The 175,000-nt window shown below is 72.1% G+C and carries 136 protein-coding genes, 2 tRNA genes, 1 rRNA gene, 13 pseudogenes, 2 riboswitches and 1 other annotated feature (1 of these 155 cut by a window edge); of the genes and pseudogenes, 79 read left to right on the top strand and 73 right to left on the bottom strand.

Annotated features, from left to right (window positions below; genetic code table 11):
* The 3 genes in view from MMR14E_RS28195 to MMR14E_RS28185 are tightly spaced (at most 38 nt apart) and all read right to left on the bottom strand, a layout consistent with a single transcriptional unit that may run on beyond the window.
* Window positions 1–2,423: the 5' portion of a hypothetical protein gene (locus MMR14E_RS28195; RefSeq protein WP_331318902.1), read on the bottom strand. It extends 508 nt beyond the left edge of the window; only the first 2,423 of its 2,931 coding nucleotides appear in the window; the start codon lies at window positions 2,421–2,423; its stop codon lies beyond the left edge, outside the window.
* 38 nt (window positions 2,424–2,461) lie between these two features.
* Entirely contained in the window at window positions 2,462–3,829 is a 1,368-nt protein-coding gene (locus MMR14E_RS28190) for an HlyD family type I secretion periplasmic adaptor subunit (RefSeq protein WP_331318901.1), read from the bottom strand.
* Between the two features lie 3 nt (window positions 3,830–3,832).
* Window positions 3,833–5,596, bottom strand: a complete 1,764-nt coding sequence (locus MMR14E_RS28185) for a type I secretion system permease/ATPase (RefSeq protein ID WP_331318962.1) — start codon at window positions 5,594–5,596, stop codon at window positions 3,833–3,835.
* A gap of 365 nt (window positions 5,597–5,961) precedes the next feature.
* Between MMR14E_RS28185 and MMR14E_RS28180 the strand changes: the two genes are divergently transcribed.
* The 6 genes from MMR14E_RS28180 to MMR14E_RS28155 all read left to right on the top strand — a co-directional run bounded on the left by MMR14E_RS28180 (window position 5,962) and on the right by MMR14E_RS28155 (window position 11,038).
* Window positions 5,962–6,288 (top strand): helix-turn-helix transcriptional regulator, encoded by a 327-nt coding sequence (locus MMR14E_RS28180; protein ID WP_331318900.1) that lies wholly within the window; start codon window positions 5,962–5,964, stop codon window positions 6,286–6,288.
* Between the two features lie 755 nt (window positions 6,289–7,043).
* Entirely contained in the window at window positions 7,044–7,760 is a 717-nt protein-coding gene (locus tag MMR14E_RS28175) for a sigma-70 family RNA polymerase sigma factor (RefSeq protein ID WP_419539456.1), read from the top strand.
* Between the two features lie 641 nt (window positions 7,761–8,401).
* Entirely contained in the window at window positions 8,402–8,626 is a 225-nt protein-coding gene (locus tag MMR14E_RS28170) for a hypothetical protein (RefSeq protein WP_331318898.1), read from the top strand.
* A 181-nt stretch (window positions 8,627–8,807) separates the two neighbouring features.
* Window positions 8,808–9,938: a replication initiation protein RepC gene (repC, locus tag MMR14E_RS28165; RefSeq protein ID WP_331318896.1), complete on the top strand. Its 1,131-nt coding sequence runs from the start codon at window positions 8,808–8,810 to the stop codon at window positions 9,936–9,938.
* Between the two features lie 223 nt (window positions 9,939–10,161).
* Window positions 10,162–10,338 carry a hypothetical protein gene (locus tag MMR14E_RS28160; protein ID WP_331318894.1) on the top strand — a complete coding sequence of 59 codons (177 nt, stop codon included), beginning with the start codon at window positions 10,162–10,164 and terminating at the stop codon, window positions 10,336–10,338.
* 301 nt (window positions 10,339–10,639) lie between these two features.
* On the top strand, window positions 10,640–11,038 hold the full coding sequence (locus MMR14E_RS28155) for a response regulator (protein ID WP_331318892.1): 399 nt from the start codon (window positions 10,640–10,642) through the stop codon (window positions 11,036–11,038).
* A gap of 100 nt (window positions 11,039–11,138) precedes the next feature.
* On the opposite strand, the gene MMR14E_RS28150 is transcribed toward MMR14E_RS28155, so the two are convergent.
* From MMR14E_RS28150 to MMR14E_RS28140, 3 genes are all read right to left on the bottom strand, one after another.
* Entirely contained in the window at window positions 11,139–11,339 is a 201-nt protein-coding gene (locus MMR14E_RS28150) for a hypothetical protein (RefSeq protein ID WP_331318890.1), read from the bottom strand.
* Between the two features lie 171 nt (window positions 11,340–11,510).
* A complete protein-coding gene (locus MMR14E_RS28145; protein ID WP_331318889.1) occupies window positions 11,511–11,771 on the bottom strand; it encodes a hypothetical protein in 261 nt (86 codons plus the stop codon).
* A 390-nt stretch (window positions 11,772–12,161) separates the two neighbouring features.
* Window positions 12,162–12,293 (bottom strand): hypothetical protein, encoded by a 132-nt coding sequence (locus MMR14E_RS28140; RefSeq protein WP_331318887.1) that lies wholly within the window; start codon window positions 12,291–12,293, stop codon window positions 12,162–12,164.
* Window positions 12,294–13,177: 884 nt separating this feature from the next.
* On the opposite strand from MMR14E_RS28140, the gene MMR14E_RS28135 reads away from it, so the two are divergent.
* The 3 genes from MMR14E_RS28135 to MMR14E_RS28125 all read left to right on the top strand — a co-directional run bounded on the left by MMR14E_RS28135 (window position 13,178) and on the right by MMR14E_RS28125 (window position 15,406).
* Window positions 13,178–13,432, top strand: coding sequence for a hypothetical protein (locus tag MMR14E_RS28135; RefSeq protein WP_331318885.1), 255 nt, complete (start codon window positions 13,178–13,180; stop codon window positions 13,430–13,432).
* 192 nt (window positions 13,433–13,624) lie between these two features.
* Window positions 13,625–14,050 carry a hypothetical protein gene (locus MMR14E_RS28130; RefSeq protein WP_331318884.1) on the top strand — a complete coding sequence of 142 codons (426 nt, stop codon included), beginning with the start codon at window positions 13,625–13,627 and terminating at the stop codon, window positions 14,048–14,050.
* Window positions 14,051–14,281: 231 nt separating this feature from the next.
* Window positions 14,282–15,406 carry a hypothetical protein gene (locus MMR14E_RS28125; RefSeq protein ID WP_331318882.1) on the top strand — a complete coding sequence of 375 codons (1,125 nt, stop codon included), beginning with the start codon at window positions 14,282–14,284 and terminating at the stop codon, window positions 15,404–15,406.
* Here MMR14E_RS28125 and MMR14E_RS28120 read toward each other — a convergent pair.
* Window positions 15,394–16,320 (bottom strand): PfkB family carbohydrate kinase, encoded by a 927-nt coding sequence (locus MMR14E_RS28120; protein ID WP_331318881.1) that lies wholly within the window; start codon window positions 16,318–16,320, stop codon window positions 15,394–15,396. The genes MMR14E_RS28125 and MMR14E_RS28120 overlap by 13 nt on opposite strands.
* A gap of 70 nt (window positions 16,321–16,390) precedes the next feature.
* Here MMR14E_RS28120 and MMR14E_RS28115 point away from each other — a divergent pair, with 70 nt between their 5' ends.
* On the top strand, window positions 16,391–17,182 hold the full coding sequence (locus MMR14E_RS28115) for a GntR family transcriptional regulator (protein ID WP_331318880.1): 792 nt from the start codon (window positions 16,391–16,393) through the stop codon (window positions 17,180–17,182).
* A 242-nt stretch (window positions 17,183–17,424) separates the two neighbouring features.
* On the opposite strand, the gene MMR14E_RS28110 is transcribed toward MMR14E_RS28115, so the two are convergent.
* Window positions 17,425–18,741, bottom strand: a complete 1,317-nt coding sequence (locus MMR14E_RS28110) for a carotenoid oxygenase family protein (RefSeq protein ID WP_331318879.1) — start codon at window positions 18,739–18,741, stop codon at window positions 17,425–17,427.
* Between the two features lie 356 nt (window positions 18,742–19,097).
* Here MMR14E_RS28110 and MMR14E_RS28105 point away from each other — a divergent pair, with 356 nt between their 5' ends.
* Entirely contained in the window at window positions 19,098–21,062 is a 1,965-nt protein-coding gene (locus tag MMR14E_RS28105; RefSeq protein ID WP_331318878.1) for an alpha/beta hydrolase domain-containing protein, read from the top strand.
* A gap of 56 nt (window positions 21,063–21,118) precedes the next feature.
* On the opposite strand, the gene MMR14E_RS28100 is transcribed toward MMR14E_RS28105, so the two are convergent.
* The 3 genes from MMR14E_RS28100 to MMR14E_RS28090 all read right to left on the bottom strand — a co-directional run bounded on the left by MMR14E_RS28100 (window position 21,119) and on the right by MMR14E_RS28090 (window position 25,554).
* The gene (locus MMR14E_RS28100) at window positions 21,119–22,300 is read right to left on the bottom strand and encodes a serine hydrolase domain-containing protein (RefSeq protein ID WP_331318877.1); all 1,182 of its coding nucleotides are present in this window, start codon (window positions 22,298–22,300) and stop codon (window positions 21,119–21,121) included.
* A 93-nt stretch (window positions 22,301–22,393) separates the two neighbouring features.
* On the bottom strand, window positions 22,394–23,893 hold the full coding sequence (locus MMR14E_RS28095; RefSeq protein WP_331318876.1) for a M81 family metallopeptidase: 1,500 nt from the start codon (window positions 23,891–23,893) through the stop codon (window positions 22,394–22,396).
* An 89-nt stretch (window positions 23,894–23,982) separates the two neighbouring features.
* Window positions 23,983–25,554, bottom strand: coding sequence for an ABC transporter substrate-binding protein (locus tag MMR14E_RS28090; RefSeq protein ID WP_331318875.1), 1,572 nt, complete (start codon window positions 25,552–25,554; stop codon window positions 23,983–23,985).
* Between the two features lie 228 nt (window positions 25,555–25,782).
* On the opposite strand from MMR14E_RS28090, the gene MMR14E_RS28085 reads away from it, so the two are divergent.
* The 7 genes from MMR14E_RS28085 to MMR14E_RS28055 all read left to right on the top strand — a co-directional run bounded on the left by MMR14E_RS28085 (window position 25,783) and on the right by MMR14E_RS28055 (window position 31,585).
* On the top strand, window positions 25,783–26,418 hold the full coding sequence (locus tag MMR14E_RS28085) for a glutathione S-transferase family protein (RefSeq protein ID WP_331318874.1): 636 nt from the start codon (window positions 25,783–25,785) through the stop codon (window positions 26,416–26,418).
* Window positions 26,419–26,487: 69 nt separating this feature from the next.
* Window positions 26,488–26,735, top strand: a sequence feature (23S ribosomal RNA rRNA prediction is too short).
* Between the two features lie 200 nt (window positions 26,736–26,935).
* Window positions 26,936–27,051 (top strand): 5S ribosomal RNA (gene rrf / locus MMR14E_RS28080).
* A 129-nt stretch (window positions 27,052–27,180) separates the two neighbouring features.
* Window positions 27,181–27,257: transfer RNA gene (locus MMR14E_RS28075), tRNA-Met, on the top strand.
* A gap of 172 nt (window positions 27,258–27,429) precedes the next feature.
* A tRNA-Met gene (locus tag MMR14E_RS28070) sits at window positions 27,430–27,506 on the top strand.
* 552 nt (window positions 27,507–28,058) lie between these two features.
* Window positions 28,059–28,550: a MucR family transcriptional regulator gene (locus MMR14E_RS28065; RefSeq protein WP_331318873.1), complete on the top strand. Its 492-nt coding sequence runs from the start codon at window positions 28,059–28,061 to the stop codon at window positions 28,548–28,550.
* Window positions 28,551–28,681: 131 nt separating this feature from the next.
* Window positions 28,682–30,139, top strand: coding sequence for a Do family serine endopeptidase (locus tag MMR14E_RS28060; protein ID WP_331318872.1), 1,458 nt, complete (start codon window positions 28,682–28,684; stop codon window positions 30,137–30,139).
* A 102-nt stretch (window positions 30,140–30,241) separates the two neighbouring features.
* Window positions 30,242–31,585, top strand: a complete 1,344-nt coding sequence (locus MMR14E_RS28055; protein ID WP_331318871.1) for a replication-associated recombination protein A — start codon at window positions 30,242–30,244, stop codon at window positions 31,583–31,585.
* 6 nt (window positions 31,586–31,591) lie between these two features.
* Here MMR14E_RS28055 and MMR14E_RS28050 read toward each other — a convergent pair whose 3' ends face one another.
* Window positions 31,592–32,056 carry an Lrp/AsnC family transcriptional regulator gene (locus MMR14E_RS28050; protein ID WP_020095546.1) on the bottom strand — a complete coding sequence of 155 codons (465 nt, stop codon included), beginning with the start codon at window positions 32,054–32,056 and terminating at the stop codon, window positions 31,592–31,594.
* Window positions 32,057–32,306: 250 nt separating this feature from the next.
* Between MMR14E_RS28050 and MMR14E_RS28045 the strand changes: the two genes are divergently transcribed.
* Window positions 32,307–33,317 (top strand): 1-aminocyclopropane-1-carboxylate deaminase, encoded by a 1,011-nt coding sequence (locus MMR14E_RS28045; protein WP_331318870.1) that lies wholly within the window; start codon window positions 32,307–32,309, stop codon window positions 33,315–33,317.
* Between the two features lie 220 nt (window positions 33,318–33,537).
* The gene (gene ggt, locus MMR14E_RS28040; RefSeq protein WP_331318869.1) at window positions 33,538–35,307 is read left to right on the top strand and encodes a gamma-glutamyltransferase; all 1,770 of its coding nucleotides are present in this window, start codon (window positions 33,538–33,540) and stop codon (window positions 35,305–35,307) included.
* 117 nt (window positions 35,308–35,424) lie between these two features.
* Here the strand turns inward: ggt and purD are convergent, their stop codons facing one another.
* The 3 genes from purD to MMR14E_RS28025 form a co-directional block, all read right to left on the bottom strand.
* Window positions 35,425–36,699, bottom strand: a complete 1,275-nt coding sequence (purD, locus tag MMR14E_RS28035; RefSeq protein ID WP_331318868.1) for a phosphoribosylamine--glycine ligase — start codon at window positions 36,697–36,699, stop codon at window positions 35,425–35,427.
* 109 nt (window positions 36,700–36,808) lie between these two features.
* Entirely contained in the window at window positions 36,809–37,135 is a 327-nt protein-coding gene (locus tag MMR14E_RS28030) for a hypothetical protein (protein ID WP_331318867.1), read from the bottom strand.
* Window positions 37,136–37,221: 86 nt separating this feature from the next.
* Window positions 37,222–38,448, bottom strand: coding sequence for an oxalate decarboxylase family bicupin (locus MMR14E_RS28025; protein ID WP_331318866.1), 1,227 nt, complete (start codon window positions 38,446–38,448; stop codon window positions 37,222–37,224).
* A 362-nt stretch (window positions 38,449–38,810) separates the two neighbouring features.
* On the opposite strand from MMR14E_RS28025, the gene MMR14E_RS28020 reads away from it, so the two are divergent.
* The 3 genes and pseudogenes from MMR14E_RS28020 to MMR14E_RS29415 all read left to right on the top strand — a co-directional run.
* Complete coding sequence (locus MMR14E_RS28020; RefSeq protein WP_331318865.1) at window positions 38,811–39,908, top strand: efflux RND transporter periplasmic adaptor subunit; 1,098 nt, start codon at window positions 38,811–38,813, stop codon at window positions 39,906–39,908.
* Between the two features lie 195 nt (window positions 39,909–40,103).
* Entirely contained in the window at window positions 40,104–42,509 is a 2,406-nt protein-coding gene (locus MMR14E_RS28015) for a membrane-bound PQQ-dependent dehydrogenase, glucose/quinate/shikimate family (RefSeq protein WP_331318864.1), read from the top strand.
* Window positions 42,476–42,691, top strand: a pseudogene (locus MMR14E_RS29415) (hypothetical protein); the annotation flags it as partial. The gene MMR14E_RS28015 and the pseudogene MMR14E_RS29415, both read left to right, overlap by 34 nt.
* Here the strand turns inward: MMR14E_RS29415 and MMR14E_RS28010 are convergent.
* From MMR14E_RS28010 to MMR14E_RS27985, 6 genes are all read right to left on the bottom strand, one after another.
* Window positions 42,684–43,619, bottom strand: coding sequence for a dihydrodipicolinate synthase family protein (locus tag MMR14E_RS28010; RefSeq protein WP_331318863.1), 936 nt, complete (start codon window positions 43,617–43,619; stop codon window positions 42,684–42,686). The pseudogene MMR14E_RS29415 and the gene MMR14E_RS28010 overlap by 8 nt on opposite strands.
* 115 nt (window positions 43,620–43,734) lie before the next feature.
* Window positions 43,735–46,011 carry a xanthine dehydrogenase family protein molybdopterin-binding subunit gene (locus tag MMR14E_RS28005; RefSeq protein WP_331318861.1) on the bottom strand — a complete coding sequence of 759 codons (2,277 nt, stop codon included), beginning with the start codon at window positions 46,009–46,011 and terminating at the stop codon, window positions 43,735–43,737.
* 171 nt (window positions 46,012–46,182) lie between these two features.
* Window positions 46,183–47,226 carry a xanthine dehydrogenase family protein subunit M gene (locus MMR14E_RS28000; protein ID WP_331318860.1) on the bottom strand — a complete coding sequence of 348 codons (1,044 nt, stop codon included), beginning with the start codon at window positions 47,224–47,226 and terminating at the stop codon, window positions 46,183–46,185.
* Complete coding sequence (locus MMR14E_RS27995) at window positions 47,223–47,717, bottom strand: (2Fe-2S)-binding protein (RefSeq protein ID WP_210035279.1); 495 nt, start codon at window positions 47,715–47,717, stop codon at window positions 47,223–47,225. The genes MMR14E_RS28000 and MMR14E_RS27995 overlap by 4 nt, the downstream gene beginning before the upstream one ends.
* A gap of 116 nt (window positions 47,718–47,833) precedes the next feature.
* Window positions 47,834–48,064, bottom strand: a complete 231-nt coding sequence (locus tag MMR14E_RS27990) for a DUF2945 domain-containing protein (protein ID WP_331318858.1) — start codon at window positions 48,062–48,064, stop codon at window positions 47,834–47,836.
* Between the two features lie 91 nt (window positions 48,065–48,155).
* The gene (locus tag MMR14E_RS27985) at window positions 48,156–48,419 is read right to left on the bottom strand and encodes a hypothetical protein (protein WP_331318857.1); all 264 of its coding nucleotides are present in this window, start codon (window positions 48,417–48,419) and stop codon (window positions 48,156–48,158) included.
* A 250-nt stretch (window positions 48,420–48,669) separates the two neighbouring features.
* Between MMR14E_RS27985 and MMR14E_RS27980 the strand changes: the two genes are divergently transcribed.
* Window positions 48,670–49,983, top strand: coding sequence for a sensor histidine kinase (locus tag MMR14E_RS27980; protein WP_331318855.1), 1,314 nt, complete (start codon window positions 48,670–48,672; stop codon window positions 49,981–49,983).
* Window positions 49,984–50,927: 944 nt separating this feature from the next.
* Here the strand turns inward: MMR14E_RS27980 and MMR14E_RS27975 are convergent.
* The 7 genes and pseudogenes from MMR14E_RS27975 to MMR14E_RS27945 all read right to left on the bottom strand — a co-directional run.
* Window positions 50,928–52,442, bottom strand: a pseudogene (locus MMR14E_RS27975) (DEAD/DEAH box helicase); the annotation flags it as partial.
* Window positions 52,443–52,451: 9 nt separating this feature from the next.
* The gene (gene cobF, locus MMR14E_RS27970) at window positions 52,452–53,240 is read right to left on the bottom strand and encodes a precorrin-6A synthase (deacetylating) (protein ID WP_331318853.1); all 789 of its coding nucleotides are present in this window, start codon (window positions 53,238–53,240) and stop codon (window positions 52,452–52,454) included.
* A 43-nt stretch (window positions 53,241–53,283) separates the two neighbouring features.
* Window positions 53,284–53,643 (bottom strand): hypothetical protein, encoded by a 360-nt coding sequence (locus tag MMR14E_RS27965; protein WP_331318851.1) that lies wholly within the window; start codon window positions 53,641–53,643, stop codon window positions 53,284–53,286.
* A complete protein-coding gene (locus tag MMR14E_RS27960; RefSeq protein WP_331318849.1) occupies window positions 53,640–54,239 on the bottom strand; it encodes a hypothetical protein in 600 nt (199 codons plus the stop codon). The genes MMR14E_RS27965 and MMR14E_RS27960 overlap by 4 nt, the downstream gene beginning before the upstream one ends.
* Before the next feature lie 140 nt (window positions 54,240–54,379).
* A complete protein-coding gene (locus tag MMR14E_RS27955) occupies window positions 54,380–55,501 on the bottom strand; it encodes a DSD1 family PLP-dependent enzyme (protein ID WP_331318848.1) in 1,122 nt (373 codons plus the stop codon).
* A 44-nt stretch (window positions 55,502–55,545) separates the two neighbouring features.
* On the bottom strand, window positions 55,546–56,685 hold the full coding sequence (locus MMR14E_RS27950) for a pyridoxal-phosphate dependent enzyme (RefSeq protein WP_331318846.1): 1,140 nt from the start codon (window positions 56,683–56,685) through the stop codon (window positions 55,546–55,548).
* A 156-nt stretch (window positions 56,686–56,841) separates the two neighbouring features.
* Window positions 56,842–58,104, bottom strand: a complete 1,263-nt coding sequence (locus MMR14E_RS27945; RefSeq protein ID WP_331318845.1) for a D-amino acid dehydrogenase — start codon at window positions 58,102–58,104, stop codon at window positions 56,842–56,844.
* Between the two features lie 65 nt (window positions 58,105–58,169).
* A riboswitch (glycine riboswitch) is annotated at window positions 58,170–58,279 on the bottom strand.
* A 3-nt stretch (window positions 58,280–58,282) separates the two neighbouring features.
* Window positions 58,283–58,384, bottom strand: a riboswitch (glycine riboswitch).
* A 217-nt stretch (window positions 58,385–58,601) separates the two neighbouring features.
* Between MMR14E_RS27945 and MMR14E_RS27940 the strand changes: the two genes are divergently transcribed.
* The 3 genes from MMR14E_RS27940 to MMR14E_RS27930 all read left to right on the top strand — a co-directional run bounded on the left by MMR14E_RS27940 (window position 58,602) and on the right by MMR14E_RS27930 (window position 60,080).
* A complete protein-coding gene (locus MMR14E_RS27940; protein WP_331318844.1) occupies window positions 58,602–58,961 on the top strand; it encodes a hypothetical protein in 360 nt (119 codons plus the stop codon).
* Between the two features lie 166 nt (window positions 58,962–59,127).
* Complete coding sequence (locus tag MMR14E_RS27935) at window positions 59,128–59,379, top strand: hypothetical protein (protein ID WP_331318842.1); 252 nt, start codon at window positions 59,128–59,130, stop codon at window positions 59,377–59,379.
* 95 nt (window positions 59,380–59,474) lie between these two features.
* Entirely contained in the window at window positions 59,475–60,080 is a 606-nt protein-coding gene (locus tag MMR14E_RS27930; RefSeq protein ID WP_331318840.1) for a glutathione S-transferase N-terminal domain-containing protein, read from the top strand.
* A 23-nt stretch (window positions 60,081–60,103) separates the two neighbouring features.
* On the opposite strand, the gene MMR14E_RS27925 is transcribed toward MMR14E_RS27930, so the two are convergent.
* Window positions 60,104–60,577, bottom strand: a complete 474-nt coding sequence (locus tag MMR14E_RS27925) for a DoxX family membrane protein (protein ID WP_331318838.1) — start codon at window positions 60,575–60,577, stop codon at window positions 60,104–60,106.
* Window positions 60,578–61,010: 433 nt separating this feature from the next.
* On the opposite strand from MMR14E_RS27925, the gene MMR14E_RS27920 reads away from it, so the two are divergent.
* Entirely contained in the window at window positions 61,011–61,808 is a 798-nt protein-coding gene (locus MMR14E_RS27920; protein ID WP_331318837.1) for a glycosyltransferase family 2 protein, read from the top strand.
* 91 nt (window positions 61,809–61,899) lie between these two features.
* Here MMR14E_RS27920 and argE read toward each other — a convergent pair whose 3' ends face one another.
* Window positions 61,900–63,132, bottom strand: coding sequence for an acetylornithine deacetylase (gene argE / locus MMR14E_RS27915; protein WP_331318960.1), 1,233 nt, complete (start codon window positions 63,130–63,132; stop codon window positions 61,900–61,902).
* Between the two features lie 250 nt (window positions 63,133–63,382).
* Between argE and MMR14E_RS27910 the strand changes: the two genes are divergently transcribed.
* From MMR14E_RS27910 to MMR14E_RS27890, 5 genes and pseudogenes are all read left to right on the top strand, one after another.
* Complete coding sequence (locus MMR14E_RS27910) at window positions 63,383–63,703, top strand: hypothetical protein (RefSeq protein ID WP_331318836.1); 321 nt, start codon at window positions 63,383–63,385, stop codon at window positions 63,701–63,703.
* Between the two features lie 67 nt (window positions 63,704–63,770).
* On the top strand, window positions 63,771–64,256 hold the full coding sequence (locus MMR14E_RS27905; RefSeq protein ID WP_331318834.1) for a hypothetical protein: 486 nt from the start codon (window positions 63,771–63,773) through the stop codon (window positions 64,254–64,256).
* A 66-nt stretch (window positions 64,257–64,322) separates the two neighbouring features.
* Window positions 64,323–64,676: a hypothetical protein gene (locus tag MMR14E_RS27900; RefSeq protein WP_331318833.1), complete on the top strand. Its 354-nt coding sequence runs from the start codon at window positions 64,323–64,325 to the stop codon at window positions 64,674–64,676.
* Window positions 64,677–64,894: 218 nt separating this feature from the next.
* Window positions 64,895–65,572, top strand: coding sequence for a carbonic anhydrase (locus MMR14E_RS27895; protein WP_331318832.1), 678 nt, complete (start codon window positions 64,895–64,897; stop codon window positions 65,570–65,572).
* Between the two features lie 2 nt (window positions 65,573–65,574).
* Window positions 65,575–67,116: pseudogene (locus MMR14E_RS27890) on the top strand (SulP family inorganic anion transporter); the annotation flags it as partial.
* Between the two features lie 296 nt (window positions 67,117–67,412).
* Here MMR14E_RS27890 and MMR14E_RS27885 read toward each other — a convergent pair.
* On the bottom strand, window positions 67,413–68,507 hold the full coding sequence (locus MMR14E_RS27885) for a replication protein RepA (protein WP_331318831.1): 1,095 nt from the start codon (window positions 68,505–68,507) through the stop codon (window positions 67,413–67,415).
* A gap of 891 nt (window positions 68,508–69,398) precedes the next feature.
* On the opposite strand from MMR14E_RS27885, the gene MMR14E_RS27880 reads away from it, so the two are divergent.
* Window positions 69,399–70,217, top strand: coding sequence for an RNA methyltransferase (locus MMR14E_RS27880; RefSeq protein WP_331318830.1), 819 nt, complete (start codon window positions 69,399–69,401; stop codon window positions 70,215–70,217).
* Between the two features lie 210 nt (window positions 70,218–70,427).
* Complete coding sequence (locus MMR14E_RS27875) at window positions 70,428–70,682, top strand: hypothetical protein (protein WP_024830472.1); 255 nt, start codon at window positions 70,428–70,430, stop codon at window positions 70,680–70,682.
* A gap of 687 nt (window positions 70,683–71,369) precedes the next feature.
* Here MMR14E_RS27875 and MMR14E_RS27870 read toward each other — a convergent pair.
* The gene (locus MMR14E_RS27870; protein ID WP_331318827.1) at window positions 71,370–72,464 is read right to left on the bottom strand and encodes a methyl-accepting chemotaxis protein; all 1,095 of its coding nucleotides are present in this window, start codon (window positions 72,462–72,464) and stop codon (window positions 71,370–71,372) included.
* Window positions 72,465–72,566: 102 nt separating this feature from the next.
* Window positions 72,567–72,926 carry a helix-turn-helix domain-containing protein gene (locus MMR14E_RS27865; protein ID WP_331318826.1) on the bottom strand — a complete coding sequence of 120 codons (360 nt, stop codon included), beginning with the start codon at window positions 72,924–72,926 and terminating at the stop codon, window positions 72,567–72,569.
* Between the two features lie 109 nt (window positions 72,927–73,035).
* Between MMR14E_RS27865 and MMR14E_RS27860 the strand changes: the two genes are divergently transcribed.
* Both MMR14E_RS27860 and MMR14E_RS27855 read left to right on the top strand, forming a co-directional pair.
* On the top strand, window positions 73,036–74,055 hold the full coding sequence (locus MMR14E_RS27860) for a zinc-binding alcohol dehydrogenase family protein (RefSeq protein ID WP_331318824.1): 1,020 nt from the start codon (window positions 73,036–73,038) through the stop codon (window positions 74,053–74,055).
* Window positions 74,056–74,059: 4 nt separating this feature from the next.
* Complete coding sequence (locus MMR14E_RS27855) at window positions 74,060–74,485, top strand: cupin domain-containing protein (RefSeq protein WP_331318822.1); 426 nt, start codon at window positions 74,060–74,062, stop codon at window positions 74,483–74,485.
* Window positions 74,486–74,489: 4 nt separating this feature from the next.
* Here the strand turns inward: MMR14E_RS27855 and MMR14E_RS27850 are convergent, their stop codons facing one another.
* Genes MMR14E_RS27850 through MMR14E_RS27840 form a run of 3 tightly spaced genes read right to left on the bottom strand, consistent with a single transcriptional unit; the run spans window position 74,490 to window position 76,284 of the window.
* Window positions 74,490–75,674: an MFS transporter gene (locus MMR14E_RS27850; RefSeq protein ID WP_331318959.1), complete on the bottom strand. Its 1,185-nt coding sequence runs from the start codon at window positions 75,672–75,674 to the stop codon at window positions 74,490–74,492.
* A gap of 57 nt (window positions 75,675–75,731) precedes the next feature.
* On the bottom strand, window positions 75,732–76,022 hold the full coding sequence (locus tag MMR14E_RS27845; protein ID WP_331318820.1) for a type II toxin-antitoxin system RelE/ParE family toxin: 291 nt from the start codon (window positions 76,020–76,022) through the stop codon (window positions 75,732–75,734).
* On the bottom strand, window positions 76,015–76,284 hold the full coding sequence (locus tag MMR14E_RS27840) for a type II toxin-antitoxin system ParD family antitoxin (RefSeq protein ID WP_331318819.1): 270 nt from the start codon (window positions 76,282–76,284) through the stop codon (window positions 76,015–76,017). Before MMR14E_RS27840 ends, MMR14E_RS27845 begins: the two co-directional genes overlap by 8 nt.
* Before the next feature lie 285 nt (window positions 76,285–76,569).
* Between MMR14E_RS27840 and uvrA the strand changes: the two genes are divergently transcribed.
* The 8 genes and pseudogenes from uvrA (at window position 76,570) to MMR14E_RS27800 (ending at window position 86,397) form a co-directional block, all read left to right on the top strand.
* Window positions 76,570–79,941: an excinuclease ABC subunit UvrA gene (gene uvrA, locus MMR14E_RS27835; protein ID WP_331318818.1), complete on the top strand. Its 3,372-nt coding sequence runs from the start codon at window positions 76,570–76,572 to the stop codon at window positions 79,939–79,941.
* Between the two features lie 291 nt (window positions 79,942–80,232).
* Window positions 80,233–81,213: a transporter gene (locus MMR14E_RS27830; RefSeq protein WP_331318816.1), complete on the top strand. Its 981-nt coding sequence runs from the start codon at window positions 80,233–80,235 to the stop codon at window positions 81,211–81,213.
* 269 nt (window positions 81,214–81,482) lie between these two features.
* Window positions 81,483–81,590 (top strand): annotated as a pseudogene (locus tag MMR14E_RS27825) (VOC family protein); the annotation flags it as partial.
* Window positions 81,591–81,701: 111 nt separating this feature from the next.
* A complete protein-coding gene (locus MMR14E_RS27820) occupies window positions 81,702–82,676 on the top strand; it encodes a S1C family serine protease (protein WP_331318814.1) in 975 nt (324 codons plus the stop codon).
* 202 nt (window positions 82,677–82,878) lie between these two features.
* Window positions 82,879–83,148 carry a GCG_CRPN prefix-to-repeats domain-containing protein gene (locus MMR14E_RS27815; RefSeq protein WP_331318813.1) on the top strand — a complete coding sequence of 90 codons (270 nt, stop codon included), beginning with the start codon at window positions 82,879–82,881 and terminating at the stop codon, window positions 83,146–83,148.
* 316 nt (window positions 83,149–83,464) lie between these two features.
* The gene (locus MMR14E_RS27810; protein ID WP_012318555.1) at window positions 83,465–83,611 is read left to right on the top strand and encodes a DUF1127 domain-containing protein; all 147 of its coding nucleotides are present in this window, start codon (window positions 83,465–83,467) and stop codon (window positions 83,609–83,611) included.
* Between the two features lie 104 nt (window positions 83,612–83,715).
* A complete protein-coding gene (gene trmFO / locus MMR14E_RS27805) occupies window positions 83,716–85,143 on the top strand; it encodes a methylenetetrahydrofolate--tRNA-(uracil(54)-C(5))-methyltransferase (FADH(2)-oxidizing) TrmFO (protein ID WP_331318811.1) in 1,428 nt (475 codons plus the stop codon).
* 51 nt (window positions 85,144–85,194) lie between these two features.
* Complete coding sequence (locus MMR14E_RS27800; protein WP_331318810.1) at window positions 85,195–86,397, top strand: Zn-dependent hydrolase; 1,203 nt, start codon at window positions 85,195–85,197, stop codon at window positions 86,395–86,397.
* An 89-nt stretch (window positions 86,398–86,486) separates the two neighbouring features.
* Here MMR14E_RS27800 and MMR14E_RS27795 read toward each other — a convergent pair whose 3' ends face one another.
* Window positions 86,487–87,206: a CatB-related O-acetyltransferase gene (locus MMR14E_RS27795; protein WP_331318809.1), complete on the bottom strand. Its 720-nt coding sequence runs from the start codon at window positions 87,204–87,206 to the stop codon at window positions 86,487–86,489.
* Between the two features lie 611 nt (window positions 87,207–87,817).
* Window positions 87,818–88,072 (bottom strand): annotated as a pseudogene (locus MMR14E_RS27790) (S1C family serine protease); the annotation flags it as partial.
* Window positions 88,073–88,112: 40 nt separating this feature from the next.
* Between MMR14E_RS27790 and MMR14E_RS29410 the strand changes: the two are divergent.
* Complete coding sequence (locus MMR14E_RS29410; RefSeq protein WP_419539453.1) at window positions 88,113–88,241, top strand: hypothetical protein; 129 nt, start codon at window positions 88,113–88,115, stop codon at window positions 88,239–88,241.
* Between the two features lie 7 nt (window positions 88,242–88,248).
* Here MMR14E_RS29410 and rutD read toward each other — a convergent pair whose 3' ends face one another.
* From rutD to rutA, 4 genes are all read right to left on the bottom strand, one after another.
* Window positions 88,249–89,031 carry a pyrimidine utilization protein D gene (gene rutD / locus MMR14E_RS27785; RefSeq protein WP_331318958.1) on the bottom strand — a complete coding sequence of 261 codons (783 nt, stop codon included), beginning with the start codon at window positions 89,029–89,031 and terminating at the stop codon, window positions 88,249–88,251.
* Entirely contained in the window at window positions 89,028–89,414 is a 387-nt protein-coding gene (rutC, locus tag MMR14E_RS27780; protein ID WP_020093352.1) for a pyrimidine utilization protein C, read from the bottom strand. Before rutC ends, rutD begins: the two co-directional genes overlap by 4 nt.
* Window positions 89,415–89,528: 114 nt before the next feature.
* On the bottom strand, window positions 89,529–90,290 hold the full coding sequence (rutB, locus tag MMR14E_RS27775) for a pyrimidine utilization protein B (RefSeq protein WP_419539452.1): 762 nt from the start codon (window positions 90,288–90,290) through the stop codon (window positions 89,529–89,531).
* A gap of 35 nt (window positions 90,291–90,325) precedes the next feature.
* On the bottom strand, window positions 90,326–91,420 hold the full coding sequence (gene rutA / locus MMR14E_RS27770) for a pyrimidine utilization protein A (protein WP_331318954.1): 1,095 nt from the start codon (window positions 91,418–91,420) through the stop codon (window positions 90,326–90,328).
* Window positions 91,421–91,883: 463 nt separating this feature from the next.
* On the opposite strand from rutA, the gene MMR14E_RS27765 reads away from it, so the two are divergent.
* The 6 genes from MMR14E_RS27765 to MMR14E_RS27740 all read left to right on the top strand — a co-directional run bounded on the left by MMR14E_RS27765 (window position 91,884) and on the right by MMR14E_RS27740 (window position 99,852).
* Window positions 91,884–92,297: a DUF4864 domain-containing protein gene (locus MMR14E_RS27765; protein ID WP_331318807.1), complete on the top strand. Its 414-nt coding sequence runs from the start codon at window positions 91,884–91,886 to the stop codon at window positions 92,295–92,297.
* A 354-nt stretch (window positions 92,298–92,651) separates the two neighbouring features.
* The gene (thrC, locus tag MMR14E_RS27760; RefSeq protein ID WP_331318806.1) at window positions 92,652–94,064 is read left to right on the top strand and encodes a threonine synthase; all 1,413 of its coding nucleotides are present in this window, start codon (window positions 92,652–92,654) and stop codon (window positions 94,062–94,064) included.
* 100 nt (window positions 94,065–94,164) lie between these two features.
* Complete coding sequence (locus MMR14E_RS27755) at window positions 94,165–95,460, top strand: pitrilysin family protein (RefSeq protein WP_331318804.1); 1,296 nt, start codon at window positions 94,165–94,167, stop codon at window positions 95,458–95,460.
* A gap of 216 nt (window positions 95,461–95,676) precedes the next feature.
* Window positions 95,677–98,607 (top strand): EAL domain-containing protein, encoded by a 2,931-nt coding sequence (locus MMR14E_RS27750; protein WP_331318802.1) that lies wholly within the window; start codon window positions 95,677–95,679, stop codon window positions 98,605–98,607.
* A 67-nt stretch (window positions 98,608–98,674) separates the two neighbouring features.
* Window positions 98,675–99,088 (top strand): globin family protein, encoded by a 414-nt coding sequence (locus tag MMR14E_RS27745; protein WP_331318801.1) that lies wholly within the window; start codon window positions 98,675–98,677, stop codon window positions 99,086–99,088.
* Window positions 99,085–99,852 carry a ferredoxin--NAD(+) reductase gene (locus MMR14E_RS27740; protein WP_331318800.1) on the top strand — a complete coding sequence of 256 codons (768 nt, stop codon included), beginning with the start codon at window positions 99,085–99,087 and terminating at the stop codon, window positions 99,850–99,852. The genes MMR14E_RS27745 and MMR14E_RS27740 overlap by 4 nt, the downstream gene beginning before the upstream one ends.
* Here MMR14E_RS27740 and MMR14E_RS27735 read toward each other — a convergent pair.
* Complete coding sequence (locus tag MMR14E_RS27735; RefSeq protein ID WP_331318798.1) at window positions 99,831–100,382, bottom strand: hypothetical protein; 552 nt, start codon at window positions 100,380–100,382, stop codon at window positions 99,831–99,833. The two genes, MMR14E_RS27740 and MMR14E_RS27735, sit on opposite strands and share 22 nt — an antisense overlap.
* Before the next feature lie 517 nt (window positions 100,383–100,899).
* Between MMR14E_RS27735 and MMR14E_RS27730 the strand changes: the two are divergent.
* A pseudogene (locus MMR14E_RS27730) lies at window positions 100,900–101,559 on the top strand (methyl-accepting chemotaxis protein); the annotation flags it as partial.
* 43 nt (window positions 101,560–101,602) lie between these two features.
* On the opposite strand, the gene MMR14E_RS27725 reads toward MMR14E_RS27730, so the two are convergent.
* Window positions 101,603–104,140, bottom strand: coding sequence for a glycogen/starch/alpha-glucan phosphorylase (locus MMR14E_RS27725; protein ID WP_419539450.1), 2,538 nt, complete (start codon window positions 104,138–104,140; stop codon window positions 101,603–101,605).
* Between the two features lie 404 nt (window positions 104,141–104,544).
* Here MMR14E_RS27725 and MMR14E_RS27720 point away from each other — a divergent pair, with 404 nt between their 5' ends.
* Together MMR14E_RS27720 and glgA are read left to right on the top strand one after the other, a co-directional pair.
* Window positions 104,545–106,131, top strand: a complete 1,587-nt coding sequence (locus tag MMR14E_RS27720; protein WP_331318792.1) for an alpha-amylase family glycosyl hydrolase — start codon at window positions 104,545–104,547, stop codon at window positions 106,129–106,131.
* A 363-nt stretch (window positions 106,132–106,494) separates the two neighbouring features.
* Window positions 106,495–108,033, top strand: a complete 1,539-nt coding sequence (gene glgA / locus MMR14E_RS27715) for a glycogen synthase GlgA (protein ID WP_331318791.1) — start codon at window positions 106,495–106,497, stop codon at window positions 108,031–108,033.
* A 173-nt stretch (window positions 108,034–108,206) separates the two neighbouring features.
* Here the strand turns inward: glgA and glgB are convergent, their stop codons facing one another.
* The 7 genes and pseudogenes from glgB to MMR14E_RS27680 all read right to left on the bottom strand — a co-directional run bounded on the left by glgB (window position 108,207) and on the right by MMR14E_RS27680 (window position 125,688).
* Complete coding sequence (gene glgB, locus MMR14E_RS27710) at window positions 108,207–110,489, bottom strand: 1,4-alpha-glucan branching protein GlgB (protein WP_331318789.1); 2,283 nt, start codon at window positions 110,487–110,489, stop codon at window positions 108,207–108,209.
* Window positions 110,486–113,811, bottom strand: a pseudogene (gene treS, locus MMR14E_RS27705) (maltose alpha-D-glucosyltransferase). The gene glgB and the pseudogene treS overlap by 4 nt, the downstream one beginning before the upstream one ends.
* 146 nt (window positions 113,812–113,957) lie before the next feature.
* The gene (locus MMR14E_RS27700; protein ID WP_331318787.1) at window positions 113,958–117,482 is read right to left on the bottom strand and encodes a maltotransferase domain-containing protein; all 3,525 of its coding nucleotides are present in this window, start codon (window positions 117,480–117,482) and stop codon (window positions 113,958–113,960) included.
* A 277-nt stretch (window positions 117,483–117,759) separates the two neighbouring features.
* Entirely contained in the window at window positions 117,760–122,649 is a 4,890-nt protein-coding gene (locus MMR14E_RS27695) for a malto-oligosyltrehalose synthase (protein WP_331318953.1), read from the bottom strand.
* 11 nt (window positions 122,650–122,660) lie between these two features.
* Entirely contained in the window at window positions 122,661–124,466 is a 1,806-nt protein-coding gene (treZ, locus tag MMR14E_RS27690; protein WP_331318786.1) for a malto-oligosyltrehalose trehalohydrolase, read from the bottom strand.
* A gap of 566 nt (window positions 124,467–125,032) precedes the next feature.
* A complete protein-coding gene (locus tag MMR14E_RS27685; protein ID WP_331318784.1) occupies window positions 125,033–125,239 on the bottom strand; it encodes a hypothetical protein in 207 nt (68 codons plus the stop codon).
* Window positions 125,221–125,688, bottom strand: a complete 468-nt coding sequence (locus MMR14E_RS27680) for a PspA/IM30 family protein (protein WP_331318783.1) — start codon at window positions 125,686–125,688, stop codon at window positions 125,221–125,223. Before MMR14E_RS27680 ends, MMR14E_RS27685 begins: the two co-directional genes overlap by 19 nt.
* A 105-nt stretch (window positions 125,689–125,793) precedes the next feature.
* Between MMR14E_RS27680 and MMR14E_RS27675 the strand changes: the two genes are divergently transcribed.
* Window positions 125,794–126,420, top strand: coding sequence for a TetR/AcrR family transcriptional regulator (locus MMR14E_RS27675; RefSeq protein WP_331318782.1), 627 nt, complete (start codon window positions 125,794–125,796; stop codon window positions 126,418–126,420).
* 85 nt (window positions 126,421–126,505) lie between these two features.
* On the opposite strand, the gene MMR14E_RS27670 is transcribed toward MMR14E_RS27675, so the two are convergent.
* Window positions 126,506–128,146 carry a methyl-accepting chemotaxis protein gene (locus MMR14E_RS27670; protein ID WP_331318780.1) on the bottom strand — a complete coding sequence of 547 codons (1,641 nt, stop codon included), beginning with the start codon at window positions 128,144–128,146 and terminating at the stop codon, window positions 126,506–126,508.
* Window positions 128,147–128,322: 176 nt separating this feature from the next.
* Between MMR14E_RS27670 and MMR14E_RS27665 the strand changes: the two genes are divergently transcribed.
* Window positions 128,323–129,363, top strand: a complete 1,041-nt coding sequence (locus tag MMR14E_RS27665; protein ID WP_331318779.1) for an ABC transporter substrate-binding protein — start codon at window positions 128,323–128,325, stop codon at window positions 129,361–129,363.
* A gap of 13 nt (window positions 129,364–129,376) precedes the next feature.
* On the opposite strand, the gene MMR14E_RS27660 is transcribed toward MMR14E_RS27665, so the two are convergent.
* Complete coding sequence (locus MMR14E_RS27660) at window positions 129,377–130,948, bottom strand: MDR family MFS transporter (protein ID WP_331318777.1); 1,572 nt, start codon at window positions 130,946–130,948, stop codon at window positions 129,377–129,379.
* Window positions 130,945–132,159: an HlyD family secretion protein gene (locus MMR14E_RS27655; protein WP_331318776.1), complete on the bottom strand. Its 1,215-nt coding sequence runs from the start codon at window positions 132,157–132,159 to the stop codon at window positions 130,945–130,947. The genes MMR14E_RS27660 and MMR14E_RS27655 overlap by 4 nt, the downstream gene beginning before the upstream one ends.
* Window positions 132,160–132,216: 57 nt before the next feature.
* Here MMR14E_RS27655 and MMR14E_RS27650 point away from each other — a divergent pair, with 57 nt between their 5' ends.
* Entirely contained in the window at window positions 132,217–132,921 is a 705-nt protein-coding gene (locus MMR14E_RS27650) for a TetR/AcrR family transcriptional regulator (RefSeq protein WP_331318774.1), read from the top strand.
* Window positions 132,922–133,147: 226 nt separating this feature from the next.
* Window positions 133,148–133,858 carry a DUF1013 domain-containing protein gene (locus tag MMR14E_RS27645; RefSeq protein ID WP_331318772.1) on the top strand — a complete coding sequence of 237 codons (711 nt, stop codon included), beginning with the start codon at window positions 133,148–133,150 and terminating at the stop codon, window positions 133,856–133,858.
* A 141-nt stretch (window positions 133,859–133,999) separates the two neighbouring features.
* On the opposite strand, the gene MMR14E_RS27640 is transcribed toward MMR14E_RS27645, so the two are convergent.
* Window positions 134,000–135,349 (bottom strand): MFS transporter, encoded by a 1,350-nt coding sequence (locus MMR14E_RS27640; RefSeq protein WP_331318770.1) that lies wholly within the window; start codon window positions 135,347–135,349, stop codon window positions 134,000–134,002.
* 267 nt (window positions 135,350–135,616) lie between these two features.
* Here MMR14E_RS27640 and MMR14E_RS29405 point away from each other — a divergent pair, with 267 nt between their 5' ends.
* Window positions 135,617–135,913, top strand: a complete 297-nt coding sequence (locus MMR14E_RS29405; RefSeq protein WP_419539448.1) for a glucan biosynthesis protein — start codon at window positions 135,617–135,619, stop codon at window positions 135,911–135,913.
* On the opposite strand, the gene MMR14E_RS27625 is transcribed toward MMR14E_RS29405, so the two are convergent.
* Entirely contained in the window at window positions 135,847–136,524 is a 678-nt protein-coding gene (locus MMR14E_RS27625; protein WP_419539446.1) for a hypothetical protein, read from the bottom strand. The two genes, MMR14E_RS29405 and MMR14E_RS27625, sit on opposite strands and share 67 nt — an antisense overlap.
* Before the next feature lie 376 nt (window positions 136,525–136,900).
* Window positions 136,901–138,001 (bottom strand): annotated as a pseudogene (locus MMR14E_RS27620) (HD domain-containing phosphohydrolase); the annotation flags it as partial.
* A gap of 433 nt (window positions 138,002–138,434) precedes the next feature.
* Between MMR14E_RS27620 and MMR14E_RS27615 the strand changes: the two are divergent.
* The 3 genes and pseudogenes from MMR14E_RS27615 to MMR14E_RS27605 all read left to right on the top strand — a co-directional run.
* Window positions 138,435–139,241: pseudogene (locus MMR14E_RS27615) on the top strand (LysR substrate-binding domain-containing protein); the annotation flags it as partial.
* Window positions 139,222–139,953, top strand: a pseudogene (locus tag MMR14E_RS27610) (alpha-E domain-containing protein); the annotation flags it as partial. The pseudogenes MMR14E_RS27615 and MMR14E_RS27610, both read left to right, overlap by 20 nt.
* The gene (locus tag MMR14E_RS27605) at window positions 139,950–140,849 is read left to right on the top strand and encodes a transglutaminase family protein (protein ID WP_331318950.1); all 900 of its coding nucleotides are present in this window, start codon (window positions 139,950–139,952) and stop codon (window positions 140,847–140,849) included. The pseudogene MMR14E_RS27610 and the gene MMR14E_RS27605, both read left to right, overlap by 4 nt.
* Window positions 140,850–140,894: 45 nt before the next feature.
* Here the strand turns inward: MMR14E_RS27605 and MMR14E_RS27600 are convergent, their stop codons facing one another.
* The 5 genes from MMR14E_RS27600 to MMR14E_RS27580 form a co-directional block, all read right to left on the bottom strand.
* Window positions 140,895–141,506 carry a pyridoxamine 5'-phosphate oxidase family protein gene (locus MMR14E_RS27600; protein WP_331318766.1) on the bottom strand — a complete coding sequence of 204 codons (612 nt, stop codon included), beginning with the start codon at window positions 141,504–141,506 and terminating at the stop codon, window positions 140,895–140,897.
* 7 nt (window positions 141,507–141,513) lie between these two features.
* Window positions 141,514–143,220 (bottom strand): lysine--tRNA ligase, encoded by a 1,707-nt coding sequence (locus MMR14E_RS27595; protein WP_331318764.1) that lies wholly within the window; start codon window positions 143,218–143,220, stop codon window positions 141,514–141,516.
* 123 nt (window positions 143,221–143,343) lie between these two features.
* Window positions 143,344–143,622: a type II toxin-antitoxin system RelE/ParE family toxin gene (locus MMR14E_RS27590; protein ID WP_331318763.1), complete on the bottom strand. Its 279-nt coding sequence runs from the start codon at window positions 143,620–143,622 to the stop codon at window positions 143,344–143,346.
* Window positions 143,619–143,846: a hypothetical protein gene (locus MMR14E_RS27585; RefSeq protein WP_331318761.1), complete on the bottom strand. Its 228-nt coding sequence runs from the start codon at window positions 143,844–143,846 to the stop codon at window positions 143,619–143,621. The genes MMR14E_RS27590 and MMR14E_RS27585 overlap by 4 nt, the downstream gene beginning before the upstream one ends.
* A gap of 79 nt (window positions 143,847–143,925) precedes the next feature.
* The gene (locus MMR14E_RS27580; protein ID WP_331318948.1) at window positions 143,926–144,723 is read right to left on the bottom strand and encodes a transporter substrate-binding domain-containing protein; all 798 of its coding nucleotides are present in this window, start codon (window positions 144,721–144,723) and stop codon (window positions 143,926–143,928) included.
* 190 nt (window positions 144,724–144,913) lie between these two features.
* Here MMR14E_RS27580 and MMR14E_RS27575 point away from each other — a divergent pair, with 190 nt between their 5' ends.
* Window positions 144,914–146,602 (top strand): thiamine pyrophosphate-binding protein, encoded by a 1,689-nt coding sequence (locus MMR14E_RS27575; protein WP_331318759.1) that lies wholly within the window; start codon window positions 144,914–144,916, stop codon window positions 146,600–146,602.
* A gap of 20 nt (window positions 146,603–146,622) precedes the next feature.
* Here MMR14E_RS27575 and MMR14E_RS27570 read toward each other — a convergent pair whose 3' ends face one another.
* A complete protein-coding gene (locus MMR14E_RS27570) occupies window positions 146,623–147,951 on the bottom strand; it encodes an Nramp family divalent metal transporter (protein WP_331318757.1) in 1,329 nt (442 codons plus the stop codon).
* Window positions 147,952–148,122: 171 nt separating this feature from the next.
* On the opposite strand from MMR14E_RS27570, the gene mntR reads away from it, so the two are divergent.
* Window positions 148,123–148,584, top strand: coding sequence for a manganese-binding transcriptional regulator MntR (gene mntR, locus MMR14E_RS27565; RefSeq protein ID WP_012318602.1), 462 nt, complete (start codon window positions 148,123–148,125; stop codon window positions 148,582–148,584).
* Window positions 148,585–148,721: 137 nt separating this feature from the next.
* Here the strand turns inward: mntR and MMR14E_RS27560 are convergent, their stop codons facing one another.
* Entirely contained in the window at window positions 148,722–149,918 is a 1,197-nt protein-coding gene (locus MMR14E_RS27560; RefSeq protein ID WP_331318754.1) for a zinc-binding metallopeptidase family protein, read from the bottom strand.
* 194 nt (window positions 149,919–150,112) lie between these two features.
* Between MMR14E_RS27560 and MMR14E_RS27555 the strand changes: the two genes are divergently transcribed.
* The 7 genes and pseudogenes from MMR14E_RS27555 to MMR14E_RS27525 all read left to right on the top strand — a co-directional run bounded on the left by MMR14E_RS27555 (window position 150,113) and on the right by MMR14E_RS27525 (window position 158,675).
* Window positions 150,113–153,412, top strand: coding sequence for a transglutaminase family protein (locus MMR14E_RS27555; RefSeq protein WP_331318752.1), 3,300 nt, complete (start codon window positions 150,113–150,115; stop codon window positions 153,410–153,412).
* A gap of 13 nt (window positions 153,413–153,425) precedes the next feature.
* Window positions 153,426–155,579 carry a circularly permuted type 2 ATP-grasp protein gene (locus MMR14E_RS27550; protein WP_331318751.1) on the top strand — a complete coding sequence of 718 codons (2,154 nt, stop codon included), beginning with the start codon at window positions 153,426–153,428 and terminating at the stop codon, window positions 155,577–155,579.
* A pseudogene (locus MMR14E_RS27545) lies at window positions 155,462–156,640 on the top strand (glycosyltransferase family 2 protein); the annotation flags it as partial. The gene MMR14E_RS27550 and the pseudogene MMR14E_RS27545, both read left to right, overlap by 118 nt.
* Window positions 156,641–156,705: 65 nt before the next feature.
* Complete coding sequence (locus MMR14E_RS27540) at window positions 156,706–156,951, top strand: hypothetical protein (protein ID WP_331318749.1); 246 nt, start codon at window positions 156,706–156,708, stop codon at window positions 156,949–156,951.
* Between the two features lie 124 nt (window positions 156,952–157,075).
* Window positions 157,076–157,480: pseudogene (locus MMR14E_RS27535) on the top strand (MazG nucleotide pyrophosphohydrolase domain-containing protein); the annotation flags it as partial.
* A 154-nt stretch (window positions 157,481–157,634) separates the two neighbouring features.
* Window positions 157,635–158,012 carry a hypothetical protein gene (locus MMR14E_RS27530; protein WP_331318747.1) on the top strand — a complete coding sequence of 126 codons (378 nt, stop codon included), beginning with the start codon at window positions 157,635–157,637 and terminating at the stop codon, window positions 158,010–158,012.
* Window positions 158,013–158,345: 333 nt separating this feature from the next.
* Window positions 158,346–158,675, top strand: a complete 330-nt coding sequence (locus tag MMR14E_RS27525) for a hypothetical protein (RefSeq protein WP_331318745.1) — start codon at window positions 158,346–158,348, stop codon at window positions 158,673–158,675.
* Window positions 158,676–158,751: 76 nt separating this feature from the next.
* On the opposite strand, the gene MMR14E_RS27520 is transcribed toward MMR14E_RS27525, so the two are convergent.
* The 6 genes from MMR14E_RS27520 to pabB all read right to left on the bottom strand — a co-directional run bounded on the left by MMR14E_RS27520 (window position 158,752) and on the right by pabB (window position 163,059).
* Window positions 158,752–159,297 carry a ferritin-like domain-containing protein gene (locus tag MMR14E_RS27520; protein ID WP_331318743.1) on the bottom strand — a complete coding sequence of 182 codons (546 nt, stop codon included), beginning with the start codon at window positions 159,295–159,297 and terminating at the stop codon, window positions 158,752–158,754.
* A 115-nt stretch (window positions 159,298–159,412) separates the two neighbouring features.
* Window positions 159,413–159,586, bottom strand: a complete 174-nt coding sequence (locus MMR14E_RS27515) for a hypothetical protein (protein ID WP_331318741.1) — start codon at window positions 159,584–159,586, stop codon at window positions 159,413–159,415.
* 126 nt (window positions 159,587–159,712) lie between these two features.
* Entirely contained in the window at window positions 159,713–160,243 is a 531-nt protein-coding gene (locus tag MMR14E_RS27510; protein WP_419539444.1) for a DoxX family protein, read from the bottom strand.
* Window positions 160,240–161,091 (bottom strand): aminotransferase class IV, encoded by an 852-nt coding sequence (locus MMR14E_RS27505; RefSeq protein ID WP_331318739.1) that lies wholly within the window; start codon window positions 161,089–161,091, stop codon window positions 160,240–160,242. Before MMR14E_RS27505 ends, MMR14E_RS27510 begins: the two co-directional genes overlap by 4 nt.
* Window positions 161,078–161,692, bottom strand: a complete 615-nt coding sequence (locus tag MMR14E_RS27500) for an aminodeoxychorismate/anthranilate synthase component II (protein WP_331318737.1) — start codon at window positions 161,690–161,692, stop codon at window positions 161,078–161,080. The genes MMR14E_RS27505 and MMR14E_RS27500 overlap by 14 nt, the downstream gene beginning before the upstream one ends.
* Window positions 161,689–163,059 (bottom strand): aminodeoxychorismate synthase component I, encoded by a 1,371-nt coding sequence (gene pabB / locus MMR14E_RS27495; RefSeq protein ID WP_331318736.1) that lies wholly within the window; start codon window positions 163,057–163,059, stop codon window positions 161,689–161,691. Before pabB ends, MMR14E_RS27500 begins: the two co-directional genes overlap by 4 nt.
* 371 nt (window positions 163,060–163,430) lie before the next feature.
* Between pabB and rimO the strand changes: the two genes are divergently transcribed.
* Both rimO and dinB read left to right on the top strand, forming a co-directional pair.
* Window positions 163,431–164,777 carry a 30S ribosomal protein S12 methylthiotransferase RimO gene (rimO, locus tag MMR14E_RS27490; protein ID WP_331318735.1) on the top strand — a complete coding sequence of 449 codons (1,347 nt, stop codon included), beginning with the start codon at window positions 163,431–163,433 and terminating at the stop codon, window positions 164,775–164,777.
* A gap of 206 nt (window positions 164,778–164,983) precedes the next feature.
* Window positions 164,984–166,066, top strand: a complete 1,083-nt coding sequence (gene dinB / locus MMR14E_RS27485) for a DNA polymerase IV (RefSeq protein WP_331318733.1) — start codon at window positions 164,984–164,986, stop codon at window positions 166,064–166,066.
* Window positions 166,067–166,494: 428 nt separating this feature from the next.
* Here dinB and MMR14E_RS27480 read toward each other — a convergent pair whose 3' ends face one another.
* From MMR14E_RS27480 to MMR14E_RS27470, 3 genes are all read right to left on the bottom strand, one after another.
* Entirely contained in the window at window positions 166,495–166,695 is a 201-nt protein-coding gene (locus MMR14E_RS27480) for a hypothetical protein (protein ID WP_020093291.1), read from the bottom strand.
* 99 nt (window positions 166,696–166,794) lie between these two features.
* Window positions 166,795–167,421 (bottom strand): bifunctional nicotinamidase/pyrazinamidase, encoded by a 627-nt coding sequence (gene pncA, locus MMR14E_RS27475; RefSeq protein ID WP_331318732.1) that lies wholly within the window; start codon window positions 167,419–167,421, stop codon window positions 166,795–166,797.
* A 9-nt stretch (window positions 167,422–167,430) separates the two neighbouring features.
* Window positions 167,431–168,408, bottom strand: coding sequence for a quinone oxidoreductase (locus tag MMR14E_RS27470; protein ID WP_331318730.1), 978 nt, complete (start codon window positions 168,406–168,408; stop codon window positions 167,431–167,433).
* Window positions 168,409–168,598: 190 nt separating this feature from the next.
* On the opposite strand from MMR14E_RS27470, the gene MMR14E_RS27465 reads away from it, so the two are divergent.
* From MMR14E_RS27465 to MMR14E_RS27445, 5 genes and pseudogenes are all read left to right on the top strand, one after another.
* The gene (locus MMR14E_RS27465) at window positions 168,599–168,895 is read left to right on the top strand and encodes a succinate dehydrogenase assembly factor 2 (protein WP_331318728.1); all 297 of its coding nucleotides are present in this window, start codon (window positions 168,599–168,601) and stop codon (window positions 168,893–168,895) included.
* 25 nt (window positions 168,896–168,920) lie between these two features.
* On the top strand, window positions 168,921–169,151 hold the full coding sequence (locus MMR14E_RS27460; RefSeq protein WP_192709131.1) for a hypothetical protein: 231 nt from the start codon (window positions 168,921–168,923) through the stop codon (window positions 169,149–169,151).
* A gap of 399 nt (window positions 169,152–169,550) precedes the next feature.
* Entirely contained in the window at window positions 169,551–173,147 is a 3,597-nt protein-coding gene (gene mfd, locus MMR14E_RS27455) for a transcription-repair coupling factor (protein ID WP_331318724.1), read from the top strand.
* Between the two features lie 59 nt (window positions 173,148–173,206).
* The gene (locus tag MMR14E_RS27450; RefSeq protein ID WP_331318722.1) at window positions 173,207–174,547 is read left to right on the top strand and encodes an AmpG family muropeptide MFS transporter; all 1,341 of its coding nucleotides are present in this window, start codon (window positions 173,207–173,209) and stop codon (window positions 174,545–174,547) included.
* Window positions 174,548–174,734: 187 nt separating this feature from the next.
* A pseudogene (locus tag MMR14E_RS27445) lies at window positions 174,735–175,000 on the top strand (hypothetical protein); the annotation flags it as partial.

Genomic DNA, 175,000 nt, shown 5'->3' with positions numbered 1-175,000 from the left:
CGTCCAGGTGTTTCGCTGGCCTGCGCGTTATCCGAATAGCCGGTCGTCACCGGCGCCTGCGCATGCGTCGACCCCGGCGCAGGATCCGCGTTGTCGGCCGTGCCGTGACCCCCGGCACCCTGCGCCTGCGGTGCGGTGTCCTGGAGATGCCCCGGTGCTTCGGCGCCTCGCCCGGGGGCCTCGCGGGCCTGCGCGTGATCGGGCTCGGCGGCCGTCACCTGCGCCTGCGCATGCGTCGACCCCGGCGCAGGATCCACGCTGTCGGCCGTGCCGTGACCGCCTGCAGCCTGTGCCCGCGGTGCCGTATCCTGGAGATGCCCTGGCGCCTCGGCGCTCCGCCCGGGCGCCTCGCCGGTCTGCGTGTGACCGGGATCGGCAGCCGTCGATGGCGGAGCAGTGTCCGCCTCGATGTCCGCGCCATGACTGCCAGCACCCTGCATGTGCGATGCGGTGTCCTGAGGATGACTCGGCGCCGGGGCATCACCTCCGGAACTGTCGTTGGCCTGCACGTCACCGGCATCTGTGCCGTTTGCCCGCCCGTGCGCGCGAGCTGACGGCTGTGCCGGATCCGCGTCGATGCCCGCGCTCTGACCGTGCGCGTCCCGATTGGACGGTCCCGCGGTCTGGACATGCGCCGATGCCTCGGCGCTCCCGCCGGGGCCCTCGTCAGCCGGCGCGGGTCGCGGATCCGCACTGCTGGCCCGGGTCTGGTCGCCGCTCGTCGCAGGAACGACGCGCACGCTGTCTTGTGCGTCGTGACCATTCGGTTCCGGCTGACCAGATCGCGCGTCACCGAGATGTCCCGGCGCCTCGGCGCTCCGGCCGCGGCCCTCGCTAAGCGGTGCCTGGACTCTCTCCGCAGATCCTGGCTGGGTCTGCGCGATCCCCGATGCTTGACCTGAGTTCGCGTTGCCGGCGGCGCCGCGACTGTCCGTCTCCTGGTGCGCGGCTGCCGCCTCCTTGAGATGGCCCGGGGCGTCGGCGCTCCGGCCGAGCCCCTCATCCGTCTGACCACCGCCTTGATCGATCGCGTCCTTCCGGACCTGCGCGATGCCCGCCGATGGACGCAGGTCAGTGAGCGCAGCCGCGACGGAGCTGTCCGCGCCGTGCTGATCCCGTTCGGATGCGCCTGTGCCTACGCTTGGCGCGTCCGCAACGGTGCCCGCGTCGTGCCGTTCCCTCGCGTCTGGAAGGGCACCCGCTCGCAATCCGCTCTCCGGGCTTCCTGAGCGCTCGTCAGGCGTCGAGATCGGTGCGTGTCTCAACTCGGTCGGCGCCACGGGGCCGAGGGCGCTTACCGCGGCTGGCGGAGCTTCGGTCAGCGTGTGCCCACTCGTCGGGATCACGGTCGAAGCCAGCGCAGCCTCACCGGTCGCGCTCGACGATGGGGGCGACTGTTCCCGCGCTGCCGCGTCTCCCGTCGTCGCCGCGCTTCCGTCCGATCCGCCATCCGGAGACGATGATGAGCCCGCCGCGTGGCCTGCACCCGCGTCCGCGCCGCGCACCAGAGGCTGAGAAGCCGGATCCGCGCCTGCGCGAGCCGGCCCTTGAGCAACGGCCGGATCTCTGAAGCCGATGACGCCGAGATCGGCAGCCTCAGGGCGGGAGGAAGCGACCGCGGTCGGTCCGCCCGTTGCGGGACCGGATGCGCCGCTCGACGGGGCTTCGTGAGGACCGGCAATGGGCGGTCCACCCGCCTGGACCGGGTTGACCGCGCCGCCGGTTGCCGTCGACAGGCCGACCTGATCGCCCGGGACGGCAGTGATGCCTCCCGGTGCACCGAAAGATGATCTCGCCTCGGCACCCTGTGCGGGGTGGTCGGCGAAGGCATCCGCGGCGAAGACCATGGCCGAGAATACGATCAGTCCGACCTGCTTACGGTGACCGTCGCGCTCGTCGGGATCGCCAGAGTCGCGCCCCTCTGTCGGCCCGTCCGGATGCGTCGGGCCGGCGTGAGGCGCCCGCGACGCGTGGTCGGCCATTCGCTCCGCATCGTCCGCACGGGCGTCGTCGGGCGACAGACTGAGAGCCGCGGCCGCGACGAGGGCCGCGAGCAGCGCGGCCGGGTGGACCGAGAGCTTCGTCCCGCCGGCGCTCTGCGGGATCGGCAGAAGCTCGGGATAGCGCCGGGCGATCTGGTCGATGAGGGCGCGGAAATCGCTGCCCCGCATCGGGCTGTCCAGGACTTCGGACGCGATGACGTAGCTGCCGTCGATCCTGGCGAAATGCATGATGGCGTCGCCATCCGGCCGGCAGAAGACGAACCAGGGGTCTGCCTCGTCGCTCAGGCCCTGCTCACTGCCGATCTGCAGGCCGGCTCGCAGCAGCGCGGCCTCGACGCGGTAGAATTCCGCGAGTTCCTGCTGCGACCAACCGCCTTGGCACGTCGCCGCGGGTCGGAAAAACGAGATGACCGCGCCCATCGGGACCTCACCTCCGCCCTATGACGGGGCTGCAGGATCTATCGTTCATGGAAACCGCGTCCCAGAGCATCGAAGAACGGCGCGACGAGATAGTCGAGCGCCGTGCGCTCGCCGGCCGAGACGACGACCTCGGCCGGCAGGCCCGCCAGGAGGCGTGGTCGTATGTCGTCCGGGAGGTGCTGGTCGTCGATCTCAACGGTCCCGGCGAAGTAAGCCTGCTTCGTAGCATCGTCGATGAGGCGGTCGCGGGACACCGTCGTCAGCGTCCCGAAGACCGCCGCTGTGCGGCGCGTCTGAAATGCCGGAAACTTCACCTCGGCGCGCATCCCGGCATGAACCGCCTCGAGGTCGTTCGGCGCGAATTGAACGCTGATCACCAGCCGGTCGTTCGTCGGCACGATCTCCATCAGCGGTTCGCCCGAGCGGACCACCTGCCCGATCGTGTAAACCTTCAATCCCTGGACGACACCCTGATGTGAGGCCCGGACCTCGTGCCGACGGAGAACGTCCTGGGCCATGACGAGCTTCTCGCGCAGTTCCGCGATCTTCTGGCGCGTGTCCAATAGTTGCGCGGTCAAGGTCTCTTGCAGCTTCTGCTTGAGTTGCGCGGTCTGCATCCCCGCCTCGTTGATGCCGTTCTGCGCCTTGGCGGTCTCCGCCACGGACCGCCCGATCACGCCTTCCAGGCGCGCGTGCTCGCGCTCCATCATCAGGACACGCGAGAGCGGGATGAGGTTCTTCTCTCGCAGACCGCGCAGGCCCTCCAGTTCCTGCTGGATCAGGGCCACTTGCTGCTCGACTGACGCCTTCTCGACCGCCAGCCCGGAAATCTCGGTCTTCAGCTGCGTGACGCGCGCCTGGATGAGGGCGAGCTGCGCCTGGAACGAGGCGCGTCGCTCCGACAACTGGCTGGCTTGATCGTCGATCATGCCGGCGACGGCTGGCTCAGCGTGGCGCGCCGCGATGTCGGGCGGCAGAAGCAGCTCCTGCGTCTGGCTCTGCTCCGCGCGCAAGCGGGCCTCGAGGATCAGGGCCGCGTCGAGCTGGCCGCGGAGGAGATCGTTGCTGGCCCGCGCTTGCACGGGATCGATGCGAAGCAGGACGTCCCCCGCGCGGACCGCCTGCCCATCCCGGACCATTACCTCCTGAACGATGCCACCTTCGAGGTGCTGCACGACCTTGCGGCTGCCTTCAGCCACCACCACCCCGGGACTGATGACCGCCCGGTCGAGGCGCGCGAACGTGGCCCAGGTGCCCACAACTCCGAAGGTCGCGAAGATGACCGCGTAGCCTGCGACGGCGTACGAGCGCCAGTTCGTCAGGTCGGAGGCCCTGGCCGGCCGTTCCTCATCGGGCAATCGACGCACGAATGACGGGTTCGAGATCGCGTGGCGCGGGACGGTCATCGCTTACCCCGCGCTCCGCTGCCCGTCGGAACCCTGGCGGTTCTGGGACGCCGCGAGGCCGACGGTCGGCACCAGCGTCGGGACCGGCCTCTGGCCGGTGATGTGGGCGAGGACTTGCTCGGGCGTCCCGGAGAGCTGCACGCGGCCCTCGCTCATGAGCAGGATACGGTCGGCCTCCTCCAGCAGGCTCACCTTGTGGGTCACTATTACCACCGTCGCCCCGGACTGCTTCAGGTCCGCGACGGCGCGCATCAGCGCCGCTTCGCCGGGCTGGTCGAGACTCGCGTTCGGCTCGTCGAGAACGATCAGGCTCGGCTCGCCGTAGAGGGCCCGGGCCAGAGCGATGCGCTGCCGCTGGCCGCCGGACAGCCCGTGGCCCCCCCGCCCGATCACCGTGTTGTATCCCTCCGGAAGGGACTGGATCAGCTCGTGGCAGCCCGCCCTTCGGGCAACCTCGATGACGCGTGCGTCGTCCAAGGCGGCGAAGCGCGCGATGTTCTGTGCGACGGTCCCGTCGAAGAGCTCGACGTCCTGGGGCAGGTAACCGACATGCTGCCCGAGCTGGGCCTTGTCCCAGTGGCGCAGGTCCGAACCGTCGATGCGCACCGCGCCTTCCAGCAAGGGCCAGACGCCGGTGAGCGCGCGCACGAGCGTCGATTTGCCGGCGCCACTCGGGCCGATGATCCCGACGATGCTGCCGGGTTCGAGCCGGAAGCTCACGGCCTTGAGGATGGCTCGCGACGCTCCGGGAGCGGCCACCGAGATGGACTCGGCCTCGATGGGGCCGCGCGGCCGCGGCAATACGAGGCGATGCGTCTCCGAGCCAGCGCCGGCGACGAGATCGGCCAAGCGCCGATAGCTCGCCCGGGCCGCCGTGAAGCCCTTCCAGTTCCCGACGACGGCCTCGATCGGAGCCAGCGTGCGGCCGATGATGATGGAGGCGGCGATCATCGACCCGGCCGAGATCTCGCGGTGAATGGCCAGATACGCGCCGATGCCCAGGACCAGGGTTTGCAGCAGCATACGGACGAATTTCGTCGCCGCAACGATCAGGCCGGCCCGATCGCTCGCGCGCGCCTGGAGGCGCAGGACGTCGTCGTGGCGCTGTCCCCAGAGCCCGCGCATGGACGTGACCATGCCCATGGCCTGCAGCACCTCCCCGTTGCGAAAGACCGTGGCGGCACGCTGTCCTGCTTCCCACGACGCCTGGCTGGCGGCGTCGAGCGTCCGCCGTGTCGCGACCTCGTTGAGCAGCGTGAGGCCGAGTATCGTGCCGCCGCCAACGAGCGCCATCCATCCGAACCAGGGATGCAGGATGAAGCAGGCGAGCAGGAAGATCGGTATCCAGGGCAGATCGCAGAATGCCAGCATGCCGCTGCCGGTCAGGAACTCCCGCAGGACGTCCACGTCGCGCAACGCGGTGTCGTGCTGCGCGCCCGGCCGGAGCAGCGTGCCGCGATGGGCGACCTCGAAGATCGGCGTGGCGATCTTCTGATCGAACACCACACCGCCGCGCACCAGCAGGCGGGCGCGCAGCATCTCCAGGATCGCGTAGACCGCCAGGCCGAACGCCGCGATCACCGTGATCCCCGCCAGGGTGGTCTCGCTCCGGCTCGGGATCACGCGGTCGTAGATCTGGAGCATGTACAGCGGGCTGACGAACAGCAGCAGATTGATGAAGAGCCCGAACACGACGGCGGTCGCCAGGATCGGCCGGAGCGAGCGCAGGCCGAGGGTCAATGCCGAGTGCAACGAATGATCGCCCATACTGCTCTCTTCCTGCGATCGATCGGCGCCATGGGCGACTCCCGTCGGCTCAGATCCCCGTGCTGCGTGCGTCCCCGACCGGCGGGTGCACAGATTATCGAGCCTGGAACGTGTGTCTGATTCTCGACATTCACGGGCCGCCAACCGGAGACACGGACCGGCATTGCGGCATTCGGCGCCATTCTTCAAATCGTTCCAGACACGATGATGATAGCGCCGTTCGGAGACCTGCCAAGCATCGGACCTCGCCAGGGGGTGAAGGTCGTCGGCGCGTGTCTGGACAGCGCGGCCCCGCACCAGCTATATGGTCTTTGCTGTATAAGCCCCGCCCGGAGCGGCGTTGTGCGGCAGGAAGGTGAAGCCCCGTGTATGCCCATCAGCAACGCCTGGACTCGGAGGAGGTGCTGGAGCTGCGTCGGGAAGGGGGGCGTTACCTGAAGGAACTGCGCGAGGCACGCGGCCTGTCGCAACGACAGCTCGCCGCTCTCGTCGGTGCGGAATACTACACCTTCATCTCGCAGCTGGAGACCGGGCGCGGACGCATCCCTCCGGACCGGTACCGCGCGTGGGCCGAGGCGCTGGCGATCGAGCCGAGGGCGTTCGTTCGCAACGTGATGCGCTTCTACGACCCGATAACCCACGACATCCTGTTCAACGATCTGGCAGCGAAGACCGGACCCGACGAGGCATAGGTCGTCGACGATCCCAGGTTTCAGGATGGCGTGATCGGGACCGCCCTCGAGACGGATCCCGGCGGGGAGACGGCCGTGGAGGCGGCCTCACGACGTCGAGTGACCCGCACCGTGCATCGGCTGCGGCCCGAGGGACGGTGCGTCGTCAGATGTCGCGTCAGCCGCCGATACGGGCGCGCCGATCGCTGCCATCAGCACTCTCAAGCCCTCGATCCATGTATCCGCTTCGATACGTGAGATGCATCCGGTGCGCCGGAATATTTTTCCCGAATCGAGCTTCACGACAACATCGAACCGACCGTCCGGCCTGTCTGTGATCCAATATTCAACATTCTGCGGCATCGACGCTGCCCAACAGTTCCTCATTCAGCGGGCAACAGCGGCCCCGCGCATCCATCTCGCAGTCTCACGGCGATAACTCTGCTCTTTCGACATCGCTTCTCGTGCATCGCGACTCGATGATCGTCGCTCGTGCTCAGACAACATCACCGTTCAAGCCGCCGCGCGTGAAGATCTTCGCTTCCTGCTCGCATCTTCACACCTCCTCCTCACGGACCGAAGCGAGGCCCAACGCGCAGGCGGCGGAGAACGATCCCCGGGTTGCGGGGTTAGATGTTCACTGTACAGTCAGATTGCCGGTCCTATCTCGATGGCTGGCTGTTCGACGATGCGTGCATTCGGGCGTTCCTGCCGGACGACCCGCTGCGGATGGTCGCTTCGTCCGGCGGGATCCATGGCGGGCGGAGCCCGGGTGTGTGGCGAGCGCTTTGAAAGGACGTGACTTGACGGACGCGTTGGTAGCTGAAGACGGCGGTCCCGGCCGGCCGAGCCGGCAGGACCCGCCGGAACTGGCCATTCTCCCGGCCGGCGTGCGGGATCATCTCGGCCTGCAGCTGCGCGCCGCCTATGAGGCCGTGACACGGGCACAGACGCCGCCGCGTCTGCTGGACCTCGTCGCCCAGCTCGACGCGCTGCTGGAGGGGCCGCGTCGAGACTATGCTACCGCTTTTCGCGATGGCCTGACCGAGACACTCCCTGGCCTGCGCGCCTTCGCCCTCTCGCTCGTCGGAGACGCCTCGCGCGCCGACGACTTGGTTCAGGAGACCGTGCTCCGCGCCTGGGCGCGGCAGGACCTGTTCATACCCGGCTCGAACCTGAAGGCGTGGCTCTGCACCATCCTGCGCAATCAGTTCTACACCGAGTGCCGCAAGCGAAAGCGCGAGATCGAGGATGTGAACGGGGCTGCGGCGGCGCAGCTCACCGCGCCCGCAGCCCAGGAGCACGGGTCCGATCTCCAGATCGTCTGGTCCCACATCGGCAAGCTGCCGGAGCTGCAGCGCGAGGCCCTGTTGCTCGTGGGAGCCCAGGGCCTGACTTACGAGGCGGCCGCGGAGGTGATGGGCTGTCAGACTGGAACCGTGAAGAGCCGGGTGAGCCGCGCCCGCGCCTTGCTCGTCGCGCATCTCGCCTGAGAGCTTCGTGCCGATCTAGCGCGCATCGGCCCGATCCGAGTGCCGCCGGCGCGCGCGACACCGTGGCCCGCTCGCGCGCTCCGCCACCGGGCGCGTCCCTGTCGACGATGGATCGGGATCGGTCTCCCGGCCACGCTCGAGTCGCGATGCCCGACACCTTTCGTCGGGCGGCCCGACCGGTCGGGTAAGTGCGGCGCCCGCGAACCTCGGGCCAGCCTTCGCGGCTCCATCGCGAGCGCCGATCTTCGCGCACAGCCCCCCTCCCCTGTCTCGCGTCGGATCGCACGAGCCGGCCACGGGGCTGCGACCGCGGCGGTCGATGGATCACCGGCGATCGGATGGTCGACACGCGGCGAGTTTCGGGGCCGGCGCGTTCCGGGCCGAACCGTCGATCATCCCGGGAGGCTCGGCGGACGGCCCGCCTCTGCGCGCCGGTCAGGCCACGCGACGAGCGGCGCGACGAGGCCTCACGGTTGCGAAGCCCGTCATCGCGATGGCCGTCACCGAACCTCGGCGGCGGCGCGGAGCAGGTCGCCCTTAACAAAATCGCCCATCCCCGCACGAATCCCGACCGCGGCTGGACTCGATTTGTAGAATCGGTCCACATGAACAGTCACGTTGGCAGAATCGGGCGGGGACCGATGACCGCAGAGGAACGGCTGGCAGAGCTGAAAGCGGCGGATATTCGCCGTCAGTCACGTCGCAGGGAGGCTCTCAAACAGAAGGGCATGACCCAGCAGAACGTGTGGCTCAAGCCGTCGGTCAAGGCCGTCATCGACCAAGCGATCCAGAACGGTCGGTTCAAGAGCCGCACCGAGGCGATCGAGTGGGCGCTCGCGTCTGCCTTCGAGGAGAAGTCGGCATGACGTAACGGGCAAAGCAGAAGGCCCCGAGGCGGGAACCTCGAGGCCTTCGGACCTGACATACCCTGGGATGGGGCGCGACAGGCGATTCGCACCCCCTTTATGCCCCCTCCCCCAGGCCGTCGTCAAGAACACCCTTCGGGGTGAACGGTCCCGCTTTGCCTCTCGAGAGGAGGCAGACGAGGTGGAGACAATCAGTTCCGGTGGCCGGCCGCTCACGCGCGCCGCGCTCGCCGGTCGGAGGCGTGCGCTCGATGACGGGCGGACGATCTCGCGCAGGGAACTCTCGGCAGCCGGTCGGGACGCGGCCAAGGCGCTGCGCCTGCGTCCCGCGCTGCGCTCCATCCTGTCGGCGCTCTGCGCCGTGTGGGGCGAGCAGCAGTGGGAGCGACTAGTGGTGTGGCCCTCGAACGAGCACCTGTGCGGGATGACCGGATTGTCGGAGCGCGCGCTTCGCTACGGTCTGCGCGACCTCGTGGCCCTCGAGGTCATCACACCGCGGGACAGCGCCAACGGCAAGCGCTTCGCCCTCCGTGGACCGGGCGGCGCGATCATCGACGCTTACGGCTTCGACCTGACACCCATCGTCGCCCGGATGGGCGAATGGACGAGCGCGATCCTGGACGCGACCGCCAGGGACGCGCAGCGACGCCGCGCCTTCGATCTCCTGACTGTCCGTCGGCGCGCAGTGGCAGAAGCCCTCGATGCCCTTCTCACTCGGTTCCCGAGGACGGACGCGGCCGACCTGCTCGCCGCGCGGGAGGCTTTGGAGCGCAGCACGCCGAGGAGGCGCTCGCCCAGCGCCGATCCTGAACTCGTCCTGGCAGGCTGGGGAGAACTACAGGTTATGGCGGAGGAACGCTTTTTCCAAGCCGCCTCTGCCGGCAATTCCTGCCGTCACTTAGAACAAAACACCGGATCTCCTACCGATACTTGTGCAAAGGCTCCCGAGACGGAGCCTGGGCCGATCCGTATGCCCGAACCGTCACTCGTCGCGGCTGCTTGCCCGGTCGCGGCTGAATTCGGCGTTAAACTCAGGACGGAAGCGGATGTCATCGAGATCGGCCGCCTGATCCGGGGTGGGATCGGCGCACATCCGTCTGCCTGGAGCGAGGCCTGCGAGACCCTCGGTCCGTTCCGGGCCTCAGTGCTCGTGTTGATCGTCGCGCAGCTCCACGACGACGACGTGCGCCGGGGCGAGGTCCGCATCAAGAACCCTGGCGGGTACTTCAGGCAGCTCGTCCGCCTGTGTTCCGACGGTCGCTACGGACTCGAAGCGGAGCTCATGGCGATGCGTCGGCGGAAGATGACGTGACCTCAGGGTCTCAGATCGATGCGCGGGGTGAGGTGGTCCCGCCGGACAACAGGACCGGCGCATCGCGTCCTGCCGGAGAACGGGATCGCCCCCATCGCGAAGCCCGACAGAGACACCACGCAGAGACGCGAATCCGGCAACCGGATGCTGACCGATGTAGGTAGACCGCGCATCCGCGCGCTCACGCTACGCTTGCGCGACCCTTGAACATGGGAGGCTTGCGGTGAAGGTGTTTCAGATCCGGCACGAGGTGACGGGCGCCATCCTCTGGACGGGCTCGGCCTCGGACCCGCTCGCCGCCCTCGACGCCATGGCGCACGAGGCGGGATACTACGATCATTCCGACATTCCCGACCATCTCCGGGCCGGCGGCCTCGCGATAGAGGAGATCCGGGTCTAGCGCACCGACAATCACCCGAACGGCCGGTCTGACCGGATCCAGACACGTCGGGGTTATCGAGGCGACGGATGGATCGGCTGCCGATAGGGCAATCCCGGTCTCCTCGAGTGGGGACAGGCTGCAGCTGCGCTTGCCCCGCCGTTCCACCAGGAGGCCGAGCGGGCCCCACGGCACGCCAGGCGCAGCCGGTCTCGAGGCGTCATCCGGCCGGATCTGGACTCGCCCGCCGCGGCGGGCAGTCGGGGTGAGACGCAATCGGGGCCGGCTGCGTTACTGCGGCGCCGAAGTGTGGAGATCCAGGATGGCCGACGCCCCGCGACTCGCTGTGATGATTGTCGAGGATAATCCCGTGCAACTCATGGAAGCGGCTGCAGCCCTCCGTGACGTGGGCTACGAGGTCGCGGAGGCTGCCACTGTTCAAGCCGCCCAGGCCCATCTGGCTTCTCGCCCCGAACTTGTGGCCATGGTCGCCGATGTGGACTTGGCCGGCGAGCCCTTGAGTGGCTTCACCCTGGCCAAAGCCGTCGCGGCCCGCTGGCCGGAATTGGCGATCCTGATCGTGTCGGGTGTGGCATGGCCGGCGGAGGAACAGATGCCGATGGGCGCTCGCTACCTGCGCAAGCCGTTCACACCGGAGGGGCTGGCCGATGCATTGCGCGCTGTGCTCGCGGCGCGAGGCATAGGATCCATGCCGGATTGAAGGTGCGCAGCCATTTCCGACGCCGAAACGGCCGGACCGAGCGTACGGCTCCGCGCCCTGCCACTGGCCCGCGAACTCGTGCCTTCGACGACGAAACGCGTCATCCCCCGGCGCCGGCGTCGTCGCCGTCCAGCATCCAGTCCGGTATTCCGGGCAGAAGCTCGCCAGCCACCTCACCGGCAGTCTTGAGGGCCCGTTCCACCTTCGCTTCCGAGTACTCGCCGCGGACCTCGGCGAACAGCTCACGCGCCAGACGGTCGAGTTCCGCGTCCGAGAGCTTCTGGACTGGCTCGTTCGTCATGCGTGCACGCCCCACGAGCTCCGGCCGATCGGACCGCCGACCTGATCGACACGCGACGCGGCCCGCCAGCAGCATGCCCGGGTTCGGTTAGGGGATTGTCGCCGGCCAGGAACCGACGATGTCCCAGGCCGACCCGCCCGACCCTTCAGCGAGGATGATCGCCCTCCGGACTCAGTCCACGCCGCAGGCGAGGAGATCGCGCCTGCGCTGCTCCGAGGTCTCTCTGGCCTCGTCCTGCCAGCTAGCCTCCGGCGGGTCCTGGTCGACCTTCACCGGTCGCTGGCCGGGCAGGTACAGACTGCGGGGATCACCGGCTAATGCACCCGTCGTCTCGGGGTCACGGTCACAGTCTCGCGCGGGCTGGTCGGCCAGGGCGAGCGCGGGTCCCGCGCACACGACGACGGCCACGGTGAACGCGAGCAACTGTCTCATGGGGATCCCGATGGGCCAAGGCCGGCGCATACACCGCGTCGCCGGTAGGGCTGGACGGCTTACTGGCCGTTCGCGATGGCCGCCACACCCGCGCCGGCACGGCAGACATGCGTGACCATCGCCGCCGATTGATCGACGCCCGGGAACCGAAACCGCGTCCTTGACACCGAGCCGCAGCGGTCGAGAGCCCGTCACGCCGGTCGCTGTCGCTCCGCTCGGGCTCGAGCCGACGGTCCGCCGCTCGGAGCCGCAGGAGCGGAAGCCCTCGACCACGAACGGCACAGCGGCGAAGTTCATGCCGGCGGCCACCGCGAACACCACGGTCACCAGACCTCGCAGCGCCACGCTGCCGGCCTGCCGCCCGTCGCAGCCCGGATGGCTCTCGGCGGGTCACACGAAGTGCGTCGGCAGCGCCGCCGTCAGGGCGAACTGCAGCACGGCCAGCGCCAAGCCGGTCAGCATCGACCAAGCCACGATGTGGTCGGTCACGGTCATGCCCTTGGTCATCATCTCGGTGGCCATCGATCGTTCCCTCATCCGTGCAGCCGTGGATCGACTGTCCCGAGGCGGTCATATGGCCAAGCTGGATTGCACCTATATTGCTTCAATCATTGCTTGTGGCTGCGTCAAATCAGGAACAATGCCGGTCTGGGTGGGCGACCCATCGCGCCACTCGCCGTATCCGACAGCCCTCCCTTACGCTGCGACGCAACGGCCAGAGGATGCTGCCGGTTCAGATCTCCGCGTCCGGGCATCCGCCGCGATGCCGAGTCGGGTCGCGATGGGCACTACCGCGGTGATGGGCCCGATGAAGAGCCATGGGTCGAGCTTGGCGTTGCCGTCAGCATGGGCCCGCGCGGCGAGATGGCGGCGCGCCGACCGGTGGCGGGCACGCGCGTCGTCCTGCCGCCGCACCTGTTCCTGATGAACCTCGTCTTCGCACCGAGTATGAACTGTGATCTGGTCCGGAATCGGGACACGCGGACCGACCAAGGCTTGCGGATAGATTGATTCCATCTATACTCCAGAGTATTCACGACGTAGATTTTTGGACAGCCTCTGACCATTGCGCCTCCGTGGCGGGGGCGCCTCCCGAGATCGCCGGCGCGGGAAACACCGCTCGGACTTGTCCGCCACCTTGCGCGCCGCGGCGAGGCTCCGTTCCTCGGCCGTCCAGATCCCGATCGGACGCGGCTTCGACACCGCCCAGCCCTGCTCGGGCGCCTTCGGTACTTCGGGCCCGACGGCTCTCGTTCCGGCTGATCCGCTCAATCCGCTCAATCCGCGCGGTCCAGAGCCGGGCGGTCCGCGATTCGGGCTTTCGAACTACCTCACGCAGGGCTGTCGCCTATGTCACCTGACCGGGAGCCGCTGTCGGACTGCCTTTCATCGTGGAGGACGCAACGATGCCGCCGAAGCTGACCAAGACCATCATCGGAGCCGTTATCGCCGTCGCGCTCGCCGCTGCAGTCTCCTACGGGGTCATCAGCCAGCAAACCGCCGACAAGATCCAGACACAGACGAACCAGACCCTGCAGAACGATCAGGCCCCGGCGCGCACCGGTCAGCAACCGCCGCCGCCGCCTCAGAACTCGATCCCGCAGGCACCCGCACAACCGGGCGCGTCTCCGCAGAACCCGGCGCCGGTGCCGCGTCAATGAGAGGGTCGACGCGCGTGGATGGCGGACGACAGCGACACCGGGCACGGCGATCCTGACCCGGCTCGCGCGCAGCCGCATCGCGGTCGACGGCATGGGCCCCTCTGGCGACGCGCAACTGCGGCCGCTCGACGACACCGTGGGGCCGACGAGAGAGAAGGCTCGAGAGACAGAAGGAGCGTCGCGGAGGTACCTTTGGCAAACCGATTTGCCACGCTGCTGCTCGCAGCGTCCGTCTCTGTTCTGTCCAACCTGCCGGCGCGATCTCAACGCGCGCCCGTCAACAACTGGGCCGAATTCCGCGCGGCGGTGGCCGCTTGCTGGACTGTGCCGCCCGGCACGGAGGGATCTTTGATCGCCTACCGGTTCGGACTCGACAAGACGGGTGCCATCCGGGGCAAGCCGCTCACCACGGCACGGCACCTGGTCGGCGACCAAGACGCGCGCCGTCGCTACGAGGAGGCGGCATCCGCTGTGCTGTCACACTGCTTCCCGCTCGAGGTGACACCCGCGTTCGGCGCGATACTGGGCGAGAGCCCGATCTATCTACGGTTGGTCAACACGAAACCGACGGCGGCCTACCAGATCAACAGCAACGTGACGATCTTCGCTCCCCACTAGCTGCATCGTCCACGTGCCGAGATCCGGCGGCCCTTGGATTGGGGCAGTCTGCGACGCGGCGACCATCTGCTCCGGGTTGCGCGTCCGGGCGGCGCTGCACGAGTCGGCTGCCGCCGGTCTTCGAGCGCTTCTTCGAATTCGGCATCACTCATTTAGATGATGCCACCGTACCTTTTGGACTGGTATTGGCCCTAATCAAATGAGAGCCGCTTCCAGGGACGGGGCATCGTTGTGCTAGAAGCGCTTATCGACTGCATTTACGAGGCCGCGGGCACGCCCAAGTTGTGGGAGGGCGTTGTTCAAGGGCTCAGCACCCACGCTGACGCGGATCGCGGTGTCCTCACCGTGCTGTCCCCGGGCGGTCCGGCGCGCTGGATCGCTTCACCCGCGCCGAAGGACCGATCTGCCGACAGTATCGATCCGTTCGCCCACACACATACCGGGCGCGACACGCAGTGGCCCTCGCTGGCGTCCAGTAAATTCGTCCCCGACATCGAGAGGGTATTGACTGGCCGCAGCGGTGAGCCGTACGGCGACGGTGAGCGGCCCTGGCAAATCGGCACGGCCATTCAACTCCCCACCGGGGATCTCGCGGTCCTGACCCTCGAACGCCGGGCGGAGCGGGGCCGCTTCGCCACCTCCATCCTGTCCAACCTCGACACCCTGCGGCCGCATCTGGTTCGCGCCTGCCATCTGAGCGCTCAGTTCGGTTGCGAGCGGGCGCGCGTCACGACGACCGCGCTGGATCGTGTCGGACTCCCGGCCGCTGTCATGACCAGCTCTGGCCGAATCCTCGCGATCAACGATCGTCTCCACGGCAGACAGCAAACACTGTCGCTCGGCCAGAACATCGAGCTTCTGTTCAGAAAATTCGCTAATGGCAAAGCGCTCTGCGAAGCGTTCAAAGGCGTTTCGGATGGAAGCCGCGCTTCGATCTCCGTGCCGGTCCGGACATGTGCAGACCACCGCCAATTCATCGTTTACATCTGTCGAATGGAGAGAAACAGGAGCGATATTTTCGACGCGTCCGCGATGCAATGCGTTCTGAATCGCGTCGGGGCACGGCCCGCGCCCGATAATGATCTTCTGCATCTCCTCTATGATCTCACGCCCGCAGAGGCGCGGCTCCTGCGGGCTCTCGCGAGCGGTCTGCGATTACAATTCTATGCTGAAAGCATCGGTGTTCAGGCCAGCACCGCGCGTAGCCAGCTCAAATCCATCTTTCACAAGACGGGTACGACCCGACAGGCGGAGCTGCTGAGCCTCATCGCGTCGATATCGGCGTTCAATGGAGGAGCGACGAACAGCCGCGAGACGGCACGTGTCGCCCCGGCGCACTGCACTCAGATCTTGTGATCGAGGAATGCCATCAGGGAGGCCGCGGTCGGGAAGCTGTTGAATGCGCCGAGCTGGAGGGTGGTGAGTGCGCCGCACGCCGCGGCGCTTCGAAGGGCCGCACGGAGGGACTTGCCGGCCAGGAGGCTGGCGACGAACCCTGCCGCGAAGGCGTCGCCCGCACCGACTGTATCGACGGCCGCCACTTCGAAAGCCGCTTGATGATACGGCGGCGTCTGAGCGTGAAATGCCGCAGCGCCGCGGTCGCCTAGCGTGACGATGATCAGTTCCAGCCCGCCACCGAGGAGACGCTCGATCGCGGGTGGAGGGCGCACAGCATCCAGGTCGAAGCTGCGCATATCGATACCGAGTTCCGCGGCCTCCACCGCGTTGACGACCAGGATCGACGTGTTGGAAAGAATCGATGGACTGATGCGGCGAAAGGGCGACGGATTGAGAAGCGTTCGTATCCCGCTCCGCCGTGCGAGTGCGAAGGCCGCATCGATCGGGTCGTCCGGTGACTCGAAGGTCGCCGCCACCAGATCCGACCGCTGCAAGCGCGGAGCGAGGCCGTGAATATCGGCGGCCGCGAGCGCGCGGTTCGCGCCCAGACTCACGGCGAGACAATTCTCGCCGGAAGAGTCGATGAAAGCGACGCCTGCACCGGTTGAGCCCGCGCGGCGCAGCAACATCTCCGATGAAAATCCGTGATTCGAGAAAGTCGAGGATATCACGGAGGCAAACATGTCCTCTCCGACGCAGAAGATGCCGTCCACCCCGACCCCGAGCCGGCTCAACGCGAGCGCGAGGTTGAAGCCCTTTCCACCGGGCTCCGCCAAGAAGGCTGACGCGCTCAGAGACTCGCCTGCGAGCGGCAACTGCGCGACCTTCACCGAGCAGGCAACCACGACGCTGCCGACGACGAAAACCTGCATGTGGCGCTCGGGTCTGGATTCGCGTCGGTTATAATACGCGGCGCGGCGAGAAGTGCGATTCGGAAATCCGATGACAGACGGCGAAGCGGGACGACGATCCGCGACCAGCGAGCGCCCCTCCGTGCTGAGCTTGGTACGGTTGCGTGATGACACCGCCAAGCCTCTCTATCGGCAGATCGAGGAGCAGCTGCGGGATTTGATCGTGTCGGGCTCGTTGCCGCCCGGCGTTATCCTGCCGGCCGAGCGCCAGCTGGCCGACAGCCTCGGCGTGAGCCGCGTCACGGTCCAGCGCGCCTATGCTGAACTGCGTCACGACGAACTTCTCGTCCCGCGCGGGCGTCTCGGCTTCCTCGTTCGACGTCAGCCAGAGCCCGTCCGCCCCGGGATGGATCGTCTCAAGGGTTTCACGGAGGAAATGCGCGAACTGGGCAAGATTCCCTCCTCCCGGATCTTGGAGAGGATCATCACCGAGGATCGCTCGATCGCCTCGATCTTCGGTCTACCCTCCACATCGCCGTTTCTGAGACTGACGCGCGTCCGATTTGGCGACGATGTACCGATGTCTCGCGAAATCGCTTGGTACAACGTCCGGGCTGTCCCGGAACTCGAGCACGGGGATTTGACCGGGTCCGTGTACGGGTTTCTGGCGCAGCACGAGGGGGGGCGCCTCGTGCGATGCGAGCAGACGGTCGAGGCGACACTGCCCACATCGGCAGAATGCGAGATCTTCGATTTCGATACGCCGATCCCGTGCTTGCTCATCAAGCGCCACAGCTACAATCGACGCTCGACAATGATCGAATATGTGGAGGGTCTGTTTCGCGGGGATGCGTACCGATACCGGTTGAGCTTGAGCATCTGAGGTTTCGCGCCGCGAGAGTCCCGGACAGGCGTCAGGGGCCCGGCATCCTCGGCGATCGGCGCCGGCCGCTCGCCGCGTCCGGGCGCGCTGGCGCTCAACGCCGTATCCACTCTTCGGCATCTCGGTCGCCGTCCCCCGGTGCCTCGATCGCAGGGACGCGCCGGACGACGACTGCGCCCGTCGGCGGGTCCCGGGCTGGCTTCTGCTCCGGGCTAGAGGCGGTCCGGTTCACGATGCCTTCCTCACGCGTCCGGGATCCACGTGCCGTGGAAGCCCTGAGGCACCCGCCGCGGCAGGCGCACCCGTGCCAGGGGCTCGGCCCGCATGTCCGATGCCTCCAGGATCACGAGGTCGCTCGCCCCACGAACCCGGTCGTACACGAAGCCCATCAACCAGCCCTCGCCGGAGCCGCCGGGCACGTGCGCGAACTCGCTCGGGATGCCGCCGGCAAAGACGTGCGTCGTCTCCCGGCCGCGCGCCAGATCGTAGCGCACCACAGCGCCATCGCCGGGCGCGTCCCGGTCCAGCCCGGCGCCGGTCTGCACCGCGTACAGGACCCCGTGCGCCAGCCCCGTGCGCCGCTCGTCGATCCGCGGGAACTCGATCGCGCGGTCGTCCAGGTCCGTCTCCTGCGCCCGGTCCGCCCCCGGACCGATGCGCCAGCGCCGGAGCCGGGCGGCCTCGAACTGCGCGGCGGACGGGCCGCCGCGCCACAATTCGGGGTACCACGCCACATCCAGGACCAGCGTCCCGTCCGCCTCCTCGTAGGCGTTGCCGACGTGGAAGACGTAGCCCGGCGCGACGGCCATCCAGCGCAGGGCCTCGGCGCCGGCGCCGCGCGGCAGCACCCCGAGTCGGGGGGCGTGCGCCTCGCTCCAGGCAAACGGCATCGTGCCGCGCCGCGCGAGATCCAAGTCGAACACCACGGGCAGGTCCATGAACACGACGTGCCCGCGCGTCAGGGCGAAGTCGTGCATCATCACGGGCGCGGGCAGCGGCAGGGGCGCGCTGTGCACCAGCGCGCCCGCGGCGTCGGCGACGTGGTAGGTCAGATGGGGCGGCATCGGGCTGTAGCCGAAGAAGTGCAGCTCGCCTGTCTCGGGACAGATCTTCGGATGGGCGGTGCACGGTGTCGTCAGGCGTCCGCCGAAATCCTCGTAGCCGAGGGTCTGGAGCTCGGGCCCGATCCGCATCGGCAGCGCGTTCTCGACGAGCGCGAAGATGCGCCCGGCATGGGCCACGACGCTGGTATTGGCGACGCTCCCGCGCAGATCGCGCGGATCGCCGGAGGCGCGGCCCTCGAAGCGCGGCGTGCGCACCCACCGATTGCGATACCATTCGGCACGGCCGTCGCGCAGCGCGACGCCGTGGATCATGCCGTCGCCGAGGAACCAGTGGCCGGCATGACCGTCCCGCGGGTTGGCACCGTTGCGGGCGTAGAGGCCGGAGAGTTCGGGCGGCACCGCGCCTTCGACCGCGAGGGCGAAGCCGGTGACCTCCTCATGCACGGGCGCGAAGTTGCCGTCGAGCCAGTAGGGTGTCGCCGCGATGTCCGGCATCGACGCCTCCCCTCAATCCGATCATAGCCGCGCCTCCGAATCGCGGCGCGTGCCTGGGCGGCCGTCCGTCGCGCCACCGCGCCGCGAGCCGCCTGCGCCGAGATATGGATCCGGTCCGCCTGTCCGTCGAGAATCGGATCGAGCGGTTCCGGCGGGAGAGGGCCGCGCCCGCCGCCACGCCGCCGACGTGGCCGACACGGCACGGTGCCCGAGCAGCCCCGCCGCGGCGCCCCTCGGAACCGGCTGACAGGCTGTTCGAAATCGCAACGCCGTCGCAGGCATCGAGCTCGACGGGCCGTTCCATCTGTGGTTGCTGACGCTGCCGGCCTTCGAAACGAGCCGCGGGGGAGGGGACCATGCGGACCGGATGGGTTCTGGCCGGCGCGCTCGGGTGCGCGCTCGGCGCCACGCCGGCCCAGGCGCGCATCACCCAGATCGAGATCGTCACCGTCGAGCCGTTCGCCGACGGCGCGGAATTCGGATCTGCCGGCGCGTACGAGCGGGTCATCGGAACCGCCCGCGGCGAGCTCGATCCGGCGGATCCGGCCAATGCCGGCATCGTCGACATCGCGCTGGCGCCGCGCAACGCGCGCGGCATGGTCGAGTACAGGACCGACCTGTTCATCCTGCGCCCGAAGGATCCCGCGCGCGGCAGCGGGACGCTGCTGTTCGAGGTGCTGAACCGCGGCCGCAAGTTCCTCTTCAACTGGGTGCTGGACGCGCCGGCCCAAGGGGCCCAGGCCGTCAACGATCCGCGCAGCGCCGTCGACGCCGGCACCGGCCTCGTCCTGCGCCGCGGCGACACGATCGTCTGGTCGGGCTGGGAGGCGGACGCGCTGCGCCAGCAGGGCGGCATGGCCATCGACGTGCCGGTCGCCTCCAGGAACGGCAAGCCGATCGTGGAGACCGTGCGCGACGAACTCGTGAGCGCGACGCGCGGGTCGCCGGAGGCGCCCTTCTATCTCACCTTCAAGGCGGCCAGCCAGGACAAGGCCGGAACGCGGCTGACCGTGCGCCGCCGGGAGACCGACCCGCCTCGGCCGGTTCCGGAGGAGGCGTGGCACTACGCGACGCCGCGGCAACTCGAGCTCCTGCCCAAAGGCACGAAGCCGCTACCGGGCTCGATCTACCAGTTCACCTACCGCGCCACCGAGCCGAAGGTGCTCGGCATCGGCTTCGCCGCGACGCGCGACGTGGTCGCCTACCTGCGCGGCGATGCCGCCGGCGGCGCCAACCCGGCGGGCGGGGCGATCCGGCACGCGGTCGCCCTCGGCATCTCGCAGAGCGGGCGGTACCTGCGCGACTTCATCGCCCAGGGTTTCAATCGCGACGAGGCCGGGCGCCGGGTCTTCGACGGCGTGCTGTCGCACATCGCGGGGATCGGCGGCGTCTTCCTGAACGCGCGCTTCGGCCAACCGTCCCGCACCAACACGCAGCACGAGGACCATCTCTATCCGGAGAATGCCTTCCCGTTCTCCGCGGCGGCTCAGCACGACCCGGTGACGGGACGGACCGGCGCGCTGCTGCGCGGCGACGGCTTCGACCCGTTGCTGATCGAGGTGAACACCGGCACCGAGTACTGGCAGAAGGGGGCCTCGCTGCTGGCGACGGATCCACTGGGCCGCAGCGACATAGCCTTGCCGGACACGACACGCGTCTACTTGGTCTCGAGCGGCTTCCATTACGGGCGCGCCGGGCTGACCTCGAGCAGAGGCCCCTGCGCGAACATGCGCAGCACCCTCAATCCGGCGCCGGCCCTCCGGGCGCTTCTCGTCGCACTTGAGGACTGGGTGACGGTCGGGGCGATTCCGCCCGACAGCCGGATCCCGCGCCTGTCCGACGGCACGCTGGTGAAGCCGGCCGAGGCCGGCTATCCCTTCATCGTCGGTGTGCCGGTCCCGACCGCCCCGAACACGATCGCGCGCTTCAGCACCTACGTCGATCCCAAGCCCGAGAGCGGGCCGCAGTACCGGCCGCTCGTGCCCCGCGTCGACGCGGACGGCAACGACGTGGCCGGTATTCGCCTGCCGGCCGTCGCCGCACCGCGCGCGACCTTCACGGGCTGGAATCTCTACGCCGATCCCTTCCCGGCGGGTGCCCTCTGCGACCGGGAGGGGAGCCAGCTTCCGTTCGCCCGCACCCGGGCCGAGCGGGAGGCCAGCGGGGATCCGCGGCCCTCGTTGGAGGAGCGCTACCCGGATGCGGATGCCTACCTGGCCGCGGTGACCAAGTCCGTCGACGCTCTGGTCCGGGATCGCCTGCTCCTGCGCGAGGACGGCGACCGCCTCGTCCAGGCGGCGCGGCAGGAGGCTGCGCGATAGCCATTCCGGACGCCGCGCGCCGACGGTGTAGACATGCGTCGGGCGGACCGTCTCCCTCAGGGAGCCGTCTCTGACAGTCGGCGGTCCTCCAGGGCGGCGTAGACCATGGTGCGGGTCAGCGTGCGATAGTGCTGGCGCTGGTCGGCCGAGGAGGTCTGCATCATCAAGAGCGCGAAGAACCCCTCTACGGGGTCGACCCAGAAGTACGTGCCTCCGACACCGCTCCAGAACCAGTCGCCGACATTGCCGGGGAACGGCGCCTCCCCCGCCGCGAGGCGGACCGCCACGCCCAGCCCGAAGCCGTAGCCCGGCCCCGGCGGATAGTAGGCGGCCTTCACGATCGCCGCCCCGAGATGATCCGAGGTCATGAGCCGCACACTGGCCGGCGCGAGGACGCGGACGCCGGCGAGACTGCCGCCGGCGAGAAGCATGCGCAGGAAGCGGGCGCAGTCCGCCGTGCTCGATACGAGGCCGCCATTGCCCCTCTGGCCGCGCCGCGGCTGCGCGGGATCGTGGAAGACAGGGCGCTGCCCCGGTGCCTGTGGCAGCGGCTGCGCGACGCGCGATCCCATCGCGGCCGCGATCTGGAACAGGGTGTCGGTCATGCCGAGCGGCTCGAGCACGGTCGCGTCGAGAACCCGCTGCAGATCCGCGCCGCCGGCGATTTCCAGAACGCGGCCGAGGACATCGGTGGCGTGCGAGTAGTGCCACACCGTGCCGGGCTCGTGCTCCAGCGGCAGGCGGGCGATCCGGTCGGCGAAAGCCGCATTGTCGAGATCCTGGGTGAGCAGGCCATCGGCCGCGTAGGCCCGCCGCGCCGGCCCGTCCCCGAGATAGCCGTAGGCGATTCCGGCGGTGTGGCGCAGGAGATCCTGAACGGTGGGGCCGGCCTTGGCGGCCCTCAGGCCACCGTCCGGATCGAGCACCGAGAGGTGCTCGAAGGCGGGGATGAACGCCGCCACGGGCTGATCGAGGCGCAGGGCGCCGCGCTCGGCGAGCACCATGGCCGCGGCGGAGACGACGACTTTGGTCATCGAGTAGATGCGCCACAGCGCGTCCGGCCCGAGGGGCGCGCGCGCGACGGGGTCGCGGTACCCGACGGTGCGTCGCCAGATCGCGCCGTCCGTGCCGCCGATGAGGAGGTCGGCCCCGGCGATCGCGCCGCTGTCGGCATCGGTCGCCAGGCGGTCGCCCAGGCGATCGAGGTGACGGGAGGAGAAGGCTGGCGCAGTCCGCATGGCACCGATGTAGCCCGCGCCGCCGCGCCCGCATCGCTGCGGCCGCGAATGGCCGGACGGTCCCACGACCGTCCCTCCGGGGCCGGCCCTCCTCTACGCGGCGTCGAAGGCGGGGTCACCGTAGGGGTAGTAGTCGCCGAGCCTGAGATTCTCGTAAGGGAGGGCGTCGAGATGCACCGTCCCGAGGAACGGCTCGGGCGGCTCGACGAGCAGGATCGTCCGGGCGTAGCCGCCGTCGTCGAACCCCCGGCGGAAATGGACGCGCGACTTGATCGCCACCACGTCGAAGTCTCCGGGCTCGAGACCGAGGCCCCAGAGCTCCGCCGGCTCCATGATCTGAACGAGGTGGGGGCTGAGGACGAGGACGTTGCCGCGGCCGAAGGCCACGCAGATCCAGATGCCGCCGCCTCGGCCGGTCGTCGCGCCGACGACCCCGCACACCGTCCCGGTGACGCGGACCGGCCGACCGGCGGAGGGCTCCACCGCGCCGTCTCCGGGGCCGCCGACCTCCGCGTCGAAGGGATCGCCGACCGTCACGCCGCCGGCCAGCAGCCGGTCCACCACCGTCGGCGCGGCGATCGTGGCGATCAGCGCGCGCTCCAGCCCCTGCGCGAGCAGCTCCGCCAGGAGCCAGGTCGCACGGCCCGAACGGTCGCTGTAATCGGCAAGCACCACCGGCGTCTCGCGGGCGCGGACGGCTCGCGCCGCCCGAGCGACGCCGTCCCGCATCGTGAGGATCGCGGCGCGCGACACCAAGGCCGCGCGGTGCCGCCACGTCCAGGATGCCATGTCCCGGGCGACGCGGTCGGCGAGATCCGGATCACCGTTCGTCAGGACCTGAACCGCCATGCCGGCGTCCGGGACGTCCGACCAGGGGAAGCCGAAGAACACGTTGACAAAGACGTCGGGCTCCCGCGCCTCCCAGATGAGCGCGCGCTGCACGAGGTCGGACCAGGGCGCGGCGCCGGTCCACATCACCACCGTCGGCGCGATGATCGGGACGGCGCGGGTCCGGTGCGCCGGCCGGTAGAGGCCGCGGATCGTCCGCACCAGCATCCGCGCGGCGCGCTGACCCTGCAGATGCATGTCGTAGTGCGGGAAGTACTTCACCGCGAAGGCCATGTCGGCGTGGCGGAGGAACTCCGCATCCTCGTTGCCGTGCGGGTCGAAGGTCGCCGCGATCGGGATGCCCGCGCCCACGACCGACCGCACCCGTCGCGCGATCTCGGCCTCGGGGCGCGGCACGCCGCGCACGGCCATGGCCCCGTGCAGGGCCAGGTAGACCCCGTCGACCGGTGCCTCCGCCCGCAGCTCCGCCAGCATCGCGCCGAGGAAGTGCTCGAACGCCTCGCGCGTCACCCAGCCCGAGCCGATGCCGGTGCGCGGCCAGAGCGGCGAGGCGAGGCCGACGAGGTCGATTCCCCCGTATTCCCGGGCGACCTGAACGAAGCCGCCCATGTACCCCTTCGGATCGGTGGCCAGCAGCGCCTCGCCGCGCGCGGGGGAGCCCGGGTAGATGAAGTCCGCCAGGGTCGTGTCGTTCGGCAGGAACGTCACGGTCTCATGGGTGAACTGGAATACGGCGATGCGCATCGGCTTCGGTGTCCTCGGGGCGCTCCCCGCCGGGGAGACGCGGCGGCCGGGCGACGGGGGGCGCGCCCACGCAAGGACCGGGCGCGGTCCTAGGCCGGCCGGACGTCGTAGAATTGCGGGAAGCCGTTGCGCACGCCCGTCAGCCCCCGATAGGCGGTCGCCTCGTAATAGGCGCCGAGCGGGAGGTACGGCACGTCGATGAAGAACTGTCGCTGGATCTCGGTGCAGATCGCCTTCTGCGCCGCGGGATCGGGCGCGGTGAACCACGCGGCGCGCAGTTCCTCGAGACGGGGCGCGCGGGGCCATCCGAACCAGGCCTGATCGCCGTTGCCGCGGATGCCGAGCTGGCCGGCGGGATCGAAGTTGTTGGTGCCGTTCAGGTAGGTGACGAAGGTGCTCCAGCCGCCCTTGTCCGGGGGCTGGCGGCTCGACCGGCGCTGCACCAGGGTCCCCCAGTCCATCGCGACGAGGTCCACGGCCAGCCCGCATTTCTGGAAGGCTTCGGCCGCGACGAGGGCCAGGGGATGGGTGGCCGGATAGTCGGTCGGATCGAGCATGACGACGCGCTCGCCGCGGTAGCCGGCCTCCGCCAGGGCGCGCTTGACCGCGGCGAAGTCGCGGGCGCCCACCAGCACGTCGGTGCCCGCGCGCGTCGCCATCGGCGCTTCGGGGCTGAAGACGCCGACATGGTCCTTCCACAGGGCGCGCTCGTCGCCCGCGACCGCGCTCATGAACTCGGTCTGGTCGACGGCGCCGAGCAGCGCCCGGCGGATCGCCGGATTGTCGAAGGGCGGATGCAGGTGGTTGAAGCGCAGGCAGCCGATGCCGCCTGCCGGATCGAGCACCTCCAACCGGATTCCCGATCTGCTCCTGAGCAGACCCTGCAGGTCCGGCGTCGGGTTCTGCCACCAGTCGACCTCGCCGGCCGCCAGCGCGCTCGCGGCGGTGGAGGCGTCGGGCACGATCCGCCACTCGATCCGGTCGAAATGGGCCCGCTTCGGTCCGGCGGTGAAGCTCGCCGCGCCGTCCGGGCGGGGCACGTAGCCGTCGAAGCGCTCGTAGACGGTGAGCGCCCCCGGGACGCGTTCGTCCGCCTTGAAGCGGAACGGGCCGGAGCCGACCATCTCGGTGACCTGCGTGTTCGGGTCGGTCTTCGCCAGGCGCTCCGGCATGATGCAGGGCATCGAGGTGCCGGTCTTGCCCAGAGCCGCGGGCAGCAGCGGGAACGGCCGCTTGAGGCGGAACTGCACGACGTGGTCGGAGGTCGCGGCGAGTTCGTCGGTGGCGTCGATCAGCGCCCGGCCGAAGGCATCGCGGGCGGCGAAGCGGCGCACGCTCGCCACCACGTCGCGCGCCAGCACCGGCTCGCCGTCGTGGAAGCGCAGGCCCTCGCGCAGGGTGAGGCGCCAGAGGCGGCCATCCGCCTCGACCGCGTGACCCTCGACCATCTGCGGATGGAAGTCGTAGCCCGCGGTCTGGCCGTAGAGGGTGTCGAAGACGAGGTAGCCGTGGTTGCGCGTCACGGTGGCCGTCGTCCAGATCGGGTCGATCACCGCGACGTCGCTTTCCGGGATGAAACGCAGGACCTTGGCGGGCTGCGCGACCGCGGGGCGCGCGACCGCGGCGGCGGCCAGGGCGGCGAGGACCTCGCGGCGCCTCATGGACGGGCGCTCGTGCGTGATGCCATCGAAGATCCTGCGCCCGTCACCCTGATCGCGTCGCATGGTGCCCGCGGACAGGCGGCGAGGCAAATGAGGGCGCCGCGCGCGACACCGCGGGCGGACGCGCCGGAGGGGGCGGTGTCTCGAGCCGCCGCAGGATGGCCGCGTTCGCTGCCCTAGGTGAGGCCCGAGAGACGGCCTGCGCCTCAGGACCGCGAGGAACCCGCCATGATCACGCTCTACACTTGGTCGACCCCGAACGGCCGCAAGATCCCGATCATGTTGGAGGAGTGCGACCTGCCCTACACAGTCGTGACGGTGAACATCGGCAAGGGCGAGCAGTTCAAACCCGACTTCCTCAAGGTGTCGCCGAACAACAAGATCCCGGCTATCGTCGACGATGAGGCTGCGGGTGGGCCGCTCTCCGTCTTCGAGAGCGGTGCGATTCTCACGTACCTCGCCGAGAAGACGGGGCGTTTCCTCGCGCCCTCCGGACCCGCGCGCTACAAGGCCCTGGAATGGCTGCACTGGCAGGTCGGCGGACTCGGTCCGATGCTCGGACAGCTCGGTTACTTCGCGGTGCGCGCCGACGAGAAGGCGCCGCTGGCCATCAAGCGCTTCACCGACGAGGCTGACCGGCTGCTGCGGGTGATGAACGCGCGCCTCGGCGAAGGGCCCTATCTCGCGGGCGCGGACTACTCGATCGCCGACATCGCCTGCTATGCCTGGACGCTGCTGGCCACGTCGTTGCTGAAGGAGCCGCTCGAGGACACGCTCGGCACGGTCCCGAACGTGCGCGCCTGGCTGGACCGGGTCGGTGAGCGTCCGGCGGTCCAGCGCGGTATGGCGGTGCCGCGGACCTGACGCCGACAGGCGCCGGCGCGAGCCACGGGGAGCGGGCCGCCGCGGCAGGTKGCCGGGGTGGCTCGCTCAGCGGCCNGTTTGAGAGGCTTTGTCCCTAGTACGAGAGGACCGGGATGAACGTACCTCTGGTGGAGCTGTTGTCGCGCCAGCGGCAGTGCAGCATAGCTACGTACGGACGGGATAACCGCTGAAGGCATCTAAGCGGGAAACCCCCCTTAAAACGAGACCTCCCTTGAGGGCCGTGGAAGACGACCACGTCGATAGGCCGGGGGTGCAAGCGCGGCGACGCGTTGAGCCGACCGGTACTAATCGCCCGATTGGCTTGATCGCTCTCGTGATCCGTGTCCGGATGTGACCGGCAGCCGCAAGGCTGGCGAAGCAGACGATGCGGTTGCAAAACAGACCAGAGGCCGTCCTCGCCAAAGCGCGACGACCGCCACCACATGCTTGCCGAACCGGACACCCGCCGTCGCAGCACCCTGCGAAGGCCCGTCCGAAAAGACTTGCGATGCGCCGGTCTGGTGGCCTGAGCGGCGTGCCCAGAACCCGATCCCATCTCGAACTCGGCCGTTAAACACGCCAGCGCCCATGGTACTGTGTCTCAAGACACGGGAGAGTCGGTCGCCGCCAGACCCGCACATCGCAAGCAACAGCCCCTCACCACGTACACCGATCCGGCCCCCGGACATACCGCCCAAGCTCACCAGAGCCGGCGCATCCGGGCCAGCCGCACACACTTGCGGATCATCCGCACACACTTGGCGCGGGGTGGAGCAGCCCGGTAGCTCGTCAGGCTCATAACCTGAAGGTCACAGGTTCAAATCCTGTCCCCGCAACCAAAGACTGTGTCTCAAGACACGGGAGAGTCGGTCGCCGCCAGACCCGCACATCGCAAGCAACAGCCCCTCACCACGTACACCGATCCGGCCCCCGGACATACCGCCCAAGCTCACCAGAGCCGGCGCATCCGGGCCAGCCGCACACACTTGCGGATCATCCGCACACACTTGGCGCGGGGTGGAGCAGCCCGGTAGCTCGTCAGGCTCATAACCTGAAGGTCACAGGTTCAAATCCTGTCCCCGCAACCAAATCCCGACACACGAAACCCGCCGCGCCCACAAGCGCGGCGGGTTTCGCGTTTGTCCGGCCACGGACCGAGCCCGGACGCCTGAACCGGTTCGCCGTCAGGTTGCGCCTCCGTACCATTGTCGGTCCGCTTCCAGACCCTCCGTCGCGCACCGCCAAGGTGCGACCGCCGGAAAGCGTCGCTGAGGTTGTCCTATCGGCCTTGAGGTATCGGCCGGCCACGCTTTCCGAATGCACAATCGATGGGCAGAAATGGCCTCGAAAGCTCTATAGCTGGCATTGCAGCGCGCCTTCGGCTGTAGAGTGCAGGCCTCGCCCGATCGCAGGGATAAACTGGCAATATCGATTGTGCACAAGCGAGACTTTGACAGGCATTGCTCCTTGAGGTTGAGCGATCAAGATCACTCTTCTTACGCTATTTGGGATCGTATACCCCAATTCCGAATTTAAGACTTGACCATTCTTCCGAATGCGATTGTATCAGGCGTCCGAATCGCGACGCAGTGCTTGCGTTCTGGCGAGTTTCGTCATCACGAGAAGGCAACGCACGAGACATGGCCCAGTCGAACGGCGACTCCCTCCGCTTCGTCACGCTCGCCTCCGAGATCGTCTCGGCCTATGTGAGCCACAATCACGTGCAGAGCGCGGATCTGCCCGGCCTCCTCAACGAGGTACACGCGGCGATCCGGGGGATCTGCGACGCCGGCCAGAGCCAGCCGATCGCCAAGGCGACCGCGCAGGAGATCCGGCGCTCGATCAATCCGGACTTCCTGATCTCGTTCGAGGACGGGAAGCCCTACAAGACGCTGCGCCGGCACCTCACCCTGCGCGGCCTGACGCCGGAGGCCTACCGCGCCAAGTGGGGTCTCGCCTCGGATTACCCGATGACGGCCCAGAGCTACTCCGAGCAGCGCTCGCAGCTCGCCCGCTCCCTGGGCCTCGGGCAGCCGCGCGCCGCAGCGCCGGAACCCGAGGCCGAGCCCGCGCCGCAGCCCGCGCCGCAACCTGCCGGGAAGCGGCGGACCCGCAGCAAGGAAGCCGTCTGACGGCGACACGCCCCGCTCGCAGCGAAGGTGTCGTCGACCTGCCGCAATCGGCCTCGATAGCGTGAGGCCGCACGGTGCGCCTGCCTTCTCTCGGCCTGGACGGCGCGCCCGCCCAGACGCCGGAGCCCTGCATGCTGACCCGCCTCACCCTGCCCGCCCTCGTCGCAGCCCTGCTGGCCGCCAGCCCGGCCGCGGCGCAGATGGCGCGGACGGAGACCCGGGAGCCCGCGAAGGACGGCACCGCGAAGGTCGTGCCGCTCAGCAAGGCCGACGTGCAGCTCTCCTTCGCCCCCGTGGTGAAGCGGGCCGCGCCCTCGGTGGTGAACGTCTACGCCTCCCACGTGGACAAGCGCTCCAGCGCGCGCACCAGCGCCATGGAGGAGTTCATGCGCCGCTTCTTCGGCGAGGCGGAGGGCGGCCGCGGCCCCCGGGGTGACCGCGCGCAGCGCTCCCTGGGCTCGGGCGTCCTGGTCGATGCCGACGGGCTCGTCATCACCAACAACCACGTCATCGACAACATGAACGAGGTCCGGATCGCCCTGGCGGATCGCCGCGAGTTCGAGGCCGCGATCGTGATGCGCGACACCCGCACCGACCTCGCGGTGCTCAAGATCAAGGAGCCGCCGAAGGGCCTCGTCCCGATGCCGTTCGGCGATGCCGACGCCCTGGAGGTCGGCGACTTCGTGATGGCGATCGGCAACCCGTTCGGCGTCGGCCAGACGGTGACGCAGGGCATCGTCTCGGCGCTGGCGCGCACGCAGGTCGGCTCGGCGGACTACCAGTACTTCATCCAGACCGACGCGGCGATCAACCCGGGCAATTCCGGCGGCGCGCTGGTGGACCTGCGCGGCCAGCTCGTCGGCATCAACACCGCGATCTACTCGCAGTCGGGCGGCAGCCACGGCATCGGCTTCGCGATCCCGGTGGGCATGGTCAAGGCGGTGGTCGACGCCGCCCGCGACGGGGCGAGCGTGGTGCGCCGGCCCTGGCTCGGGGCGCGGATCCAGAGCGTGACCCCCGACATCGCCGACAGCATGGGTCTCGACCACCCGACCGGCGTGCTGGTGGCGAGCCTGCAGCCCAAGAGCCCGGCCGAGGAGGCGGGCCTGAAGCGCGGCGACCTGATCCTCACGGTCGATGGCCAGGAGGTGGCCGACCCGGAGGCCTTCGGCTACCGCTTCGCCCTGAAGGGCGTGCAGGGCCACGCCCGGTTCGGGATCCTGCGCGGCACGGCCCGGCAGACGGTCTCGGTCAAGCTCGCGCCGGCACCCGAGACGCGCCCGCGGGACGCGCTCAAGGTGAAGACCCGCTCGCCGTTCGTCGGCGCGACCCTGGTCAACACCTCGCCGGCGGTGGCCGAGGAGATGCAGGTGGACTTCCCGGCCGAGGGCGTGGCCGTGCAGGCGGTGGACGAGAACTCCATCGCGGCCCGGGTCGGGCTGCAGAAGGGCGACGTGATCGTGGCGGTCAACGGCGTGCCGATGGCGACCACCAAGGATCTCGACCGGGTCACCCGCAACAGCCTCAATTCCTGGGAGGTCGCGATCAACCGCAACGGCGAGATCCTGACCTCGGTGTTCGGCGGCTGATCCCGTCCGGGGGCGCCAGGTCCGGGGGCGCCAAGTCCGTGGCCGTGGGCAAGCCCCGGCTCCCGGCTTGCGCCCCCGGCCGCGCCCGGTGTTGATGCGCGGATGTCCGACCTGTTCGCCTCCGCGAAGCCTCCCGCCGCGCCGGATCCCGGCCGCGCCCCCGGTCTCGAGGCCGCCCGCCCGCTGGCGGACCGGCTGCGCCCGCAGACCCTCGCCGAGGTCGTCGGCCAGGAGCACCTGACCGGGGAGGGCGGGGCGCTCACGCGCCTCCTGCGGGGCCGGACGCTCGGCTCGCTGATCTTCTGGGGGCCGCCCGGCACCGGCAAGACCACGGTGGCGCGGCTGCTCGCCCAGGGCACCGACCTGCATTTCGAGCAGATCTCGGCGATCTTCTCGGGCGTGCCCGACCTGCGGAAGGTGTTCGAGGCCGCGCGCAAGCGGCGGGCGACCGGGCAGGGGACCCTGCTGTTCGTCGACGAGATCCACCGGTTCAACCGGGCGCAGCTCGACGCCTTCCTGCCGGTGATGGAGGACGGGACCGTCACGCTGGTGGGCGCGACGACGGAGAACCCCTCCTTCGAGCTGAACGCCGCGCTCCTGTCCCGCGCCCGGGTGCTGCTGTTCCGGGCGCTCGACCCGGGGGCGATCGCCCGGCTGCTGGTCCGGGCCGAGGCGCTGACGGGCCAGGCCCTGCCGCTCACCGAGGAGGCACGCGGGGTGCTGGTCCGCATGGCCGACGGCGACGGTCGCGCGGCCCTGACCCTGGCGGAGGAGGTCTGGCGCTCGGCCCGGCCCGGCGAGACCCTCGACGCCGAGGCGCTGCAGGAGATCGTGCAGCGGCGCGCGCCGATCTACGACAAGGCGCAGGAGGGCCACTACAACCTGATCTCGGCGCTCCACAAGACCGTGCGCGGCTCGGATCCGGACGCGGCGCTCTACTATCTCTGCCGGATGCTCGATGCCGGCGAGGACCGGCTGTTCATCGCCCGCCGGCTGGTGCGCATGGCGGTGGAGGATATCGGGCTCGCCGACCCGCAGGCTTTGGTGGTGGCCAACGCCGCCAAGGACGCGTTCGACTTCCTCGGCAGCCCCGAGGGTGAGCTGGCCCTCGCCCAGGCGGCTATCTACCTCGCCTGCGCGCCGAAATCGAACGCCGTCTACACCGCCTACAAGGCCGCGACGCGGCTGGCCAAGGAGGCGGGCTCCCTGCCGCCGCCGCGGACCATCCTGAACGCGCCGACCAAGCTGATGAAGCGGATCGGCTACGGCGAGGGCTACCGCTACGACCACGACGAGCCCGACGCCTTCTCGGGCCAGGATTACTGGCCCGACGCGCTGGGGCGCCAGCATCTCTACGCGCCCACGGAGCGCGGCTACGAGTCCCGGCTCGCCGAGCGCCTCGACCGGTGGGAGGCCCTGCGGAAGGCGCGGCGCGGGGAGGGGTAGGCCGCCTCACAGATCGAGCGGCGCGTTGTCGATCACCTCCTTCATCACGAAGAAGGTCCGGGTCTGGCGCACCCCCGGCAGGCCGATCAGCGTGGCGCTGTGGAGGCGGTTGAAATCGGCCATGTCGGAGACCCGGATCTTCAGCATGTAGTCGAAGTCGCCGGCCACGAGGTGGCAGTCGAGGAGCGCGGGAATCGCCCGCACGGCGGCCTCGAACTCGGAGAAGCTCTCGGGCGTCGAGCGGTCGAGCACGACGCCGACGAAGACCAGGGTGCCGCGCCCGACCCGCATCGGGTCGATCAGCGCCCGGACCGCCCGCACGAACCCGTCCGCGAACAGGCGCTGGATCCGGCGATGGCAGGTGGCCGCGCTGGTGCCGACCCGCTCGGCGATCTCGGCATTCGCCATGCGCCCGTCCGTCTGGAGGAGGCGGAGGATCTTCTGGTCGATCCGGTCGAGCCCTGCAGACATGGACGATTCTTTCAGATACGGCGCGTGATACGGAATTCTGTGACGCCAGGACCCTCTTTGACGCAAGCCATCGGCTGTCCGAGGCGAAAGATCGAGAGCACCTTTCATCGGGGATCGGGTAGTTTTCCGTGCGCCTCGAAGACGGAGCCGGGCCTCGCGCCGGGCCGTCGCCGAGGCCTCGCTTCGACGCGCCCGGGCGGACCGAGACCGCTCCTGCCCCCGGCCGCGCCCCGAGACCCGGAGAGACCCGATGCTGGACAAGTTCGAGCGCTATCCCCTGACTTTCGGCCCGACGCCGATCGAGCCGCTCAAGCGCCTGACCGCGCATCTCGGCGGCGAGGTGGAGCTCTACGCCAAGCGCGAGGATTGCAATTCGGGCCTCGCCTACGGCGGCAACAAGCTGCGCAAGCTCGAGTACATCGTGCCGGACGCGATCAAGAGCGGCGCCGACACGCTGGTGTCGATCGGCGGCGTGCAGTCGAACCACACCCGCATGGTCGCGGCGGTCGCCGCCAAGATCGGGATGAAGTGCCGGCTGATCCAGGAGGCCTGGGTGCCCCACGAGGACGCCGTCTACGACCGGGTCGGCAACATCCTCCTGTCGCGGATCATGGGCGCGCAGACGCAGCTCGTGGATGACGGGTTCGATATCGGCATCCGCGATTCGTGGAAGCGGGCGCTCGCCGAGGTCGAGGCCGAGGGCGGCAAGCCCTACGCGATCCCGGCCGGCGCCTCGGTGCACAAGTACGGCGGGCTCGGCTATGTCGGCTTCGCCGAGGAGGTGCGCAGGCAGGAGGCCGAGATGGGCCTGCGCTTCGACTACGTGGTGGTCTGCACGGTGACCGGATCGACCCATGCCGGCATGCTGGTGGGCTTCTCGGCCGACGGGCGCGCCCGCAACGTCATCGGCATCGACGCTTCCTGCACCCCGGCCCAGACCAAGGCCCAGGTCCTCGACATCGCCCAGAACACCGCCGCCCTGGTCGGCGCCGGCGACATCGTGGCCGACGACGTGGTTCTCAACGAGGATTACGCCTACCCGGTCTACGGCGTGCCCTCCAAGGAGACCGTGGAGGCGATCCGCCTCTCGGCCCGGCTCGAGGGGATGATCACCGACCCGGTCTACGAGGGGAAGTCGATGCAGGGCATGATCGACCTCGTGAAGAAGGGCTTCTTCCCGAAGGGCTCGAAGGTGCTCTACGCCCATCTCGGCGGCGCGCCGGCGCTGAACGGCTACAGCTACACGTTCCGCAACGGCTGAGGCGGAATCGGAAGGCCGGCCCGGCCTCTCCCATCCACCCGCCCTCATCCTGAGGTGCGGCAAAGCCGCCTCGAAGGCGCCCTCCTTCGAGGCCCGCGCTGCGCTCCGGCGCCTCAGGATGAGGTCGCGCGTGGCGATGTCGGCAGGCGACCGCATCGTCCCGCCCTATATGGCGGCCTGCGCCAGCAACGGCGCGGAACCCGCACCGGAGAGGGCAGGGATGATCGCACCGGCACGCGCGCTGCTCCTGACGGCCCTGCTCGCCCTGGGCGCGCCCGCCGCGCGCTCCGCCTCGGGACCGGCCGTCGAGGCCGAGAACGGGATGGTGGTGTCGTCCCAGCGCCTCGCCTCGCAGGTGGGTGCCGACATCCTGAGGGCCGGCGGCAACGCCGTCGACGCCGCGGTGGCGGTGGCCTACGCCGAGGCGGTGGTGAACCCGTGCTGCGGCAATCTCGGCGGCGGCGGCTTCCTGGTGCTCCACAGCGCCGACGGGCGCAGCCGCTTCGTCAATTTCCGCGAGACCGCCCCGGCGGCCGCCACCCGGGACATGTATCTCGACGCCGCCGGCAACGTCGTGAAGGGCGCGAGCCTGCGCGGCTGGAAGGCGGCCGGCGTGCCCGGCACGGTGCTCGGCCTCAACACCGCGCTCGCCCGATACGGGGCCCTGCCGCTGGCGCAGGTGATGGCGCCGGCGATCGCGCTCGCCCGCGACGGGTTCGTGCTGACCCGGGGCGACACCGACATCCTCGAATCCGGCACCAAGCTGTTCGCCGCCCATGCGAACGTCGCCCGGATCTTCCTGCGCCCGGACGGCAGTCCCTGGCGGCCCGGGGACCGGCTGGTCCAGGCCGACCTCGCCCGCACCCTCCAGGCCATCGCCGAGCACGGCGCGGACGCGTTCTACCGGGGCGCGATCCCGGCAGCCGTGGAGGCGGCCTCCCGGGCGGGCGGCGGCCTGCTGACGGCGTCCGACTTCGCCGCCTACACGGTGACGCAGTCCGAACCGCTGACCTGCCGCTACCGGGGCGCGACGATCCTGTCGGCCCCCCCGCCCTCGTCGGGCGGCACCACGCTCTGCGAGATCCTCAACATCCTCGACGGCTACGACCTGCGGGCGGCGGGGTTCAACTCGGCCCGGACGGTGCACCTGATGGTCGAGGCGATGCGGCGCGCCTACGCTGACCGCAACCTGCTGCTCGGCGACCCGGCCTTCGTGGAGAACCCGGTGGAAAGGCTGCTGTCGCCGGCCTACGCGGAGACGCTCCGGGCCTCGATCCGCCCGGACCGGGCGACCCCGTCGGTGGAGATCCGCCCGGATCCCGGCCCGGAGGCGCGGGAACGGCCCGAGACCACCCACATCTCGGTGATGGACAGGGCCGGCAACGCGGCATCGCTGACCTACACGATCAACGGCTATTTCGGCGCCGGGGTGATCGCCGGCGACACGGGGTTCTTCCTCAACGACGAGATGGACGACTTCACGGTCAAGACCGGGGTGCCGAACCTGTTCGGCCTCGTGCAGGGGACCAAGAACGCGATCCAGCCGGGCAAGCGCCCGCTCTCGTCCATGGCGCCGACGATCGTGCTGCGCGACGGCAAGGTCGCGATGGTGGCGGGCTCGCCGGGGGGCTCGCGGATCATCACGATCAACGCGCAGACGCTGATCAACATTCTGGATTTCGGCATGGAGCCGCAGGAGGCGGTGGACGCTCCGCGCATCCATCACCAGTGGCTGCCCGACACGGTCTACGCCGAGCCCTTCGCGCTCTCGGCGGACACGCAGGCGATCCTCAGGGGCATGGGCCACACGCTCGTCGAGCAGAAGCCCTGGGGGGCGCAGGAGCTCATCGCGGTCCGGGCCGCGGCGCCCGCCTTGCCGGAGTCCGCGTCGTCGGGCAACGACGCCTCGCGCACGGAGCGCATGCGGCCGGGCCTGCTCTACGGCGCCAACGACAACCGCCGGCCGGCGGGCGCGGCGGTGGGGGAGTAGGGGGCGGGCGGCTTGCTCCGGACAACCCCGTCGTCCCGGGCACGCCGGCCCTCGTCCGGGAGGGCAGGGTGGGGTGGGGCAGGGCGCAGCGTACCCGGCGATCGCGAGACCGGGGGTTCAGCCCTCTTCCGCCTCCCGCGCCACCGCGCGGAACCCGATGTCGCGCCTGCAGAAACCCTCCGGCCAGTCGATCCGGGCCACCGCCGCGTAGGCGCGGGCCTTGGCGTCCGTGACGCTGTCGCCGACGGCCGTCACCGCCAGGACCCGGCCGCCATCGGCCAGCAGCTGCCCGTCCTCGGCGCGGGTGCCGGCCTGGAACACGTGGACCCCGTCGCCCTCGGCCGCGTCGACGCCCCGGATCACCGAGCCCCGGACCACGGCGCCCGGATAGCCCGCCGCCGCCATCACCACGGTGAGGGCCGCCCGGTGGGGATCGAATTCCAGGCTCACGCCGGAGAGGTCGCCCTCGCAGGCCGAGAGCAGGGCCGGCACGAGGTCGGAGGCGAGGCGCGGCATCAGCACCTGCGCCTCGGGGTCGCCGAAGCGGGTGTTGTACTCGATCAGCTTGGGGCCGTCGGCGGTGAGCATGAGGCCGGCGTACAGGATGCCGGTGAACGGGCAGCCGCGGGCCCGCATGCCGGCGAGCGTCGGCGCGATGATCTCGGCCATGACCCGGGCCTCGATCTCCGGGGTGACCACCCGGGCCGGGGAATAGGCGCCCATGCCGCCGGTGTTGGGCCCGCGGTCGCCGTCGAAGACCCGCTTGTGGTCCTGGGCGGTGCCGAGGGAGATCGCCCGCGTGCCGTCGCAGAGGGCGAAGAAGCTCGCCTCCTCGCCGAACAGGCACTCCTCGACCACCACCTCGGCGCCGGGCTCGGCGAAGAGGCCGGTCAGCGCGTCCTCGGCCTGGTCGACCGTCTCGGCCACGGTGACGCCCTTGCCGGCGGCGAGGCCGTCGGCCTTCACGACGATCGGGGCGCCCTGCTGGCGGACATAGGCCAGCGCCGGCTCCAGTTCGGTGAAGCGCGCGAAGGCGGCCGTCGGGATGTTGCAGGCGGCGCAGAGATCCTTGGTGAAGCCCTTCGAGCCCTCGAGACGGGCGGCGTCGCGGGTCGGCCCGAAGGCGCGGATCCCGGCAGCCTTCAGGTCGTCCACCAGGCCGGCGACGAGGGGCGCCTCGGGTCCGACCACCACGAGGCCGATCGACTCCGCCGCGCAGAAGGCGGCGACGGCCGCGTGGTCCGTGACCTTGAGGTCCGGTCGGTTGGTCCCGTGGCGGGCCGTGCCGGGATTGCCCGGCGCCGTGAACAGGCGGGTGCAGAGCGGGCTCTGGGCCAGTCGCCAGGCCAGGGCGTGCTCGCGGCCGCCGGAGCCGATCAGCAGGATATTCATGCGCACGCCACCATGGGCCCAGCTTGTGGGGGAAGCGTGCCCGCGGGAAAAGGTTTTTTTCGGGCTTTCCCCGCTCTGCGCGGATATCCCGGCGGCGCGGAGGCCGCTGTCAGCAGCCGGTGCAGACGCTCGTGTTGAGGCCGCCGCCCCGCCGCACGATCCCGTTGCGACCGATATGGCGGCCCCGGTACACATCCCCGCGGACGCCCCGATAGGGCAGGTAGGGCCCGTAGGAATCGGCCTGGACGTTGCGCTGGATCGTCTGGTTCAGCGTGTTGAAGTCCGAGACCCGCTGCTGGTTGAGCGACCGGATCTGGCCCTGCAGGGCGAACGAGGCGTTGGCGGCATTCGGGTCGTTCTGCTGCACCTGCGCCCAGGCGGAGCCCGCCGGGAGAGCCAGCGCCAGGGTGAGGAGCGCGCGGGACGCGGCACGCATGGGTCCCTCCGTGCGAGATTCGTGCGGTCTTCGGATACGATTGCCCGAAGTCGACGCGCCAGGATCGGTCCGGGTTCCCGGGCGCGTCAACCCGGCACGACGGGGGACTTCGTCTCCGGCAGGGCCTCGACGCGCTCGGGATCCAGCCCGGTATGGGCCTGGACCAGCGGGTGCGGGGTCAGGGCCAGCCACTGCGTCAGGGAGATGTCGGCGTAGCGCGGGCTCTTGAACATCTCCAGGAAGGTCAGGGTCGTGTCGCCGGTATTCTCGATATAGTGCCCCATGGCGAAGGGCACGTAGCCGACGTCGCCGGCCCGGTAGTCGAAGGTCCGGGCCTTCGATTCCGAGCCGAACACCGTCATCCGGCCCTGGCCGGAGAGGTAGTACTGCCACTCGTCGCCGTTCGGGTGCCAGTGCAACTCGCGCAGCCCTCCGGGCTCGACCTCGACCAGCGCCGCCGCGATCGTGACGGAGGCCGGGAACACCGTGGAATCGGTGATGCGCACGCTGCCGCCCCGGGTGCGGACCGGCTCCTGCGCCAGCATACGGTGGCTGAAGGTCTTCGGCACCGGCCCGGAACCGCCCATCCTGTCGGCGGCGAGCGGGCCGGGCGTCGGACCGGGGAAGATGTAGAGCTCCGTCTCGGGAATCTTCGCAAAGGCGCTCTCGGGCAGGCCGAAATTCTTGGCGAGCACGTCCCGGGGCGTGTGCGCCAGCCAGTCGGTCAGCAGGAAGGTGGAATCCTCCGAGAAGCCGCCGTCGTCGAACACGAGCAGGAACTCGCAGCCGTCGACCCCGTCGGCGGCGAGCCCCTGGATCGAGTGCGGGATGCCGCCCGGGAAGTACCAGAGGTCGCCCGCGCCGACATCGTCCGCGAAGGTGCGCCCGTCCTGGTCGACCGCGGTGATCCGGGCCCTGCCCTTGATCATGTAGGCCCACTCGGATTCCTTGTGCCAGTGCATCTCGCGGACCGCGCCGGCCTTGAGCCGCATGTTGACCCCGGCCATGGCCTTGGAGACCGGCAGCTCGCGGATCGTGGTCTGGCGCGCCCAGCCACCCTCCTCCAGCCGCATGTGGCTGTCCGCGAAGGACCATTTCAGGTTCGGCATCGTGCCGTGGTCGGTGGCGGGCGGCGCCAGGGTAAAGGGCTCCTCGGCGGCGCGGGGCCGGTTCTGCGGGCCCAGGATGTCGGCGCCCTTGCCGCCGCGCTCGGGGCGGGGCGCGGCCGGCCCGGCAGATTGCGCCGCGGCGGATGACGCCACCATCGCGCCGCCGGCGGCTGCGATGACGGCGCGCCTGGAGATCTCGGTCATCGTGGATCGGTCCCTGAGTCGGTGGCAGGAGAACCGGTCGCGTGCTCGGAGGATCCGCGGGCGGGCCGCACTGTGCGCTGCGGCATCTCGCCCGGAGCCCGCGCGCGGTCTATGCATTGAATACGGCGCACTGGATACGGCACCGCGCGCGTCCCGGCCGGGCGCCGAGGCGGCGGTTCAGGCGCGGCGCGACCCGAGGGCGAGGATGGCGGACCGGGACAGTTCAGCCGCGGACGGAACCGTCCCGCCCGCCCGCGGCCGCCGCCGCTNTGGCGGGCCTCGGCGCCCTCGGATACCGCCTGTGGCCGGACGCGTCCCGCGCGGCGAGTCCGGCCGCCGGGGCCGAGGCGAAGCCGCCGACCGTGCGGGTCGCCACCGCGGCCCGGGCCCCCGACACCCTCAGCCTGACCCAGACGGGCACCACCCAGGCGTTCGACACCGCGAACCTCTACCCGCGGGCGACCGGCTACATCGTCGAGCGCAAGGTCGATATCGGCTCGCACGTGAAGGCGGGCGACCTGCTGTTCCGGATCAGCGCGCCCGACCTCGACCAGCAGCTGGTCCAGGCCCAGTCGCAGGTGCTGCAGCTCCAGGCGGCGCTGATCCAGGCGCGGGCGATGGTGGACCAGGCCGAGGCCAACCGCCACCTCGCCGACGTGACCAACCGGCGGACCTCGACGCTCGCCGGCAACGGGGTCGAGACCCGGCAGAACGCCGACACCTCCCAGGCCGGGGTGCTGGCGCAGACCGCCAACGTCGACGCCGCCAAGGCCGCCGTGAAGGTCGCGGAGGCCAACATCGCCGCCCAGGAGGCGCAGGTCGCCCGGCTCAAGGTCCTGACCGGGTTCGAGGAGATCCGCGCGCCCTTCGACGGGGTGGTGACGGCCCGCAACAACGATGTCGGCGACGCGGTCACGGCGGACACGAATACGGGGGCGCCGCTCCTCACGCTGAACCGCGACGACGTGCTCCGCATGGCGGTGAACGTGCCGCTATACGCCGCCGACGGCGTCCGCGACGGGCTAGCCGCCAAGGTCGAGGTGGCGCAGATCCCGGGCCGGATCTTCCCCGGCACGGTCTCGCGCTCGTCGACGACGCTGCTCTCGGCCGCGCGCACGCTGGTCACGCAGGTCGACATCCCCAATCCCGACGGCGCGCTGCGGCCGGGGCTCTACATCACCATCACGCTGGAGATCCCGCGCGTCTCGCCCGCCGTGACGGTGCCGAACGACGCGCTGATCTTCGACCAGCACGGGACCCGCGTGGCCGTGGTCGAGCCGGCGGGCGACGGGAGCGGCGTGGTGCGGATGCGATCGGTCACGATCTTCCGCCAGACCCGCACGCTGCTGGAGCTGCGGGACGGCCTGAGCGGCGGCGAGCGCGTCGTCGTGGGCCCGCCGGCCGCGCTGCGCGACGGCGACAGGGTCAGCCTGCGTCCGGAGGATCGGGCAGGGGCGTGAGCGGGCGCGAGCGGCGGTGTGGGCGGCGGTGTGAGCGTCACGCGGCGGGGCGCCGCCGTCCGGTCGCCGTGTCCAGCCCTGGGACAGCTCCGGGACAGCTCCGGCGGCGATAAGCGTCGGGCACGCGGCGGCCGAGGCGGGGGCAGACCCCGGCACCGCCGTGACCGGACGGCTCAGGAAGCGGACATCACCGCCGTGGTACTCGGAACGATAGCGCTGTCGATCGCGCTGCTCGGGCTCGCCCTCGCGATCCTCGGTCTGACGCTGGCGCTCGCGGGGGGATCCTGGTTCTACGTCGCGCTGGGCGCGGGATTGCTGGCCTCCGGCGTCGCGCTGGCCCGGCGGCGCCAGCACGGTCTCGGCCTCTACGCGCTGGTGCTGGCGGCGGCCTTCGCCTGGACGGTGGGCGAGGTCGGGCTCGACAAGTGGCAATGGATCCCGCGCGGGGCGCTGCTCCTGCTCGTCGGATCCGTGCTCTGCCTGCCCTCCGTGGTGCGGCGCCTGCGCGACGCGCCCGAGCGGCCCTGGAGGCTCGGCCTCGAGAACGGCCCGCTCGCCCTCCGGGTCGTCGTGCTGCTCGTCGCGGCCTCGGGCGCCGCGGCCTGGTTCGTCGACCCGGTCGAGACGCGGGGCAGCCTGCCGAAGGTCGCGGGGGCGGGGCCCGCCGCCGTCGATCCGAGCGGCGTTCCCTATCCGGCCGACGATTGGATCGCCTACGGCGGCACCAATCTCGGCCAGCGCTACTCGGCGCTGGCGGATATCGGCACGGCCAATGTCCGGGGCCTCGTCGTGGCCTGGGAGCACCATACCGGGGACCTGCGGGGTGACAGCCGGGCGGATGCGAAGGAGTTCACGTTCGAGGCCACGCCCATCAAGGTGAACGGGCTGCTCTACCTCTGCACGCCGCACAACATCGTCCAGGCCCTGGAGCCCGAGACGGGCCGGCTGGTCTGGGCCTTCGACCCGAAGATGGCGCGGGACGGCCAGTACCAGCACCAGACCTGCCGCGGCGTGTCCTACAACGACTCGACCGGCTACGTGCCGCCCGCGGAGACCGACGCGGACCGGGCCGCCGCCGTCGCGGCCGCGGTCGCCGAGTGCCCGCGCCGGATCATCGCGGCCTCGGTCGACGCGCGCCTCTACGCGCTGAACGCCGAGACCGGGGCCCCGTGCAGGACCTTCGGGGCCGACGGGTTCGTCGACCTGAAAGCGCAGATGCCGAACCTCCGGCGCGCCAGCTATCAGCAGACCTCGGCGCCGCTGGTGACCCGGAACCTCATCGTCCTGGGCAGCGCGATCGCCGACAACTACTACGCGGACAACCCCTCGGGCGTGATCCGCGCCTTCGACGTGCGCACCGGCGCGGTCGTCTGGAAATTCGACGCCGGCAGGCCCGACGCGACCGCGCCGCTGCGGCCCCACGAGCGCTACGAGCCCAACTCGGCGGTGGCCTGGACGCAGTTCTCGGCGGACGAGGCGCTGGGACTCGTCTACGTGCCGTTCGGCAACCGGGCGCCCGATCAGGTGGGCGTGGCCCGGTCGAAGGCGGACGAGGCCCTCGTCGACGCCCTGGCGGCGCTGGATCTGGAGACGGGCACGCTGCGCTGGGCGTTCCGGACCACGTATCACGACCTGTGGGACCGCGATAACCCGTCCCAGCCGGTCCTCCTCACCCTGCCGCAGGGCGACGGGACGGTGCCGGCGATCCTGATCCCCACCAAGGTCGGCAACGTCTGGGTCCTCGACCGCCGCACCGGCGTCCCGGTCCGGCCGGTCTCCGAGATCCCGGTCTCGACCCGGACCGACATCCCGGGGGAGACGCCGTCCCCGGTCCAGCCGATGTCGTCCCTCCGCTTCACGCCGCCGCCGCTGACGGAGGCCGGCATGTGGGGCGTCACGCCCTTCGACCAGATCCAGTGCCGCCTCGCCTTCCGGTCGAACCGCTACGACGGCAACCCGTTCACGCCGCCCCAGGCCTCGGCGGGCGCGATCGTCTGGCCGGGCAATATCGGGGTGTTCAACTGGGGGTCGGTGGCGGTCGATCCGGTCCATCACTGGATGATCGCGACGCCGCAATACCTGCCCTACATCTACCGCCTGCTCCCGCGCCCGCCGGGCGAGCCGGAGAGGCGCCTCCTCGGCGCCGATCCCGAGGCGAGCCCGGTCAACGAGAATCTCGGCGGCCCCTACGCGATCGCGATCGCGCACATGCGCTCCGCCCTCGGCATCCCCTGCAGCGCGCCGCCCTGGGGCGTGCGCGTCGGCGTGAATCTCGCCGACGGCACCGTCGCCTGGAAGCGCCGCAACGGCACGGTCGCGGGGCAGAAGGTCGGCGGCCTGGCCGTCCCCCTTCCCCTGGAGATGGGCATGCTGGCCCATGGCGGCACCCTGACCACGGCCGGCGGCGTCGCGTTCACGGCCGCCACGCTCGACGACCGCATCCGCGGCTACGACATGCAGACCGGCGAGGTGCTGTGGTCCACGAAGCTGCCGGCCGGCGGCCAGGCCACCCCGATGACCTATCGCGGCCGGGACGGGCGGCAGTACGTGGTGGTCGCGGCGGGCGGCTGGACGGCGGCCGCTTCGCGACCTCCGACCTGAACGACCTGTACCGCCGCGTCATCAACCGCAACAACCGCCTGAAGCGGCTGATCGAGCTGCGCGCCCCCGACATCATCATCCGCAACGAGAAGCGGATGCTGCAGGAGGCGGTCGACGCCGCGGGCGCGGCGGCGGCTTCGGCCGCTCGGCCGGGGCGAGGCGGGGCAGGGTGCCCTAAGCGGAGAGCCGGGCCCGCGCGTCGGTGCGGGCGAGGCGGGCCAGCAGGTACTCGACCTCGGCCTTCGCCTGCGCGGTCAGCGCCTGGGACGGCTTGCGCTGCGCGTCGGACGCGAAGATCCCCCGGCGCATGAACACGTATTTGCGGACCGCGAGCCCCAGCGGGCCCTGTTGCTGCTCGTAGCGGAGATAGGGGAGGTGGGCGTCGAACAGGTCGTGGGCGGCGTCGCGCTCGCCGGACCGGCCGAGGCGGACCACGTCGACCAGCATCTCCGGGAAGGCGTAGCCGGTATTGGCCCCGTCGGCGCCGCGCTCGGTCTCGAAATCGAGGAACAGGCCGCCGTTGCCCACGAGGATGGAGATGTGGCGCATCGAGCCGTCCGCCTCGAAGCCGCGCAGCGTCGAGATCTTCTCCAGCCCCGGCCAGTCCTCGTGCTTGAGCATCACGCAGGAGGGGTTCTCAGACACGATCCGGCGAATCACGCCGGGGGTCATCTGGACCGAGAAGGTGAGGGGATAATCCTGAAGCACGAAGGGCACGTCCGGGCCCACGGCCTCGGCGGCGTTCCGATAATAGCCGACCACCTGGTCGTCGGTGCGGAGCGTGTTGGGCGGCGCGATCATCACGCCGGCCGCGCCCAGCTCCATCACCTCCCGGGCGAGGGAGCGCATGGCCGCGAAGCCCGGCGCCGTGACGCCGACGATCACCGGCAGCCGGGTGCGCCCGAGGACGCGCCGCGCCACCGCGATCCCCTCCGCGTGGTCGAGCTTGCCGGCCTCGCCGAGCTGGCCGAGGATCGTCAGGCCGTCGACGCCGGCCGCCCCGAAGAAGTCGGTCATCCGGTCGAGGGAGACCTCGTCGATCCGGCCGTCCGGATGGAACGGCGTCGGCGCGATCGGGACGACGCCGCCGATGTCGCTGGTGAGAGGCATGCCGGTCTCCGCGCTGCTGCGGCCGCCGCCGGCCGCCGGGTGGCCTGCCCCATACCGGAAAATCCCGGGCGACGCGACGCGCCCGGGACCGGTTCCACGCGCCCGACCCGCCCGATCAGCCCAGCAGCTTGTCGAGGGTGATCGGCATCTCGCGGACCCGCACGCCGGTGGCGTGCCAGACCGCGTTGGCGATGGCCCCCACCGTGCCGGTGATCCCGATCTCGCCGACCCCCTTCACGCCGAGGTTGTTCACCACCGCGTCGTCCTCGTGGACCAGGATCGCCTCCATGGCGGGCACGTCGGCGTTCACCGGCACGTGGTACTCGGCGAGGTTGTCGTTGAGGAACCGGCCGGTGCGCGGATCCATCTCGGCCCGCTCGTGCAGGGCGAAGGACAGGCCCCAGATCATCCCGCCGTAATACTGGCTCTGGACGAGGCGCGGGTTGATCACCCGGCCGGCCGCGAAGGCGCCCACCAGGCGGCTCACGCGGATCTGGCCGAGATCGGGATCGACCTTCACCTCGGCGAAGACCGCCCCGTGGGCGTGCATGGCGTAGGAGGCCTGCGCGGCCGGGTCAGCGCCGGCCTTGCCCTGGCCCTCGATGCGCGACCGGCCGGCCCGCCGGAGGATGTCGGTGAAGGACTCGCTCCGGCCCGGATCGTCGCGCCGGGTCAGATGCCCGCCCGCGGCGGTCACGCCGGCATTGCCCGCGCCGTAGAGCGGGGAGGCGGGATCGTTGGTGGCGAGCTCCGCGAGCTGCCGGATCACGTCGCCGGCCGCCGCGTGGACCGCGCCGCCCGCCGTGGCGGTGTGGCCCGAGCCGCCCGCGATGCCGGCATTCGGCAGGTCTGACGAGCCCATCCGGAAGGTGAGGGCGTCCATCCCGATCCCGAGCCCGTCGGCGGCGATCTGAGCGAGCGCCGTCCACGAGCCCTGGCCCATGTCGATCGCCCCGAGCTCCACCGTGCCGGTGCCGTCGGCGCGGATCTCGGCCCGGGCCATGCCCTCGAAGATCAGCGCCGGGAAGGTGGCGGTGCCCATGCCGGTGCCGACCAGGAACCCGTCCCGGTCGCGGGTCTGGCGGGGCTGCAGCGGGCGACCGGCCCAGCCGAAGGCCTCGGCGCCGCGGCGGTAGCAGTCCCGCAGGGCTTTGGAGGAGAACGGCTTGCCGGTGATGGGCTCGACCTCCGCGTAGTTGGCGAGCCGGAAGTCCAGCGGGTCCATGCCGAGCGCGTGGGCCATCTCGTCCAGCGCGCTCTCCAGGGCGACGCTGCCGGTGGCCTCGCCGGGCGCGCGCATGAACAGCGGCGTGCCGGTGTCGAGCCGCACGGCCTCGTGCCGGATGGCGATGGCCGGGCTCGCGTAGAGGGTGCTGGTCGCCCGGCCCGCCGGCTCGAAGAAGTCGTCGAAGCTCGACGAGGCGGTGCGGATGTGGTGGTCGAGGGCCGTCAGCTTGCCGGAGGCGTCGGCGCCCAGCCGGAGAGTCTGCCGGGTCGGCCCGCGATGGCCCATCGGGCCGTACATCTGGGTGCGGGTCGGGACGAGCTTCACCGGCCGGCCCACGAGCTTGGCCGCCATGCAGGCGAGCACCTGCGGCCCGGCCGGGACGCCCTTCGACCCGAACCCGCCGCCGAGATAGGGGCTCTCGATGTGGATGTCATCGGGGCCGATGCCGAACAGCCCGGCGAGCCTCGCCTGCGACATGGCGAGCGCCTGGGTCGGCATGAACAGCGTCAGCCGGTCCCCGTCCCAGCTGGCGACGGCCGCGTGCGGCTCCATGGCGTTGTGGTACTGGGCCGGCGTCTCGTAGGTGGCGGCGATCGTCCTGGACGCGGCCGCGAGCCCGGCCTCGACGTCGCCGTCCGTCTCGACGGGCGGCGCGCCGACGCCGACCGAATCCGGCGTGAAGGCCTCGCCGGAATCGAGCCCGATCCGCGGCGTCTCGGCCGCGTAGGTCGGGGCGAGCAGCCGGGCGCCCTCGGTGGCGGCCTCCAGGGTCTCGGCGATCACCACGGCGATGGGCTGGTTGGCGTAGCGGACGCGGTCGTTCTGCAGGAGGTCCAGGCGGAACGTGAATGGCCCGTCCTTGGCGTCCGGGTCCTTGGCGAGCGTCGGGGCGTGCCCCGGCCGCATCACCGCCACGACGCCGGGATGCGCCTCGGCGGCGGCCACGTCGAGGCCGGTGACGCGGCCGCGGGCGATCCGTGCGACGCAGAGCGCCGCGTGGAGCGTGCCGGGGGGCAGGTTGTCGGCGGAGAAGCGGGCCTGGCCCGTCACCTTGAGGGGGCCGTCGCGCCGGGTCAGCGGCTGGCCGATGCTGGAGCCGTGGCGGATCGCGCCGGCGGGGAGGTTCGAGGCGGTCATGTTCGACGGCTTGGAGGTCGCGGTCATGCGGGTCTCCTCGAGACGGGTTCGGGTTGGGGCTTCCGGTCGACGCGGCTCCCGCCGCCATCACGAGCGGCGCGAAGTGACCCGGGGCAGCGCGACATCGCAGGTCGCGGCGCCGACTGGGCTGCTTCGCTCCGCTCGCAGGGACGGCGGTGCCAAGCCATCGACCGCGTGTCAGACGATGCCGAACGGGGAGGCGGGGAGCGCCGGGATCCGGGCGGGCGTGCCCGCGGCGGCCTGGGCGAGGGCGCGGATCGCCACTCGGCGGGCGAGTTCGACCTTGAAGGCGTTGGCCTCGCCGGTGGGCTTGGCGCCGGCGAGCGCCGCGTCTGCGGCCTTCGCGAAGGCCTCGGGGGAGGGTGCCTGTCCGGCGAGCGCCGCCTCGGCCTCCGCCACCCGCCAGGGCTTGAGCGCCAGCCCGCCCAGGGCGAGCCGGGCCTGCCCGATCCGGCCGCCGGCCTCCAGGGTGAGGGCCGCCGCCGCCGAGACGACCGCGAAGGCGTAGGAGGTGCGGTCGCGGACCTTGAGGTAGCGGGCGTTGCCCCGGAACGCGGCCGCCTCGGGGGGCAGGCGCAGGGCGGTGATCAGCTCGCCGGCCCGCAGGTCGGTCTCCCGCTCCGGGTGATCGCCGGGGAGGTGGTGAAAGGCGGTGAGCGGCACCTCCCGGGTGCCGTCCGGCCCGGCGATCTCGACCACCGCGTCGAGGGCGGCGAGCGGCACGCAGAAGTCGGACGGGTGGGTGGCGATGCAGTGCTCGCTCCAGCCCTGGACCGCGTGGATGCGGGTGGCGTGCCCCAGGGCCGCGCAGCCGGAACCGGGCGCGCGCTTGTTGCAGGGCGAGACCGCGTCGGTGAAGTACTGGCAGCGGGTGCGCTGCATCAGGTTGCCGCCGACCGTGGCGGCGTTGCGCAGCTGCGCCGAGGCGCCGGCCAGCAGGGCCTCGGCGACCATCGGGTAGGCCTTGGCGAAGGCCGGATCGTGGGCGAGGTCGCTGTTGCGGACCAGGGCGCCGACCCGGGCGGTGCCGTCCGGCAGCCGCTCGATGGCCGAGAGGCCGGGGAGGCGGGTGATGTCGACGACCCGCTCCGGCGTGGCGACGCCGCCCTTCATCAGGTCGACGAGATTGGTGCCGGCGGCGAGGAAGGCGGTCCCCGGCTGCTGGCCGGCCGCCACGGCCTCGGGTACGCTCGCGGGGCGGATGTAATCGAAGGTCCTCACGCCGCGTCCTCCCGCTGCTCCGAGGTCCGGGCGGCCGCGTCCTGCACGGCGTCCAGGATCCCCGCGTAGGCGCCGCAGCGGCAGAGATTGCCGCTCATGCCCTCGCGGATGCGCTCCGGATCGGTGCCGGCGTGGCCCTCGCGGATCAGGCCGACCGCGCTCATGATCTGGCCGGGGGTGCAGAAGCCGCACTGGAAGCCGTCATGGGCGATGAAGGCCGCCTGGACCGGGTGCAGCCGGTCGCCCTCGGCGAGCCCCTCGATGGTCAGCACCTCGGCGCCGTCGAGGCTCGCGGCGAGGGTCAGGCAGCTGTTGATCCGGCGCCCGTCCACCAGGACCGTGCAGGCGCCGCACTGGCCGCGGTCGCAGCCCTTCTTGGCGCCGGTCAGACCGAGGCGCTCGCGCAGGAGATCGAGGAGGGTGACGCGCGGATCGTCGAGGGCGATCTCGCGCGGCTGCCCGTTCAGGGTGAGCCTGAGGGGAATGGTCATGCGGGGGTCCCGGCTACCGAGGCTGGAACCGTTACAGATAGCCGCCGCCACGCTCCCGGCGAGACCTTAAGCAGAAAGCGATGTGCGCAAGATCACGGCACGCGAAGGTTGCGCGCTCACGCCGACTTGACCCGGACCTCCGAGGCCGATTTCAGCACCGTCTTGCCCTTGGCGGTCTTGATCTCGAGGGCGGGCTCGGCCTTCGAGGCCTCGCGCTTCACCGTGTTGCCCTTGATGGTCTTCTCGACGTCCCGCGTGTGCACCTTGGTCACCTCACCCGAGACGGTACCCGTGCCCCATTTGTAGGTGACGTCGTCCCCGGTCTTCACCTTCGCCTTGGCGGTCATGCGTGTCTCCATGGTGGATGTGGGCGTGGATGCGGGGAAAGGCCCCCGGGAGCGGGCGCGTTCCCGGGTTTCCACGGCCGGAATGCCGCACTCAGCGGCCGACCTCCCGGCGCAGGGCGGCGACCATCGTCTCGACCGCCGCCTGCGCGGTCTCGCCAAGGTCGATGGCGCGCGCGCCGGCGGTGACGAGGCCGCGCCCCTCCAGCTCCTGCACGCCCTCCGGGTCGGCCTCGTGGCCGGCGCCGTCCCGGCGGATCACCGAGGTGACCGTCTCGCCGCTGACGAGCCGGTGATAGGCCGCGAAGGCGAGGATCGAGAGGGCCTTGTCGGACAGTCCGTTCAGGTCGTCGGCCATGCGTGGGTTCCTCTGCGCGTTTCTCCACGCGTTCCTCGAAGCGTTTCTCGTTCCTCGAAGCGTTTCTCGAAGCGTGTTCGACGGACGAACGCCGGACGGGGCCGGGGGGTCCGGGCGGTCGCCGGGGTGCGACGACACGTGCGACGACACGTACGAAGACACTTGCGACGACGGGTGCGAGGACGGACGCGCTCCTCCGGGCGACGCCGCTTCGCGCCGGGGCCACCTTCCTGCTACCCTGCCGCCCTCCATGACTCCGCAGACCGACCAGACCGACCAGACCGAAGTGGAACCGAGCCCCGAGCCGCGCCGCGCGCCCGCGCCGCCCGATCTCGACTATCGCCTGCGCCAGCAGGCGATCTTGTCGGAGTTCGGCGTCGAGGCCCTGCGCGGCACCGATGTCGACCACCTGCTGCAGCGGGCCGCTGAGCTGTGCGCGCAGGGCATGGGCGCCGAGTTCTGCAAGGCCCTGGAGTATCGGCGCGGCGCCGACACCCTGCTGGTCCGGGCCGGTGTCGGCTGGGGGCCCGACGTGATCGGCAAGGCCCGAATCGGGGCCGATCTCGCCTCCCCGGCCGGATTCGCCCTCAAGACCGGCCGGCCTGTGATCTCCAACCACCTCGCGGACGAGACCCGGTTCCGCACGCCGCAGCTCATGGCCGAGCACGGCATCCGCCGGGCGATCAACGTGCTGATCGAGAACCGGGACGGTGCCTTCGGCGTGCTGGAGGTGGACGACACCCGCGAGGGCATGTTCGCGGAGGCCGACATCGCCTTCATGCAGGGCTTCGCCAACCTGCTCGGCGGCGCCATCGAGCGCCAGCGCACCGAGAGCCTGCTGCGGGCCGCCCTCGCCCGGCAGGACCTGCTCGCCCGCGAGATGAGCCACCGGGTCAAGAACAGCCTCGCCATCGTGGCGAGCCTCCTCGCCCTGCAGGCCCGGGCCGCCGAGGACCCGGCCGTGCAGGCGGCCCTGGCGGACGCGCGCAGCCGCGTCGAGGCGATCGCGGGCGTCCACGACCAGCTCTGGCGGCAGGGTGACACGGTCGCGGGTGAAGGGGAGGGGGTGCCGGGCGAGCTCGACCTCGCGCCCTTCCTGGAGAAGCTGGTGGCCAACCTCGCCAGCGGCGTGCCGGGCCAGCGGCTCGCCTGCACGGCCTGCCCGCAGCGGATCTCGGCCGACCGGGCGATTCCCATCGGCCTCCTGGTCAACGAACTCGTCACCAACGCGCTGAAATACGCCTACCCCCCCGAGACGCACCCGGCCGGCGGCGAGATCCGGGTCCGCGCCGAGCGGCGGCCCGAGGGGCTCGTGGTCGAGGTTGCCGACGACGGGATCGGCCTGCCGGCGGGGTTCGCGATCGGGCGCGACTCGAAGAGCCTGGGCATGCGGGTGATCGGCAGCCTCACGCGCCAGCTCGGCGGCAGCCTGACGATCCCGAGCCGGGGGAAGGGCGCCTGCTTCCGCCTGGAGGTGCCCTTGGAGGTGCCCTTGGAGGTGCCCCCCGAAGTGTCCCCGGAGGTGCCGCCTGCGGTATCCCCGGAGGTGCCGCCGGCCGGCTGAGGCGGCGTGCGCCCCGACCGGGCCGGGACTGGACAATAGCCCTGCCCCGCCGGGCCCGGGCGCGACGGGCGCGGCGAGACAGGGCGCGAGACAGAGCGGATGCAGTGACCGAGAACAGGACGACGGCGGCGCTCCTCGCCGAACGGCTCCACGCCTTCCGGAGCCTCGGCGACAATTGCGAATTCGGGTTCGTGCAGCGCTACGGCGGGGTCGAGCCCTCCGGCCTGCTGCGCTTCTCCTACACGCCCATGGCGGACCTGATCCGCGGCCTGCGCTGCGGCTTCGCGGATTTCGGCGTGCCGGGGGATCTGCGGCTCTCCGTCAGTTCCGGCGGCACCTATTACTGCCACAGCGTCGCCTACAACATCTGGGCGAATACCGGGCACCCGGCCGGTTCGATCGAGCCGGAGGCGCTGCTGGAGCGGGAGTACGGCCGGCTGGCCCATCTCAAGCGCAAGCTGCTGGACGAGCTCGCCGACGGCTCGAAGATCCTGGTGCGCAAGGTCGGCCGCGACGAGCCCGAATCCGATTTCGCCCGCCTGGTCGAGGCGGTCCGGGCGCACGGGCCCGCGACGCTGCTCCGCGTGACCGAGGCCGGGCCGGACTGGGCCCCCGTACCGGCCCGGCGCGTCGCCGACCGGCTGATCGAGGGACAAGTCCGCCGGTTCGCACCGGTGGAGCAGGCCTGGGAGGTCGACCTCGAACCCTGGATGCACCTCGTGGACAGCGCCTACGCGCTGGAGCGCGGCGCGGCGCCGACCCGCCTCGACGCCGCCGCCTTCCCGGAGGCGCTGACGCTGCCGGGACGCCTGCGCCGGCACGTCGGCCGGCACCGGGCGACGGCTCTGAGCGCCTACACGCGGGCGGTGGATCCGGCCGGCTTCCGCGCCGACACGGTCCACGTGTTCTCGAGCTGGGTGTGGATTCCGGAGGACTTCGCCGGGGACCGGGTCTTCGCGGCGGCCGGCNCTGCGCTCGGGCCGCAGGCGGACGCGCCACGACGCCGCGGCGGGACCGTCCCGCCAGCCGAGCACGAGGTCGAGCCCGTCCGGCGCGGCCTCCAGATCCAGGGCTGTGACCGGATGCCAGGCGGCCTCCCGCCATCCGGCCTCGGTCGCCGGGGCAGGGCCCGCCGGCTCGGGGCCGGGCAGCCCGGGATCCGCCGAGAGGATCGCCAGCTCGTCGTCGGCGGCGGCCTCGTGCGGGGCCTCGGCATCCGGGTCCGCCTCCGGCTCGGTCCAGCACGCCTCGCAGGTGGAGGCGTTCAGCGCGATCAGGGCGCCGCAGCCGGGGCAGGGCTTGGCGCGCGCGGCCCCTGCCCCGCCCAATCCCTGGGTGGCGCTCCGGACCGTCACGGCGTCCACGGGCCCGTGCATCCGCACCAGGCCGGCATAGTCCAGGATCAGCGCGTCGGCCTTGCCGGGCGCGCAGCGCAGCGCCCGGCCGACCTGCTGCACGTAGAGGCCGGTGCTGCGGGTCGGGCGCAGCAGCGCCACCAGATCGACCTCGGGCACGTTGAAGCCGGTGCCGAGCACACCGACCGAGGTCAGGCAGCGGATCTGTCCCGCCCGGAACGCCGCCACGATCCGGTCGCGCTCCCGGCGGGGTGTCTCGCCCGAGACGCTCTCGCAGGAATACCCCTCCGCCCGCACCGCGTCGCGCACGGCGTCCGCGTGGGCGAGGCCGGCGCAGAAGGCGAGCCAGGCCCGGCGGGCGCGCCCGTACTCGGCGAGCTCCGCGACCGCCGCCCGGGTGATCCAGTCGCGGTTGACCGCCGCCTCCAGCTCGCCCGGGATGTAGTCGCCCCCGCGCCGGCCGACGCCCGAGACGTCGAGCTGGGTGAGCGTCGCCTTGGAGACGAGGGGCGCGAGGTAGCCGCGCCGGATCAGCGTGAACGTGTCGGCCTCGTAGGCGATGCCGGAGAACAGCCGGTGCTCGCCTTCGTCGAGGCGGCCCGAATCGAGCCGGTAGGGCGTCGCGGTGAGGCCCGCCACCCGCAGCCCGGGGGTCCGCGCCCGCAGGCCCGCCAGGAAGCGGCCGTACCGGGTGTCGGCGGCGCGGGGGATCAGGTGGGCCTCGTCGACGATCACGAGGTCGCGCGGGCCGATCGCGTCGAGCCGGTCGGCCACCGACTGGATACCGCAGACCAGCACCTGCGCCCCGGCCTCCCGCCGCCGGAGCCCGGCCGAGAAGATCCCGGCCGGCGCCCCCGGCCACGACCGGGTCAGCTCGGAGAAATTCTGGGCGACCAGCTCGCGGCTGTGGGTGACGATCGCCACCCGGGCGAGGGGATTTTCTTCCAAGGCCTCCCGCGCGAGGGCCGCGATCACGAGTGCCTTGCCGGCCCCGGTGGGGAGCACGATCAGGTGGCCGGGCGCCGCGTCGTCCGCCCCTCCCCGCGCCCAGGCGGCCGAGAGCGCGTCGAGGCTGGCGCGCTGGTAGTCCCGCAGGCGCAGCATGGCGGCGGTCTAGCCGGCCGCGCCGACCCTGTCCGTGGCGGCGCGGTCACGGCGCAGCAGGTAGATGTCCATGATCCAGCCGTGCCGGGCCCGGGCCTCGGCGCGGACCCGGCGGATCTCCTCGCCCGCGTCGCCGAGCCGGCCCGAGACCAGGATCTCGTCCGGGCCGCCGAGATAGGCGCCCCAGTAGATCGTCAGGTCCGGGTCGAGATGCGCGAAGGCCGGGTCGCCGTCGAGCATCACCACGACGCTCTCCGCCTCGGCCGGCCACCCCGCGGCGAGGCGACGGCCGGTGGTGATCAGCACCGACCCGCCGATGCCGTTCAGCGGCACGCCGTGGCGGGCGGCGAGGACCTGCACGCTGGACAGCCCGGGCACGACGCTGCGCCGGAACGGCACGCGCCCGCGGGCCAGGATGTGGTCGAGGATGCGCAGGACGCTGTCGTAGAGGGCCGGGTCGCCCCAGGCCAGGATCGCCCCCACCTCCCCGGCCCCGAGATGGGCCGCGAAGGCCGCCTCCAGCCGCTCGGCCCGGGCCGCGTGCCAGGCCTCGACGGTGCGGCCGTAATCGGCCGGGCGGCGCTCCCGGGGCGGGTCCGCGACGGTGACGACCCGGTGGGGGTTTCGGATATGGGCCGCGCAGATCCGGCGGCGGATCTCGACGAGGTCGGCGGTCTCGGCGCGCTTGTCGAGGACGAACACCGCGTCGACGTCGGCGAGCGCCCGCACCGCCTGGAGGGTCAGGTGCTCGGGATCGCCCGTGCCGATGCCGATGACCCGGATCTGCCTGTCCTGCATGCCGTCCTCCGCCGGGGCGGGGAGGGCCGGCGCCGGCCTCCCCCTACAGGCGCGCGTCGGCTTTGGCGAGGATCGCCCGGGCGATGGTCAGGTCCTGCAGGGCGATGCCGGAGGAATCGAACACGGTGATCTGGTCCCGGTCCGCCCGGCCCCCCTCCCCGCGCCGCAGCACGGCGCCGAGCGCCGTGAGGCTCGCCTGAGCCTGCGCGGAGGCGTGCTGGAACTCGCCGATGGTGCGCGACTGCTCCGGCAGGTCGCAGAACAGGGCCGCGCGCTCCAGCAGGGCGGGGGGCAGCTCCTGCTTGCCCTTGGCATCCGCGCCCATGGCGGCGACGTGCGTGCCGGGACGGACCCAGTCGGCCTCGAACAGCGGCGCCCGGGCCGGCGTCGCCGTGACGATCACGTCGGCCGCCGCGCAGGCCTCCCGGGGCGCGGCCGCCCGCACGTCGAGCCCGGACGCNCGTCGAGCCCGGACGCCCCCTGCCCCGCCAGCCGCTCGGCAAAGGCCGCGACCTTGGCGGCGTCCCGGGCGACGACCAGGACCGTCCGGATCGGCAGCACCCGGGCGAGCGCCGCGCACTCGAACTCGGCCTGGTTGCCGGCCCCGAACACGGCGAGCACCGCCGAATCCGGCCGCGCCAGGACGCTCGCCGCCACCGCGTCGGCGGCGGCGGTCCGGTAGGCGTTCACCCGCCCGGCCTCGATCACCGTGTCGACCCGGCCGACGGCCTGGTCGAACAGCAGGATCACCGAATTGTGCCGCGGCAGGCCCCGCTCCGGGTTGCCGGGCCAGAACGAGCCGACCTTCAGGCCGGCATAGTCGGCCGTGGAGCCCGACTTGATCGAGAACCGGTTGGTCGGCTCCGAGCCGTGCCCGAGCACCGCCGGGAACAGGGTGGTGCCCGGCGCCACCGCGGCGATCAGCGCCGCGCGGGCCGCCTCGAACGCCAGGGCGTGATCGACCAGGGCGGCGGAGTCCTCCTCGGAGATGAAGCGCATGGATTCAGGGGCCTCCCACGTCATGGTTTCGAAAGGTCGAGACCTTTCGCGGGTGCAGGGCGGAGTCCTGACCTCGAGCGGATCGGTGTCGGGGCGCCGCCCCGACACCCCGCCGAAGGGCCTCGGCCCTTCGGAATCCCCTACAGGGTCATGCCGCGGGCGGTGACCGGCCAGATCGCCTCGACGCGGCCGTTCCGCACGCCCACGTACCAGTCGTAGACGTTGACCGTCGGGTCGCAATGGCCGGGGATCAGCTTCAGGCGCTCGTTGAGCTTCAGCACGTTGCCGGGATCGCTGATCACCCCGTGCTCGTCCGAGCACTTGACGTACTCCACGTCGTCCCGGCCGAAGACCACCGGCAGGCCGCTGTCGATGCTCTGCGCCTTGAGGCCGGCATCGCAGATCGCGACGTCCGCCTTCGCCTTGCTCATGATCGCCGTGTAGATGAACAGGCTGTTCTCGAACTCCGCGATCGGCCGCCCGTCCGCGTCCTTCACCCGCTGGTAGTCGGCGTCCATGAAGACGTAGGAGCCGCATTGCAGCTCGTTGTAGACGCCGCTGCCGCCCTCCATGGCGAAGCTGCCGGTGCCGGCCCCCGCCACGATGGCGCAGTCGAGCCCCTCGGCCTTGAGCAGGTCGACGGTGCGCTTCGTCTCGTCGATCGCCGTCTGGATCAGGGCCTTCCGCTCGCCGAAATCGCGCACGTGCTGGGCCTTGCCCTGGTAGGCCTGCAGGCCCGCGAAGCGCAGGCCCGGCGCCGCCGCGATCTTCTGCGCGATCGCCACGGCGGGCTCGCCCGGCGCGACGCCGCAGCGGCCGGCGCCGACGTCGATCTCCACGAGGCACTCGAGGGTGACGCCGTACCGGACCGCCGCCGCCGAGAGGTCGTCGACGTTGCCGAGGTCGTCGACGCAGACCAGCACCCGCGCCCGGGTGGCGAGCGCCGCGAGGCGCTCGATCTTCTTCGGCGCCACCACCTGGTTGGAGACCAGCACGTCGCGGATGCCGGCGCTCACCAGCGCCTCGGCCTCGCTGACCTTCTGGCAGCAGACGCCGCAGGCCCCGCCCCGCTCGATCTGCAGGACCGTGATGTCGGACGACTTGTGGGTCTTGGCGTGCGCCCGGTGGCGCAGGCCGTGCGCCTTCATGAAGCGTCCGAGCGTGTCGACGTTGCGCTCGAGGGCGTCGAGGTCGACCAGCAGGCAGGGGGTGTCCACCTCCTCGACCGGCATCCCGACGGTGGCGGGGATGTTGTTGCGCATGGTGTGTCCTCCTGAACGCGTGCGGATCTCGTGGGGGGCCGGGATTACGGGGCGAGGCCCAGAAGCTCGGCGATGCGCGGCGTCGCCTTGATGCCGGTGCCGGTGAGCACCACCACGGTGGTCTCCTCGGGCCGGATCGCGCCGCGCGCGGTGAGGTCGGTGAGCGCCGCCGCCGCCATGGCGCAGGTCGGCTCGACGTAGAGGCCCGAGCGGGCGAGCTCCATCAGGGCCGCCTCGATGGCCTCCTCGGAGACCGCCACGGTGCCGCCGCCGGAGCGGCGGAGCGCCGCCAGCACCTCCCGGCCGCGGACCGGCTGGGCGATCGAGGCGCCTTCCGCGAGGGTCGGGCGGGGCGTCACCGGCAGGAAATCCTCCGCGCCGGCCTCGAAACCCGCGTGCAGGGGCGCGCAGTGGGCCGGCTGGACCGCGTAGAGCCGCGGCAGGCGGGCGATCTCCCCCCGGCGCAGCAGCTCCGAGAAGCCGATATCGCAGCCGAGGATGTTGCTGCCGGCCCCGCACGGGATGATCACGGCGTCGGGCGCGGTGAAGCCCAGATCCTCCCACAGCTCGTAGGCCAGCGTCTTGGTGCCCTGGAGAAAGTGGGCCTGCCAGTTGTGGCTGGCGTAGAAGATCGACTCCGCCTGGCCGACCGCGGCGTCGGCCGTGTCCTGGCGGGTGCCGGGGACCAGCTCGACCTCGGCGCCGGCGGCCCGCATCTGGACGGTCTTGGCCGGCGAGGTCGAGGCCGGGACCAGGATCTTGGCCCGCATCCCGGCGGCGGCCGCGTAGGTCGCCACCGCGGCGCCGCCGTTCCCCGAGGAATCCTCCAGCACCGCGTCGATCCCCTGCTGGCGCAGGATCGACAGCATCACGGCGGCGCCCCGGTCCTTGAAGCTGCCCGAGGGCGCGAACCACTCGAGCTTGAAATGGGCGTGGCCGCCCCGCCAGGGCCGGCGCACCAGCGGGGTGCAGCCCTCCCCCAGCGTGACCGGGTCGGCCACCGCCACCGGCAGGGCGGCGGCGTAGCGCCAGAGGGAGCGCCGGCCCGTGTCGATCTCCGCCCGCCCGAGCCCCGGCAGGTCGGTGATCATCAGCGGACCGCCCGTCTCCGAGCGCCAGCGCGGCGTCCCGATCGGGTAGGTCGCCCCGGTCGCGGGGTCGAGATAGGCGGGAGACGAGGGCATCGCGGCTCGGTTTCCGGGGGTGGTTCGGAAAGAGAATACAAAATAATCTGCGGCGGCGCGCCCCCCCGTCCGGGGATGGGACAGCGCGCCGTGCTGCCCGTCGGGGCTCCGCCCCGACAACCCGCCGAAGGGCCTCGGGCCGTTCGGAAATCCGGGTCAGGCCGCGAGCGGCAGAACGGTCCGCTCCGGCGCGTGCTCGGCGGCGATCGCCCCGGCCACGAGCTCGGCGGTGGCGCCCGAGAGGGTCCAGCCGAGATGGCCGTGGCCTGTGTTGTAGAAGACGCCCGGCAGATGCCCGCGGCCGACCCTGGGCAGCATGGTCGGCAGCATCGGCCGAAGGCCGCTCCAGGCCACCACCCGGTCGGTGTCGACGCGGGGGAACTGCTCCCGGGTCCAGTCGACCAGCGGCTGGATCCGGTCGTGGCGGATGTCGCGGTTGAAGCCGTTGAACTCGGCGGTGCCGGCGACCCGCAGGCGCTCGTCGCCGAGCCGGCTGGTGACGATCTTGGCCGCCTCGTCGAGGATGCTCACCTCCGGGGCCGCCGCCTGCGCCTCCGGACTCAGCAGGTTCACGGTGATCGAGTAGCCCTTCACCGGGTAGACGTTGACCCGGTCGCCCAGCATCGCCGCGAAGTGCCGGCTGGCGCAGCCCGCGCAGATCACCACCGCGTCGGCCCGCAGGACCCGCGCGTCGCCGGCCGGCTGGCCCGCGTCGCGCCAGCGAACCGCGTAGCCCCCCTCCCCCGGCGCGATGGTCTCGACGCTGGCGTCCTGGACGAAGCGGACGCCCTTGCGCGCGCAGGCGGCCGCGAGGCCGCGGGTGAATTTGTGGATGTCGCCGGTGGCGTCCGAGGGCGTGAAGAAGCCGCCGTGATAGCGCCCCGCCAGCGTCGGCTCGATCGCCCGGATCTCCTCCGGGGTCACGGCGTAGCGCTCCAGGCCGCCCTCCCGCAGCAGGGCGTTGACGGCCGCGGCCTTCTCGAAGCTCGCCCGGTCCCGGTAGAAGTGCAGGATGCCGCGGGTCTTCAGGTCGAAGTCGATCCCCTCGGCCTCGGCCATGGCGAACAGCGCCTCCCGGGCCTGCAGGGCCAGCCGCACCGTCTCCACGGTGTTGGCGCGGTAATGGGCGATCTCCCGGACGAACGCCGCCATCCAGGACAGCTTGTGCCAGGAAGGCTTGGGATTCATCAGCAGCGGCGCGTCCCGGCGCAGCATCCAGCGCAGACCCTGCATCACCGTGGAGAGCTTGTTCCAGACCTCGGCGTTGCAGGCCGAGAGCTGGCCGCCATTGGCGAAGGAGGTCTCCATGGCGGCGTAGCGCTGCCGGTCGAGGACGGTGACGCGGTAGCCGCGCTGGGCGAGCGCGTAGGCGGTCGTCACGCCGGTGATGCCGGCGCCGATCACGGCGATGTGGGTCATGGGCTTGGTCTCCGGGACTGGACGCGTGGAGGCCGTCCGCGAGCGGTCGGCCGGTTGCGCGCCCCATCTGTCCCGGTGCCTGAGAGCTTGATCCGACCCGCCCTGGCGAGGCGCGGCACGGACGTCCCCTTCGGCGGGTGCCCACGGGCTCCGCCCGCTGCACCGCTCTCCAGATCGCCCTGACGACACGGTTCCGGTGCCTGAGAGTTTCCGGGGCGGTTGCTCCGTCGGCGCCGGGTCCCCTCTGTGGGAAGATCCCGGTCTCTCCCGCATCGTCACGATGGGCTGATCCTGGATACGCCGATCGGCCGCGGGGGAGAAGCCTGCCGGTCCCGCCGGCGACCGATTCCGCCGACAGCCGCTGCGCGTTGTCACCGCCGGGTCACCGCCGGGTCACCGCCGGGTCATTCCCGAGTCGTTCCCGGATCATCGCGGGAGCGATCCCCGCCGCCGGCGGTTGACCCGGGGGTTTGACGGGGACTTCCGGGGAACGGCCGATGCTGACCAGGACCGCGATCTACGAGGGCACGGTGCGCGACGGGCGGGAGGAGGAGTTCTTCCGCCGGGTCCGGGACGAGCTCGAGCCGTTCTGGCGGCGGTTCCCGGGCGTCACCGCCGTGCGGGTCCAGCGCCTCGTCTCCAGGGACGCCGACGCGCGGCCGATCGCCATGATCCTGGAGATGGACTTCCCCGACCAGGCGGCCCTGGACGCCTGCCTCGCCGCGCCGATCCGCCCGGAATCGCACGCCGCCACCGAGGCGGTGATGCGGATGTTCGACGGCCGATTCTACCATCTGGTCAGCGCCGGACGGACCTTGCCGCTGGCGGATCAGGATCCGGTCGCGGGAGGGCAATGACCGTCCATATTCGGCGCCGAATTTACCGCACATAAACCTAGATCGACAGATCTGTATCTTTCAAGGACAAAACTATCCGCCTACACACCAGTCGAACCAACCCTCTTAAGGGTCTCGGGGCACGTTGTCCCCGAGCGACACCCTTCTTGTTCAGGCGGACGGCGCGATGGCGAAGTGGATTCCTGGCGCGGCCGTCTTCGGTCTCCTGTGCCTGATGATCATCCCGGCCCCCGGGATCTGGGGCGTCCTGATCGGGGCCGCCTGCGTGCTCGCCATCATCGGCAGCCTGTGCATGCTCGCCCTCGATCGCGTGGCGAGCGCGATCCTGGTCTGGCGCCAGCGGATGCGGGCGCGACGCCCGAGTCCGAGCCGGAGCCGGGTGGTCCATGCCGGCTCCAGGATGACCCGGAAGGTCTGAGCCTCCGGCGGCGCGCTGGGGACTGGATTCCCCGCGGCATCGGTGCAAGGTCCCGGCGCCGCGATCACGGCGTCAAGACTCACCGGGACGGTCCGATGAAGCTCCTCTACTCCCCCGCCTCGCCCTATGCCCGCAAGGTGCTGGTCCTCGCCCACGAGACGGGACTGATCGACCGGATCGCCGTCACCGTCGCGGGCGCCTCGCCGACCGGCCCCTCCGCGGAGGTCGCCGCCCACAATCCGCTGGGCAAGATCCCCGCCCTGGTGCTGGAGGACGGAACCGCCCTCTACGACAGCCGGGTGATCTGCGAGTATCTCGACGGCCTCTCGTCCGGTCCGCGCCTGTTCCCCGAGGGCGCCGCCCGCTGGGACGCGCTGACCCGGCAGGCGCTGGCCGACGGCCTGCTCGATGCGGCGCTGCTGACCCGCTACGAGCGGGCGCTGCGTCCCGAGCCCCAGCGCTGGGACGCCTGGGAGGCCGGTCAGGTCGGCAAGATCCGCGCGGCGCTGGACCGGTTCGAGAGCCTGGCCGGCGGGCCGCCGGCGCTGGATATCGGCACGGTCGCGCTGGGCTGCGCGCTCGGCTACCTGGATCTGCGCTTCCCCGATCTCGCCTGGCGGGAGGGTCGCCCAGCGATCGCCGCCTGGTACGCGGCGTTCGCGCGCCGCCCGTCCATGGAAGCCACCGTGCCGAAGGCCTGAGGCTCCCGCCGCGCCGGGCCCCGCTACGGCGGGGCCCGGTCGGCGAGCGCGTAGGGATGGGTCGATCCGAGCGGATCGGCGAGGAAGTCCTGGACCGTCCCGGCGCCGGTGCCGAAGGTGATGAGCAGGAAGCCGCCCGCCAGGGCGAAGTTCTTCAGGAAGTCCCAGAACAGTTCGCGGCCCTTGCCCCCGGCCCAGAAATCCCCCGGCACCCAGAACTGCTTCCACAGCAGCGCCGTCACCCCGCAATAGCCGGCGAGCACGAAGGCGGCGGCGCGGTCGGCGGTCCCGGTCAGGATGCAGAGCGACATCCCGATCTCGACGCAGAGCCCGATCAGGATCAGCGCCGCCGCGGGCGCGGTGGCGTGCACGGCCTGCCGCGCCTGCCCGACCGCGCCCCTGAAGTTCAGGATCTTGTCGAGGGCGCTGAACGGCAGGAACAGCAGCACGAGGAGCAGGCGGACGCCGAACGCGATCGCGACGCTGAGGCTGGCCATGCGCTGAACGGTCTCCCCCAACCCGCCCGGCCCGCCGATCCAAGGCGCTGAAACAGGGCGCTGATCCAAGCCGCGAGCGGCGCAAAGGTTTCCTTGGCTACGCGCCGGCGCCGCCCGGCACGCCGCGCTTCCGCGCCCGAGGGTGGCATCGCGGCAACAATGGTTCAAGCCGTTTCGCGCAAATGACGGAGCGCTGGATATTTCTGAAATTTGGATCCATCTTCCAATGTATAGATAGATCGACACCCGTGCCGCTTCTCGATGATTTCATGATCATTATTCAACATCGACTCGGTCCAATCGCATAAATCTTGACAGGCGCGCGCTCTTCATCGCTCGATTCCTCGACGGTTCCCCCCTCGACCCGCGGCGACGATGCTTGCCAGGGCGCCGGGCGGGGGAACCGAGCCCGTGAGAGTGTCGAGTCTTGACCATGCGCATCGCGATCATCACGCCGTCGCGGCTCAGGCCCTCGACCCTGGCCGGCAAGGCCGGCCAGTACTTCCTGGAACACGCGATCGAGAGCGCCAACGCCCAGGAGATCGACCGGCCGGTCACGCTCCACTTCTTCGTCGGGATCGATCCCGGGACCGAGATCCCGGCGCGGCTCGCCGCGCACCCGCAGGTCACCTTCGCGCGCGGCGCGCGCAGGGGGCAGATCCCGGCGCTGAACGCCGCCATCGGCGCCGTCGACGACGGCTGGGACCTCGTCGGCTTCCTCGAGGACGACGACCGCTGGCTGCCGCCCTATCTGGGCGTCGCCGTCCGCGCCCTGGACAGCTTCGATTTCGTCTCCTCGACCCAGCTCGAGGTGGACGAGACCGGCGAGGTTGTGCGGATCAACGATTTCGCGACGCCGTCGGGCTGGCTGATGCGGCGCACCACCTTCGCGCAGGTCGGCGCGATCAGCCCGGCCTCGAAGTGGCACTACGACAACGAGTGGCTCGGCCGCCTCGCCGAGACCGGCCTGCGCCGCGCCCACCTCGTCGAGGCGACCGCGCCCGTCACGCTGCAGGACGCGGCCCTGGTCCGCCCGTGGCTCGCCAACGTCCTCCAGCTCGGCGGTCCCAGCATAGCCCTCGCGCGCCACGGCTTCGTCCTGCCGCTGGTGTGCCGCCTCGTGCATCCGGGCTCCGGAAGCTCGGATGTCGGCCAGGGCGGGACGTCGCGGGCCGAGAGCGAGGCCGAGTACCGGCGGCTGGTCGACCGCTTCGGCCGCATCCCCTGGTGAGATCGCCCTGGTGAGATCGCCCTGGTGAGATCGCGCCGCGCGGCGGAGGCTCAGCGGACCGGCGGCGCGCCCGACCGGCGCGGAGGCCGGTTCAGCCCGGGTGCGCACCCTGGGACGCCGGCGCGGGGCCGGTCACGCAGGCGCCGATCAGCCGCCGCACGAAGCCCGCGCAGGCCTCGAGTTCGTCCCGGGTGACGTACTCGTCCGCCCTGTGGGCGCGCGCGATCGAGCCCGGCCCGATCACCACGGCCGGCACGCCGCCGAGCCGCTCGAACAGCCCGCCCTCCGTGCCGTACGAGACCTTGGCGTGGCCGTTGCGGCCCGCGAGGCGCTTGGCCAGGGTCACGATCTCCGCCTCCGGATCGGTGTCGAGGCCCGGGTAGTCGATCAGCGGCTCGACCGCGACGCCGCAGGCCGGATCGCCGGCCCGCATCAGCGGCGCCAGCGTCCCGGTGGCGTAGGCGATCGCGGACGCCGCCAGCGCGGCGGCATCGTCCGCGCCGATCGCCCGGTACTCGAACTCGACGCTGCAGGTGTCGGGCACGATGTTGAGCGCCGATCCGCCCCGGACCACGCTCGACAGGCCGGTGGTGTGGGGCACGTCGTAGAGCGGGTCGCGGGCGCCGTCCCGGGCGATGGCCTCCGCCGACAGGCGGACATGCTCGATGAAGCGGGCGGCGTACTCGACCGCGTTGACCCCCTGGGGCGCCAGGGCCGAGTGGCTGGCCTTGCCGCGGAAGGTGAGGCGGGCGGCCGCCTTGCCCTTGTGGCCGACCACCACGTCCATTCCGGTCGGCTCGCCCACGAAGCAGCCGAGCGGCCGCGGCACGCGCTCGAGCATCCGGGCGATCAGCGGGCGCACGCCGAGGCACCCGATCTCCTCGTCGTACGAGATCGCGAGGTGGATCGGGGTGGCGAGCTCGGCCGCGACCATCTCGGGCAGGAGCGCGAGGCAGACCGCGAGGAACCCCTTCATGTCGGAGGTGCCGCGCCCGTAGAGCCGCCCGCCCTCCTCCCGCAGGGCGAACGGGTCCGACGACCAGGGCTGGCCGTCGGTCGGCACCACGTCGCTGTGGCCGGAGAGCACGTAGCCGGGGCAGGTCTCGAACGGTCCGACGCTCACCAGCAGCGCCGCCTTCCGGCCCGTCGGATCCGGCACCCGCTCGACCGCGGCGCCGTGGCCGCGGCAATAGGCCTCCGCCCAGTCGATCAGCGGGAGGTTCGAGCGGGCGCTCACCGTGTCGAAGGCGACGAGCGTGGCGAGCAGCGCCGCCGGATCGGGCGTGCCGGGGCGCGGCGTGGCGGTCTGTGCGGGCTCTGTCATGGATTCCATGGCGTGGCGAGGTCTTGGCCGGGTCTTGGCCGGGTCTTGGCCGGGTCTTGGCCGGGTGTTGGCCGGGTCGCGGCTGGCGTGCCGACCCGCGCGAATCGGTCTCGAGGGCGCGCGGAGTCCCAGGGGTTCTCGGCGCTTCCGGGGTTCCGGGCAATGCCCGAGCGGCGTCCCGGAACCGGGGCGCCGCTCGGGCGTAGCCGCCGGTGAAGCCCCTCAGGTCGCCCGTCCCGGAGCCCCGACCATGCGTCCCGGTCCCGCCCCGATCCTCGCCGCCCGCCTAGGGACGCTCCTGCTGCCGACGCTCCTGCTGCTGGCTTCCCCGGCCGAGGCCCGCCGACAGGCCGGCGCCCCCGCCGGGCGACCGCATCACCGCGCGGCCTCCGACATGGATCTGACCCTCACCCGCATGGCGGCGCGCGACCGGCCGCGCTGGCGGGTCTGGCAGCAGCCCCGGCCCCTCGCCCGCATGGTCGCCCCGGCGACGCGCGAGCGGGTCGCCGCGCCGCCGTTCACGGGCTGGGGCTACGGCGGCACCGTCCCGGATGCCGTGCCCGGCTTCTGAACCACCTCGACCCGGGCCCGACCGCCTGCCATGGTGCGGGCGACCGAAGCGGCCCGAGACGGACACGATGGTGCTGGCGTTCCGCCTGGACGACCCGACCCCCGCGGATCCGCGCCGCCGCTGGGACGCGCTCGGGCAGGAGGCGCGGGACGCCTGCTACGACAACACCCGCGCGGTCGCCGACAGCGCCGCCCAGGTCGCCAGGAACACGTGGCTCGGTGCGAGGTCGGCCAGCGCCGTCTCCAGGGAGGCCGGATCCTGCAGGTCGCCGGCCACCGGCTTTGAGATCGACCGCGCGACGTCCGGAGAACAGCTGGTCGAGATACTCCCCGGCGCCGATCCGGACGAGGAGCGCCTCGGTCTCACCGAACCGCGCGGGCGCGCGCCGTCGCGACACGGGCGCGCCGTCGAGGCCGGATCTCCCTTTAATCCCGATCCCGATTTCAAGACGAAGCAAAGACGTGCGCGGACGCACGCGACAGTAATCACGCCGAGGATTAAAGACTTCATCGATACAATGTGCCGATGCGCACACGCTATTCCGGAAATGTAGACTAGGGTCGACTTATCGGCAGGGATGCGGTGTCCCTCGCCACAGGTCGAACAGCGAGGAAACGCCATGCCCCAGTCCCGACATCGCCCGGTACAGCTCCCGGTCCGCGGCCGCACCGCCGGTCCCGCCTTCGGCCTCGCCCTGGGCCTCCTGACCGGAATCCTCGGGGCGCCCCTGGCGGCGCAGGCCGGCGAAGGCGGCGGCGGGAGCCGTCAGGCGGCCGGCGGCGGCCATATGAGCTCCTACATCACCGACCCCCACCACGACCCGCGCTCGCAGCACTCGCAGCGTTCCGGGTCCGGGCAGCTCCTCGGGGCGCCGATGGTTCACGACAGGGCCGGGGCCACCGTGGCGCGCGGCCAGGTCGTCGACCCGCACTGGGCCTCCGGAACCGCGGAGCCCCGCCGGGTCCGTCGCTGAGACTTCGGACACCGAGCCTCCGACACGGAAACCCGCCGCCCGGCCTCACCGCCCGGCCTCACCGCCTGGCCCCCCGGCCGGGCGGTCCCGCCCCGACCGAGCACCGTCCCGCACTCCGAGCCCGCGCTCCCGTCCCGCGCCGCCGTCCGGCGGGCGCGCGCCGGCGCATCGCCCTTCCCCGTCTCGCCTTCCGGTACTCCCAGCCTCAGGGACCCTTCATGAACAACATCATCCAGGGCATCGCCAGCTTCCAGGGCAGCGTCTTCCCCGGCCAGCGGCAGATGTACCAGCAGCTGGTGCGCGACGGTCAGCACCCGAGCGCGCTGATCATCGCCTGCGCGGATTCCCGGGTCTCGCCCGAGCACATCACCCAGGCGGGGCCCGGAGACCTGTTCGTCTGCCGCAACGCCGGCAACATCGTGCCCCCGGCCTCCGACGTGGTCGGCGGCGTCTCCTCGGCGATCGAGTACGCCGTGGTGGCGCTGGGCGTGCGCGACATCGTGGTCTGCGGCCACTCGGATTGCGGCGCCATGAAGGGGCTGATGAACCGGGACCTGCTCAAGCGGATGCCCAGCGTGGCGGCGTGGCTGCGCCACGCCGAGGCCGCCGAGCGGATCGTCTGCGAGGCCTATCCCGAAGGGATGGACGCGCAGGCCCGCCACCACGCCCTGGCCCTGGAGAACGTGGTGGTCCAGCTCGCCAACCTGCGCACCCATCCGAGCGTCGCGGCCGCCCTGGCCAAGGGATCCCTGCGGCTGCACGGCTGGTTCTTCGAGATCGAGACCGGTGCCCTCCTGGCCTATGACGGCGCGAGCGGGCGCTTCCGGCCGATCGCCGGGGCCGACATGCCCGTGGCGCAGGATTCCTCCGCCGGCAGCCGCCTGCAGGCGGCCTGACCATGCGCGCGCCCGGCCGTCTGACCACGACCCTGCAGAGCGCCCTCGTCCCGGGCGGCGCCGTCCGGGCGAGCCTCGCCCGGGACCTGCCCGCCTCCGTGGTGGTCTTCCTGGTGGCGCTGCCCCTGTGCATGGGCATCGCCATCGCCTCCGGCGTTCCGCCGGAGCGCGGGCTCATCACCGGCATCGTCGGCGGCATCGTGGTCGGCGTCCTCGCCGGCTCGCCGCTCCAGGTCAGCGGGCCCGCCGCCGGGCTCGCCGTGATCGTCTACGGGTTCGTGCAGGCGCACGGTCTCGACGCCCTGGGGCCCGTCCTGGTGGTGGCGGGCCTCGTCCAGCTCGCCGCCGGCGCCCTGCGGGTCGGCGGCTGGTTCCGGGCGATCTCGCCGGCCGTGGTGCACGGCATGCTGGCCGGCATCGGGATCCTGATCGTGCTGGCCCAGATCCACGTCCTGACCGATGCCCTGCCCCGGGCGAGCGGCCTCGACAACCTCGTGGCGATCCCGGCCGCGTTCTTCAACTTCGTCAGCGGCGCGGGCGACCGGACCGGGGCCGTGATCGTCGGCGGGATCACCATCGCGGCGATGATCGCCTGGGAGCGGCTGCGGCCGACGCGGCTCCGGCTCCTGCCCGGGGCGCTCGTCGGCGTCCTGGCGGGCAGCCTCGCGGCGGGGCTCGGGGATCTCGCCGTCAAGCGCGTGGCGGTGCCGGAGGCCCTGTTCTCCGGCCTCGCCCTGCCGGCCGCCGAGTCGTGGGCGCGCCTCGCCGAGGCCGAGATCCTGATGATGGCCCTGGTGATCGCGGTGATCGCCAGCGCCGAGAGCCTGCTCTCGGCGGCGGCCGTCGACCGGATGCACGACGGCCCCCGCACCCAGTTCAACCGGGAACTCGGCGCGCAGGGCATCGGCAACCTGATCTGCGGGCTCGCCGGCGCGCTGCCGATGACCGGGGTGATCGTGCGCTCCTCGGCCAACGTCCAGGCGGGCGCCGTGAGCCGCGCCGCCACGGTGATGCACGGGAGCTGGATCCTGGCCTTCCTGCTCGCGCTGCCCTGGCTGCTGGCCCTGGTGCCGACCGCGAGCCTCGCCGGCATCCTGGTGGTCACCGGCTGGCGGCTGGCGAGCCCGGCCCACGCCCTGCACCTGCAGGCCCGCTACGGCTGGCTGACCGCGGCGATCTGGCTCGCCACGATGGCCACCGTGGTGGCGGTGGACCTGCTCACCGGGGTGCTCACCGGCCTCGCCCTGAGCCTGATCCAGGCCCTGCCGAGCCTGCGCAAGGGACGGCTCCGGATCGAGCACGCGGCGGCCCCCGAAGTGCCCGGCGTGCCGGAGCTGCGCCTGTCGGGGGCGGCGACCTTCCTGCAGCTGCCGAGCCTCACGGCGGCCCTGGAGCGCACCCCCGCGGGCGGCGAGGTCCGCCTCGCCACCGACAATCTCGCGGCCATCGACCACACCTGCCTGGAGATGATCGGCGACTGGGCGAGCCGGCGCAGCGCCGGCGGCAGCCGGATCGCGGTGGTCGGCGGGTCGGGCGTCCCGCACGACCGGCTCNCGGCACGTCCTCGCTCCGCGGCGGCGGCGCGCCGGCCCCGCCGGCCGCCAGCCGGCGACCGAGCTCCTGGTAGAGGACGAGATCGGCGATCTCCCGATCGAGCGCCTCGCGCTGGCGTCGCAGCGCCGCGAGCCGCGCCGCGATCTCGGACTCCGACAGGCCCACGTGATGTTCCCTCCGAACGGACGGAACACATACGGATTCCGAGGGACGAATGGAACAAGCCAAACTGCGATATTCCCTTTGCGGCCATTCCCAAGAGAGGTAGCTCACATTGTGTTCCGTTCTATTCCTTTATGTGCCTCCGCATTCCCTTCCCGGCCGGGCGCGGCGGCACGAGCAGCGCGCTGGGATCGGCCGGGTGCAGGGTCAGGCCGCCGTCGTCGAGCACCAGCGGCAGCCGGGGAAACACCTCGCGCAGATGCGCGAGGTCGGCCTTGAACGCCTGGCGGAAGCTGCGGATCGAGGCGTTCTCGGCCCCGAACTGCGCGTGGAGGTTGGCCCAGGTCAGGCGGAGCGGCCGCTGCAGGGACCGCAGGCGGTAGCCGGTCCAGAACAGCAGGTCGAGCTTGCGCGCCGAGCCCGAGAAGGCCCGGGCCGCCCGCACGTCCACCGGCAGGGCGTGCCGGATCAGGGTCTCGTAGAATTCGGGATCGAAGCGCACCGTGCGGCCGGCCTCGTCCTCGCCCTCCCCGGCGCGGGGGCGCCACAGCTCCAGGCTGCGGAAGGGCGGGACGTTGAGGGTGGTGGCGCTGTCGCGCCCGTCCCAGAGGCCGATCTGCATGGAGCAGGCGGCCAGCCGGTTCAGCTGCTCCTTGAACTGCCGGATGGTGCCGCGCTCGCCGCCCGTCACCGCGAAGCCCATCTCGCGCATGAAGCCCGACAGGGTCTCGGCCACCTTCACGGTGGGGCTGCGCTGGCGCACGGCCTCGGTGCAGAGGTGCAGCAGGACCAGCCGGGCCTTCGGGCCGTAGGGAAGCCCCTGGGGCTCGAAGGCGCCGGTCTCCGGGTCCTTGATCCGGCCGGCGATCAGGTTGAGCGAGTTGCGGCCGTAGCTGCGGGAGAATTCCCGGACCGGCCCGGGATCGCGGTAGGGCAGGCCGCACAGGGCCAGGACCGAGTGGATGTGCTGGAGGCTCGACGGCAGGGCCGGCTCGTTCTCGATCACGAGGCGCACCGCGTCGCGGCGGCGCTGGTCGCGCGACAGCCCGGCCCGGCGGCTCTCCTCCTCCCCGAGGAGGGCGGCCCGGGCATCGCGCTCGCGCTGCCGGTGCAGCACGTGCTCGACGATCTGCGCGAACAGGAAGCCGCCGCGCGCCGCCTCGATCTCGGCCCGCAGGTCCGGGTCGTGGATCCCGGCGATCTTCTCCTCGATGCTCATCGCCCCTCAGGCCCGCGGAACACGGGCCGCCGATCCGTCAGGCGGACGGACGGCCCGATCCTGCCATGCCACGATTCGCCCGCCGGGGCGCCCGCCCGGCGGGCCTTGTCCCGGCTATCCACGATTCCCCGAGGCGGGGTCACGCCCGAGAGCGGGCCGAGGCCGGTCGCCGCGCGGCCGGCTCCCGCCCCGGCGCGCAGAGTTCGATACGGACCCCGTCCCGCGCCGATCCGCGGCCGGGTCGGGTGCGGGATCCGACGCAGAGTTCGATACGCGCGGCCGCGCGGGGACCGTCCCCGTTATCCACCGATCCGGTCCCGAATCCGCGCCGAATCGGATACGCGGCCGCGCAGATTCCGATGCGCCGGGGGGCGGGCCGGGCGCAGAATCGGATACGGGGCCGCGCAGAGTTCCATGCGTCCCCGCGCAGAGTCGGATGCGCAATCACGCACCAAACCCTTGGCCCGGTTCCGGAATTCGCCAGCCCATATAACCTGCAGAACTGACTCTCTGAAAGATTCGTCCAGATAATCTTCCTAGCTCGGGCGAGCTTGTTCGTTCTGACGAACGACCGTGTCGCGTCTCGTGATGCACAGGGCGCAAAGGGAATATGAGCTGGTTTTCCACATTCCTACGGGGAACGGTCGTCCCGGCTTGACGGATCGGCGAGGGAATCCAGCACGGTGCCGCCGCGCTCCGTCGCCGACATCGGCGGCCTCCTGGACACGGCCGGGGTCCCAGTGTGATGCCGGCTTGACGCGGGCGATGCCGCCCGGTTTCTCGGCTCCTTCCGAGAGGGCCCTCAGAGAAGAGCGCGCCGATGCCCCCCTTGCCCGAATTCGTCCGGCCCAGCCTCGTCCGGCCCAGGGGCCCTTCGCCGATCGCGGCCCGATGACGGATCGCCGCGACGACGGCCGGCCGCCCGGCGGACGCCCCNGCCCCGCCCCCCGGTCCGGAGGTCGCCCGGGYGGGCCGTCCCGCCCGTGGGAGGCGGGCGGCGACGGACCGACCGTGCTCTACGGCTGGCATCCCGTCGTGCAGGCCCTGGGCAACGCCCAGCGCGGCCTGCACCGGCTGCTCGCCACCGAGAACGCGGCCGCGCGCCTGGAAGCCGAGTTCGGCGGCGCCGTGCGGATCACCCCGGAGCTGGTGCGGCCGAGCGACATCGGCCGCCTGCTCGGACCGGACGCGGTCCACCAGGGGCTGTACCTGGAGGCCGAGCCCCTGCCCGCTCCCGGCCTCGACGACCTGCCCGCCGACGCGCTGCTGCTGGCGCTCGACCAGATCACCGACCCGCACAATGTCGGGGCGATCGTGCGCACCGCCGCGGCCTTCGGGGTGGCCGGGATCGTCACCACGGCGCGGCACGCGCCGGGCGCCACCGGGGTCCTGGCGAAATCCGCCTCCGGCGGCCTGGAGCACGTCCCCTTCGTGACCGTTCGGAACCTCGCCGAGGCCCTGATCGAACTGGGCGAGCGCGGCTTCACCCGGGTCGGCCTCGATTCGGACGCGCCCGAGAGCCTCGACGCGCTGACGGTCGCGCGGCCGCTGGTGATCGTGCTGGGCGCCGAGGGCAAGGGCCTGCGCGAGCGGACCCGGGGCTGCTGCGACGTCCTGGCCCGGATCCCCTTCTCGGGCGCGATCCGGAGCCTCAACGTCTCGAACGCCGCCGCCATCACCCTCTACGCCCTCGGCCGGGAGCGGGACTGACAGGGCGCTGACAGGGCACTGACAGGGCGCTGACACGGGGCCGGACGGGGCCGCGGCCTAGGCGCGGCCGGCCCGGCACCCGATCAGTCCCGCCGCGACACGTTCGGAAACACGGAACCGGCTCCGGAAGCCCCTCTTCCGCCTAGGCAATCTTCGCAACTTCCCGTAGAATACGCGGCGAGGGGGGCGTCGGCTCGAGGGCTGCGCCGGATGTTGGACGATGCGTTTACCTACGGCGGTTGGGCCCTCGGCCTGGTCGCCGTCGGCGTGTGGATTTGGCTCGCGCGGCGCGCCTTCCCGAGCTTCGAATCCTTCGTGACGGGCTTCGACGACGAGCTCCGGCTCGGCGCCAGCCCGGAGGAGCGCGCGCGCAGCGCGCGCTGGCACCAGGTCCGTCAGGCCGCCATGGCCCTGACGGCCGTCGCGGCCCTGTGCCTGTCGATCGGCTTCGCGATTCCCGACTGATTCCCGACTGAACCGGAAACCCGGACGCGATCCGGTCCCGCTCCGTGACGCACCGGTGCCTCGCGCGCACCGTCCCTGCTCCGGGCCTCCGGCGTGCTGTACCGGATCCGCGGGCCCGGCCCGACCCGACCCGGGCCAGGGGCGCCGGCTTCGCCCCGGCCTTCGGCCGGATCGGCGCCATCCGGGTCGGCGCCGGCAACTTCCTGATCGCCGCTCTTCCGGTCCTGACCCGCGGCGGCGAGTCGTGCGCTGCCACGGGTTCTACCCGCACGTCGCCGACATGGTGACGGTGGCGTTCCGCAACGCGAACGTCTTCGTCTCGCCTGACATGGACAGGTTCGCGCCCGGCGGCGGCCTCCACGACGAGGCGGCGAACGGGTTCATGAAGGACCAGTTCCTGTTCGGTGCCTCCTTCCCGTTCCGCCCGCTGGGCCTGGGCGTCGCGGATTTCCGCGGCCTCGGCCTGTCCGGGGGGCCCTGGAGGCCGCCCTCCGGCGCGACGCCGACCGGCTCCTCGGGCCCGGCCTCGGCGCGCAGGGAAGGCCCCGCCTCGAAGGGGCCGGCACCCTTCGCGGGCNCAGGGAAGGCCCCGCCTCGAAGGGGCCGGCACCCTTCGCGGGCGCGGCCCGAGGGTCGGGGCGCCGCCCCGACACCCCGCCGGAGGGCTGAGCCCCCTCGGATCCCGCGTCAGGCTGCGCGCACCCGGGTGAGGAAATCCTCGACCGCGCCGCGCAGGTCGCCCGCCTGCCGGGACAGGTCGGCCGCCGCCTGGAGCACCTGGGCCGAGCCCTGGCTCGCCGTGCCGGCCGCCGCGCCGACCCCCGCCATGTGGTCCGAGACGCCGCTCGTGTCCCGCGAGGTCTGCGCGGTGGTCCGGGCGATCTCGGCGGTCGCTGCGCCCTGCTGCTCGACCATGGCGGCGATCTCGGCGCCGATCCGGGCGAGGTCGCGGATCACCGCGGTGATGCCGCCGATCGACCGGACCGAGGCCTCGGTCGATCCGGTGATCTCCGCGACCTTGCCGGCGATCTCCTCGGTGGCCCGGGCGGTCTGCTCGGCGACGTGCTTGACCTCGCCGGCCACCACCGCGAAGCCGCGCCCGGCCTCCCCGGCGCGGGCCGCCTCGATGGTCGCGTTGAGCGCCAGCAGGTTGGTCTGGCCGGCGATCTGCGAGATGATCGCGACGATCGCCCCGATGCTGCCGGCCGCCTGGGCGAGGCGGTGGACTTCCCCGGCCATGCCGTCGGCGCTCCGCGCGGCGGCCGCCGCGAGGTCCGCCGAGGACCCGACCTGCACGCCGATCTCCCGGACCGAGGCCGTGAGCTCCTCGGTGGCCGCCGCCACCGTGTCGGCCGAGCGGGCGGCCGAATCGGCCGACACCGCCACCGCCCGGCTGAGATCGGTCGTGTCCCGGGCGGCCCGGGCCATGCCGTGCGCGGAGGCCTCCAGCCGGGCCGCCGCCGCCGANCCCGTCGCGGCCGTCATGGCCTCGGGCAGCCCGGCGAGGGCCGCGTCGGTGCGTTCGCGCTGGGCCGCCAGCTCCGGGCCGAACTGCGCGCCCTGCGCGCCCAGGAACAGACTCGAGGCGCCGCGCTCCCGCTGGGCCTCGTGCACGAAGGCGCTGATCCGGGAGGCGAGGCCGACCAAGCTCTCCACCCGGCCCATCTCGGCGCGCCGCGCCCACTGGTCCGACACGGCGAGGCCCGCCGCCCCCGCGAAGGCGAGGCACGGGGCGAGCGCCACCGCCAGGATGCGGGCGCGGAGCGAGGCGAGGATCGGCATCGGAAGTTCTGGAACCGTCCGGCGGGAGACGCGCCACCTTCCGGCCAAGTCATAAAGATCCGGTTATGCGGTCTCGCCCATATTCGGTACCGGTCTGCCCAATCAGGCGGCGTTCTCGGCAGCATCTGCCAGTTCGGCGTGCAGATCACCCCAGGTCTTCAGCGCGCGGATGACCGGATCGAGGGACCGCCCCCGCTCGGTCAGGCTGTATTCCACCTTCGGGGGAACCTCGGCGTAGACCGTCCGGGTGATCAGGCCGTCGGATTCCATTTCGCGCAGCTGGTTGGTGAGCATGCGCTGGGTCACGCTGGCGAGGCGCCGCCGGATCTCGTTGAAGCGCAGGGTCCCCTCCAGCAGGTGATAGAGGATCACGCCCTTCCACTTGCCGTCGATGAGCCGGAGCGTCGCCTCGACGGCGCAGCCGGGGCTGCAGGCGCCCGTGTGGCGGCGGGTGCGGGGCATGGGCTGTCTCCGACGGTATCATTTCCGGCACCAGTGGCGTTTTATGTGCGTACTTGCGGCCCGTGAAGGCGGGCGGCATCTCCTGCGGCGACAATCCGAGGAGATCACCATGCGCGCCGTCGGCTACCGCAAGTCCCTGCCGATCACCGATCCCGAGGCCCTGGTCGATCTCGACCTGCCCCAGCCCGAGCCCGGCCCGCGCGACCTGCTGGTGAAGGTCGAGGCGGTCTCGGTGAACCCGGTCGACACCAAGGTCCGGCGGCGGGCCGAGCCGGAGGCAGGCGGCACCAAGGTGCTCGGCTGGGACGCGGCCGGCACGGTCGTCGCCGCCGGCGCGGAGGTCCAGGGTTTCGCCGCGGGCGACGCGGTGTTCTACGCGGGCGACCTCACCCGGCCGGGGACGAACGCCGAATACCATTGCGTCGATGCCCGCATCGTCGGGCACAAGCCGAAGAGCCTCGACTGGGCGCAGGCCGCCGCCCTGCCGCTCACGGCGATCACCGCCTGGGAGGCCCTGTTCGACCGGCTCGACACGGGAAAGCCGGTTCCGGGTGCCGCCGCGGCGATCCTGATCGTCGGCGGCGCGGGGGGCGTCGGCTCGGTGGCGATCCAGCTCGCCCGGGAACTCACCGACCTCACCGTGATCGCCACCGCGTCGCGGCCGGAGACGGCGGCCTGGTGCCGGGACCTCGGTGCCCACCACGTGGTCGACCATTCCAGACCCCTGGCGGCGGAGGTGGCGGCCCTGGGGATCGGCGCGCCGGGCCTCGTCTTCTCCACGACCAGCACCGACGCCCATCTCGGGGAGATCGTGGAGCTGATCGCCCCGCAGGGCCGCCTCGCCCTGATCGACGATCCGGAGCGGCTCGAGGTCGGGCTCCTCAAGCGCAAGAGCCTGTCGCTGCACTGGGAGTTCATGTTCACCCGCTCGATGTTCGCCACCGCCGACATCGCCGCCCAGGGGGCGCTCCTCGACGAGGTGTCCCGCCTCGTTGATTCCGGGCGCCTGCGCACCACCCTGGGGGAGCATTACGGGCGGATCGACGCCGCGAACCTGAAACGCGCCCACGCGCTGATCGAGAGCGGGCGCGCCAAGGGCAAGATCGTGCTCGAGGGCTTTACGGGGTGAAGCGATGGCGAAAACGGCGGGGACCGGCCTCTTCGACGTGGCGGCGCTGGCGGCAGGTCTGCCCGACAGTGCCCAGACCCTCCTGGTCGACACCTACCTGACCGACCGGGAGGCGGCGAGCGCCCGGGTGTTCCGGGTCTACCGGCCGACCCCGCCGCACTATCACGCCACCTGCGACGAGTACCTCTACTGCCTCTCGGGCCGGGGCCGGGTCTGGCTGGGCGATCCGGCCGCCGAGACGGCGTTCGGCCCGGGCCAGCTCCTGTTCTTCGAGAAGGGCACGGTCCACGCGATGCCGGCGCTCGAGCCCGGGGACCCGGTGGTGTTCCTGTCGATCGACACGCCCCGGCGGGCGCCGACCGACATCGTCTTCGTGAACCCGGAGGACGGGACGCCCGCGACCTTCATGGCGCGCAACGCCGAGGCGTGAGGGGTCACACCCGCAGGGACCGGCCGGCCGCCGCCACGCCGAGGAGCAGCGCCGCCACGATCAGCAGGGACGCGGGCAGGCCGAGCGCCTGCGCGGCGAAGCCGATCAGCGCGGGCCCCGCCAGCACCCCGGCATAGCCCAGCGTCGTCACCGCCGGCACCGCCACGCGCGCGGGCATCGCGGTCTGGCGCCCCGCCGCAGTGAACAGGACCGGGACGATGTTGGCGCAGCCCGCCCCGACCAGGGCGTAGCCGGCGAGCGCCGCCTCCCAGGCCGGGATGACGACCGAGAGCGCGAGGCCGGCCGCCGCCAGCAGGCCGCCGAGGATCACCACGGGCCGCCGGCCGAGGCGGGCCACGATCGCGTCCCCACCGAGCCGGCCGGCCGTCATGGTGACCGAGAAGGAAGCGTAGCCGAGCGCCGCCCAGGCCGGATCGAGCCCGCGCTGCTGGATCAGGAACACCGCGCTCCAGTCGAGGGCCGAGCCCTCGGTGAGGAACACCACGCAGCAGAGCAGGCCGAGGACCAGCACCGGGCCCCGGGGCAGCGCGAGGGCGGGACCGCCGCTGTCGCCGCCCCCTGCCCGGTCGGTCCGCAGGATGCCGGGCCAGGCCGCCGCGAACAGGGCCGCGATGCCGGCGACCAGGAGCAGCGCGCTCCAGCCCGCGCCGAGCCCGGCGGCCAGCAGGCCGCTGGCGATCAGCGCCCCCAGGATGCAGCCGAGGCTGTAGAGGCCGTGGAAGCCCGACATCATCGGCCGCCCGCCGGCGCGCTCGACGGCGACGGCCTGCAGGTTCATGACGCAGTCCACCGCCCCCATCCCGGCCCCGAACAGCAGCAGCGCCCCGGTGAGCGGGACGAGCCCGGAGGCCAGGGCCAGGACCGGCAGGGCCAGGCCGAGCGCCAGCGTCCCGGCGAGCAGGACCGGCCGGTATCCCAGCCGCGCGGCCGCCGCCCCGGCGCTCGGCATCGCCAGGAGCGAGCCGATGCCGAAGGTGAGGAGCAGCAGGCCGAGCCCGGCCTCGTCGAGGCCGGCGCGGTCCTTCACCAGCGGCACCAGGGGCGCCCAGGTGGCGTTGGCGATGCCCACGATCAGGAACAGCAGCCGCGTGGACAGGCGCTGCCGGGTGGCCGTGCAATCGTCGGAACCGCGGAGGGCGGCCGGATCGGTCGCGTCGCATGCTGGCATCGGCACCTGTCGATCGCGTCGCATCTCGGGGCTCGGGCGGCGCAGCGAAAACCCACGCTACAGGTCGAGCCCCCTCACGCTGCGGCCGTGGACGATGGCCAGGATCACGACACCGCCTTCCACCGGCTCGTACAGGATGACGTGGGCGGCGTATTCGTGCCGATGCACGCCGGGCCGGATCGCGGCAGCTGTCCGGCCCATGCGGGGATTGTCGGCAAGAAGCTGGAAGACGCGTTCCAACCCGTCGGCACAGGCTTCCGCTCGGCGGATACCGAACTGCCGGTAACCATAGACGGCGATGTCGAACAGATCCGCTTCAGCCCGCGCCGTGAGAGTATAGTCACTCATCTAGCGGTTGATCAGACTGCGCGTGCTTCCTGGCCCGGGCGAGGATCTCGGGCACCTTGCGGCGGCTCGGTCCTCCGGCGCGGGCCTCGTCGACGATCCGGCGCAGATCCTCGAGCGTCAAATCGGCCTGGGCTCGTCGCTCGCGGTCACGGCGCACGAGGTCGCGGACGTAGTCGCTCGTGCTGGCATAATCGCCCTGTCTGATCTGCGCTTCGATCCACTCCTTCATCGGGTCGGGCAGGGAAATCGTCATGGTCGCCATGGGGTCTCCGTTATTCGCCCGGGAGGATCACGCGCCCGACGATAAGCGTTTTTCACAAATTCTCTTATAGGCTGAGGCGTCGATGACGTCACCCGCACCGCCGCTACACCGAAGTGTTGCCGCCGTACGCGTTTCGTTCTAGCAAGGGCGGCGCATGACGGGCCGCGTCCCGCCGGCCGCATCTTGCCGTGAGCCCCGTCGGGCTCGACATGAGGCCGTTGCGGCGGCTGGCCCGCGCGCGAATCCGATCTGACCGCGTCGACGCCTCGAAAGACCGCCGCCCTCATGGCCAAAGCCCAAGCTGGAAGTCGTGCCGCAAGCCGCGCCGACGCCGCCAAAGCCGCTCCCAAGTCGCCCGTCAAGGCGGTCCCGGCCAAGACAGCTCCGGCCAAGGTGGCCCCTGTGAAGGCAGCTCCGGCCAAGGCAGCCCAGCCCAAGCCGGCCCGCGCGAAGGGCGAGGCGTCCGCTGCCCGGACCGAGGCCGCCGTCGACGCCAAGCTGGCCGCCCTGTTCGATGCCGCCCCGGCCGCCGAGGACCGGCGGGTCATCGCGATCCGCGGCGCCCGGGAGCACAATCTCAAGAACGTCGACCTGACCATCCCGCGGGACAAGCTCGTGGTCTTCACCGGGCTCTCGGGCTCGGGCAAGTCGTCGCTCGCCTTCGACACGATCTACGCCGAGGGGCAGCGCCGCTACGTCGAGTCGCTCTCGGCCTATGCCCGCCAGTTCCTGGAGATGATGTCGAAGCCCGACGTCGACCAGATCGACGGGCTGTCGCCGGCGATCTCGATCGAGCAGAAGACCACCTCCAAGAATCCCCGCTCCACCGTGGGGACGGTGACCGAGATCTACGACTACATGCGCCTGCTCTGGGCGCGGGTCGGCATCCCCTACTCGCCCGCCACCGGCCTGCCGATCGAGAGCCAGACCGTCCAGCAGATGGTCGACCGGGTGCTGGATCTGCCGGAGAAGACCCGGCTCTACCTGCTCGCCCCCGTGGTCCGCGGGCGGAAAGGCGAGTACCGCAAGGAAATCGCCGAGTATCAGAAGAAAGGCTTCCAGAGGCTGCGCGTGAACGGCGAATACTACGCCATCGACGACGTGCCCAAGCTCGACAAGAAGTTCAAGCACGACATCGACGTGGTGGTGGACCGGATCGTGGTCCGGGCCGATATCGGCTCGCGGCTCGCCGAGTCCTTCGAGACGGCGCTGGAACTCGCCGACGGCGTCGCCGAGATCGTGTTCGCCGACGCCCCCGAGGGCGAGGCGCCGCGGACCGTCACCTTCTCGTCGCGCTTCGCCTGCCCGGTCTCGGGCTTCACCATCGCGGAGATCGAGCCGCGGCTGTTCTCGTTCAACAACCCGTTCGGCGCCTGCCCGACCTGCAGCGGCATCGGCCACGAGATGCGGATCGACCCCGAGCTGGTGATCTCCGACCCTGGCTTAAGCCTGAAGCGCGGCGCGGTCGGACCCTGGGCGAAGTCGACCTCGCCCTATTACGGCCAGACGCTCGAGGCGCTCGCCGAGCATTTCGGCTTCAAGACGGGCGTCCCCTGGCAGAGCCTGTCGGAGACGGCCCGCGCCATCGTGCTCTACGGCTCGGGCAAGCAGGCGGTGCGCTTCGCCTACGACGACGGCTTGCGCAAGTACACGGTCAATAAGCCGTTCGAGGGCGTGATCCCGAACCTGGAGCGCCGCTACAAGGAGAGCGACTCGGACGCCGTGCGCGAGGAGATCGGGCGCTTCATGAGCGAGACGCCCTGCGCCGCCTGCGGCGGCAAGCGGCTGAAGCCCGAGGCTCTGGCCGTGAAGGTCGCCATGGCCGACATCGCCGACGTGACGGCCCTGTCGGTCTCCGAGGCGCACCGCTGGTTCTCGGACCTGCCCGGGAAGCTGACCGCGAAGCAGAACGAGATCGCGGTCCGGATCCTGAAAGAGATCCGCGACCGGCTGAGCTTCCTGGTGGATGTCGGCCTGGAATACCTGACGCTCGCCCGCGGCTCCGGCTCGCTCTCGGGCGGCGAGAGCCAGCGCATCCGGCTGGCCTCGCAGATCGGCTCCGGCCTGACCGGCGTGCTCTACGTGCTGGACGAGCCCTCGATCGGCCTGCACCAGCGCGACAACGAGCGGCTGCTCGGCACGCTCAAGCGCCTGCGCGACCTCGGCAACTCGGTGATCGTGGTCGAGCACGACGAGGACGCGATCCTGCAGGCCGATTACGTGGTCGATGTCGGCCCGGGCGCCGGCATCCACGGCGGCGAGATCATCGCGCAGGGCACTCCGGCCGAGGTGCTGGCGAATCCCGCCTCGCTCACCGCGAAATATCTCACGGGCGAGATGTCCGTGCGCACCCCGACCGCGCGTCGGAAGGGCCGGAAGGGCAAGCTCGGGCTGTTCGGCGCCCGGGGCAACAACCTCAAGGACGTGGACGTCGAGATCCCGCTCGGCACCTTCACCTGCATCACCGGCGTCTCGGGGGGCGGCAAGTCCACCCTGGTGATCGATACCCTCTACAAGGCCATCGCCAAGAAGCTGAACGGTGCCCTGGAGCACCCGGCTCCCTACGGGCGGCTGGAGGGGCTGGAGCACCTCGACAAGGTCATCGACATCGACCAGTCGCCGATCGGCCGCACGCCGCGCTCGAACCCCGCCACCTATATCGGCGCCTTCACGCCGATCCGCGACTGGTTCGCGGGCCTGCCGGAGGCCAAGGCGCGGGGCTACCAGCCCGGCCGCTTCTCGTTCAACGTCAAGGGCGGGCGCTGCGAGGCCTGCTCGGGCGACGGCGTCATCAAGATCGAGATGCACTTCCTGCCGGACGTCTACGTCACCTGCGACGTCTGCAAGGGCAAGCGCTACGACCGCGAGACCCTGGAGGTGAAGTACCGGGGCAAGTCCATCGCCGACGTGCTCGACTCCACCGTCGAGGAGGCGGCCGAGCTGTTCAAGGCGGTGCCGGCGATCCGCGACAAGCTCGAGACCCTGAAGCGGGTTGGCCTGCACTACGTCCATGTCGGCCAGCAGGCCACCACCCTGTCGGGGGGCGAGGCGCAGCGCGTGAAGCTCTCCAAGGAGCTGTCGAAGCGCGCCACCGGCCGCACCCTCTACATCCTCGACGAGCCGACCACCGGCCTGCATTTCCACGACGTCGCCAAGCTCATGGAGGTGCTCCACGAGCTGGTCGACCAGGGCAACACCGTGGTGGTGATCGAGCACAACCTCGAAGTGATCAAGACCGCCGACTGGGTGATCGACATGGGTCCCGAGGGCGGCGACGGCGGCGGCCGCGTGGTGGCACAGGGGACCCCGGAGGCGATCGCCCGCTCCGAGGCCAGCCATACCGGCCGGTTCCTGCGTGAGGTGCTGGAGCGCCGGCCGGCCGCGCCCGCGAGCCGCGGGCGCGCCGCGGAGNGCGAGCCGCGGGCGCGCCGCGGAGTAGCGCGGCGGCTCACCCCGGGCCGGCGCGGCAGTTTCTGCCGGGTTCGTCCGGGGCCCCGGCACCCGTGGACGGTGATTCGAGCCGCGGGGCGGCACGCCGGACCGGTCGCCGACCGGTCCGGAGCCGGATCCCGGCTCCCGCGCCCGGACCGGCGGCCTGCGCGATCACCGGCCCGACCTTGCCGGATTCTCCCGCGTTCCGGCCCGGCAACAGCTTGACCGTTCAACGATATTTTGCCGGCCCGACCCGCTCGAGCAGGGTCTGTGGACAGTGTTGCATCGCCGCAAAAATGCGGCTTTTGCGCAACGGTTCGGCCGGTTGTGCCGTTTCGGCGAGCATTCCACTGTCTTTCCGCAGGTCTCTGTAGAATAGTCGCAGACGTTGAGACGGGCAGGCTCCGTGGGGGCGCTCGGCAGGTCCGAAGCCGGCAGCCGCGATAGGCGAGCAGACCGGCAGGGAAGTGCCGAATGCGGGACGGACGCCGTGTGACCTTGGGAAGGAATGAGAAAATGATGAAGAACTGGCTCGCGGCCGGCACGGTCGCGCTCACGGTCGGCATGGCCTCGACGATCGCGCAGGCGCAGACCACGACGGTTCCCGGCGAGCAGGTCGGCCTCGCGGTCGGCGCGCCGCTGCCGGAAGGCCTCTACGCCATCAACACGTTCACCTACCGCCGCACCGACGGCCGGAACGATCCCGACACGGCCGTCAACATCCCGGTCCTGGTCTGGTCGACCCCGTTCGTGCCGTTCGGCGGCCGCGTCGAGCTGCTCGTGGCGCCCCCGACCGTGTTCGCCTTCACCCGCAACCCGGCCGGCGTGCGCAACAAGGACATCTCGATCAACGTCGGCACCTTCGTCGGCGGCATCTGGGCCTTCGACCTCGGCAACAACTTCGGTGTCAGCTTGCTCGGCGGCGCCTACCTGAACGACCTGAACGGCGACCGCGGCTCGATCATCACGCCCACCGGCGCGACGGCCACCCCGGTCCTGCCGCAGCTCTCCTCCAACACCTACCGCTTCGGCGTCGCCGGCAGCTACACGGGTGACGGCTGGAACCTGACCGCCAACCTGACCGCCAACATCTACGACTCGCCCGGCCGCTTCCCCGGCCAGGTCGGCGCCGCCATCGGCCCGATCCGCCTGTCGGACTCGCTGAACTTCGACCTCACGGCGACCAAGAAGTTCGGCAACTTCGAGATCGGCCCGATCGCCTACGGCACCTACAACTTCGACATCAGCCAGGCCAGCGCGGCGGCCGGCAACCGCGGCCGCTTCGCCATCGGCGGCCTCATCGGCTACGACTTCAAGATCTTCACCGTCCAGGCCTACGTCGCCCGCGACGTCGTGACCGGCCTGCAGACCGCCAACGCCTTCGGCCGCACCCGCAGCGACTACTCCACTGACGGCTGGATCCGGTTCATCGTGCCGCTCTACTCGCCGGCCCCGGCCGCCGCTCCGATCCCGGCGCCGCTGGTCCGCAAGTACTGAGACCCTCCCGGGACACCGGGCTCCCCGCCGCCGCGCGGCGGGGGCTCCCGGATCCCCGACAGGCCGTCCTCCGGGACGGCGCGCCGCCCGGCTCCGCCGGGCGGTTTTTCGTTGCGCCGGCCCCGCCGCGCGCGGGCCCGTGCCACGGGTCGCAGCCGGCCGCGGGTGACGCGGGCGGCGCGGACATCCTATGGTGTGCCGATGGCGCGCCTCCGGGGCCGAACCGGGGCGCAGGCGGACGAGCCGAAGGAANTGAGGAGCGTCCGGCCATGACGAGCGACAAGCTGACGACCTGCCTGTGGTTCGACCGCGGCGAGGCCCACAAGGCCGCGGAGTTCTACGCCGCGACCTTCCCCGCCGCGCGCGGGCCCGTGCCACGGGTCGCAGCCGGCCGCGGGTGACGCGGGCGGCGCGGACATCCTATGGTGTGCCGATGGCGCGCCTCCGGGGCCGAACCGGGGCGCAGGCGGACGAGCCGAAGGAATGTCATGGCGACGCAGGGCGAGTGGAAGATCCCCGCGCAGGCCCAGCCCAGGCCCGCGGATTACGGCTACGACCTCGACCGGGCGCTCTCCGCCGTCCTGGCCCTGTCGGCGCGGATCCCGGACAGCGCGTTCACGGCCGAGACGCTCGGCACCGAGCGCGCCGGCAACGGCGTGGTGATCCGCGAGGACGGGCTGGTGCTCACCATCGGCTACCTCGTCACCGAGGCCGAGAGCGTCTGGCTCACCACCCGGGACGGCCGCTCGGTGCCCGGCCACGTCCTCGGCTTCGACGCCGCCACGGGCTTCGGCCTGGTCCAGGCGCTCGGCGATCTCGGCGTGCCGGCCCTCCCGCTCGGCCGCTCGGCCGGGCTGAAGACCGGCGACCGGGCCGTGCTGGCCGGGGCGGGCGGGCGCCAGCGCTGCGTCGCCGTCGAGGTCGTGGCCCGGCAGGAATTCGCCGGCTACTGGGAGTACGTCCTCGACGAGGCCCTGTTCACCGCCCCCGCGCACCCGCACTGGGGCGGCACCGCCCTGATCGGTCCCCAGGGCGACCTGCTCGGCATCGGCTCGCTGCAGCTGCAGCAGGGCGGCGCCGGCGCGGCGCGGCCGATCAACATGGTCGTGCCCATCGACCTGCTGACGCCGATCCTCGAGGACCTCGCCACGCGCGGGCGCGCCGACCGTCCGCCGCGCCCCTGGCTCGGCCTCTACGCCACCGAGAGCGAGGAGGGCATCGTCGTGATGGGCCTCGCCGATAACGGCCCGGCCGAGACCGGCGGCCTCCAGGCCGGCGACGTGATCGAGGCGGTGGCCGGCGAGCCGGTGGCCGATCTCGCCGCCCTGTTCCGCAGCGTCTGGGCCCTCGGCGAGGCCGGGGTGCGGGTCCCCCTGACGATCCGCCGCGAGGGACGCGGCGTGAAGCTCGCCCTCGTCTCGGCGGATCGGGAGCGGTTCCTGCGCACGCCCTCGCTGCACTGAGCCCGCCGCACCGGGGCGGCGGCGCGCAACCCTCGGTGCGCAACCCTCTGCGCGCGACCCGGGCGCGGTGAGCGGCGTGGCCGCGGGTGCCGTCGCGGGCCTGTACCGGACACAACCTGCGGCTCAGCGACGGTTCAGGTGGCGGGACCGAATCTGCAGCCACCGGCTCCCGATCCGCCGGAAGCGTTGAGGAGATCCAGTCATGACGATTCTGAGCGCGCCGCGCGCGAAGGCGCTCGTGATGGCCGCCGCGGTCGCGGGCGGCCTCGGGCTCGCCGGGTCCGCCGAGGCGGCCGGGGGCTGCGGCCCCGGCTTCCATCCCAATCCCTGGGGCATCTGCCGGCCGAACTGGGGCCCCCGGCCCTACGGCTACTGGCGGCGCCCGATCTACTACGGCGGGTACGGCGGCTATTACCGGCCGCGCCCATTATACCGGCCCTACGGCTTCTACGGGCCGCGCCCGTTCTACTGAGCGCCGCCCGAGTCGCTCGCGACGGCACGAAGGGCGCCCCGCCGACCGGCGGGGCGCCCTTCGCGCGTGCGGGACGCCCGCGCGGGTCTGAGCGCACCTCCGCGCCCCTCTGCGCGAAGGCCTGCATGCGCACAAAGAATGACCATCCGGAAACCTTGCCGGTTTCTTAAGCCGCTCATGCAATTTATGCAGGTCTGATGCTTGACCTTACGACTCCTGCTGCGCTGCGGCGGGATTATATGTGCGTTGCACCAACAAGAGGCAGCGATGCGCAATGGGGCGCCATCGTCTGCCCGAACAGAGGTCACAGCACACCATGTCCGCCGCCCGTAGCGTCCTGAGCCGCGTCCGCGCCTATCTCCGGTACCGCGACACCGTCTCGCAGCTGTCCCGCCTGTCGGACCGCGATCTCGCCGATCTCGGCATCAACCGCAGCGAGATCCGCGGCGTCGCCCGCGTCTGATCCCAGCGCCCGAGACGCGGCGCTCGAGTCCCAGCGCCCGAGACGACCGTCTCGAAGGACCGCCGCCCGTTGATCCGGACGGCGGTCCTTCGCTATTCTCAGACATGACACAGACCATCCACATCGTCGGCGGCGGTCTCGCCGGATCCGAGGCCGCCTGGCAGGTGGCCGAAGCCGGGCACCGCGCCGTGATCCACGAGATGCGCCCGGTGCGGGGCACCGAGGCGCACCGGACGGACGGGCTGGCCGAGCTCGTCTGCTCGAACTCCTTCCGGTCGGACGACCCCGAGGGCAACGCCGTCGGGCTGCTGCACCAGGAGATGCGCACCCTCGGCTCGCTGATCATGCGGTCGGCCGACGCCAATCAGGTGCCGGCGGGCGGGGCGCTGGCGGTCGACCGCGAGGGCTTCTCCGCCGCGGTGACCCGCGCCCTGGAGCAGCACCCGAACGTCACCCTCGTCCGCGGGGAGGTCGAGGGCCTGCCGCCGGAGGAATGGGGCCCCTGCATCGTCGCCACCGGCCCGCTCACCGCTCCGGCGCTGGCCGAGGGCATCCGCGGGCTCACCGGGGCCGAGTCGCTGGCCTTCTTCGACGCGATCGCGCCGATCGTCCACCGCGACTCGATCGACATGGACGTGGCGTGGTTCCAGTCCCGCTACGACAAGCCGGGACCCGGCGGCACGGGCGCGGACTACCTCAACTGCCCGATGACCCGGGCGCAGTACGACGCCTTCGTGGCCGCCCTCGTGGCGGGCGAGAAGATCGGCTTCAAGCAGTGGGAGGGCACGCCCTACTTCGACGGCTGCCTGCCCGTCGAGGTCATGGCCGAGCGCGGCCCCGAGACCCTGCGCCACGGGCCGATGAAGCCCGTCGGCCTCACCAACCCCCGCGACCCGCTGGTCAAGCCCTGCGCGATCGTGCAGCTGCGCCAGGACAACGCGCTGGGCACCCTGTACAACATGGTCGGCTTCCAGACGAAGCTGACCTATGCCGAGCAGGTGCGGGTCTTCCGCATGATCCCCGGCCTGGAGCGGGCCGAGTTCGCCCGCCTCGGGGGCCTGCACCGCAACACCTATCTCGACAGCCCGCGCCTCCTCGACGCCACCCTCCGGCTGAGGGCCCGGCCCGCCTTGCGCTTCGCCGGCCAGATCACCGGCTGCGAGGGCTACGTGGAGAGCGCCGCGGTCGGGCTGATGGCCGGCCGCTTCGCCGTCGCGGAGGCGGCCGGCGGCGCGCTCGCCCCCCTGCCCCAGAGCACGGCCCTCGGCGCCCTCATCGCCCACATCACCGGCGGCCACCTGATGGCGGACGGCGAGGCCAACGCCCCGCGCTCGTTCCAGCCGATGAACGTCAATTTCGGCCTGTTCCCGCCGCTCGAGCGGGCCCCCCGCAACGAGACCGGCCGGCGCCTGCGCGGGCCCGAGAAGGCGGCGCTGAAGAAGCGCGCGCTCACCGACCGGGCCCGGGCCGATCTCGCTCTCTGGTTGGAGGGCGCGCGGGACGGTGCGGCGAGACCTGCGGCTGCGGAATAGCTGGCCGCACGGGGCTTGCACCGCCCGAGGCCTCATCATCCTGGGCGCACCATGACCGCGATCGACACCCGAGCCTTCCTGGCCGACCTGTACGAGCTGCGCGAGATCGGCCGGTTCCGCTCCGGCGTCCACCGGCCGACCTTCTCGGCCGCGGACATGGAATCCCGCCGCTGGCTGATGGCCCGGCTCGAGGCCTGCGGCCTGGACGCTTCCATCGACGGGATCGGCAACGTGCTGGGGCGCCACCGCGGCCCCGGCCCGCACCTGCTGGTCGGCAGCCACATCGAGACGCAGAACGAGGCCGGCTGGCTCGACGGGGCGCTGGGCGTCGTGGCCGGTGTGGCGCTGGCCCGCGCCGGGCTGCCCGTCGACGTCGTCGCCTTCGCCGACGAGGAGGGGCACTTCTCCGGCGGCTTCCTGGGCAGCCGCTCGGCGATCGGCGACCTGACCGAGGCCGAGATCGACGAGGCCCGCAACCGCACCGACGGCACGCCGCTGCGCGCGGCGCTCGCGGGTGCCGGCCTCGCCGGCCTGCCCCGGACGCGGCTCGACCCGGAGCGCTACCGCGGCTTCCTGGAGATGCATATCGAGCAGGGCACGCAGCTCGAATCCGCCGGCCTGTACCTCGGCGTGGTGAGCGGCATCGTGGCGATCTGGCAATTCCGGATCGATTTCGCCGGCAACCAGGACCACGCCGGCGGCACCACCATGGCGGAGCGCCGGGACGCGGGGCTCTCGGCGGTGCGGCTGCTGGCGGCGATCGACCGGGAATTCCCGAAGGTCTGCGGGCCGCGCAGCACCTGGACGACGGGGCGGATCACCCTGGATCCCGGCGGCTTCAGCATCATCCCGGGCCGGGCCGAGGTTTACTTCCAGTTCCGCGACGTGGCGATGCCCGTGCTGGAGCGGATGGAGGCTTGCCTGGAGGCGCTGGTGCGGGACTCGAACCGGCGCGAGCGCTGCCCGGCCACGCTGACGGCCCTGGCGAAGGCGATCCCCGCCCCCTGCGACCCGGCCCTGATGCGCGCCCTCTCGGAGGCGGCCGAGAGCGTCTGCCCCGGAGGGTGGCAGGTGATGCCGTCGGGCGCCGGGCACGACGCCCAGAACGTCGCCCGGATCCTGCCGGCCGCGATGCTGTTCGTGCCCTCGATCGGCGGCATCAGCCACCACTGGGCGGAGGATACCAGCGACGCCGACCTCGCCCTCGGCGTGCGGGCCCTCGGCGACGCGGCGGCGCGGGTGCTGGCGGGCTGAGGTGCTGGCGGGCTGAGCGCGCCGCCGCGGACGCCCGGCGCGCTCCGGCGGGCCCCCGGCCTCAGGCGCTTGACCTCAGGCGCTTGACCTCAGGCGCTTGGCACCAGCGACTGGATCGAGATCCGCTCAGGCCGGTATTCCTGCATGCCCCCGGCGATCCGCTCCTCGACGGCGTCGATGAACGTCTCCGGGTCGGTGATCGAGCACTGGCGCAGGTCCCAGAAGGCGTAGCGCCACCATTGCACCTTCAGGTAGCGCTCGATCAGCGCGTCCGGGAAGCGCATCTTCACGATCCGGGCGGGGCTGCCGGCCACGATCGCGTAGGGCGGCACGTCCTTGGTCACCACCGCCATGGCGCCGATCACCGCCCCGTCGCCGATCGTGATGTCGGGCATCAGGAAGGCGCCGTGGCCGATATAGACGTCGTTGCCGATGCGCACGCGCTTGGGCCAGAGATACGGGCCGGAGATCTCGTAATCCTCCGCCCGCGGGTCGAGGCGGTCGAACACGGCCGAGTGGTGCGTGTAGAACAGCGGCGAGGTCGAGCCGCACTGGACCGGGTGGCTGCCGCGCCCGACCTGGACGCTCTCGCCGATCGAGCAGTAGCGGGCGATATCGGCTCCGAAATAGTAGCCGCTGACCGCGTACGAGAACGCCCCCATGGTGAGGCAGTAATCGACGCCCATCCACTTGATGCTGCACGGCGGCTCGAAGACGCAATCCTCCGGCAGGCCGAACGGGGCCGGGTGCAGCACCGAGATGCCGCGGCGCAGCATCTCCTGCTTCATGTCCTCGTTGACGGAGATCATGCGGCGTCCTCGTCGCTGGGGTGTCGGGTCCCGGCCGGCGCCGGGTCCAGGCCGTAATAGTCGCCCATCAGGTCGCCGTATTCGGCCGCCCGGATCGGCACGGTGAGCCGGCCCGCGGCCGAGACGTCGATGGCGAGCAGGCGGTCGTTGAAGGCAGCCGGATCGGCGGCCAGCGCGCCGGGGAGCAGGTGCCCGTTCGGGTAGGCGCGCAGCCGCTCGGCCGGCGCGCCGAGGTCGAAGGCCGCCACCGGCAGGCCGGTGCGCAGGGCCAGGGTCAGCGCGTACGAGTAGGTCTCGGGCCAGATCGCCGGCAGCAGCACGAGGTCGGCCGAGAGCCGCCAGACCAGGTCCAGGGCCTCGTGGTCGCCGGAATAGCGCCCGGTCTGGGCGACCCCGACGCCCTCCAGGCCGATCGCCAGCGCCGGGTCCGAGTAGCCCACGATCGCGAAGCGCAGCGGCAGGTCCCGGTCCTGCGCGTCGGTGGCCAGCGCCTGAAGGAACAGGCCGCCCTTCGTGGCGCTGATCGCGCCGAGCACGGCGACGCGGCGGATTCGGCCGGGCCGCTGCAGGGCGGTCGCGCGCACCGACCGCTCCGGCTCGACGTGCGGCCGCACCGTCACCGCGAGGTCCGCGGAATCGAGGAGCGGGCCGCCGGAATTGCCGGGGTTGATCGCCGCGTCCGTCTGGATCACGCCGGACAGCTCCCGGCCCTCGCTCGTCGGCATGCGCCGCCGCACGGCGCTGATGACGCCGGTCGTCAGCGTGTGGTCGAGGCCGAACGGGTTGCCGATCGCGAAGGCCGACTGACCGACCTTGAGATCGGCCGAGGTGCCGATCGCCAGCGGCGGCGGCATGTNGGGCGGCCTCGGCGGGGTGCAGGTCCGGGACCTGCTGCCGCTGGCGCCGATGCTGATCCTGGCCTTCGCCCGGGGGCGGATCGGCACCGCGGCGGCCCTGCGCTGGCCGGCCCTGCTGCCGGTGCTGGCCGCCGCCCTCGACGCGGTGGTGCTGCCGATGATCGCGCTGCGGGCGTAGCGGGCGCTCAGTCCCGGTCCAGGAAGTCCAGGAGCGCCCGGTTGAAGGCCTCGGGCCGGGTGACGCTGTGGGCGTGGCCGCCCTCCGGGGCGAGGGCGAGCCGGGCGTTGGGCAGCGCCGCCGCCAGCCGCTCGGACCGGGTGTAGGGCACCAGCACGTCGTCCCGGGCGGCCATGACCAGGGTCTCGTGGCCGATCGACCCGAGATGGTCCGCGATGGTGAAGCGCTCCAGGGCGGCGATGCGGGTCAGCACGGTCTCGGCGCCGGGGAAATGCGCCAGCGCCTGCGCCTCGTCGGCTTCGACCCGCTCGGCCTGCGCGGAGAGCCAGGGGGCCGGGTACAGGAAGATCGCCTGCGCCCGCACGTAGGCCTCCGGGCCGCCCCCGGCCAGGATCGCCCGGCGGGCCGCGAAGCAGCGGCGCGTGGCCGGGTCCATCGCGTCCCAGCCGTTGATCACCGCGAGGCGCCCGACCCGCCCGGGGGCGTCCAGCGCCATCTGGAGGGCGATCAGGCCGCCGAGCGCGTGGCCGACCACGTCGGCCCGGTCGATCCCGGCCGCGTCCAGCACCCCGAGCGCGTCCCGCGCCATGGCGGGGATGTCGTGGTCCGGCGCGAGCGGGCCGGGCGAGCGCCCGGTGCCGCGATGGTCGTAGGTGACGACCCGGAACCGGCCGGTCAGGGCCGCCATCTGCGGCGCGAAGTAGCCCGCCGCGCCGCCGAGGCCCGGTGAGAGCAACACCGGCCGGCCGCCCGCCGGGCCGGCCACCGCGTGGTGGAGCGGGCCCATCAGCGGCCGATATGGGCGATCGCCGCGATCTCCACGCGGGCCTCGGGCTTCACGAGGCCGCACTGGATGCAGTAGCGCGCCGGCTTCTCGCCCGGGAAATACTCGGCGTAGACGGCGTTGATCGCCGCGTAGTCGGCCCAGTCCGCCAGGAAGACGTGGTTGAAGGTGACGTCGTCCATCGTGCCGCCCGCGGCCTCGACCACGCCCCGGATGGTCTCCAGCACGTGGCGGGTCTGGGCCGCCGCGTCGCCGGCATGGACCACGTTGGCCTCCGCATCGAGCGGCAGCGTGCCCGAGACGTACAGGATTCCGTCGGCCAGGGTGCCCGGCACGTAGGGGGCCAGCGGCTTGCCGGTTCCCGGCGGTATCACGACCTGCTTGGGCATTCCCCTGCGCCTCCCGCGCGCGACCTGTCGGCCGGGCCGGGCAGGCCGCGCGGGAGGCCGCGTCGCGGCGGTCCTCGCGCTCCCCGCCGGTCACCGGCGGGGGGCGCGATGCACTTATCCGGCCAGAGCGCCGCCGGATCTATCGATCCCGGCGTGTGAAGACGCCCCGAGGGCGGCCTCGAAAGCGGCGACGTCCGAGACCCAGCCGAAGAAGGTCTCGATGTTGGCGAGCGCCGCGCGCTGCAGGCTCTCCGGCCCGGCCTGGTGCGTGGCGTCGGCCAGCACGATCCCGAAATACTCCCGGTGGAACCCGTCCCGCAGGGTCGACTCGACGCAGACGTTGGTGGCGATGCCGGTGAAGACCAGCGTGGTCACGCCCCGGGCCCGCAGGGTGCTGTCGAGGGGCGTGTTGTAGAAGCCGCTGTAGCGCGGCTTGCCCATCACGATGTCGCCGGGCTCCGGATTCAGGGCATCCACCAGCGCGTAGTCCCAGGATCCCTTGGCGAGCAGCTGCGCGTTCGCTTCAGGATTCCGCCGCATCGTCTTGAGGGCGTTGGATTTGTGCCAGTTCGGCGAGCCCGGGCCACCGGCCTCGACATAGGCCGGGTCCCAGCCGTTCTGGAACCACAGGACCGGGATGCCGGCGGATCGCGCCGCCGCCACCGCCCGGGCGATCCGGGCGATCACCGGGCCGGTGCCCGACACGTCGAAGCCGGCCCGGTCGAGGTAGCCGCCCGGGCTCGCGTAGGCGTTCTGGACGTCCACCACGATGAGGAACGTGGTCGCGGGATCGAGGGCGATCGGCTCCGGGCGGGCCGGCAGGACGACGCCGCCGTGCCGGCCCTGGGCGTCGCGGTAGCCGGCGGGGCGATCCATCGGGTCATCCATCGGGCGGTCCATCGGGCGGTCCATCAGGCGACCTCCGGCAGCGGCGCCGCCGTCACGTGCCGGCGCGACCGCATCAGGGGCTGGATCCGGGTCCCGAAGTCGTCGAGGCCCTTGAGGAAGTCGTCGAAGACGAGCAGCACGCCCTCCACTCCGTCGATGGTCATGACGGCGTCGAGCATCGCGGCCACGCTGGCGTAGCTGCCCACCAGGGTGCCCATATTGAGGTTCACCGCCGAGGTCGGGTCGGCGAGCTGGCGCACGTTGGTGTCGCTGCCGGACTTGGTGTCGGCGGCGCCCTGGACGCCGAGCCACGCGATCGCCTCGGCATCCGCGCCCGCCTTGTAGTGCGCCCAGGTCGCCATGGCGGCGTCGTCGGTCTCGTCGGCGATGATCATGAACAGCGCGAAGGCGGTCACCCGCCGCCCGGTCCGCGCGCCGGCCTCGGCGAGCTTCTCCACCACGGGCGCGAAGGCGGTCGGCGTGTTGAGCCCCTTGCCCAGGCAGAAATTGTGGTCGGCGTACTGGGCCGTGAAGGCCAGCCCGGCGCCGCTCTGGCCGGCGCAGATGATCTTCACCGGCGCCTGCGGCCGCGGGCTCAGCCGGCAGTCGGTCATCTGGAAATACGTGCCCTTGCGGTCGCTGGCGCCCGTCTCCCACAGGTCGCGCAGGATCTGGGCGTACTCGGCCAGGTAATCGTAGCGCTTGGCAAAATACTCGTCGCCCGGCCACAGGCCCATCTGGTCGTATTCCGGCTTCTGCCAGCCGGTGACGAGGTTCAGGCCGAAGCGCCCGTCGGAGATCGAGTCGATGGTCGCGGCCATGCGCGCCACGATGGCGGGCGGCAGGCACAGGGTCGCCGCGGTGGCGAACAGCCGGATCCGGGTGGTGACGGCGGCGAGCGCCGCCATCAGAGTGAAGGATTCGAGATTGTGGTCCCAGAACTCGGTCTTGCCGCCGAAGCCGCGGAGCTTGATCATCGACAGGGCGAAGTCGAGCCCGTAACCCTCCGCCTTCAGGGTGATCGCCTTGTTGAGCGCGAAGCTCGGGCGGTACTGCGGGGCGTTCTCCGACAGCAGCCAGCCGTTGTTGCCGATCGGGATGAACACCCCGACGCTCATGGCCGGTGCCGGACGGGCATCGGCGCTGTCGTCCGCGTGGCTCTGCATCATCGTCCCGCGCTCCGCCCGGTCGGTTCCCCCGGAACCGAGTCGACGCCCGGAGGCTCGCAAAACAGCGGCGGAGGGTCAAACCCGCGCCGCCCGTCGGTCGCGAAAATGCCCATCTTTCCAGCGACTTGCACAACCAGGGCGCGATGCCTGCCCAACCCGTGCGCGCGTCCCGACCGGCCGCGCCCGTCCGCCGGGACGCGCTCCACCGCGCTTGACCGCCGCGACGTCCGCGCGGCGCGAGGACCGGTGACGGCGCGGCGATCATCGTCGGCACGATCAAGGACCGATCACGGACCGATCACGAACATTGTCGTGGGCGTGGCGGAGACCATCTTCCCGTGACGATGATGGATCTCGGTCCGACACTGGCGGACCTTGCCGGACTTTGCCGGACCTTGCCGGAGTGACAGCGATGCGCGCGTGGCCCGCCCTGCTCCTCGTCCTCGGCCTCGCGGGGCCGGCGGCAGCCGACGAGGCGGGGCGCGCGGCGGCCCGTGCGGTCATCGCCAAGCAGGAGCAGGCGCTCGGCCGCGACGACGCGCAGACGGCCTACGAGCAGGCCGCGCCGGGGATCCGGGACCTGTTCCCGAATGCCGACCTGTTCATCGGCATGGTCCGGAACCAGTACCGTCCGGTCTACCGCCACCGCAGCTTCGTGTTCGGCGAGGCGCACGACACGGACGCGGCGGGCGTGGTCCAGTCGGTGGCGATCCAGGACGAGTACGGCGTCGACTGGACGGCCGAGTACAGCCTCGCCCGCGACGCGGACGGCCAGTGGCGCATCACCGGCTGCCGCCTGACCAAGGCGCCCGGCACGCGCGCCTGAGATCGCGGCCCGAGACCGCGCGCCCGAGACCGCTCCCCGAAGGGCGCCCGCCGCCNGCGGCGGCGGGGCCTGCGCGAAGGCGACGGTGCCGGACAGCAGCGCCGCGACGCCCGCGAGGGCGATGATTCGGGTCATGTCGGCTCTCTCCGAGACGGGATCCGCCCCGCCGGTCCGGGGGCCGCGGGGCGGTCCGGCTGTAGGACGCGGCCGGCCAACCGGCCCTGAACCGGCCCGTTCAGCCCCGGTTAAACCGCCGGCCCGGCGCGGACCGGCAGCGACTTCGGCGGCGCGCGCCCGGCTTTCGACAGGTCCGCCCGCATCGTGTAGAGGGGGCGCCTTCCCTCGGAGGACCCTGTGCTCCACGTCTCGACTCGCGGCGCGGCCGCGCCGCTCTCGTTCTCGGACGCGCTCCTGGCGGGCCTCGCCCGCGACGGCGGGCTCTACGTGCCGCAGACCTGGCCGCAGATCGGCCATCCGGAGATCGCCGCCCTGGCGGGCCGGCCCTACGCGGAGGCCGCCAAGCGGGTGCTGCGCCCGCTGATCGACGGCGACATCGCCGGGCCGGACCTCGACCGGATGATCGACGCCGCCTACGCGACGTTCCGCCACCCGGCCGTCTGCCCGCTGACCCAGCTCGACGACAACCTGTTCCTGCTGGAGCTCTTCCACGGGCCGACGCTCGCCTTCAAGGACGTGGCGATGCAGCTGCTCGGGCGGCTGATGGACCATGTCCTGACCCAGCGCGGCGCCCGCGCCACCATCGTGGGCGCGACCTCGGGCGATACCGGCTCGGCCGCCGTGGAGGCCTTCGGCGGCCTCGACCGGGTCGACGTGTTCATCCTCTACCCGCACGGGCGCGTCTCGGAGGTGCAGCGGCGGCAGATGACCTCGGTGCCGGCGCAGAACGTCCACGCGCTCGCCGTCGACGGCACGTTCGACGATTGCCAGAACCTCGTCAAAGCCCTGTTCCAGCACGCCGATTTCGCCGACGCGGTGCGGCTGTCGGGCGTCAACTCGATCAACTGGGCCCGGGTCGCCGCGCAGGCGGTCTACTACTTCACCAGCGCGGTCGCGCTCGGCGCGCCCCACCGCCCGGTCTCGTTCGCGGTGCCGACCGGCAATTTCGGCGACGTGCTGGCCGGCTGGGTCGCCAAGCAGATGGGCCTGCCGGTCGGGCGGCTGATGATCGGCACCAACGCCAACGACATCCTGGTGCGGACCCTGGAGCACGGCGCCTACGAGCTGCGCGGCGTGGTCCCGACCACCTCGCCCTCCATGGACATCCAGATCTCGTCGAACTTCGAGCGTCTGCTGTTCGAGGCTCTGGGGCGCGACGCCTCCTCCCTGTCGCGGCTGATGGCCGGGCTGAAGCAGTCCGGCGGGTTCACGCTGAGCCCCGAGGTGCTGGCGACGGTCCGCGCGGAGTTCGACGCCGTGGCGGTGCCGGAGCCCGACGTCATGGCGGAGATCGCCCTGACCCAGGCCGCCACCGGCGTGGTGCTCGATCCCCACAGCGCCATCGGCGTCCGCGCCGGGCGCCGGCTCCTGGAGCAGGATCCCGCGACCCCGGTCGTCGCCCTCGGCACCGCGCATCCGGCGAAGTTCCCGGACGCGGTCGCCCGGGCCACCGGCGGGCTGCGCCCGCCCCTGCCCCCGCACCTCGCCGACCTGATGGACCGGCCCGAGCGCCTGACCCGGGTGGAGAACGACCAGGCCGCCCTGGAGACGCTCATCCGCGAGCGCGCCCGCATCACGAGGGGTGCGTGAGCCCGGCGCGCGTCGCGCGACGCGCCCCCGCACCCCGTCCCTCTCCCGCACGGGAGAGGAGACCCGCGCCGCATCCGGTCCCCTCCGCGACGAGCCGTCGATGAACCAGCATTTCTCCACCCACGCCGCCTCGCCGTCGCTGCGCACCACGCGGCTCGACAACGGCGTCACGGTGGTGACCGAGCCGATGCCGGGGGTCGCCACCGCGAGCCTCGGCGTCTGGGTCGGGGCCGGCTCGCGCAACGAGCGCGCCGACGAGGCCGGCCTGTCCCACCTCATCGAGCACATGGCGTTCAAGGGCACGCGCACCCGCTCGGCGCAGAAGATCGCGGAAGAGATCGAGAATGTCGGCGGCGAGATCAACGCCGCCACCTCGACCGAGGGGACGAGCTACACCGCCCGGGTGCTCGGCGAGGATGCCGGCCTCGCCCTCGACGTGATCGGCGACATCCTCACCGATTCGGTCTTCGACGCCGGCGAGCTCGCCCGGGAGAAGGGCGTCATCCTGCAGGAATACGCCGCCGTCGAGGACACCCCGGACGACGTGGTCTACGACGCCTTCACGGAGGCCGCCTTCCCGGACCAGCCGGTCGGCCGGCCGATCCTCGGGCGCCCCGAGACGATCCGGAGCTTCGACGAGGCGGGGATCCGCGCCTATCTCGACCGGGAATACACGCCGGACCGCATCGTGGTGGCCGGCGCCGGGGCGGTGACCCACGAGGCGATCGTGGCGGCGGCCGAGCGCCATTTCGGCGCCCTCCCCGCCAAGCCCGCCCCCGCGGCGGTCCCGGGCGTCTACGGCGGCGGCGAGCGGCGGATGCCGCGCAAGCTCGAGCAGGCCAACGTGGTGATCGGCCTGCCGGGCCTCTCCTTCCGGGACGAGGGCTACTACGCGCTCCACATGTTCGCGCAGGTGCTGGGCGGCGGCCTGACCTCGCGGCTCTGGCAGGAGGTGCGCGAGACCCGCGGCCTCGCCTACGAGATCCAGGCCTTCCACTGGCCGTTCTCGGATTGCGGCCTGTTCGGCATCGGCGCCGGCACCGCCGGCGCGGACCTGCCCGAGCTCGTCGACGTGACCCTGGCGGCTACCGCCCGTGCGGCCCGCGACCTCGACGCCACCGAGATCGCCCGCGCCAAGGCGCAGCTGAAGGTCTCGCTGCTCTCGGCCCTGGAGACGCCCGGCGGGCGCATCGAGCGCAACGCCCGCCAGATCCTGGCCTGGGGCCGGGTGATTCCCGCCGGGGAGGTGATCGACAAGGTCGACGCCGTCACGGTCGAGGACGTCCGCGCCGCGGCGGCCGCGATGCTGCGGGGCACGCCCACGCTGGCGGCGATCGGCCCGATCCGCAAGCTGCCCGCCCTCGACAGGATCGCGGGCGCGCTCCGGGGAGCGTAGGGCAGCTTCGGCCGCTCGCCGCGCCACCGTCTCTGCGAGGGGAGCGACCCAGGACAGCGCCCGCGATGACGGAGAGGGCGGCAGAACGGCCGCCCCCGCCCCGGCCAACTTGATTTGGCCGCAAAGGGGCGCGATCCGCGGGCGGTGGACCGGCCCCGGGGCGACCTTGCCCCGGGTCAGGCCCGCGCCTATCGATCGAGGCCGCCCGGGCGGCCGATGCCGCAGCTCGCACGGCCGGAAGTCAAGACACCCTTGCGCATCCTCGCCCACCTCCTGACCCTGGTCGGCGGCCTCGTCGGTGCCCTCGCGCTCACGCTCGCCGCGAGCGCGCCCGCCCAGGCCGTGGAGGCGGTCCGCGTCACCCTCGACGCGCCGGTGATCGACCTGACCACCGCGATCGAGCGCTACCGCTCCGACGGCGACCTGATCCAGATCTCCACGGCGCCCGGCAAGGACGGCATCGTCCGGCGCATCGTCGTGAAGGCGCGCGACGCCGGCGCCCGGCCCGACTGGATCGTGTTCGCGCTCACCAACGACACCGACGAGCAGATCGACCGCATCCTGGTCGCCCCGCATTTCCGGCTGGTCGATTCCGGGGTGATCTGGCCCGATCTCGGCGGCTCGCGCATCGCCGCCATCACGGCGAGCCAGGGCATCCGGCCCGAGCGGGACGAGAACCCGGAGGCCGACCAGTTCACCATCACGCTGGATCCCGGCGCCACCGTCACCTACGTGGCCGAGCTGCGCGGCTCCAACGTCCCTCAGCTCCGCCTCTGGGACCAGGACGCCTACCGGCGCAAGACCGCCGGACTGACCCTCTACAAGGGCATCATCATCGGGATCAGCGGCCTGCTGGCCCTGTTCCTGACCATCGTGTTCGTGGTCAAGGGCGCGATCATCTTCCCGGCCGCCGCCGCGCTCGCGTGGTCGGTGCTCGCCTATGCCTGCATCGATTTCGGGTTCCTGCAGCGGGTGTTCCCGGTCACCGAGCTCGCCGAGCGGGTCTACCGGGCCTCCGCGGAGGCGGTGCTCGGGGCGACGCTGCTGGTCTTCCTGTTCGCCTATCTCAACCTCGCCCGCTGGCACGTGCGCTACAGCCACGTGGCGTTCTTCTGGCTCGCCTTCCTGGCGGGCCTCGTCGGGCTCGCGGTGTTCGACCCGCCGGTGGCGGCGGGCGTGGCGCGGATCTCGATCGCCGCGGTGGCCGGGATCGGCCTGCTGCTGATCGTCTACCTCGCCGCCCATAACGGCTACGACCGCGCCATCCTGCTGGTGCCGACCTGGCTGCTGCTGGTGGTCTGGGTCACGGCGGCGGGCTTCGCGGTCACCGGCCAGATCGGCAGCGACCTCGTCCAGCCCGCCCTGATCGGCGGCCTCGTGCTGATCGTGATGCTGATCGGCTTCACGGTGCTCCAGCACGCCTTCGCGGGGGGCGGCCTCAGCCACGCCCTCGTGTCCGACACGGAGCGGCGCGCGCTGGCGCTGACCGGCGCCGGCGACGTGGTGTTCGACTGGGACGTGCCCGCCGACCGGGTCTTCGTCGGCCCGGAGATCGAGGGCCAGCTCGGCCTCGCCCGCGGCACCCTGGAGGGGCCGGCGACCAACTGGCTGGGCGCGCTCCACCCGTTCGACGTGGAGCGCTACTCGGCGGCCCTCGACACGGTGATCGAGGAGCGGCGCGGCCGCATCGTCCACGACTTCCGCCTGCGCTCGGAGGCCGGCACGTTCTTCTGGTACCGCCTGAAGGCGCGGCCGGTGATCGGCGCCGACGGCGAGGTGATCCGGGTGGTCGGCACCATCGCGGACGTCACCGAGATCAAGACCGCCGAGGAGCGCCTGCTCCACGACGCCGTGCACGACAGCCTCACCGGCCTGCCGAACCGCGAATTGTTCGGCGACCGCCTCGACGCGGCTCTGGCCTTCGCCGGCCAGGACCAGCGCCTCAAGCCCACCGTGATCGTGCTGGACGTCGACCGGTTCAAGGGCATCAACGACGCGATCGGCCTGTCGGCGGGCGATTCGATCCTGCTGACCCTCTCGCGCCGGCTCGGCCGCCTGCTGCGCCCGCAGGACACCCTGGCCCGGGTGGCCGGCGACGAGTTCGCGGTGATCCTCCTCTCCGAGCGCGACCCCGACCGGATCCTGGCCTTCGCCGAGATGATCCGCCGGGCGATCGCCACGCCGATCACCTACGCCGACCGCGAGATCTTCCTGACCGTCTCGATCGGCCTCGCGCTCTACGAGGCCGGCGCCAACCTGAAGCGCGACGAGGTGTTCAAGAGCGCCGAGATCGCCATGATCCAGGCCAAGCGCAACGGCGGCGATCGGATCGAGGTGTTCCGCGCCCACATGCGCACCGACCGCTCCGACCGGCTGATGCTGGAGAGCGACCTGCGCAAGGCGATCGAGCGCAACGAGTTGCGGGTCCTGTTCCTGCCGGTGGTGCGGCTCGAGGACCGCACCGTGGCGGGGTTCGAGACCGTGCTGCGCTGGGACCATCCGAAGCTCGGGCGCATCCCCGCCTCGACCTTCCTGCCGCTCGCCGAGGAGAGCGGCTTCGTGGTCAATCTCGGCATCTTCGCCCTGGAGCGCACCGCCCTGGAGCTCGCGGCGTGGCAGCGCTCCCTGGAGGTCGAGCCGCCGATCTTCGCGGCCTGCAACCTGTCCTCGCGCCAGCTCCTGCGCCACGACCTCCTGCACGACGTGAAGACCGTGCTGGCCCGCTCCGGCGCCCTGCCCGGCTCGCTCAAGCTGGAATTCAGCGAGAGCCTCGTGATGGAGAACCCGGAATACGCCGCCCAGATGCTGGCGCGGATCCACGACCTCGGCGCCGGCCTGTGCCTCTCGGATTTCGGCACCGGCTACTCGGCCCTCTCCTATCTCCAGCGCTTCCCGTTCGACACGATCAAGGTCGACGCGACCTTCGTGCGCCAGATCGGCACCGGCCAGACCGCGATCCTGCGCTCCATCGTGCGCATGGCGAGCGAGCTGAACCTCGCCATCGTGGCGGAGGGCTGCGAGTCCGAGGCCGACGCCCAGGCGCTCGCCGGTCTCGGCTGCGAGTACGCCCTCGGCCCGGCCTTCGGCGAGCCGATGACCATGCTGCAGGCCCGCCAGATCGTCGGTGCCGCCCCGGAAGCGGCCTGAGATTCGATCCGGACGGGCCCGCTCGGTATATTGCCGGCCAACGATCCGCGCGGCGGCAGGTGACGCGATGACTCCGGACCAGATCAGGCTCGTGCAGGACAGCTTCGCGAAGGTGCGGCCGATTGCCGGAACGGCGGCCGACCTGTTCTACGGCCGCCTGTTCGCGATCGCCCCGGAGGTGCGCCCCCTCTTCCCCGCGGACATGACCGAGCAGAAGCAGAAGCTGATGGCCATGCTCGGGCTGGCGGTCGCCAACCTGAACCATCCGGAGACCGTGGTGCCCGCGCTCCAGGATCTCGGACGCCAGCACGTGGCCTACGGCACGCGGGACGCCCACTACGCGCCGGTGGGGGCGGCCCTGCTGTGGACCCTGGAGCAGGGCCTCGGCGTGGACTTCACCCCGGAGGTCCGCGAGGCCTGGACCGAGACCTACGCGCTGGTCGCCCGCGTGATGAAGGCGGCCGCCGCGGACGCCGCGTGAGCGGCGCGTCGAGCGGCGGGCGCGGACGGGCCGAGCGCCACCGCGGAGTCCCCGGCGCCCCGATCCAGGGCCAGGAGGAGGCGCCGCCGCCGCCCGTCGCCGTCCGCAAGGGCACGGTCACGGAGATCCGCCGGCTCAGCCCCGGCATCCTCGAGATCGTCGCGACCCTGACCCGGCGCCCGACCGGCGAGCCCGGCCACCAGGCGCTGGTGACCTTCGCGGGGCTGCCGACGCGGACGCTGTCCCCGACCCTGCGGGTCGACGGCACGACCGAGATCAACGACGCGGTGTTCCACGTCGCCCGCGACCCCGAGGGCGATCCCCTCGACGGGCTCCGCCTCGACCAGCCCGTGCGCCTCAAGGGCCCCGTCGGCCGGGGGCAGTACCGCCCCGGGGGCGGCCGGCTCGTGCTGGTGGCGGCCGGCGCCGGCTTCGGCGCGATCTGGGCGATCGCCCGGGCGGCCCGCTACGTCGAGCCCGCCCGCGAGGTGGCCCTGGCCGTCGGCGCCCGCGACGCCCTGGACCTCTACATGCGCGAGAGCCTGGACTGGCTGCGCCGCACCGGCGTCGGCCGGATCGTGCTCTGTGCCGATCGCGGCCGCCAGCGGCCGCCGGACGTGCGCTCCGGCCCGCTCAGCGCCCACCTGCCGAGCCTGCGCGCCACCGACGTGGTCCACGTGGCGGGCGACGTCTCGACGGTCGGCGCCGTGCAGGTGCTCGCCGCCTCGGTGGGCGCCCGCTGCTACCCGATCGTGATCGACTGACTGCCGTCGCCTCGACGCGGCGGCGCCCGGCTGCTACCGGGCCGGTCCCGACCCCGATCCGAGCCCCGATGGTCCGCGTCCTCTGCCTCGGCTACAGCGTCACGGAGCTGCCGGGCTACGTCGAGCGGGCCAACGCCCTGGCCGAGGCCGAGGGGCGTCCGGTCACCTTCCTCCGCAGCGGCTGGGGCGGCCATTCGCTGCCCTCCATCGCCGCCCTGATCGACGAGATCCTGGACGCGATCCCCTGCGACAGCGTCCTCCTCGAGCTGTTCACCGGCAACGTCCGCTACTTCGACGGCGCGACGATGCGGGCCTATCTCGACGACATCCTCGCGGCGACCGCCCGGCGGGACCTGCCCGTCGCCTTCCTCAACCTCCACCAGGGCGGCGTCGACTACGCCGCCGAGCCCGTCGCCGGCCTGCTGGCGGAGTACCGCGCCCTCTACGGGATCCCCTATCTCGACATCGCCGCCCCGGTGGCGGCCGCGGGCGCGGGCGACATCACCTACCTGCTGAAGGACGCGACCCACGTCACGCCGGCGGGCGCCGACCTCTACGGCACCCTGGTCTACAGCTTCCTCCGCGCGCCGCCGCCGGGCCGGGCCTATATCGACCGGTTCCGGACCCTGCCGGGCCGGTTCGAGGCCCTGCCGCTGCGCGCCCTCCCCGGCCTGACCTGCGGGTTCACCCTCCGCCGCAACGGCATCCCGCTGGACTTCCTGGAGATCCCGGAGGGTACGCGCGTCGCCGTCCCCCTGGGGCGCCCCCGCGACGTGATCGGACTCCTCGTGACCTACGGGCCGCAGGCGGGCACGCTGACGGTCGGGGACCCGGCGACCGGGCGGGCGCGGGCCCTCGTCGCCTACGACGCGTTCTCCTACTACACGCGCGCGATGTTCCGCAGCGTGACCCTCCCGGCGGCGCGCGCGCTGACGATCGCGCAGTCGGCGGAGCGCCCGGACATCGCCCTGCGCAAGGGCGCGCCGGATCCGGGCCCGCGGATCGGGCGCGTGTCGCACGTCGTCTGCCGGCGGAGAGCGGGCCTGGCCCGTGGCGGCCGCGACCGAGCGGCTCGGCGGCGCCATCCGGGCGATCGGCCGTCAGGCGGGCGGCTCGTCCGAACTCGCCCAGCAGGCGGTCGGCGAGGCCGACCAGACCGCCGGCCTCGTGGCCGAGCTGCGGCAGGCGGCCTCCGAGATCGGCGACGTGGTGCGGCTGATCGCGTCCATCGCCGAGCAGACCAACCTGCTCGCCCTCAACGCCACCATCGAGGCGGCGCGGGCCGGCGAGGCCGGCCGCGGCTTCGCGGTCGTGGCGGGCGAGGTGAAGGCCCTGGCCGAGAAGACCGCGCGGGCGACCGACGGGATCGCCGCGCAGATCGGCCGGATCCAGGGCGTGACCGGATCCGCGGTCGGCGCCATCGGCGCGATCATCGACCGGATCCGCGAGATCAACGGGGTGGCGATCGCGATCGCCGCGGCCGTCGAGGAGCAGAGCGCCGCGACCCAGGAGATCGTGCGCACCATCGCCCAGGCGACGCGGGGCGCCGCGGAGGTGACCGGCACCATCGCCGGGGTGGCCGAGGCCTCCGGGCGGACGGGGGTCGCGGCCGACCACGTGCTCACGGCCGCCACCGCCCTGTCCCGTCAGTCCGAGGGGCTCGCGGCGGAGGTGGGGCGGTTCCTGGCCACGGTGCGCGCAGCCTGAGGGCGGCGCGGCCCGCTCCCGCGCGGGAGCGGGCCGGTGGCGCTCAGCCCAGGCGGACCCGCCAGATCTCCTCGGCGTACTCGCGCATCGCCCGGTCGGAGGAGAACCACGCCATGCGGGCGGTGTTGCGGATCGCCTTCGCCCACCAGCCGCGGGGATCGCGCCACGCGGCGTCGATGGCGCGCTGCACCCGCCAGTAATCGTCGAAATCGGCGGTGAGCAGGTACTGGTCGCGCCGGCGCAGGTCGTCGGTGAGCGGCCGGAACCGGCCCGGCTCCTCCGGCGAGAACCGGCCCGACGCGATCATGTCGAGCGCCGCCGCCAGCCGCGGCGACGCCTGGATCGCCCGGGCCGCGTAGTCCGGCTCGGCCTGCCGGGCGCGCACCCCGTCGGCCTCCAGGCCGAAGATGAAGATGTTGTCCGCCCCGACATGGTCGCGGATCTCGATGTTGGCGCCGTCGAGGGTGCCCACCGTGAGCGCGCCGTTGAGGGCGAACTTCATGTTGCCGGTGCCCGAGGCCTCCATGCCGGCGGTGGAGATCTGCTCGGACAGGTCGGCGGCCGGGATGATCGATTCGGCGAGGCTCACCGAGTAGTTGGGCAGGAACACCACCTTCAGCCGGTCCGCGACCTCGGGGTCGTCGTTCACCGCCTTGGCGACGTCGCAGGCGAGCTTGATGATCAGCTTGGCCTGGACGTAGCTCGGCGCCGCCTTGCCGGCGAAGATCTTGACCCGGGGCGTCCAGTCCCGGTGCGGCTCGGCCTTGATCGCCTGGTAGAGCGCCACGGTCTCGACCACGTTGAGGAGCTGGCGCTTGTACTCGTGGATGCGCTTGACCTGGATGTCGAACAGCGCGGCCGGATCGACGTCGACGCCGGTGCGCTCGGCGATGAGCGCCGCCAGGGCCTCCTTGCGCTCCCGGCGCACGGCCGCGTAGCGCGCCACGAAGGCCGGGTCCTCCGCGTGGGCCTCCAGGCCCCGGAGCAGCTCGGGATTGTCGAGCACGCCGGCGCCGACCGTCTCCACGGCGAGCCGGGTGAGGCCGGGATTGGCGTTGTGGAACCAGCGGCGGAAGGTGATGCCGTTGGTCTTGTTGACGATCTTGTCCGGATCCAGCGCGTGCAGGTCGGAGAAGACCGTCGAGCGCATCAGGTCGGTGTGCAGGGCCGAGACGCCGTTGACCCGGCGGGCGCCGTGGAAGGCGAGGTGCCCCATCCGCACCCGCCGCCCGTGCGACTCGTCGATCAGCGAGATCGACGCGAGGTAGGCCGCGGCATCCGCCGATCCCTGGCGGCCGTGCTTGGCCTGCTCCTCCAGGTGCATCCAGTTGATCAGGTAGATGATCTGCATGTGGCGCGGCAGCAGCCGCTCCATCAGCTCCACCGGCCAGGTCTCCAGCGCCTCGGGCAGGAGGGTGTGGTTCGTGTAGTGCAGCGTGTGCGTGGTGACGTGCCACGCGTCCTCCCAGGAGAGGCCGTAGACGTCGAGCAGGACGCGCATCAGCTCCGGCACGGCGATCGCCGGGTGCGTGTCGTTGAGCTGGATCGCCGCGTGGTCGGCCAGGGACCGGACGTCGCCGCGCTCGGCCACGTGGCGGGCCACGAGATCCTGGATCGAGGCCGCGGTGAAGAAGTATTCCTGGCGCAGGCGCAGCTCCTGGCCCTCGGCCGAGGAATCGCTCGGGTAGAGCACCCGCGAGATCGCCTCGGCGCGCATCCGCGCCGCGACCGCGCCGACATGGTCGCCGCCGTTGAAGCGGGCGAGATCCACGGGCTCGCCGGCCTCGGCCTTCCAGAGGCGCAGGCCGTTGACGTGGCGGCCGCGCCAGCCGACCACCGGCACGTCGTGGGCCACCGCCCGCACGGTCTCGGCCGGCTGCCAGTGGCGCCGGATCACCCCCTCCTCCGGCGAGGACAGGGTGACGGTGCCGCCGAACCCGATCGCGTAGGTCGCCTCGGGCCGGGCGAATTCCCAGGGGTTGCCCTCGGCGAGCCACGTCTCCGGCGCCTCGCGCTGCCAGCCGTCCTCGAAGGACTGGCGGAACAGGCCGTGGTCGTAGCGGATGCCGTAGCCCATGGCCGGAATGCCGATGCTGGCCATGCTCTCCATGAAGCAGGCGGCGAGGCGCCCGAGGCCGCCGTTGCCCAGAGCCGCGTCGGGCTCGGCCTCCTGCACGGCGTCGAGGTCGATCCCGAGCTCCCGGAGCGCGCTGCGGGTCGTCTCGGTGAGGCCGAGATTGTTCAGCGCGTCCGACATCAGCCGGCCGATCAGGAATTCCAGCGACAGGTAGTAGACGCGCTTGTTCGGGACGCCGCGCTCGGCGGTCAGCGCGGCGGCCACGATCCGCTCGCGCAGGGCCAGCGCCGTCGCGGCGAACCAGTCGCGCGGGCGGGCGGTCTCGGGCGTGCGGCCGAGCGCGAAGGTGAGCTTGGCGCGGATCGCCTCGCGCAGGTCCACCACCGCGTCGCCGCTGCCGGACAGCACCGGGGCGGTCCAGGCGGCCGGGGCGGGCGCCTCGGTTGCGCGCTCGTCGCGCGAGACATCTTGTGGCACAGGCCGGGTCAGAACATCGTTCAACACGTGCGGGTCCCCCAAAGTCGTCGCCCCGGATTCTAGCGCCGGGGGTATCGTGGGCGGATTATCTCTTTTGATGGATTGCCGCCGCATGAACGGACGGGCGATCCGTGCCCCGAAGCGCCCGACGATGCGGTCGGCTTCCGGCGAAGTCGTGGCAGCGCCGCTCCGGCGGAGCGCACGGGCACGGCGGAGGAGATATGGCACGGCGGCGTGACATTCCAGGCACAGCCGCGCGCCGTCGCCCTGCGTGAGGGGCATGCGCACGGGTTTTGCGGGCCTCAGCCATTCCCTCGGCGACGCTGCACCGAGGCATTCGGCGCGCGGCGCGCGCTCCGAGCGCATCCATCGCCGGTCGCCAGCGCGCGGGTCAGCGGTTAAGCGTGGGCCGCCGATGCGAGGGGCGCAGCATGACCGACACCGTCTGGTGGAAGCGCGGGACCGTCTATCAGGTCTACCCGCGGTCCTTTCAGGACACGAACGGCGACGGGGTCGGCGACCTGCCGGGCATCACGGCGCGGCTGGACTACCTCGCATGGCTGGGGGTCGACGCCGTGTGGATCTCGCCGGTCTACCCCTCGCCCATGGCGGATTTCGGCTACGACGTGGCCGATTACTGCGGGATCGACCCGCTGTTCGGCACGCTGGCCGATTTCGACGCCCTCGTGGCCGAGGCCCACCGGCGCCGGCTGAAGGTGATCCTCGACTTCGTGCCGAACCACTCCTCGATCGCGCATCCCTGGTTCGCCGAGAGCCGGTCGTCGCGCGCGAGCCCCAAGCGGGACTGGTACATCTGGCGCGACCCGGCGCCCGGCGGCGGCCCGCCCAACAACTGGCTGTCGAATTTCGGCGGCCCGGCCTGGACGCTCGATGAGACCACCGGCCAGTACTACTACCACGCCTTCCTGGCGGAGCAGCCGGACCTGAACTGGCGCAACCCCGCGGTGCGGGCGGCCATGCACGACGTGCTCCGCTTCTGGCTGGAGCGCGGGGTCGACGGGTTCCGGGTCGACGTGATCTGGCACCTGATGAAGGATGCGGGATTCCGCGACAACCCGGCCAATCCCGACTACGCTCCGGGCGCGCCCGAGATCAACCGCTTCACCCAGGTCTACTCCGCCGACCGGCCCGAGATCTTCGACGTGATCGCCGGCATGCGGGCGGTGCTGCGCCAGTACGGCGAGCGGGTACTGATCGGCGAGATCTACCTGCCGGTGGAGCGTCTGGTCGCCTATTACGGGCCGGACCTGACCGGGGCCGACCTGCCGTTCAATTTCCAGCTGATCCAGACGCCGTGGCGGGCCGACGCGGTGGCGGACCTCGTGGCCCAGTACGAGGCGGCCCTGCCCGAGGGCGGCTGGCCGAACTGGGTGCTGGGCAACCACGACCAGCCGCGCATCGCCGCCCGGGTCGGGCCGGCCCAGGCCCGCATCGCCGCGATGCTGCTGCTGACCCTGCGCGGCACGCCGACCCTCTACTACGGCGACGAGATCGGGCTCGGCCACGTGCCGATCCCGCCCGACCGCGCCCGGGATCCCTGGGAGCACAACGAGCCCGGGCACGGCCGCGACCCGGAGCGCACGCCGATGCAGTGGGACGACAGTCCGCAGGCGGGCTTCTCCACGGCCGAGCCCTGGCTGCCGCTGGCGGCGGATTGGGCCGCCTGCAACGTCGAGAGCCAGCGCTCGGATCCGGGCTCGATGCTGACCCTCCACCGGCGGCTGCTCGCCCTGCGCCGCGACCACGCGGCGCTCGCCGTGGGCGGCTACCGGGAGGTGCCGCTGGGCAACGCCGAGGTGTTCGCCTACGAGCGCTTCGCCGACGGGGCCGTCCTGCGGGTGCTGCTGAATTTCGGCGCGGCGTCGCAGGACTTGCCGCTGCCCGAGGGGGCCTGGACCGTGCTGCTCTCGACCCGTCCCGGGCGCGCGGGCGAGCCGGCCGGGCTCACCCTGGCGCTCGAGCCCGCCGAGGGGGTGATCCTGCGCCGCGCGGGGTGAGGGGAGCCCGCGCCCGGCCCCGGCGCGTCAGTCCGGGGACCGAATCGGGTGCCCGGACTGAGGCGCCGCCCGTCGGCTCGAACACGTGCCGGGTACGCGCGGCCGGGCACGCCCGGCGGGGCCCGGCGCGGTCGCCCCCGGCCGGAGCGCTGTATCCAGCGGCCGAAATCCGCCGTCGCGGCGCGATTTCTCGCTGCGATGCCACATAGGTAAGTGACGCTTAATCACCACGGTGGCCTATTTTGTGCGTCGCAACGGAACCGTCGCGGCGAAGGAGCATTGGCCGTGGTTGAGATCGTGACAGCCGTGCCTGCCCGGTCGACTGCCAGACCGGGGCATTCCGCCCGGCCAGGATCAATGCTGATGCTCGATGCGCGCCGTGGTGGTTCCTTCGCCGAGTGGTCGTCCGGCGAAGAGAACGGCGCCGGTCCCGTGCCGGTTCCGGCCCGGCCGGCCTCGCTGCGCCGCCGCATCCTCTACGCGACGCCCGAGATGGCGGATTTCGTGAAGACCGGCGGTCTCGGCGAGGTCTCGGCCGCCCTGCCCCGGGCCCTGATCCCGCACTACGACATCCGCGTCCTGATCCCGGGCTACCGGCAGGTCCGCGCCGCCTTCCCGGAGATCCCGGTCGTCGCCCGCCTCGAGGGGTTCGCCGGCATCCCGGCCTGCGACCTCGGCCTGGTCGAGGCGGCCGACGGCCTGCGGATCTACGTCCTGCTCAGCCCCGACCTCTACGAGCGCGACGGCACGCCCTACGGCGACCAGCACGGCGATTTCGGCGACAACGACCTGCGCTTCGCCCGCCTCAGCCTCGCGGCGGCGGACCTCGCCGCCGGCGCCGATCCCGACTGGGCGGCCGACCTCCTGCACCTCAACGACTGGCAGGCGGCCCTGGCCCCGGCCTATCTCGCGTGGCGCGGCCGGCGGGTCCCGAGCGTTCTGACGATCCACAACCTCGCCTACCAGGGCCTTTTCCCCCACGATGCCCTGCCCCGGCTCGGCGTGCCGGACGCGGCCTTCCAGGTCGACGGCGCGGAGTTCTACGGGCAGCTCTCCTTCCTCAAGGCCGGCATCTTCTACGCCTCGCAGGTCACCACGGTGAGCGAGACCTACGCCCGGGAGATCCAGACGCCCGAGCTGGGCTGCGGCCTCGACGGGCTCCTGCGCACCCGCGCCGGACAGGGCCGGCTCGCCGGCATCCTGAACGGCATCGACGAGACCTGGGACCCGACCACCGACCCGCACCTCGCCACGCGATTCGAGATCGACGACTGGAAGGGCAAGCGCGCCAACACGGAGGCGGTGCGCCAGCAATTCGGCCTCGCGGTCTCCCGCGGGCCGCTCTTCGCCATCGTGTCGCGCCTCGTGCACCAGAAGGGCATCGACCTGAGCCTTCAGGCGGCCGAGACCATCGTGGCCGGGGGCGGCCAGCTCGTGGTGATCGGCCAGGGCGAGGGCCGGTTCGAGCAGGCGCTGCAGGGGTTGGCCAAGCGCCATCCCGACGCGGTCGGCGTGCATGTCGGCTTCGAGGAGGCGCAGGCCCGGCGGATGTTCGCGGGCAGCGACTTCCTGCTGATGCCCTCGCGCTTCGAGCCCTGCGGCCTCGCCCAGATGTACGCGCAGCGCTTCGGCTCCCTGCCGATCGTGCGCCGGACCGGGGGCCTCGCCGACACGGTCGAGGACGGCGTGACGGGCTTCACCTTCGGGGAGGCCTCGGCCGCCTCCTTCGGGGCGGCGGTGCGGCGGGCGCTGGAGGCCTTCGGCCAGAAGAAGCGCCTCAACGCCATGCGGCGGCGGGCCATGGCGGCCCGCTTCGGCTGGGACCAGGCCGCCGACAACTACGCGGGCCTGTACGGCCGCGCCATCGGCAACAGCGTGGGACTACGCTGGCGGGCGGCGTAGGGTCGACGTAGGCTGCACACATCGGGCCGGGATGGCGGAGCGCGACGCGCCCTGTCTCCCGCGCGGGAGAGGGGACCCGAGCCGCACGCTGCCGTGCCGCCGCGCCCGCACCCTCGCTCCGGCTTCGCCGCGCGTGGCCCGCGGGGGCGCACCCCGCGGGCGGGACGAGGGGCTCACCCCTCCAGCAGGAAGATCATCGTGGCGAGCGGCGGCAGGGTCAGCGACAGGCTCTGACCCTGGCCGTGGCTCGCCTGGTCGTCGGTGTGGCGGCCGCCCTGGTTGCCCAGGTTGGAGCCACCGTAGACCCCGGCATCCGAGTTGAACGCCTCGCGATAGTAGCCCGCCTGCGGCACGCCGATCCGGTAGCCCTCGCGCGGCACCGGCGTGAAGTTCGACACCACGATCGCCACCTCGCCGGGCTTGGCACCCTTGCGGGCCCAGGCGATGACGCTGTTGTCCTGGTCGTCCGCCACCAGCCACTGGAAGCCGGTATGCTCGACGTCGCGGCCGTAGAGGGCCGGGGTCGAGACGTAGAGCCGGTTCAGGTCGCGGATCACGCTCTGGACGCCCTTGTGCAGGGGATCGTCCAGGAGGTGCCAGTCCAGGCTGTTGTCGTGGTTCCACTCCCGCTCCTGGCCGAACTCGCCGCCCATGAACAGCAGCTTCTTGCCGGGATGCCCCCACATGAAGCCGTAATAGGCCCGGAGATTCGCGAATTTCTGCCAGCGGTCGCCCGGCATCTTGCCGAGCAGCGAGCCCTTCCCGTGCACGACCTCGTCGTGGGAGAGCGGCAGGATGAAATTCTCCGAGAAGGCGTAGAGTAGACCGAAGGTCAGATTGTGGTGGTGGTAGCGGCGGTGGATCGGATCCTCCTGCATGAAATGCAGGGTGTCGTGCATCCAGCCCATGTTCCACTTGAAGCCGAAGCCGAGGCCGCCCGTGTAGGTCGGGTGCGAGACGCCCGGCCAGGAGGTCGATTCCTCCGCCACCGTGATCGTCCCCGGGGCGTGGCTGTAGGTCGCCTCGTTGGTCTTGCGCAGGAAGTCGATGGCGTCGAGGTTCTCGTTGCCGCCGTAGCGGTTCGGGATCCACTCGCCCTGGCGGCGCGAGTAGTCGAGGTAGAGCATCGACGCGACGGCGTCCACGCGCAGGCCGTCGAGGTGGTAGTGCTCCAGCCAGAACCGGGCGTTGGCGGCGAGGAACGTCGCGACCTCGGTGCGCCCGAAATTGTAGATGTAGGTGCCCCAGTCCTGGTGGAAGCCCTGGCGCGGGTCGGCGTGCTCGTAGAGGTGCGTGCCGTCGAACAGGCCGAGCCCGTGGGCGTCGAGGGGGAAGTGGCCCGGCACCCAGTCGAGCAGCACGCCGATGCCGGCCTCGTGGGCCGCGTCCACGAAGGCCGCGAAATCCTCAGGGGTGCCGAAGCGGCTCGTCGGCGCGAAGAGCGAGACCGGCTGGTAGCCCCAGGACCCGTCGAACGGGAACTCGGTGATCGGCAGCATCTCGATATGGGTGAAGCCCAGATCCTTGACGTAGGGGATCAGCCGGTCGCCGAGTTCCTTGTAGGTGAGGTAGCGGTTGCCCTCCTCGGGCACCCGCGCCCAGGAGCCGAGGTGGACCTCGTAGATCGAGATCGCCGCGTAGCGCGGGTCCTTGGCGCCGCGGGTGCTCATCCAGCCGGAATCGCGCCAGTCGAAGTCGCCCGTCCCGTGGGTGACCGAGGCGGTCTCCGGCGGGTGCTGGGCCGCGAAGGCGACCGGGTCGGCCTTGAGCGGCACCAGGGACCCGTCGGGGCCGCGGATCTCGAACTTGTAGCGCACGCCGGCCTTGAGGCCCGGCACGAACAGCTCCCAGATGCCGCCGTCCTGCCAGAGGCGCATCGGGTGGCGCCGCCCGTCCCAGTCGTTGAAGTCGCCGACGACGCTGACCTTGCGGGCGTTGGGCGCCCAGACGGCGAAGCGGAAGCCGTCGATGCCGTCGAGCTGCCCCGACTGCGCGCCGAGCATCCGGTAGACGAGGTTGGTGCCGACCTCGCGGAGCGCCGCCACGTCGTACTGCTCGATCGAGGAGCCGAAGCCGTAGGGGTCGTAGCGGCGCCGCTTCGTCCCGTCCCAGGACTCGACCTCGATCTCGTAGAGCGGCCGGTGCTCGCCCTCGACCTTAGCGACCCAGAACCCGTCCGGATGGCGCTTCTCGAAGGGCGCGGTGCGGCCGTCCATCACCAGGGTGGCGGCCCGCGCCTCGGGCAGCACGGCGCGCACCTCCCAGGCCTTCGGCCCGACCCGGTGGGGCCCGAGCACCGCGAAGGGGTCGCCGTGGTTGGCGGCCATCAGCGCGGCGATCGCGTCCGGGTGGACGCTCGGCGGCTGCGCGGCGCCGGAGCCCGGGACATCCGCGGTCCGCGCCGTCCCCGCGCCCGGGTCGGCCCGTCGTGCGAAGGTCTCGTCGATCGCCGTCATTCAGATGCTCCGGGCTCGTGTCCGTCCGTGTCCAGAATGGTGAGAACCCCACGGGCGGGGATTTCGATCCAGTCCGGCCGGTTGTTGGCCTCGTAGTCGACCTCGTAGAGCGCCTTGGTCAGCAGGCAGAGGCGCAGCAGACGGGTCCGGCTCTCCGGATCGGTCACCGCCGCCCGGGAGCCCTCGACCGCCGTCTCGTAGCCGGCGAGGAACGCCGCCTCGATCATGCCGCGCCACGCGGTCGCCGCGTCCCGCGCCCGCTCCTCGGAATCGGCGAACCGCGCGGTGATCTCCCGGATCACCGTCTCGGCGCCGTACGCGAAGGAGCGCATCAGCCCGGCGACGTCCCGCAGGGGCATCGACTTGGCCCGGCGCTCGTCGGCCGGCCGCGAGGGCTCGCCCTCGAAGTCGACGATGATCAGGTCGTTCTCGGCGACGAGCACCTGGCCCAGGTGGTAGTCGCCGTGGATGCGGGTCTTGTGGGCGCCCCGGACCGGTGCCGCGGTGAGCGACGCGATCAGCGCCTCGACCGCGCCCCGGCGCTGGGCGAGCTCCGCGCAGGCCGGCTTGCCGGCGTCGAGGGCCCGGTCGGCGAGGCCCTTGAGCGCCCGGACTTGCCGGCGTCGAGGGCCCGGTCGGCGAGGCCCTTGAGCGCCCGGAAGGCGCGCTCGGCCTGGTGGCGGGCGTCGCGCGCCAGCACGGCGAGGTCGTCCCCGGTGAACGGCTCGGCCGCGAAGGCCGGGTCGTCGGTCTCGATGGCGAGCGCCGCGTGCAGCTCGGCGGTGCGCCGGCCGAGCAGGTCGGCCCAGGGCCGGTGGGCCTGGAACGCCTCCTCGGGGGTCGCGGCCTCGCTCTCGGGGGTGAGCACCACGGTCTCGAAGTCCCGGCGCAGGCCCTCCAGCATCAGGGTCCAGGCGTCGCCCTGGTTCATGACGAACTTCTGCAGGACCGCCAGGGCCGTGCGGGTGCCGTCCTCGGCGACGTGCTCCAGGGTGCCGAGCAGGGCGGGGGTGTTCGAGAACCCCGCCTGCTCGGTGAGGAAGCGGCCGACCTCGATCTCGGGGTGCAGGCCCGGCTGCAGGCGGCGCAGCAGCTTGAGCATCATCTTCGAGCCGATGGCGATCGAGGTGTTGCTCTGCTCGCCCGAGAGCCGGCGGATGTCGGCCACGTCGACCGTGACGTCCGGGTCGAAGGCCGAGGTGACGGCGAAGACGAGCCGCCCGGTCTCCGTGGGGATCTCGCGGGCCTGCCGCATGTCGTCGATCAGGCAGGCGGCGAAGTCGTTGGAGCCGGCCGCGCCGTAGAGCAGGCCGGTGCGCGGCCCCCGGCGCACCCGCGCCACCGCGAAGGGCATGAGGGTCTCGTCCTCGCGGCCCTCCTCGACGCCCACGGGCACGAAGTATTCCTGGGTCTCGCCGCTGGCGAGCTGCACCTGCAGCCGCGGCAGCAGGAAGCGCGCGCTGCCGTCGACGTCCTTCAGGGCGGCGCAGTCGACGACCTTCGTGGCCTTGATCCGCGAGCCCTTGGCGCCGAACCAGCGCCGGCTCGTCAGGAACGGCGGCACCACGGTGCGCTCGAAGGCGACGCGCTCGCGCCCGCTCATCAGGGTCTCGATCCCGCCGGTGAGCACCAGGGTGAACAGCTCCGGCGGCTCCTGCTGCGGGCCGATCACCCCCGACCGGGCGGCACTCAGGGAGAACCAGTAGAAGCCGTAGGACGGCAGGGTCAGCAGGTAGGGCAGGTCGCCGATCGGCGGGAACTCGGTGCCGCCGGTGAGCTCGATCGGCACCGCGGTGCGCAGTTCCGACAGGTCGAGCTGCACCGCCTGCGGCGCGCGCGACAGGTTCGCCACGCACAGGATCCGCTCGTCCTCGTGCTCGCGGATCCAGGCGAGCACCTTCCGGTTCGACGGGTACAGGAACTGGATCGTGCCGCGCCCCAGCGCGACGCTGTTGTTGCGGATCGCGATCATGCGCCGCGTCCAGTTCAGGAGGCTCGTCTGGGCCTGGGTCTGCGCCTCGACGTTGATGGCGTCGAAGCCGTAGATCGGGTCCTGGATCGCCGGCAGGAACAGCTTCTGCGGGTTCGCCCGGGAGAAGCCGCCGTTGCGGTCGGGGCTCCACTGCATCGGCGTGCGCACGCCGTCGCGGTCGCCGAGGTAGATGTTGTCGCCCATGCCGACCTCGTCGCCGTAGTAGAGCACCGGCGTGCCGGGCATCGACAGGACGAGGGACTTCATCAATTCGATCTTGCGCCGGTCGTTCTCGAGGAGCGGCGCGAGGCGGCGGCGGATGCCGAGGTTGATCCGGGCCCGCCGCTCGGCGGCGTAGAACGACCAGAGGTAGTCACGCTCCTCGGCCGTGACCATCTCGAGCGTCAGCTCGTCGTGGTTGCGCAGGAAGATGGCCCACTGGCAGCCCTCGGGGATCTCCGGGGTCTGGCGCATGATGTCGGTGATCGGGTGCCGATCCTCCCGGGCGATCGCCATGTACATTCGCGGCATCAGCGGGAAATGGAACGCCATGTGGCACTCGTCGCCGTCGCCGAAATACTGCGCGGTCTCCTCGGGCCACTGGTTGGCCTCGGCGAGCAGCATCCGGTCGGGGTAGCTCGCGTCCAGAGCGGCGCGGATCGCCTTGATGACGTCGTGGGTCTCGGCGAGGTTCTCGCAGTTCGTGCCGTCGCGCTCGATCAGGTAGGGGATCGCGTCGAGCCGCAGGCCGTCGACGCCCATGTCGAGCCAGTAGCGCATCACGTCGATGACCGCTTCCAGCACCTTCGGGTTGTCGAAGTTGAGATCCGGCTGGTGGCTGTAGAACCGGTGCCAGAAATACTGCTTGGCGACCGGGTCCCAGGTCCAGTTCGACGCCTCGGTGTCGAGGAAGATGATCCGCGTGTCCTTGTACGGCTCGTCGGTGTCCGACCAGACGTAGAAGTCGCGCTCGGGCGAGCCGGGAGGGGCCTCGCGGGCGGCCTGGAACCAGGGGTGCTGGTCGCTGGTGTGGTTGATGACGAGCTCGGTGATGACCCGCAGGCCCCGGTCGTGCGCCGCCTCCACGAAGGCCTTGAAATCCTCCATGGTCCCGTAGGACGGGTTGATGTCCCGGTAATCGGCGATGTCGTAGCCGTCGTCGCGCAGCGGCGAGGGATAGAACGGCATCAGCCAGATCGCCGTCACGCCGAGATCGCGCACGTAGTCGAGGCGCTGGGTCAGGCCCTCGAAATCCCCGATCCCGTCGTTGTTCGCGTCGAAGAACGACTTGACGTGGATCTGGTAGATGATGGCGTCACGGTACCATTGCGGGTCGCTGCGATCGATCATCGCGTCGCTGCCTCATCGGTCGAAAGGACTGGGACCGGCGGTCGGGACCGGCCGGGGCGCGGGCGGTCGGCCGCGCGGGGCAATGGTCGGCGACGGGCGGGCCCGTCGCCGGGGTCAGGCGTCATGGTCGAGTGCCACGGGCGGCCTCAGCCCGCAACCCGCCGCGGCGCCCGCAGGCGCCAGATGACGCAGGATCGCTCGGCCGGGTCGAGGGCGATGCGGTGGGACTTGCCCCGCAGCTCGAACCGGTAGCCCTGGAGCAGGTCCTCGACCTCGACGGCGCCGTCGTCGGGCAGGCCCAGCAGCCAGAGCGGCACCTCGTAGGTGCATTCCTGGCGGTTCTTCGGGTCGAGGTTGACCATGGTGAAGACGCAGTTGTCCCGCTCCGGCGTCGTCTTCGCGTAGGCGATGATGTTGTCGTTCCAGGCGCCCGTGAAGGTGACGTTGCGGAAGTCCCAGAGGGCGGGGTTCTCGCGCCGGATCTTGTTGAGCTTGACGATGTGCTCGCGGATGTTGCCCGGCCGGTCGTAGTCCCAGGCCTTCAGCTCGTATTTCTCGGAGTCGAGGTACTCCTCCTTGCTCGGGTAGGGCGCGGCCTCGCACAGCTCGAAGCCGTTGTAGATGCCGTAGACCGACGAGAGGGTCGCGGCGAGCGTGCCGCGGATGACGAAGCCCGCCCGCCCGCTGGTCTGGAGGAAGTACGGGTTGATGTCGGGCGTGTTGGCGAAGAAGTTCGGGCGATAATATTCGCCCATCTCGCCGGCCAGCTCCAGGGCGTAGTCGGTGAGCTCCTGCTTGGTGTTGCGCCAGGTGAAGTAGGTGTAGCTCTGCTGGTAGCCGGCCTTGGCGAGCTTCTTCATCATCTTCGGCCGGGTGAAGGCCTCGGCGAGGAAGATCGCGTCCGGATACTGGCCGTTGACCGCGCCGATCACCCATTCCCAGAACGGGATCGGCTTGGTGTGCGGGTTGTCGACCCGGAAGATGCGCACGCCCCGCGCGCACCAGCCGAGCAGGATGTCGCGCAGTTCGATCCAGAGCGAGGGCAGGGCGCCGCCGTAGAAGTGGACGTTCGAGATGTCCTCGTACTTCTTCGGCGGGTTCTCGGCGAATTTGAGCGTGCCGTCCGGGCGCCACTCGAACCATTCCGGGTGGTTCTTGATCCAGGGATGATCGGGCGAGCACTGGATCGCGAAGTCGAGGGCGATCTCCATCCCGTAGGCGTGGCTCGCCGCGACCAGCCGCTCGAAATCCGCGAGCGTGCCGAGGTCGGGATGCACGGCCTCGTGGCCGCCCTCCGCCGCGCCGACCGCGTAGACCGAGCCGACATCGCCGGGCTCGGCCTTCAGGGTGTTGTTCTTCCCCTTGCGGTTGGTCCGGCCCACGGGGTGGATCGGCGTGAAGTAGAGGACGTCGAAGCCGAGCTCGCGGATCTCGGGCAGGCGCCGGATCACGTCGTCGAAGGTGCCGTGGCGGTTCACGTCCATCGACTGGGAGCGCGGGAAGATCTCGTACCAGGCGGAGAACCGGGCCGCGAGGCGGTCGGCGATCACCGGCAGGGTCACGGGATAGCGGGTGAGGTTCACCCGCTCGGCGTTGCGCCGCACGAGGCTCGACGCCTCGGGGGCCAGGATCCGGTCGAGCTGGGCGGCCGAGCCGGTCTCCTCGGCGGCGAGCGCGGCCACCAGGGCGGCGAGGCGCTCGGCGTNGGGATAGCGGGTGAGGTCAACCCGCTCGGCGTTGCGCCGCACGAGGCTCGACGCCTCGGGGGCCAGGATCCGGTCGAGCTGGGCGGCCGAGCCGGTCTCCTCGGCGGCGAGCGCGGCCACCAGGGCGGCGAGGCGCTCGGCGTCGCGCCCGCCCCGGGTGCGGGCCAGCGAGGCGGCGGTCCCGACGAGCGCCACGCCCTCGATCGTCTCCAGGCGCACGTCGACGCCGGCGGCGCGCTTCTTCAGGGTGTCGCGCACCCAGGACGAGAAGGCGTCGCGCCACGCGATCAGGGTGAACTCGTAGCGGGCGTTCCGCTCCAGGGGGAAGTGCCCGGCCCAGCGGTCGTTGTCGACGAAGACCATCGGGTCCTCGCGCCACACCTCGGTGCCGGCGACCCGCGACAGGATCGCGGCGTCGATGATCTCGTGACCGTCGGAGAAGATGTCGGCCTCGACCCGCAGGGACTCGCCGACGATCCGCTTCACCGCCGAGCGGCCGCCGTCGAGTTCGGGTGTCACCGCCTCGATCACCACCCGGCCCTCCCCGTCCGGGGTGCCGCGCTCCGGCTGGCGGGCGACCTGCTGGGCGCTCGCCGCGAGGACGCGCAGCTCGCCCGGCATCAGGTCGATGGCGCTGCCGGGATGGAAGGCGATCGGCTCGGCCTCCGGGGTCCGGTCGACGAAGGCGCCCAGCATCCCGCCGGTGCGGGCGATGAGCGGGCCGGCCTCGACCGGCACCGGCCGGTCGGTCGGGTTGTAGAGCACGATCAGCCCGTGCCGCGCCGAGGCCGGGTGGCCGGTGTCGAAGCGGGCGAGCGCCACGAGGTCGCTGTCGGGGGCGGAGATGCGGATCTGCGCGCCCTCGACATTGGCGGCCGGCAGCTCCGCCCGCAGGGCGTTGATCGCCCGGACGAAGCCGGAGACGTCGATGCCGGTGTCGTTCTCGCGGTCGCCCGGGGTGGTCTCCACCACGTGCAGCGCCCGCCGGTAGCCCCACTCGTAGCCGATCGGCATGAGCACGCCGGCCGAGAAGAAGGCCGCGAGCGCGTAGCGGGTGCGCAGATGCGCCGCCACCACCTCCGGGCCGCCGCCGATCTCGGCGGCGAGTCGCTTCATGTCGTGGTTCTCGGGGAAGGCGATGGAGGGGGCCAGCACCCGCAGGCGCTCGTACTGCTCGAGCGCCCAGGGCTTCTTCAGGTCCCACCACGCGAAGGAGTTGAACAGGTAGTCGAAGCCGGCGCCGGCCGTGGCCCGGGCCTCCTCGAAGGTGCAGCCGAGGGTCTCGGCGGCGAACAGGCAGGCGGGGTCTTGGCTCTTGGCCTGCCCGATCAGGGCGCGCCAGGTCTCCGGCGGCACCTTGTAGGCGGCATCGCACCGGAAACCCTTCACGCCGAGGCCCTGGAGATGCGCCACGTAGGCGCCCCAGATCCGGGTCAGCTCGTCCCGGGCGGAGGGCGTGTGGTAGTCGAGCTCGGCCAGATCGCCCCAGACGGTGCGGATCGACGGGTCGTCCGGATCGACGGCGGCCGGGTGCATGATCGAGCCGTCCGGCTCCTTCATGAACAGGTCGGGCCGCTCGGTGGCGAGCCGGGCGTTGTCGGCGGTGTGGTTGATGACGAGGTCGGTCATGACCGACAGGCCCAGCGCCTCGGCGGCGGTGCAGAAGCGGCGGATCTGCTCGTCGTCCGGCGTGCCGTCGGGGTCGCGGAACCGCTCGTCCAGGCGCTCGGGATCGGCGACCGCGTAGAGGCTCCGCGAGCCGCCGGTCTGGTGGAACGGGTTGAGGTAGACCCAGTCGAAGCCGAGGGCGGCGATCCGCGGCAGCTCGGCGGTCCAGTCCGAGACGCGCCCGACCAGGAGCGGAAACAGGTTGTAGATCCGCGGCCCCTCGGCCCGGGGCGCGAGCGAGGCCGGCAGGACGGCCTCGGCTCCGGATGTCGCGGCGGCTTTGGTCGGTGCGTTCATGCGGCCCTTCGGCTCCCGTTCCCTGTGTCGTAACGCCCGAACCGCGCAGGCGTGCCGCGCGATCCGGTGGGCCCTGTCTCAGCAGACTCGCGTGACAGGGTTGCGGAGGCGGCCCCGGACGTCACGCCCGGACTGCCGTCCTTGCGCGCGGAACGGAGCAATCCGGTAGCGCCGCGCTGATCCAGGTCGCGCTGATCCAGGTCGCGCTGTCCTGGGTCGCGTTGTCCTGGGTCGCGCTGTCCTGGGTCGTCGCGCTGCGCTCGCGATGACGGCGCGGTCACGACTCCCGCCGCAGCACCGCGTAGGGCAGGTCGCGCAGGAGGTTGCCGAGATCGGCCCCCTCCCCCTCGACCACCCGCCCCGAGACGAGGTCCCGCCAGCGGGTCCCCGTCCCGAGATCCACCCGGGTGCCGGCAAAAGCCTCGCCCGACCAGCCGGTCTCGCCGACGAAGCCCGCGAAGAGCCGCGGCACCGCCACGAACAGGTCGCCGCCCTCCTGGACGGGGTCGGTCCGCCGGTAGGCGATGACGTGGTCGGCCCGCGCGCCGGTGGCCGCGACGGGCTCGTAGGCGGCGATGGCGTAGAAGTCCGGGCGCTCGGCCCGCTCGGCGAGGAGCCGCGCGAGCGTCGCCTGCTTGACCCGCCCGTCCGGCCAGTGGCCCAGCAGCTCGGCGGGCGCCCCGCCCTGCGCCAGCATCCGCTCCAGGGCCGGGTAGTCCACCGGGCGGCGGTTGTCGGGGTCGACGAAGGAGAAGTCCCACACCTCCGTGCCCTGGTAGGTGTCGGGCAGGCCCGGCAGGGTGCATTTCAGGACCGTCCGGCCGAGGCTCGCCAGCATGCCGAGATGGGCGAGCCGCCGGACGAAGGGCCTGAGATCCCGAAGGAAATCCGAGCCCGGGGCGACCAGCGCCGTGAACAGTCGCTTGACCGCGCCCTCGTAGACCGCGTCGACATTGACCCAGCTCGACCGGCGCTTGCCCTCGCGCATGGCCTTCTCGCCGTAGGCGATGAGCCGGTCGCGGAAATCCTCGATCGCGCCGGCCTCGTCCCGCTCCAGAAGCTCCAGCGGCCAGGCGCCGAGGATCGCCTGGAAGAACATCCACTGGTCGTTGGCGTCGGGGGCCGGCTCGCCGTCGATGCGGGCGAGGTGCGGTCCGGCGGTCCGCTGCCACAGGTCCCAGGCCTTCGCCCATTCCTCGGGGATCTCCGAGAGGGCGAGCAGCCGGGTGCGGGCATCCTCACCGCGCTTGGTATCGTGGGTCGCGGTGGTGATCATGGCGCTCGGCCAGTCCCGGGCGCGGGCGATCTGCAGGTCGTGGAAATGCTCGGCGTCGATGCCGTACTCGCCCGGGTCGCCGCCGACCTCGTTGAGGCCGAGCAGGCACGCGTAGCGGTAGAACAGCGTGTCCTCCAGGCTCTTGGCCATGACCGGGCCGGTGAGCTGCTGGAACCGGCGGCGGAAGCGCAGGGCGACCCGCGGGTCCGGCCGGCCCGGCCCCGCCGTCTCGATCCGCCCGAGCAGGACGTCGGCGGCGAAGTCGTGGACCGAGCGGTCGGGCAGGCTCGACCAGCGCTTGGCCTTGGCGACGGCGCCCTCGATCAGGCGCACGTCCTCCGGCTCGACCTCGCCCTCCTCCATTTCCGGCGGCAGGTAGCTCCGGTAGGTCGGGAAGCGCGCGATGATCTCGATCAGCGCCCGGCGCAGCGCGTTGACGGTGAAGTCGCGGGTGCGCCGGTCGGCGTCGGCGACCTCCTTCAGGTCGGAGGTCAGCACCTCCAGCTCGCTCGCGAAGCTGATCTCCAGGATCTCGGCCTTGGCGGCGCGGAGCTGGAAGCCGTAGGGCTCGTCGAACCCCGTGGCCCAGGTGTAGAGCCGCTCGACCTTCCCGCGCCGCGACTTGTCGACCAGGATCCCGTCGAACTGGTTGAGCACGTCGTAGCCCGTGGTCCCGGCCACCGGCCAGGGCCGCAGCCGCTCGCCGGGCTCCAGGATTTTTTCCACGACGACGTAGAAGCCGGGGCCGACAGCCGCCTGGAGCGCCCTTGCGTAGCCCAGCGGGTCGGCGAGGCCGTCGATGTGGTCGATGCGCAACCCGTCGATCCGGCCCTCGCGGACGTGCCGGAACACGGTCTCGTGCGAGCGGTGGAAGATGTCGGACAGCTCGACCCGCAGGCCGGCGAGCGAGTTCACGTCGAAGAAGCGGCGGTAGTTGATGTCGCTCGACGCCACCCGCCAGTGGGCCAGCCGGTAGGCCTGGGCCTCCAGCAGGCGGTGCAGCGGCCCGAAGCTGTCCGGGCGGCCCTTGAAGCCGTTGAGCAGCGCCAGCGTGCTGGCGGTGGCCTCCTGGATCAGCGGCGACACGCCGTAGATCTCGGCGAGCCGGCGCTTCAGCCCCTCGGCCTCCTCGGGGAAACTCCTGCGCCGGCTCTCGTCGGTGTCGATACCCATCGCCCGCAGCCGCTCCGAGATCGCGAGCAGCTCCGCGGTGGTGTCGTCGTCCACGGCCCCGATCGCGGCGATCACCCGGTTGAGGATGGTCGGGTAGCTCAGGGGCCGGATCGGCAGCTGGTGCTCGTAGTGCCAGACGCTGAAGGCGCCCTTGTCGGGGTCGAACTTCAGCTCCAGCGTGCCCTTCTCCAGGGCCTCGCCGTAGCGGTCGCCGAGGAACGGGATCACGAGGTTGCGCCCGGCCCCGAGCCGCTGCCAGTCGATGTCGAAGGCGTCGGCGAAGGGCGACAGGGAGCCCCACTCCAGGACCGACAGCCACCACGGGTTGTCGGCACCGCCGACGCCCATGTGGTTCGGGACGATGTCGAGCAGGAGCTTCATCCCGTGGGCGTGGAGCGTCTCGGAGAGCTGGATGAAGCCCGCCTCGCCGCCGAGTTCCGGGTTGATCGCGCCGTGGTCGACGATGTCGTAGCCGTGGGTCGAGCCGGGCCGCGCCTTCTGGAGCGGCGAGGCGTAGACGTGGCTGATCCCGAGCCGGTGGAGGTAGGGCACGATCCGGCCCGCATCCGCGAAGGTGAAGTCCTTGTGGAACTGCAGCCGGTAGGTCGCGCGCGGCGGCGGCGCGGCGAGGCGCGCNGGGCCGCGGGCCTCGGCCGAGAGGGCGGCCGCGAGCTTCGCCAGGGGCCCGCCGGGGGCGGCGATGTCCGCGAGATCCCGGTCGAGCTTGCGCCGCCAGTTCGGGTAGCCCTCGGTCGAGCCCGGCACGTTGGCCTGGGCGAGTTCCGAGACCACGTCCTCGTACTGGACGGCGGTGAGCATCGCGGGCGCGCGGGCGAGGTAGCGGGCGGCGGCCTCGAAGGGCGCCGAGTCCGGCGGCTCGGCGGAGGGCAGCAGCTGCTCGGCCGCCAGCGCCTCGGCGAGGCGGCGGCGCTCGACGACGCGCTCGCCCCGCTCGGTCTCGGCCCGCTCCTGATCGTAGAGGCCCAGCGACTGGCGGGTGTCGGTGTCGACCCCGCGCCACCAGCCGACGAAGGTCGGCAGATCGTGGGTGGTGATGGCGGTCAGCGCGTCGCGCGGATAGGCCGAGGGCGGCTTGAACCGGCCGTCGCCCTCGCGCTCGAAGGCGAGGATCCGGTAGCTCAGCACCCCCGCCCGCATCAGCGCATCGGAGAAACCCTCGGGCGCGGTGCCGAGGTCTTCCGCAATCACCAAGCACTTGTTGCGGTGGCTCTCGAGCCGCAGCACCGCCAGCATCGGCTCGAACGGCATCGCCACGTAGGCGCCGGCCTGGGCGCCCGCGCCCAGCGGGATCAGGAACAGCCGGGCGAGCTGGAAGGCGTGGTCGATCCGGATCGCGCCGGCGTGGCGCATGTTGGCCTGGACCAGGGCCCGGAAGGCGGCGAGGCCGTCGCGCTCCATCGCCAGCGGGTCGAAGGCCGGCAGGCCCCAGTTCTGGCCCTTGGGCGCCAGCAGGTCCGGCGGCGCGCCGATCGACACCTTGTCGGCGAAGCGCTCGGGATGCGACCAGATCTCGGACCCGCCCCGGTCGGCGCCGACCGCGAGGTCGCGGTAGAGCCCGACCCGCATGCCGGCGCCGAGCGCCGCCGCGGAGGCTTCTTCGAGCTGACGGTCGGCGAGGTATTGCAGCCACGCGTGGTAGCCGACCAACTCGGCGTTCCCCGCCGCGAAGGCCCGCACCGCCTCCGTGCCGGCCCGGCGATACGCCTCCGGCCAGTCGCCCAGCCAGTGCGCCCCCTGCCCCCGGAAGTGCTCCGACAGGGCCTCGAACAGGGCGTGCGATTCCAGATCCTCCCCGCCCTCCTGGCGGAAGCGCTCGAAGCCGGCATCGGTGCCGGCGCGCGCCGGCGATTCGGCCCACAGGGCGCGGAGCACCGGATCGAGCACGTCGTGCACGCCCTGGTGGTCGACGAGGGCGGCCTCGCGCAGCGCCGTGATCGCGTCCGCGCGCTCGGCGAGCAGCGCCTCGGCCCGGGAGCCCGCGAGCCCCGGGAGGCTGCGCGGCGCGATGAACAGGGTCTCTAGAAATAAGCGCGAGGAGGGCGAGTAGGGCGAGATCTTGGTCCGGTCGGAGCCGAACAGGGCGTGGACCGGGCTCAGTCCCAAAAAAGCCGCGCCGCGCAGGGCGGCCTCGCGGGCGGCCTCACCGGCATCCGCGTAGGTGCCGATGCCGATATTGGTCGCCGAGCGCAGGCCGTAGAGCTGGGCGGCCAGGCCCCAGTCGGAGGCGCCCTCCTCGGTGTAGGGGCGCGGGCGCCAGCAGCGCTGCGGCGCGGCGATGACCCAGGCCTCGGTGCGGGTCTGCCCGGCCTGCACGGTGAGGCGGTGATAGCCCGGCGTCAGCGGCGGCAGCTCGAAGCCGGGCTCCGACCCCTGCGGATTGGCCCGGCCCTCGCGGGCGGTGCCGCGCTCGTCGACGAGGCGCCAGACCAGGGTGTGGGGCGCGCCGTTCTGGAGCCGCACCGGCACGCGCGCCGCCCGGCGGGCCTCCACGGGCAGGAGCGGTGGGATCAGGCCCCGGCGCAGGCGCTCGACCTGCGCCAGGCTCTCGGCGATCGCCGCCTCGTCCTCCACGGCGAAGCCAAGGGCTGCGAGCAGGCCGCGGCGCACCTCCAGGGACGTCTCGACGGGCTTGCCGAAGGCGTCGGTGTAGCCGCCAGCGACGCCGACGAGGTCGGCCAGCTGTTCCAGGGCGCTCACGTTCGAGGCGTTCACGAGCGGGACTCCGTCAGGAACACGCCCGTCCAAGACGGGAGATCGCGTCCGGCCCCGTCCGGGGCGTTGGTCCAGACCACACGGGCACCGCCCGGATCCAGCGCGAAGGCGGAATCCCCGACATTGGCGACGAAGCGCAGGGTGCCGGCGCCGAAGCGCCACGTGCAGTCGACCACGTCCGCGCGCGGCATCGTGGCGGCGGCGCCGTCGTAGCCGGACTTCGCCAGGGGCACGACGACGTCGCGGCGCAGCCCCAGGAGCCGGGTCGTCTCGGCCAGCACCTCCCGGTGGGGCGAGCGCTCCCGCTCGGACCAGTCGAGCTTTGACTGCTCGAACGTCTCGCGTTCGGTCGGATCGGGGATCTTCGAGGTGTCGTCCGCGAACGCCGCGAAGCTCTTGAACTCGCGGCGGCGGCCGTCGCGCACCGCCGTGTTCAGCGCCTCGTCCGGCGCGAAGTCGACGAAGAACAGGAACGGCGCCGAGGCCGACCATTCCTCGCCCATCCAGAGCATCGGGATCTGCGGCGCCAGCAGGAGGCCGGCCCGGGCGAGGTCGAGCTTCTTCGGATCGGCCAGATGGTTGAGCCGCTCGCCGAGCGCCCGGTTGCCGACCTGATCGTGGTTCTGCAGGAAGGTCACGAAGGCCGAGGGCGGCAGGTGCCCGGAGGGCTCGCCGCGCGGGTGGTTGTCGAGGGTCGAGAACGGCTCGCCCTGATAGGCAAACCCCTCCGCGAGGCAGCGGGCGAGGTGGGCGACCGGTTTGTCGGCAAAGCTCTTATAGTAGCCGGCGTCCTCGCCCGTGAGCAGCACGTGCCAGCAATGGTGCAGGTCGTCGGCCCACTGGGCGTCGTGCATCTTGGGGCGCCCGGCGGCGTCGCGCTCCAGCCAGCGGGCCTGGTTGGCCTCGTTCTCCAGCATCAGGTGGATCTGCCGGTTGGGAAACGTCTTCCGGACCGTCTCGCCGAGCTCGGCCAGGAAGTGGCGGGGCGAGTCGTCGAGGATCGCGTGGACGGCGTCGAAGCGCAGGCCGTCGAAATGGTACTCCTCCAGCCAGTACAGGGCGTTCTGGATGAAGTACTGCCGCACCGTGGCGCCGCTCTCCTTGCCGTCGAAGTTGATGCCCGCGCCCCAGGGCGTCTGGTGGCGCTCGGTGAAGAAGGTCTTGGCGTAGGCGTGGAGGTAGTTCCCGGCCGGGCCGAAGTGGTTGTAGACCGCGTCGAGGTAGACCATCAGGCCGAGCCCGTGGGCGGTGTCGATCAGGCGCTTGAGGTCGTCCGGGCGGCCGTAGGCGCCGTCCGGCGCGTAGGGCTGGACGCCGTCGTAGCCCCAGTTGCGCGAGCCCTTGAAGTCGGCGAGCGGCAGCAGCTCGAGGGCGGTGACGCCGAGCGCCTTGAGGTCCGGCAGCCGGGCCTGCAGGCCGGCATAGGTGCCCTCCCGCGTCGCGGTGCCGACATGGCACTCGTAGATCACCGCCTCCTCGAAGGGCCGCCCGGTCCAGGCCTCGTCCGACCACTCGAAGCCGCGCGGGTCGATCACCTCGCTGAGGCCCGAGACGTCGTCCGGCTGGAAGCGGGAGGCGGGATCGGGGACGACGAGGTCGCCGTCGATGCGGAAGCCGTAGCGGGCGCCGGGCTTGACTCCGGGCAGGGCGGTGCGCCGCCAGCCGCCGCCGGATTCGGGCAGCGGGTGGTCGACGCCGTCGACGACGAGGTCGACGCTCTGGGCGGTGGGTGCCCAGAGGGCGAAGCGGACGCCGCCCCCGACCATCTCGGCCCCGAATTCCATGCTGTGGGCGCGCCGCATCGGGCCACCGTCCTCGTCATTGGCCGCGCGCACCGGGACGCAAGCGCGGCAGGATCATCTGTCGTGGGAGAAGGCCCCGGGCCCGATCCGGTTCCCGCAGCGCAGCTATGGCGGAGCGGCCGCGTGGCAATGGGGTGACGGCGGGGGGTGACGGCGGGGGTGACGGCGGGGGGGCGGCGGGCCGAGAGCGGCCACGGCGGACCGCGCGGAAACTTAGCCGCAGTTCCGTCCGCGCGGGGCGGCCCTATCTTGCCGGCCGGCACTCTCGTCGGTCTGGGAGCGGACACTGGGTCGGACGCACATCATCGGCATCCACGGGCTGGCCAACAAGCCGCCCCGGGACGAGAAGGCCGCCTGGTGGCGCGCCGCGATCCGCGAGGGGCTCGACCGCAATCTCGGGCTCCGGGTCGCGGAGGCCGACCTGCCCTTCACCTTCGTCTACTGGGCGGACCTGCGCTACCCGCAGCCGCTCGCGGGCGACCGCAACCGGGAGCCCTACCGCCCCGATCACGGCCTCGGGCCGTTCCCCTCCCCGGCGGGAGAGCCGGAGCGCGCCGAGCCGACCCTCACCGACCGGATCTACCGCGGCCTGTCGCACCTGCAGGAGGCCGCCGGGCTGACGCCGGTGGACGACCTGATCCTGGAATACCGCCTCGACGATCTCTGGGGCTACTACGCGGACGCGGCGTTCCGGGCGGCGGCGCGGGCGCGGAAATCTCGTGCGTCGCCTTGGCGGTCTGCTCGGCCAGCGCCTTCACCTCGGAGGCGACCACCGCGAAGCCCTTGCCGGCGGCCCCGGCCCGCNGCGGGCGGTCTGGAGCCCGCGGTCGAGGTCCCGCAGCCGCTCGCCGCCCTGCGCGACGAGGCGCTTCAGCCGCTCGACCTCCGCGGCGAAGCGCTCGGCGGCGGCCCGGCGGTCGGCCCGCTCGTCCTCCAGGGCGGCGATGTGGATCGCCGCCTCGGTCCCGAGATCCTCGCGGCCGTCGCCGAGCGCCCGGCGCGCCCCGTCCGACAGGGTGTCGATGCGGGTGCCGATGGCGTCGAGGGCGCGCGCCTCGGCGGCGTGGTAGGCCATCGCGACGGCCAGTTCCCGCCGGGCGGTCGCCAGGGCGCCGGCGGCGTCCCGGATCTGCTGGCGCAGGATCGTCACGGCGTGGGCGTCGTGGATCGCCTGGGCGTTGTCGGCGATCACGCCGCGCATCAGGAAGGAGAGGGTCCTCATCACGGTTCACCTCGCGGGAACGACGGACCGGACCGCGTCCGGATTTGATTGAACGTCGTTCATGAAACAGGTAAACACGGGGTGCGGCGGGCCGCAAGGGATAAAATGAACGAGGTTCATAAAAAAATGCGCGGGCGGCCGCGGAAGGAGCCGGGCGACCGGGCGGCCGATCGCCGGGCCCTGATCGAGGCCGCGGTGGCGATCCTGAACGCGGGCGGCGCGGCGGCGCTGACCGCCCGCGGCGTCGCGGAGCGGGCCGGCACGGCGGTCGGCTCGGTCTACACGCAGTTCGACAGCCTGGAAGTGCTGCGGCTGGAGGCGAACGCCGTCACGATGCGCCGGCTCCGGGACACCCTCGCGGGGGCGCTGGCGGCCTGCCCGTCGCGGGAGACGGAGGCGCGGCTCCTGTGCCTGGCCGACGCGTATCTCGCCTTCGCGGCCGGGCACCACGCCGCCTGGGCGGCGATCTTCGAGCGCCGCACGGTGCCGGCACCGGACTCGGTGCAGGCCGACATCGCGGCCCTGTTCGGGATCCTGGAGGGGGTGCTGCGCGACGGCGGCCGCCTCGCCGAGGCGGCGGTCCCCGTGATGGCGCGGGCGCTGTGGTCCAGCGTCCACGGCATGACCTACCTCGCCGATCTCGGCAGCCTCGGGCCCCTCGGCGTGGACGACGTGCGGCCGATGATCGACGCGCTGGTGCGGGCGGCGGTCCGGGGTTTCTCCGCGGGCTGAGCGCCGCCCGGCCCGCTCGCGGGCCGACTTCGGGCCGACTTCGGGCCGACTTCGGGCCGACCCTCGGGCCGACTTCGGGCCGGCCTCAGGCCGCCTGGACCTCCGCCAGGAACGCCTTCACGGCGTGGTCGAGCTCGTCCGAGCCGCGGGTGAGGTCGCGGGCGGCCGCCAGCACCTGCTCGGAGGCGCTGCCGGTCGCGTCGGCGCCGCGGCGCAGGTCGACGACGTTCTCCGACACGCCCTGCGCCCCGGTGGCGGCGCTCGCCACGCCGCGGACGATCTCCTGGATGGCGGCGTTCTGCTCCTCCATGGCGGCCGCGACCCCGACCGCGATGCCGCGCATCTCCTCGATGGTCCGGCCGACCGCGCCGATCGCCGCGACCGCGTCCCGGGTCTCGCCCTGGATCCGGCCGATCTGGCCGGAGATCTCCTCGGTCGCCTTGGCGGTCTGCTCGGCCAGCGCCTTCACCTCGGAGGCGACCACCGCGAAGCCGCGCCCCGCCGCGCCGGCGCGCGCCGCCTCGATCGTGGCGTTGAGCGCCAGCAGGTTGGTCTGGCCGGCGATCGACGCGATCAGCCCGACCACGTCGCCGATCTTCTCGGTGCCGGCGGCGAGCGCCCGCACGGTCGCCTCGCCCTCGCGGGTGCTGATCGCGGCCTGCCCGGCAATCTCCGAGGCGCGGTTCACCTGCCCGGCGATCTCCTGGACCGAGGCCGACATCTCCTCGGTGGCCGCGGCGGCGGTCTGGACGTCGGCGGAGGTGCCGGCCGCCTGCGCGGCCACCGCGCCGGTGCGCTCGGTGGTGTGGGCGGCCGTGACGGTCAGGGTCCGCGCCGTCGCCTCGAGGTCGGCCCGGGTCTCGAACGACCGGGTCAGCCGGTCGAGGGCGGCGGCCCGGCGGGCATCCCCGTCGGCGCTGGCGGCGGCGCGGGCGTCGGTCTCGGCCTTGGCGATCAGCGCGTCCTTGAAGACCTGCACGGCGCCCGCCATGGCGCCGATCTCGTCCCGGCGCTCCCGCGCCGGCACCGGGACGCCGGTCTCGCCGGCCGCGAGGCGGTGCATGGCGCCGTTCAGCGCGCGCAGCGGCCGTGTCAGCCGCCGGCCGATCAGCGCCGCGAGCAGGCCGATCAGCGCCACCACCACGAGCATGCCGGCCGCCGCCTTCCAGGCCGCGTCCCGCAGGATCGCCGCGGTGTCGTCGGCGTAGATGCCGGTGCCGATCACCCAGCCCCAGGGGGCGAAGCCGCGCACGTAGGAGAGCTTCGGCACGGGGGCGTCGGCGCCGGGCTTCGGCCAGTAATAGTCGACGAAGCCCTGGCCCTGCCGCTTCACCGTCTCGACGAAGTCGACGAACAGGCGCTTGCCGGTGGGATCCTGCACGGCGGCGAGGTCCCTGCCCTCCAGCTCGGGCTTGATCGGGTGGGCCACCATGCGGGGCTGCATGTCGTTGACCCAGAAGTACTCCTTGTCGTCGTAGCGCAGGGCCTTGAGGGCCCGGATCGCGGCGCCCTGCGCCTCCGCCCGGGACAGGCGCCCGGCCCGCTCCTCGCCCTCGAAATAGGCCGCGACCCCGTAGGCGACGTCGGTGAGATTCCGCGTCTTGGCCATCCGGTCCTGCTCGACCTGGGATTTCAGGCTGACGAGGCCGATCCCCGAGACCGCGACGATGCCGACCAGCGCGGTGGCCGTGATGGTGTGGAGCTTCGCTCCGAGCCCGATCTTCACCCACGCCCCCGCGATGATGATTGCAAGAGGATGATTTCAACCTGCGAGATTTTGCAGCTTCTGCGTTAGCGGAGCGTGAAGACGGCCTTGCGCGCGCCGGCCCGAGCCTGTCCACTCCCCGTCCAACGAAAGCCCGGCGCCGCTCAGGATCGTGCCGGGCCACGGGGAGAAGCGTCATGGTGCGTACGTCGCGGACGGGCTCGCTGCTGCCGGGCCGCCGCCGGCTCCTGCGGGCGGGATCGGTCCTCCTGCTGGCCGGGCTGGCGCTGGCCACCCCCGCCCGGGCCGACGATGCCAGGGTCCGGATCAGCCGGCAGCCGGGCTTCGTCTACCTGCCGGCCGTGCTCGCCGAGCAGCACAAGCTGATCGAGAAGCACGCCAAGGCCGCCGGCCTCGGGGACGTCGCGGTGGAGTGGGTCAACCTGACGAGCGGCGCCGCCGGCAACGACGCGCTGCTCTCGGGCAACATCGACATCGTCGACAGCGGCTCGACCAACATGCTGCTGCTCAACGACCGCACCAAGGGCGACGTGAAGGGCCTGTGCGGGGTCGGCACCACGCCGATGATGCTGCTCACGCGCAATCCGGACGTGAAGGAGCTCAAGGACTTCTCGTCCAAGGACAAGATCGCCCTGCCCTCCGTGAAGGTCTCGTCCCAGGCGGTGCTGCTGCAGATCGCCGCCAAGAAGGCGTTCGGCCCCGAGAACGCCACCAAGCTCGACCCGCTCACCGTCCAGCTCGGCCATCCCGACGCGGTGGCGGCCCTGGCGAGCCCGCACAACGAGGTCAACAGCCACTTCTCGCTGCCGCCGTTCCAGCAGCGCGAGCTGCAGGATCCGGCGATCCACGCGGTGCTGAACTCCTACGAGCTGGTCGGCGAGCCGGTGAGCAACGCGATCTTCTACGCCCGGACCGGCTGGTACAACCGCAACCCGAAGCTCGCCGCCGCGATCGTGGCCGCCATCGACGAGGCCAATGGCGAGATCGCCAAGGATGCGCTCAAGGCCGCCAAGGACTACGTGGCGGCCACCAACGAGAAGACGCCCCCCGAGACCCTGGTCGCGATCATGAAGGAGCCGGGGACGAACTTCTCCACCACGCCCTACGGCATCATGCTCCAGGCCCGGCACTTCTACGCGATGAAGACCATCAAGGCCGAGCCCAAGGACTGGAAGGACACGTTCTTCCCGATCGTTCACAACCTGCCCGGCCGGTAAGGCCGCCGGGCGGTCAATGCGCCTCGATGGGCCCGGCGGCACGCTGCGGCTTCCTGAGGATCGCCACCACGGCGAGGCTCGCCACGAGGCTGACCCCCACCAGCCAGAACCCGTCCGCATAGGCCATGACGGTGGCCTCCCGGCGGACCTGGGCGGCGAGCTGGCCCAGCGCGACGCCCTTGGCGGCCAGCGGGTCGGCGATGCGGGCGTGCATCCCGGCGGCGAGCGCCGCGAGCCGGTCCTGGGTGCGGGTGGCGTTGACGGTGATCGCCTCGGCCAGCATCGAGAAATGGAAGTGCTCCCGCCGGTCGATCATGGTCGACAGCATGGCGATGCCGATCGAGCCGCCGAGGTTGCGCATCATGTTCGACAGCGCCGAGGCGTCGGCGGTGTCGCGGGGCGCGAGACCGGCCGTAGAGAGCTGCGAGAGCGGGATCGTGAACAGCGGCTGGCCGATCGCCCGCATGAGCTGCGGCAGGATCAGCTGGTCGGCGCCGACGTCGTGGGTGAGCCCGACATTGATCCAGCAGCTCGCGATGAAGAACAGCGTCCCGGTGACCACGAGCAGGCGGGCGTCGACGGCGCGCATGAGCAGGGGCATCATCGGGAACAGGACCAGCTGCGGCAGGCCCGACCACATCACCACCGTGCCGATCTGCTCGGCGTTGTAGCCCTGGATCTGTGCGCAGTAGACCGGGATGATGTAGATCGATCCGAACGACACTGCGCCCAGCACGGTCATCAGCACGCAGGCGCCGCCGACCGAGCGGTTGGCCAGAACCCGCAGGTTGATGAACGGCCGCGCCGCCGTCAGCTCGCGCACGATGAAGCCGGTGATGCCGGCCGCCGCGAGCCAGCTCGCCTCGACGATGACGGGCGAGCCGAACCAGTCCTTGCGCTGTCCCTCCTCCAGCACGAAGGTCAGGGCCGGCAGGCCGGTCGCCATCAGGCCGATGCCGATCCAGTCCCCCTTGAGCAGCTCGCCCCAGCGGGCGGGGGTCTTCTCGAACGCGCCGAGCTGGATCGCCGCCGCGAGGGGACCGAAGATCAGGTTCAGGTAGAAGATGTAGTGCCAGGACAGGTTGTCGGTGAGCCAGCCGCCGACCGTGGGTCCGATCGCCGGGGCGAAGGTCGCGGTCAGGCCGAACAGGGCGATGCCGACCGCCTGCTGGCTCTTCGGCAGCCGCGTGCGCACGATCACGATCGCGGTGGGGATCAGCACGCCGCCGGTGAAGCCCTGGCCGGCCCGGAACAGGATCATCTGGCTCAAGGACGTCGACAGCGCGCAGGCCAGCGAGAAGCCGGTGAACAGGATGGTGTTCACCGCGAGGTAGCGGCGCAGGCCGATCACCGAGGACAGCCAGCCGGTGAGCGGGATCACGATGATCTCGGCCATCAGGTAGGCGGTGGAGATCCAGCTCCCCTCCTCCGTCGAGGCGCCGAGCGCCCCCTGGATGTCGGCGAGCGACGCGTTGGTGATCTGGATGTCGAGGATCGCCGTGAAGGCGCCGAGGATCGCGCCGAACACGGCGAGCCAGTCCCGCGCGCTGGCCTTCGCCTCTGGCACGGCCGGCACCGGGCTCATCGGGGCAGGGCCTCGCTGACGAGGGCCGGGGCAGGCCTCGGCCGGGCGGGACGCACCGGCTCCACCGGATCCCGGGTGTGGACGGTCGCCTCCACCGACAGGCCGGGGCGCAGGCGGGCCACGAGCGGATCGGACGCGTCCAGGGCGACGCGCACGGGCACGCGCTGCACCACCTTGGTGAAGTTGCCGGTGGCGTTCTCCGGCGGCAGCAGCGCGAATTGCGAGCCGGTGCCCGGCGAGAAGCTCTCGATCCGGCCGTCGAACGCGTGGTCGCCGAAGGCGTCGACCGTGAAGGTGACGCGCTGGCCCTCGACCATGCGGCCGGTCTGGGTCTCCTTGAAATTCGCCACGAGGTAGATGTCGCGGCCCATCGGCACGAGGGTCAGGAGCCCGGTGCCGGGGGCGACCACTTGGCCGACCCGCAGCGCCCGGTCGCCGGCCACGCCGTCGATCGGTGCCAGGATGGTGGTGTAGCTGAGGTCGAGCCTCACCCCCTCGACCTTGGCCTGCGCGCCCTCCAGGCTCGCCCGGGTGCTGGCCTCGAGCGCCTTCAGGCTGTCGATCTGCTTCTGCGCGGCGTCGAGCGCGGCGGCGGCCTTGTCGCGGGCGGCGTGGCGCTGGCGGAGGTCGGACTCCGCCTGCTGCTGGCGCTGCACCGTGCCGGACCCGGTCTGCAGCAGGTTCTGGTAGCGGGTGTATTCCTGCTGCGCGAAGGTCAGCGCGGCCTCGGCGTTGGCGAGATCGGCCCGCGACGAGGCGACCTGCGCCCGCTGCTGGACGATCGCCGCGGCGACGCCCAGGATCTGCGCCTTGTCCTTGTCGACCTCGGCCTCGGCCTGCTTGAGCTGGACCCGGTAGGACCGGTCGTCCAGGCGGGCGATCACGTCGCCGGCCTTCACCGGCTGGTTGTCGCCGACCCGCACCTCCGCGACGATCCCGGCGATGCGCGGCGCCACCGTGACCTTGTCGGACTGGAGATAGGCGTCGTCGGTGACCTCCAGGAAGCGCCCGACGCTCCACCAGTGCCAGCCGTAGGTCCCGGCCCCGCCGAGCGCGAGCAGGCCGAGGAGGGGCAGCACGACCCGCGTGCGGCGGCGGCGCGGCGCCGGAGCGGAGACCGGGGTGGCGGCAGCCGCGGTGGCCGGCGCGGAGACCGGAGCACCCGCGACCGGTTCGGCGCTCTTGAAGCTGTCGCTGCGACGTGCGTCCATCGGGTCTGGCCAGAATCAAAACGGTACGGTATCGTTTTGATAAGACGAACGGCGCCGATGGGCAAGGAGGATCGCGGGGTGACGGTCACGGAGATCGAGGAGATCGAGCGGGCGGAGGCGGGCCCGCGGCGCGGCGGGCGGCCGACCCGGGCGGAGGCGGCCCGGCGCGAGGCGCACCTGATCGCCGTCGCCACGACCCTGTTCCTGGAGCGCGGCTTCGACGCCACCTCCATCGACGCGGTGGCCGAGGCCGCCGGGATGAGCAAGCCGACGGTCTACGCCCGCTACCGCGACAAGCGGGCCCTGTTCGAGGCGGTCCTGCGCGAGCGGATCGCCGCCTGGCTGGCGCCGCTCTCGGCCGCGGCCGAGGCCCAGGCCGCGCAGGGCGGGAGCGACGAGGTCGAGAGCGCCCTGGAGGATCTCAGCCGCACCCTGCTGGCCCACGGGCAGTCGCCGGGCGCGGCGATGCTCAAGCGCACCCTCGTGGCCCAGGCGCTGCAGTTCCCCGAACTCGCCCGCCTCGCCCACGAGGAGGGCTGGCTGCGCGGCGTGCGCGCCGTGGCGCAGCTCCTCGACGCCTTCGCGCGGCGCGGCCGGATCGCGGTGGCCGATCCCGAGATCGCGGCCGACCTGTTCCTCAGCCTCGTCCTCGGCCGGTCGTCCCAGGCGACCCTCTACGGCATCGCCACCGACCCGGAGGCGCAGGAGCGGCGGCGGCGGGCGGCGGTGCGGCTGTTCCTCGACGGGGTGCGCCCGCGCTGAGGGACGCCCGGTCCCCGACAGGGCCGGGCGCGGCGCCGGAAAATCGGCCGCCGAATCGGCACGCCGGGCTCCGAACGGGCCCAACCCGCGATTGCGCCCCTCCCGGCCGCGGCCTATATACGGACATCCCCCATTCAACAGCGTGAGACGGGACATCCGGATCGTTTATCCGGAGCCCGCGGCCCGATGCCCGGCCCCCGTCCCGCCAGGCCGGAGCACGAGAAGCATGTCCCAGGGTCCGCTGATGCCGAAGGCGACCGCCGTCTGGCTGGTCGAGAACACCTCGCTCGCCTTCGAGCAGATCGCCGATTTCTGCAAGCTCCACCCGCTGGAGGTGAAGGGCATCGCCGACGGCGAGGTCGCGGCCGGGATCAAGGGGCTCGACCCGGTCTCCACCGGCCAGCTCACCCGCGACGAGATCGAGAAGGCCCAAAAGGCGCCGCACTACAAGCTGAAGCCCGCCGTCTCGAAGGTGAAGCTGCCGGAGGTGAAGCGCACCACCAAGGGCCCGCGCTACACCCCCCTCTCCCGCCGCCAGGACCGGCCGAACGCCATCCTGTGGCTGCTGCGCAACCACCCCGAGCTGAAGGATTCGCAGATCATCCGGCTGGTGGGCACCACCAAGTCGACGATCCAGCAGATCCGCGAGCGCACCCACTGGAACTCCGGCTCGCTCCAGCCGATGGACCCGGTCACGCTCGGCCTGACCACCCAGATCAACCTCGATTTCGAGGTCCAGCGCGCGGCGGCCGACCGCCCGGCCGCGGTGGCGGCCGAGTCCGGCGCCTCGCTGCTGCCGACCGAGGTCTCCACGGCCCGCGACGCCGACGAGCGGGAGCACGAGGACGATCACGGCGGCCGCGAGGAGCGGCTCGACGCCGATTCGGTCTTCGCCAAGCTCAAGGGCCGGCACCAGGACGAGGACGACGAGGACTAGGACTAGGACCGACCCGTCCCCGGCCGAGGGCCGGGCCACCGGGACGGCCCGTGCAGGACGCGGCCCCCGCTCCGTCGGAGCGGGGGCCGTTTCGCGTCCGGCCGGGCCCGGGAGCGCCCGCCGGCGGGACGGACAGCCGGCCTATTCCGGCAGCGGCCGGCCCCGGGTCTCCGGCATGAACCACGGCACGACGAGGCCGATCACGTAGACGCTGGACAGGGTCAGCGCCGCCGCGGCGACGCCCCCGAAGGCGGTCACGATCTGGCCGGCGAGGATCGGGAAGATCCAGGCGATCAGCCGCGCGCCGTTGAAGACCGCGCTCGACGCCGTCGCCCGGACCGCCGGGGTGAACAGCTCCGCGAGGTAGATCGCCATCCACGAGAAGGCGAAGCCCAGGGTGAAGAACCCGTTCAGGAAGGCGAGCGCCATGAACGGCACGAGCCCGCCGGTCCAGAGGTAGCAGGCGAGCGACGTGGCGATGCAGCCGGCATAGGTCACGAGCAGGAAGGCGCGGCGCCCGATCGCGTCGGCCACGAAGCCCGAGATCACGTAGGCGGCGATCGCCCCGACATTGTAGACGATGCCCATGCGCGGGCCCCAGACATTGGCCGGCGCGCCCGCGGCCTTGGCGAGCCCCTCGGTGTAGGCCGGCAGCCAGGACGAGACCGCCCACCAGCCCACCGTGGTGGCGAAGGACATGGCGGTGGCGAGCAGCACCCGCCGCCGGCTCTCGGGCTCGCGGAAGATCTCGGTGAGCGAGAACGGCCGCGGCCCGCTCTTCCGGCTGGCACCGGCATCCTCCGCGGTGGCCGCCCAGCGCTGCGCCTTGAGCGCCCGCATCCACTGCTCGGATTCCTCCAGCGCCCGGCGCAGGTACAGGCACACGAAGGCCGGCAGCGCGCCCAGCGCGAACAGGATCCGCCAGGATTCCGCGCCCAGGGGCTCGGTGGCCGCGAGCACGGCCCACACGATGGCGGCGAGCACGGCGCCGCCGCCGAAGCCCGATTGCAGGAAGCCGCAGCCCTTCGGGCGCGCCCGGTTCGGCCAGGTCTCGGCCACGAGGGCGATGCCGGTGGACCATTCCGAGCCGATGGCGAGCCCGGTGATGAAGCGCAGCAGCGCGAGCTGCGTGAAGCTCTCCGCGAAGGCGGTGAGCCCCGTGAACAGCGCGTAGCCCAGGATCGACAGCATCATCATGCGCTTGCGGCCGATATAGTCGGCCGCGATCCCGCCGATCAGGCCGCCGATCCCCCAGCCGAGCAGCGTGATGCCGATGGCGAGACCCACGTAGAAGGCCGGCGCCTGGGCCTGCTCGGGGGTGAGGATCGAGGCCAGGGCCGGGCGCAGGGCGTAGACCAGGGCCACCGCCTCGTAGCCGTCGAAGATCCAGCCGAGATAGCTGCCCCACAGGATCCGCCAGTGGCGCCGGGTGAGACCCGCGTGCCACGGTGCGCCGGCCGCCTCGCGCATGCCCACGTCGCCCGCGTCCATCGCCCGCTCCTCCCGCCCGGGACGCGTCTGCGGCGCCCGCCCCGCCCTGATAGGTCGGTTGTGGCATCGGGTCGACCATATCCAGGCGGCCGATCCGGCGCCCCGGCGATCACGATCGCATCACGCCTTCACATCGCGCCTTCACATCGCGCCTTCACATCACGCCTTCACATCGCGCCCGCGGCGCGCGGCTCAGCGCGCGGCGTCGAAGGCGGCGAGGAAGGCCGCGAGGTTGTCCGGCAGGGCCGCGCAGAGGTAGCCGCCCTCTTGGACCAGCGCCGTGGGCAGCCCGGCCCGGGCGATCCGCTCCGCCGCGCCGGCGAAGCCCGCNCCGCGGGCCAGCCGGGCGACGACGGCGACTGGCTGGCCTTCCTGGGCGCGTCGTATTTCCGCGCTGCCGGGGACGGCGCCCAGTACGGCGCCTCGGCCCGGGGCATCGCGATCGACACGGCGCCGGGCCCCGGCAAGACCGAGGAATTCCCGGTCTTCACCCGGTTCTACGTGAGCCCGACCTCGGACGGGTCGGCGTGGACCGAGACGGTCAGGACATCCGGTCGGGCGTAGAAGATCCCCTGCGTGCCGTTGCCGTGATGGACGTCGATGTCGAGGATCGCCACCGGGCCGCCGGTCGCGGCGCGCATCCGCTCGGCCGCGATGGCGCTGTTGTTGAGGAAGCAGAAGCCGCCGGCGGAATCCGCGTAGGCGTGGTGGCCGGGCGGGCGGCACAGGGCGTAGGCGTGCCCCGCCGCCAGCGCCGCGTCTGCGGCCGCGACCGCGCACTGCGCCGACCCGTAGACCGCCGCCCAGGTGCCGGCGCGGATCGGCGTCGAGGTGTCGGCGGTGTAGAGGCCCAGGCGCCCGAGGAGGCCGGGGGGCTTCCGGTGCATCTGCGGCCGGGCGAAGGACCCGGTCAGGATCTCGTCGCCGATGCCGGGGATCTCGTCCCGGCGCGCCCAGGCCTCGGCGAGGAACGCCACGTAGTCCGGGTCGTGCACCGCCCGGATCGGGCCGAGGCCGTGATCGGCCGGCTCGGCGAGGTCGTGGCCGCCCCGGACGGCCGCGTCCCGCAGGATCGCGTAGCGGGCCGCCTGCTCGGGATGCGGGATCGGCGCGCCGCGCCGCATGTAGCGTTCGGGATCGTGCCGGCTCGAATCGGGCGTGTGGACGATGCGCATGCCGGCAGGTTAGGGCCCGCCGGGACGCGCGTCATCCGCCCGGGACGGACTCGCGGGACGCACCCGCACGGGGCGCACTCAGATGAGGTAGACGGTGCCGTCCGCGCGGAACACCTTCGGACAGTTGGCCCCGTCCACGAGGCGCTGGGCATCCTCCAGGGAGATCCCGTGCGCCAGGGCGATCTCCGGCAGCGTCTTCCAGGTCGGGGTCATGGTCCGGCTCCGTCCGTGATCCGTGCGGGTCGGGGAACAACGGCGCAAACGCCTCCGGGTTCGCCGGCTGGTCCGGGGAGGCTGCCGGAAACGCGGCCGGGGACGCTCGCAGGAGCGTGTCGAGGGTGTCGGCGCCCCGCCCCGCGGGGACCGGCGCGGCCGGGGCGACCTCGCGCAGCAGGGTCGGGACCCGGGCCCAGGGTTCCGTGACCGGCCCGGCGCTCGGCCGCACCGCCGCCCGGTTCCGCCCGCCGGCGACGCGGATGTCCGCGAAGCGCGCGCAGAACGCCGCCACGCAGTCCGGGTCGAAATGGCGGCCGCTCTCGGCGCGGATGCAGTCCAGGGCCGCGTCGAAGGGCATCGCGTCCTTGTAGGGCCGCGCCGTCGTCAGGGCGTCGAACACGTCCGCCACCGCGACGATCCGGGCCGACAGGGGGATGGCGGCGCCCGCCAGCCCGTGCGGGTAGCCGCCGCCGTCCCACTTCTCGTGGTGGAACTCTGCGATCTCCGCGGCGAGCCGGATCAGCTCGGAGGCGCTCCCGCCCAGGATGCGCCGGCCGATCGCCGGATGCGTCTTGACGAGGTCGAACTCGTCGCGATCGAGCCGGCCGGGCTTCAGCAGCACGCCGTCCGGGATGCCGACCTTGCCGACGTCGTGCAGCGGCGCCGCGAGGTAGAGGTTGCGGCAGGTCTCCGGCGCCAGCCCGAGCCCCTCGGCCACGATCTGGCTGTAGCGGGCCACCCGCCACGTGTGATCGCCGGTGTCGTTGTCGCGGTACTCGACCGCCAGGGCGAGGCGGAAGATGATCTCCTCCTCGCGCTCGCGCATGTGGCGCAGGGCGGCCTCCACCTCGCCGTCGAGCCAGGCCGCCTGCTCGGCCAGCCGCCGCACCGCCCGGGCGAGCCGGATCATGTTGCGCAGGCGGACCGTGAGCTCGACGCCCTGCATGGACTTGTCGAGGAAATCGGTCGCCCCGGCCTCCAGGGCGGCGAGCCGCACCGCGTCCGAGATGTCGCTGGTGACCATCACGATCGGCACCTGCGCGTAGTGCGGGATGGTCCGCATCTGCCGGATGAAGGCGATCCCGTCGATGTCGGGCATGTGGCAGTCGACCAGGACGAGGTCGAAGGCCCGCATCCGCGCCTCGACCATGGCGGCGACCGGGTCGCCGTGATCGGTGACGGACACGTCGGGCTTGGCCTCCAGCAGGAGGCGCAGCCGCATCCGCATGGTGGCGCTGTCGTCGACGAGGAGCGCGTCCATCAGCGGCTCCCGGGCCGGCGCAGGCGATCCCGGGACGGTCGCCGGACCGGGTATGTCGACACAGGAACCATCGCCGCGACGCCTCGCAAGACTGTCGAGCAGCATTGGGGGATGCGGCATTAACGGGCGGTAAATCGTCGTCCGGCGCTATATTGAGTAGATTTGCTTTATTCAGTGAAGTGTTGCGCGTGAATGCGTGTCCTCGTTTGTCGGAGACAGGTCGAGCCGCTGCGATCGACGCGCGGAGAGGCGGCCTCGTCCGGTCCCGGGCGCCTGAAGGATCGGCGCGTCTGTCACCGCGCGCGCCGCGGCCGCCCCGGCCCCGGGACGAAGGGTTGACGCGGCCGCGCAGCCCCCCGACGGAGACGCGGACCAGGACGGGTCCCGGGCAGCCCGGAGCGCGCCGGCCGGCGCGACGGGAGGCGCCTTCGCGATGATGCGGTTCGATCTCGTCGATCTCGGCCTGTTCCGGCACGTGGTCGAGGCCGGCTCGATCACCCACGGGGCGGCGCGGGCGAACCTCGCCCTGGCGGCGGCCTCGACGCGGATCCGGCTGATGGAGGAGTCCCTGGGCGCCGCCCTGCTGACCCGGGGCCGGCAGGGCGTCAGCCCGACCCCGGCCGGGCGCGCGCTCCTCGTCCATGCCCGGGAGGTCCTGGCCGGGGTGGAGCGCCTGCGCGAGGAGATGGCGGCCTTCTCGGGGAGCGCCTTCGGGCAGATCCGGGTGCTGGCCAACACCAACGCGCTGACCGAATTCCTGCCGGCGGCGCTCTCGGCCTTCCTGGCCAATCACCCCGGGATCGGCGTCGAGATCGACGAGCGCACCTCCGAGGAGATCGTCGGGCTGGTGGCCGAGGGGGCGGCCGATCTCGGCATCCTGTCCGGCACGGTGGATACCGGCTCGCTGCGGACCTTCCCGTTCCGGGAGGACCGGTTCGTGCTGGTGGCGGCCCGGGATCATCCCCTGGCGGCGCGCGGGACGATCCCGTTCGCCGAGGTTCTCGGCCACGACCTCGTCGGCCTGGACCGGCGCAGCGCCATCAGCCGCTTCCTCGTCGCCCAGGCGGTGCGCGAGGGGCGGCCGATGCGCCTGCGGGTCCAGCTCCGGGACTTCGACGCCGTCTGCCGGCTCGTCGAGGCGCGGGTCGGGCTGGCGATCCTGCCGGAGAGCGCCGCCGCCCGCGCCGCGCAGGGCCTCGCCCTGGCGGTGGTGCCCCNAGGAGGCGCTCTCCGGGCGCGACCGGCCGGGCTCGGCCCGGTCCCACGTCCTCGCGGCCCGCCGCAACGCCGCCGCGCTCCGCGCCCGCCTGTCGGGCGAGGCGTGGCGGGTGCTCGCCGACCTGTACGAGTTCCTGTCCCTCGACCCCGAGCGGGCCTGCACCGAGTCGCAGCTCGCGGGCCGCGCCGAGCGGGCCCTGAGCCAGCTCGCGGCGCTCGCCGGCCTCGCCCACGAGAACATGAGCCGGGCCGAGGGCTGGCACTTCATCGAGCTCGGGCGGCGGATCGAGCGGGCGATCAACACCGGCGCCTTCGCGCTGGCCTTCGCCAACGACGAGGCGACCCCCGGCTGCCTCGGGGTGATGCTGTCCCTGTGCGACTCGCAGATCAGCTACGGCCGGCGCTACCTGCAGGGGGCGGCCCTCGATCCGGTCCGCGACATGGTGCTGCTCGATCCCTACAACCCGCGCTCGATCGCCTTCCAGGCCGAGGCGATCAGCCGGCACCTCGCCGACCTGCCGGCGCTGGCCGCGGACGGGATCCCCGAGCCGCAGTGCCGCCTCGCCACCCGGATCCTGGCGGAGCTTCGCAGCGGCGAGGCCGCGGATTTCGACGCCGTGCGCCTCACCGCGCTCGCGACCGACCTCGAGCGCCTCGCCGACGGCATCGCGGCCCGCTACTTCCCCACCGGGCCGAACGCGCTGCGCCCCGAGAAGCTGACGGGGCTCGCGTGATCTACACGCTGCGCCACCGCACCGCCTACCGCTACGGCCGGCCGGTGCACTTCGCCCGCTGCACCCTGCGGCTCAAGCCGCAGGACGGCGAGGGCCAGAGCGTGCTGGCGAGCGCCGTCACGATCGACCCGAGCCCCGCCCGCGCGGTCATGCGGCGCGACTATCTCGGGATCGACGCGGTGGCGATCACCCTGGAGACGCCGCACACCGCCTTCAGCGTCGAGGCGCTCTCCACCGTGCGGGTCGAGCGCCCGGCCCCGCCGCCGCCGGAATCCGGGATGGCCTGGGAGCGGGTCCGCGACGCCGTCCTGGCCGGGCGCGACCTCGGCGGCCGGGCGCCGGTGCACTTCCTGTTCCCGAGCACCCGGGTGCCGCTGCTGCCCGCGATCACCGACTACGCGCGCCCGAGCTTCGCCGCCGGGCGCAGCGCCTACGGGGCGGCCCACGACCTGATGCTGCGGATCGGCCGGGATTTCCGCTTCGATTCCAAGGCCACCACCGTCTCGACGCCGCTCGCCGAGTCCTTCGCGCTCCGGGCCGGGGTCTGCCAGGACTTCGCCCACGTGATGATCGCGGCCTTACGCGGCATGGGCGTGCCGGCCGCCTACGTCAGCGGCTACCTGCGCACCGTGCCGCCGCCGGGCCGCCCGCGCCTGCGCGGGGCGGATGCGAGCCACGCCTGGGTGGCGGTCTGGTGCGGCGCGGGCTGGCTCGGCCTCGACCCGACCAACGGCGTCGCGGTCCGGGACGACCACATCGTGGTGGCCCGCGGCCGCGACTACGGCGACGTGGCGCCGGTCGACGGCATCGTCAGCGGCTCGGGCAAGCAGCGCCTCAAGGTCGAGGTCGACGTCATCCCCGACACCGAGACGCAGGATCTCGCGCTGGTGGGGTGAGGTGGCGCTCCGCTCGCGAAGGTGGGGGTGTCGTGGACGCCACGCTCACCACATCGTCTTGGCCGCCCGCTCCGGCCAGTCCGCGTCGTAGCGCTCACCGCCGACCGCGCCCGCGGTCAGCGCCGCCAGGATCGCCCCCGGGCTCGGCAGGCTCGCCGGGTCGACGCGGGAATCCGGGTCCCACAGCCCGGCCCGGATGATCGCCCGCGCGCACTGGAAGTAGATCTCCTCCACAGTGATCACGACCGCGGTGCGCGGCGCGTGTCCGTCCACGCTGAACGACGCGAGGAGATCCGGGTCCGCCGAGATCACCGCCCGCCCGTTCACCCGCAGCGTCGTGCCCGAGCCGGGGATCAGGAACAGCAGCGCCACCCGCGGGTCGCGCACGATGTTGCGGAGCGAGTCGATCCGGTTGTTGCCGCGCCGGTCCGGCAGGATCAGCGTGCGCGGGTCGGCGACCCGCACGAAGCCCGGCCGGTCCCCGCGGGGGCTGCAATCGAGCCCTTCCGGGCCGGCGGTCGCCAGCACCGCGAAGGGCGCGGCCGCGATCAGCGCCGCGTAGTCGGGCGTGACCGCGGCCGCCACCTTCGCCGTGGAGGCGGGCGCCAGGGGCGCGCGGTAGAGCGCCTCCAGCGCGGCGAGGCTGTCGACGATCATCGCGCCCTCACGCGGCCGGGGCGGCCTTGCCGGCCGCGAAGGCTGCGTGCTCGGCGACCAGCGCCCCCGACAGCGCCGCGGCGATCAGGCCCCGGGTCTCGTCGACGCCGTAGAGGGCCACGAAGGAGCCGAACCGGGGGCCGCGCGCCTCGCCGAACAGCACGTTGTAGAGGCTCGTGAACCACGCCTGCGACACGCCGGGCCGCCCGTCCGGGCTCTTGGCCTTGCCGGACGTGTCGGGGAAGTGGCGCCGGCCGACCTCGTAGACCGCCGCCTGCAGCGCCTCCGGGTCGGTGGAGCCGGCATGCTCGGCCAGCGTCTCCGACAGGTCCTCCAGGGCCGCCCGCTCCTCGGGCGTCGGCGCCCGGTAGGTCTTGGCTGGCCGCACGAAGTCCGAGAAGTACTTCAGGGCGTGCTTCACCAGCCGGTCGAGGCCCGGATGGGTCTCCGGCCCGGTCCGCGGCGCGTAGCGGCGGATGAAGCCCCACAGCACCGCCGGATCCTCGGTGTTGGCGACCGCCGCGAGGTTGAGCAGCATCGCGAAGGTCAGGCTCGCGCCCTCGACCCGCTCGGGCTCCGGCGGGGTGCCGGCATGGAGGTGCCAGACCGGGTTGCCCAGACGCAGCTTCGCGTCCTGGCCGGCGTAGCGGTCGAGGAAGCCGATATACTCGTCCACGTGCCGCGGGATCACGTCGAAGAACAGGCGCTTGGCCTCGCGCGGCTTGTTGTACATGAACAGGGCCAGCGATTCCGGCGTGCCGTACCTGAGCCACTCGTCGATGGTCAGGCCGTTGCCCTTCGACTTCGAGATTTTTTGTCCCTTTTCATCCAGGAAGAGCTCGTAATTGAACCCTTCCGGCGGCTCGCCGCCGAGCGCCCGGGCGATCTTGCCCGAGAGCTTGACCGAGTCGATCAGGTCCTTGCCGGCCATCTCGTAATCGACGCCGAGCGCCACCCAGCGCATCGCCCAGTCGGGCTTCCACTGCAGCTTGGCGTGGCCGCCGGTCACCGGGGTCTCGTAGCGCTCGCCCGTGGCGGGATCGCGCCACACGATCGTGCCGCTCTCCGCCCGCACCTCGTCGATCGGCACCTGCATCACGTGGCCGGTGACCGGGTGGAGCGGCAGGAACGGGGAGTAGCTCGCCGAGCGCTCGGCCCGCAGCGACGGCAGCATGATCTCCATCACGGCATCGTAGCGCTCGAGCACGCGCAGCAGCACCGTGTCGAACACGCCCGCGCGGTAGCACTCGGTCGCCGAGCGGAACTCGTAACTGAAGCCGAAGGCGTCGAGGAAGCGGCGCAATTCGGCGTTGTTGTGCGCCCCGAAGCTGTCATGGGTGCCGAACGGGTCCGGCACGCGGGTGAGCGGCTGGTTGAGATGGTCGGCCAGCATCGCCCGGTTCGGGACGTTGTCGGGGACCTTGCGCAGCCCGTCCATGTCGTCCGAGAAGGCGATCAGCCGGGTCGGCACCGCGTCGCGGGTGAGCACCCGGAAGGCGTGGCGCACCATGGAGGTGCGGGCGACCTCCCCGAACGTGCCGATATGCGGCAGGCCCGAGGGGCCGTAGCCGGTCTCGAACAGGACCTCGCGCTTGCCGGATTTCTCCAGCCGGGCCACGAGCTTGCGCGCCTCCTCGAAGGGCCAGGCGGCGGCGTTGGCGGCGGCCTCGACGAGGTCGGGGTCGAGGGTCAGGGCTGGGGGGGCGGCTGGCATGTCTTCTGGGATGTACGCGAATTGGACGCGCGCACCCTAGAGCGGTTCGCACCGGAGCGGAACGCCCGGTCGTGCAAGGCGCTGATCCATTCGTCCACACGCGCTCCATTGCGGGCATGTCGCTCAGGCTAGAGGCCGCTGCGCCGCGTGCCGGATGGTGCGCACGACGACCTCATCGGCAGTGACGCGATAGGTCATGATGTAGGGGTAAGGCGACACCGCGATGCGCCGAATGCCGCGCCGGTCGGTCATCTGGCCCGCATAGGGATGGCGGAGAAGGAGTTCCAAACACGCGCCGATCCGCAGCAGGACCGCGTCGGCACCCGATGGGTTATGGCGCGTGATGTCGGCCAGCACGTGGTCGAGCTGGCGCGCGGCGGTGCGGGTCAGCCGCAGCCTCACAGGCCATACTTCGCCCAGATGGCGCGCACCTCCGCCTCGGTGGCATACTCACCACGCGCCACCTCGGCGTCGGCTTCGTCCTGCTCCGCCGCCTCCTCCGGGCTGAACCGGTAGACCGATCCCTCATCCCCCACGAAGGCCAGCATGAGGCGGGCAATCTCGTCCTGCATCTCCGGTGCGAGGACCCGTGCCTTCGCCACGGCCTTCTCGAGCAGATCGGTCATGCGCCGCTCCTGATCCATGGAGATCCGACGCCGTGCAGGATCCCCGATTCGCGCGTCTGGTGGAAGCCTTTCGCCCCTGTCAGAACGGGCTGACGGGGAAGAACCGCAGGTACAATTCGGTGTACTTGCCGTCGTCCCAGACACGCTGGAGCGCGTCGTCCAGCGCCCGGGAGAGGGCCGCGTCCTCCGGGCGGGTGATCAGGCCGATCCCCTCCCCGAAATAGCGGTTCTCCAGGTAGTCGCCGCCGGTCAGCGCGCAGCAACTCTCCGCGTCCTGGCCGCCGACGAAGAGGGCGAGGTTGAGGCCGTCGGCGAACAGGTAGTCGATCTCGCCGCGCTTGAGCGCGCTCTCGGCCGCCGTGAGATCGGTGAAGTCTTTCGGCACGGCCTTCGGGAAGAACGCCTTGAGGTAGGCCGCGTGGGCGCTGCCGGCGATGACCCCGACGCTGCGGCCGGCGAGCGCCGCCGCGGAGGGGACCGGCAGGCCCTTGTCGGTCCGGGCCGCGAAGCGCGCCGGCCAGCGGAAATACGGCCGCGTCGCCAGGAACCGCGACCGCAGGGACGCGGTCAGCGGGATGGCGGCCGCGACCACGTCGCCCTGCTTGCCGTCGAGGGCGTCGAGCAGGGTGTCGAAGCGGCGCGCCTGCACCGTGCAGGTGATCGTCAGCTTCTCGCAGACCGCCCGGGCGAGCTCGACCACGAAGCCCGTCGGGTTGCCGTCGGGGCCGGCGAAGTGCAGCGGCGGGAACTCGTCGTCCGTGAGGAAGCGGACCGCCCGGCCGGTCTGCGGCGCCTCCACGCGCTCGCCCCGGCTGCGCGGGTTCCAGAAATCCGGGATCGTGACGGCGGGCGTGGCCGCCGCGACCCTGGCGCTGATCCCGCTGGCCGCCCTGTTCCTGCGCGACCGGCCGGCCGATCTCGGGCCGCCCAGGTCTCGATGCCGAAGCCCAGGAAATGCAGGTAGAGCGGGAGCATCGCGGTGTGCCGCCCGGCGCGGGGCGGTGCCGGCATTGCCCCGGTCCGCCCATGGGGTAGCCTCCGGCTGATTCCGTCGGAGAGGACAGGGCATGCCGATCGAGACCGTGGAGACCGCCGGCCGGCGCCGGGGCGCCGACCTGCTGGTGGAGGTGCTGCGCTCGGAGGGCGTGCGCTACATCTTCGGCAATCCCGGCACCACCGAGCTGCCGCTCATCGACGCGCTCACCGAGGCGCCCGACATCGCCTACATCCTCGCCCTGCAGGAGGCGACCGCCGTCGCCATGGCGGACGGCTACGCGCAGGGCGCCCGCCGGCCCGCCTTCCTCAACCTGCACACGGCGGGCGGCCTCGGCCACGCCATGGGCGGGCTGGTGAATTCCCAGGTCTCCGGCACGCCGCTGGTGGTCACCGCCGGGCAGCAGGACCTGCGCCACGCGCTGACCGACCCGCTGCTGATGGGCGACCTCGTCGCCATCGCCGACCCGGTGATGAAGTGGGCCCGCGAGGTGACGAGCCCGGACCAGATCCCGATCCTGCTGCGCCGGGCCTTCCACGACGCGGGCGCCGCCCCCTCCGGGCCGGTCTTCCTGTCGCTGCCCATGGACGTGATGGAGGCGATGAGTGCGGTCCCCGCGGGCGAGACCTCGACCATCGACCAGCGGGCGGTGGCGGGCTCCCTCGACCGGCTGGCGGAGAAGCTCGCCGCCATCGCGCCGGGCCGTCTCGCCCTGATCGCGGGCGACGAGATCGACGCCTCGGACGCCTCGGCGCAGATGGTGGCGCTCGCCGACCTGCTGGCGGCGCCGGTCTACGGCTCGTCCTGGCCGGCCCACATCCCGTTCCCGACCGCGCACCCGCTCTGGGCCGGGAACCTGCCGACCCGGGCGGACGCCATCGCCGACATCCTCGGGCGCTACGACGCGGTGTTCGCGCTGGGCGGCAAGTCGCTGATCACCGTCCTCTACTCGGAGGTCTCGGCGGTGCCGCCGGGGGTGCAGGTGTTCCAGCTCTCGGCGGACGTGCGCGACCTCGGGCGGACCTACGCCACCTGCCTGTCGACGGTCGGCGACATCCGCGCCTCGCTGGACGCCCTGCTGCCGCTGCTCGGTCCCCGCCTCGCCGACCGGGCCGACGCCTTCGGGCAACTGCGTGCCCGGGCGGTGACCGCCCGGGCCGAGCGCCGGGCGAAGCTCGCGGCCGCCGCCGACGCGGCCTTCGAGGATCCGGTGATCGCGCCGCTGGTCGCCGCCCGGGAGGTCGCCCGCGCGGTCGGCGCCGAGACCACCATCGTGGACGAGGCGCCCGCGACGCTCACTCACCTGCGCACCTTCCTCGACAGCCCCTCGGCCCATCAATACGCGGCGATGCGCGGCGGCGTGCTCGGCTGGGGCATGCCGGCCGCGGTCGGCTTCTCCCTGGGTCTCGACCGGGCGCCGGTGGTCTGCGTCGTGGGCGACGGGGCCGCGCTCTACTCGCCCCAGGCCCTCTGGACGGCCGCGCACGAGAAGCTGCCGGTCACCTTCGTGGTGATCAACAACGCCGAGTACAACATCCTCAAGACCTTCATGAAGGGCCAGGCGCACTACGCCTCGGTGCGCGCCAACCGCTTCATCGCCATGGACCTCACCGACCCGCGGATCGACTTCCCGGCGCTCGCCGCCTCCATGGGCGTGCCCGCCCGGCGGGTGACCCGCGCCGCCGACATCGCCCCGGCGATCGAGGCCGGGATCCGCTCGGGGGGCGCCAACCTCGTGGAGGTGGTGGTGCGGGCGACCTGAGCGGGGCCGTCGGCCGGGGGTCACTCCAGCCCCGGCACCGGCACCCCGAAGGCCGCCGCCAGCAGCACCATGTTGAGCCCGAGCACCACGGCCGCCCCCGCCACGGCGGCGGCCTGGGTGAGCGGCCCGTTGGCGAACGGCCCCATCACGCTGCGGCGCCGGGTGAACACCACCAGCGCCACCATCGGGACCGGCAGGGCCAGCGACAGCACCACCTGCGACAGGACCAGGGCCCGGGTCGGGTCGACCCCGATCGCCACCACCGCGAAGGCCGGCAGCATGGTCACGAGCCGGCGGGCGAGGAGCGGGATGCGCCAGCCGGTGAAGCCCTGCATCACCAGCTGCCCGGCGAGCGTGCCGACCACCGAGGAGGAGATCCCGGAGGCGAGCAGCGACACCAGGAAGGCCGCTCCCGCCGCCGGGCCGAGCAGCGGCGTCAGGGTCCGGTAGGCCTCCCCGATCTCGGCGACCTCGCTGTGGCCGAGATGGAAGGCCGCCGCCGCCATGATCACCATCGCCATGTTGACGAGGCCCGCGAGCATCAGGGCCACCACCACCTCGCGGTTCGAGTAGCGCACCAGCAGGCGCCGGTCGGCCTCGCTGCGCGGGTTGCCCCGCCCCTGGGTCAGGCCCGAATGCAGGAACAGCGCGTGCGGCATCACGGTGGCGCCGATGATCCCGACCGCGATGGTGAGCGCCTGCGCGTCCGGGATCCGCGGGGTGACGAGGCCCCTGGCGGCCTCGCCCCAGGCCACCGGTGCGACCAGGAGCTCGACCGCGTAGCAGAGGCCGATCGTGCCGACCATCGCGCCGATGGCGATCTCCAGCGGCCGGAAGCCCTCGTGCTCCAGGAGCAGGATCGCGTAGGTGACCACCGCGGTGATGCCCATGCCGGCCATCAGCGGCATGCCGGTGAGCAGCGACAGGCCGATGGCGCCGCCGAGGAACTCCGCGAGGTCGGTCGCCATGGCGGCGACCTCGCTGATGCCCCACAGGGCGAGGCGCACCGGCCGCGTCGTCGCGTCCCGGCAATGCTCGGCGAGGTTCTTGCCCGTCACGATCCCGAGCTTGGCCGAGAGCGCCTGGAACAGCATCGCCGTCAGGTTCGCGAGCAGCACCACCCAGAGCAGGCCGTAGCCGTAGCGGGCGCCGGCCTGGATGTTGGTCGCGAAATTGCCGGGGTCCATGTAGGCGATCGACGCCGTCACGGCGGGGCCGGCGAACAGCAGGAACCGGGCCCGGCCGCCGGGACGGCCGTCGAGGACGTCGCGGATGGCGCCCTCGGTCCGCCGGCTCATCGCCCCGGGCGCGGCGCGCCCGGGGGCCGTCGCGGCGTTCGGCGCCACCATGCTCACCCTCTCCTCAAAGATATAGCGGATGCTATATTCAGGGTTCGTCTCCGGGTTTCAAGGGGCTGGCAGCGGCCGCCGGTATCGATCCCGCGGGACTCCCCTCCCCGGGGCGGTGTTTGCTAGACAGGGGGCGGGGCGGCCCGCGCGGGCCGTGGTGGGGGAGAGCCGATGCAGGAACCGTCCGAGCCGGGCTCGCCCGAGACCGTGCTGGTCGATCCCGAGCGCCACGTGGAGAGCTTCCGCCAGGCGCGCGAGGCCCGGCGCTCGGAACTCGTGGAGGATTACGTCGAGCTGATCGACGACCTGATCGGCGACGGCGGCGAGGCGCGGCAGGTGGACATCGCGGCCCGGCTCGGCGTGGCGCAGCCGACCGTCGCCAAGATGCTGAAGCGCCTGTGCGAGGACGGGTTCGTCCAGCAGCGGCCCTATCGCGGCGTGTTCCTGACCGAGGCCGGCCGCCGGCTCGCCGCCCAGGCCCGGGAGCGCCACCGCATCGTCGAGCGCTTCCTGTGCGCGCTGGGGGTGAGCCCCGAGACCGCCCGGCGGGACGCGGAGGGGATCGAGCACCACGTCAGCGCCGAGACGCTCGCGGCGTTCCGCGCCTTCGCGGAGCGGCACGGGGGGGCGTAAAGGCGGCCCGCCCGCCTCTGGCCGTCATCGAGCGCAGCGAAGCGACCCAGGGCAGCGCGACGTCTGCGAGCGTGGCGCCGACTGGATGGCTTCGCTGCGCTCGCAAAGACGGCGCGTCTGCCGCAGCCACCCCGCCCTCACACCGTCGGCGCCGCCACCTTCTGGCGCAGACCCATGATCACCGCCCGGAGCATCTCGGCCCCGGCCTCGCCGGCATCCGGCAGGGTACCGGTGCGCGAGGCGTAGATCCGCTCGTGGACGAAGGCGAGCTTGGCGATCACGGTGGGCGTCAGCTTGAACGGGTAGAGCGCCGGCTGGCCCATGCTGTGGGACAGCGAGTTGATCGCGTAGGTCAGCGGCAGCCACGCGGCGATCAGCCGGTCGAGGTCGAGGGTGTTGTAGGGGTCGAAATCGATCACGGTCGGCGCCGCCGGCCCGGACTGCCCCCGCTGGCGCAGGCGCGGGCGCACGTGCAGCTCGAAGGTCGAGGCGGTCTCCACCGTGTCGACGATGTGCAGGTAGTGCGCGAAGGTCTCGGCGAAATCCTCCCAGGGATGGGCGGTGGCGTAGGCCGAGACGTAGGATTCGTCCCAGTCGGCCGGCGCGCCCTTCGCGTAATGGTCCTGCAGGGCCTGGACGTAGTTCAGGCGCTCGTCGCCGAACAGCGCCCGGAAGGGCTCCCAAGAGGGGCTGTTCAGCACCAGCAGGTACCAGAAGTAATGCCCGATCTCGTGCCGGAAATGGCCGAGCAGCGTGCGGTAATGCTCGCCGAACAGGATCCGGCGGCGCTCCCGCTCGACGTCGTCGGCCTCCGCGATGTTCATGGTGATCAGGCCGTTGATGTGGCCCGTGAGCACCGGCGGCCCGCCGGAGAAGCTCTCCGACGGGTCGACCAGGAAGTCGAAGGCCAGCCCGTCCGTGTACTGGGCGCGGGTGGCGAGCGGCAGTTCCAGGCGCAGCAGCGAGTAGAACAGCCGGTGCTTGGCCGCCTCGATCGGGCGCCAGCGGGCGAGGTTCCAGGGCTGCGACAGGTCCGGCACCACGCGGTTGTGGCGGCAGGCGGTGCAGTAGATGTCGGGGCTGTCCTCCGGCACCAGCCAGTTGCAGGCCTGCGCGAGGGCGTTGTTGCACAGCCGGTAGCGCCGGCCGGGATCCGCGTAGGCGTGGAAGACCTGCGCTCCGCCCATCAGCGGGTGGGCCGAGAGCCCCTGCGGCCCCAGCGCCGAGACCTCGTGGACCGCGCAGGCGTAGCCCAGCGGCCGCGCGCAGCTCTCGCAGGCGGTCGCCTCGAAGGTGACCGGCTGGTCGCAGGCCTGGCACTGGAAGATCTTCATCGCGCGGTCCCGGGCCGGCGGCCGACCCACTGCCGGTCAAGCGGGGCCGGGCGGCAAAGTTCCTGCCAGGCGACCGGGGGACGGCGCCGCACGGAAATTGCTTGCCGGCGGGGCAGTATCGCATAACCGTGCGGTGGGCGCCGGCGCCAGGGACCGGCAGCGCGACCGCGTTCGATCCTTCCGACGGAGTCATCGTGTCGATCAGAGCCGCCCTGCACCACGTCACGCACTACCGCTACGACCGGCCGATCAGCCTGGGACCCCAGGTGATCCGCCTGCGCCCGGCCCCCCACGCCCGCACCAAGGTCCCGGCCTACGCGCTCACGGTGACGCCGGCCAACCACTTCCTGAACTGGCAGCAGGATCCGAGCGGCAACTGGCTCGCCCGCCTGGTCTTCCCCGAGAAGACCGACGAGCTGCGGATCGAGGTCGACCTCACCGCCGACATGGCGGTGATCAACCCGTTCGACTTCTTCGTGGAGGAATACGCCCAGGTCCGGCCGTTCGCGTACGACCCCGCCCTCGCCGAGGAGCTGGCCCCCTACCGCACGCCCGTCGACGCGGATTGTCCCGAGATGGAGGCGCTGCTGGCCCGTCTCCCGGAGGAGCCCAACACGGTCCAGTTCCTGGTGGCGCTGAACGGCCTGATCGCCCGGGAGACCGCCTACGGCGTCCGCATGGAGCCGGGCGTCCAGACCCCCGCCGAGACCCTGCGGCTGAAGAGCGGCTCCTGCCGCGACTCGGCGTGGCTGCTCGTGCAGGTGCTGCGCCGGATCGGCCTCGCCGCCCGGTTCGTCTCCGGCTACCTGATCCAGCTCGTGCCCGACACGACCGCGGTCGATGGGCCGACCGGCGCGTCGTCGGACTTCACCGACCTGCACGCCTGGGCCGAGGTCTACCTGCCGGGCGCCGGCTGGGTCGGTATGGACGCCACGTCGGGCCTGCTCACCGGCGAGGGCCACATCCCGCTCGCCGCGACGCCGCACTACCACTCCGCCGCGCCGATCTCGGGCGCGATGGAGCCGGCCGAGACCGCGTTCGACTTCGCGATGACGATCACCCGCGTCGCCGAGACGCCGCGGATCACCAAGCCGTTCTCGGAGGACGTCTGGGCCGCCATGGACGCCCTGGGCGAGCGGGTCGACGCCGACCTCGCCGCGCAGGACGTGCGGCTGACCATGGGCGGCGAGCCGACCTTCGTGTCGGTGGACGATTTCGAATCGCCCGAGTGGAACATCGCGGCCGTCGGTCCGACCAAGCGCGGGCTCGCCGACCAGCTGATCCGGCGCCTGCGCGACCGGTTCGGCCCGGGGGGGCTGCTCCATTACGGCCAGGGCAAGTGGTACCCCGGCGAGAGCCTGCCCCGCTGGGCCTTCGCGCTCTACTGGCGCAAGGACGGCCAGCCGATCTGGCGGAACCCGGACCTGATCGCCCCGGAAGCCGCCCCCGGGGAGGCCGGCACCGCCACCATCGCGCAGGCCCAGGCGCTCGCCGACGCGCTGGCCCGCCGTCTCGGCCTCGCCGACTACGTCTTCCCGGCCTTCGAGGACGGGGAACTCTGGGAGCGGAAGACCGCGGAGCTGCCGGTCAACGTCACGCCGGCCGACGCCAAGTCGGGCTCGGTGGAGTTCGACGCCCGGATCCGGCGGGTCTACGCGCGGGGCCTCGGGGAGGCGGCCGGCTACGTCCTGCCGCTGGCGAGCCTGCCCACCGGCAAGGATGGCAGGGACGGCGGGGCCGACCGCGTCTGGATCTCGGAGAAGTGGGACTTCCGGCGCGGCGCCGCCTTCCTGGTGCCGGGCGATTCGCCGGTGGGCTTCCGCCTGCCCCTGTCGTCCCTGCCCTACGTGCCGCCGGAGCACTATCCCTACTACCAGCCGCAGGACCCGCTGGAGCCGCGCCCGCCCCTCCCCGACGGGCACCCCGAGGGCCATCCCGGCGCCGCCGTGGTCAACGGCTCCGGCATCACCGGCGTCGCGGTGCGCACGGCCCTGTCGTTCGAGCCCCGGGACGGGGTGGTGCGGGTGTTCATGCCGCCGGTGCAGCGCGCCGACGAGTATCTCGAACTCGCGGGCCACCTGGAGGCGGCCGCCGCCGCGCTGAAGCTGCCGATCCACCTCGAAGGCTACGAGCCGCCCTACGACCCGCGGATCGGCATGATCAAGGTGACGCCCGATCCGGGCGTGATCGAGGTGAACGTTCACCCGGCCGCCTCGTGGCGGGAGGCGGTCGCCATCACCACCGACTTGTACGCTGAGGCGAGGCAAACCCGGCTCGGCGCGGAAAAATTCATGACCGACGGGCGCCACACCGGCACCGGCGGCGGCAACCACGTGGTCATGGGCGGCGTCACGCCGGACGATTCGCCGTTCCTGCGCCGGCCCGACCTGCTGAAGAGCCTCGTGCTCTACTGGCAGCGCCACCCGGCGCTCTCGTACCTGTTCTCGGGCCTCTATATCGGCCCGACCAGCCAGGCGCCGCGCATGGACGAGGCCCGCCACGACGGCCTCTACGAGCTGGAGATCGCGCTGGCCCAGGTCCCCGCCCCCGACGCGCCCAACATCCCGCGCTGGCTGGTCGACCGGATCTTCCGGAACATCCTGGTGGACGTCACCGGCAACACCCACCGGGCCGAGATCTGCATCGACAAGCTCTACTCGCCGGACGGGCCGACCGGGCGCCTCGGCCTGCTGGAGTTCCGCGCCTTCGAGATGCCGCCGGACGCGCGGATGAGCCTCGCGCAGCAGCTCCTGCTCCGCGCCCTCGTGGCCTGGCTGTGGCGGGAGCCGCAGACCGGCGGCTGTGTCCGCTGGGGCACGAACCTCCACGATCGGTTCATGCTGCCGCATTTCCTCTGGTCCGACTTCCTCGCGGTGCTGGAGGATCTCCGGGCGGCGGGGTACGATTTCGATCCGGTCGCCTTCGAGGCGCAGGCCCTGTTCCGGTTCCCGGTCTTCGGCACGGTCGAGCAGGACGGGGTCCGGATGGAGCTGCGCCAGGCGCTGGAGCCCTGGCACGTGATGGGCGAGGAAGGGACCAGCGGGGGCACCGTGCGCTTCGTCGACAGCTCGGTCGAGCGGCTGCAGGTCAGGGTCGAGGGCTTCGTGCCCGAGCGGCACGTCATCGCCTGCAACGGCCGCCGCCTGCCCATGACCTCCACCGGCCGCGGCGGCGAGGCCGTGGCGGGCCTGCGCTTCAAGGCGTGGCAGCCGGCCTCCTCCCTGCACCCGACCATTCCGGCCCACTCGCCGCTGACCTTCGACATCCTCGACGCCTGGAGCGGGCGCTCCCTCGGCGGCTGCCGCTACCACGTCGCCCATCCGGGCGGGCGCAACTACGAGACCCATCCGGTCAACGCCTACGAGGCGGAGGGAAGGCGCCTCGCCCGGTTCCAGCCGAACGGCCACACGCCGGGCCGGGTGGACATGCCGCGCCCGGAACCGAGCGCCGAGTTCCCGCTGACCCTCGACCTGCGGACGCCGGCCCCGCAATGACCGGGGATCCGTGATGGAGGCGGCGCTCGCGGGCAGCCGCGGCCGGGCCGAGCGGCCGGAGGGCGCGCGGGAGCGCGTCGCCCGCTGGTGCGCGGGCTACCGCCCCGCCCCCGGTAGGCCGGACGAGTTCCTGGGCCCCGACGGCGCGCCCCGCGGGGCGTGGCCGCGCCTGCTCGACCGCCTCGGCGGCCTCACCGAGCCGGAGATCATGGCCCGCTTCGTCGCGGCGGAGCGGCACATCCGGGACGCGGGCATCTCGTTCCGCATCGCCGGCGACCAGCGCGAGCACCCCTGGCCGCTGGGCTGCCTGCCCCTGGTGATCGAGGGACCGGAATGGGCGGCGCTCAGCGCCGGCATCGTCCAGCGCGCGGAGCTGATGGAGGCGATCCTCGCCGACGCCTACGGCGCGGGCCGGCTGGTCGCCGAGGGGCTGCTCCCCGCCGCGATCGTGGCCGGCACGCCCGAGTTCCTGCACCCGCTCCACGGGGTCGCGCCCCCCGGCGGCCACTACCTCAAGCTCTACGCGGCCGATCTCGGCCGGGGTCCGGATGGGCGCTGGCAGGTGCTCGCCGACCGGACCCAGGCGCCCTCGGGCCTGGGCTGGGCGCTGGAGAACCGCATGGTCCTGGCCCGGACCTTCCCGGACTTCTTCCAGGACCTCCACGTCGAGCGCCTGCCGGCCTTCTTCCAGGCGTTCCGCGACGGCCTGGCGCTCGGTGCCGAGCGCGCCGACCCGCGGATCTGCCTGCTGACCTCCGGCCCCTACAGCAGCACCTACGTCGAGCAGGCGGCGCTCGCCCGCTACCTCGGCCTGATGCTGGTGGAGGGCGACGACCTCGTCATGCAGGACGGGCGCCTGCACGTGCGCACCGTCTCGGGCCTGAAGCGGGCCGACGCCCTGTGGCGGCGGATCGACGCCGACTTCCTCGATCCCCTGGAGCTGAACCCGGCCTCGCGCCTCGGCGTGCCCGGCATCCTCGACGCCCTGCGCAACGGCTCCCTGGTGATGGCCAACATGCCGGGCGCGGGCCTCGTCGAGTCGGCCGCGCTCGCCCCCTATCTCGACGGCATCGCCCGGCGCGTCCTCGGCGAGCCCCTGCGGCTCGGCCACCCGCGGACGTGGTGGTGCGGCGACCTCGAGGGCCTGGCGCACGCGCGGGCCAACCTCGACAGCCTGACCCTGCGCCCGGCCGCCACGCCCCAGCGCGGGGCGGGGCGCGACGCGATCCTGGCCGGTCCGGTCCTGGCGGCGGAGCGGGAGCGGGTCGTGGCGGCCCTGCGCGACCGGCCCTTCGACTACGTCGCCCAGGAGGCGGCGCCACTCTCGACCATGCCGGGCTGGGAGCGCGGCCCGGACGGCCTGTTCCTGACACCCCGCCCCTTCGTGGTCCGCGTCTTCGCCACGCGCACGCCGCTCGGCTGGCAGGTCATGCCCGGCGGCTTCTGTCGGGTCTCGGAGCGCGAGGACGTCGACCCGATCGAGCTGCGGCTCGGCATCCGCTCCGCCGACGTCTGGGTCCTGTCCGAGGAGCCGGTCGCCGCGCCCCTGATCGGCGCGCAGGCGACCCCGCGGGTGCGGCGGGTCGGCGGCCACCTCCCCGCCCGGGCCGCCGACGGCCTGTTCTGGCTCGGCCGCTACCTCGAGCGCGGCGAGGCGGTGATCCGGCTGGTGCTGGCCCACCTGCGCAGCGTCGGCGACGCCGTCGGGACCGACATCTCGGGCGCCCTCGACACGCCGGCGGCCCTGGCGCTGCGGGCCCTGCTGCACGAGTGGGGCGCCGTCAGTGCCGCCGACCTGCCCACCGCCCGCCTCGCCCAGGAGGCGCTCTCCGGGCGCGACCGGCCGGGCNCCCGCTGGCGCGCGCGGCGGTGGCGGCCGGGCAGGTCCTGTTCCTGGCCATGGCGGCCCTGCGGATCGCGGCCCTCGCCATCGCGGCCCCGGTGGCCGCGGAGGCGGTGGTGCCCCTCGCCGAGGCCGACCTGCCGGTCTACACGATCCTCGTCCCCCTCCACCGCGAGGCGGCGGTTGTGCCGGACCTGCTCAGGGCGCTCTCCGCCCTCGACTATCCGGCCGCCAAGCTCGACATCAAGCTGCTGCTCGAGGCGGACGACGCGGAGACCGCCGCGGCGATCCCCCGCGACACCCTCCCGGCCCGGTTCGAGGTGATCACGGTGCCGCCGGGCGGCCCGCGCACCAAGCCGCGGGCGCTCAACGCCGCGCTGCCGCTCGCCCGCGGCACCCTGATCACGGTCTACGACGCCGAGGACGTGCCCGATCCCGGGCAGCTGCGGCTGGCGGCCGCCCTGTTCGCGCGCCTGCCCGCGCGCACCGCCTGCCTCCAGGGGCGGCTCGTGATCGACAATGCCGGCGATTCGCGCCTCGCCCGCGCCTTCGCCCTGGAATATGCCGGGCTGTTCGACGTCCTGAACCCGGCCATCGCCCGCTGCGGCCTGCCGGTCCCGCTGGGCGGCACCTCGATGCACCTGCGCACCCGCGTGGTGCGGGCGCTGCACGGCTGGGACGCCCACAACGTCACCGAGGACGCGGATCTCGGCCTGCGCCTCGCGCTGGCGGGTTACACCGTCGGCGACCTGCCCAGCCCCACCTTCGAGGAGGCGCCGGCCCGCCTCGGGCCCTGGCTCGGCCAGCGCACCCGCTGGCTGAAGGGCCTGGTCCAGACGAGCCTCACTCACGGGCGGTGCCCGCTGGCCAACGCCCGCAGGCTCGGCGGCCTGGAGACGCTCTGCGCCGCCGCCCTGGTCCCCGGGACGGTGGTCTCGGCGCTCGCCTACCCGGTCTGCCTCGCCGCGGCGGCGTGGTCCTTCCTGGTCCGGGACATCCCGGCCGCCCCCGTCTTCCTGGACAACCTCTCCACGGGGCTCGCCCTCACGCTGTTCGGGACGGGGCTCGCCGCCCTGGTCCTGCCCGCCCTGGTCGGCTGCGCCCGGCGCGGCTGGGGAGATCTCGCCCGGTCGGTCCCGTGGATGCCGGCCTACTTCCTGCTGGTCAGCCTCGCCGCGTGGCTGGCGCTGATCGAGCTGGTCCGCGCGCCGCTGCGCTGGAACAAGACCCGGCACGGCCTCGCGCGGACCTCCCGCAGCGGCCGCCGGCGCCGGGCGTACCCTGCGACAGCCTGCGACAGACTGCGACACCGGGACGTGACCGGGCGGCGGCGGATGCGCGTCGGCTTGATCTGGATCAGTCGCGGGCCCGCGCCGGGCCGCTAGCTTGGCCAGCCGGCTCCCGCCCGCGCCGCGGGCGGCCGGTGATTCGCCTCGCGTGGGTTCAAGCGATGCCGGCCTATCACCTCCGACGCACCCTCGAGCACGCGGACGGCCGCTGCGGCCTCGCCTTCGCCAGCGACTGCCTGGAGGCGGACGACGTCGAGGCGGCGATCCGCAGCGCCCGCGACCGGTGCCGGGCCGCCGCCAACATGCTCCTGACCGGGGCGGTGCTGACGGATTCCGTCGGCCGGATCCTGTGGTCGTTCACCCTGGCGCTGGCCCGGGAGCCGCTCTGCGTCCGGCCGACGAGCTGAGGGCCGCGGCGGAACCCCGCGGATGGGCACGCCGTGCAACGCCCGCGGCCCGCGGCAGGCGGAGCGGCGGGGCGCGGGGCTGGCGCCTGAGCTGGCGCGTGACTTGCCGCGTGACTTGGCGCCCGACCCCCTCGGCGGCGTCGCGCGGGCGCTGCCGGCCCTCGCCCGGGCGGAGAAGATCTCCCGGCGGGCGGCCGCCCACGGCTTCGACTGGGACGACGCCGCCCAGGTCGTCGACAAGGTCCACGAGGAGACCGACGAGGTCGCCGAGGCCCTGGCGGCGGGCGACCCGGAGGCCCTGTCGGAGGAGATCGGCGACCTGCTGTTCGCGGTGGCCAACCTCGCCCGGCACGCCGGGATCGACCCGGAGACGGCCCTGCGCGACGGCACCGCCAAGTTCGAGCGCCGCTTCGCCGCCATGGCGCGCCATCTCGCGGCGTCCGGGGGCACCCTCGGCCGCTCCGACCTCGCCGCCATGGAGGCGGCGTGGCAGGCGGCCAAGCGCGACGAGGCGGCGGGCGGGTCCTAGCGGCGCGTGGCCCGGATCCGAAGCGGGCGACCGCCTCGCGAGATCCGCGACCGGGACCTTCTCGCCCGTCCCCGTTCGGGCGGCGGATCCGCCGGGCTCCGCAACGGTGATCCGACGCGTTGGCGTTGCGGCCGCCGGGCGTTAAACCCGTGCCATGTTCGACGATGCAGCCGCTCAGCGCTATCTCGCGGGACTGGCCCCCGTGGCGGCGGGATCGGTGCGCTGGCTCATCTACGATCACGACCGGCAATGGGTCTCGGTCGTTGACGGCAATCTCGCGTCCCTGCGGCAGGATTGCCTGCATGTCCTCGGCGCCTCCGCGGAGGCGGACGCCACCGCGTCCCTCGTCGACGCGATCCGCGACTTCCTCGCCGAAGGGACGGATCGCACCCCGCAGATCGTCGCCCTCTCGTGCGCCGTGCTGATGCAGAGCGTCGGGGATCTCGACGCGGTGTTCGATCGGATCCGGTCCGGCGTCATGGCAACCCTCGTCTACGCCGAGGACGTCGTGGTCAGGCCCGTCGCCGCCTAGAGCGGACCGGCGCGTGCCCGGCACGCCGGCGACCGCGGCCCTCGCGGCGGCCCTCGCGGTGTCAGCCGGGGGCGGCTTGATCCCGCGAGGCGACGGCGTTCCCGACAGAGGGCTTCCGGGCGCGCGTCGGCGGCCGCCGATGCCGGGATTCCCGCTCCGGACGCGCCGGCTCGCATGGAAGGAACCTTCCCCGTCCAGGTTCCGAGGCCGGGCGCTGCCGCGGTCCTGATCGACCGCGCCGCGACCCGCGCCGGGTTTACCCGCGGCGATCCTCCGCGGCTCCCCCGCGCCCCGAGGGCTCGACACGTCGCGGCGCGCGGATATGTTCCGCGCATGCGCCTCGCCCTGCCCGTCCTCGCCGCCCTCGCCGTCACCGCCGCCCTGTCCCGGCCCGCCGCGGCCGAGACCGTCCTCCAGGAGCGGTTCGGCTGCCACACCCAGGAGGTCACGGACCGCCTGTTCAAGCTGGTCATGGCGGGCGACGAATCCGGGTTCGGCCAGCTGCTGCAGGGCAGCCTCGCCAGCGGCGAGTGCCGGTCGTTCAAGCCCGGCGAGGAGGTCCGGCTCGAGTCCCGGACGATGAGCTACGGCTGCCTCGCCGTGAAGGACACGCAGGACCGCTGCTACTGGACGCCGCTGAGCGCCATCGAGAAGGCGAACTGACCGCGGCCTGACGCGGGTCCGGGCGGCGGCGGACCGGCGCCCGGGGGCGCCGGCCCGCCGCGCGGCCGGAATGTGGTCAGGCGGCCTTCTTGCTCCTGCCCTTCGACGGCTCCGCGTCCGGTTCGGCCCCGCCGGGCTCGCCCGCGGCGTTGATCGACTCGGCGATCTTCGAGAGCAGCGCGTCGGTCCGCTTCTCCTCCTGCAGGGTCTCGTCCAGGAGCTTGGCGGCGTCCGCGTAGCCGAGCTGGGCCGCCCAAGTCTTCAGGGTGCCGTAGCGGGCGATCTCGTAATGCTCCACCGCCTGGGCGCAGGCGGCCAGCACCGCGTCGGCGGCCGGGCTGTCGGCGAAGTCGTCGAGATCCTCCTCCATCTCCGAGACGATGCCCTGCATCGCCTCGCAGGTCTTGGCCCGGGCCGGCTTGCCGATGATCTCGAAGACCTGCGTCAGGCGCTCCACCTGCTGGGCGCTCTCCTCGGCATGGGTCTCGAAGGCCTGGCGGAGGTCGTCGTGCTCCGCCGCCTTGGCGGATTTCTTGAGGGCTTTCACCGACTGCTTCTCGGCGTAGTAGACGTCCTTCAGGGTCTCGTAGAAGGCGTCCTGCAGCGTCTTCTGCTTGGCCATTCGGTCTGTCTCCGTTGGGAGCCGCACTCCGTGTCGGCGGCGTCCTCCGGGGAACTCCGGTCCGGCCGGCCGTATCCGGACGATATCTTCGCCCTGTGGAGGAACCTTTCGCGGCTCAGCGGCCGGCCCCGTCCGGGCGCGGCTTCCGTCCGGCCCGCGGGGCGGCGGCGCCCGGTTTCGGCCGCAGGCGGTCGAGGACGGCCTCCAGGGCGCGCTCCACGGCGTCGCGGTCCGGCACGCTCTCCGGCGGGGGCGGGGTCGATCTGCCCGGGTCGCGGCGCTTCGGCATGTCGTCCGCCCGTATCGGCGCCGGGCCGACCGGTCTTCCGGCCCGCGCGGCGGCTTCCGGCCGGTCGATCGGCCAGGATCCCGTGATCAAAGCCTGCCGGGATCCGGGGATCCCGGGATCCTGTGATCAAGGTTCGCGGATGGTTGCTGGCGCGTCGGGACCCGGACCTTTCGGCGGCCGTGCCGGATCACCGGAGATCTCGGTCGCGGCCTCGGCGGATCTGCGGCCCCCGCCGAACGGCCAGTCGATCAGGCCGCCGGCCCAGAGCGCCGCCCAGACGAAGACCGGCTGAAACGCGAGGCGCGGCCCGTGGTACCACCAGGAATCCGGGATGCCGTCGACGTGGACGTGGTCGAAGGCGTGCTTGAGGTTCGCCGGGTAGACACAGACCGCGTAGAGGGCGAGGCCGAGCGCGGCCGCCCGGCGGAACCGCCCGGTGACGAGGCCGATCGCCCCGGCGATCTCGCACAGGCCGGTCGCCAGGATGACGAGCCGCGGCTGCGGCACCCAGTCGGGCATGAGCGGCAGCATCGCGTCGGTCGCCACGAGGTGGACCACGCCGATGAACAGGTAGATCGCCGCGAGGGCGTAGCGCAGGCGCCGCCGCCAAGTCTCGATCGGCCCCTCGATCGGCCCCTCGATCGCTCCCCCGATCACGCGACCATGTCCTCGGCCACGCCGCAGGCCTGCGCCACGCGGGCGCGCAGGGCCGCCACGAGGCGGCTCACCGCCGGGTGGCCGGCGCCCGGGAACGCCGTGTCGCCGACGGCCGTCACGGGGGCCAGGAGCCGCAGGGAGTTGGTCAGGAACACGGCCTCGGCGCCGAGCAGGTCGGGCAGGCCGAGGGACCGTTCCTCGGCCCGCAGCCCGCATCCGGCGGCGAGGCCCAGCACCTCCGCCCGCACGATGCCGGCGAGCACGCCGTCCTCGAGCGGCGGCGTGACCAGACTGGTGCCGACCAGGGCGAAGAGATTGCCGGTGCCCGCGCAGGCGACGCGGCCCCGGGTGTTGCGGAACAGCGCCTCGTCGAACCCCGCGGCGGCGGCCTCCCGGGCGGCCAGCACCGCGTCGAGATAGCCCAGCGTCTTCAGGCGGCTGGCGGGGGAGGTGTCGTTGCGGGCGATGGCCGTCGGCCACAGGCGCAGGGGCGCGAAGGCGACGGCCCCGGGGCTCGCGGCCGCGGTGGCGAACAGGGTCGGGTTCGGCGCGTCCGGCGGCTTCAGGCCGCGCGGGCCGGAGCCGCGGGTGAGGGTGGTGCGGATCGCGAGCCGCTCCCCCTGCCCCGCGAGGTCCCGCACGGCCGCGCGGATCCGCTCGGGTTCGGCCGGGATCCCCAGCGTCGCCGCGGAGGCCGCGAGCCGGGCGATATGGGCGTCCTCGAAGGCGACCCGGCCGCCGAGCGCCAAGGCCGTATCGAAGAGGCCGTCGCCGAGCGTCAGGCCGCGGTCGGTGTGGTCGAGGGGGGCCGTGGTCCCGGGAACGAGCGCCCCGTCACGCCACAGCATCGCGGCGCCCCTCCGGCCGTTCCCGCCACGCGCGGGCCAGTCCCAGGAAGTTGGCGAACAGGGCGTGCCCGCCCTCGGTCAGGACCGATTCCGGGTGGAACTGGATGCCGTAGGTCGGGTGGGTCCGGTGGGAGAGCGCCATCACCTCCCCCTCCTGCGAGACCGCGTCGACCGAGAGGTGTTGTTCCATGTCGGGGCCGGGATTCACGACCAGCGAGTGGTAGCGCCCGACCGGCATCGGCGCCGGCAGCCCGGCGAACAGGCGCTCGCCCGTGTGCGCGATCGGCGTCATCTGCCCGTGCAGGGGGCGCTGCGCCCGCGCGACCGTGCCGCCGAAGGCCGCGCCGATCGCCTGGTGGCCGAGGCAGACGCCGAGGATCGGCACCGCGCCCGACAGGTCCCGGATCGCCGGCAGGGAGATCCCGGCGTCCGCGGGGGTGCAGGGCCCGGGCGAGACCACCAGGGCCTCCGGCTCCAGCGCCCGGATGCCGGGCACGTCCAGGGCGTCGTTGCGCACGACCCGGACCTCCTCGCCCAGCTCCTCGAAGTAGCGGACCACGTTGAAGACGAACGAGTCGTAGTTGTCGAGGACGAGGATCATGCGAAGGCCTCGAACACGCGGGCGGCCTTGGCCAGGGTCTCGTCGTATTCCGGGCCCGGCTCCGACAGCAGCGTCACCCCGCCCCCGGCCTGCAGGACCGCCTGCCGGTCGTCCATGAACACGGTGCGGATCGCGATCGAGCTGTCCATCGCCCCGTCGAAGCCGATCCGGCCGATGGCGCCGCAATAGAGTTCCCGCGCGTCCCCCTCGATCTCCGTGATGATGTCCATGGCGCGGATTTTTGGGGCTCCCGTGATCGAGCCGCCCGGAAAGGTCCCTTCCAGGAGGTCGAGGGCGTCGAGCCCGTCGCGGAGTCGTCCGGTCACCACCGACACCAGATGGTGGACGTTGGCGTAGGTCTCCAGCCCGCACAGGGTGGGCACCGCGACGCTGCCGGGCTCGCACACCCGCGACAGGTCGTTGCGCAGCAGGTCGACGATCATGACGTTCTCGGCCCGCTCCTTCACGTTGGCCTGGAGGGCTTCGGCGACCCGTCGGTCGGCCTCCGGATCGTCGAGGCGGCGGGCGGTGCCCTTGATCGGCCGCGTCTCCACGTGCCGGCCGTCCAGCCGGATGAAGCGCTCGGGCGAGGACGAGGCGATCGTCAGCCCCTCCCACTCCAGATAGGCCCCGAAGGTCGCCGGGTTGGTGGCGCGCAGGCGCCGGTAGAGGGCGAAGGCGTCGAAATCCGCCGGCAGGTCGGCGCTGAAGCGCTGGGCGATGTTGGCTTGGTAAATGTCGCCGGCGCGGATATAAGCGCGGACCTTTTCGACAGCATCCTCATAGGTTTGCCGGTCGAAGTTCGAGCGCCACGTGAGCTGTTTTCCGGATCGGCCCGGGGCCTCTGCCGGTTCGCTGCCGAGCCGGTCTGCGAAGGCCGCCAGCCGCGCCTCCGCGCGGGCCTGCCGGGCGGCGGGTTCCAGCGCGGGGAAGCCGGTGGCGACGAGCCGGGCCGTGCCGGCGGCCTGATCGATCACCAGGGCCGTATCGTAGAGGTTCAGGGCGATGTCGTCGGTCAGCCCCGCCCGTCGGGCCGGCGCCGCGACCCGCTCCAAAGCCGCGCCGAGATCGTAGGCGAAGTAGCCGATCGCCCCACCGGGGAAGGGGTTCTCGGGGTCGGGCGCGATCCGGTAGGGCGCGAGGCAGGCGCGCAGGGCCGTGAAGGGGCCGCCCGGAACGCGAGTGCCATTCAGGGTCGCGACCCCGTCGCGGAAGCGGAAGCGCGCGAACGGGTCGGCGGCCACGATCGCGTAACGCCCGAGCGGATCGTGCCGCATGGCGCTGTCAAGGAAGGCGAGCCCCGGCAGGGACCGCAGCCGGGCGGCGGCCGCGACGGGATCGATGAAGGGGATCTCTCGGGTCCACATGACCGGGTTCGGGGCCGTATCCTCGGGCTGTGCGTCATGCTGCCGTCGCACAGGCGGTGCCGCGGGGGAAGCGGCAGTTCCACGCAGGCACACGCCGTGAGGTGCAGGCTGGACGCGTCCCAGGCGCAGGGCGACCGCACCGAGTCTTGATGTTCTGCCTCAGGTTCGTCCGACAAACTTCTGCGAGATCGTCACATTTCTGCTTTTCGGAAAGCCTCGCGGTCGCGGCTGGCCACCCCTGCGGCTGCCGGCCTCGCGCGGGCGGCCTGGAACCGCTATAGGAGCGGGATTCCGAATTCTCGTCCTCGCGCTCCGTGTGGCTGTCTCACCGGCCACGCGCGCGGGTGGCGTCCGACCCGTCGAATGCGCCCATGACTGCCACCTCCCTTCCCCCATCCGCCCCGAAGGCCTCGGCCCCGAAGATCTCGTTCGTCTCGCTGGGCTGTCCGAAGGCGCTGGTCGATTCCGAGCGGATCCTCACCCACCTGCGCGCGGAGGGCTACGAGCTGGCCCGCCGGCACGACGGCGCCGACGTGGTGATCGTCAACACCTGCGGCTTCCTCGACTCGGCCAAGGCGGAGTCGCTCTCGGCGATCGGCGAGGCCATGGCGGAGAACGGACGGGTCATCGTCACGGGCTGCATGGGCGCGCAGCCGGAGGAGATCCGCGAAAAATACCCCGACCTCCTGGCGGTGACCGGGCCGCAGGCCTACGAGTCGGTGGTGGCGGCCGTCCACGAGGCGGTGCCGCCGGCCCACGACCCGTTCCTCGACCTCGTGCCGCCGCAGGGGATCAAGCTCACCCCGCGCCACTACGCCTACCTGAAGATCTCGGAGGGGTGCAGCAACCGCTGCAGCTTCTGCATCATCCCATCGTTGCGCGGGAACCTCGTCAGCCGCCCGGCGGCGGACGTGCTGCGCGAGGCCGAGAAGCTCGTGAAGGCCGGCGTGAAGGAGCTGCTGGTCGTCAGCCAGGACACCAGCGCCTACGGCGTCGACATCCGCTACGCTGAGAGCCCGTGGCAGGACCGTCAGGTCCGCGCGAAGTTCTACGATCTCACCAAGGAACTCGGCGCACTCGGGGCCTGGGTGCGGCTGCACTACGTCTACCCCTACCCGCACGTGGACGAGGTCATCCCGCTGATGGCCGAGGGCAAGGTGCTCCCCTATCTCGACATGCCGCTCCAGCACGCGAGCCCCTCGGTGCTCAAGCGCATGCGCCGCCCCGGCAACCAGGAGCGCCAGCTCGACCGGATCCGGAGCTGGCGGCAGATCTGCCCGGAGCTGGCGATCCGCTCGACCTTCATCGTCGGCTTCCCCGGCGAGACCGAGGCCGAGTTCGAGGAGTTGCTGGCCTGGCTGCAGGAGGCCAAGCTCGATCGGGTCGGCTGCTTCGAGTACGAGCCGGTGGCGGGCGCCACCGCCAACGCGCTCGGCGACCTCGTGCCCCCGGCCGTGAAGGCCGAGCGCAAGCGCCGGTTCATGGAGACCCAGAACGGCATCGCGCTCCGGCTCCAGCGGGCCAAGGTCGGCAGGCGGCTGCCGATCATCGTCGATTCCGTCGAGGGCGGGGTCGCGCGGGGCCGGTCCAAGGCCGACGCGCCGGAGATCGACGGCACCGTCCACGCCGCCTTCCGGCGCCCGGTCCGGGTCGGCGACATCGTCACGGTGAAGATCGACCGGGCCGAGGCCTACGACCTGTACGGCAGCGTGGCGTAAGGCGAACCCCGTCGTCGCGAGCGCAGCGAAGCCACCCGGCTGGCTACGCTCACGGACATCGCGTTGCCTGGGTCGCTTCGCTGCGCTCGCGACGACGGGCGTGGGCCGGACTCCTGTTGAGCCCTGTCCGACACGCCTTGACCCCGCTGCCCCGCCGCGCTCATTCAGAACAGAGCAGGAACCGAGGGCGGATCTCCGAGGCGGCGATGGATCCGGAGGTCGCGCTCCGAAAAATCATCCACATCGACATGGACGCGTTCTACGCTTCCGTGGAGCAGCGCGACGACCCCGCCCTGCGCGGCCGGCCGCTGGCGGTGGGCGGCTCCCGGGAGCGCGGCGTCGTGGCGGCGGCGAGCTACGAGGCGCGCAGATTCGGCGTCCGCTCGGCCATGCCGTCGGCCACCGCGCGGCGGCTGTGCCCGGACCTGCTGTTCGTGAAGCCGCGCTTCGAGGTCTACCGGGCAGTCTCCGAGGAGATCCGGGCGGTCTTCGCCCGGCACACGGCCATCATCGAGCCGGTGGCCCTGGACGAGGCCTATCTCGACGTCACCGAGAACCTCCTGGGGCTGCCGACGGCGACGGCCGTGGCGAAGGCGATCCGGGCCGAGATCCTGGAGCGCACTGGCCTGATCGCCTCGGCCGGGGTCTCGTACAACAAGTTCCTCGCCAAGGTGGCGTCCGACCACCGCAAGCCCGACGCCCTGTTCGTCATCACCCCCGCCATGGGGCCGGACTTCGTGGCCGCGCTGCCGATCGGCCGGTTCCACGGCGTCGGCCCGGTCACCGAGGCGAGGATGAAGCGGCTCGGGATCGAGACCGGGGCGGATCTGCGCGCCTGGACGCCGGAGCGCCTGCGCGAGACCTTCGGCTCCGCGGGCGCCTACTACCACGCGGTTGCCCGCGGGATCGACGCGCGGCCGGTCCGCGCCCACCGGGTGCGCAAGTCGATCGGGGCGGAGACCACCTTCTCGGACGACACGGCCGCCTTCGAGGTCCTGGCCGCCCGGCTGGCGCCGCTGTTCGACAAGGTCTGGGCGGGGGCCGACGCCAAGGGCATGCGCGCCCGGACCGTGACCCTGAAGCTCAAGTTCTCGGATTTCGCCCAGGTCACCCGGGCGCGGTCGCTGCCCGTCCCCGTCGCCGACCGGGCGGGGCTGGAGCGGATCGGCCTCGACCTGCTCGCCGGCCTGTTCCCCCTGCGGCGCAGCGCGCGGCTGATCGGGGTGTCGCTGTCGGGCTTCGCGCAGGACGCGCCCGAGGCGCCGCTCCAGCTCGGGCTGGCGCTCTGACGCGGCCTCCGGGGCAAGCGCCCGCTCGGTCAGGCGCGGCACGGCGCCTGTGCGGTTCCGCACGTCGGGCAGGTGAGATCGGTCCCGGAGCGGAGCGATCCGGCACGGATCGGGGTTGTTCGAGCCCGCGCGCGCACGAGGACCCTGCCCATGCCGAAGTACGCCCTCCTGGCCCTGGCCGCCGCGCTTCTCCCGGTCCTCGCGGCGGCCGCCGCCCGCGCCGACGGCACATCCGCTTTCGGGGCCGCCGACGCGGCTCAGCTGCGCGGCTACACCGCGAGCCCGGCCCAGATCTACGTTCCGGCAGGCGGCCCGAGCGCCGGGCCCNGCCCGCAGCCCCCGCTCCGCGGCGGCCGAAGGCGCCGGCGCGCAGTCGCTGAGATCGGCCCGGGCCGCGCCGGCCCGGGCATCCGGTCACACGTTCTCGGTCACGCGTTCTTGCGCGGCCGGTGGTCCGGGTCGATGCCGCCGTCGAGCTTCGTCTCGTTGTCCACGTCGCCCTCGAAGGTCGAATCCGCCTGCAGATCCGCCGGGTCGGCGCCGCTCATGCCCTTCGAGGTGCCGATCCCGGGATTGCCCTTGAGGTCGGCGTCGGTCGGGGTGTCGGTCTTCGGGTGCTTGGACGACATGCGGGCTCCTGTCGGATGCTGATGTCGGGCCAACGCACCGGGGCGGGGACGGTCTCCCGCGCGGCGTGCGGCGGTTCGCCTCCCGGTCACCGCAGCGCCTCAGCCGATCTCCGCCGCCGCGATCCGGCGGACGCCCGCCGCCTCCATCTCCGCCCAGGCCTGCGCGAGGGATCCGTCCACGTCGATCCCGCGCACGGCATCCTCCACCACCCAGACGTCGAACCCCGCGTCGCGCGCGTCGAGCGCGCTCCAGGCGACGCAGAAATCGGTTGCGAGGCCGCACACGGCGACGCGGGCGATGCCGCGCTCCCGGAGCGCCCCCGCGAGGCCGGTGCGCGTGGCCCGGTCGGCCTCCAGGAAGGCCGAGTAGCTGTCAACCCGGGGATCCAGCCCCTTCCGGACCACCAGGCTCGCCCGGTCGGTGGCGAGGCCCGGCGCGAAGGCTGCGCCCGGGCTGCCCTGGACGCAGTGGCGCGGCCACAGCACCTGCGGACCGTAGGGCAGCGCCACGGTCTCGAACGGGGCCCGCCCCGGATGGGTCTCGGCGAAGGAGACGTGGTCCGCCGGATGCCAGTCCTGCATCAGCACCACGTGCCGGAAGCGGTGCTGGAGGTCGTTGATCGGGCCGATCACCGCGTCGCCCCCCGGGACGGGGAGCGCCCCGCCCGGCAGGAAGTCGACCTGCACGTCGACGACGAGGAGCAGGTCGGCGCTGCCGGGCGTCACGGCCGGTCCCTACGGCAGCATCACGGTCGAGCCGGTGGTCTCCCGGCCCGCGAGGTCGCGGTGCACCTGCTGCGCCTCGGCCAGCGGGTAGGTGGCGTTGACGGCGATCTTCACCGCGCCGTCGCGGACCACCTTGAACAGGCGGGCGGCCGCCTCCTCCAGGGTGGCGCGGTTCGACGAGAAGGTCGCGAGCGTCGGGCGGGTCACGTAGAGCGAGCCGCGCGGGGCGAGCAGGCCGAGGTCGAGCCCGGTGATCGCCCCGGAGGCCGAGCCGAAGCTCGCCAGCAGGCCGAGCGGCGCGAGGCTGTCCAGCGAGCCCATCAGGGTCGCCTGCCCGACGCCGTCGTAGACCACCGGCACGCCCTTGCCGCCGGTGATCTCGCGCACGCGCTTGGCCACGTCCTCCTCGCGGTAGAGGATGACGTGGTCGCAGCCGTTCCGCTTGGCGAGTTCCGCCTTCTCGGGGCTGCCGGCGGTGCCGATCACGGTGGCGCCGAGGTGCTTGGCCCACTGGCAGGCGATCAGGCCGACGCCGCCGGCGGCCGCCTGCCACAGGATCGTGTCGCCGGGCTTCACCGCGTAGGTCCGGTGCAGCAGGTACTCGACGGTGAGGCCCTTGAGCATCATGGCGGCGGCGGTCTTCTCGTCGACGCCGTCGGGGATCGGCACGGCCGCGGAGGCCGGGATCACCGGCTCCTCGGCGTAGCAGCCGTCCGCCACCGAGCCGTAGGCGACCCGGTCGCCGGGCTTGAACTGGGTGACGCCCTCGCCCACCGCCGTGACGGTGCCGGCACCCTCCTTGCCGGGGGTGTAGGGCATGTGCGGGGACTTGTAGGCGCCGGTGCGGAAGTAGATGTCGATGAAGTTGACGCCGATGGCCGCCTGCCTGACCCGGATCTGCCCGGGGCCCGGCTCGGCCAGGGGCACGTCCTCGAAGCGCATCACCTCGGGACCGCCGTACTCGTAGACCCGGATCGCCTTCGGCATCGTTGGACTCCCGCTCGCCGCCCCGTCCGGGGCGTTGCAGCCCGAGATAACGGACCGCCCGCCGGAGGCAATTCGTTTTTGGCCCCTCGCCCGCCGGTTGTAACCCGCCCGGCCGCGGCCCCGTTCTGGATCCGCCGGTCCCGGGCGCCTATCTAGGCCCTGCCATTCCCTGAGCCGAGGTCCGACATCCATGTCCGGCACCACCCGCACGAGCGCCGACCTCGATCCGCGCCGCCGCCGCCTCCTCTACCGCGCCTGGCACCGGGGCATCCGCGAGATGGACCTGATCATGGGCCGCTTCGCCGATGCCGAGATCGGCGAGCTCTCGGAGGCGGAGCTCGACCAGTTCGAGGCGCTGATCGAGGTGCCGGACCGCGACCTGTTCAAGTGGCTGACCGGCGAGGTCGAGACGCCCTCGAACTACGACACGTCGGTCTGGCGGCGGGTGCGGGCGTTCCACCGGCACGACGCGCCGATCCACTCCTGAGAGCGACCGGTCGAGAGAGCCCGCGATGGACGAGCCCAAGCCCAACTACGACCACCCGGCCCGGTCGATCGCCACCGAGCTGGTGGTGCGCATCATGCTGGAGATGATGGAGCGCTCCGATCCGGCGCTGCGCGCCGAGATCCTGCGGCAGGCGACGGCGCGCGCCGCCGCGATGACCGAGCCCATGCCCAACGCGGACTTCTTCCGCGGCCGGGTCGAGGCGGCGCTGGCGGAGATCGTCGGGCCGGATGCGTGAGGGGCGCCCGAGGGGCGTAGGCGTAAGCCGCGGGCTTCCGTCGCATCCGATCGGAGCGCTCGGCCGATGCGGCCCGCTCCGTCATCACGAGCGCAGCGACGTGACCCAGGGCAGCGCGACGTCCGAAGGTGCGGCGCTGCTGGATTGCTTCGCTGCGCTCGCAGAGACGATGGGGCCGTCTCTTCCGCCCTGGGAGAGGCTGATACCCAAGGTGCTCTGGGCCGGGCCATGCGTGTCCCCGAAGCGCGGCCGAACAGCCGTTCCATGCCGCGGCAGAACCGCCATATAGGGTGCGTTCGGCCGTGACCGCGGGGACGCTTTATCGCGGCGGCCCGATCGGCTAACGCCACCCGACCTCCTCCCCTGACGCGCCCGGCGGGATTTCCCGCGAAAGACCCGATGGCCAAGCCTCAGCCGAAGCCCCCCGCCCCCGCCGCCAAGCCGCAGGTCGCGCGCTTCGCGCTGCCGAAATCCTCCGCGCTCGCCCGGGCCATCGACGCCCTGAAGCGCGGCGACAGCCCGGTCCTGGCGAACGCCCCGGAGGGCTTCGACGCGCTGGCGCTCGCCGACCTCGCCCGCGCCCTGGCGCCCACCGTCGACGCGCCGGCGGTGCTGGTCCACGTGGCGCGCGATTCCGGGCGCTCGGCGGCGTTCCAGGCGGCGCTCGGCTTCGTCGCGCCCGAGATGGACGTGATGAGCCTGCCGGCCTGGGACTGCCAGCCCTACGACCGGGTCTCGCCGACCACCGCGGTCGCCGCCGCCCGGATGACGGCGCTCGCCCGCCTCGCCCGGACCCGCTCGGCCGAGGACAGGCCGCGCATCCTCTGCACCACGGTCAACGCCCTGGTGCAGCGGGTCCCACCCCGCGCCCACATCGCCAAGGAGGCGTTCTCGGCGGCGATCGGCAACGTCGTGTCGATGGACGACGTGGTGGCCTGGGTCGAGGCCAACGGCTTCCTGCGCACCGGGACGGTGCGCGACACCGGCGAGTACGCCGTCCGCGGCGGCATCCTCGACCTGTCGCCCCCGGGCCTGCCGGCGCCGATCCGCCTCGACTTCTTCGGCGACACGCTGGAATCGATCCGCGCCTTCGACCCGGAGACGCAGCGCACCACCGGTCAGCTCCGCTCCCTCGACCTGATGCCGATGAGCGAGGTCCAGCTCACCACCGAGACGATCCGGCGCTTCCGCCAGAACTACATCCAGAGCTTCGGCGCGGCGACGCGGGACGACCGGCTTTACGAGACGGTGAGCGAGGGGCGGCGCTACGCCGGCCTCGAGCACTGGATGCCGCTGTTCTACGACCACCTCGACACGCTGTTCGACTATCTCGGCGGCGTGCCGCTGGTCTTCGACCCGCAGGTGGAGGATGCCGCCGCCGAGCGGATCAGCCTCGTCCAAGACTATTACCAGGCCCGTGAGGGCGCGATGAAGACGCCGCAGGCCGGCGTCGCCCCCTACAAGCCGCTGCCGCCCCGCGCCCTGTACCTGATGCCGAACGAGCTGAAGGAGCGGATCGCCACCGCCACCGTGGCGCGGCTGACCCCCTTCGCGCAGCCCGAATCTTCGGAGCGCGCGGTCATCGATTGCGGCGCCAAGGCCGGACGGAGCTTCGCCCCCGAGCGGGCCGACGAGAACACCAGCGTGTTCGACGCCGCGGTGGCGCATATCCGCGACCTCCAGGGATCCGGTCATCACGTGATCCTGGGCGCGTGGTCCGACGGCTCCCGCGACCGGCTCTGCGGCGTGCTCACCGATCACGGCCTGAAGAAGCCCGTGGCGATCACCCGGCTCACCGATGTCTACGCGCTGAAGCGCGGCACCGACGCGGCGGTGGCGGTCTGGGGCCTGGAGGCGGGCTTCACCGCGGGCGAGCTCGCCGTCGTCTCCGAGGGCGACATCCTGGGCGACCGGCTGGTCCGCCAGAAGCGCAAGGCCAAGCGGCCCCAGGACGTGATCCTGGAGGTGCAGGCGCTCCAGCCCGGCGACATCGTGGTCCATGCCGACCACGGCATCGGCCGGTTCGTCGGGCTCAAGACGATCCACGCGGCCGGCGCCCCGCACGATTGCCTGGAGCTGCAATACACCGGGGGCCTCCTGCTCCTGCCGGTGGAGAACATCGAGCTCCTGACCCGCTACGGCTCGGAGGATGCCGAGGTCGCCCTCGACCGGCTCGGCGGCGGCGCGTGGCAGGCCCGCAAGGCCAAGATGAAGCGCCGCATCCTCGAGATGGCGGGCGAGCTGATCAAGGTCGCGGCCCAGCGCTTCGTCCGCAAGGCCCCGGCCCTCAAGGCGCCGGAGGGGCTCTACGGCGAGTTCGCCGCCCGCTTCCCGTTCGAGGAGACCGAGGATCAGGCCAACGCCATCGACGCGGTGCTGGACGACCTCAACGCCGGCCGGCCGATGGACCGGCTGGTCTGCGGCGATGTCGGCTTCGGCAAGACCGAGGTGGCGCTGCGCGCCGCCTTCGCGGCGGCGATCTCCGGCAAGCAGGTGGCGGTGATCGTCCCGACCACCCTGCTCGCCCGCCAGCACTTCCGGACCTTCGCGGAGCGCTTCAAGGGGCTGCCGGTCCAGGTGGCGCAGCTCTCCCGCTTCGCCTCCGCGGCGGAGATGAAGCAGACCCGGGCAGGGCTCGCCGCCGGCACGGTCGACATCGTGGTCGGCACGCACGCGCTCTTGGCGAAGAACATCGCCTTCAAGGATCTCGGCCTGATCATCGTGGACGAGGAGCAGCATTTCGGCGTCGCCCACAAGGAGCGGCTGAAGGCGCTCCAGGCCGACGTCCACGTGCTGACGCTGTCGGCGACGCCGATCCCGCGCACGCTCCAGCTCGCCATGACGGGGGTGCGCGAGCTCTCGATCATCGCCACGCCGCCGGTCGACCGGCTGGTGGTGCGCACCTTCGTGACGCCGTTCGACCCGCTGACCATCCGGGAGGCGCTGCTGCGCGAGCGCTACCGCGGCGGCCAGTCCTTCTACGTCGTGCCCAGGATCGAGGATCTGGCGGAAGTCAAAAAGTTCCTCGACGCCGAGATGCCCGAGATCAAGGTCGCGGTCGCCCACGGCCAGATGGCGGCGGGCCAGCTCGAGGACGTGATGACGGCCTTCTACGAGGGCAAGTTCGACGTGCTGCTCTCGACCACGATCGTGGAATCGGGCCTCGACATCCCCACCGCCAACACGCTGATCGTCCACCGGGCCGACATGTTCGGGCTGGCCCAGCTCTACCAGCTGCGCGGCCGGGTCGGGCGATCGAAGGCGCGGGCCTACGCGCTGTTCACGACCCCGGCGAACCGCCAGCTCACCGCCCAGGCCGAGCAGCGCCTCAAGGTGCTCCAGAGCCTCGACACGCTGGGCGCGGGCTTCCAGCTCGCCTCCCACGACCTCGACATCCGCGGCGCCGGCAACCTGCTCGGCGACGCGCAGTCCGGCCACATCAAGGAGGTCGGCTACGAACTCTACCAGCAGATGCTGGAGGACGCCGTCACGGCGCTCAAGGCCGGCATCGAGGACGTGCCCGAGGAGGCGTGGTCGCCGACCATCGCGCTGGGCGCACCCGTGACGATCCCCGAGGATTACGTCGAGGATCTGGGCGTCCGGCTCGCCCTCTACCGGCGGCTCGCCACCATCCAGGACGATGCCGAGATGGAGAGCTTCGGGGCGGAACTCATCGACCGGTTCGGGCCGCTGCCGCCGGAGGTGGAGCAGCTCCTCAAGATCGGCACGATCAAGATCCTCTGCCTCAAGGCCAACGTCGAGAAGGTCGAGGCCGGGCCGAAGGGCGTGGTGGTCCATTTCCGCGACAAGTCCTACGCCAACCCGCAGGGGCTGGTGGCGTACGTGGCCGAGCAGGCCTCGTTCGCGAAGGTGCGGCCCGACATGAGCGTCGTGTTCGTGCGCGAGCTGACCACCGTCCCGGCGCGGCTCAAGACCGCCACCGAGGTGCTGCGCAGCCTCGTGAAGATCGCCGAGCGGGCGAAGAAGGCGGCGTGAGGGGCGCTGCGCCCCGGCAAGACCCCTCATCCTGAGGGGCGGCGTGAGGAGACGCGTGGATGGCAAACCCGGCGCCGATCACCGGCGCGCCCGAGCCGGTGAAGGCCGCGCCGGGCGCCTTCCTCACGCCCCTGTTCACCGACCGGCGCGTCGCCGCGGTGCTCGGGCTCGGCTTCGCGCAGGGCATCCCGTTCCTGCTCGTCTACGCGACCCAGTCGGCGTGGCTCGTCCAGGCGAAGGTGCCGCTCGCCACAATCGGGCTGATGAGCGAGCTCACCATCGCCTACAAGCTCAAGTTCCTCTGGGCCCCCTTCCTCGACCGGCACGACGCGCCGCTGCTGGGCCGCTGGCTCGGGCGGCGCCGGGGCTGGATCGTCGCCACGCAGATCCTGGTGGCACTGGCGCTCGCGGGCGTCGCCTTCGGCGACCCGGCCCACTGGCTCGCCTGGACGGTGGCGTTCTCCCTGGCGCTCGGCGTCGCGGGCGCCACCCAGGACGTGGTGATCGACGGCTGGCGCATCACCGCCGCGCCCGCCGAGCAGCAGGCGCTGATGTCGTCCTGGTCGGAGATCGGCTACCGGGTCGGCAACCTCGCGGCGGGGGCCGGCGCCCTCTACCTCTCTGACGCGTATGGCTGGCGCGCCGCCTACCTGTGCATGGCCGCCCTGATGGCCCCCGGCACGGTCGCGGCGCTGCTGGCCCCCGAACCTCCCGCCCCCGCGACGCCCGCCACCGGCGGCTTCGTCGAGACCGTCTGGGCGCCGATCCGCGACCTCCTCGCCCGGCTCGGGCCGCTCGCCCTGCCGGTGCTGGCGCTGGTCGCGGGCTTCCGGATGCCCGGCTACGTCTCGAACGCCATGGCGATCCCGCTGTTCAAGACGCTCGGCTACTCGAACACCGACATCGCCACCGTGACCAAGCTGTTCGGCTTCTGGATCGCGCTCGGCGGCACCTTCCTGGCGAGCGCCATCATCCCGCGGATCGGCATGATGGCGAGCCTGCTGATCGGCACCGTGACGGCCTCGGCCTCGCACCTCGCGCTGGCCTACCTCGCCTGGCACGGCGGCCACGGCGGGGCGGCGTTCTGGACCTTCGCGCTGACCGTCGGGATCGACGGCTTCGCCTACGCCTTCGCGTCGATCGTGCTGATCACCTACATGTCGCGGCTCTCGGCGACCGCCCACGCGGCGAGCCAGTACGCCCTGCTGACCTCGCTCTGCGCCCTGCCCGGCAGCCTGCTCGCCGGGTTCTCGGGCTTCGTGATCGAGTGGACGGGCTTCGCGTGGTTCTTCGTCGGCACGTCGCTCATCGGCGTGCCGGTGGCCCTGCTCTGCCTGCTGGTCGCGCGCCGGCACGGGCCGATGGAGGTTCCGGCGGAGGCCCCCGGATCGGCGACCTGAGGCTGTGTCCCAACACGGGAACGCGCGCGGAAACTGTCCCTTTAGCGGGGATTAACCACACCGCGGCTTAATGGGGTGGACGGTTGATGTCCTCCCCAGACGGGCGACCCGGACCACGTGCGCGAGAACGGCTCTCGCGGGCGAACGGCGCCGGCTGCCCAGGGGAAGCGCGTACGCGAGTTCCCGAATGGCCCAGGCTGCGTTGTCCCTCGCCGCGTTCCAGACCGTGTATCCGAGCGCGGAACCCCGGCGACCGGCGCCCCCGCGCCCCACCTACGTCGAGACCGCCTACGATCCGGTCGTCCGCACCCGGGCGCCCTACCCGAGCGCCATGCGGCGCGCCCGGCGCCGCGCCCGGCTGACGGCGCTCATCGCCCTCACCGGCGTGAGCCTCGCCGGCTGGGCCGTGTTCAGCCACCCGCAGGGGCCGGCCCGCCCCGAGGCCGAGACCGA

Source organism: Methylobacterium mesophilicum, assembly GCF_036441335.1.
Taxonomy (GTDB): Bacteria; Pseudomonadota; Alphaproteobacteria; order Rhizobiales; family Beijerinckiaceae; genus Methylobacterium; species Methylobacterium mesophilicum_B.
Note: the sequence above shows the minus strand (reverse complement) of the source record. Positions and strands in the feature narration are given on the sequence as shown.

Excerpts from the sequence above, each read along its gene's own strand:
- MMR14E_RS27795 (WP_331318809.1), bottom strand. The coding sequence starts at position 87,206 with ATGATCTCCGTCAACGAGGACATGAAGCAGGAGATGCTGCGCCGCGGC.
- MMR14E_RS28155 (WP_331318892.1), top strand. The coding sequence starts at position 10,640 with ATGGCCGACGCCCCGCGACTCGCTGTGATGATTGTCGAGGATAATCCC.
- MMR14E_RS27945 (WP_331318845.1), bottom strand. The coding sequence starts at position 58,104 with ATGACCCACATCGCCGTGATCGGCGCCGGCATCACCGGCGTGACGACC.
- MMR14E_RS27955 (WP_331318848.1), bottom strand. The coding sequence starts at position 55,501 with ATGCGCAACAACATCCCCGCCACCGTCGGGATGCCGGTCGAGGAGGTG.
- MMR14E_RS27595 (WP_331318764.1), bottom strand. The coding sequence starts at position 143,220 with ATGCCAGCCGCCCCCCCAGCCCTGACCCTCGACCCCGACCTCGTCGAG.
- rutC (WP_020093352.1), bottom strand. The coding sequence starts at position 89,414 with ATGCCCAAGCAGGTCGTGATACCGCCGGGAACCGGCAAGCCGCTGGCC.
- glgA (WP_331318791.1), top strand. The coding sequence starts at position 106,495 with ATGCTCGATGCGCGCCGTGGTGGTTCCTTCGCCGAGTGGTCGTCCGGC.
- MMR14E_RS27995 (WP_210035279.1), bottom strand. The coding sequence starts at position 47,717 with ATGACCATTCCCCTCAGGCTCACCCTGAACGGGCAGCCGCGCGAGATC.
- MMR14E_RS28030 (WP_331318867.1), bottom strand. The coding sequence starts at position 37,135 with ATGCGTGCCGCGTCCCGCGCGCTCCTCACCCTGGCGCTGGCTCTCCCG.
- MMR14E_RS27720 (WP_331318792.1), top strand. The coding sequence starts at position 104,545 with ATGACCGACACCGTCTGGTGGAAGCGCGGGACCGTCTATCAGGTCTAC.
- MMR14E_RS27470 (WP_331318730.1), bottom strand. The coding sequence starts at position 168,408 with ATGCCGAAGGCGATCCGGGTCTACGAGTACGGCGGTCCCGAGGTGATG.
- MMR14E_RS28115 (WP_331318880.1), top strand. The coding sequence starts at position 16,391 with ATGACAGACGGCGAAGCGGGACGACGATCCGCGACCAGCGAGCGCCCC.
- MMR14E_RS27930 (WP_331318840.1), top strand. The coding sequence starts at position 59,475 with ATGAAGCTCCTCTACTCCCCCGCCTCGCCCTATGCCCGCAAGGTGCTG.
- MMR14E_RS28050 (WP_020095546.1), bottom strand. The coding sequence starts at position 32,056 with ATGTCTGCAGGGCTCGACCGGATCGACCAGAAGATCCTCCGCCTCCTC.
- MMR14E_RS27570 (WP_331318757.1), bottom strand. The coding sequence starts at position 147,951 with ATGGTGGCGCCGAACGCCGCGACGGCCCCCGGGCGCGCCGCGCCCGGG.
- MMR14E_RS27900 (WP_331318833.1), top strand. The coding sequence starts at position 64,323 with ATGCCCCAGTCCCGACATCGCCCGGTACAGCTCCCGGTCCGCGGCCGC.
- treZ (WP_331318786.1), bottom strand. The coding sequence starts at position 124,466 with ATGCGGCGCGCCCACAGCATGGAATTCGGGGCCGAGATGGTCGGGGGC.
- MMR14E_RS27660 (WP_331318777.1), bottom strand. The coding sequence starts at position 130,948 with ATGAGCCCGGTGCCGGCCGTGCCAGAGGCGAAGGCCAGCGCGCGGGAC.
- MMR14E_RS28150 (WP_331318890.1), bottom strand. The coding sequence starts at position 11,339 with ATGACGAACGAGCCAGTCCAGAAGCTCTCGGACGCGGAACTCGACCGT.
- MMR14E_RS27875 (WP_024830472.1), top strand. The coding sequence starts at position 70,428 with ATGTTGGACGATGCGTTTACCTACGGCGGTTGGGCCCTCGGCCTGGTC.
- mntR (WP_012318602.1), top strand. The coding sequence starts at position 148,123 with ATGCAGGAACCGTCCGAGCCGGGCTCGCCCGAGACCGTGCTGGTCGAT.
- MMR14E_RS28105 (WP_331318878.1), top strand. The coding sequence starts at position 19,098 with ATGCGGACCGGATGGGTTCTGGCCGGCGCGCTCGGGTGCGCGCTCGGC.
- MMR14E_RS27755 (WP_331318804.1), top strand. The coding sequence starts at position 94,165 with ATGAACCAGCATTTCTCCACCCACGCCGCCTCGCCGTCGCTGCGCACC.
- MMR14E_RS27745 (WP_331318801.1), top strand. The coding sequence starts at position 98,675 with ATGACTCCGGACCAGATCAGGCTCGTGCAGGACAGCTTCGCGAAGGTG.
- MMR14E_RS27515 (WP_331318741.1), bottom strand. The coding sequence starts at position 159,586 with ATGCCGAAGCGCCGCGACCCGGGCAGATCGACCCCGCCCCCGCCGGAG.
- rimO (WP_331318735.1), top strand. The coding sequence starts at position 163,431 with ATGACTGCCACCTCCCTTCCCCCATCCGCCCCGAAGGCCTCGGCCCCG.
- MMR14E_RS27530 (WP_331318747.1), top strand. The coding sequence starts at position 157,635 with ATGTTCGACGATGCAGCCGCTCAGCGCTATCTCGCGGGACTGGCCCCC.
- MMR14E_RS27935 (WP_331318842.1), top strand. The coding sequence starts at position 59,128 with ATGGCGAAGTGGATTCCTGGCGCGGCCGTCTTCGGTCTCCTGTGCCTG.
- MMR14E_RS28110 (WP_331318879.1), bottom strand. The coding sequence starts at position 18,741 with ATGCCGGACATCGCGGCGACACCCTACTGGCTCGACGGCAACTTCGCG.
- cobF (WP_331318853.1), bottom strand. The coding sequence starts at position 53,240 with ATGCAGGACAGGCAGATCCGGGTCATCGGCATCGGCACGGGCGATCCC.
- MMR14E_RS27815 (WP_331318813.1), top strand. The coding sequence starts at position 82,879 with ATGACGATTCTGAGCGCGCCGCGCGCGAAGGCGCTCGTGATGGCCGCC.
- MMR14E_RS28090 (WP_331318875.1), bottom strand. The coding sequence starts at position 25,554 with ATGAGGCGCCGCGAGGTCCTCGCCGCCCTGGCCGCCGCCGCGGTCGCG.
- MMR14E_RS27845 (WP_331318820.1), bottom strand. The coding sequence starts at position 76,022 with ATGAGTGACTATACTCTCACGGCGCGGGCTGAAGCGGATCTGTTCGAC.
- MMR14E_RS28095 (WP_331318876.1), bottom strand. The coding sequence starts at position 23,893 with ATGCGCATCGCCGTATTCCAGTTCACCCATGAGACCGTGACGTTCCTG.
- MMR14E_RS28135 (WP_331318885.1), top strand. The coding sequence starts at position 13,178 with ATGCCGCCGAAGCTGACCAAGACCATCATCGGAGCCGTTATCGCCGTC.
- MMR14E_RS27990 (WP_331318858.1), bottom strand. The coding sequence starts at position 48,064 with ATGACCGCCAAGGCGAAGGTGAAGACCGGGGACGACGTCACCTACAAA.
- MMR14E_RS28140 (WP_331318887.1), bottom strand. The coding sequence starts at position 12,293 with ATGGCCACCGAGATGATGACCAAGGGCATGACCGTGACCGACCACATC.
- MMR14E_RS29410 (WP_419539453.1), top strand. The coding sequence starts at position 88,113 with ATGCTGATCCTGGCCTTCGCCCGGGGGCGGATCGGCACCGCGGCGGCC.
- trmFO (WP_331318811.1), top strand. The coding sequence starts at position 83,716 with ATGACACAGACCATCCACATCGTCGGCGGCGGTCTCGCCGGATCCGAG.
- MMR14E_RS27575 (WP_331318759.1), top strand. The coding sequence starts at position 144,914 with ATGCCGATCGAGACCGTGGAGACCGCCGGCCGGCGCCGGGGCGCCGAC.
- MMR14E_RS28085 (WP_331318874.1), top strand. The coding sequence starts at position 25,783 with ATGATCACGCTCTACACTTGGTCGACCCCGAACGGCCGCAAGATCCCG.
- MMR14E_RS27985 (WP_331318857.1), bottom strand. The coding sequence starts at position 48,419 with ATGGCCGACGACCTGAACGGACTGTCCGACAAGGCCCTCTCGATCCTC.
- MMR14E_RS27860 (WP_331318824.1), top strand. The coding sequence starts at position 73,036 with ATGCGCGCCGTCGGCTACCGCAAGTCCCTGCCGATCACCGATCCCGAG.
- MMR14E_RS28060 (WP_331318872.1), top strand. The coding sequence starts at position 28,682 with ATGCTGACCCGCCTCACCCTGCCCGCCCTCGTCGCAGCCCTGCTGGCC.
- MMR14E_RS27600 (WP_331318766.1), bottom strand. The coding sequence starts at position 141,506 with ATGATCGTCGACAGCCTCGCCGCGCTGGAGGCGCTCTACCGCGCGCCC.
- MMR14E_RS27540 (WP_331318749.1), top strand. The coding sequence starts at position 156,706 with ATGCCGGCCTATCACCTCCGACGCACCCTCGAGCACGCGGACGGCCGC.
- MMR14E_RS27940 (WP_331318844.1), top strand. The coding sequence starts at position 58,602 with ATGCTGACCAGGACCGCGATCTACGAGGGCACGGTGCGCGACGGGCGG.
- MMR14E_RS27560 (WP_331318754.1), bottom strand. The coding sequence starts at position 149,918 with ATGAAGATCTTCCAGTGCCAGGCCTGCGACCAGCCGGTCACCTTCGAG.
- MMR14E_RS27465 (WP_331318728.1), top strand. The coding sequence starts at position 168,599 with ATGTCCGGCACCACCCGCACGAGCGCCGACCTCGATCCGCGCCGCCGC.
- MMR14E_RS28190 (WP_331318901.1), bottom strand. The coding sequence starts at position 3,829 with ATGACCGTCCCGCGCCACGCGATCTCGAACCCGTCATTCGTGCGTCGA.
- MMR14E_RS27640 (WP_331318770.1), bottom strand. The coding sequence starts at position 135,349 with ATGGACGCGGGCGACGTGGGCATGCGCGAGGCGGCCGGCGCACCGTGG.
- MMR14E_RS27920 (WP_331318837.1), top strand. The coding sequence starts at position 61,011 with ATGCGCATCGCGATCATCACGCCGTCGCGGCTCAGGCCCTCGACCCTG.
- dinB (WP_331318733.1), top strand. The coding sequence starts at position 164,984 with ATGGATCCGGAGGTCGCGCTCCGAAAAATCATCCACATCGACATGGAC.
- MMR14E_RS27650 (WP_331318774.1), top strand. The coding sequence starts at position 132,217 with ATGGGCAAGGAGGATCGCGGGGTGACGGTCACGGAGATCGAGGAGATC.
- MMR14E_RS28145 (WP_331318889.1), bottom strand. The coding sequence starts at position 11,771 with ATGAGACAGTTGCTCGCGTTCACCGTGGCCGTCGTCGTGTGCGCGGGA.
- MMR14E_RS27820 (WP_331318814.1), top strand. The coding sequence starts at position 81,702 with ATGGCGACGCAGGGCGAGTGGAAGATCCCCGCGCAGGCCCAGCCCAGG.
- MMR14E_RS28120 (WP_331318881.1), bottom strand. The coding sequence starts at position 16,320 with ATGCAGGTTTTCGTCGTCGGCAGCGTCGTGGTTGCCTGCTCGGTGAAG.
- MMR14E_RS27830 (WP_331318816.1), top strand. The coding sequence starts at position 80,233 with ATGATGAAGAACTGGCTCGCGGCCGGCACGGTCGCGCTCACGGTCGGC.
- MMR14E_RS27840 (WP_331318819.1), bottom strand. The coding sequence starts at position 76,284 with ATGGCGACCATGACGATTTCCCTGCCCGACCCGATGAAGGAGTGGATC.
- MMR14E_RS27520 (WP_331318743.1), bottom strand. The coding sequence starts at position 159,297 with ATGGCCAAGCAGAAGACGCTGCAGGACGCCTTCTACGAGACCCTGAAG.
- MMR14E_RS28185 (WP_331318962.1), bottom strand. The coding sequence starts at position 5,596 with ATGGGCGATCATTCGTTGCACTCGGCATTGACCCTCGGCCTGCGCTCG.
- MMR14E_RS27855 (WP_331318822.1), top strand. The coding sequence starts at position 74,060 with ATGGCGAAAACGGCGGGGACCGGCCTCTTCGACGTGGCGGCGCTGGCG.
- MMR14E_RS28100 (WP_331318877.1), bottom strand. The coding sequence starts at position 22,300 with ATGCGGACTGCGCCAGCCTTCTCCTCCCGTCACCTCGATCGCCTGGGC.
- MMR14E_RS27800 (WP_331318810.1), top strand. The coding sequence starts at position 85,195 with ATGACCGCGATCGACACCCGAGCCTTCCTGGCCGACCTGTACGAGCTG.
- MMR14E_RS27625 (WP_419539446.1), bottom strand. The coding sequence starts at position 136,524 with ATGCGCATCGTCCACACGCCCGATTCGAGCCGGCACGATCCCGAACGC.
- ggt (WP_331318869.1), top strand. The coding sequence starts at position 33,538 with ATGATCGCACCGGCACGCGCGCTGCTCCTGACGGCCCTGCTCGCCCTG.
- MMR14E_RS27480 (WP_020093291.1), bottom strand. The coding sequence starts at position 166,695 with ATGTCGTCCAAGCACCCGAAGACCGACACCCCGACCGACGCCGACCTC.
- MMR14E_RS28065 (WP_331318873.1), top strand. The coding sequence starts at position 28,059 with ATGGCCCAGTCGAACGGCGACTCCCTCCGCTTCGTCACGCTCGCCTCC.
- mfd (WP_331318724.1), top strand. The coding sequence starts at position 169,551 with ATGGCCAAGCCTCAGCCGAAGCCCCCCGCCCCCGCCGCCAAGCCGCAG.
- MMR14E_RS28045 (WP_331318870.1), top strand. The coding sequence starts at position 32,307 with ATGCTGGACAAGTTCGAGCGCTATCCCCTGACTTTCGGCCCGACGCCG.
- purD (WP_331318868.1), bottom strand. The coding sequence starts at position 36,699 with ATGAATATCCTGCTGATCGGCTCCGGCGGCCGCGAGCACGCCCTGGCC.
- MMR14E_RS27765 (WP_331318807.1), top strand. The coding sequence starts at position 91,884 with ATGCGCGCGTGGCCCGCCCTGCTCCTCGTCCTCGGCCTCGCGGGGCCG.
- MMR14E_RS27905 (WP_331318834.1), top strand. The coding sequence starts at position 63,771 with ATGGTGCTGGCGTTCCGCCTGGACGACCCGACCCCCGCGGATCCGCGC.
- MMR14E_RS27810 (WP_012318555.1), top strand. The coding sequence starts at position 83,465 with ATGTCCGCCGCCCGTAGCGTCCTGAGCCGCGTCCGCGCCTATCTCCGG.
- MMR14E_RS28170 (WP_331318898.1), top strand. The coding sequence starts at position 8,402 with ATGACCGCAGAGGAACGGCTGGCAGAGCTGAAAGCGGCGGATATTCGC.
- rutB (WP_419539452.1), bottom strand. The coding sequence starts at position 90,290 with ATGGATCGCCCCGCCGGCTACCGCGACGCCCAGGGCCGGCACGGCGGC.
- MMR14E_RS27525 (WP_331318745.1), top strand. The coding sequence starts at position 158,346 with ATGCGCCTCGCCCTGCCCGTCCTCGCCGCCCTCGCCGTCACCGCCGCC.
- MMR14E_RS27885 (WP_331318831.1), bottom strand. The coding sequence starts at position 68,507 with ATGAGCATCGAGGAGAAGATCGCCGGGATCCACGACCCGGACCTGCGG.
- MMR14E_RS27675 (WP_331318782.1), top strand. The coding sequence starts at position 125,794 with ATGAACGAGGTTCATAAAAAAATGCGCGGGCGGCCGCGGAAGGAGCCG.
- MMR14E_RS27865 (WP_331318826.1), bottom strand. The coding sequence starts at position 72,926 with ATGCCCCGCACCCGCCGCCACACGGGCGCCTGCAGCCCCGGCTGCGCC.
- MMR14E_RS27655 (WP_331318776.1), bottom strand. The coding sequence starts at position 132,159 with ATGGACGCACGTCGCAGCGACAGCTTCAAGAGCGCCGAACCGGTCGCG.
- MMR14E_RS27460 (WP_192709131.1), top strand. The coding sequence starts at position 168,921 with ATGGACGAGCCCAAGCCCAACTACGACCACCCGGCCCGGTCGATCGCC.
- MMR14E_RS28025 (WP_331318866.1), bottom strand. The coding sequence starts at position 38,448 with ATGACCGAGATCTCCAGGCGCGCCGTCATCGCAGCCGCCGGCGGCGCG.
- MMR14E_RS27895 (WP_331318832.1), top strand. The coding sequence starts at position 64,895 with ATGAACAACATCATCCAGGGCATCGCCAGCTTCCAGGGCAGCGTCTTC.
- MMR14E_RS28005 (WP_331318861.1), bottom strand. The coding sequence starts at position 46,011 with ATGACCGCGACCTCCAAGCCGTCGAACATGACCGCCTCGAACCTCCCC.
- MMR14E_RS27980 (WP_331318855.1), top strand. The coding sequence starts at position 48,670 with ATGACTCCGCAGACCGACCAGACCGACCAGACCGAAGTGGAACCGAGC.
- MMR14E_RS27950 (WP_331318846.1), bottom strand. The coding sequence starts at position 56,685 with ATGCCCTCGTCTCCCGCCTATCTCGACCCCGCGACCGGGGCGACCTAC.
- rutA (WP_331318954.1), bottom strand. The coding sequence starts at position 91,420 with ATGAGCGTCGGGGTGTTCATCCCGATCGGCAACAACGGCTGGCTGCTG.
- MMR14E_RS28055 (WP_331318871.1), top strand. The coding sequence starts at position 30,242 with ATGTCCGACCTGTTCGCCTCCGCGAAGCCTCCCGCCGCGCCGGATCCC.
- MMR14E_RS27450 (WP_331318722.1), top strand. The coding sequence starts at position 173,207 with ATGGCAAACCCGGCGCCGATCACCGGCGCGCCCGAGCCGGTGAAGGCC.
- MMR14E_RS27925 (WP_331318838.1), bottom strand. The coding sequence starts at position 60,577 with ATGGCCAGCCTCAGCGTCGCGATCGCGTTCGGCGTCCGCCTGCTCCTC.
- MMR14E_RS28010 (WP_331318863.1), bottom strand. The coding sequence starts at position 43,619 with ATGCCTCTCACCAGCGACATCGGCGGCGTCGTCCCGATCGCGCCGACG.
- argE (WP_331318960.1), bottom strand. The coding sequence starts at position 63,132 with ATGACAGAGCCCGCACAGACCGCCACGCCGCGCCCCGGCACGCCCGAT.
- MMR14E_RS27750 (WP_331318802.1), top strand. The coding sequence starts at position 95,677 with ATGCCGCAGCTCGCACGGCCGGAAGTCAAGACACCCTTGCGCATCCTC.
- MMR14E_RS27500 (WP_331318737.1), bottom strand. The coding sequence starts at position 161,692 with ATGATCCTCGTCCTCGACAACTACGACTCGTTCGTCTTCAACGTGGTC.
- MMR14E_RS27910 (WP_331318836.1), top strand. The coding sequence starts at position 63,383 with ATGCGTCCCGGTCCCGCCCCGATCCTCGCCGCCCGCCTAGGGACGCTC.
- MMR14E_RS27645 (WP_331318772.1), top strand. The coding sequence starts at position 133,148 with ATGTCCCAGGGTCCGCTGATGCCGAAGGCGACCGCCGTCTGGCTGGTC.
- MMR14E_RS27850 (WP_331318959.1), bottom strand. The coding sequence starts at position 75,674 with ATGCCAGCATGCGACGCGACCGATCCGGCCGCCCTCCGCGGTTCCGAC.
- pabB (WP_331318736.1), bottom strand. The coding sequence starts at position 163,059 with ATGTGGACCCGAGAGATCCCCTTCATCGATCCCGTCGCGGCCGCCGCC.
- MMR14E_RS27505 (WP_331318739.1), bottom strand. The coding sequence starts at position 161,091 with ATGCTGTGGCGTGACGGGGCGCTCGTTCCCGGGACCACGGCCCCCCTC.
- MMR14E_RS27585 (WP_331318761.1), bottom strand. The coding sequence starts at position 143,846 with ATGACCGATCTGCTCGAGAAGGCCGTGGCGAAGGCACGGGTCCTCGCA.
- MMR14E_RS27665 (WP_331318779.1), top strand. The coding sequence starts at position 128,323 with ATGGTGCGTACGTCGCGGACGGGCTCGCTGCTGCCGGGCCGCCGCCGG.
- glgB (WP_331318789.1), bottom strand. The coding sequence starts at position 110,489 with ATGACGGCGATCGACGAGACCTTCGCACGACGGGCCGACCCGGGCGCG.